Origin of the sequence: Bacillus sp. FSL R5-0447 (assembly GCF_038606125.1) — a bacterium.
Classification (GTDB): Bacteria; Bacillota; Bacilli; order Bacillales; family Bacillaceae; genus Bacillus; species Bacillus velezensis.
The window spans coordinates 2,879,998-3,110,683 of record NZ_CP152012.1; the positions used below are offsets into that span (position 1 = coordinate 2,879,998).

Below are 230,686 nucleotides of genomic sequence, written 5' to 3' on the forward strand. Positions count from 1 at the left end.
ATCACCAGACAGGATGATACTTTTATCAGCCTGCAGGCCAGGGTTTCAACCTCTCATTACCGGAATGCGGATGCCTTTATCAGCATTCACTATGACAGCTATGCCGATACGTCAACACGGGGAAGCACGGCTTATTATTACAGTCCGTCTAAGGATCGCCAGCTTGCCTCAGACGTCCATTCTGAAGTAGTGAAGCGTTCCCCTATCCCGGATCGCGGCGTTCTGTTTGGCGATTATTACGTCCTGAGGGAAAATAAACGGCCTGCCATGCTGTATGAGCTCGGCTATCTCAGTCAACCGCAAGAAGAAACAATCATACATAGCGGCTCTTATCAGGAAAAAGTGACAGACGGAATTGAAAGCGGATTGGAACATTATTTTCAATCATAAAAAAAAGCTGCCGAACGGCAGCTTTTTTATTGTTTAGAATCCATAATCAATGTAATCGGCCCGGAATTCGTCAGCTGAACATCCATCATGGCTCCGAATATTCCGGTTTCCACTTTGACTCCTTTTTCCCGAAGGAGTTCGTTCCACTTTTCATAAAGGAGCACAGCCTGATCCGGTTTAGCCGCATTCATAAAATTCGGGCGTCTCCCTTTCTTCGTTTCGCCGTAAAGCGTAAACTGTGAAACGGATAAAATCTCCCCGCCCGTATCCAAAAGCGATAAATTCATCTTGCCGCTTTCATCATCAAAAATCCGAAGATTCACGATTTTATCCGCCAAGTAAGCGGCATCTTCTTCTGTATCTTCATGAGTGATGCCGACAAGCGCCATAATACCGGGTCCGATCCGGCCGGCAACAGCGCCGTCAACCGTCACACTCGCTTCTGTTACACGCTGAACAACTAATTTCATAGCAAGCTCCTTTTAGTTCATTACCCGCCGGACTGAATAGATGTCTCTGATCTGCTTAATCCGCTCGACCACTTTATGCAGATGGTTGATGTTTTGAATAAAAATCGCCATATGAATCGTAGCGACTTTATTGCGGTCGGATTTGCCGGAGACAGAGGAGATGTTGGTTTTCGTTTCATTTACGGCTTGGAGCACCTCATTTAAAAGCCCGAGACGGTCATACCCCAAAATCTCAATCTCAACGTTATATTCTTTGCGTCTTTGAACCTGTGATTCATGCTCCCATTCAACGGGGATCAGACGTTCCTGCGCTTCATTCGTTTTGACGTTCGGACAGTCATCCCGGTGAACGGATACACCGCGCCCTTTTGTAATAAAACCGACAATATGGTCCCCAGGCACCGGGTTGCAGCATTTCGACAAGCGGACGAGAAGGTTGTCAATGCCTTTTACGCGCACACCCGCTTCCCGTTTTCTCCCTTGCGGATAATGTTTCGGCTCGGAAGTGACTTCCTGAACGATTTTTTCCTGCTCTTCCTGGTCACGGAGCTTCCGTTCTTTTTCGGTGAGCCTGTTGGCCACCTGAAGAGCGGTAATGCCGTTATACCCGACCGCCGCGTACATATCCTCTTCATTTGAGAAATTGAACTTGTCGGCAACTTTTTGAAGATTTTCGAGTGTTAAAACATCTTTCACTTCAAAATCAAGATTTTTAATTTCTTTTTCGACAAGCTCACGGCCTTTTTCGACGTTTTCTTCACGGCGCTGTTTCTTAAAGAATTGGCGGATTTTGTGTTTCGCCTGAGACGTCTGCGCCAGTTTAACCCAGTCTTGACTCGGGCCGTATGAATGCTTGGACGTCAGAATCTCGACGATGTCGCCCGTCCGGAGCTTATGGTCAAGCGTCACCATTTTTCCGTTCACTTTCGCCCCGATTGTTTTGTTGCCGATCTCCGAGTGGATCCTGTAGGAAAAATCAATCGGCACAGAGCCTGACGGCAGTTCAATGACATCGCCTTTTGGCGTAAATACGTATACCATGTCAGAAAACAGATCGATTTTCAGCGATTCCATAAATTCTTCCGCATCCGTAGACTCGTTTTGGAATTCCAGAATTTCACGGAACCAGGACAGTTTTTTCTCAAATGTCGCTTCTTCGTTTGCAGCCTTGCCTTCTTTATATGCCCAGTGTGCGGCCACCCCGTATTCAGCGATCTCATGCATCTCAAACGTTCTGATCTGCACTTCCAGCGGATCGCCTTTAGGCCCGATTACGGTCGTATGCAGCGACTGATACATATTCGGCTTAGGCATCGCAATATAATCTTTGAATCTGCCAGGCATCGGCTTCCAGCACGTGTGAATAATGCCGAGTACGGCGTAGCAGTCTTTAATGCTTCCGACAAGAATACGGACGGCGAGCAGATCATATATTTCATTGAACTGTTTATTTTGCAGCGCCATCTTGCGGTAAATGCTGTAGATGTGCTTCGGACGTCCTGAGAAGTCCGCTTTGATATTTACTTCTTCGACCCGTTTTTTCACTTCATTGACAACCTCTTCGACATAAAGTTCGCGTTCCGCGCGCTTTTTCTTCATGAGGTTGACGATTCTGTAATATTGCTGAGGATTCAAATAACGGAGAGCGGTGTCTTCCAGCTCCCATTTGATTTTAGAAATCCCGAGCCGATGGGCCAGCGGAGCGAAAATTTCCAGCGTCTCATTTGAAATTCTCCGCTGCTTTTCCTGCGGAAGATGCTTTAACGTCCGCATATTGTGAAGGCGATCCGCCAGCTTGATCAATATGACTCTGATATCCTGAGCCATAGCGACAAACATTTTTCGATGGTTTTCCGCCTGCTGCTCCTCTTGAGATTTATACTTAATTTTACCGAGCTTCGTCACACCGTCGACAAGCATCGCCACTTCTTCAGAAAATGCTTCCTTCAGGTCGTCGAGGGTGACATCCGTGTCCTCTACCACGTCATGCAGAAATCCGCCCGCAATTGTGGAAGGGTCCATTTCCAGATCGACGAGGATCCCCGCCACCTGAATCGGATGAATGATGTACGGCTCACCTGATTTGCGGTACTGTTCGCGATGCGCGTTTTGCGCATACAGGTAAGCTTTCTCAACAAACGCAATCTGCTCCTCCGGCAGATAAGTGCGCGCTTTATCTATTACTTGCTCGGCAGTCAATACTTGTTCGTTCGCCATGGAATCACCTTTTTTAAATGTAAACTGTATTAGTTTATTATCAAGAAAAAAACGAGAGATGTAAAGGGCAGAAGTTCAAAACACCTAAAGAATCTGTCAGGATGATGAAATAATAGGAAAAAAGCACCCTGACACGAGTGCTTTTTTCCATATGCGGTTAATATTTCATTAATGTTAAAATATCGTAATTGTCAAGCTTGTCTCTGCCGTCAAGGTAAGAAAGCTCGATTAAGAACGCAATACCGGCTACGACGCCGCCCAGTTCTTCGACCAGCTTAATTGTTGCTTCGATCGTGCCGCCTGTTGCAAGCAAGTCATCAGTAATCAGCACGCGCTGTCCCGGCAGAATTGCATCTTTATGAATCGTCAGTACGTCTTTTCCGTACTCCAAACCGTAATCGACTTTAATGACCTCACGCGGAAGTTTTCCTTCTTTCCGAACCGGCGCAAAGCCCACTCCGAGAGCGTATGCAACCGGACAGCCGATAATAAAGCCGCGCGCTTCAGGCCCGACAACTAAATCAATTTCTTTTTCTTTTGCATATTCAACAATTTGGTCAGTGGCGTAACGGTATACGTCGCCTTTGTCCATCAATGTCGTAATATCTTTAAATTGTACGCCTTCTTTCGGGTAATCGGGCACAATTGTTACGTATTTTTTAAGATCCATCTGTTCTATGTCCTCCTCGTACTTTCATAAGCTTCTGAACCTTGGTTCATCAGCTTATTCAGCCATTCCTTCAGCTCATGGGCTGCGGAATAATTGAGCTTCTGGTCTAATTCCATCAGCTGCTGTTTTACCTGATAGGTTTGCGAATCTGCCAGGTCGCGTTTTTTCGCGCCGCTCACGACAGACAGCACACCATCTTCTATTTTAACAAAACCGAGATCAAAAAACACCTTTGTCATGAAATTGATTGTGTCAATTGACCATCCTCTGTGTCTCGCAAGCTCTGAACCATGCTTGCCGAAGTCAAAAGCGCCCCTTTTCAAGAGAAATGCGTAAAACCACTTGAAATCATTCCGCGATGGAAATGAGGACAGGAAATGTTCTTCATGATTGATAAAAACAAAATAAATCCGTTCCGGCTTCTTTCCGTCAAGCAAATGCTGCAGGCGATCCGCTGACGGCGGCACATCCAGAAAAACGGCATATTTTCCGTCAAGCTGGAGAGCTTCCGCCTCGGATTCCGATGTGATCCCGGCCAGCTCGCCTGACAGCTCTTTTGCATGGAGCTTCTGAGCGGTTTTTTCGTTAAAGCTGATGAGCACCCGTTTTTCCTTCGGCAGCGCGGTGACCGTGTCTTCCCACATCCGCTTGCCCCTGATATCAAAAAGCTGCCATTCCGGCACCGCAGCGTCTTTAATCATCAGCTGGGGCTTCTTTCTGTTGTTCCATTCATTAATGGACATCTCGCCGACAATGGAAATCGTTGATCCGGGGACAACTCCGGCTTCAAGCTCTCCTTTGTTAAAGCCGACGCAGTCAAGGACGGCGGAATCACTTTTCACCGTCATTTTCACGTGATTTTTATTCGCTCCGATCAGGCGCACATCATCAAGCACGGCATTTTTCACCATCACATGAGGTTTAGGGTTAAGCATGCCGAACGGCGACAGCATATTTAATTCTGTAATGCTTTCAACGGTTATGTCTTCAACGCCGCAGACAAGATCAACCTCCTGAACGGGAATAAAATCCTCTTCCGTAAGGGTTTCTTCAGCCATTTGATTCAGCCTGTCCCTTAATTCCGCCACATCTTCAGCCTTCAACGTCATTCCTGCCGCCATCGGATGCCCGCCGAAATGAGGAAGAATGTCTCTGCACTGTGAAAGGCTCGTAAACAGGTTGAAGCCTCTGATGCTTCGCGCCGACCCTTTAGCGATTCCCTGCTCCTCATCTATCCCAAGCACAACAGCGGGACGGTAAAAACGTTCAGCCAGCTTCGATGCGACAATACCGACGACTCCCGGATTCCAGCCGGCTTTTGCCACTACAATGGCAGACGGGTTTCCGCCTTGCTGCTGAACCATTTCAACAGCCTCTTCGGTCATGGTTTTCACCATTTTCTGCCGCTCTTTATTCAGCCGGTCAATATCCGAAGCCAGTTCCTCCGCTTCAAACTGATCTTCGGTCATCAGCAGATGGACGGCGGGATCGGCCTGTTCTATTCTTCCGACGGCATTGAGCCTTGGCGCGACCTGAAATCCGATCGTTTCCTCATCAGCTTGTCCGATATCTCCGCCGGAAAGCTTAATCAGGGCTTTGAGGCCCGGCCGATTTGTCGTCCGTAGCCTTTCGATTCCGAGTGACGCAATTAATCTGTTTTCATCATGAAGAGGCACCAGATCTGCAACCGTACCGATTGCCGCCAAGTCCAGCATAGCTTCCGGCAAAGAACCCGTAAGCGCGTGGGCAAGCTTAAACGCCACACCGACGCCGGCCAATTCTTTAAACGGATAGCCGCAGCCCGGCTGCTTCGGGTGGATGATCGCAAATACGTCAGGAAGCTCGGGTCCCGGCTCATGGTGGTCGGTAATAATGACGTCTAAGCCCAGCTCTTTTGCGACTTCAGCTTCATGGACGGCGGCGATTCCCGTATCCACTGTAATGATCAGCGAAAATCCCCGCTCTTTTATGGAGCGGAAAGCTTGTTCATTCGGGCCGTAGCCTTCTGTGAAACGGTCGGGAATATAAAAATCAACGTCCGCCGACAGCTGTCTGAGTGCCGTCAGCATCACTGACGTGCTTGTAACGCCGTCTGCATCGTAATCTCCGTAAATCATAATCGGTTCCCCTTGAGAAACCGCCAGTTTTATCCGATCAACTGCTTCCCGCATTCCCTTTAATTCATACGGGTCATAAAAGTCTGCATCCTTTGTATGTAAAAACAGCCTTGCGCTTTCGGCAGTATCAAAACCTCTTTTTACAAGCAGTGATGCCACAAGAGGTGTTATGTCCAATTGTTCTGTGAGTGATTTGACTTTTTCCTGATCCGGCTGCTGGATTTCCCAGCGCATTTTTGACGCTAACATAAATTCACCCCTCAACCACCCTATTATACTAGAGCGGACTGAGGGGTTTCAAATGTTATTCTGATCCTTTTTTCTCTTCAAGCATTTCTTCCGGCGGCGCGGCTGTTTTTTGGCCGTCCGAATCAGCCGTCAATTCACCTGCGGATCTGTTTTCTTTCCGCAGCATTTTAATTTCGCGCTTCAGCTTCATCACTTGAAAGATACCGGCCGAAAACACGATCAGCGCTCCCATTAACACAGAGCCTAAAATGACTAAAATCAGCGGCCATTCAGCGGTTCCGAACAGATAATCAACCTCAACCGCCCGCACGTTAATGACAGCAAAGATGGCGACAATCAAAGTAAATAGTAAAGCGAATATAATAGTCCATTGTTTATTCATGCGTCTGCCCCCAATTGTTCATTCTTATCTTTTCCCCCATTTTCCCGGGAGTAAACCCCGGTCTCAGGAAATCCGGGCCGTTAACTGCTCGCGGACCAGCTTTTTCAGTCCGCTCCTTTCTCCCGATATGACGAGGGTGTCCCCTTCTTCAATTACGGTATCAATGCCGGGGCTCAGCTGTTTTTGCCGGTTTTTCTTTACGATCGCAATAATCTGGACGTTGTAATGTTTCTTGATCTCCAAATCTCCGATTGTACGGCTGACAGCCGGTGCATGAGATTCGGCTTTAAACCACTCAATGACGAGGTCATCAAGCGCAACTTCCACAGATTCCAGCGCTTTCGGCTTATACGTCATACCGCCTAAAATAGCGGAAATCTGCCTCGCCTCTTCGTCGTTAAATTCAACGGATGCCAAGCATTCGTCATGATCATTCTCATCGAAGTAATAGAGCTCTTTTCTGCCGTCATCATGAAGAATAATACTGATTTTATCGTGATTTTTCGTAATGACTTCTACTTTCTGGCCGATGCCCGGAAGCTCCGACTCACGAACGTTCATAAGAACCCTCCTACATGTTTTTACAATGATGATTGATTATGTAAGCGTATGTCATTATAGCAAATGCAGGTTTTAAGTTCAATGCGGCCTGAAAAAACAGGCTGCCTTCCGGAAGACAGCCTGTTCCCATTTTACTCTTCGATTGATTTTTTCCCTTTAAATTCTTTACCTTTCCATACAAGCCACAGCTGCGCGGCGATGTAAAGAGAGGAATAAACGCCCGTCAATAAACCGACCAATAAAGCGACGGAGAAGTTTGTAATTGACGATGAGCCCAAAATGAGCAGCACGACGACAACAATCACAACGGTCAAGACCGTATTGATCGAACGTGTAAAGGTTTGCTGCAAGCTCAGATTCACGATATGTTCCAGATCGGCAAATGACTTCGGCTTACGTTTTTTCATCTGCTCGCGTATCCGGTCAAATGTAACGATCGTATCATTTATCGAGTAACCAATTATGGTGAGAATAGCGGCGATAAAGGTTACGTCAACCTCCAGCCTTGTAATGCTGAAAAACGCGACGATAAAGAAAGCGTCATACAGCAGGGATACAATTGCGGCGACAGCCATTCTGTACTCGAAACGTATTGATACGTAAATAATGATGCCGATTGATGCAATGGCGACAGCATATAAAGCATTACGGGCCAGTTCTTTTCCGACTGTCGGCGATACCGTGCTGACGTTCGGTTCAGATCCGTATTTGTCCTTAAAGTACGTTTTGATTTCAGCGATTTTTTCTTTAGATGGCTCTCCGACAAACCGGGCCGCGGCAACATGGTTCTCTTTACCAGAAAGCACGATGTTTTCCGGCTCCATGCCGAGAGAATCAAAATCTTTTTCAACCTGATGCGCCGTCAAAGAATGATTGCTCTGCACGTCAATCCGCGCGCCGCTTGCAAAATCGATTCCCAGGTTGAGCTTAAAGACCAGTAAGATGATAATTCCCGCAATGGTTACAGCGCTTGAGAAAATAAAGAAATATTTTCGCTTGCTCGTGAAATCCCATTTTTGGAATGCCGTATGCGGTTCAGTATTTTCATCCGTTTTTTGAATGTCCATAATATGTTTTTTCTTGACGCCGAACCAGCTTTTTTTCCGGTCAAGCCATCTGCTTTCCACGAGAAGGGAGAGCAGGAATCTTGAAAGGAAGACAGCTGTAATAAAGCTTGTCAGAATTGACAAAATCAGCATCGTCGCAAACCCTTTTACAGAGCTTGTCCCGAAAATAAAGAGCACGACCGCTGCGATGATCGTTGTGATGTTCGCATCGAAAATCGTCGCGAATGACCGTCTGTTCCCTGAACGGAAAGCTGAGCGGACGGATTTGCCGAGTTTCAATTCTTCTTTTATCCGTTCATAGGTGATGATGTTGGCGTCAACCGCCATCCCGACACCCAAAATGAGCGCCGCAATACCCGGAAGCGTCAGCACCGCCTGCATCCAGTCAAACACTTGAAGCGTAATATATACGTATACAGAAAGCGTAATTACCGCTATGAGTCCAGGCAGTCTGTAATAAAGCAGCATAAATAAGAAAACAATTGCAATACCGATGATGCCGGCCTCTACCGTATCATGCAAAGCCTGCTGTCCGAATTGCGCCCCTACTGAAGTAGAGTATTTTTCGGTCAGTTTCACAGGCAGCGCGCCCGCGTTTAAAATATTGGCCAAGTCCTTCGCTTTTTGAACGGTGAACTGACCTTCAATCGTGACATCCTTCGTGTTTAATTCCTGGCTCACATTCGGAGCGGATACATATTTCGGATGTTTTTTGCCGACTTCTTTTTTAAATGAATCGCCTTTTTGGTAATCAAGCCAGATCACAAGCTGATTATTAGGCGCCATTTTCTTGACTTTTTTCGTCACTTCTCCGAACTTATCCGCATCCTTCAGCTTAACGCTGACAATCGGTTCGTTCGTCGTCGGATCAAAGGTTTGCTTCGCGCCGTTTTCCACGAGATCAGAGCCGTTTAACAACTCTTTATCATTCGTATCCCTGAACGAGAGCTGCGCTTCCGTTGACAGAATTTCGCGCGCCCTGTTCTGATTCGTGACGCCCGCCAGCTGTACGCGGATGCGGTTATTTCCTTCAATCTGAATGTTCGGCTCGCTTACGCCGAGAACGTTAGCCCGGCGGTTCAGCGCCTGCACCGTGCTGACGAGCACGTCTTTTGTGATTTTATCGCCTTTTTTGACGGGCTGCACATCGTACAGAACTTCAAACCCGCCGCGTAAATCCAATCCTAACGTAATATTATTGGCAGCCGGTTTTGTAAAATACCCCAGCCCTGTGCCGATCAATAATACGATCAGGAAAAACGCAATCAAGCGTCCTTTTTTCATTATGTATTTCCTCCTTAAACCTATGCCGTCAAATCATTATCTCAGCAGTTCATCTAAAGCTTCCTGACCCTCATCGCTTTCCAGCCAATTAGACGACTTAAAAGCTTCAACGGTTGCATAGTTCATAAAATCGCCAATTTTAACTGATAAAATATGACCGGCCAATTCATGCAGCGGCAGTTCCTTTTTCTGTTTCCACTTTTTATGTATTAAGTATGACCATAAACTCTCGTGCTCAACATCATCGTATCCGAGGATTTTGAACTCTTCAAGTTTACTGTACAAGAAAGGCCGCAAATGATCTTTGTACATTTCGGCGGGATGTTTCTCCACTGGGCGCTCGCTCCTTTTTCCATTTTTCTCGAAGACTTGTCATGCTCGGACGACATCGGCGCATATCTTTATTGTATATGATTCCAGGTAGTTTGAGAAGGCAGGGGTTTATAAAATGGCAAAACAGACTTTTTTAAGGGGCACTCTTATTCTCATCGCAGCCGGGATGATTACGAGAATGCTCGGCTTTGTCAACCGGGTGGTTATCGCCCGGTTTATCGGTGAAGAAGGGGTCGGTTTATACATGATGGCTGCCCCGACATTTTTCTTGGCCACCACTTTGACTCAATTCGGCCTCCCCGTTGCCATCAGCAAACTTGTCGCTGAAGCAAGCGCGCGGGGGGACAGGCAGAAAATGAAACACATTTTAGTGATGTCGCTTACCGTCACCGGGATATTAAGTCTCATCTTCACGCCGCTGTTTTTATGCTTTGCGCCGATTATGTCCGAAACGATGCTGACGGATCAGCGCACGGTTTACCCGCTTCTGGCGATTACGCCCGTCGTGCCGATTATCGCGATCTCCAGCGTGCTGCGCGGTTACTTTCAGGGCAGGCAGAATATGAACCCGCTGGCGTTTTCCCAAGTACTTGAGCAGATCGTGCGGATTTCACTTGTCGCAGTCTGCACGACGGTGTTTCTGCCGTACGGGATTGAATATGCCGCAGCCGGAGCCATGATTTCGTCTGTCATCGGGGAGCTTGCCTCTCTTATTTATTTATTCATTTGTTTTAAAGCAAATAAAACAATCAGAATCAGAAAACAATTTTTCAAGTCGATCGCAAATGGAAAAGAAACCTTCCGCCAGCTGATGAGCGTGTCGCTCCCGACAACCGGAAGCCGCTTCATCGGAAATTTATCTTGGTTTTTTGAACCTATTGTCGTCGCGCAAAGCCTTGCGATTGCAGGAGTGGCCACCGCTGCCGCCACCAGCCAGTACGGGGAGCTGACCGGATTTGCCATGACGGTTTTGACGCTGCCCAGCTTTATAACCTATTCTCTGTCAACGGCACTTGTTCCTGCGATCAGTGAAGGAATGGAGCAAAAAAAGCTGCAAGTTGTCGAATACCGTCTGGAACAGGCGATGCGGCTGTGTCTTTTAAGCGGAGGCATTTCGGTGGTTATTTTATTCTCTTTCGCTGATGAACTGATGTCCGTCATGTACGGATCAACTAATGCGGCGGTATTTGTTAAAGTGATGGCGCCGTTTTTTCTGCTTTACTATTTTCAGGGGCCCCTTCAGGCGGTGCTGCAGGCTCTCAATTTAGCCGGGGCCGCCATGATGAACAGTTTTATCGGCGCCGCTGTCAAAACTGGCCTAATTTTTGTTTTGGCGACCAGGCCTTCCTTGGGCATCATGGGCGCCGCACTTGCGATTGTAACGGGGATGGTTCTTGTCACCCTGCTGCATGCGGCCACCGTAAGCAAGGTGCTTCCGATCAGCATTAAAATAAAAGAATACGCGCTCTGTTTTGCCGTCATATTCATTTGCGGCTATGTCAGCCGCATCATCAAGCACGCCGTTCATTTTTCAGGATCAGAGGCTGTTAATCTCACAGGCTGGATTGCAATGACCGCGATTTTGTACATTGCGCTTCTTCTGTTATTCAAGCTGATTAAAAGGGAAGAGCTGATCCGGATTCCGGTCATCGGCAAGTTCGTCACGCGGTGAAACCGATTCATGGCTCCCCTTTTTCATCTTTAAGATCAATAAAAAAAGCGCCGTCCGTAAACGTGCAGAATGATATAACCGAAAGATCGCGATATCCTCTTTTTGCTAAATTTTTTTCAAGCCAGTGTTTATCTTTCCCGATTCTGTCCAGATGCTCGTTCTGAATGACCCCGTCAACGATAAGCGATGTTTCCATCTGCTTATCCTTATTGTTTTTCTTTTTGACGATTGACAGTTTGCCCGAAGACTCCAAAATGGCGTACGACACGTCAGAGATTCTATCGATGTTATTCTCTCTCAGCTGCATAAGAAGATCGTCAAAATTGTAGCGCTGCGATCTCATCGCCCGTTCATCAATTTTTCCCTGTTTTATAATAATGGTGGGTTTTCCGTCAAGCAGCTGCCGTATTTTTTGGCTTTTGAGCGAAATAAAAGCAAGGCTTACTTGAATAATCATTAAAACGACAATCGGCACTATTGTGTGCAAAAGCTTATCTTTTACATTTTCAATTGCCAATACGGCAATCTCGGCAATCATAATGGAGACGACAAGGTCTAAAATGCTCAGTTCTCCGATTTCCCGTTTTCCCATCAGTCTGAAAATCACAAGAATGATAAAATAAAGCACAATCGTACGAAACGTAATAATGAAAATATCTTCCATATCGCACCTCCAACGGTCATAGCATTTGCCATCGGCTCTGAATTATGTAATAAACGGGCTGAACATCATGCATTTACGTCTAATTCGAACATTCAGAGAATACATTTAGAAAAAGACGGGCTCCGGCTTGTCATATATCAGGCCGCAGAGCGGAGAGGAGATAAAAATGGAAGAAACGAAACAAGTGGGAAGAGGCGTTTTGTACGGCTTAGTGGCTATTTTTGCGGTGATGCTTCTTACGAGTTTGGCGATTTCGCTTTTACTGACGGTTACCTCAATGGAAGAATCATCTTTCAGCTGGCTGATCACCGCGCTTTCTTTTCTTTCTTTATTTGCGGGAGGTTTTATATCGGGCGGCAAAGCGAAGGAAAAAGGCTGGATGATCGGAGCGTTAACCGCCGTCTGTTTTTCATTAATCATCTTGCTGTTTCAATATTTAGGGTTCGGAAAAACGTTTACATCCGGTCAGCTTTTATTTCATCTCGGCTTTTTGGGAGTCAGTATGCTGGGCGGCATTTTCGGAGTGAATTTGAAAGGAAGCAGATCAGCGTAATAAAAAAAGAGCGGATTCTCCGCTCTTTTTTTTGTATGTATGAGCTTCGCTGTTATTCAGCGGAAGCTTCTCTGATTGCGCGGCGGTCAAATGTTAAACGGGTGTTATCACCTGTTTTAATGACGACCTTGCTTTCATCAATTGAATCAACAGTGCCGTGCAATCCTCCGATTGTCACCACTGAATCCCCTTTTTTCAGCTCTTCCTGCATCTGGCGTACGGCCTTCTGCTGCTTTTGCTGCGGACGGATGAGCAGGAAATAAAGCACTGCAAACATTAAAATAATAGGAACGATTGTGCCTAAAGTACCCATCTGTTTCCCTCCTTTCAAGAATGGTTTTATTTAGAAGCTTTTCGCATTTGGCTTATTATAGCCGTAACGCTCAAAGAACTCTTCTCGGAAATCACCAAGACGATCCTCCCGGATGGCTTGTCTGACCTGCTCCATTAAGTGTAACAGAAAATGAAGGTTATGGTAAGTTGTTAATCGAATTCCAAACGTTTCATTACAGCGGATCAAATGTCTGATGTAAGCGCGGGAGTAATTTTTGCATGTATGGCAGCTGCACTCTTCGTCAATCGGACGGAAATCACGCTCATATTTGGCGTTTTTCATATTCAGACGCCCTTCATTCGTAAACACCGTGCCGTTTCGGGCAATCCGGGTCGGCAGTACGCAGTCAAACATATCCACGCCGCGGATGGCGCCGTCAATTAAGGCATCCGGTGAACCCACACCCATTAAATATCTCGGCTTGTCCTTCGGTAAAAGCGGAGTTGTAAACTCAAGCACTCGGTTCATGACGTGCTTCGGCTCGCCGACAGATAATCCGCCTATGGCATAACCCGGAAAATCAAGCGAAACCAAGTCTTTTGCACTTTGTGTTCGCAGGTCTTCGTATTCTCCGCCCTGTACGATCCCGAACAGACCCTGCTCATCTGAGCGCCCGTGCGCCTCCAGGCAGCGTTCCGCCCAGCGGCTGGTCCGTTCCACAGAGCGTTTCATGTAATCATACTCTGCCGGATACGGCGGACACTCATCAAACGCCATCATGATATCAGAGCCGAGGGCGTTTTGAATTTCCATCGCTTTTTCCGGAGATAAAAACAGCTTGTCTCCGTTTAAGTGATTGCGGAAATGAACGCCTTCTTCTTCTATATTACGAAACTTGCTCAATGAAAAGACCTGAAAACCGCCGGAATCTGTTAAAATCGCGCGGTCCCAGTTCATAAACTTATGAAGCCCGCCCGCTTCTTTTACAATGTCGTGTCCCGGACGGAGCCATAAATGGTACGTATTGCTTAAAATAATGCCCGCATCCATAGATTTCAGCTCATCCGGAGACATCGTCTTTACCGTAGCAAGCGTGCCGACCGGCATAAATACAGGCGTCTCAAAGGAGCCGTGGGGCGTATGAACTCTGCCCAGCCGTGCTCCCGTTTGTTTGCATTCCTTTATAAATTCATAACGTATCGGTTGTTCAGCCACTTTGTATGAGGCCTCCTGTCATTCAAATTAGATAATCAGCATGGCGTCGCCAAAGCTGAAGAAACGGTATTCCTCTTCTACCGCATGACGGTAGGCGGAAAGAACATGCTCTCTGCCGGCAAGCGCAGAAACGAGCATGATAAGGGAAGATTTCGGCAGATGAAAATTGGTGATCATGCCGTCAATCGCTTTAAATTCATATCCCGGATAAATGAAGATGGACGTCCAGCCGCTTGAAGCGGTAAATACGCCGTCATGCTCGCCGGCAATGGTTTCCAGGGTGCGCGTTGATGTCGTCCCGACCGACACGATGCGCCCTCCCGCCTTTCTGACCTCGTTTAAAGAGGCGGCGGTTTCTTCCGTCATTTCATAAAATTCCGCGTGCATGTTATGCTCTTCCACATCATCCGCGCTGACCGGGCGGAATGTGCCGAGTCCCACATGAAGTGTGATAAATTCAATCCGCACACCCTTTTGCTTCAGCTCGTCCAGAATCTCTTCCGTAAAATGAAGTCCGGCCGTCGGAGCTGCGGCAGATCCGATTTCTTTTGAAAAGACGGTCTGATACCGTTCTTTATCATCAAGCTGCTCTTTAATATAAGGAGGCAGCGGCATTTCACCGAGTGATTCAAGCACTTCGTAAAAAATCCCGTCATACCGGAATTCAATTTTTCTGCCTCCGTGATCAAGCTCCTCCGTGCAGACCGCTGTCAGCCGGCCGTCGCCAAATGTCAGGACCGTTCCTTTTTTTACGCGTTTCGCCGGCTTTACGAGCGTTTCCCATGTATCATTTTCTTCCTGTTTTAATAACAGAAGCTCCACTTTCGCTCCCGTATCTTCTTTTGTGCCGAATAATCTTGCAGGCAGCACACGGGTATTGTTCAAGACGAGACAATCCCCTTCATTAAAAAAGCTTACAATCTCTTTAAATGAACTGTCCGTCAGCCCGCCCGTCTGTTTGTCGAGCACCATCAGCCGCGATGCGTCACGCTCTTTCAGCGGCACTTGGGCAATGAGGCGTTCAGGCAGTTCAAAATCAAATAAATCGACTTTCATCATTTCACCTTAATTCTGTCTATTGTTATTTCATTCTGCCGAAAAAATTAAGCAGAATGGATAGTATCACACTGATCACAATACAAGTGACAACGGGAAAGAAAAATGTAACATTTCCCTTCTTAACGAAAATATCTCCGGGCAGCCTTCCGACAAAGTGCCAGACTGCGCCGGCAATAAGCAAAACGGCACCGAGAACCATGAGAACCTTCGGAAAGTCAGTCACGGGCGGGCGCCTCCAATCGAAAATGTTCATACACAGCCGGAGTCACGACCCGTCCCCTCGGCGTCCTCTGAAGAAATCCGATCTGCAGCAGATACGGTTCGTACACATCCTCTATTGTATGCGGTTCTTCGCCGATTGTCGCGGAAATCGTATCAAGGCCGACGGGACCGCCGCTGAATTTTTCGATCATGCCCATCAGCAGCTTATGGTCGATATGGTCAAGGCCGAGCGCATCGACTTGAAGACGTTCGAGCGCGTCGTGAGCGATTTCTTCCGTGATGCGGCTGTCGCCGAGCACCTGGGCAAAATCTCTCACCCTTCTGAGAAGCCGGTTTGCAACCCGCGGCGTTCCCCTTGACCGTCTGGCGATTTCCAGAGCCGGTGCTTTTTCGATATCCACTTCAAAAACGTCAGCAGTTCTTGACACGATATCTGTCAGCTCTTCCTGCGTATAGTATTCAAGGCGCGACAGCACCCCGAACCGGTCTCTGAGCGGTGCGGTCAATAATCCGACCCTTGTCGTCGCTCCTACAAGCGTAAAAGGGGGAAGGTCGAGACGGACGGAGCGGGCGGACGGGCCTTTTCCAATGACAATATCAAGGCAGAAATCCTCCATCGCCGGGTACAGCACTTCCTCAATTGAGCGGTTCAGCCTGTGAATTTCGTCTATAAACAGCACATCCCCTGGTTCGAGCGCCGTCAAAATGGCTGCCAAATCCCCCGGTCTTTCGATGGCGGGACCTGACGTCGTCCGCATCTCCACACCCATCTCATTGGCCACGATAGACGCAAGCGTTGTTTTCCCGAGACCCGGAGGCCCGTATAAAAGAACGTGGTCCAGCGTTTCCTGCCTCATTTTCGCCGCATCGATAAACACGCGCAGATTTTCTTTCACCTTCTTTTGGCCGATATACTGGGCGAGATTCTGCGGCCTGAGGCTTTGCTCGATTATTGATTCATGGCTGTCTGCTTCACTTGAAACGAGCCGTTCATCCATGAACATCACCTTACTTTAATAATTTTTGCAATGCTTTTTTCACATATTGATCTGTTGAAAGCGCCGTTTCCTCTTTTAAGTGAGGAAGCACTTTTTTAATTTCTTTTTCGGCGTAGCCGAGAACCCGGAGCGCTTCAAGCGCCTCGTCAAGCGCCGTTTCAGCCTCTTGTTTTTCAATGCGCGCTTCATGATTGAACAGGTTGTCAATCATTTCAGGCACGACGTCGGCCAGTTTGCCTTTCAAATCAAGAATAATCTGCCGCGCCGTTTTTTTGCCCACACCCGGAAATTTCACCAAAAAGGCTTCATCTTCCTGTTCGATCGCTTCGATGACGGCTCCGGGATCACCGGAACCGAGGATGGCGAGCGCCCCTTTCGGCCCGATGCCGGTGACGTTCAGCAGCTTTGTAAAAAGCGCTTTTTCTTCCCGGGTTGAAAAACCGTACAAAGAAAAGGCATCTTCTTTTATATGATGATACGTAAAAATGGTCTCTTGATTGCTTACCTTATAAATAAACGGATTCGGAGTGAAGACCTGATAACCGATTCCGCCGTTTTCAATCACGATGTATTGGGGAGATACATAATCAATCGTCCCCTTCACGAATTCAATCACACCTATTCACCTCTTTGACTGCTTATCATTGTAACACAAAAACAGCCAAAGTCTTATAGAAAAGTTAACGTATGTTCGCTCTGACACCTTCCATTCAGAAAAAAAAGACATGTGTCACATGTCTTGCGTCAAAGTCAGCCGCTGTAAGTCTTAATATGATCGATCACGCTCTCAAACTCCGCTTTTGTCCTGTACGGTATGCCGTGTTCCAAGTGCTTTTGCAATCGGCTTTCCAGCCTTTCTATATCAATCTGGAAGAAAGACTGAATCGGCTCGGCCAGCGATCCGGGACGGCCGTGAAAAGTGGAGATGACGCCTCCGTCCGTGACGCCGATATAACCGTTAACCTTACTGAGCGGAGAAATGTCATCAACATGCTTACGGAAAAGGACGAAGCCTTTTTTCTGCTCAACGAGCGTCCAGCCGGCATATGAGGCCCAAAAATCCTCCATCGCCAAAACGGTTTCATCCGTATGTTCGATGCCGACATCACCGTCCAGATAGACCTTTTCCAGCTGGACGTGCACCCGAAGCGGCCCGTAATGCTCAACCTCCGCCCCGTATGCGCCTTTTCCTCCGCAAATCAGGACTGCAGCCGATAAGACAAGCATAAACAATAGACGAGCACCGCAAATTCGTTTCACCAATAACACCTCTTTATTCAATCAAACTCTTGATGCTAGTTTGACCAAAGATGCCGGTGCTTAATCGTTTTCTTTCATTTGTCTGTTTCAGCCGAAAAAAAGCAGCTCTCTAAATGAGGGCTGCTGCGATGATTATGCCCGGCCGGCTGAAATCAGTTTCATTTGTCCGGGCGTCAGTTTGAGCCGGTATCCCCTTACGGTCAGATACACAGTTTTTGCTCCGCGGCTTTTGTCATGCTCCGTTTTTTTCATCCCGGCCCCTCCGTTACGTTTTATTACTTTTATGTTAACACCGCAATATAAAGAGCGTTTTAAGAATATGTAAAGAAATGATGAAGCTTTATCCATAAAAATACTGCCGGATGAAATCATCCGGCAGTCCCGTTTAACGGCTGTTTCTGTTCATGTCTTGCAGCTTTGTAAAAGTAGCGTTGTCGGTAAACACTTGAATTGTACGGCCGTCCGCGAATTTTTTGGCCGCATGTTTGACATGTTTATCATCATTCTTCGTAAAAGGATGATTTGTTCTGACGGCAATGACGACTCTCGTGTCAGTCACGATGACCTGACTATCCTGTACGCCTTTTACTTTTTTCACGCGGTTTGCAACTTTTGCCGCCAACCTGATGTTTTCGGCGTTGTCATACCCATTATAAGACATTGCTGCCGGCGGCGTATTGACATTTCGGCCGTTATATGTGCCGTCCGTCGTTAACGGAACCCCGTCATTAGGCGCGTACTGATCGGACACGTTTGTCGTATTATGACGGCCGTTTCGGTTTTCCATCATTTCAGAGACGGGTCCTTGATGGTCCATTCCGTACTGGCCTCTGCCGTTACCATTATCATTCGAATAATATCCGACCGGACGTGTTGACTGGTTGTAGCGTCCGTCATTCATGGCATTATTTGCTCCGCATGCCGTTAAGCTTGCCGTCACGGCTAAAACGCCCGCGATCGTCATCAGTTTTTTACCCAATGGAAAAACCCCCCGTGGATTCATCGCTGTTTTGAGCGTTTTCCGCTCATGTTTAGGATGCGCGGCGGGCGGCGGGTTTAAGCTTGTCAGTTATGTCCATTCCTCAGTTGGACATAAAAAAAGGAACGACATACATCGTCCCGAAACATTAATCTTCTTCTTCCTCCGGCCGTCCGAATACTTGATTTGGACTCGGCTGATTCGGCGCGGCATTAGGATTTGCTCCGCCGTAAGGCATAAAATATCCGGCGTTTGCACCCATATTCGGATACGGCTGCACAGGCATATTTGCGTGATGGTGATGTGAACCGTGGTGATGGTGGTGATGATGTGAATCATGGCAGCCGCAATCATCATCCTTATATTTCCCATCATGATGAGGCGCGTTTGCGTAATGTGACGAATATCCGCCGTAATACGGCATTTGACCGTACGGAGCACCGCCGAAACCAGATGCAGAACCATCATAATGCTCTGCATTTTCATGGGCCTGGTTTTCATATTCACCGTAACCCGCATGCGGCCCAAATCCCGGATGATGGAATCCGTACGGTAACGGCATCGGCATGACCGGAAAGCCTCCAAAACCTCCTCCAAAACCGCCGAAACCTCCGCCTACCGGGAAGCACGGATGGCATAGTCCCGAACCCGGCAGCATCGGTGTCACCGGAACCGGACAAGGACAAGGCATGCACGGCATCGGATAATGCATAAAAGACGGTTCAACGGCCGGCATATTCGGAAACGGGACATTCGGAATGTTTGGCATGTTCGGCAGATGATAAGCGGCGTTTTCTTCTTCCATCTTTCCGGCTTCAGGCGCCTTTGGCATATTCGGGTAATTCGCGTTTTCCATGTTGATCATTTCCTCCTGTTGTGGAATGTTATTGTCATGCTCTTTTTCTTTCGGCTCGACAAAATATGTCACCGGTTCCTCCGGCTTAGGAGGCGACCACGGCTGAAACAGCTGATTGGACGGGTAATATTGGTTCATATCAGCTTCCGGCAGCACATTTTCATGCTTTTCAGGGATTGGCGGCACATACGGAATTGACGGCTTTGGTTCTTCCGGTATGGTGTCTTCAATGTCCACAACTGATTTCGGTTTTTCTTTGGCATATGGATGCTCATGCTTATGCGCAGACGTTCCGAAGCCGGCCTTAGGTTCTTTTCTGACCGGAACGGCTTCTGAAGGCACCTTTATCTTCATTCCAGGCATAATTAAGTCTGGATTGCTAAGCTGATGATTCAGTTTTTTTAACTCTTCAAGATCAACTCCGTATTTTTCAGCTATTTTCCAGAGCGAATCGCCTTTTTGAACGATATGAATTTTCAACGTTTTCCCCTCCTATGCACAAAACGTGAACGGTACATTTGTCATTACAATACGTTTCTTCACACTATATGCCGATGGACTGGGCATGATGATAAAAAATTTGGGAAGGAGGGGAAATTTTTATGATTACGTATGACTCAGCATTCTGTTCAAAGCACGAAGCGCTTCTGTCCGAACCGCTTCCGGAACTTTAATGACACCTTTCGGCTCGCCTTTTTCAAGCTGCTCAAGCGACCACAATAAATGCGGCAGGTCGATTCTGTTCATTGTCAGACACGGACACATATCGGGATTCAATGATTCAATCTGTTTATCCGGATGCGAGTGAATGAGGCGCTGAACAAGATTCATTTCCGTGCCGATCGCCCATTTGCTTCCCGGTTCAGCCTGTTCGATCGTATCAATAATGTATTTGGTAGACCCGCTGTCGTCACTGAGCGAGACCACTTCCCGCGAACATTCCGGATGAACGATAATGCGGATGCCGGAATCCCGCTGCCGCAGCTGAGAAATATTTTCCGCTGTAAACTTTTCGTGTACGGAGCAATGCCCTTTCCAAAGGATAACCTTAATGTTTTCCGGATGGTCAGTAAGCAATCGGTTCTGCACCGGGTCCCATACAGCCATTTCTGTCAGCGGAATGCCGAGGTCATAGGCCGTATTTTTGCCTAAATGCTGATCCGGCAAAAATAAAATTCTCTCTTTTTGTTTAAAAGCCCATTTCAGCACACTCCGGGCATTCGAAGAGGTGACGGTCGCTCCCCCGTGCCGTCCGACGAATGCTTTAATTTCCGCCGTCGAGTTAACATATGTTAACGGAATGATGGTGTTACCGTACAGTTCTTGAAGCTCTTGCCATGCTTTGTCCGTCTGCTGAATATCTGCCATATCAGCCATCGAGCATCCGGCGCGCATGTCGGGCAAAATGACGGTTTGGTTATCATCAGTCAGCATATCAGCGGTTTCCGCCATAAAATGCACGCCGCAAAACACAATATATTCCGCCTCTTTATTTTTTTCTGCCACTTGAGCAAGCTGCAGAGAGTCACCTGCCGTATCGGCGAATTGTATTACTTCGTCTTTTTGATAGTGATGCCCCGGAATGAACAGGCGCTTTCCGAAAGCCCGTTTAATGGCGGCGACCCGCTTTTCCATTTCTCCTGTGCTCATGTCTTTATAATGGCTCGGCATCATTTCGGCTGATGCAGTTAGCACGTCAAAAATAGACATCTTAAAAATCCCCCTGTTCCGCTGCCTCAACATCCATGCTGATGTCGGCGCTTTTTACTGAATGAGTCAGAAATCCGAGTGAAATATATTGGACCCCCGTTCCTTTATAAGCGGGCAATGTGTCGAGCGTTATGCCTCCGGATGCTTCCGTTTTGATATGGCCCGGTGTCATACCTGCAAAACGCCGGACGGACTCAGGCGGACAGTTGTCAAACATAATAACGTCTGCACCCGCTTCTATTGCCTCGAGCAGCTGCTGTTCGGATTCGATTTCGACTTCCACCGCAAGCATCTGCCCCGCCGTTTTTCTTGCCCGCTCCATGGCCGCCCTTATCGATCCGCAGGCGGCAATATGATTATCTTTTATCATGATGCCGTCATATAAGCCGAAACGATGATTAAAGCCGCCTCCGACCCGAACGGCGTATTTTTCCAGCATTCTGAGCCCGGGTGTCGTTTTTCTCGTATCACAAAGCTTGATAGTCGGATCATCAAGACGCCTTTTGGCCTCATCCGTCATTGTCGCAATGCCTGACATTCTTTGTATGAGATTCAGAATGACCCGCTCCCCCGTAAGAAGTGCCGCCGCCTGGCCTTCTATTTCAGCGAGCACGTCTCCTTTTTTCATCCGTTCTCCGTCTTTTTTCAGGGAGCGGATGCGGATATCATCGTGTAAAAGCTTCCATCCTTCACGGATAACGGCTTCTCCGGCAAACACGCCGTCTGTTTTTGCGATGATTCGCGCTTTACATTGCTGATCAGAAAAAATCGCTTGTGACGTCGCATCACCCGTTCCGATATCTTCCTGAAAAAAATGAGTCAGCATTTGTTTCAGCTGCAGAATGTCCATAGTTCCCCAATCCTTTCGTTTTTTCTGATAGCTGTTCCAGATGTTGAATGAATAATTTGTTTTCCGTGCCACTCTTTCTCCGTCCCGGGAAAATCAGCGCGAAAATGAGCCCCCCTGCTTTCTTCCCGAATAAGGGCTGAGGTCACAACAAGTTGCGCAGTCTTCCATAGGCAGGATAGCTCGGCTTGTTCTATTGTGATTTCCTTCACATTTATATGACGCACAGATACGTTGTTAAGCCAGGATGCCAGCGCCTGCAGGTTTTCTTTTTCCCTGACGATGCCCGCTCCGGTTGTCATTTTGGCTTGGAGCACATGAAGCGCTGTGTCCGGCACTTCTAAGATGACGTCAGATTTCTTCGGGGTTTTTTTATATCTTCCGTTTAACGGCGTTTGAATGATATGTTCAGCACATCGTTTCCCGCTTGCCAGCGCTTCCAGCAGTGAGTTGCTCGCAAGGCGGTTCGCCCCGTGCAATCCTGTGCAGGCGGTCTCGCCTATGGCGTACAAATCAGGCACGGACGTTTTCCCCCAGGTATCGGCTTTTACTCCGCCCATTAAAAAATGCATTCCGGGTGCTACGGGAATCCCGCTTTCAAGATCAACACCGGCTGTTTGACAAATTTCTGTTATGGTCGGAAAACGTTTCTTAAAATCGGCTATTCGGCTGCAATTTATAAAAACAGGATTTCCTTTCATCATTTCTTCATAAATCGCCCGTGAAACCACATCCCGGGGCGCCAAATCTTCAAGCGCGTGTCTGCCAGCCATGATCCTGCGCCCGAAGCGATCCGCTAAATATCCGCCTTCTCCTCTCACTGCTTCAGAAATCAGGCCGTACACAGTCCCGTTTTTCACAAGGAGGGTCGGGTGGAACTGGGTGAACTCCATATCCGTGATCTCAGCTCCCGCGCGGAAGGCAAGAGCTATGCCGTCTCCCGTTATGGCGGAATCATTTGTGTGATATTGGTACAGACTGCCGCAGCCGCCTGATGCAAGCACTACACAATCCGCTCTTCTGTAAGAAACGGCGCCTAAAGCATCCTTTACGGCAACACCTGCGCATCGTCCGTGTTCAATCAGCAGATCAACAACCGTCTCGTGTTCAATGATCCGTATGCCGTCCCTCACCTGCTGAACCAGAAACTCAACCAACATCCGTCCGGTCGCATCTCCCCCGGCGTGCAGAATTCTCCTTTTGGAATGAGCGCCTTCCCTGCCGAGACAAAACGTTCCGTCCGACTTCGTATCAAAAGGGAAATGGCCTTCTATCAGCCTGTTTATCATGCTCTGTCCGCTTTGCAGCAAATGCCGCACGGCTGTCACGTCATTGTGTCCGCATCCCGCATACAGTGTATCGTTCACATGGGATTCTATCGAGTCATCTTTTGCGTATGAAACAGCAATCCCGCCTTGAGCATAATGCGAATTGCTGTTCGTTACATTTCTTTTTGTGATGACGGTCACTTGGTATGACGGAGGAAATGAGGAAGCACAGGCAAGGGCCGCCGTCCCCGAACCAATGACGATAATTGTTTTTTCAGACATACATCAACCTCCTGTTACGTTTACACCTGTCTTGACACCTATATTTACACAACGATAAAATAAACTCAAGCTTTTTTTAACATAAACGGATAGGAGACGGGCTGTATGATTTATCTTGATTACGCGGCGGGAGCGCCTTTAAGCAAAGAAGCCGCGAAAGTCTTTCAGCATCTCAGCACAGAGGTATACGGCAATGCAAGCAGCCTTCATGACGCCGGAGGAAGAGCGGCGGACGTGCTGGAATATTGCAGACATTCTGCAGGAAAATTGATCGGCGGAGCGGCAGACGGCATTTACTTTACAAGCGGCGGAACGGAAGCGAACATCCTGGCCGTCCAATCATTGCTGCACGGCCTGCCCGATCACAAAAAACATTTTATTACGACCGCAATGGAACACCATTCGATCCAAAATGCCGCTGCGTTTTTAGCTGACCGTGGAATTGATGTCACCATCATATATCCCGACGAAAACGGCCTTATAACCGAGGACATACTGGCGGCTCATGTCCGTCCTGACACGGGGCTCGTTTCCATACAGCACGCCAATTCAGAAACCGGTCTCATCCAGCCTGTGAATCGTCTGGCCGCTTTTCTTCACCAGAGAAACATTTTGCTGCATTGCGATTGTGTTCAAAGTTTCGGCAAACTGCCGATTGATGCGGATCAGGAGGGAATCGACGCCCTTTCCATCTCCGGTCATAAAGTATACGGCCCGAAAGGCACCGGGGCTGTTTACATTCGGCCCGGTGTCAGCTGGAACCCGGTTTATCCGCATACCGTGCATGAAAACGGGTTCAGGCCCGGTACGGTGAATGTGCCGGCCATCGGCGCTTTTACCGCTGCTGCGGAGTATGCAGTGAAACATATGGAGGAACACCGTGAGCATGCTGACAGGCTGAGGAATTATTTGTATGACCAAATTCGGCGTCAAGGCCTCCCCATTTCATTTTCAGAGGAAGAAACCGGCGGTGAATGCCTGCCTCACATTGTCGGGTGTTTTTTTCACTCCTTTGAAGGACAATATATTATGTTAGAATGTAATCGTAACGATATTTGCATCTCAACCGGGAGCGCATGTTCCGCCGGCAGCCACGGCCCTTCTTCAGCTATGAAGGCGCTGGGAAAAACCGAACGGGAAGCGCGGCAGTTTTTCCGGATCTCATTCGGAAACGAAACAACATGTGAACAGCTCGATATGCTGATACATACATTTACGGCGCTATGGGAGCAAAAGAAAGGAGAATCAGCAATTTGACAGAAGGAACGAAGCTTACTGGGGAGAAAAGACGCGACATGCTGCTTCATTGGCTGAAAGAAGCCGGCTCGCCATTAACAGGAGGCGAATTGGCCAAAAAAGCAAATGTCTCAAGACAGGTGATCGTGCAGGACATATCGCTTTTGAAAGCAAAAAACGAGCCGATTATCGCGACGAGCCAAGGCTACTTATACATCAGCATGAATGCCGGCGGCGAAAAAAATGCCGAACGGATTGTCGCCTGTCTGCACGGCCCGGAGCGGACGGAAGAAGAGCTTGCACTCATTGTCGATGAAGGCGTCACAATAAAGGACGTCATAATTGAACACCCCGTATACGGCGATTTAACCGCCGCCATAAGAGTCAGTACACGGAAAGAAGTCAAACAATTCATGGATCACATTAACTCGACAAATGCCGCTTACCTTTCACAGCTGACCGGAGGCGTGCACCTCCATACGTTAAGCGCCCCGACAAAAGAGCGGATTGACCAAGCCTGCCAAGCGCTGGACGACGCGGGTATTTTAATAAAAGATTAAAAAAAAAAGCCCCCTGAAGGGCTTTTTTTATATCGAATAGGATTGATATGTTCCCAGAAGCTTGACCCGGCAGCCGAGGGCTTCCATCTCTTGAACGGCACCGGGAATGAGAACCTGATCCATCGCCTGTTCAATATCAATAATAAAGAAATAGTTGCCGAGACCCGTTTTTGTCGGGCGCGATTCGATCTTTGATAAATTCAGGTTTCTCCATGAAAAAGCGGACAGCACCCTGTGCAGCGCACCTGATTGGTCATCTTGGGGAAGCGTTACCATCATCGTCGTTTTCGGCCGTGAAGACAGTTTCGCATTCACTTCGAATGAGACGTCTTTTTCAGGCGAAAGAATGACAAATCTCGTGTGGTTGTTCTGATAATCCTGAATATCCCGCTTCACGATGCTCAATCCGTATGTAGCGGCGGCCATTTCATTTGCAATCACGCCGATCGGAAGGTCCGAATGCTCACTGACATACTTGGCAGCCGCACCTGTTGACTTCGCATACTCATAAGGAACGGACGAAAAATGCCGGTGAAGAAATTTGTGGCATTGCGCAATCGCATGGGAATGAGAATAAATTTTCTCAAGCTTTTTCCACTCATTTTCTCTCGAAGGGTGAACGAGCAGATGCTGGTGAATCGGCAGCGTCATTTCCCCCACGATCGCAAGAGGCTGCTCATGAATCAAATAGTCAATCGTTAAGTTAACCGAGCCTTCCAGCGCGTTTTCCAAAGGAACAAATGCAAGATCAACTTCTCCCGCAACCGCCGCATCCATGCATGCCGGTATTGTTTGATAAGGTGCTTGTGTCACGCTGTTTTGAAAGCAGGAACTGACTGCTAGATGTGTAAATGTGGCTTCTGGCCCTAAATAACCGACTTTCATGTCTCTTCTCTCCTTACGCGCCTGACCCTAAGATCTCAACTTTTTCTATAAAATCAAATTTTCTCAGTTTATTCATTAACGTATGAATATTTTCTTCCATTGCGGACGTACTGATTGAGAGCGTGACATTCGCTCTGCCCTGAAGCGGAATCGTCTGGTGAATGGAAAGCACATTGCTTCCTGAGTCAGCCACCGCCTGCAAAAGCTGGGATAACGCGCCTGACCGATCCTCCAAATGAAAGAAAAGTGTGATTATTTGTTCTTTAACCATCGTGTAAAAAGGGAAAACCGCATCTCGGTATTTGTAAAAAGCGCTTCTGCTTAAATCAACTTTCTGCACAGCATCTGCAACCGATTCAGCCTTTTTTCTGTCCAGCAGCTTTTTGACTTCAAGGGTTTTCCGCATCGCATCAGGCAGAACGTCTTCACGCACTAAATAAAATGTCTCTTCTTTCACCTGCACCCCTCCCTTTTACATCAGAGAGCCTGCAACGCAAGCTCTCCGTTTTTTTAATCAATAAATTCAAATTCAAATTCCAGAAGTCGGATGATATCGCCGTCTTTAGCACCGCGTTCTCTGAGCGCTTCATCAACGCCCATACCGCGCATCTGTCTTGCAAAACGCTTGACGGATTCGTCACGGGAGAAATCAGTCATTTTAAAGAGGCGTTCCAGGCTGTCACCTGAAAGCACAAACGCGCCGTCCGGATCACGCGTAATGTTAAATGGAATTTCTTCATCTTCCATCGTGTACATTACGCGGTTTTCCGCCAGTTCTTCTTCATCATACAGCGGGAATTCAGGCGTTGTTTCCAGCTGGTTGGCGACTTCAAACAGAAGATCGCGGAGCCCTTCTCTCGTCACAGCGCTGATCGGAAAGACAGGATGGTCATCCTGAAGCTTTTCTTTAAACGCTTTAAGATTTTCAGCCGCTTCGGGCATGTCCATTTTATTCGCAACGATAATTTGCGGACGCTCCGTCAGCCGCAGATTATATTCACTGAGCTCCTGATTAATGGTGACATAATCCTCATACGGATCACGGCCTTCCATCGCTGACATGTCAATGACGTGAACGATGACGCGCGTCCGTTCGATATGGCGGAGAAATTGGTGGCCTAAGCCGACTCCTTCATGCGCTCCTTCAATCAAACCGGGCAGATCCGCCATGACGAAGCTTCTTCCGTCATCCGTTTCCACCATGCCCAGATTCGGAACAAGCGTTGTAAAATGATAATCGGCGATTTTCGGCTTTGCCGATGAAACGACAGACAGAAGCGTAGATTTTCCGACGCTCGGGAAGCCGACGAGGCCTACGTCTGCAAGCACTTTCAGTTCAAGCACGATATAGCGCTCTTTTCCGGGCTCTCCGTGCTCTGACAGCTGCGGTGCCGGGTTGGCCGGTGTCGCAAAGCGGGTATTTCCCCGTCCGCCGCGTCCGCCTTTTGCGATGACGGCACGCTGCCCGTGCTCAGTCAGATCGGCAATGACCTGTTTTGTATCGTCATCCGTTACGACTGTGCCGGGCGGAACTTTAACAACCATATCGTCCGCATTTCTGCCGTGCTGGTTTTTAGACATGCCGTGCTCGCCGCGTATCGCTTTGAAATGCCGCTGGTACCGGAAGTCCATGAGCGTGCGCAGTCCTTCATCAACCTCAAAAACGACGTCGCCTCCATTACCTCCGTCACCGCCGGCAGGCCCGCCTTTCGGCACATATTTTTCACGGCGGAACGCAACCATTCCGTTACCGCCGTCGCCGCCTTTTACATATACTTTCACCTGATCTACAAACATAATATCCTCCGTTCTAAACCGTAAAAAACCGCTAGTTCATTCCAATTTCGGCCACACATTCATGGCCGGTCAGCTCAAATTGCATGACATCAAAGTCCTCATGCCGGGATTTGCGAAATTCATCAAACACATCTGCATTTGCAATCGTTCCATGAAAATCGAGATATACAATAAGCTGTCTGTCAGGGTGATCCGTCTGCAGCGATACGGTCAGATGATTTTCACTTTCATTGTTTACCGCCAGACCGAACAGATGAAACAGTTTTCTCATCAGGTTCGACAGCTTTTGATCATATGCCGATAAATCTTTAATTTCTCCGAGCACTTCGTATTCGAGCCTCATATAACGGGACTTCCAATTAAATGTAAGAAAGTCAAACGCCAAGTGCGGGGTTTTCAGGTTTGAGAGCTTTGATTCGTGCTTTGCATCTATGACCATTTCGTCAATAATTTCAACGACCCTGTCATACTTCTGCAAACTTAAGTTTCCTTTTATCAGCTGCAGCTTATTCATCCAATCATGACGGAAATGGCCCATTAATTGGATCAGCTCATTGATCAGAGCCGCATCGCTTACAGGTTCTTCTTGTTTCTTCGATACATCCTTCATTTTCGCACTCCCAATCGTTTAATTTCTTTTTAGGAGTCTTGATAAGTGTGTACTATGAATTATAACAGAGAAGGCTTTGTTAAAAAAACACTTGTTTTTCCTGGTTCATCATGTTCCTTTTTCGGATCGCATACAATGCGGATGCCAGGCAGAAACATTTTTGGTATCACTGCTTGGGGAACATATCCAGTGGGTATGGGAAGCTGATGTCCTCATTCAAGGCGGGGTTCACTCACGCATCCTCTGCTTTTCATTCTTGATGTTACTCCGCTTACTGCAAAAAAAACTCCAGTCAACGACCGGAGTTTTTTGTGTCATTATTGAGCTACAGGATATACGCTCACTTTTTTGCGGTCACGGCCGAAACGTTCGAATTTAACAGTTCCGTCGATTTTAGCAAAAAGAGTGTCATCTCCTCCGCGGCCCACGTTTTCACCTGGGTAGATTTTCGTTCCGCGTTGACGGTAAAGGATAGATCCGCCTGTTACGAATTGACCGTCTGCACGTTTAGCGCCTAAACGTTTAGATTCAGAGTCACGTCCGTTCTTTGTAGAACCTACACCTTTTTTAGAAGCGAAAAACTGAAGATCTAATCTAAGCATGTAACTCACCTCCTATATTTGGTTTGCAGTCAACCGTAAGTGTTCACTGTAATCCCGCTCGATCGTTTCAAGAGAAACAATCATGCCTTCAATCAGCAGCTGCGCTTTTTGCAAAGCTTCCTGATCAGCGGCTTCAGGGAATTCAAAGTAGAAATAACCCCCGTCCTCGCCTATATCAAGAATCGGTTCGAGAGGAGCCAGCGCGATAACCGCATTGACCGCTCCGAAAACGACAGCCGTGACCCCGGCGCATACGAGATCTCGTCCATGTTCAGCAAAATCGGCATGTCCCGTCATTTCAAAGGACAATATGCCCCCGTCATTCCGGGATCTTCGAATTGTTGCCTCAATCATGCTTACGCGTTGATTTTTTCGATTGTCAATTTAGTATAAGGCTGACGATGACCTTGTTTTTTATGAACATTTTTCTTTGGCTTGTAACGGAAAACAGTGATTTTTTTCGCACGGCCTTGTTTTTCAACTTTAGCTGTAACTGTCGCGCCTGCAACTGTTGGGTTGCCGACTTTCACGCTGTCTCCGCCAACAAACAATACGTCTTCAAACGTCACTGTTTCACCTGCTTCAGCAGCAAGTTTTTCGATGTAAACAGTTTGACCTTCTTCAACTTTGATTTGTTTTCCGCCTGTTTTAATGATTGCGTACATTCTCTGCACCTCCTATTAGACTAAGACTCGCCAGCAACAGGGGGCTTTAAAGCTCTTATCACCTGTCCCGAGCGGTTGTAGCATTGGTGCTACATCCATAACATTAAAAAATATATCAGAACCAAAAGGATATGTCAATCTATTTCTAGTAAGGCAGCAGCAGGTCTTCCATAGAGGAATCTGTCCGTTTATCGGCAAAATACGCATGAAGCACTTCATTTTCATCGAGCTGGCTGAGCTTTTCGCCGGCTTTTTCAACGATAATGGGGTGCTTGCATCCCCGTTTGAATTCGGCCATGACATGCTTTACTTTGGCATCGGCCGCGACCGTCAAAGGATGCAGCATGGCGACATCGCGGTTTTTGCCGTAGTATCTCTCCAAAAGAAACCTCAGCTGAATATAATGCCGCTTCCGGTATTCATCCCATAAAGAAGCGGCGAGAAAGACGAACAGCACCCATGCGCTGACCTGAAGGGGGACGGCCAGCACAATCCAGCAGCAGAGCAAAAGCGCGGAAACGGCTGATGTCTGCAGGCTGAGGAGATGCGCTTTTTGAAAAGCCATTTGTTTAGAGAAGTATAAAAACACGAACTTTCCGCCGTCAAGCGGCCAGATCGGCAAAAGATTGATGAAAAGAATGGAGAGATTATAAAAGGTAAACATCTCAAATGTCTGCTCACTTGCAAAGCCTGACATGAAAAAGAGCCAGGCTGCCGCCTGAAGCCACACATGCTGAAGCGGGCCCGCCAGAATGACCGCGAATTCCTCTTTAAGCGGCCGGTTTCCGTGCTCCTCCACCTCAACCGTCCCGCCGAAAGGGAGCAGAAAGATGCGTTTAATGCGCCACGAAAAAAACACAGCCAGAGCAGCATGCCCCAGCTCATGAACGGATACGACCAGCAAAAGACACAGCAGCGCTTTGATGTGCCCCGTCATAAGACCAAGCCCCATGATAATCCAAAGAAAAGGATGGACATGAATTTTAAAAAGGAGGATGAGCCATTTATTCATCAAATGTGATCACCTGGATCGGATCTATGAATTTATCGCCATCCTGGATCGCGAAATAGTACTGGCCTTTACTTTTATCGTTAAGCTTGATCGAACCGATCTTTTTCCCTTTATCGACAAAGTCGTACAATGAAACATTAACATCTTTTAGCCGGCCGTAAATGCTGCTGGTATTGTCGGCGTGCTGCACCTTCACCGTCAGTCCTGTTTTTTTATCTTTGCTCACTTCCATAATGTAGCCTTCTTTTACGCTGTCAATGGCTTCGCTGGCGGTTTCGACGACGACGCCTTCTCCGTTATTTTGAAAGTCCTGCTGGATTTTCCCCGCGGCAGGAACGGCCATATCCTGACTGACCGCCACCTGACCGTCCTTCTTTTTCGTTCCCGGCGTAAGAAAAGCGAGCGGGTTTCCGAAGGAAGATACGAACCAATTGCTTACGGCAGCAAACTGAAATTCTTTTTGAAAGGTTTGTGCGATCGCCGGTTTGATCTGACTCAGCGGCTGTTTGTCAGTTTTATAGGCAATAGCGGAGATCAGTACGAGACAGGCGGCCAGCAGGCATTTTAAAATAATAGAATGAGCGCTGATCAATGGATGCCGTCCGTTAAATTCGGGCGGGTGTTCCGTTTGATATTCGTAGTCCGGAAGAAGTTTGTGCTTTTCCTGCTCCTTGACCGTCTGCCACGCGGGAAAATTCTGCGTTTGGGCGTTTTGAACGAAAGTCCGTTTTGATTCAGGCCGCTGTTTTCTTCTTTTGGCCAGTCTTTTTCTAATTTCATCAGCTCTGTGACTCATCGCCATCATCCTTTGCAATCGTTGGGTTTGTACATCCTATGTCTTGTCCATTGCAAATATGCGCTCTTGAAAAACAAAAAAGACCTGATAAGCTGGGCTTCATCAGATCTTTGTATTCTGGTATATATTATGAACGCACGCCGAAAAATGACTTGATTTTCGCCATCATCCCTTTTTGCTGCTCTTCAAGCACCTGCAAAGGAACGGATTCTCCTAAAATGCGCCGGGCGATATTGCGGTACGCAATGCTGGCGCGGTTTTTGGAATTCATGGCAATCGGTTCGCCGATATTTGAAGCCCTGATCACTTCATCATCGTCAGCAACGATTCCGAGGAGATCAATAGACAGATGATGAACAACTTCATCCACATCCATCGTGTCACCGTTTTTCATCAGGTGATTTCTGATGCGGTTCACGATAAGGCGCGGCGGTTCGATATCTTCCTGCTCCAAAAGTCCGATAATGCGGTCAGCGTCCCGCACCGCTGATATTTCCGGCGTCGTCACAACAATCGCCTTATCAGCTCCGGAGACGGCATTTTTATAGCCTTGTTCAATTCCGGCCGGACAATCAATAATGACATAATCAAATTCCTGCTTAAGCTCCTGCACAAGCGATTTGATCTGCTCAGGGACAACAGCCGTCTTGTCGCTTGTCTGGGCAGCCGGCATTAAATGCAGCAGATCATCAAAACGTTTGTCTTTGACAAGCGCCTGATGCGTCTTGCATCTGCCTTCAATTACATCTACTAAGTCGTAAATAATTCTGTTTTCAAGACCCATTACGACATCAAGGTTGCGCAGTCCGATATCTGTGTCTACCAAACAGACGCGCTTCCCTAAAATGGCTAAGGCGGTACCGAGGTTTGCAGATGTTGTTGTTTTACCTACTCCGCCTTTTCCCGAAGTTATTACGATAGCCTCACCCAATTTCACATTCCTCCCTCAAGCCTTGTTAGATCAGGTCTTAAATGAGCCAATTGCTGAAGGCGTTCAATGACCATATTTCCGTCAGTATCTAAATAAGCACATTCCATGTCGTTCCCTTTTTGAATGTGGTCTGGGGAGCGATTTAACACGTGATTGATCCTCAATTGTGTCGGCATCATTTCTGATGCGGCGATCACAGCCCGGTTATTTCCGTTATAACCCGCGTGGGCAATCCCTTTTAATGAACCGAGAACAAATATATTTCCTCCGGCTCTGATCGTACCGCCGGGATTCACATCTCCGATTAAAAGCAAATCTCCCGTCACGTGAAGCACCTGGCCCGAACGGACGATTTTGGAAACAGAAACAATTTCCTGCTCCTCTTTCATCCGCTGCGCTTCTTCTTTGGCGATGACTTCACTGTCAATTGAATGCACGACTAAATCTTTCTTTGACGCGATCAGATCAGTCAGCTGCTCTGCCTGTTCCTGATACAGATACCGATGCCCGAGTTTAATATGAACACTGATTTTTTGGCCTTTGCCATCAGTATATTGTTCAATCGACAGCATGTTTTGAAGACCATCGAGAAGCTCATCAAAAGAACACGCATCATCCAGATGCAATGTTAAGCCGTTTTTTGTTCCTTTTATTGTTACATATTGCTGCTTTTTGGTCTTCATCAATGTTCACCTCAACAACATACTCTTTTCGTCAAAAAAAGATAAAATCCTTTTTACTCATCTCTTAATTCTTTCTTCAGACTTATATAAAACAGCCTGAAGGGCAGGACTAATATAACGGCTCCCGCAATATTCAGCAAAGCGGTCGGCAAGAACCGCTGAATGACAAAATCGTTAAATGTCATTGTGCCGCTGCGGATTAACGTCTGAATGCCGTAGACGTAAAATTCAAGCACACATACGCTCAGCACCGCAACCAGAATGACCATCAGGGCGTTTGTCTGCAGCACTTTGAACGCTTTGGCCGCCAGATAGCATAAACCGGCAAAACCAAACATATAAACGCCTAAAACACCCGTATAATTGATGTCATAAAGAAATCCGAAAATCAAACCGTAGATCACCGCATGCTTTTGGTTGATATAAGCGGACATAAAAATCAGCGCAAGCAAAAGAAAATGCGGAACGACCTGCTGCTCGACGGAAACGAAAGGAAAACGCACCAGATCGGTATAGATGCTTTCCGCACAAAAGACCAAAATCATAATCAAAGGGAGAAGGAAACGTTTCACGATCCTTCCTCCCCTGTTGCTACGCTTCGGTTCACGACGATGACATGGTCAAGATCGTACAGGTCGGCAGCCGGTTTCACGTAAGCGATTTTCGTCAGGCCGTAAGCATCTGATTCTACATCGGTCACTTCCCCGACCGTCAGCCCTTGAGGAAATACGCCGCCCGTTCCGGATGTCTCCACGAGGTCGCCTTTTTTCACTTCGCGTTTTTCATCCGGCTCAAGGATGGTCATTTTCAGAGTCTGTTTCTTTTTATCATACCCTTCAATTAAACCGTAGCCTTTGCTTCCCTTTTTGCCGGAGATTTTGGTGGCCACTCTGTTATTGCGGTCAACATCGCTCAGCAGCTGAACGGCGGATGTGAAACTGTTGAGTCCGCTGCTTTTGATCTTCCCGACCAGCGCACCCTTTTCGTTCGTGACAGCCATGTCTTTGGCCACTTTCTGCTTCGTTCCCTTATTGATCATGATCTGCTTGTACCATTGATCAGGGTTTCTGGCGATAACGGTCGCTAAAATCGGATCATAGTCGGAAATTGATTTGACATGTCCGAGTTCATCACGCAGCTTCTTGTTTTCATCTTTGAGTTCTTGGAGCTTCGCTTCATATTGTGTCTGTCCGTCCAGCTTTTGTCTTAAGCGTTCGTTTTCCTTGTACGTGTTTTTCAGGTCTTTTATGTCCCCGAAGAACCCTGCAAAATATTCGGCAGGCGTGTGAAAAATGTTTTGAAATACTCCCGTCGTATCACCGATCAGCTTTTCAGGCCAGGTGGTATTACGGCCGTTCTTCAGCGAGAATCCAATCATAGCCACCAATATGATAATACACAGAAGTAATAGCATTAACCGTTTGTTCGGCATCGTGATACACCTCTTCTATTTAACTCCTGATTATCTTGTTTTTCCTTTGAAAAGATGGATGTGTTCCAGTGCTTTTCCAGTGCCGATCGCAACACAATCCAGCGGATCTTCAGCGATAAGAACAGGCATTTTCGTTTCGTCGCTGATGACTTTGTCGAGATTGCGGAGCAGGGCGCCTCCCCCTGTTAATACAATACCTCTGTCCATAATATCAGCGGCCAGCTCAGGCGGTGTTTTTTCAAGCGTGCTCTTCACCGCGTCAACGATTGAGAGAACTGTATCACGCAGTGCATTTGCAATTTCCGTTCCCGTGATTTCGATCGTTTTCGGCAGACCTGTCAGAAGATCGCGGCCGCGGATTTCCATTGACGCATTTTCTTCACCGGTTTCTGCTGAACCGATTTCCATTTTAATAGCTTCCGCCGTACGGTCACCGATCATCAGATTATATGTTTTTCTGATATAGCTGATGATTGAGTCGTCCATTTCGTCACCGGCTACGCGGATTGACTGAGACGTGACAATGCCGCCTAAAGAAATGATCGCCACTTCAGTTGTTCCGCCGCCGATATCAACGACCATGCTGCCCGTCGGCTCCCATACCGGAAGATTCGCGCCGATTGCTGCCGCAAAAGGTTCTTCAATCGGATAAGCGTCACGTGCGCCCGCTTGTCTTGTCGCGTCGATGACCGCCCGTTCTTCAACGGCCGTAATACCTGACGGCACACACACCATAACGTAAGGCTTTCTCGCAAACAATCCTTTATTTTTCACAGCCTGATTAATGTAGTATTTCATCATTGTCGCAGTTGTTTCATAGTCGGCGATAACGCCGTCTTTCATCGGACGGAGCGCAACCACGTTGCCCGGAGTTCTTCCGATCATGTTTTTCGCATCGTTACCGACCGCAACGATGGACTTCGTATCCGTTTGCAGAGCAACGACAGACGGCTCTCTCACTACGATTCCTTTTCCTTTAACAAACACAAGCGTATTCGCGGTTCCCAAATCTATACCAAGGTCTCTTGTACCAATTCCGAACATATGTATGTATCTTCCTTTCTTAAAGCAAAAATACCCTAAAGGGAAAAACTCATAAAATCTATTATATCTTAAATCAACGAAAAAAAAAGTGTTACAAATATCCTTTTTCCTTTAAACTCACAAATTTTTTGTCACCAATGACCAAATGATCCAGCAGCTCGATGCCGATTAAATTTCCGCACTCAAAAAGCCGCCTGGTTACCTCTATATCTTCCCTGCTCGGTGTAGGATCTCCTGAAGGATGATTGTGAACGCAAATGAAGGACGCGGCGGATCGTTTGAAAGCTTCTTTAAACACCTCCCGCGGGTGGACAATAGATGAATTCAGACTTCCGATAAAAACGGTGCGTTTATGAATGACTTGATTTTTGGTATTTAAATATAAACAGACAAAATGCTCCTGGGATAAAAAGCGCATATCCTCCATCACATACTTCGCCCCGTCTTCCGGAGAGCGGATGACGCAATGCTCCCCGGCGGATGTCTTATGAATGCGGCTCCCCAGCTCAATTGCGGCAAGAATCTGAACGGCTTTCACCGTGCCGATTCCCGGAATGCTGGAAAGCTCCTGGGCAGAGGCGCCTTTTAACAGTCGCAGCCCGTCAAACGTCCGCAGCAGCCGGTGAGCGAGGTTCATGACGGACTCATGTTTCGTTCCCGTCCGCAGCAGGATGGCGAGCAATTCATTGTTAGAGAGATGTTCGGCTCCGAAGTGCAGAAGCCGCTCTCTCGGTTTTTCTTTTTCGGGGAAATCTCTTAATTTTAACGGCAGATCACGGATGATCAACCCCTCCTTGTTCCCCTTCCCGGTTTGAACATCAAGCTTTTATATTAAATTCTTTCAAGGCTCTCATTGTTTTAGCGACAGGAAGCCCGACGACAGAATAAAAATCACCGTCTATTTTTTTCACTAAAAGCGCGCCTTTTCCTTGGATGCCGTATGCACCTGCTTTATCCATCGGTTCTTTTGTTTCAATGTAGAGCTGTATGTCGTCTTCACTGAGCGGCCAAAACGTCACTTCCGTCGTGTCACAGAACGTTTCTTTCCGGTCATGCGTCTGAATGCTGACCGCCGTAATGACTTGATGGCTTCGGCCGGAAAGCCTCCGCAGCATGTGTGCCGCTTCTTCCCTGTCACGCGGTTTGCCGAGGCATTCGCCGTCTATGCACACCATCGTGTCAGCCCCGATAACGACTGCATCGGGATTTTCGGCCAATACAGCTCCGGCTTTTTGATCGGCCAAACATTGGACGTTTTCTTCCGGCGAAAGGTTTCGATTTAATTTTTCTTCTGTGCGGCTTGCAATAATGCTGTAAGGAATCTGAAGAAGATTAAGGAGTTCTTTTCTTCGCGGAGATTGTGATGCGAGTATTAAGCGTTTTGTCATGATTGTCATCCTTTCAGGGTTTGCTTAAGAAAAAAAGATACTTGTCTATCCTACCAAATCAAACGGGCAACCACAATTTCAGAAAAATAACTTTTTGATGACAAAATAAAAAATCCCGCCGGATGACGGGAAATGAGATACTATTTTACAACACTTAAAAGCTCTTTTTGGGCTTTCCAGCCGGATTCCGAACCCGACGTTTCCAGTTCTTTCAGCGCTTGAAGGACGGCCTCTTTCTGCTTTTTGTCAGCGGCGTCTGCACCGTCTGCCGCTTTTGCCGCTTCAGCCACTTCCGTTTTTGAAAGATCTTTGCCGGTAATCGCTTTGGCGGAGAGCTCAGATGCTTGTTTAAAAGAGTCTTCCAGTCCTGAATCGACCGCAAAGCTGAGCTCTTTTCCGCCCCAAGCCTCAAAATCATGGTCTATCAGTGTCTGACCCAATTGCTGTGATAGGCTTTTTTCCGCTGCAAGCCCGGCGATCACGTATGTGTATCCGTCTTCTTTAGCCAGAGAGACGGCCGAGTATCCTTTTTCAGTCAGCTGGTCAACAAGCGTTTGCGCTCCTTTTTCTGATGAAAATTTTCCGGCCTGCACCGCATATGTTTTATAGTTTCCCTCTGAAGATTCCGCATCTCCTGTGCCGGCTGTTTCAGATTTGTCTTTAGAAACATCTCCCGCTTTCGCCGTCTGCCCTTGTGAACCTTTGTCAGCTGATGCCGGAGCGGAGGCTTCTTTACTTCCCGACATATTTAAGGCGACAAGGCCGAGCCCGGTGCCTAAAACAGCCGCAACGGCAATTGTCGTGACCGCTTTTTTAACTGGAGAAGACGGCTGCTTTTTTTTCGGAAAATGAGGGCCGTTTTTTTTCTTCTGGTATGGCGGAACGACTTTCGGGTCATCTTCAAATACCTCAGAATTCTTCTCATGATCCCAATTGAAATCTTCTTCTTTCGGATCTTCATGGGATGCGGCGGTCTCCTGCTCCGCCTTTTTTGTTTCTTCCCAATTTGAAAATGTGACGGTTTTCTCCCCGCCTTCTTTCACATCTTCTTGTCCATACATCGTTTCTTCTTGTCCGTTAATGGTTACTTTAAGGGCATTGTTTTTTGCGTTGCTGTGCTTTTTGCTCTTCCTTTTTTTCAACGTCTCTTCCCCCTTGCATTCGTCTTGGCCGTACCTTGAACTGATCATGGTTCACACTTTAGCATAGGCGAAAAAAAAAAGAACAAGACTTTTGTCGTCTTGTCCAAAAAACGTTCGCCAAATTTTTCAAGCCCCGCCTGAAGCGAGCTTGATGTAAAACGAAAACAGCTCTTCACCGTATAAATAACTCAAAGCGCTCCCGGCTGAGATGGCCGGCGCAAACGGAAATGGCTGCTTTTTACCAAGCCTGCCCCGGGCTGCGGCGCACATACCGTATACGGCTCCGATCATAACGGAGAGAAAGAATGCAATGAGCACGAGCTTCACGCCGAGCGTCAGGCCGATCACCCCAAACAGTTTCACATCACCTGCGCCGATGCCTCCTTTACTGACAAACATGATAAAAACAAGCAGAAAAAATCCGCAAACGGCTCCGGCAAACCCTGCATACCATGAATCCAGCGGAGAAAACATACGGCCGGCGATGAAAAGCGGAAGAAAAAACAGCAGAACCTTGTCAGGAATCAGCATATATTGCAGATCCGTCATAGTAACAATCATGAGCAGAGACAGAAATAACAGCGCGACTAACAGTTCTTTTGAGAAACCGAAATGAATGCCTGCAGCCGTGAATAAACACGCCGTCCAGCATTCCGCCGCCGGATACATAACCGACAGCTTCGCACGGCAGTTTCTGCATCTGCCTCTTTGCAGAATATAGGAAACGACAGGCACAAGCTCCCCCCAGGAGAGCGGCAAGCGGCAAAACGAACAGGCTGAACGCGGCGAAATAACCGAGATTCGCAGCGGGATACGGCACGCTGCTGTATAAAAAAAAGAACCGAAAATCAAGCCGAGAAAAAACAGAATCAAAAGCACTCAGACCACACCTTTACTATCAATCTGGCTCAGATTATAGCAAAGAAAAACACCATGACTGAAATGGCTGAAAATATATTTTCAGCATAAAAACACCCGGCAAAACCGTAAAATGGTCTGCCGGGCATCCGAGGGGCTGTCAGATAAGCCGCTTTCTCATTTCTGAAATAAAATATAAGGAGCCGGTAATGATGATGACATCATCCGCCCCGTCTTTTTGTTCTATCCATTCTTTCACACTGTCCGGGTTCTCATCGAAGCTCTTATCCGCTAGACTGCTTGCGTTATAAAGGGCTTCGGCGCTTGAAGCACGCGGAAAGTCAAATGATACAAAGTGAATGGAATCCGCTTCGGTTTCAAGCTTTTTAATCATTTCCTGATACGGTTTGTCTTTTAATGCGCTGAATACGACATGGACGTTTTTACCGGCAAAGCGCTGCCGGATCGTTTCTATCAGCGTTTCAACGCCCTCTTCGTTATGGGCGCCGTCCGCAAACACTAAAGGGCGGCTTTGAAGACGTTCAAACCGGCCCGGCCACGATGCTTTTTTCAGGCCGTTTCGCATCGCTTCTTCAGAAATGGCTGCGGCTTCCAGGCGATTCAGCCATTCAGCGGCCAATATCGCCAATGCCGCATTCTGCCTTTGGTGAATGCCGATCAGCGACGTTTGAATGTTTTCATAGCATTTCGTTTCCGTTTCCAGCGAAAAGCTTTCACCGGACGGAAGCGCCGCTTCATTAAACAGTCTGCACGTTTTATATAGTGACTGATACGGAGCCTGCTTTTTTTCGGCTTCCGCTTCAATGACGCCGAGTGCTTCCGGCTGATTGACGCCCGTAATGACCGGAATGGAATTTTTAATGATACCGGCTTTCTGCCCGGCGATCTCCTCGATGGTATTGCCTAAAATCGCCATATGGTCATGTCCGATACTTGTAATGACCGACAGGAGCGGATTCACAATATTGGTTGAATCAAATGTGCCGCCGAGCCCCGCTTCAAAAATGACAAAATCGATATCAGCCCGCTCCGCAAAATATAAAAATGCACACGCTGTAATGATTTCAAATTCTGTCACCGTTCCGGCATCGGTCTTATCAAGCTCATCGACTATCGGTTTTATGTCATTAACGAGCGTTCTCCATTCCTCATCAGAAATCGGCGTGCCGTTGACGCTGATACGCTCATTAAACGTAATAATGTAAGGCGATGTGAACGTGCCGACCGTATAACCGGCTTCTTGAAGCACGGAACGGATAAAAGCGACGGTCGATCCTTTGCCGTTTGTGCCCGCCACATGAATGGCGCGAATGTTCTTTTCCGGGTGTTCCAGTTTTTCCATCAGCTTTTCCATACGGAGAAGGCCTGGCTTAACGCCGAACTTGAGTCTGCCGTGAATCCAGCTGATCGCTTCTTTGTACGTATTAAACAATGAAATCCCCTCTTTTATACAACAAGGCGGTTTCTTAGGAAACCGCCCCGCTGTTTTATCAGCCTTTCAGCTCTGCAATCCGCTGCCGGACAGCTTCGCGTTTTGCCGCGTAGTCTTTCTCTTTTCCGCGTTCTTCTTCAATGACATGCTCAGGAGCTTTTTTAATAAATCCTTCGTTGCCGAGTTTTTTCTGAACGCGTTCGACCTCTTTTGTCAGCTTGTCGAATTCTTTTTGCAGACGGGCGATCTCCTCATCAATGTTAATCAGCCCTTCAAGCGGCAGAATGACTTCCGCTCCGGTGACGACCGCTGTCATCGCTTTGTCTGCCGCAGTGATATCCGTCCCGATTTTCAGCGTGCTCGGATTCGTAAAGCGTTCAACGTAAGAACGGTTCTTCTCAAGGCGGCCGGCAATGTCTTCGGTAGCTGTTTTAATGTAAAGCTCAACCTGCTTGCTCATCGGCGTGTTGACTTCGCTCCGGATATTGCGGACAGAACGGATTAATTCAACGAGCAGTTTCATATCCGCCGCTGCCTCTTTATCCGTATGTTCCGGCACCGGAACCGGCCAAGAGCTGATCGTGATTGACTCGCCTTCATGAGGAAGGTGCTGCCAGATTTCTTCCGTTAAGAATGGCATAAACGGGTGAAGAAGACGCATCGTCTGGTCAAGCACATATGCCAGAACAGAACGGGTTGTTTTCTTCGCCGCTTCATCTTCCCCGTACAGCGGAAGCTTTGCCATTTCGATATACCAGTCGCACACATCGTCCCAGATAAAGTTGTACAGGTGGCGTCCGACTTCACCGAATTCATAACGATCCGCAAGCTGGGTTACGTCTTCTATCGTTTCATTCAGTCTTGTGAGGATCCACTTATCAGCAACTGATTTTTCACCGGACAGATCAAGCTCGTCATACGTCATGCCGTCCATGTTCATTAATGCAAAACGGGAGGCGTTCCAAATTTTATTTGCGAAATTCCATGTGGATTCCACTTTTTCATAGCTGAAACGGAGATCCTGTCCCGGTGAACTTCCGGTTGCCAGGAAATAGCGCAGGGAATCCGCTCCGTACTTGTCGATGACATCCATCGGGTCCACGCCGTTCCCAAGGGATTTACTCATTTTTCTGCCCTGCTCGTCACGGATTAAGCCGTGAATCAGCACGTCTTTGAACGGACGCTCGCCGGTAAACTCAAGACCTTGGAAAATCATCCGGGATACCCAGAAGAAAATGATGTCATATCCCGTTACAAGAACATCGGTTGAGTAATACCGCTTAAAGTCTTCAGCGTTTTCATCAGGCCAGCCCATTGTAGAAAACGGCCAAAGCGCGGAGCTGAACCATGTATCAAGCACGTCTGAATCCTGTTCCCAATTTTCACTGTCCTCAGGCGCCTCAAGGCCGACGTACACTTCTTTTGTTTCTTTATGATACCAAGCCGGGATGCGATGGCCCCACCACAACTGACGGGAAATACACCAATCACGGATATTTTCCATCCAGTGCAGGTACGTTTTCTCGAACCGGTCAGGAACGAAGTGAACTTTCTCTTCTTTTGACTGAAGGTCAACCGCAGCATCGGCCAGCGGCTGCATTTTGACAAACCATTGTGTGGACAGGTACGGCTCAACAACGGCGCCGCTTCTCTCACTATGTCCGACAGAATGCATATGGTCTTCGATTTTAAAGAGAACACCGGATTCCTGAAGATCTTTGACGAGTTTTTTGCGGCATTCAAACCGGTCCATGCCGTTATATTGCAGCGCTTTTTCATTCATTGTTCCGTCTTCATTCATGACGAGAATCCGCTCTAAATTGTGGCGGTTTCCGAGTTCAAAATCATTCGGGTCATGGGCAGGCGTGATTTTAACGGCGCCTGATCCGAATTCCATATCAACATAATCATCGCCGACGATCGGAATTTCGCGGTTTGTAATCGGCAGAATCACCGTTTTGCCGATTAAGTGCTTGTAGCGCTCATCTTCAGGATGAACCGCGACAGCCGTGTCGCCAAGCATCGTTTCCGGACGGGTGGTCGCGATTTCAATTGAGCCTGAACCGTCTGCTAACGGATAGCGCAAATGATAAAACGCGCCCTGTACGTCTTTGTAAATTACTTCAATATCGGATAAAGCCGTTTTTGTGGCAGGGTCCCAGTTGATGATATATTCGCCTCTGTAAATCAAGCCTTTTTTGTACAGCTTGACGAATACTTCCCGCACTGCTTTGTTCAGCCCTTCATCAAGAGTGAAACGTTCGCGCGAATAATCGAGTCCGAGCCCCATCTTGGCCCATTGGCTGCGGATGAAATCAGCATACTCTTCCTTCCACTTCCACGTTTCTTCTAAAAACTTTTCACGGCCGAGATCATAACGGCTTGTGCCCTGTTCGCGGAGTTTCGCTTCGACTTTTGCCTGAGTGGCGATGCCGGCGTGGTCCATGCCCGGAAGCCAGAGCACGTCATAGCCCTGCATGCGTTTCATACGCGTAACGATATCTTGCAGCGTCGTATCCCACGCATGTCCGAGGTGCAGCCTGCCCGTCACGTTCGGCGGCGGAATGACGACAGAATACGGCTGTTTCGTTTGATCGCCGCCCGCTTCAAAATATTTTCCTTTCAGCCAAAAATCATAGCGGCCTTTTTCAATCGCAGACGGATCATATTTTGTCGGCATTGTTTGTTCGTTTGTATCCATGATAACCCTCCAGCATGTTTAGAAATGGCTGAGCAACTAAAAAAGAGCCTTCATCCTGATAAAGGACGAAAAGCTCTTTCGCGGTACCACCTTTTTTCATGAACAGATTTGTTCATGCACTTAAACGGATAACGGGTGCGGCCCGAATTTCTCTACTGTATGTTCAAGAAATTATGCTCCCGGGCGACCTTCCAATGAGACAGCATAAGAAGCCTTTCAGCACAGTAGCTTCTCTCTCTTCATGCGTCTTTCTTGTACTCTTCCCGTTCAAAGCAGGTGTATTTATATCAGCTCATGATCTTATTTATTATGTTCTTTATTATAGTAAAAGTGTTTTTGATTCGTCAATCATCTTTTCCAAAAACCGCTGCCGTCATACATAAATGGGCATGCACCCCGCCCTTTCCCTTACATACGATACATAGAAAGGCGAATGTGAGGAGGAATTGCCCGTGAGAAAAAAATTCAATTCTTATTCGCTCCCCCAGTGGGCCAGACAGGTCCGCCTTGTATCCGTGCAAGTCATTATCCCAATTACGATCTTTCAGGGGATCAGGACGATTTTCTTTCCGACGACTTTTGATGTCCTGCTGCTTGCCATCCTGCTGTTTTTAGCGTGCGCCCTGCATTTGGAATGGATATAAAAAAACGAGTCCCGTTATGAAGAGGACTCGTTTTCCGCTTTTATTTTTTTCTCCCGCTCAATCTGATGAACCTTCATGAGAAAAGGCTCAACATTTTTCATCTGCCAAAACGCTCTTAATAATTGCGTGCACTCTTCTTTTTCAGAGCCCCTTTGGCCGGTCTGATACCGTTTCAGCACTTTGTACATGGCGGACGGATAAGCCATATAGCTGAGAAACAGGCTGATTTCCGCTTCACGGAGCGGGAATGATTTGTGATACGTATAAAACCAGTCCAGACATTCCGGGCATGCTTTCGGATAGCTTCTGAACATTCTGGAGTAAAAGCCGAGCAGGTCGTTTTGCGGAGGGCCCAGCGCAGCTTTCTCGAAATTCGTGAAAAAGCCCGATCCCGCATCATTATACAGAAAGTGGCGGCTCGATAAGCTGCCGTGGTTGATCACCGCTCTCGTCTTGTCATGATCCTTTGCCGCGTCAAACCATTCTTCCAGACGTTCGAGAGCAAAATTGACGGCGGAAACCGTTTCTGTAAGATACGTAACAGCTTGCAGTTCAAAAGGTGAAAGGTACCACTCTTTTTCCGCCCGGTCGGCGAATTGTTCATAGACAAGCTTATCATTTTCCCAATCTCTTTTCGTTGCTTCATAAAAGCCGCTGATATCTTCAGTCCGGATTTGGATGTCCCGCACAGTCGCGGAGTGGAGCTTCGCGACCTCTTTAAAAAGGTGAACATGTTTTTGGTCCCGTTCCTCTTCCTGATCGTACTGAAGCCAAGGCATTAAATAATAAGAATTCTCCGTCTGTGTTCCCGCAAAAAAATCGCCGGCATACGTGCGGCAGATCGGCACAAATGATCGGTAGCCTTTCTCCTCAATCTCAATCATAAGATCCGTAAATTCACTGCTGCGGGCCGGCTTGAGCTGTTTCAAAGCAAAAATGCCGTAGTTTGAGTAGACCTTCCAAACATGCGGGCTGACAGGCTCAATATACTCAGCCGCCAGCCCGTATTCCTGAAGCACTGATTGGACTGCTTCCATTCCATTCACCACATTTTTACGGCCTCTTTGTGCTTACGCATGGCTGTTATTATATTCAGGTATATACAGAAGCTGACCTTCTTCAAGCTCGTCATCAAACGATAAAGCATTTGTTCTGATGAGCTGCTGGGATGTTATGTCATATCGTTCACACACCCGGTCGATAGTATCTTGCTGCTGTACGATACAAATTTTCATTCTTGAAAACTTTTCTTCTTCCCTTGTAAATAATTTTGTCAAGTAATGTGAGTTGTCATTTTCCTTCTGCTCGGTTCCCGTTGCCGCTTCTTCATTCTTTCTTTCAGGTTTAAGCGGCTCAGGCGGTTCAGCTTGCGCCGGCTCCTCAGGCGGCAGTTTGGAAAACTGAAAAGACAAATCGAGAGGCTTCCCGGTTTCCTCCTCCGGCGGCGCCATCTTCCTTACCTCAATTTCGAACCCTACTTCATCCTGAGCCTCTTCTTCAAGCAGCTTAGGAGCGCTGTAAAATTCCTCTTCCTGCTGTTCCGGAACGAACTCGCGATAAACGGGCGCCTGCTCTTCTTGAAAAACCGCAGGCTCATCTTCATCTTCTGCCGTCTCATGATCACTCTGACGGAGAAGCGGCTCGGCCTCTGGCTGCTCTTCTTTTTGAAGGAAGGGCTGTTCCGCAATTTTTGGTTTTTCTGCATGCGGAGTCAGAGTGAACGCAGGGAAAACCTTTTCGATATCATCTTTTGGCTCTTCCTGGACTTCTGCTGAATCATCCTCAAATACAGGTTCATTCCTCACAGCCGACATGATTGCAGGCTCCTCAGCTTCTTCCGGCTCTTCTTCGTGTTGGAAAGAAACGGGAGGAGGAGGCTCAGTAAAGGAAACAGGTTTCGGCACCTCTTCCTGCTCCCTCAGAATTGGGGCAGTCTCCCGCTCTTCTTCTTCCCGCTCCCTCAAAATCGGGGCTGCTTCCTGCTCTTCTTCTTCCCGCTCCCTCAAAATCGGGGCTGCTTCCTGCTCTTCCTCTTCCCGCTCTCTCAGAATCGGGGCTGCTTCCTGCTCTTCTTCTTCCTGCTCTCTCAGAATCGGGGCTGCTTCCTGCTCTTCTTCTTCCTGCTCCCTCAGAATCGGGGCTCCTTCCTGCTCTTCTTCTTCCCGCTCCCTCAGAATCGGGGCTGCTTCCTGCTCTTCTTCTTTGTGCTCCCTCAGAATCGGGGCTGCTTCCTGCTCTTCTTCCTCCAGCCTGATTAAAGGCGGGGTTTCTTCCTCGTTCTTCTCGGTTTCTTGTGCTGCTTCTTTTGATACACTCAAAGGTATTTCAGGCTCATGGCGTATCATTAATTCTGGTTCGTTTTCGTCCTCCGAATGATGTCCGGCAAGATTGATCATTTCTTCTCTGGCAAATTCAGGTGCCACGTACAAAGGGATCTCCGGCTCTTTTGGCTCGGATTCCTCAAGCAGCCCTTCAATTGCCAAATCAGCCTGAATGGTTAAGATCCTTGAATCCGTCAGCTGATAATCAAAGGCATCGATAAATACGAAAACATCATTGAGGTGGCTCACTTTATTTTTCGGAATCGTAATGTCCACCGGGAAACAATGAATGAGCTCGGCCGTGCCATCCTCCCTCGCCCTCACTTCCTCTACATGCCTCAGCTCCCTATCAAGCTCTTCAAAATGACTGCTGTGATCTATGTTGTACTCGCCAGTAAGTTCTAATGATCCTTTAATTGAGACATAATCATTTACTTCCTGCACCCTGATGTCAGGGTCTAATGAAATCGAAAGTAATTCAGAAACTTCCTGTCCTTTTTGGAAACAGATTGATTCTTCAACAGAAAATTGCAATCGGTGATTATGCGGCAAGTTCATATCCTCCTTTCATCTAATCCATACAATTAGATGTCACTAAAGGTGTATGCCGCAATCCGGAAAAATATGATAATGGAGGCATTGAAAAAAGCCGATACAAGTCTTGCTTGCATCGGCTTTTCGGTATCAGCGGCTGATCGCCTGGAACACTTTCTCAGCGGCTTGAATGGTATTTTCAATATCCTCCATTGTATGCGCAGTGGAGAGAAACAATCCTTCAAATTGAGACGGCGGCAGAAATACGCCTGCGTCGGCCATCCCTTTATAATACTTGGCGAACAGCTTTAAATCAGAAGATTTGGCTGCTTCATAGTTAATGACAGGCTCATTGGTGAAAAAGAAGCCGATCATTGAACCCGCCCGGTTAAACGTGTGCGGAATGCCATGTGCTGCAGCTGCTTTTGAAATGCCTTCTTCAAGCATATCGCCTTTTTTCACAAATTCTTGGTAAGATTCAGGTGTGAGCTGCTGTAACGTCTCAAGTCCCGCTGTCATGGCAAGCGGATTTCCTGACAATGTTCCAGCCTGATAGATCGGACCGCTCGGCGCGATTCGTTCCATAATGTCAGCTTTTCCGCCATACGCACCGACAGGAAGACCGCCGCCTATGACTTTGCCGAGACACGTTAAGTCAGGCGTCACGCCGAAATACCCTTGCGCACAGTTATAATCCACGCGAAAACCGGTCATGACCTCATCAAAAATGAGCAGCGCGCCATACTGTTCCGTCATGTCGCGAAGTCCTTGTAAAAAGCCTTCCTGCGGCGGAACAACGCCCATATTGCCTGCTACCGGTTCAACAATGACCCCGGCAATATCTTCACCGTACTCCCGGAATGCGAGTGCAACGCTTTCCAAGTCGTTGTATGGAACGGTAATCGTATTCATTGCTATTCCTTCCGGCACGCCCGGGCTGTCCGGAAGGCCGAGTGTCGCCACTCCGGATCCCGCTTTGATCAGCAGTGAATCACCATGGCCGTGGTAACAGCCTTCGAATTTCAAAATTTTGTTTCGGCCGGTATATCCTCTTGCCAGACGCAGGGCGCTCATTGTCGCCTCTGTGCCGGAGCTGACCATCCGCACGATTTCAACAGACGGCACACGGTCAATGACCAATTTGGCCAGTTCGTTTTCCACCTCAGTAGATGCTCCGAAACTTGTCCCGTTCTCGGCTACTTTTTTCAGGCTTTCAACGACCCGGTCGTTCGTGTGGCCCAAAATGAGCGGCCCCCAGCTCAGGACGTAGTCGATATATTCATTGCCGTCAATATCAAAAATTTTCGATCCTTTTCCGCGCTGCATAAAGATCGGGTCCATATCGACTGATTTAAACGCGCGCACCGGGCTGTTCACTCCGCCCGGCATCAGTTTCTGCGCTTCTTTAAAAGCGGCTTTTGATTTTTCATAGCTTCTCATCTGCCTCAGCTCCCGTCAAATGAAATCGTTACTCAGCAAGCCATCTTGCTGCGTCTTTTGCATGATACGTCATAATCAGATCGGCTCCTGCACGTTTCATGCCCGTTAAAATTTCCAGCACCATTTCTTTTTCTTTAATCCAGCCGTTTTGGGCTGCCGCTTTCACCATGGAATACTCCCCGCTCACATTATATGCGACCAGCGGCAGGTGATGGCGGTTTTTCACATCACGCATAATATCTAAGTATGACATAGACGGTTTGACGATTAAAAAGTCAGCGCCTTCTGCCGCGTCTGATTCAGCCTCACGGAGCGCTTCCAAGCGGTTGGCCGGATCCATCTGATATGTTTTTCGGTCTCCGAACTGCGGCGTGCTGTCAGCCGCGTCGCGGAACGGACCGTAAAATTCACTTGAATATTTCACGGCATAAGACATGATCGGAATATTCGTGAATCCTTCTTTGTCGAGCGCTTCCCTGATCACTGTGACAAAACCGTCCATCATATTTGAAGGAGCGATGATATCAGCGCCGGCTTTGGCCTGACTGACGGCTGTCTGAGCCAGCAGCTCAAGCGACTCGTCATTGAGGATTTCTCCGTCTTTCACGACGCCGCAATGGCCGTGATCCGTGTATTCACAGAGACACGTATCAGCGATGACGATCATTTCAGGATAATGCTTTTTAATTTCAGCAATCCCTTTCTGCACAATGCCGTGATCGTGAAAAGCCTGGGTTCCGCAGGCGTCTTTTTCTTCCGGCACGCCGAAAACGATGACCGACTTAATGCCGAGCGATATCAGCTCAGCCATTTCATCCTTTAACAAATCGAGTGATACATGATAAACCCCCGGCATGGAAGGAACTTCTTTTTTTCCTTCGAGCCCTTCAACGACAAATAACGGGTAAATAAAATCTGAGGGGTGAAGACGTGTTTCTTTTACTAAATCTCTCATCGCAGCGTTCGCGCGCAAACGGCGATGTCTGTTAAATGTTTGATTCATCATTATCAATCCTTTCCCGACATACTGCACATGACGTCCAGCATGCCTTCAATCGTATAAGTGTCAGGCACATGGGATGAGATCCCGTATTCCAAGAGCGCTTTCTCTGTCAAAGGGCCGATGCTGATATAGCTCGCACCGCTGTTTTCCCACGCTTTTTCTCCGTCTCCGACCGCGTGCATAAACGTATGGACCGCCGATGAGCTGGTAAACGTAATAAAATCAAAATGAGAGCGGGATGCAGCCCGTCTCAGCTCGTCCATGCCTTTTTCATCCTGAATGGTATTGTATAACACCCATTCCCTTATTTGATAGCCAAGCGGCTCAAGCTCCGCTTTTATGACATCGCGTGATAAATTGCCCTTTATCACTGAAATGGGTTCGGCAGCTGATGCGTGCCGTTTTAAAGTATCAGCCAGACATTCCGCCACATACTCGTCAGGCATCGCATCCGTCCGGGCTCCCCGCTCTTTCAGGGCGCGCGCAGTCTTTTCACCGACGGCTGCGATTTTTTTCCGTCCCGAAAGCGCAAGACCGTGCCGATCAAGATAGGAAAAAAAGAACCGGACACCGTTTACGCTTGTAAACACAAGCCATCCCGGCTCAGAAAGGTCTTCCCGGAGACTGTCCGCACATTCATCCGGGAGCGCTTCCTGAAAAGCGATCAGAGAGGCGGAAACAGCCGTTCCGCCGAGCGCCTCCACTTTTTTTCGGAACGGTGCTGCCTGTCTTTTGTTCCGGGTGACGAGCACGGTCTTTCCTTGTAAAGGAAGGTCAATTGCCATCCTGATCGAGCTCCTGTTTCACGCTGTCGATTAGTGCTTTGGCTCCTTTTTCAGACATCATCGCCGCACAGCGTTTCCCGATTTCTTCCGGATCACGTCCCGCCGCTGTTTCTTTATAAATCGTCTTTCCGTCCGGAGACGCGACAAGACCGACCAATTCAACCTCATCACGGTCATTGACGGACGCATACCCGGCTATCGGCACTTGGCAGCCGCCTTCCATCGCGTGTAAGAAAGCCCGTTCGGCTGCCACCGTGCGCTGCGTATACTCATCGGTAAATTGCGCAAACAGCTTCAAAAGCTCCTCATCCGACTCTCTGCATTCAATGGCAAGAGCGCCTTGGCCGACCGCAGGCAGACAGCGGTCCGGTTCGAGAAATTCAGATACGACATCATCTTTCCAGCCCATTCTCGAAAGTCCCGCAGCCGCTAAAATAATAGCATCGTAATCTTCCGTTTCAAGCTTTTGAAGTCTCGTATCAATATTGCCTCTGATCCACTTAATTGTAAGATCTGGGCGTTCAGCAAGAATCTGGGCGCTTCTTCTTAAACTGCTGGTGCCGATGATGCCTCCTTCTTTTATGTCGTCCAGCTTTTGATGCCCCTTTGAAATCAGCGCATCACGCGGATCCTCACGTTTCGGTATGCAGCCTATGACAAGACCCTCGGGCAAAACGGCGGGCATGTCTTTCATGCTGTGAACCGCCATATCAATCTCCTGATGCAGCAGCGCCTGTTCAATCTCTTTGACAAACAAACCTTTGCCGCCCACTTTTGACAGTGTAACATCAAGGATGCGGTCGCCTTTTGTGACAATCTCCCGGATTTCAAAGTTATAGGAAGGGTTCAATTCCTTCAGTTTGTTAATCACCCATTTTGTCTGGGTCATAGCCAGTTTGCTCCGTCTGGAACCTACCTTAATCGTTCTCATTTTCTTTCCTCCCGAATCTGTTTGGGCGCGTGCGTTAACTGAACCAATGGAATTGCGACAGGCTTCCGAGCAGGAAGTAATTAATCATCAGCACGAGAAAACATGCTGAATTCCATAACGCCGCCACTTTTCCCTGCAGTTCCTTAATCAATCTGATATATAAATAGTAGCTGTATAAAAGCAGCACAATAAACGAGCCGAGCACTTTTGAATCAAACCAGTACAGCGTTTCCAGCGACACATACGCCCAGATCACGCCTAATATCAGGCTCAACAGCAGCATCGGAACCCCGATGACATTTAAAACGTAAGCCATATAATCAAGTTTTGACAAATCTTCAATTCTCAACAGCCATTTTCCCCATTTTTTCTTCTTTAATAAAGAATATTGAAACTGATAAAGAAGCGAAAAGACAAAAGAAAGGGAAAAAGCGCCGTAAGACAGAATCGCCATTGTAATATGAATGACCAAAAGCTCTGAGACCAGCTGGCCGGAAAAAGCGGCCGAATGCTGATCCGTCGGTGAAAACGTATGGATCGCAATCATCGAGAAACCGATGACATTCGTGAAAAACACGATAAAATCAACGCGCAGAATCTGCGTGACCACAAGTGAGAGCGTGACAAGCACCCACGCATAAAAGTAAAGGGCCTCCGTAATATTCAAGACCGGAAATCTGCCCGTCTGCCACATAAAATAAGAAAGATAGACGGTTTGCAGAGTCCAGACAATAGAAAGCAACCAGAAGGCCATTTTCCCAGCCTTCCGGTTGTGTTGAAGAAAATCTATAAAGTAAAAAAGGACGCTTACTGCATAAATAACAATTGTCGCTTCATTAAGTCTTGCCATTGCTGTATCAATCATACAGCCCTCACTCACTTACAAGCGGACGTAAGCCCGTTTTTGCTTCTGCCTTTTGAAACGAATGAACCGTCTGGCGGTTATCCAGGCTTTTGTCCAGCTGGCGGCCGGCCTCTTCCTCAATATCGAAAATCTGCATAAACAGCTTCAGCTTTTCATCTGAATCCGCTTCAGCCGCAAGCTCTTTCGCTTTCAGAATCGGGTCGCGCAGCATTTGGTTAATGATGCTTTTCGTATGTTTGCTGAGAAGTTTTTTCTCTCTTACCGTCAGATGAGGCAGCTTGCGCTCAATGCTCTGCATCGTATCGGACTGGATGGACAGCGCCTTTTCACGCAGCGCCGAAATGACCGGCACGACGCCGAGCGTATTAAGCCACTGCTTAAACTCAACAATTGCCGCTTCAATAAACAGCTCGACTTTTTCAGCGGTTTCACGGCGTTCTTGTAAGTTGGCTTCAACGATTCCTTCAAGGTCATCAATATCGTACAGAAAAACACCTTCAAGATCGTTCAGCGCCGGATCGAGATCTCTCGGCACAGCGATATCCACCATAAATAACGGACGGCCTTTCCGCTGTCTGCCCGCTCTCTCCATCATTTCTTTAGACACGACGAAATCACTTGCGCCTGTCGAACTGATTAAAATATCAGCTTCAGCAAGTGCATGTTCAAGCTGGTTTAAGCTGCGCGCTTCTCCTGAGAAACGGTCAGCAAGCGCTTTTGCCTTCAAAAACGTTCTGTTGATGACCGTTACTTTGCCGATGCCCTGACCGTGCAGGTTTTCTGCGGCGAGCTCGCCCATTTTTCCCGCACCGAGAATCAAAATGTGCTTATTTGACAATGAGCCGAAGATTTTTTTCGCGAGTTCAACGGCGGCGTAACTGACGGAAACGGCATTGGCGCCGATATCGGTTTCGGCATGCGTGCGTTTGCCGACGGTCACCGCCTGTTTAAACAGCTCATTGAAAATGGTGCCGATCGTCTTTTCTGCTTGCGCCGTTTTAAAGCTTGAGCGGACCTGGCCGAGTATTTGCGTTTCTCCGATGACCATGGAATCCAAGCCGCACGCCACACGGAATAAATGCTCGATCGCCGCGTCACTCTCATAAAATTTCAGAAACGGAGACAGCTCTTCTTTCGGCAGCGAGAACCATTCGGATAAAAATGTCTTTATATAATAACGGCCGGTATGAAGCTGGTCGACCACCGCATATATTTCGGTGCGGTTGCAGGTTGACACGATAATGTTTTCAAGAACGCTTTTTTCTTCTTTTAAACGAAGCATCGCTTCTGCAAGCTCATCCGGCTGAAAACTTATTTTTTCGCGTATTTCAATAGGGGCGGATTTATAATCTACTCCCACAACAAGAATATGCATCGCTTTCATGCACCCCCGTACATCGCAATTTATTTATAATCATTCTAACATAGAATTTATTATTTATAATAATTATAACATAGTTTCTTCGGGAAAATGTGAACAGATTTCAAAAATGTTATGCTATAGTATAAAAAGCTCGTTTCCACTGTAATCATCATACTAAAAATCCTTTACTGCGGGTAGGTGACAGGATGAAAAAAACATCAATTTTATTACCGGGACTTCTGCTTGCCGCTTCATTATTCGCATGGCTTCAGAGCGGACAGGTTCACCTGTTTGCGAATCAGGGGGAATGGCCGGTGCTCCTTATGCTTTTGGGTGCCGTGCTCTTGTATCAGGGCAAAAAGGAAGCGGCCGGGCCTCACGTCCTGATCGGCATGCTTCTTTTCGGCATAGGTTTACACTTTTTCGCCAAACCTGAGCTCTCATGGTGGCCGGGAGATTTTGAAATGATTCTCTTCGTCTTCGGATTCTCCTTATTTGCGGCAGCCAGAAAAGAATATGTATACGAAGCGGCTGCCATGATTGGTTTTTCCCTCTTTTTATACTTCTTTAAACAAATTACGGCGTGGCTGGAGTCCGTCCATATTCCGACGGAACACTTCAAAACATACTGGCCGTATGTTTTCATCGGAATCAGCCTTTTATTATTGTTTATCAAGCGGAACAAAACTATACGATAAAACCCAAAACGCACTGCGTTTTGGGTTTTTCATTACCGGCTGATCATTTTTTTAATGGCTCCCCATGCTTCATCTTTGCCTTTTTTCGTTTCAGAGGAAAATAAAATCAGCTCGTCTTCAGGATCCATATCAAGCGTCTGTTTGACAACCTTTAAGTGCTTGTCCCATTTTCCTTTTGGAATCTTATCCGCTTTTGTCGCGATAACGATGACGGGAATGCCGTAATACTTCAGGAATTCATACATGTTCACGTCTTCAGCAGACGGCGCGTGCCTGAGGTCGACAATCTGCACGCAGGCTTTCAGCTCTTCGCGGGTCGTCATATAGGTTTCAATCATTCTCCCCCATGCTTCCCGCTCGCTTTTGGAAACTTTCGCAAATCCGTACCCGGGAACGTCGACAAAATGCAATTCATCATTGATGATGTAAAAGTTTAGGGTCTGTGTTTTCCCCGGTTTTGATGACGTTCTGGCCAAGTTTTTCCGATTGATTAATGAATTGATAAAAGATGACTTTCCTACATTTGATCTTCCCGCCAGCGCGATTTCCGGAAGCCCCCCATTAGGGTACTGTTCGGGTTTGACCGCGCTGATCACGATTTCTGACTTTGTGACTTTCATTTCTTCTCTCCTACTAAGGCATGTTCCAAAACGTCATCCAGGTGAGAAACGAATATAAACTTCAGTCCTTCTCTGACGCTTTCTGGAATATCCTCTATATCTTTTTCGTTATCTTTAGGCGCAATAATAGTGGTCAGGCCCGCTCTGTGCGCGCCGAGCGCCTTTTCTTTCAGTCCGCCGATCGGAAGCACGCGGCCCCGCAGCGTGATTTCTCCCGTCATACCGACTTCGCGTTTTACCGCACGATCCGTTAATGCTGAAACGAGCGCCGTGGCCATCGTAATTCCGGCAGAAGGGCCGTCTTTCGGCACCGCTCCTTCAGGGACATGGATATGAATGTCATACTTCTCATGGAATTTCGGATCGATTCCGAACTGTTCCGCTTTCGAGCGGACATAACTGAAAGCGGCCTGCGCTGATTCCCGCATGACATCTCCAAGCTTCCCGGTCAGAATCAGCTTTCCTTTTCCCGGTGACAATGACACTTCGATTGACAGCGTATCTCCGCCGACCGTCGTATACGCAAGCCCCGTGACAACCCCGATTTGATCTTCGGTTTCCGCCTGTCCGTATCTGAATATCCGTTTTCCGAGATAGTCGGCCAGATTTTTCTCTGTAACGGTAATGCGTTTTCTCTCCTCAGACACAATGGCTTTTGCAGCCTTTCGGCAAATGGCGGCAATCTGGCGTTCAAGCGTTCTCACGCCGGCTTCCCTCGTGTAGTAGCGGATGATGTCTGTAATCGCCTGGTCCCGAATCTGCAGGTTGCTCTTTGTGAGCCCGTGCTCTTTGATTTGTTTCGGAAGCAGGTGGTCCTTCACGATCTCCAGCTTTTCGTTTTCAGTGTAGCCTGACAGGCTGATAATCTCCATTCTGTCTCTGAGAGGGCCCGGGATGGAAGCAAGGTTATTCGCAGTCGCGATAAACAGCACTTTCGATAAATCGAACGTCTCTTCAATATAGTGGTCGCTGAATGTGCTGTTTTGTTCCGGATCCAGCACCTCAAGCATCGCCGAAGACGGATCGCCTCTGAAATCAGACGACATTTTGTCGATCTCATCCAGGAGAAAAACCGGATTTTGTTTGCCGGCTTTTTTCATCCCCTGTATAATACGGCCCGGCATCGCTCCGACGTATGTACGCCGGTGCCCGCGGATTTCAGACTCATCGCGCACTCCGCCCAGTGAAATTCTCACAAAACGGCGCCCCATGCTCGTACTGATTGATTTTGCAAGAGATGTTTTGCCGACTCCCGGAGGTCCGGCCAGACAAAGAATCGGCCCTTTCAGCGTTTTCGTCAGCTGTTTCACGGCCAAATACTCCAAAATCCGCTCTTTCACTTTCTCTAAGCCGTGGTGCTCTTTATCTAAGATTTCCCCGGCTTTTTTAATATCAAGTTTATCTTCTGTTTCATCTGACCACGGAAGGGCGATGAGCCAGTCGATATAGTTGCGGATAACAGAGCTTTCCGCTGAGCTTGACGGCACTTTTTCGTAACGGCTTAATTCCTTAAGCGCCGTTTCTTTGACACGCTCAGGCATGCCTGCTTCTTCTATCTTTTCCGTGAGCGACTGAACTTCGCCGGTTTTTCCTTCTTTGTCGCCAAGCTCCTTCTGAATGGCTTTCATCTGTTCACGCAAGTAGTATTCCTTTTGAGTGCGTTCCATCGAACGTTTGACGCGCTGACCGATTTTTTTCTCAATCTCCAGCACTTCTTTTTCATTATGAATGGAACGGATGACCTTATTCAGACGTTCTTTAATATCCGCCGTTTCTAAAATGTCCTGCTTGTCCTTTAATTTCAGCGGGAGATGAGAAGCGACGATATCCGCCATTCTGCCGGGCTCTTCAATATCAGTCACAGCCGCATACGTTTCTGCGGAGATTTTTTTAGAAATTTTTATGTACTGGTCAAAATGGTCCAGCAGCGTCCGCATAAGCGCTTCGTCTTCCACGTCTTTTGAATCATCCTCACGCATCAGCTGTATATCGACCGAAGTATAATCTTCGAGCTCGGTGTATTCAAGGATCTGCGCCCGCTGAATTCCTTCTACAAGCACTCTGATCGTACCGTTGGGCAGCTTCAGCATCTGTTTAATTTTTGTATAAGTGCCGACGGCGAAAATATCCTCTTCACCCGGTTCGTCTATCGAAATATCCTGCTGAGTGGCTAAAAAAATCATATGATCATGCATCATTGCCTGTTCAAGAGCCTGAACCGACTTGTCACGGCCTACATCTAAATGTAAAACCATTGTCGGGTATACCAATAAGCCTCTTAAAGGGAGGAGCGGGATGCTGCGTTTTGTATCTTCTGCCATGTGACTGACACCTCCGTGACTTTAGTATGAACCATTATAATACAACTTTTTCATCGTTGTACAATTCCGGGATCGGGCTTTAATCGGCTTATCCGCCTGCCCTGTATATAAAACAGTCTCTTCGTAGTATACCCTTTCTTTCTGTTCTGAAAAAGGAAAAGATGTCCTCCATAAAAAAACCCCATTATAAAAATGGGGTTTATACGGATTCTTTATTCATTTGGATATCAAACGGTTTTTGTTCTGAAGGAGGGTCAACCAATATGACGTCCAGCACTTCCTGGAACGTTTTTACCGCTTTAATGGTGATTCCGTCTATTCGTTTCAGAATGGACTGCTGATTTTCATATGGGATAATGACCGTTTTTGCTCCGGCCTGTTTTGCGGCTTTAATTTTCGGAATGACGCCGCCGATCGGTTTGACAAGCCCCGTCAGGCTGATTTCTCCCGTCATCGCCACCGTATGGTCGATCGGGATGCGGTGAATCGCGGAAAAAATCCCCGCGGCCATCGCGATACCTGCTGAAGGTCCGTCAATCGGGCCTCCGCCCGGAAAATTGACGTGAATGTCATAGTCTGAAGATTTGATGCCCATTGTGCGCAGAACCGTCAGAACATTTTCCACAGATCCCTTCGCCATGCTTTTGCGGCGGATCGACTTCGATTGGCTGCCGATGCTTTCTTCCTCTGCAATTCCCGTGATATTCAGGCTTCCTTTGCCTTTGTCCTGCGCAGGCGTGACATTCACTTCGATTTCCAGCAATGCGCCGCTGTTCGGCCCGTAGACGGCAAGTCCGTTCACGATGCCGACTTGCGGTTCATCGGCGATTTTCTGCTCATTTTTAGGTGTAAGCTGACTGGAATGAACAACCCATTCTATATCTTCTGTCGTAATTTCTTTTCTGTCCTCAGTCACCGCCATGCCGGCGGCGATCTGGATCATATTGACGGCTTCACGTCCGTTTCTCGTATATGTGGTCAGCACACTGAGAGCTTCGTCAGAAATCTCTTTCTGAATTTTGTCGGCTGCTTTTTTCGCAACGATTTTAAGTTCATCCTTTTCCAGCTCGCGGAAAAATACTTCAAGACAGCGCGAACGGATGGCCGGCGGAATTTCATTCGGCATTCTCGTTGTCGCTCCGATCAAACGGAAATCTGCCGGAAGCCCATTTTGAAAAATATCATGAATGTGATTCGGTATTTGCGTATTTTCTTCACTGTAATACGCACTGTCTAAAAATACTTTTCGATCTTCAAGCACCTTCAGCATTTTATTCATCTGAATCGGGTGAAGCTCGCCGATTTCATCAATAAATAGTACGCCGCCGTGCGCATGAGTCACAGCCCCCTGTTTCGGCTGCGGAATGCCTGCTTGGCCCATCGCACCCGCTCCCTGATAAATCGGATCATGCACTGAACCGATAAGCGGATCGGCAATGCCCCGTTCATCAAATCGCGCGGTCGTGGCATCAAGTTCAACAAATACAGCCTGCTTTTGAAACGGTGACTGTTTATGTTTTTTCGCTTCTTCCAATACCAGCCGCGCCGCAGCCGTTTTTCCGACTCCCGGAGGACCGTAAATAATGACGTGCTGCGGGTTCGGTCCGCAAAGCGCTGCTTTTAACGCTTTAATTCCGTCTCCCTGGCCGACAATGTCCTGAAAGCTTTTCGGCCGCACCTTTTCTGATAAAGGTTCTGATAAACTGATGGCGCGCATTTTGCGCAGCTGTTCCATTTCTTTTTTTGATTCTTTATCTATCGTCACTTTTTGTGTACGCTGGTTTTTGAGCAGATTCCAAAAATATAATCCGATGACTATCCCGAAAAACAGCTGTACAAATAATGCGATCCCTGTCCAACTCATGCTGGTCCCTCCTGAAAAAACGATTTATGTATCCAATTCATTCCTCTGTCCGCTAGTATCTCCCAGCAAAGCCCGGAATAAACATTTTCAGAAGGGTCAGGACAAGAAAAAAAACCTCCTGATCAATTCGAGTCAGGAGGTTTTGTCATGTTATGCTGATGTTTTATCTTGGCCGACAACTGTGCCGTCTTTTAATACAAGACGCGGTGCTTCACCGTCTGCGACTGTCGCTCCGGTAATGACACATTTTTCGATATCATCGCGGGACGGCAGATCAAACATGACGTCAAGCATGATGCCTTCAATGATAGAACGCAGGCCGCGTGCGCCTGTTTTACGCTCGATCGCTTTTTTCGCAATTTCAGATAATGCCTCGTCTTCAAATTCAAGCTCGACATCATCAAGTTCTAACATTTTCTTGTATTGTTTGACGAGTGCGTTTTTCGGTTTAGTCAGAATTTCAACCAGTGCCGTTTCGTCAAGCTGCTCAAGGCTTGCAATGACAGGAAGACGGCCGATGAATTCAGGAATCAGACCGAAACGGAGCAAGTCTTCAGGAAGAACTTTAGAAAGCAGTTCTTCTTTTTCCAGGTCTGCCGCTTTATTATCAGAGCCGAAGCCGATGACTTTTTGTCCGAGACGGCGTTTGATGATTTGTTCGATGCCGTCAAATGCACCGCCGCAAATGAACAGGATGTTCGTCGTATCGATCTGGATGAATTCCTGATGAGGATGTTTGCGTCCTCCTTGAGGCGGCACGCTTGCAACCGTTCCTTCAAGAATTTTCAGCAGCGCCTGCTGAACGCCTTCGCCTGATACGTCACGTGTAATGGACGGGTTTTCAGATTTTCGCGCTACTTTATCGATTTCATCGATATAAATAATACCTTTTTCTGCTTTTTCCACATCATAGTCTGCTGCCTGAATCAGCTTGAGGAGGATGTTTTCTACGTCCTCACCGACATATCCGGCTTCAGTCAGAGATGTAGCGTCCGCGATCGCAAACGGCACGTTCAGAATACGCGCAAGCGTCTGGGCAAGAAGTGTTTTCCCGCTTCCAGTCGGTCCGATTAAAGAAATATTACTTTTAGAAAGCTCGACATCATCCACTTTACTGTTGGAGTTGATGCGTTTGTAATGGTTGTATACCGCAACCGCAAGTGATTTCTTCGCCTGATCCTGTCCGATGACATATTCATTCAGAATCTCACGGATTTCCTGCGGCTTCGGAACGTCTTTAAATTCGACTTCTTCTTCTGTACCAAGCTCTTCCTCTACGATTTCTGTACAGAGCTCAATACATTCGTCGCATATATATACACCCGGTCCTGCAACCAGCTTACGAACCTGATCTTGCGTTTTTCCGCAGAACGAGCATTTCAATTGTCCTTTTTCCTCGTTGAATTTAAACATTCTTTCACCCCTTAATCTTGTCTCACTTTTTCTTTTACCTGAAGGGCAAAAGAAAACGGTTCTTGCTACGATCGAGTATGTATTGCATTTTACCATACTTTCCAGTAAGACGGTAACAATGTGTTTCGCACTTGCACATTCTATATGTATGACGAAAAACAGCCCGGCAATGACTATCTTGCCCCAAGAAAAAGAGTTATATCATAATTGTACAAAACAAGGCACGAATTAATCGCGCCCTGTTTTATTATGTCTATTATTATGAACCATATTAACGGTTTTCTACAAGAAAATCAATTGCTTTTCGAACTTTTAAATCTTCTTTCATCGCGTCAGTTGAACCGATTGCCTGCTTAATGTTTTCAACCGGCATGTTGTAAGCTTCAGCCATTTTAGTCAGCTCAGCTTCAACTTCTTCGTCCGTTACTTCAAGGTTTTCTGCTTGAGCGATCGCTTCAAGAGTCAGGTTTGATTTTACGCGTTTTGCGGCATCTTCTTTCATTTGCTCTTTTAACGCGTTTTCGTCTTGGCCTGAGAATTGAGTGTAAAGCTCAAGGTTCATGCCTTGCATTTGCAGACGCTGTTCGAATTCTTTCAGCATGCGGTCAAGCTCAGTGTCGATCATCGCTTGAGGAACATCAGCTTCAGCGTTTTCAGATGCTTTCAGAACAAGCTCTTCACGCAATTTAGCGTCAGCTTCGTTTTCTTTTGCTTCTTCAAGGCGTTTTTTTGTTTTCTCAGTTAATTCAGCAAGCGTTTCAACTTCTTCGTCAATGTCTTTTGCGAATTCGTCGTTAAGCTCAGGAAGCTCTTTCGCTTTGATTTCATGAATTTTCACTTTGAAAACAGCTGGTTTTCCGGCAAGCTCTTCAGCGTGGTACTCTTCAGGGAATGTTACTTCAACATCCTTTTCAGCGCCTGCTTCAAGGCCTGTTAACTGCTCTTCGAAGCCCGGGATGAATGAACCTGATCCTACTTCAAGTGAGTAGTTCTCAGCTTTTCCGCCTTCAAACGCTTCGCCGTCAACGAAACCTTCGAAGTCAAGAACGACTGTATCGCCGTTTTCAACAGCGCCTTCTTCTTTCACGACAAGCTCAGCCTGACGCTCTTGAAGAGCTTTAAGTTCGTTTTGTACATCTTCGTCAGTAACGGCAGTGTCATCTTTTTCGATTCCTAAGCCTTTGTAATCGCCAAGTTTCACTTCCGGTTTTACAGTCACTTTTGCAGTGAAAATCAAGCTTTCGCCTTTTTCGATTTTTTCAACATCGATTTCAGGGCGGTCTACAGGCTCAATGCCGGCTTCTTCAACCGCTTTAGGGTATTCTACAGGAAGTAAAATATCTAAAGCATCCTGGTAAAGAGCTTCAACGCCGAAACGCTGTTCGAATAAACCGCGGGGAACTTTCCCTTTGCGGAATCCAGGAATAGAAACCTGTTTTACTACTTTTTTAAATGCATCATCAAGAGCTGTTTTGAACGTATCCGCATCAACTTCAACCGTTAATACGCCTTCGTTGCCTTCTTGTTTTTCCCATTTTACAGACATGTGTTTCCCTCCAAAAATCTATTCAGGTTGTGTCGGTCTTCCATTCTAAAGCAATCCGCGGCTTTGTCAAAGAAAAAACCGCTTTGAATCAGAATCATTATGTAATGAACTGGCAGCCTGTCCAACCGTAATTCTCATTTCAGTTAAACCGCTATACATAAATACAACCACTATATTATAACATAACGCCTACCGCTTTCAACTATATGGTGTGATTTACAAATAAGAAATTTCTTCAATATCCTTAATCATCGAGCAGGCTTCTTCGAGTTCGCGGCTGTCAAACTCGTACATCATATGAAGTTCCTCCTGCTCAATGTCAATGCCGTGCATCTCGTAACCGACCTTATGAAGCGCCGCCGCCCATAAATCTGCGTTCAAAAACTTCGGCATAAAAGGGTGCAGAACGTACAGATGCCTTCTCCACAGCTCCTCGACGGCAGCGTATAATGTAGGGTTTTCATTGCCGAGCGTTTCATCAAGCACCCGGAGAACGCGATGCAAAATCGGAGCCGCATCAGGCTGAACCGTTTCACTCGGAACCGCGGTCATTGAATCGCCGAATTTTGTAATATGGACCGGCTTGCTGTAGTCATGGTCCGCCATCAGCGTCAAAATCATCGTCTTGATAAGAGGATGAGCGCCCGGATCTTGAAGAATCGTTTTTAAGAGACCCGTGTATTTTGCAATATTGCGGTCTTTGAGAGAATGAATCAGATTCATTTGTTCAGCGGGGCTGTTCAGCACTTTTTCCGCATCAAGAATGTCCTCGTATTCCTCCTCCCACGCTTCATCCTGCTGGTCGGGATCGGTCATTTTGCGGCTGAATTCGAGCAGCCGGTAGAATTGCTCCGCACTTTCTGCGGGCAGCTGGTTTTCTTCCAGCACAGCTTCAATTGTGCTTTTGACTTCTTCATATTGTTTCAGCTGAATTAAAATGGTCATGTACACTTGCAGTACGGTGAAATAATGGCCGTACCCTTCATTCAGCATTTTCTCGCAAACTTGTTTTGCTTCTTCCAATTCCCCGAGTTCCAGAAAACAAATCGCCATGCCTAAATGTACGTCGGACTCGGTATCGCCGTGGCTTACCGCCTCTGAGAACAGTTCGAGGGCCTCCTGATACTGTTTATCCTTCATGGCGGCCATCCCTTTATCAACCAAGCGTTCTTTCAGACGGGGGAAAGGAATGATATCAGCTTTTTTCTTGTCATGCGTCATACTTTATTTCCTTTCAGGCGCTATTTTTTTCAAGTGTATCAACACGCGTCAGGAAACACAAGAAAGGATGGTGCGCACGGTAAAAAAAGCCGCCGGACAGATCCGGTCGGCTTTTTTCAGGCTTGAAGCCAAGAACTTCTTTTCGATTCAAACTGCTGAATGTCGTCCTCCAGCAGAAGCGTTAATGAAATTTCATCATAACCGTTAATCAGCATTTCCTTCCAGTGCGGATCGACTTCAAATGAAATCTCTTTGCCTTCACTGTCGTGAATGAGCTGGTTTTCCAAATCAACCGTCATGTTAAGGGACTGATTTTCATATTGACCGGCGAGTTTTTTCCACTGATCATACGGCATACGGATGGGAAGCATACCGTTTTTAAAACAGTTTTGATGAAAAATATCGGCAAATGACGGAGCAATGATGATTTTGAAGCCGTAATCATCCAGCGCCCAAGGAGCGTGCTCACGGGATGATCCGCAGCCGAAATTCTCTCCGGCAATTAATATGGACGCGCCTTCATAGACTTTGCGGTTTAATTCAAATTCAGGATCAGGCTCACCGTTCTCAAGGTATCTCCAATCAAAAAACGCGAATCTGCCGTATCCTGTTCTTTCAATTCTTTTCAAAAACTGTTTCGGAATAATCTGGTCCGTATCGACGTTGATCCGATTTAAGACGGCCGCTTTTCCCGTATGCGTTTTTAAAGGTTCCATCTTTTCGCGCACTCCTTACACAACTGTTTTTTCTTGATAAAACTTTCTTACATCGACGAAATGCCCGTGAATGGCTGCCATTGCCGCCATCGCCGGACTGACAAGGTGTGTTCTCGCGCCTTTTCCCTGTCTGCCTTCGAAGTTGCGGTTGGAAGTGGAAGCGCATCGTTCCCCTTCAGGCACGACATCATTGTTCATACTGAGGCACATGCTGCAGCCTGATTCTCTCCATTCAAATCCGGCCTCGAGAAACACGCGGTGCAGCCCTTCTTCTTCGGCCTGCTGTTTCACGCTTTGAGAACCCGGGACCACAATGGCTCTGACGCTGTCAGCGACTTTTCGGCCTTTGATCATATCCGCAGCCTGGCGAAGATCGGTCATCCGCGAATTTGTACAGGAGCCAATAAACACATGCTCGACTTTAATATCTTCAATTTTTTGATTCGGTGAGATTCCCATGTATTCGTACGCGCGGATGGCTTCTTTTTTACCGTCTTCAGAATCAATCGTTTCCGGCGCCGGTATTTGGGCATCGACCGGAAGAACCATACCGGGATTGACGCCCCATGTTACCATTGGAGAAATCTCGCTGCCGTCTAGCACGATGGAATGATCGTATACGGCGCCCGGATCGGTTTTTAATGCTTTCCATTCTGCGGCGGCTTTTTCAAATTCCTCGCCTTTTGGCGCGTATTTACGGTTTTTACAATATTCAATCGTCGTGTCATCCGGAGCGATCAGTCCCGCCCGTGCTCCCGCTTCTATTGACATATTGCAGACCGTCATGCGTTCGTCCATAGACATGTTTCTGAATACTTCCCCGGTGTATTCAATGACATATCCGGTACCGAATTTCACCCCGTATTTTCCGATGACCGACAAGATGACATCCTTCGCGGTCACTCCTTTTTGGAGCGTTCCGTCAACGCGGATTTCAAGCGTTTTCGGCCGCTGCTGCCATAGTGTCTGTGTGGAAAGAACATGCTCCACCTCACTTGTGCCGATACCGAAGGCAAGCGCCCCGAATGCACCGTGAGTCGATGTATGGCTGTCTCCGCAAACGATCGTTTTCCCCGGAAGTGTCAGACCAAGCTCAGGCCCGACTACGTGAACGATTCCCTGGTCTGCGCTGTGAAGATCCGCAAGACGGACGCCAAACTCCTCACAATTCCGTTCAAGCGCAGTTACTTGGCGCTTTGCGACTTCATCTTTAATGTCAAAACGGTTGACGGTCGGAATATTGTGGTCCATCGTTGCGAATGTATTCTGCGGCCGTCTGACCTTTCTCCCCTTCTGTCTTAACCCTTCAAACGCCTGAGGAGACGTCACCTCATGAATGAGGTGCAGATCAATATAGAGAAGGTCGGGTTTTCCTTCACCGCTTTTTACAACATGCCGATCCCAAATCTTTTCGATGATTGTTCGAGGCATCATCTTTGTTTCCTCCCTCTACCTATGAACTAAGACCGCTTTCTTTAAAGCGTCACACTATAGATTTTGTATTCGAGCCGGCTAATGCGGCTTTTACTTTTTCAGTAATGTCATGCGTTCCGGCATATTGGCCGTCCCGGGCGATATCACGTGTACGGCTGCCATCTGCAAGCACCTTTGCGACCGCTTTTTCCACCGCCTGCGCTTCGTTTTCAAGCCCGAAAGATGTTCTCAAAAGCATCGCCGCTGATAAAATCGCCGCAAACGGATTTGCCATCCCTTTACCGGCGATGTCAGGCGCAGATCCATGCACGGGTTCAAACAAGTGAAGACCTGAACTTGATAAACTAGCTGACGGCAGCATGCCGAGCGAGCCTGTCAGCATGGAGGCTTCATCGCTTAAAATATCGCCGAACATATTCTCAGTTACGATGACGTCAAACTGGCTCGGAGCGTAGATGAGCTGCATCGCGGCATTATCGACAAGCATATGTTCAAGCGTCACATCAGGAAATTCTTTTGCGATTTCATTTGCGGTTTCCCGCCACAGCCTGCTTGAAGAAAGCACATTCGCCTTATCAACGGACGTCACTTTTCCTTTTCTGCCGGCAGCCATCTTAAAGGCTTCTCTGACAACGCGTGCGATTTCTTCTTTCTTATAAAAAAGGGTATCGACCGCTTCCTTTTCTCCCGCTTCATTGACATACTGTCTGCTCGGTTCTCCAAAGTAGAGGCCGCCCGTCAGTTCCCTGACGATTACAAAGTCGACGCCGCTGATATATTCTTTTTTCAGCGGAGACGCCTCAGACAAGCTTTCAAATACGGTCACGGGACGCAGATTGGCAAACAGGCCGAGTTTTTTTCTAATGCCGAGCAGGCCTTTTTCCGGTCTGAGCTCCGGAGGATTTTGGTCCCATTTCGGCCCGCCGACTGCCCCGAGCAGGATGGCGTCGGATCTTTCACAAAGAGCCACCGTCTCCTCAGGAAGGGGGTTTTGGTGGGCGTCAATAGCCGCTCCCCCGATCAGCCCGTTTTCAAATTCAAATTCATGTCCGAATTGTTCGGCGACGCTTTTCAATACATCTGCCGCTGATTCCGCCACTTCCGGTCCGATTCCGTCACCGGGCAGCAAAGCAATACGTTTTTTCAAATCAAACGTTCTCCTTTCTATTACGAGCCGACCGCAGTCTGTCTCTTTAATCCGTCTATATTGCAATCCAGCACCAATTGCCGGTTCACGGCGTTCAAATATGCTTTTGCAGAAGCTTCCAGAACATCCTGCGCGATTCCCCGCCCTGATGTTTCTTTTCCGTTCACGGTCACTCTGACAAAAACTTGAGCCAGCGCGTCTTCGCCTTTCCGGTTGGATTGGATGCGGTAGTCTGTCAGTTCAATATTTTTATCGATGCAGCGCCCGAGCGTATTATAAACGGCTTCTACGCTGCCCGCCCCCGTTGCCGCCTCTTGAATCAGCTGTTCGTTTTCCTGATTTTTTAAAGAGACTGTTGCAGTCGGCACCTGAGACGTCCCGTAATGCACTTGCAGAGACAAAAATTCATAGCCGATTTTTTTGTCTGTCACTTTTTCTTCTAAAATAAGAGAAATCAAGTCATCATCGGTGATTTCTTTTTTCTTTTCGGTCAGTTCTTTAAACATCGTAAAAAATTTATTGATTTCCTCACTATCAAACTGGAATCCAAGCGCATTCAGGCGGTCTTTGAACGCATGGCGTCCGGAATGCTTTCCGAGTACGAGCGCATCAGCAGTCACGCCGACAAGTTCCGGTGAAATGATTTCATATGTTGATTTTTCTTTCAGGAAACCGTCTTGGTGAATGCCGGACTCATGTGCGAAAGCGTTATCTCCGACGATTGCTTTATTGCGGGGAACGGCCATGCCCGTCAGTTTGCTGACAAGATCACTCGTCCGCTTCAATTCATGAAGATTGAGGGATGTATCGGCTTGATGCGCGTCATTTCTGACATGAAGCGCAACAGCGATTTCCTCTAGCGCGGCGTTCCCGGCTCTTTCTCCTATGCCGTTAATGGCGCATTCAATTTGATCAGCGCCGTTCTCAATTGCCGAAAGCGAGTTGGCAACCGCCATTCCGAGATCATCGTGGCAATGGGCTGAAAGCTTTACCCGGTTGATATTCGGAACGTGTTCCTTCATATATTTAAAGATGTTTCCGTATTCAGCCGGCGTCAGGTAACCTACAGTGTCCGGCAGGTTGATGACGCTCGCGCCGGCATCAATCACTTCTTCAACGATTTCAGCCAGAAACGGAAGTTCGGTGCGGCATGCGTCTTCTGCTGACCATTGAACGATCGGAAAGCGTTCTTTTGCATACTTCACCATTTCAACCGCTTTTTCCTTAACCTCTTCCCGCGTCATTTTCAGCTTATGCTTCAGATGAATGTCAGAGGTGGCGATAAAGATGTGAATCCGCGGGCTGGCCCCGTCTTTCAGCGCTTCCCAGGCTGCGTCGATGTCACCTTTGACAGATCGGGCAAGCCCTGTTACCGAACAATTTTTAATCGTTCTTGCGATTTCCTGCACGGCTAAAAAATCACCTCGGGATGAAGCGGGAAATCCCGCTTCAATAATATCCACCCCGAGTCTTTCAAGCTGCTTGGCTATCGCCAGTTTCTCCCGGGAATTGAGGTTGACCCCGGGGGATTGTTCACCGTCACGAAGGGTCGTGTCGAAAACATTAATTTTGCGCAACGGAGACCACCGCTTCCTTCTTTTTGCCTTGTTTGACAAACGGCATCATTTCACGAAGCTGTCTGCCGACCTTTTCAATCTGATGCTCGTTTTCACTTGCATTGATCGCATTGAAGCGAGGACGGTTCACTTGGTTTTCCACGATCCATTCTTTCGCGAATGTACCGTTTTGAATATCTGTTAATACTTGTTTCATCGATTCTTTTACCTTCGCATCGACTACGCGCGGCCCTGAGACAAAATCTCCCCATTGAGCCGTATCGGAGATAGAGTATCTCATGCCCGCCAATCCTTCTTCATACATCAAGTCTACGATCAGCTTCAGTTCGTGCAGACACTCGAAGTATGCGAGTTCAGGCTGGTAGCCGGCTTCTGTCAGCGTTTCAAAACCCGCTTTGACAAGCGCCGTTAAACCTCCGCATAGAACAGCCTGCTCACCGAACAAATCCGTTTCCGTTTCTTCCTTAAATGTTGTTTCAAGAACGCCCGCACGCGCTCCGCCGATTCCTTTTGCATAAGCAAGAGCCGTATCTTTCGCTTCGCCTGATACATCCTGGTAGATGGCAAACAATGCCGGTACGCCCGCGCCTTGTTCATATGTTCTTCTGACAAGGTGTCCCGGCCCTTTAGGGGCGACAAGGAATACATCCACATCAGCAGGAGGCACGATCTGATGGAAATGGACGTTAAATCCGTGTGCGAATACTAATGACTTGCCCGCCGTCAATTCATCTTTGATTTCAGCTTCATATACTTTTTGCTGCTGTTCATCCGGAAGAAGAACCATAATGATATCTGCCTGGGCAGCCGCTTCTCTTACCGAAAAGACTTTATGACCGTCTTCTTGGGCCTGTGTAAATGATTTTCCTTGTCTGACGCCGACAATGACATCAATTCCGCTTTCTTTTAAGTTCAGCGCATGTGCGTGACCTTGTGAACCGTAACCGATAATCGCTACTTTTTTACCTGCCAATACGTTCTCTTTGATATCACCGTTATAATATACTTTTACCATTTTAATCTCTCCCTTTTTTGTGTTATACAATTGAAATTGTTTTATTGGATGACGCCTTCTGCTGGGTTCCCCTCGCAAAAGCCGTTGTGCCTGTTCTCGCGATTTCTTTAATGCCGTAAGGTTTGAGCAGCTCTATGAGCGCTTCGATTTTATTAGATTCGCCGGTAACCTGAACGACGATGCTGTCTCTTGAGACATCAACGACGGAAGCTCTGAACGGCTCAATGATTCCATTGATTTCCGTTCTGACCGACGGTGCGGAAACAACTTTGATTAATGCCAGCTCACGCTGTACAATCGATTGGTTTGTAATATCCGTCACTTTCAGGACGTCAATTTGTTTGTTAAGCTGCTTTGTCAGCTGCTCTACGTCATTTTCGCCTTCCACATGGACGACAAATGTAATCCTTGAAACACCGCTTGTTTCCGTGTGGCCTACAGTGATGCTTTCGATATTATAGTGTCTTTTTGTAAACAGGCCGGTGATCCGGTTTAATACTCCCGAGCGGTTGACCACCGTTAATGTGATTATGCGTTTCAAGGTTTCACCCCCACCATTTCATGAAGTCCTTTACCCGGCGCAATCATCGGGAATACTTTCTCGCTTTTGGCGACCCGGACGTCAATAACGGCCGGTTCTTTTGATGAAAGCGCCTTTTTAAGCTCTTCTTCCGCCTCTTCCTCCGATGAAATCCGGACGCCTTTAATGCCGTAGGCTTCTGACAATTTGACAAAGTCAGGCTGCGCCGAGAATTTGGATTCAGAATAGCGCTCTTCATAGAAGATTTCCTGCCACTGTCTGACCATGCCCAGACATTCGTTGTTCAAGATAACCACTTTGACAGGAAGATTCAGCTGCCGGATGACATCTAATTCCTGAAGGGTCATCTGAAAACCGCCGTCTCCGAGGATGGCAACGACCGTGGCGTTACGATCGGCCAGCTGCGCTCCGATAGCCGCCGGAAGGCCGAAGCCCATTGTGCCGAGTCCCCCCGAGGTCACCCACTTATCAGCCTTTCGGAAAGGATAAAACTGAGCCGCCCACATCTGGTGCTGGCCGACATCCGTCGCCACAATCGCCTCACCGTTTGTGAATTGGTGAATATACTCAATCAGCTTTTGGGGTTTCAAGCCCTCTTCTCTGTTGTCTGTATACCAAAGCGGATATTCTTCTTTCCATTCTGAAAGCTGCTGTTTCCATTCCTCTGTCTGTCCCTGTTTTCCGTTTTGCTTCAATAATTCCTGAAGGACGATTTTACTGTCGCCGACCACCGGAATCTGCGTTTCGATAATTTTTCCGATTTCAGCAGGATCAATATCGATATGCGCCACTTTGGCCGATTTTGCAAAATGCTTCAGATTTCCGGTCACGCGATCATCGAACCGCGCTCCGATGCTGATCAACAAGTCACAGTGGTAAAGCGCCATATTCGCTGTGTATGTGCCGTGCATCCCCGCCATTCCCAGAAAAAGAGGATGGTCTGCCGGGAAACCGCCCAGACCGAGGAGCGTGTGCGCTACCGGAATTTGCTGCTGTTCGGCATAATTTTTTAAATCTTCTGAAGCTTTACCGTGCAAAACACCCGCTCCGGCTAAAATAACCGGCTTTTTCGCACTGCTGACAGCTTCCACGAGCTTTCGGATCTGCAGATAGTTAGGCTCTTTTACAGGCTGATAACCCGGAAGGCTGATCTCGTGATCATATCTGAACTCTCCTTCAAATGCTGCGACATCCTTCGGTATATCAATTAATACCGGGCCCGGTCTTCCCGTCGTGGCGATATGGAACGCCTCTTTAATCACACGGGGGAGATCTTCCGGACGGCGGACTTGGTAGCTGTGTTTCGTAATCGGCATCGTAATTCCTAAAATGTCGGCTTCCTGAAAAGCGTCGCTGCCGATGACCGAAGTGGCCACCTGACCGGTAAACACTACGAGCGGCAATGAATCAATCATCGCATCCGCAAGACCGGTAACTAAATTTGTCGCTCCGGGTCCGGATGTAGCAATCACAACCCCCGGCTTTCCGGAGACTCTCGCATACCCTTCAGCCGCATGAATCGCGCCTTGCTCATGGCGGGGCAGGATGTGAACCAATCCCGACTGATACAGCTTATCGTAAATCGGAAGGACAGCTCCCCCCGGATAGCCGAAGATCATCTCGACATTTTCTTTCTTTAATGATTCAATCAGCATCAGAGCCCCGTTCATTGTTTTTGTACATTCGGCAGACAAAGAATCCGCCTGTACATTTGTGCCCATTTTCAGTTCCTCCTTTTCAATGTTCCCTTCTAAAATCCAATTCATAAAACGCAGCGCCGGCTGACGCAAATAAAAAAGCCTTCCCACCCACATTCAGCCAAGCATTTCATGCGATAGCCAAAAGGGGCGAAAAGGCTTTGCTTTCCGCGGTACCACCCTTGTTTACGGTCATATGCAGACCGTCTCATGGATAATGATTATCCGTTTTGATAACGAGTAAACATTGTGTTCACTCGGCCGAGTCCTACTCTTTACATTTCAGACCGGCACTCTGAGGGGAGTTCACTTTGATTTGTTTTACCGGCTCTCAGCGTTACCGGCTCTCTGTGAAAAACTTCAGCAAAGCTACTTATCCTCTTCTGCGCTTTTTATTATGGCAGCTCTTTTATTGAAAAAGAACCTTCATTTGTTTGTTTTTTCAGTGTTTTATGATTTTTCTTTTTAGCGTGAATCATTTATTTATTTTTGTTTGAACTCATATTACGCCCGTTTGCAGGCAGTGTCAACAGCATTTTTATAATTATTAGACAATTTAGATTAATCAATCTATTTTGTATACGCTTTCATTACTGGTACAAAGGGATCTGTAAATATTAAAAGTTTTTATCATTTTTTTATTAATCTCTCAAGATTACATGAAATTTTTCCGTTCATATACGAATATGTCACATTTTATTACACGATTTTTCTCTGTCCTTCCGGCATGCTTGTCAGATATTCCGTTCGATTGAACAGGCTCTTTATACAGACATACGCATACACTGTTCTTATCTCGTAAGAAATGAGTGATGTCATGAATAAGATGTTATCAGGCATGCAGGGCCTGCCTCCTGGATTTCCGCCTTTACCGGTCTTACCGCCGCAGTCTTATTATCCTCCGGCCCCGATGCATACAGCACCATATCAAGGCGGCCCTTCTTTTCAGCAGGGATTCCCGTCATCCGGATACGGACAGCAGACCCCGCAAAGCACGCTGTCATTCGCCGGGCAGCAATTCGTTCCGTACCCTTATACAACCGGGTACTACGGCCAATCCTTCAGTGACGTCGGCGGAAGCCTCGGCGCCGGGGCGCATCCCGGCGCGCTCGGGGGCGGTTTCAGCGGCCATGCCGGGGGCTTCAGCGCTCCGAGCGGATTCAGATGATACAAAAACCGGTCTCACACGGCCGGTTTCTTTTCATATTCACAAAGTATAACGGTCATTCCACTGATTCATTTCCTGCTCCGTATAGTAATCAGCCCTTGAAACCTCAACAATGATTAAACCGCATTGAGTGATTAAAAATTGCTTCAGTTCCTCAAACAGCTCGTCTTTTCCGCAAAAGATCGTTTCTATATTGTGATTTTTATATGCAAATGCGTACTTCAAAAGCTAATTCCTCCTGCTGTCTTTCTATCATTCATTGACAAAATGTATGATAGAAATTAGATAATTTATCACTCAAGGGCGCCTTAAGTATCTTTATACATATATTTATTACGGTAAATATTACATTAAGTTTCATTTATATTAAAATTACTTTACAATTTTCATCAAATACGGAACTTTTGTTTCGTAAAATAAAATACAAAAAAACCTCAAACCCATTGTCAGGGCTTGAGGTTTTTTATACGTCCCAGGAAAGATTCGAACTCCCGACCGACGGCTTAGAAGGCCGTTGCTCTATCCGGCCTTCATCCTTTATATATCGCTATTCGTTCACGTTCATGTATAACGGTCACTTTCCGAACTTTGACCGATTGACTTAATTTCTATTATATTTGCTTACGCTTTATAATTCAAGCATTCATATAGTAAAAAACAACCCTATTGAAAAGGTAATACAGTTTTACTTAAATCTGCTATATTAAAAGGTAAAGGTATTTATTTAAAAGAGTGGTTTCATGAGAGATAACAAAAAATGCTGTCCATATTGCAATGCTGATTTGCAAGGAGAACCTATTCCGAAAGAATCGCAGAAAGTATATGGTTCTGCCCATTTTACACGAAAAATTGGTATAAGCAGTATAGAAGCTGATAGGATTATTAAATGGAAATGTCCAGACTGCAACAAAGAATGGGATAGGGATTGATCATTTAAAATAATGTAATTTGAGATGGACTAGAATTAGATTCGTTTCGACAAGTTATTTTTTTCATGGTGTGTGGATGAGCCGACTATAGGTTTATCCCTTTCATGCCCCCAGTGAAAATGTGGAAACATCCCCACATATTCTTTATATTAAAGAAAGAGAGAAGTTATAGGAATCCTTTAGCTTGTTTCATATTCTTTAACCCTGCGATAGAATGTAGCCTTTGTCATACTTGATCTCTTCATTGCTTCAACCGCTGTAATTTCTCCTGCTTTCCATTGTTTATAAGCCTGCTCAAACTCAGTTGTAATAGTTGTTTTAGGTCTTCCAAGGTGTTTGCCCTGTGCCTTAGCTGGAGCTATCCCTTCAGCTTGACGAGTCTTAATCTTCGTTCTCTCTTCTTCAGCAACCCATGATAATACCTGTAACACCAAGTCAGCCACGAAAGAACCGATGGATTCATTGTATTTCCGTGTATCCAACAATGGCTTATCAATTACAACAATATGTGCTTCGATGTTCTGTGTGATATCTTTCCACTCGTTTAAAATCATCTCTTTGTTACGACCTAGCCTATCTAATGTATGTATAACGTATCTCCTTTTCGCATTGAAGTCTTACACGCTTTGCTTATCGATATGAATATCACGCTCATCAATTCCAGGAGCATACACACTATTCAGTTGTCGTGCTTCATTTTGGTCTTTGCTGCTTACTCTAACGTATCCAAATTCTTTGTTGTCCATAATTGATTCCACCTTGAGGCAGCGGTATCTTTTCTTTGATATCACTTATAAGTCTCCACCTCTGCTATCGATACCATTATCGAACTTGAATAGGGTTTCACTGCAATTCTTATTACTTTATCATGCTAAATCATATTGATAATGTGGGTCGTGTCGGAAATTTACCGATTGTCAGTTTGTGAATGAGAGTGGTTCTGTATCAAACCAATACCACAACTTGGCATGTATACAACCATAAAAGACACCCAATTAATTTGGATGCCTTCTTTTGTAACTATTTTACTTGTTCTCGTAGCACTTCTTTTAACAATTCAATCGCATTTTCTTCACTTGGGTCATTTGTTCCAAGTTCACCTCGGAAGGCTTTTGAGAGGATGGATTGTTTTAAGAGTTCTATACTGTTTTCAAGGAATAGATATTGACTTGCTTCATATTCTTTATCTAGTAAATTCTTTATTTTATCCATTATAACTTCATGTTCTCTTAGCGATGGAACTGGAACTAAAACTTCATTTAGAATTTTTAAATTTATGTTTTTTTGTGCGGTTGCAGGAGCGTAATGTTCTAAATCATTTTTAATCGTGCTTATATAGTAATGGACAAATTCTGAAGACACAATCTCTTCAAACGGAACAAAACCGACAACACTATCTGGAAAGCAACAAGGGAAGTTCAAAATAGCTGTATCTGCGATATTAGCTGCAATTGTAATACATACAGTACCTATAGGAAATAATTTACTCTGGTTATAACCAAACTCACTTAATGTTTGAGAGAAATCCTCTACATAGTCACTCGATCTAGCTACATCACCAGTTTGAATAAACGGATATTCCCCTCCAAATAACTTAGGGTCATTTCTAGGTCTATGTTTAGATTTTCCTCTTTGTAATTCTCCTATTTCACCAAGTTTCTTCCATTCCCAACCATGAGGTAGTTTAAAAGGACCTAAATTACCAGATTGTTCTATAGGCTCTAACTTATCACACTGATTTTCTTCTCTCCACTTCCTCGTCAACTCTCCCCTAAACGCCTTATCCAAAATAGCCGCTCGACGAAGTTCAAACGTTTCCTTCGCTTCTTCAATCAACTGCTTTGCTTCTTCAATTTTACTTAAAAGCCGCTCCACTTTCTCAGCAATCCGTTTTTGTTCAGATAGAGGAGGTAAAGGGAAATGCATGTTATCCATAGCCTTTGGAGAAACCCTTGGCAGATTTATACCATTACTGTTTTCATTAGCATACTGTAATACTTGAGGTAATCCTAAGTACATGTTTAATAATTTATTAGTACTTATATTTTTATTACGATACACAAGTATGTCGGTTGATGCTACCCCGTCAAATTCTACATGAGCATGCTTATTAAGATATGGTCGTAACTTTCCATATAATACATCATTCTTTTTGAAAACTACTTTTTTACTTTTTACGCCTTCCGTATTACCAACTTCTAATATACCTCCCCCTTTATTCATGTGTTCTAAACCAATATACTTTTCGTTCCCTGTGGGTTGAATTTGTTCTTTCACTTGTTCAAATACGCATTCAAGTTTAGTCCACACCCAATTTTCTGGCACTTCATACGGTTGTTCTTCATCTGGTACTACTGCTTCTTCTAACAATTCCTCGATGTTCTTCTTTTTCTTACTCACTGTTTGACCCCCCCATCTTCTTCAACAGCACGCAATTCTTCAACTACTTCATTTAATAAATCCATTGCTTGTTGAAGCTTAGCAATTGCTTCTTCTGCTGATTCAATCGGGCCTGGTAGGTTTACATAAGATGATAAAGACTCGTCAGCAATTAATCCAATATCTAAACTATCATCTTTTTTTGCGATATCTTCTCGTGTAAACACATTCCAACGCTCATCTTCTATCTTAGAACGGTCTTCAGCTACATATGCCTTCATGAAGTTTTCAAAATGAGCCATTGTTAGCTGATTACGTTTGCCAAATGAAGTCATATTTGTCCGAAGATCATATACCCATACATCCTTCGTATTATCTTGGTCTGTTGTGCCTCTTGTAAAGAACAATACATTTGTTTTTACACCTTGAGCATAGAATATCCCTGTTGGTAAGCGTAAAATCGTGTGTAAGTTACATTTGTTCATTAAATCACGACGAATTTGCGAACCAATACCGCTTTCGAACAAGACATTATCAGGTAAGACAACCGCTGCTCTTGCATTTCCATTATCTTTTAAAGCGTTATAAATCAACTGCAAGAAATTCAACTGTTTATTCGATGTTTCAAACGTTAAATCGTCACGGGATACCCGTTCCCCGCCTTTTTTTGTACCGAACGGCGGATTTGTTAAAATAACATCAAAGTTCTTCATCCATTTCCCGTTGCCCGATAACGTGTCTCCTTGTTCCAAACGACCTTCGATATTATGAAGCAATGCATTCATGAGTGCCAGACGATGGGTATCTTTAACAAGTTCCATACCTACAAAGGCTTCTTTCTTTTGGAACTCAGCTTCTTGTGGTTCTAAATCAAAGTAATCATCTGTTTGATTCTTTAAATATTGGTCTGCAGCAATCATGAAACCGAATGTTCCAGCTGCAGGGTCAGCACACCGCTCACCAATTTTCGGGTCAATTAATTGAACCATGACATCAATTAATACACGAGGTGTGAAGTATTGCCCCGCTCCTGATTTCTTTTCACTGGCATTCTTCTCTAACAATCCCTCATAAAGATTGCCCAGTCCTTCTTCTTTCGCATTGTACCAATCAAGAGCATCAATTGATTTGATAATCTTCTCTAAGTTTTTCGGCTCAGCAATACTTGTAGAAGCATCACTGTATATTAGACGCAGCCGCTCATTTTCACTGCTTCCTAATTCAAGTAGCAATCGCTGATAAAATGTCTTTAATTCCAAACCTTCCTTATCTAACAAATCATTCCAACGATAGCCTTCTGGAATCACACCTTCTGTTTCCTGCTCTTTCATCATTTTGAGGAATAATAAGTAGGTCAACTCTGTTACATATTGCTGATAGGTAATCCCATCATCACGTAACACATTACATAAATTCCATAGTTTTTGAACGATTTCTTGGTTGTTCATTTTTCAGCCTCCTGCTAACTCCGAGTATATTTTAATGTTGGATTCTCATTCAAACCTCATTAAAGTGAAAATAAAAGATAAAGTAACTTATCTATTATAACTGAAAAAGTGCCCCTATGAAGAGGCACATTGTTAACTAATATAAAGGTTCTCATTTATAGTGGTAACAACCGTATCAATATAGTCACCGAACTCCCGCTTCAGCAATTTATAGCCGCCCGGAGTTTTAAATGGTTCTTCCGAGAATGCCTCTTCTGCAGTCGGTGCTAATACAGGCACTTTAAGTAATTGCTTTTCTATTCTCTCTAACCATTTCTTCTGTCTTGGAGTCCAATCATGCAGTGAATACACTTTTTGCATCGCCTGTTTAATACGTGCTTCATGGGCAACTAGCGCTTCACCTAATGCAGCTTGGCGAATAAAGCTAATAATGTCTGCTGCAATGTCTTCATTTTTTGTCTGCTTCCAAGCTGTCTGCAAATGCGATTGCTTAAAGCCTTTCGTTTCTAGAATGGTAATAAGTTCTCGTAAATCCTGCCTTGTTAAATCTTTCGGTCGTGTGCAAATAAGATGAAGAGCGGGAATTTCATTAATATTTTCTTGGATAAAACGAACGAAACCTTCTAAATAATCTTCTGGTCTCTTGTTTCCTTCACCATATCCCCGAACCACATCTGTTACTTCATCCTCTTTGTTGGAGATATATCGTTTCTCGCCTTTTACCCGATAGGCTTCCATATATTCAAATAACATGTTGTGCTGTTTTGCTTCTTGTGGCGTATACGTTTGAATTTCTTTCGCCCACTCATCCACATTTATTCCATTCGACAATTCTTCAAACTTTTGTTTTCCTTCTTCATTCAGCCTTTGCTTGCGACGCTGAATTTTCACTGCCAATTGGTCACGATAAAACGAAGCTTCATCTTCTGCAGTAGCATTGGCAAGTGATTCATATAGTTCACCGATACTGTAATTTTGTTTCTTTACAACAGGTTTCATCTCCGTATAGTTTTGCAATTTATCGTAGATGCCCACTGCATCGTAAATGTTAAAGTGTGTTTTTCCAATGTCGGGACAAAGACGGGTTGCACGTCCAAGCATTTGGTCATAAAGAATACGAGACTGTATACGCCGTAAGAATACTAGATTTGTTATTGGAGGAACGTCAATGCCTGTGGTGAGTAAATCAACCGTTACAACGACATTTGGCAGCCGCTCGTTCTTAAACCTTTTAATGGCATCTAATGGCTTATAGATATAGCCAGTAATTTTCATAATAGCATCATCTTCAATTTCATCGCCACGTTCTTTAAAGGCTTCCTTTAATAATCGAACAACCAAATCTGCGTGTTGGTCAGTGGCTGCAAAGATAAGAGTTTTCTCTTTTCCTGTCGGATCAATGTATTCAACCAGTTTGTTTAGAACCGCCCGATTAAAAGGTTCAGTAATTACCCGTTTATTAAACTGCTCAACCTCAAAATGAATGGTATCTTCCATTTTTTCTAGTTGAATCTCGCCTTTATCAACATCATACACTTCAACTTCTTCGTCTTTTTCAAGAGTAATGCCGACTTGTGAAAGTTCTGTCTTAAACAGATATGGTGGTTCATGGTCAACTAAGTAGCCATCCAGAACCGCTTCACTATAAGAATACTTAAAAATAGGCATACCAAAAATCTCTGTTGTATGAAGAGCTGGTGTTGCAGTAAGTCCTAAACATGCCGCATCAAAATAATCAATTACACGTCGATATTGGCTAATATAATCATTTTGGTCACGGAATTTCAATTCTTCCTCTGACATTTCTTTGTCACTTGTATAGCCACGATGTGCTTCATCTACAATGATGAAATCATACTGCCCGACACTTGGAAGCTTTTCGTTATCGCTATAGAAAAGTCTTCTAACCATTCCCTGCACCGTCGCAATTTGCACCTTCGTTTCAACTTCTGGAGACATGTCTTCTAAAGACTTCACATCGTATATATCAGCAAATGAGTAGCCTTCAATTTTTGTATCCTTAAGTGCATCCTCTGTCTGTTTTCCTAACGAATTACGGTCTACAAGGAAAAGAATACGACGACATTTTTTGGACTTAATTAAGCGATACATGAGGGCGATAGCTGTACGAGTTTTCCCAGTTCCAGTTGCCATTGCAATAAGCATTCTTCGTTGCCCTTCTTTTAATCCCTCTTCAGCGGAAAGTACCGCTCTTTGCTGATAATGACGCAAACCAAACTTCGTAATATCCTCTTCTTCTAAGCGTTTATTTGCATCCTTATCATCTTGACTAAGAAGAAGCTGCAAGTCATCAGGTGAATGCCAGCCTTCTAATGGGCGAGCATGTTCTAACGGTTTACGTGAATCCCAAAACCAGATGCCCGACTCTTCTTGAAGTTGTTTCAAGTATGGTCGGCCGTTCGTTGCGTATAAGAACGGCACCTTATATTCACCTGTTGTAGGTGTGATGACTTCATCTTCGACTTGTGCCGCATTTTTTGCATACACTTTTGTTTGACTTTCTAATGCGCCAGGAATCGTTTTCTTTTTTGCCTTAGCTTCAATAAAGCCAACAAGCTTTAAGCCAATAAACAACGCATAGTCAATCCTGCCGCCATTGACCTTCCATTCAGCAATTGCCATGTTTCGATTTTTCTCTGGCAGCGTTCCGTTCTTTTGATGATTTAGTACAGTTGTGTCTACTTCCCATCCAACAGCACGTAGTTTTCCATCAATAATCGTACGCGTTTCGGCTTCAGTTAATTGTTGACGACGCATAAAGTTTTTGGATATTTTTTTACGCTCGATTTTTACCTCTTCTTGTTCCACTTCCGCCTGTCGACGAATTGCCTCTAATTCTTCTTCAAGCTTTTTGACTTTCTCCTCATATTCTCGCTGAAGTGTTTCTGTACTCTGTTCTGTTTGTTCTTGAAGTTCTGTATACTCTGGTGCTTGAAAATCCCAATCACCATATACCTCCATGAACCAAATGGACAAGCGGAACGTTAATTGCAACAAAGCCTTTGCTTCTTCTACTTTTCCATAATCCGCTTCATGCATCGCTACATTCCCTTTGCGACGAAGAGCCTCTAATATATCAATTAATTCAGGCTCAAGTAACCTTTCCCGACGCAAAGTGTTAATGCGATCCACTTGCGTTGTACCATATGCCTCTTTAATATTTTCAGCGGCAAGAATAAATTTAGTTAGTGTTTCAGCGAACAATCGCAGTTTCATTACTGTTGTATGGGGGTCATGATATACATTTCTCTCAGCTGTCTCTCCCAAGTTAGCAAGTACATCCCATTTCCCTTGAAAAAATGAAAAGTTGCCACTCATTGTTATCACCGTTTTCCTAAAAGGTTGTTTGTGTCTATTATACTATAATCATGCAAAAATTAGGAATAATATGTATCGCTCTTTTTTCTACTCTGCTCCTTAGTTTAGGTTCATTCTTTAACCAAGTGAATAAAAGACGGGTTTTATTAGTTATTGTTTAAATATCGGAGCTGCGACATCAGATTTGATCGATAAAAAGAAGAGCCTCAATTAAGAGACTCTTACAAAGTTTGTGCCTTTTAGGTTATATAAATCGAATAATTGCCGCATCCGCTCCATATATAGATTCTGCAAGTGTAACCTCTTAACTCCCAAGTCATAGCCAGCAAAGATATCTTCAAGTTCTTGCTGCGTGTAGAAAAGTCTAATAAATATTTCCTCTTCCTCAGTGGCAAATCCAATATTCTGTTCCTTGTATTCCTGAAGCCTTTGCTTGTGACGTTTCTCAGCCTTTTTCATGATATTTACCTTGCGTTTTAGCACATAGTCAGCTTCATTTTCATTTTCTTTTGGTCACAACAAAAAGCCTCCTATACCGAAAGTGATATAAGCCAATAACAGGTGTAATTTCTTACGTGACCGTTATACGACCGTTTCACTAAACGATATAAGAGGTTGATTTGACGGGCTTTACACCCGATTTCTTAGCGTCCCAGGAGAGATTCGAACTCCCGACCGACGGCTTAGAAGGCCGTTGCTCTATCCGGCTGAGCTACTGGGACATGAAAAACAAATTGTTCTGCTGATCATTTTACCATGATATCAGCGAATTGACAATATAGTCATCCGATAAAAAAGGCCAGCGGCATCAGTTTTCACTCTGATGTCACCAGCTCTTTTTTTGTACGTCCCAGGAGAGATTCGAACTCCCGACCGACGGCTTAGAAGGCCGTTGCTCTATCCAGCTGAGCTACTGGGACAGCTTTTGCTTTATGTATCAGCGACAAGATTTATTATATACAGGTTCAAATCATAAGTCAATATTTTTTTAAAAACTTTTGATGGGGAAGAACGAAATCTCCCCCATCACTTGTTAAAAACTGATTGTATTCCCAAAGTCCTTCAATTCCCGACCCGTTTCGTCGTAAAATGTCACGGCGCCTTCTCTTTCTGTAAGAGTAAGAATGGCATAGCTTTTCACATTGCGGACTCTCGGAAGGCGGATGCTGCCCGGGTTAATCAAAAGCTTGCCCCGAAGCACTTCACTCCCGGCAATATGTGAATGGCCGAAGCAGACGACATCCGCCCCAAGCTCTTCCGCCCGGTAAAAAACAGTTAAAAGTGACTGTTTAATGCCGTGAAGATGCCCGTGAACGGCCAGAATTTTCTTTGAACCTGCGTCCAGAAGGAGTTCATCCTGAAACCCGCCGCCAAAGTCGCAATTGCCTTTCACCGTGTGATACGGCGTGAGCGCCGGATGTGCGGCGTCAAGCTCTGAATCACCGCAATGAATCATCAGATCCGCTTCGTCTTCGTGCCGCTTTGCAATCGTCTCCAGCTCGTCTTCAAGGCCGTGACTGTCACTTATTATCAGCACTTTCATTGCATACGCTCCCCCTTATGAATCAAGCAGCTTTGACAGTTTCTTGAGCGCCTCAGCCCTGTGGCTGATTTTGTTTTTCTGAGCGCTTGTCAGCTGGGCCATGGTTTTATCTTTATCTTTTACAATAAAAATGGGATCATAGCCGAACCCGTTATCCCCCTCGGGTCCTTCCGCAATATACCCTTCAACATGACCTTCGACCGTTTTTGTTTCCTGCCCCGGCATGCTGACGGCAAGGGCGCAGCGGAAACGGGCCGTACGCTGCTCTTTTTCGATGCCTTTTAATTCTGACAGCACCTTGTCCATATTCGCCTTATCATCTTTTGCTTCTCCGGCATAACGGGCTGAATAAACGCCCGGTCTGCCTCCAAGGTTGTCCACCGATAAACCGGAGTCGTCTGCAATGACCATTTTGTTTACGACTTTTGCCACGGCTTCCGCTTTTAAGATGGCGTTTTCTTCAAAGGTATGTCCGGTTTCCTCAATTTCTTCCGTAAATCCGATTTCCGCCAAAGAAGAGACGCTGTAGCCTTTCGGTTCGAGTATTTCCTTGAATTCTTTCACTTTTCCCTGATTGTGTGTCGCAATAATGGCTTCTTTCACGGTGATCAGGCCTCTCTTTCTTATTTCAGTTCAGGCAATGTTTCTCCCAGCACTTCTTTTTGCTTTTGAATAAGCGTCTGGATTCCTTTTTCGGCAAGGCTTAACAGTCCGTTTAAATCTTCACGGGAGAATGTGGCTTCTTCGCCCGTCCCTTGAAGCTCTACAAAACGTCCGCTTCCCGTCATGATGATATTCATGTCGACTTCAGCCGCCGAATCCTCTTCATAATTCAGATCCAAAAGAAGGCCTTCTTCTTTATCCATCCCGACAGAAATGGCCGCGAGATAATCTGTCACAGGAGAGGTTTTGATAACGCCGCTTTTTACGAGTTTGCCGATCGCAATGGCCATTGCCAAGAAGGCGCCGGTAATGGAAGCCGTTCTTGTTCCGCCGTCAGCTTGAATGACGTCACAGTCGATCCAGATCGTCCGTTCGCCGAGCTTCTCCAAATCAACGACGGCCCGGAGCGCGCGCCCGATCAGCCGCTGAATTTCCATCGTTCTGCCGGAGACCTTTCCTTTTGAAGATTCTCTTATCGTTCTTTGATTCGTCGCGCGGGGAAGCATGCTGTATTCCGCTGTGATCCAGCCTTTTCCTCCGCCGCGTAAAAATGGCGGCACCCGGTCTTCCACAGATGCATTACAGATGACCTTCGTATTTCCCGCTGTAATTAAAACAGAGCCTTCCGGGTGAGTGATAAAATCCAAATCAAATGTGATAGGGCGCAGCTCATCGTGCTGTCTTCCGTCGTGTCTCATATTTTACCTCCGATTATATGTACATAAACCTTTTGTTCCGGATTGTGAATAAAGAAAGAGGCAGCCGGAACGCTAACCTCTTTTTTACTAGTATATCAAAAATCGCAAATTAAAAACTACCCGTATTCACTTGTGACGGCCTCGAAACAGGTTTTGAAAGGGATTCTCCTTTCTCATTCACCAGTTCTGATTTTCCGTTTACTTTTATAGAAACACTTTTGATTGACGGCTGTTCGGTTAATGTGAGAACGATGCTGTCCAGTACGCCCGATGATACCATTTTTGTTTTTTCGTCGGCGCTTCCGTAAATGGAGCTGTTAAAGTCCAGTGTAACCTGGCCGTCTTTCACTTTCGGCTTGCCGAGAAGCTTAACATCGTTATTAAAGTCCGTCAAAAGCCCGCTTGCTTTGCCCGGTCCGTCGGCGAGCTGTTCAACGGCGGCGGTGATGTCATTTGTTTCCGAATTGTCAATCCGCTTTGTGACAGGCACGTAGTATTCGCTTGTCTCTGTTTCCGCCAGATAATAGACAGTCAGCGGATGGGTGTCTGTCAGATCATTCACTCCGGCCGTTTCAATATTAATCCCGTCTTTTCTGCTTAAATCGCCCGTAATCGGCGTACCGCCCACAGGCATTTCTTTCAGCTCGTGCCCGTTGATTCTGATTTTGACTTTATCTATTGAGCTGAATTGGGTAAGCGTCCATGTAATCGATTGCAGGATTTTTTGTTCGTCTTCTTTTTTATAGTTTTTAAATTCCTTCGAAAAATCAGCGACGGCAGTGCCGTCTTTTTTAATATCGACATTTACCGTCGTATCCGCAGGGAGCACCGCTCTGAAGCCGTTCGGCAGAATTTCTGACACAGGCCCTCCCTGAACCAAGTACTCAAGGGCCTGCTTTGCGGTTCCCTCACTGTTCGGAAGAGGCAGTGTCTGTGCTGCGACATAGCCGTTTTTATCAATCAGATACAGCTCTCTCATGACTGTATTGGCCGGCTGGTCGGCTTTAGAAGTGCCGTTTTTCTCTGACTGCTTTGGTTTTGCCTGAATTCCCGCTTCATCCTTTACATATGAAATGTCTTGAGGCGGGTCAATTTCCCCGGCTGTTTTATCGGATTGAAACAAACCGCATCCAGATAACACAAAAGCCGAAGTAAGACATGTTGCAGCAATGACTGCAGGTCCTTTTTTCAGCATACTTTTCCCTCCTAAGGCTGTTTGTACTATGATGTATACGAGCCCTGTCCGGGAAATAGACCGGGAAGCGCAAAAAAACCCGCCGTAAACAGCGGGTTTTTTGATTTATTTTCTGACCGGCTCTTGAAGGGAGATGCACTCGACATGGCCGATTTCGTGGCCGAACCAGTCTTCGGCAATTTTTGCGAAGCCGTTCCGCTCTCCCGTTGTAAGAAATTGATGCTCCGGTGCATGTTTCGATTGGTTTAACAAACCTTTATAAGACAAGATGGTGCTCACTTCTCTCGCCGTCTCGTCTCCGGAGGAAATGATTTTCACATGCTCTCCCATATAGTTCTGAATCGGATCCTTTAAAATCGGATAATGCGTACATCCTAAAATCAAGGTGTCAATTGATGTACCTTTTAAAGGCTCAAGCGATGCTTCAACCGCTTCCTCCGCTGATTCCTGAAGAAACCGTCCGCTTTCCACAAACGGCACGAGCAGCGGACAAGCCGTGTTCTCAACTTGAAGTTCTGCGTTTAACCCGAGCAGCGCCTGCTCATATGCTCTGCTTTTAATGGTATTGACCGTACCGATGACGCCGATATGCTGGTTTTTCGTGACCTTTATCGCCGTTCTCGCACCCGGCTGAATGACGCCGACAACCGGAATATCCGTTTTGCGCTGAATATCCTCCAAGGCAATGGCTGTGGCCGTATTGCAGGCGATCACGAGCATTTTGATATGGTGGTTTTCCAGCAGGTAATCGGTCATTTCCCACGTGTATTGAAGAACTTCTTCTTCAGGACGCGGGCCGTACGGGCAGCGTTTTGTATCTCCCACATAGATGATATTTTCCTTCGGTAGCTGTCTCATGATTTCCTTAGCAACGGTTAACCCGCCAACCCCGGAATCAATGACTCCTATCGGCTGTTCCAACAAAATCGCCTCATTTTCTTTTCATTTCATGCTGCAGTTTCAATAATGATTTTTCGAAAGCGGCTGTTTCTTCTTCGGAAAATGTCGCAAACATATCCCGCAAATAAGCCTGTCTTTTCAAAATCACTTCTTGAATAATGCGCTCTCCTTCAGCGAGAAGATGAATTCTGACGACCCGTCTGTCAGCCGGGTCTTTGACCCGCTCGACAAGCTTATTTTTTTCCATGCGGTCTATCAGATCCGTCGTCGTGCTGCAAGCCAAATACATTTTGCCTGATAATTCGCCTATTGTCATATCCCCCAATTCATAAAGCCATTGAAGCCCCACGAATTGCGGCGGTGTAATTGCATATTGGTTAAGGATTTCTCTTCCTTTTTGTTTAATGATCGCAGCGATATGGCGGAGTGATTTTTCGATATCCGCAACATGCTCTACAGATTTTGATGTCATTTGTCCATCCCTCACTCAAGGATCTTTCTGGGCTATGCGCTCCGTGTCTATTTTCCTTCTTTTTTTAAGAAAATGCAAGACTGACAGAGAAAAAGGAAAAACCGGGATTTTCACCGCATGCCCATCAGCCCGGGCGCCAACGCAAATAACCGGCTCCTTCTCGAAAAGAAGGAAAACCGGCAAGAATCAGAGCTCTAGCTCACCCATTCTAAGAAGCTCGACAACAGCTTGCGAACGCCCTTTCACACCTAACTTCTGCATGGCATTTGAAATGTGATTCCGTACAGTTTTTTCACTGATAAATAGCTCGCTTGCAATTTCCTTTGTTGTCTTGTCTTGAACGAGCAATTCGAATACTTCTCTTTCTCTTTTGGTCAGCAGCGGCTTTGATTGAAAATCTTTCTCCTTCAAGTATTGTAACCCTCCTTGCTAAGGTGAGAGCGAATCTGAAACGAATGGGTTTATATAGTCAAGATATCATATGTAAAGGGCGCTTCGGAGGTGACGTCTCTTAGAGAAATAGTTATCCGTTCAGGCGAGCAGAATGCCTTTCTCCCGCTCCGTCCAGCTGACCGCTTTGCCGCTTTTCTTCGACACTTGAACCATAACGACGGAACCTGTAAAGCACGGCAGGCCCGACTCATTTTCTCCAAGGTAATGAAGGGTGACGGACGCATTTCCGGCAGCGCTCGCTTTCACATAAATCCGCAGATTTTCATACGGCATCACCTGACGCATATAGTCGCACTGCTGGCTTGCGACGACCGTCATCGTTTCAGAGTTTTGCGCCGTTATGCCTCGCTGTTTAAAATAAGCGATCCGCGCTTCTTCAAAATAGATGAAAGGGGTTACATTATTCATATGGCCGAACATATCCGTTTCAGAAAAACGAACCGATACTTCAGTAAAGAAAGAAAACGACTGTCTCCATTCTTCAAACGGGATATCAATATATTGCGGTTGTTTCATCACCTTCAGCTCCTTATAAAAAAACCTCTCCCGTGCGCGGAAGAGGCTCTTTTTCTCTTTCTTATACTCTGTCGCTTCCGAAGAAATTACGGAATGCTTGTAAATTGGTATCTCTGTTCAAAGCAGCGATTGAAGTCGTAAGCGGAATGCCTTTCGGGCAGGATTGAACACAGTTTTGTGAATTCCCGCAATCTCCGAGGCCGCCGTCTGTCATTAACGCTTCTAAACGTTCTGCTTTGTTCATCGCGCCCGTCGGATGGGCGTTAAACAGACGCACTTGCGACATCGGGGCAGGCCCCATGAATTTCGACTTGCTGTTGACGTTCGGGCAGGCTTCGAGGCAGACGCCGCATGTCATGCATTTAGACAATTCATATGCCCACTGGCGGCGTTTTTCCGGCATTCTCGGCCCCGGCCCCAAATCGTAAGTTCCGTCAATCGGCACCCATGCTTTCACTTTTTTCAGTGAATCAAACATTCTGCTGCGGTCAACCTGAAGGTCACGGACAACCGGGAATGTTTTCATCGGCTTCAGACGGATCGGCTGTTCCAGCTTATCAATCAGCGCCGTGCATGACTGGCGCGGTCTCCCGTTGATGACCATGGAGCAGGCGCCGCATACTTCTTCAAGACAGTTCATGTCCCATGCGACCGGAGTGGTTTTCTCTCCTTTTGCATTCACGGGATTTCTGCGGATTTCCATCAGGGCGGAAATCACGTTCAGGTTCGGGCGGTAATTGATTTCGAATTCTTCATCGTATGGCGCGCTTTCGGGCGTATCCTGACGTGTAATGATAAACCGTATCTTTTTCTCACTCATGATTATTTCGCCACCTTCTTCTTCGAGTAGTCGCGTTTACGGGGCGCAATCAGTGATACATCGACATCCTGATATTCAAATTCCGGAGCTTCAAACGGACCGGCATGTTTCGCCATCGTCGTTTTGAGCCACTCATCGTCATTTCTTTCAGGGAAATCCGGTTTATAGTGCGCTCCCCGGCTTTCATTTCGGTTATATGCGCCGAGCGTGATGACTCTGGCAAGCTGAAGCATATTGGAGAACTGGCGGGTGAACATCGCCCCTTGGTTGCTCCATTTTGTCGTATCGTTGATATTGATTTTCTTAAAGCGTTCCATCAGCTCTTGGATTTTGTCATCCGTTTTCAAAAGCTTGTCGTTGTGGCGGACCACCGTGACGTTGGCCGTCATCCATTCTCCGAGCTCACGGTGAAGCACGTAAGCATTTTCGTCGCCGTCCATCTTCATAATATCGGCCCATTTTTCTTCTTCTTTTTTCACATAGGAATCAAATAATGAAGAAGACAGGTCTTCCGCTGAAGTTTCAAGTCCGGAAACATATTTCACCGCATTCGGTCCGGCCACCATTCCTCCGTAGATGGCGGAAAGCAGAGAGTTCGCCCCTAAACGGTTTCCTCCGTGCATTGAATAATCACATTCACCCGCTGCGAACAGTCCGCGGATGCTTGTCATCTGATCATAATCAACCCATAGTCCGCCCATTGAATAGTGAACAGCAGGGAAAATTTTCATCGGAAGCTTGCGCGGGTCATCGCCCATGAATTTTTCATAGATTTCGATAATGCCGCCAAGCTTAACGTCAAGCTCTTTCGGATCTTTGTGCGACAGATCGAGATACACCATGTTTTCACCGTTGATGCCGAGTTTTTGATTCACGCACACGTCAAAGATTTCACGTGTCGCAATATCCCGCGGCACGAGGTTTCCGTAAGCCGGATATTTTTCCTCAAGGAAGTACCAAGGTTTTCCGTCTTTATACGTCCAGACTCTTCCGCCCTCGCCGCGCGCCGATTCACTCATCAGACGCAGTTTATCGTCCCCCGGGATTGCTGTCGGGTGAATTTGGATAAATTCGCCGTTTGCATAATAAGCGCCCTGCTGATAAACGATTGATGCGGCAGACCCCGTGTTGATCATGCTGTTTGTTGATTTGCCGAATACGATTCCGGGACCTCCCGTCGCCATAATAACGGCGTCAGAACGGAATGACTCGATTTGCATATTGGTCAGATTTTGGGCTACGATACCGCGGCACGTGCGCTCATCGTCAAGAACGGCGCCGAGGAATTCCCAGCCTTCATATTTTGTGACGAGACCCGCCACTTCATATCTGCGCACCTGCTCGTCCAGTGCGTAAAGAAGCTGCTGACCCGTCGTCGCTCCCGCGTATGCGGTTCTGTGATGCTGTGTACCCCCGAAACGGCGGAAGTCCAAGAGCCCTTCCGGCGTTCTGTTAAACATAACCCCCATGCGGTCCAATAAGTGGATAATGGACGGCGCCGCTTCACACATCGCTTTTACAGGAGGCTGGTTTGCCAAAAAGTCGCCTCCGTATACCGTGTCATCAAAATGCTCAAACGGAGAGTCTCCTTCCCCTTTTGTGTTGACAGCTCCGTTTATCCCGCCCTGCGCGCAGACCGAGTGAGAGCGTTTGACCGGAACGATGGAAAACAATTTAACGGCCGTGCCTGATTCCGCTGCTTTAATTGTCGCCATGAGGCCGGCAAGACCCCCGCCGACTACGATAATGCTTGATTGACTCATGATAGCCCCTCTCCCTCTAGTAATCTAGTTCTCTTACACAAACGCAAAAATCGCTTTTAAACCTACGTATGAAAGCGCTAAAAATATAATCAGCGTCACGTAAGTCGAAATTCTTTGAGAACGCGGCGTGACCGTGATCCCCCATGTGACCGCAAAAGACCATAAGCCGTTTGAAAAGTGAAAAATGACCGATAAAACGCCTACAATGTAAAAACCGAGCATAAACGGCGAGCTCAGAATATTCGCCATCATATCGAAGTTGACTTCAGCGCCCATCTGCGCGGCAATCCGCGTCTGCCATACATGCCAGCTGACGAAAATAAGGGTGAGAATACCAGTGACACGCTGAAGCACAAACATCCAGTTTCTGAAATAACTGTAGTGGCCAGCGTTGTTTTTCGCAGTAAATGCTATGTACACACCGTAAACCGCATGATAAATTAAAGGTAAGAAAATAATAAAAATTTCTAACGCATACCTGAACGGCAGACTGTCCATAAAGCCGGCCGCCTTGTTAAACGCATCCGCTCCCCTTGCGGCAAATTGGTTGACGACTAAATGCTGGATCAAAAAGATGCCGACCGGAATAACACCGAGCAAGGAATGCAATCTTCGAAAATAAAACTCTCTGTTCCCAGACATTACTTTACCCCCTGTTTGATTTAAGTGCGAAATGTACTAAAATCTCTGCCCCCACTTCGTTTCAATTGTAAGCACTTTATTAAAATTTATTGACAATTTCATTTTACTCCTCCCTCAAAAGGGCGTCAAGAAAACGTGTACATAAATTATAATTTTCGGAATTGATTATCTGGAGGGAAAATTTTATTTTCCTGCGATATCTTTCTCACATTTTTTCGCGTGTTTTATAGGATCATCCTGTAATCCTCCCCCCTGTTTAAGCTATAATAAACGAAGGAGAGAGGGGAATACATAATATGAAGAATAATTATGAAGCAGCTTTAGAACCTTTAACTGAACTCGACGTCAGCGCATACGGCTACGAATTAATCCGGGAAATCGTGCTTCCGGATATCCTCGGCCCGGAGCATTCATCGATGATGTATTGGGCGGGAAAACGCCTCGCCCGCAAATTTCCTCTTCAATCGTGGGAAGAAATCCCCGCCTTTTTTGAAAAAGCCGGCTGGGGAACTTTAACAAACGCAGGATCGAAAAAACAAGAACTGGAATTTGAACTGGAAGGACCGCTCGTATCCAGCAGACTCAAACATCAGAAAGAGCCTTGTTTTCAGCTTGAAGCCGGCTTTATAGCCGAACAGATTCAATTGATGAACGATCAGATTGCAGAATCTTATGAACAGGTAAAAAAGAGAGCGGATAAAGTCGTCCTGACCGTAAAATGGGATATGAAGGACCCTGTATAATTGAAAAAAGGCGGTGACTCCAAGTCCCGCCTTTTTGCCTGCCCGTTTATACGGCAGACGGCTGTTTAGAAAGCTCAAACGCATCATGAAGCGCTTCGACCGCTTTCACCATATCATTTTCGCTGACAACCGCTGATACTTTTATTTCAGATGTGCTTACCATTTTGACTTGTACATTTTTTTCCGCCAGTACGGCAAACATGTCCGCGGCGACGCCGGGATTCGAAACCATGCCCGACCCGACAATGGAGACTTTTGCCAGTTTTCTTTCGGTTTCAATTTTTTCATAGTCAAGCGCGTTTTTATATTCTTCAAGCACGGCGACCGTTTGCGCGGCATCTTCCGTTTTCACTGAGAAAGAAATATCCGCTTCCCCATCGTCCGACTGTGTCTGAATAATAATGTCAACGTTGATGTTTCGTTTTGCCAGCGCGGTGAAGATTGTTGAAAGTGTTGTCAATCCGCTTGCAAGGCCCGTAACGGACACCCTCGTGATCTGGTCTTCAAATGCAATTCCTCTGACGATTAAATTCTGCTCCATTGATGATTCCTCCTCAATTAATGTTCCCGCTTCATGTTCCGTACTTGACCGCACTTCTAAAGGCACTTGGTAGTTTTTCGCGAACTCAACCGCCCGCGGGTGAAGAACACCCGCTCCTAGATTTGCAAGCTCCAGCATTTCATCATAAGAAATTCCCGCCAGTTTTCTCGCTGACCGGACATACCGCGGATCTGTCGTAAATACGCCCGGAACATCTGTATAAATGTCGCATTTATCCGCTTCCAGCGCTGCGGCAAGAGCGACCGCCGTCGTATCGGAACCGCCCCGTCCGAGCGTCGTGATGCCGCCGTCTTCCGTTACGCCCTGAAAACCGGCAACGACTGTAATCCTGCCTTCTGCAAGCTGCGAACGAATCGCCGTGATATCAATATCCGTAATTCTCGCATTGCCGTGAACGGCTTCCGTGCGGACACCCGCCTGCCAGCCCGTATAAGAGACGGCGTCATATCCTTTTTCCTGAAGCGCCATGGCCAAAAGCGAAATCGTGACCTGCTCTCCCGTAGACAAAAGCATATCCATCTCGCGTCTGCTTGGTTCAGATGTGATTTCAGCCGCGAGGTTAACGAGCGCGTCGGTTGATTTTCCCATTGCCGAAACGACGACTACGACGTCATGGCCTTTTTGCTTTTCAGCAATGGTGCGATTTGCGGCATTTTGAATTTTTTCGGCAGAGCCGACGGAAGTGCCTCCGAATTTTTGTACGATAAGACCCATACTAGACCACCCTTTACATTTTGGTTCGTGCGGGTGAGGAGAAAAGAGCGTTTTGTCCACAATAAAAAAAGCAATGAGAGGAATAGCTCTCATTGCTTTTTCATATCATTACGATTGATTATGAACAACGAGATAGCCCTCCAAGAAAATGAATTCTTGACAGCCTTACATTTATTTAATGCAAGGCCAGCGAATCACACCGATGGGATGTGATACACTTCGGCGACGCTCCCCTTTCAGCCTTTTTCGCAGAATCCATCATTCTCCAAAGGCTTACTATTGAAGTTCGCACCTCTATCTTCACCATATAACACGATCTTATGAAATTAGTTCACATTCTAGCAGATTTTTCAGAAAAGCACAATACTATTTTTTTAATTTTTCAAACAGCAGCTGGGCCGCCGCGGCCGGCACACCCGCTTTTTTGATATCGTCAAGGCTTGCTTCCTTCATCTTTTTGACAGATCCGAAATGTTTTAAGAGCATTTTTTTGCGTTTTTCGCCGATTCCGGGGATATCATCCAGAACGGATTGAAAGACGCTTTTTCCCCGGATCTGTCTGTGAAAGCTGATCGCAAAACGGTGAACTTCGTCCTGAATGCGCTGAAGCAGGTAAAACTCTTGGCTGTTCCGCTCCAGAAACACCGGTTCAAGCGGGTCGCCGATCAAAAGGTTGGATGTCCGGTGTTTATCATCTTTCGCCAATCCCGCTACCGGGACATCAAGGCCGAGCTCATTCTCGAGCACGTCGCGCGCCGCGTTAATCTGCCCTTTTCCGCCGTCAATGATGATTAAATCCGGCAGCGGAAGATTTTCGCGGAGCACCCTCGTGTACCTTCTTCTGACGACTTCCCTCATTGAGCCGTAATCATCCGGCCCTGTTACGGTTTTAATTTTATATTTGCGGTATTCCTTTTTATTCGGTTTTCCGTCAATAAAGACAATCATGGCCGATACGGGGTTTGTGCCTTGAATATTGGAGTTGTCAAACGCTTCAATCCGATGCGGCGTATAAATATTCAGCGCTTCGCCGAGCCGTTCGGCTGCACCGATTGACCGTTCCTCATCCCGCTCGATTAACGAAAATTTTTCCCGCAGGGCGATTTTCGCATTTTTGTGCGCAAGCAAAAGCAGCTCTTTTTTCGGGCCTTTTTTCGGCTGATGCACGGCGGTTTCCAACAGCTCGGTGATCATGTCCCTGTCAACGCTGTCAGGCACCAGAATTTCCTTAGGCAGAAAGTGATTGTTTTTAGAGTAGAACTGGCCGATGAAGGTCAGAAATTCTTCATCCGCTTCCTGATACATCGGAAACATGCTGACGTCACGTTCGATCAGTTTTCCTTGGCGTATGAAAAAGACTTGGACGCACATCCAGCCTTTATCGTAGGCATATGCAAACACATCGCGGTCCAGAAGGTCATTCATGGTCATTTTTTGCTTCTCCATCGTCGATTCGATGTGAGCAAGCTGGTCGCGGAATTCTTTAGCCCGTTCAAATTCAAGCTTTTCCGCCGCTTCTGCCATTTTCGCTTCGAGCTCTTTTTTGATTTCGTTATGCCCTCCCTTTAAAAAACGGGTAATGTCTTCAACAATCTCGCGGTTTGTCTCCTCGGATATATCCTTTACACATGGGGCAAGGCATTGTCCGAGATGATAATAGAGACAGACGCGGTCCGGAAGCTTTGAGCATTTCCTGAGCGGGTAAAGGCGGTCCAGCAGTTTTTTCGTTTCCCGCGCCGCCTGCACATTCGGATACGGGCCGAAATAGCGTCCTTTGTCTTTTTTGACATTCCGGGTGACAATCAGCCGCGGATGGCGTTCATGGGTGATTTTAATAAAGGGATAGGTTTTATCATCTTTCAGCATGACATTGTATTTCGGATCGTATTTTTTAATCAGATTCATTTCCAAAATAAGCGCTTCAAGATTGGAGGAAGTCACGATATATTCAAAGTCCTCAATCTCCGTCACAAGCCGTTGGGTTTTTGCGTCGTGAGAACCGGTGAAATAAGATCGCACCCTGTTTTTCAAGACTTTCGCTTTCCCCACGTAGATGACTGTTTTTTGACGGTCTTTCATTAAATAACAGCCCGGCTGATCGGGAAGGAGGGCCAGTTTTTCTTTCAGTTGTTTATTCATACGTTACCCTTCCTTACATTCATTTCTCGTGTCCATTCAGTGTATCACGAACATTTGTTTTTCTCCATTCTCAGCTTTTGGAAGATCAAAAAAGGCGATTCCCTTTCAAAGGAATCGCCCTGCCGTAACGGAAGCTTTCGGCTTACAGATGTTTGTTTACAAGCTCTTCAAGAGCTTCTTTCGGTTTGAAACCGACAGATGTTTCAACGACTTCTCCGTCTTTCAATACGAGAAGTGTCGGGATGCTCATGACGCCGTATTTACCGGCAGTTTCTTGGTTTTCATCCACGTCGATTTTGACGATTTTCAGTTTGTCTCCCATTTCTTGATCAAGCTCTTCAAGAACGGGCGCGATCATTTTACAAGGTCCGCACCAAGGAGCCCAGAAATCAGCCAATACGACACCTTCACTTGTTTCAGCTGAGAACGATTGATCAGTTGCTTTTACGATAGCCATTTGTTATTCCTCCAATTGTCAAATGATGATTTTTAGTATAGCATCTCCCATTCGTTCATGCTAATTTAATGCTTATATTATTTTCTCCCGATCCCGCCGGAAATAATCTTATTTATACAGTGTATTATAACCGGGCGGCGGGCGTTCAAAACTTAAGATGGACCCGCAGGCAGCGTGATTAATACAATCGCCATCGGAGGAAGCTCCGCCTCAAGTTTTCCGCTCTTTTGAGTAAACCCGGAAAACGGCTTCGGTTTGACGTTTTCCGGACTGCTGAATGTATTATGGGCATTCATTTTTTCCGCGTGCAGAATCGTTCCCGAAGGCTTCCCTGTCTTTTTCATGCCCCGCAGTTCAATCTTCACATCAGCTTTTTGCAGATGATCGATATTACAAATGCTGATATGTATGTCTCCGTTTTGCTGTTTGGACGCTGAAATGCTGACTTGCGGGAGCCGGCCGTCATTCCATTCGTACCCGGCTGCTTTTGTTTCTGTCGCCAAAAGAGAAGCGTCCTGATGCACCTTAAACATATCAAACACATGATACGTCGGCGTCAACAGCATGTCTTTCCCTTCTGTCAGGATCATTGCCTGAAGCACGTTGACGGTTTGCGCGATATTGGCCATCTGTACGCGATCTGCGTGCTGATGAAAAATGTGAAAATGCGTGGCTGCGACAAGGGCGTCGCGGATCGTATTCTGCTGATACAGAAAGCCCGGATTCGTGCCCGGCTCAGGATCAAGCCACGTGCCCCATTCATCAATGATCAGCCCGACTCTTTTTTCGGGATCGTACTGATCCATGATGGCGCTGTGCCTTGTGATCAATTCATCCATATGCGCCGCTTTTTTCATCGTGATGAACCATTCATCTTCCGTAAACTCCGTCGCTGATCCTTTCCCCTTCCAGAAATCGCCCGGTATTGTGTAATAATGAAGGCTCAGCCCGTCCATGAGATCAGCGGCTTTTTTCATTAAAGTTTCAGTCCAGCGGTAATCATCGACATTCGCGCCGCCGGCAATTTTATAGATTTCATTACCGCTGTAATCGCGGACATAGGTTTGAAAGTTTCTGTAAAGGTCGGCATAATACTCAGGATGCATGTTTCCGCCGCAGCCCCAGTTCTCATTTCCTATTCCGAAATATGTCAGCTTCCACGGTTTTTCCCGCCCGTTTTCTTTTCTCCAGTCGGACATCGGCGTGCCCGCTTCAAACGTCATGTATTCAATCCAATCAGCCATTTCTTTAACCGTTCCGCTGCCGACGTTTCCGGCGATGTACGGTTCGCAGCCGAGCAGTTCACAAAGCATCATAAACTCGTGCGTGCCGAATTCATTGGAATCAATCGTCCCGCCCCAATGGGTATTCAGCATGGTTTTGCGTTTCCCTACGCCGTTTGCCCAATGGTATTCATCTGCAAAGCAGCCGCCCGGCCATCTGAGGACGGGAATCTGAAGCTGTTTGAGGGCGGCGGCGACATCCGTCCTGACCCCGCCGGTATTCGGAATATCGGAATCTTTTCCGACCCAGATGCCCTCATATATGCCTCTTCCCAGGTGTTCCGCGAAATGTCCGTATATGTTTTTATTAATGGTTCCCCGTGTGATATCAGTTTGAATGACTGCCGTATTGTGAGACAAACTTGATCATTCCTTTCCTTTAATAAGAATGAAAGCACTACAGCCGATCTATGTATCTGGGATGTATGCTGAATGGATAAGTTTGTAAGCGCTTTACAAAAGCTTATTATATTGGTTCGTACATGTCAATCTCTTATTTTATCAACCTTTAATTTGTACGAACCAATCAACACAAATTAAAACCCTCTGACAAATAAGCCAGAGGGTTTATGATTATGAATGAATATTGGCATTTTTAAATTCTTGGGTCAGAAGCGGAACCACTTCGAACAAATCGCCGACAATTCCGTAGTCCGCTATTTTAAATATTTCCGCTTCCGGGTCTTTGTTAATGGCAACAATGACCTTACTATTTGACATGCCCGCCAAGTGCTGAATCGCTCCGGAAATGCCGCAGGCGATATACAAATCCGGCGTGACGACTTTTCCCGTCTGGCCGATTTGAAGGGAATAATCGCAATAGTCCGCGTCACACGCGCCGCGTGAAGCGCCCACCGCTGCTCCGAGCACCTCGGCAAGTTCTTTTAACGGTTCAAATCCATCTTTGCTTTTTACACCGCGGCCGCCTGCTACGATAATTTTCGCTTCTGATAAATCCACGCCGTCCGCCGTTTTTTTGACTACTTCTTCAATGACCGTCCGCAAATCTGCCGGAGGCGCCGCAAGCTCTTCGATATCACCCGTCCGGCTCGCGTCTTTTTCTAATGCCTGAATATTATTCGGACGAATCGTCGCCAAAATGAACGGATCGGTTGAAATTACCTGTTCAAAGGCTTTGCCGGAATAGATCGGTCTTGTAAAAACGATGTTGTCTCCGGTAACGCTTACATCCGTGCTGTCTGAAATCAGCCCCGTTTCAAACCGGGCCGCAAGCTTAGGTGACAAATCTTTTCCCATAGAAGTGTGGCCGAAAATAACCGCATCAGGCTTTTCATTTTCGATCAGATCCCCGAGAACCGCGGCATATCCGTCCGCCGTATACTGAGAAAGCCCCGGCGAATCGGCCGTAAATACTTTGTCGGCGCCGTACTGAATGAGTTCTGGTGCTGCATCAGATGCGCCTTTTCCCATCAGCACGCCGATGACATTTCCTCCGCCGGAAATGGTTTTGCCTGCGGCTATGGCTTCAAAGGTGACGTTCCGTAAGGCGCCGTCACGAATTTCTCCGAGTACGATCACTTTTTTTCCCATTCTGACATCCCCCAGTTTCTTTAATATCGGTTTATACGACTTTGGCTTCTTTTCTCAGCAGTGACACAAGCTCTTTCGCCTGCTCAGCGGCTTCTCCTTCGATCAGTCTGCCCGCTTCTTTTTGCGGCGGCAGAAAACGTTCGATCGTTTTGAGCTTCGGTGCGGCATCTTCTTCATCAATGTCGAGGTCATCGAGCTCAAGTTCTTCCAGCGGTTTTTTCTTCGCCTTCATAATGCCCGGAAGCGACGGATAGCGCGGCTCGTTTAAGCCTTGCTGTGCCGTGATGACTAAAGGAAGTGAGGTTTTAATGATTTCGGTATCCCCTTCATTGTCTTTCTCTGCCACAGCTTCATCGCCGCTGATTGTCAGTTTTGTGATCGTTGTGACGCAAGGAATGTTCAGCAGTTCGGCAAGCCTTGGAGCCACTTGGCCTGAACCGCCGTCAATCGCGACATTTCCGCCGAGAATCAGATCATATTCCCGGTCCTTGAAATAATGATATAAGATAGTTGAAATGGAGTATTGGTCAGGATCGCTCAGATCATCTTCAATATTGATTAACACCGCCTGGTCACAGCCCATCGCAAGGGCGGTTCTCAGTTCTTTCTCCGCATCTTCTCCGCCGACGGTTACGGCGGTAACGGTTCCGCCGTGCTCTTCCTTCAGCTGAATGGCTTCTTCAATGGCGTATTCATCATATGGATTAATGATAAATTCGGCCCCGTCCTCCTGAATCTTTCCTGCTTCAATGACGATTTTCTCTTCTGTGTCAAACGTCCGTTTCATCAGTACAAATAGATTCATAATCTTATCCCCTTTATCTTCGCCCACCGAATTGAGGCTTTCTTTTTTCGAGAAATGCCTGAATGCCTTCTTTTGCGTCATCTGATGCAAATGCTTCCCCAAAACGCTTTGCTTCAAGCTTTAAGCCGCCGTCATAAGAATAGATCTTGTTTGAATAAAGGAGCTCAAGCAGAGAAGCCATCGACTGCGGGCTTTTTTCCGCAAACTTGCCCGCGAGCGTTTTCGCCTTTTTCAGCAGCTCTTCCTCATGTTCGGCACCTATCGTGACAAGCCCGAGGCTGAACGCTTCTTCTCCGGTCACAGGTTCTGAAGTGCCGATCATTTCAAGCGCTTTCGCCGTACCGACGTACCGGGGAAGCCGCTGCGTCCCGGCAAAGCCCGGAATAATGCCGAGATTCAGCTCGGGCAGGCCGAGCTTTGCATCTAATGTAGCGATTCTGATATGGCAGGCCATGGCTAGCTCAAGACCGCCTCCGAGCGCAGCACCGTGAATCGCTGCGATCACGGGCTTCGGAAACCCTTCAATTCTTTCCATCAGCTGCTGGCCTTTATCCGCCATGGCAGAAGATTGCTCAAGATTTTCAAGCGACGTAAATTCCTTTATATCGGCGCCCGCCGAGAAAAATTTCCCCTCACCGCGAATGATGATGCTTCTGACGCTGTCATCTGTTTCACACCGGTCGAACAGACCGGATAACTCATCTAAAACCGCACCGGACAGCGCGTTGGCCGGCTGATGATTAATGGTGATCACCGCAACAGATTGTTCTACCGCCATCGAAAGGCTGTTCATCCGTCAACCCCCTTTAGTTTTGATGAATCCCTGACACCAACAGCTCCAATACCTTGTCTGACAAATCCGGAAGATCATATTTCTGATCGTTCATCACCCATGTTGTCACTGTTTCATCTATCGTCCCGAATATCATCTGCCGGGCGAGGCGGACGTCGAGATTGTCTTTCCATTCCCCCGACTTGATTCCTTCGGTCAAAATGGTGTCCAGCATGTTTAAATAACCTTTTAAAATATCATTGATTTTCAGGCGCAGCTTGATATTTGACTGTCTGAGCTCAAGCTGGGTCACAATCGCGAGGTGGCGGTCGTTGCCGAGCAGTGTGAAATGCTGCTTAATAACGAGAGCGAGTTTTTCTTTTGCCGTCGTTTTTTCTTTCACTTCTTCTTCCATGCGTTCAATGAACTGGCCCATCTTTTCTTTAAAAAGAGAAATGAGTATATCCTCTTTGTTTTTGAAATATAAATAGATGGTCCCGTCCGCAACGCCGGCCTGCTTGGCGATTTTGGACACCTGTGATTGGTGATAGCCGTTTTCCGCTATGACTTCTACTGCTGCATCAATAATCTGCATATACTTTGGCCGTTTTTGGTTCAATGTCATCGTTCCTTCCTTCGATAAATGAATGACTATTCATTCATAACTTCATGATAAAAAGGAATCCGGATTTTGTCAAGTTTTTCTTTTAAGGCACCTTGTTTTCACGGGAAGCATCTTCCTCTTCGACTAAACGCCTTCTTAATATTTTTCCGACGGCCGTTTTCGGAAGCTCTTTTCTGAATTCGTAAAGCTTCGGGACTTTGTACGGCGCAAGCCGCTCTCTTGCAAACGCATCAAGCTCATCGGCATCGGCCTCGGCGCCTTTTTTCAAAACGATAAATGCTTTCACCGTTTCCCCTCTGTAGGAGTCAGGGACGCCCGCTACGACAATTTCCTGAACGGCTTCATGCTCATAAAGCGCCTCCTCCACCTCCCGGGGGTAAATGTTGTATCCGCCGGCAATGATGATGTCTTTTTTCCTGTCGGCGATGTAGAAAAATCCTTCCTCATCCATATATCCCATATCTCCGGTAAACAGCCAGCCGTCTCTGATGACACGCGCCGTCTCCTCCTGCTTATTCCAGTATCCTTTCATGACCTGAGGGCCTTTTACGATCAGCTCGCCGTGTTCATACGGCCCCGCAAGCCCGCCTTTTTCTTCTGAATAGATTCCGGCGTCGGTATTGGGCCAGGGACAGCCGATGCTGCCTGGTTTATTTTTTCCCCAAATGAAGTTTGAATGGGTAACCGGTGATGCTTCGGATAATCCGTAGCCTTCCACAAGCTTTCCTCCGGTCACTTTTTCAAATTTCTGTTTGACCTCAACCGGCAGCGCCGCTGAACCGCTCGGACAGCTTTCAATGGAGGACAAATCATACTTATTCAGCTCCGGGTGATGCAACAGCCCGATGTAAATCGTCGGCGCCCCGGGAAAAACCGTCGGCTTCAGCCTGTCGATTGTTTTCAGGGTATCCAAAGGATTAAATTTAGGAAGAAGGATCATTTCACATCCCTGCATAATGGAAAAATTGAGCACGGCGGTCAATCCGTACACATGAAAAAAAGGCACGATGCCGAGCACCTTTTCGGCTCCCTTTTTCATTTTGTACATCCAGGCGGCGCACATTTCTGTATTGGCCTGAATGTTCCGGTGTGTGAGCATGACGCCTTTCGGATAGCCGGTTGTTCCGCCCGTGTATTGAAGCACGGCGATGTCATGCGCAGGGTCAATATCAAATGGCTCCGCTTCCTCCGCTTTTTCGTTTTTTAAAATATCCGCTAATTTGTGAATTTGTTCGCATCCGTCATAATCAATATGAACCTGTTGTTTTTGCGTGAGTGTATACAGCATATTTTTCGGAAACGGCAAAAAATCTTTTATACTCGTTGTAATAATGCGTTCGACGATTGATAACGTTTTCATTTTTATCACCTTCGGGAACAGCATATCAAGGGTGATGATCACGCGCGGCGCACTGTCTTTCAGCTGATACTCAAGCTCGTGTTCCGTGTAGAGAGGATTGGTCTGAACGACAATGCCGCCGGCAAACAATACACCGTAAAAAGCGATGACCGACTGCGGACAATTGGGCAGCATAATGGCGGCTCTGTCACCTTTTTTCAGGCCTGTTTTGCGTAAAAAAGCGGCTAGCTTTAACGAATCTGTGAGAACGTCTTGGAATGTGAGTTTTTTTCCGAGAAAATAAATGGCGGTATGGTTCGGGAATTGAGCTGCGGAGTTTGTCAGATTGGATGGCAGGGTTTGATCGGTAAATTCAAGCTCATGCGGAATCTCTTCGGGATATTGAGAAAGCCATGGCTTTTCAGACTGCATAATACCTCTCCCTTCTGTTTTCCTATACGCTATTATTATAGCAGAAGGGTGATTGGAATTGGAAAGCGTTTCATGTAAAATTTCGAGTTTCAGGAGGTGTTGAGCTTGCTGGAAACGCTGCATTTTGAAGAGGGAGTTCCTATCCTGCGCCAGCTGCCGAAGCCGTTTACGTCGGCCGCCTTTTTGCTCCATCCCTTTGTCCGGATGCCGGATGGGTGGGAAGAGCAAAAGCGCAAACGGCCTTATGAACATATGTATCCGAGTGATGAGGAGATCATCGCGATGGGCAGACCCGTTTCCTGGCAAACCGTCATGACCGTTTGCGGATTGCGCTCTGAAAAAGAGACGGCGCTTGCGCTTATGACTGCTGTCACGGCACTGCGGGAGGAATATGCACATCCTGAATCCGCCAGGCTGTTTAATCGGCTTCATCCCGATCTGTACTTGCCGAGCGACGATGTCACTTCACCATTTTTAATTCCGGGACTTTTGGATGTGTTCCGTTCAAAAGGCATAAAGCGCTGCACTTATTATGAGCCGGTCGAAGAGAAAGGCATATTTTCACTCAATCAAACGGCGGCTTCGGATGTATGCGGACTGCTGCGGGCTGACATGATCATTGCCGACGAAAAACGGCGCGCCGCTTTTATGAGCATATATGATTCTTTTACGACACTCTTTCTCATGGAAGATCAAGACATGCCGTCTGTCATCCGCGCCATGAGTTGGGAAGCCGTCATTTGCTCTGATACGGCCTGCATAAACTGGTATTCTCAATAAAAAAGGCCGCCGATTTTAGTTCGGCAGCCTTTTTTCAGTATTAAGATGTCATGACCAGATAAATAAGTCCGATGAACAGAAAAATTCCCGCTGCCGACAGCAGCACTTTCGCAAGCTTCTCCATTTTTCCCCGTCCCTTTAAATCCCGGCGGCCACCACAAATGACAGGCCGACTGAGATGACAAATGAAATAAAGCCGACAGCTCTGTTATCTTTTTCAATTTCTTTATCAATTTTAAACCGGGGCGTCAGAAATTCAAAGATAAAATAGCTGATTAAAAGCATAATAAATCCGTATACGCCCCAGCCGATCATTTGCAAAAGCGAATTATGCTGGGCGATGCTGTGCTGAAAGACATTTGCGATACCGAGAATTTTCCCTCCGGTCGCCATTGCCACCGCAAGATTGCCTTTTTGGATTTCCACCCAGTTTTTATAGGATGTCACCAATTCAAACACGGTCAGAAAAATGACGAGACACAAGACGGCTACACTGTAATAAGCCGCGATTTCAACAAGCTCATTTTCCCAAAAAGCATTCATGACGTTTACTCCCTTTTTATTTTAGTTCGACAATCGTTACGCCTGATCCTCCTTCTCCCGCTTCCCCGAACCGCGAGCTTTTCACGCTGCGGTGGTTTTTCAGAAGATCCTGCACCCCTTTTCGGAGGGCGCCCGTGCCTTTTCCGTGAATGATGGACACTCTCGGATAGCCGGCAAGCACCGCGTCATCTAAATATTTTTCGACGCGGCTGAGGGCGTTTTCGTAACGCTCTCCCCTGAGGTCAAGTTCAAGGGATACGTGATAATCCTTCCCTTTTACGGCGGTGATTGCTTTTTCTTTTTTCGGTTCAGGAGCTGATTTGAGAAACTCAAGATCTTTTTCCTTCACCTTCATTTTAAGGATGCCGATTTGGACGTTCCATTCTTTCTCGCCGGTTTTCTCAAGCAGCGCCCCTTTTTGTCCGAACGTGAGCACCTTTACTTCGTCGCCTGGCTTGAGCTCGCGTTTTTTCTCTGTTTTTCTTTCCGGCTGCTTTGATTTTTCAAAAGCCGGCATCGCGTCTCCGAGACGTTTTTTGGCATCAATCAGCTCGTGTTCCTTAAAGGATCTGTGTTCTTGCTTGATGGACCTGAGTTCGCGGATGATCTGTTCGGCTTCTTTTGCGGCGGCTTCCAGTTTTTCCGCAGCTTTCTGCTCGGCTTCTTCCATCATTTTATCTTTTTGGGCGTTCAGCTCAATGATTTGCTGCTGAAGCTCTTTATGCAGTTTTTCTGCTTCTTTTCTGATTGATTCGGTTTCAGAAAGCTCTTCATCCGCTCTTTTTTTGCTTTTTTCAAGGGATGCGATCATCAGATCGACTTCGTTATGTTCGGCGGTCATTTCTGACTTCGCCTGGCCGATGATATGCTCCGGAAGCCCAAGGCGTCTTGAGATTTCAAATGCGTTGCTTCGGCCCGGCACTCCGATCAGAAGCTTATAGGTAGGCGAAAGCGTTTCAATGTCAAATTCAACGCTGGCATTCATGACGCCTTGTCTGTTATATCCGTATGCTTTCAGTTCCGGATAATGGGTTGTCGCAAGCACTCTGGCGTTTGTCCGGTGAACTTCGTCAAGGATGCTCATGGCAAGCGCCGCTCCTTCCTGCGGATCTGTTCCGGCACCGAGTTCATCAAACAGCACAAGACTGTTTTCAGACACGTCTTTTAAAATATTGACGATATTGACCATGTGGGATGAGAACGTACTCAGACTTTGTTCGATCGACTGTTCATCGCCGATATCGGCAAACACATTGTCAAATACTGCTGCTTCCGATCCCTCATCAGCCGGTATGTGCAATCCTGCCTGCGCCATTATCGTCAGCAGCCCGAGTGTTTTTAACGTAACGGTTTTACCGCCCGTATTCGGTCCCGTGATGACAATCGTTGAATAATCTCCGCCCAGTTCAATATCGTTGGCCACGACTTGATCTTGGGGCAGCAGCGGATGGCGCGCTTTTTTCAGCCGGATAAAACCGTCTCCGTTCATGAGTGGTTTTGTCGCCTTCATCGCTTTTGCGTATCTCGCTTTGGCGAAAATGAAATCCAGTGTCTGCATCACTTCCACATTTTGAGCGATTTCTTGTGTGTGTTCAGCCGTATGCTCCGTCAGCATCCGGAGAATCCGTTCGATTTCCTGTTTTTCTTTTACTTTCGCCTGCTGAAGCGAGTTGTTCATATCTACGATCGCCTGCGGTTCAATAAACAGTGTCGCACCGGATGAAGATGTATCGTGGACAATTCCGCCGTAGCTTGATCTGTATTCCTGTTTGACCGGGATGACAAAGCGGTCATTCCGAATCGTAACGATGGTGTCAGACAGCATTTTAGAAGCGGAAGATGAACGCAGCATCGATTCAAGCCGGTCTCTGACTCTTGATTCAAGTGTCCTGAGCTGCGTGCGGATTCCCCTTAAAGCGGGAGACGCATGATCAAGCACTTCACCATGGTCATCAATGCAGGAGTTAATCTCCCTTTCCAAATCGCCCAATGTAATCAGTTCTTCTGCATGGGCCTGTATCAGCGGAATGCCGACGCCGTCTTCTGTCATTTGGCTGATAAAATGCTTCATTTGTTTAACGGCATACAGCAGCCCGGACAATTCGGTAAATTCCGCCGGCGTCAGCACACTGCCGATTTCCGCCCGCCGTAAAGCGGATCTTATGTCGGTCAGGCCGCCGAACGGAGCATGGCCTCTCAAGCGCATGACCGCGGATGCTTCTTCGACTTCATCCAGCTGTTTTTGGATGTCTGAGAGATCCGTCAAAGGTTTCAGCTGCAGAAGCTTCTCCCGGCCGAGCGATGAGGCGGCATGTGCGGTAATCTGTTCTTTTACTTTATGAAATTCAAGTGATGATAACACTTTTTGCTGCACGGTTTTGTGATCCTCCTTACTTAATCATTGCGCGTCAGAAATGCTTTGACCTCGTGTAGCGGCCGGGCGTTTAACACATGTTTTGTCTCCGTCCACCCTTTGCGCGCAGCGGTCACGCCCGTTTTCATATCATCGAGCATCTCGATATTATGGGCATCGGTATTAATGACCAAAGTCACGCCTTTTTCATTTGCTTTGATCAGATGCTCAGTCCGTAAATCGAGGCGCGCGGGGTTTGCATTCAGTTCAAGCGCCGTATTTGTTTTGGCGGCGAGTTCAATCAGCATGTCGATGTCGACTTCATAGCCGGCCCGTCTGCCGATCAGGCGTCCCGTCGGGTGGGCGATAATGTCCACGTGCTTATTCGTCAGCGCCTGTTCAAGCCGTTTCATAATGACATGCTCCGGCTGGCTGAAGCTTGAATGAATAGATGCGATGACAAGATCCATTTCAGACAGAACACTGTCATCATAATCAAGCGAACCGTCGGGGAGAATGTCCATTTCTACGCCTTTAAAAATATGAAAATTTTCAAATTCAGCATTTAACGCGTCAATTTCTTCCGCCTGTTTTTTGAGCCGTTCGGCCGTTAACCCGTTGGCTACCTTTAAATACTGGGAATGGTCGGTGATCGCCATGTACTGATAGCCTTTTGCCATACACGCTTCTGCCATTTCTCTGATGGAAAAAGCGCCGTCACTCCAGGCTGAGTGCATGTGGAGATCGCCTTTTATCGCTTTATGCTCCACAAGATCCGTTTCTTCCCGGTACGTGTCAACCTCCTGACCGCTTTCTCTGAGCTCAGGAGGAATAAACGGCAGACCGAAGTGGGCGTAAAACGCTTCTTCGCTCGGGAATGTTTTGACGTCTCCCGTTTCTATGGTTTCTACTCCGTATTCACTGATCCGTTCACCGCGCTCTTTCGCAAGCTGGCGCATTTTAATGTTGTGATCTTTAGAACCGGTAAAATGATGGAGTGTGGTGGCAAACTGTTCCTCTGTCACAAGCCGGAAATCCACACTCGTCTCATATTCAAAGGTCAGGATGACTGATACTTTTGTATCCCCGCTCGCTATCACGTCTTTTACGTTCGGGAGAGAAAGAAGCTGTTCTCTGACAGCCTCCGGATGATCTGTAGCGATAATGTAATCCAGATCTTTTACAGTCTCCCGCGCTCTTCTGAGACTGCCGGCCCGGGAATATTTCTGAATATCCGTCAGCCGGGCCAAATGTTCTTCAATTACTGAAGCAATGCTGAGCGCATAGCCGATCGGAAACCGTTCCGGCTGTTTTCCGGCTTCTCCGAGGGCCTGGAGGATTTTCTCCTCCGTTTTTTTGCCGAAACCGGCGAGCCCCTGTACTTTTTGCTGCTCGCATGCTTCTTTCAGCGATTCCGCGTCATGAACGCCCAGTTCCTGATACAGCTTGGCGATTTTTTTGCCGCCGAGGCCCGGAAGCTTCAAAAGAGGAACCAAGCCTTCCGGAACTTCTTTCTGCAATTGGAGAAGCGTGCCGGACACACCTTCCTGCATATATTCACGAATGACGCCGTAGGTGCCTTTTCCGATTCCGGATAAAGACATCATGTCGTCGATTTCCGACAGGCTGCGGTCATCCTGCTCAAGCGCCGTTGCCGCTTTTCGGAAGGCTGATATTTTAAACGGGTTGTCCCCTTTCAGTTCCATATAGACCGCAATCGTTTCAAGCAGCCTGATGATATCTTTTTTATGCATACTGTTAACCCCCAGTCGTTTCCTGCTTCTCATCATACAAATTTTTCTCCTCCGGCACAACTGACGCAGAGCTTGAAAAAAACTTCTCCGGTCAAGAGAAGTTTTTTATGCCCCGTACTGGGCCCACAGTTCTTGCAGGAGCCCTGACAGATACGGCGTATGATGTGTGATGATATTTGCAAGCGTCGATTGTGCGAGCATATCCTGAAGCGCGCTTACCGGCAGTACGGATGCGACGTATAACAGGATAAACGCAAATAAATAGACTTCCAGAAACCCAAGCACCCCGCCCAGCAGTTTGTTGATCTGTTTAATGACCGGAATGCCGGCGATGATATTAAGCGCCGCTCCGATAATCCGGAGCAGAATCTTTGCGATGATAAACAAAATGACAAACGCGATCGCGTTGTAATAAGCCGTCTCTACGTTTCCTTTAATAAAAGACAGAGCCGCCTGCCCGCCGGAAAAATCAGGCGCGGGTATAAAGCTCAGATGCGGGGCCAGATTTTTGTAAAAAAGCGCCGCAAACGCAATCGAGAGGATGAAACTCGTTAAATATATAAATTGGAGGATAAATCCTCTTTTTAATCCAAGCAATGTGCCCATTAAGAGCAAAACTAAGATGATGATATCTATCATATGGTGTTCATTCCTTTTCTTTAAGCTGCCGCTCCAGTATTTCATATTTTTCTTGCAGTTTCATATAATCATGCACGACATTGACCGCAGTCAATACAGCGAGCTTATTTATATCAAGATATGGATTTTTCTCGTTGATTTCTCTCATTTTATCATCAACCACTCCGGCCACTTGGCGCATGTGCGCTTTGCTTTCTTCCCCGATAATGGTGAAGTGCTGGCCGTAAATGTTTACTGTCGTTTTGGTTTTTTTGCCGTCAGACAACGTTTCTCCTCCATTCCGCGAGAATCCTAGTTCCTATCATACCACGATTATCGTTTGAATGGAAAGACGAGCCTCGGGCTGTTATGATACACTGGTATATACAGTGAAAAGTGCCAAAAAAGGAGATTATATCGTGTCCCATTCTGTTATAAAAGTGTCCGCTTCCGCTATGGAACAAATGAAACAATCCTATGCCGGCTCCCTTACTCCCTCCGTTCCGCAGGGCGCCGTCTTCCAGGCCAAGCCTCCGGGCTGTACCATTACAGCCTACCGCTCGGGCAAGGTTCTCTTTCAAGGAAAAAACGCCGGCACAGAAGCGGCCCGCTGGGGAACTGCTGAGGCGCCGAAAGCAAAGAAAACCGTCAAAAAAGCGGCCGATCCGCTCTACGCTCCCCCGGCGGGCATTGCCTCCATGTCAGTGATCGGCTCTGATGAAGTCGGAACAGGCGATTACTTCGGGCCGATAACGGTTGCCTGCGCCTACGCAGACAAATCAAAGCACTCTTTAATGAAAGAACTCGGTGTGAAGGATTCGAAGGATTTAAAAGATCCGCAGATTATTGAAATCGCCAAACTGTTAATTAAAACCATCCCTTACAGCCTGCTTGTGTTAAAAAACGAAAAATACAATCAGATGCAGGAAAAAGGCATGAGCCAAGGAAAAATGAAGGCGCTCCTTCATAATCAGGCGATTTCCAATCTGCTGAAAAAAATGAACGGCGTTAAACCGGAAGCGATTCTGATTGACCAATTCGCAGAGCCCGGCATTTATTTTAAGCATCTTTCCGGACGGGATATCGTAAAAGAAAAAACGTTTTTCAGCACGAAAGCGGAAAGCATACATCTTTCCGTCGCCGCAGCCTCTATCATTGCGCGATATTCTTTCTTAATTGAAATGGATAAGCTTTCCCGAGAGGCTGGGATGACGATTCCGAAAGGCGCGGGGCCCCACGTCGATGAAGCTGCCGCCAAGCTGATCATCAATAAGGGAGAAGGTGCGCTCAGAACGTTCACCAAACTTCATTTTGCCAATACGCAAAAAGCGAAACGCCTTGTTGAACGGAAGCGGTCATAATAAAAAAGCTTGCAGAGTGAGGAACTGACCCCATAAGATGAGACAAACAAAAAACACCTTCAAGTTTGAAAACGGATCGTTGTTATCCGAAATTAGACTTGGAGGTGTTTTTCTATGAGGGCAAGAGTGAGTTATCCGGTTGAAGTCAAACAGAAGGCTGTAGAAATGAGATTGGCGGGCGTGCCTGTGAAGGAGATCATGCAGGAATTGAATATAAAGAATAAGACGCAGGTGCAGACATGGGTCAGGTGGTATAAAGCTGGGGACACACATCGATTCGAACAACCTGTCGGAAAGCAATATACTTATGGAAAGGGTCCGGAGTATTCTTCTGAATTAGAGAAACTCCAGGCAGAGAATCGTTATCTGAGACAACAGAATGAAGTGTTAAAAAAGTACAACGAATTGGAAAGGAAGCTGATAGGGAAACGACAATCAAACTGGTAGAAGAATTGCGCAAGACGATGACGGTACAGGACATCTGTGTCCATTTAGATATTTCACGCACTTCATATTATAGATGGAGAAAGAATCTGACTAAGAGTAATCCTAAGATACGACTGGAGAAACAAATCGGCACGTTGTGCCGAGAACACAAGTATCGATATGGATATCGAAAAATCACAGCCATACTAAAAAAGAGAATAAGTATTAATCATAAATCTGTTCAACGTATTATGCAGAAAAATCAATGGCAGTGTCGGGTTAAGATGAAAAAGCGTAAAAAAAGTGGGCAGCCATATTCTGTGGTCGATAATATATTGGATCGGAACTTTCAGTCTGATCGCCCTCTTGAAAAACTGGTAACGGACATCACATATTTGCCTTATGGACAGAAACAATTGTACCTTTCCAGTATATTGGATTTATACAATGGAGAAGTGATTGCTTTTACGATTGGAGATAAGCAGGACACAGACTTTGTCTTAGACACACTTGATCAGCTGCCAACACTTCCTGAAAACTGCGTGTTACATAGTGACCAAGGTTCTGTTTATACATCTTATGAGTATCAGAAAGCTGTTAAAACAAAAGGCATTACCATGAGCATGTCCCGCAAAGGGACGCCCGCTGATAATGCCTCCATCGAATCGTTTCATTCCTCACTAAAGTCTGAAACGTTCTATCTTAACAGCATTGATCGAACTACGACCGCCATCGTAGAACGCACTGCCATAGAATACATTCATTATTATAACAATATTCGTATTCAAACGAAACTAAACAGCCAATCGCCGATACAATATCGGCAATTGGCTGTATGAAGGTGTTTTGATCCCTGTCTCAAAAACGGGGGTCAGTCCCTGATCTGCAAGCTTTTTCTTTATCCTCTTAATACGGCCTGATACGTTTCTTCCAGCGCTTTCAGCACGTTTTCATGTACTTTTGTCACTTCTTCTTCTGTCAATGTTTGTTCAGGGTTAACATATTGGAGCGAGAAGGCGACGGATTTTTTGCCCTCTTCCATATGCTCACCTTCGTACACATCAAATACGGTGACTTCTTTAAGCAGCGCGCCGCCGGCTTCTTTGATCACGGCTTCGAGCTGTCCGCTTGTAACGGTTTTATCTGCCACAAGCGCAATATCGCGCGTGACGGACGGGTACTTCGGAATCGGCGTATACACGACAGGTTCTGTTTCCTCGGTCAGAAGCGCGTGCAAATCAAGCTCGAACACATACGTTTCTTTGATATCCAGCTCTTTTTCCATTGCCGGATGCACCTGGCCGATAAATCCGGCAAGCGAACCGTTCAACAGAATGTTTGCCGTCCGGCCGGGATGCATGTTTTTGCGTTCTGACTGGACAAATTCAACCCGGTCTGACACATTCAATTGATGCAGCAGGCCTTCAACGATTCCTTTGGCGACGAAGAAATCAACCGGCTTTTTCTCACCCTGCCATAAATTTTTGCGCCACAATCCGGTTACAGCTCCGGCAACCCGTTCTTTTTCAACCGGTTTTGTGTTTTCTTCTTTCGTCAGAAATACAGAACCCGTTTCATATAAAGCAACGGAATCAGTCTGTCTGGCCAGATTGTATGAAACGGCTTCAAGAAGATTCGGCACGAGGCTGTGTCTGAGAATGCTTCTTTCTTCGCTCATCGGCAGAGCAAGCATCGTGTTGAATGATTTTTCGATCGCAAAAGCGGCCGCTTTTTTATCATTCGTTAATGAATAAGTGGTCGCTTGTGAAAGACCCGCTCCTTCAAGGAAACGTCTCACTTTCCGGCGTTTTGCCTGATACGGTGTCAAGCCGCCTGTCGTGCCGGCCGTTTCCGGAAGCGTGGACGGAATATTGTCATACCCGTACAATCTCGCCGCTTCTTCAATCAGGTCTTCTTCTATTCTAATATCTCCGCGGCGCGACGGCACCGTTACGACGAGAACGTCTTCAGCTTCACCGACCGCAAACCCGAGGCGCTTGTAAATGCTGATGATTTCTTCTTTAGCGATTGTCATGCCGAGCACGGCGTTCACTTTTTCAACAGACACGTGAATGTTGTTTGCTTCGATTTTCAGATGGTTTTCTTCAACCGTGCCTGAGAGCACTTCTCCGCCGGCATATGCCTGAATGAGACTGCAGGCCCGCTCAGCCGCCAGCAAAACGCGGGCCGGATCAATGCCTTTTTCATATCTGGCGCTCGCTTCGCTTCTCAATCCGAGGTCTCTCGACGCTTTGCGGACGGTCTGTCCGTCGAAATAAGCGGCCTCCAGTAAAATCGCAGTGGTGTCTTCACGGACTTCAGACTCAGCTCCGCCCATGACTCCCGCAACGGCTTGCGCTTTTTTTCCGTTTGTGATGACCAAATGGCTGCTTGACAGCTTACGCTCTTGTTCATCCAGCGTTACGATGGTTTCGTTTTCCGCCGCTTTTCTGACGACGACCTCTTTTGAACCGAACCGGTCGTAATCGAAAGCGTGAAGCGGCTGTCCGTACTCAAGGAGGACGAAGTTTGTAATGTCCACGACGTTATTATGCGGGCGGATGCCTGCATTCATCAGCTTCGTCTGCATCCATAGCGGTGACGGGCCGATTTTGACGTTTTTAATGATTTTTGCGGCATAATGCGGATTGGCCTGCGTATCTTCAACCTTAACGGAAACAGCATCCGCCGCTTTTTCTGCCGCTTTTTCATATGAAGCCTCCGGAAGCTTTACCTCTGCGCCGAGGATAGCCGCAACTTCATAAGCCACGCCAAGCATGTTCATCGCGTCGGCGCGGTTCGGCGTTAAGCCCAATTCTAAAATCGCATCATCAAGCTGAAGGGCCGCCATTGCGTCAGCTCCCGTTTCGGCATCATTCGGAAAAACGAAAATGCCTTCCGCATATTCTTTCGCCACGAGCTTGCTTTCAATGCCGAGCTCCTGAAGGGAACAGATCATGCCGTGAGACGCTTCGCCGCGCAGCTTGGCTTTTTTAATTTTGAAATTGCCGGGAAGCACGGCTCCGACCGTTGCAACGGCAACCTTCTGTCCTTTATCAACATTCGGGGCGCCGCAGATAATCTGCACGGGTTCCTCCGCACCGATATCAACAAGGCATTTGTTGAGTTTGTCGGCATTCGGGTGCTGTTCGCGCTCAAGCACGTGTCCGATGACAACGCCTTTTACGCCCTCCCCTTTATACTCGATACCCTCAATTTCAATACCGGCTCTCGTAATTTTTTCTGCAAGCACGGCCGGGTCGATTCCCTGCAAGTCAACGTAATCTTCTAACCATTTATAAGAAACAAACATGTGTATCCTCCTCTTACGCCTGTTTAAACTGCGAAATGAATCTGACATCATTGGTATAGAAATGGCGGATATCTTCAATGCCGTATTTCAGCATCGCGATACGTTCCACACCCATTCCGAAAGCAAAACCCTGGTATTCCTCAGGATTGAATCCAGCCATCTTCAGCACGTTCGGGTGAACCATGCCGGCGCCGAGAATTTCGATCCAGCCTGTTTTTTTGCAGACGGAGCAGCCTTGTCCGCCGCACTTAAAGCAGGTCACATCCACCTCGACAGAAGGCTCTGTGAATGGGAAAAAGCTCGGACGGAGCCTGATTTCACGATCTTGGCCGAACATTTTTTTGGCGACCAATTCAAGCGTGCCTTTCAGGTCGCTCATGCTGATTTTGCGGTCGACGACGAGACCCTCGATCTGCATGAACTGATGGGAATGTGTCGCGTCATCGTTGTCGCGGCGATACACTTTACCGGGACAAATGATTTTGACGGGGCCTTTTCCTTTATGCTTTTCCATCGTGCGCGTCTGCACCGGTGACGTCTGCGTTCTCATCAGCATTTCTTCTGTAATGTAAAAGCTGTCCTGCATGTCGCGGGCCGGATGTTCCTTCGGCAGGTTCAGCGCCTCAAAGTTGTAATAATCCGTTTCCACTTCAGGGCCTTCTTCGACGGTATATCCCATGCCGATAAATAAATCTTCAATTTCTTCAATAACGACCGTCAGCGGATGGCGCCCGCCGATGTTTACCTGACTGCCCGGCAACGTGACGTCAATCGTCTGGCTGCTGAGTTTTTTATTCATTTCTTCTTGTTCAAGCTGTTCATTTTTCGCCGTAATGGCTGCTGCAATGCGCTCTCTCACTTCATTGGCGAGCGCTCCCATTTTCGGGCGCTCTTCGGCGGACAGTTTGCCCATGCCGCGGAGAACTTCTGTAATCGGCCCTTTTTTTCCGAGATATTGCACCCGAATGTCGTTAACTTCTTTTAATGAACCCGCCGCTTCTACTTTTTCTGCAGCTTCCAGTTCGAGCTGTTTAAGCTTCTCTTCCATCATGCATCCTCCTTTTATGTAAACCAAACCGTTCTATGCCTTTTTCAGAAAACAAAAAAACCCGCCCCTTGAGAGAAGGGACGAGTTGTGGCCGCGGTACCACCCTTTTTAAGGCAGACTTCATCTGCCGACAGCTTCATTGACATAACGGAAACGATCGTTCCGGTTCACCTTTACGCGCGTTTGGCGCGGTCCCGGTGACAACTCGAGAGGTGAAAATCAATTTTTGTGCTGCGATAAAAATGCTCTCAGTCAGCGGCATTTTCTCCCTGGAAGGCAGTGTGTGCAAAAATTGACGTCCTCTGTCACGGTTTTTACATTATTGCTATCTATTATAGTGAAATCCAAGGCTTTTCGCAACCTATCCTCTGAGATGATAAACGAGGATGGCGGCCGCTACCGCCACATTCAGCGATTCCGCCTGCCCGTACAGCGGAACGTACAGGTTGAGATCCGTTTTTTGCAGAAGGCCGGCGTCCACTCCCGCCCCCTCGTTCCCGACGATCAACGCGAACGATTCTTCAGGCTTCACGCTTTGATAAGCCGCACCGTTTTCAAGCGCCGTGCCGTAGATCGCGACGCCTTGTGATTTCAGCTCAGCGGTGAACTCATCAAGCGGACGTTTCAAAATGGGAATATGAAAATGAGATCCTTGTGCTGAACGCAGCGTTTTTCCATTGTACGGGTCTGCTGTTCCCTCACCAAGGACAACGGCGTCGATTCCCGCCGCATCTGCCGTTCTGATCATTGTTCCTAAATTCCCCGGATCCTGCACGGCATCAATCAGAAGCAGCCGCTTCAGCTGATCAGGCTGCCTATCCGGCATATGGCAGACCGCGGCGATCCGCTGCGGCGTTTCTGTTTCCGTCACGGCTGAAAACGCGTCTTCGCTCAGCACGTAGCACGGAATGCTCATGTCCAGATCGGCCGGGATGGCGCTCTCATCGTTTACGAGAATTTCTTTTACGGTTCCCTTTGATTTGAGCGCTTCTTCTGCCAGATGCTCTCCTTCTATCAGAAATGTATTCGTTTTAAGTCTCTCTTTTTTTGTGTGAAGTTTTTTCCAGTCCTTCACTTTTTGGTTTTTTGCAGAGTCGATTCGTTTCACTTTATGTCTGTGCTCTCCTTTTTTCATGCATGTTGTTATTATATCTTAAGAACAGCACATAATAAACCGCGTGCGCGGTAAGAATATGCGTATCACATTCAGAAAAAGGAGCGGTTGTAATGGATCTTAATTTACGCAATGCCGTTATTGCCAATGTAACCGGCAATAACCAGGATCAGCTGGAGCATACTATCGTTGACGCCATCCAAAGCGGTGAAGAAAAAATGCTTCCGGGCCTAGGCGTCTTATTCGAAGTTCTTTGGCAGCATGCGTCGGACTCAGAAAAAAATGAAATGCTCAAAACACTTGAAGGCGGATTAAAACCTGCGCAATAAGCATGAACCGGGTGATGGGACACCCGGTTTTTTTTGTATAATAATGGCGAGGGGGATCGCCATGCAGTTACAGCCGGAACTGGCAAAGAAATTGATTGCCGAAGTCAAACATATGTACAGCCGCGAAGTGATTATTGCCGATACAAAAGGCATGATCATCGCGGGCACCAACGAGGCGCGCGCCGGATGGTTTCATGAAGGCGCACTGATCTGCGCGCGCGAAAAACGGAATGTCATCATTACGAAAGAAGATGAAAAACGGCTCGAGGGCGTAAAAGCAGGACTGAACCTCCCCGTTTTTTCAGGCCATGAAGTGATCGGAGTATTCGGCCTGACAGGAGACCCTGACGATATCCTGCCTTTCGGAGAATTGCTCAGAAAAATGACGGAGCTGTTTATTAAAGAAACGCGCCATATGGAAGAAGCGCAGTGGCGTGCGAGAATGCTTGAATCCTTTATGGTTGATTGGCTGCAGCTGAAAGAATGGTCTCCGGGCTTTTTAGAAAAAGCAAAGCTCATCGGCGCAGACCTTCATGCATACCGCCGGATCATACTCATTCAAGGCCGTTATGAGCAATATAAAGCGGAGGAGCTCGGGCGGCTCTGGCAGTACGAATGCCCTGAAGACCTGTTTGTCCGCTGGGGAAATGAACGCATTCTCATTAATCATGAAGCAAATTCGGCTTCCAAAACACAGCTCATTAAAAAGATCGGCGCCGTTTTTGGGCAGCCTGTCACCGCCGGCATCGGAAGGATCGTTCCGGGAGAGCGCCTCACGGAATCATACGAACAGGCAGATAAAGCACTTTCAGCCGGCATCGGTGACAAGCAGGCCGTCTTTGAAGAAGATTTAAAACTGGATATGTGTCTTGCCGATATCACACCCCGCACGAGGTCGGAATTTTCACGGCGGGTTCTCGAGCATGTACTCGGCCGGGAAGAACTTCTGGATACGCTGCGCGCCTTTTTCGACCGGCAATTATCGTTAAAGCGCACCGCCGACGACATGCATATTCATATCAACACATTGCGCTACCGTCTTTCCAAACTGGAATCACTGACAAATATGAAGCTGGACCGCCCTGAAGACATAACGGCTTTTTATTTGGCGCTGCGCTTTTTAGATCAACATACAAAAAGCACGTAATCATATCATCATTTTTCATATGTTTCTCCATAGTGTGCGGAATCGTTTTTCTTTACAATTAAATGAAAACGCTTTTCTTATCAGGGAGGTTGGGAGAACATGATTTCACGAGAGGCAAAAGAAGCGTTCATCCGGACGGTCGGGAAGGAGAATTATGATGATTCGGCGGCGGGCCGTCTGGTGTATTCTTATGATGCGGCTCCTCAGCTGCAAGCCATGCCGGATGCGGTAATCGCCCCCCGCAGCGCGGATGACGTGTCCCGTATATTAACGATTTGCAGCAGGCATGACATTCCGATCGTGCCGAGGGGTTCAGGCACAAACCTATGCGGCGGCACATGTCCGTCTGAAGGCGGGCTTGTGCTTTTATTCAAACATATGAACCGCATTTTAGAAATCGATGAAGAAAATTTGACGGCAACCGTCCAGCCGGGCGTGATTACGCAAGATATGATCCGTGCGGTTGAACAAAAAGGTTTATTTTATCCGCCTGATCCGAGCAGCATGAAAATATCGACAATCGGCGGGAATATTAATGAAAATTCCGGCGGGCTGCGCGGTTTGAAGTACGGCGTCACCCGGGATTATGTCCTCGGCCTTGAAGCCGTCTTGGCTTCAGGCGATATCATCCGCACAGGAGGAAAGCTGACAAAGGATGTCGCCGGTTATGATCTGACCCGGCTTTTCGTCGGATCAGAAGGGACGCTCGGCGTTGTGACGGAAGCGACTTTAAAGCTGGTTCCGAAGCCGGAAACGAAAAAAACGCTGCTTGCACTCTATGAACATATTGAAGCGGCTGCGGAATCGGTTTCTGCCATCATCGCTGAAAAAATCATTCCGGCGACACTCGAATTTCTGGATCAGCCGACACTGCAGGTCATTGAAGATTACGCCAAGATCGGGCTTCCGACCGACGCAAAAGCGGTGCTGCTGATCGAACAGGACGGTGACATCGACACGGTCAGACGAGATATGGAAAAAATCGAAGCGATTTGTAAAAACGGAGCCGCCGTATCCGTCCAAACGGCTGAAACCGAGGAAGAGGCATTCGCGCTTACAGAGGCCAGACGGTCCGCATTATCAGCCCTTGCCCGGCTGAAACCGACAACGATTCTGGAAGATGCGACCGTGCCGAGATCACAAATTGCCAGCATGGTCAAAGCCATTAACGAGATTGCAGAAACATACGGCCTGTCCATCTGCACATTCGGCCATGCCGGAGACGGCAACCTCCATCCGACGTGCACCACCGATATCCGAAATACAGAGGAGATGGAACGTGTCGAAAAAGCTTTTGCCGCCATTTTTGAAAAAGCGATTGAGCTGGGCGGGACGATAACGGGTGAACACGGGGTCGGCATCGTAAAAGCGCCGTATTTAGAAATGAAACTGAAAACAGAAGGCATCACCGCCATGAAAGCGATCAAACAAGCGCTTGATCCCCAAAATCTGCTGAATCCGGGAAAAATATTCGCCAATTCATCAAGGAAACGCGTGGTGGTGATGAAATGACAACGGCTAAAGAGCAGCAACAAATTCAAACAGAATTCAAAACCCGCATGGATGAAGGTGAATTGCTGAACTGTATGCGCTGCGGCTTCTGCCTTCCTTCCTGTCCGACCTATATTGAATCGGGATTTCAAGAATCCCATTCGCCGCGCGGCCGGATCGCCCTGATGAAAGCCGTCACTGACGGACTGATCGAGCCGGATGAAGATGTCGAGCGCTCACTTTCGCTGTGTCTCGGATGCCGGGCATGCGAGCCCGTTTGTCCGGCAGGGGTCAATTACGGACAGCTGCTTGAAGAAGCGAGGGATATCATTCATCAAAATAAAAAACATAAGCCGGGCGTGCGTCTCTTGCGGAAAGCCGCCTTCACCGGGCTTTTCCCTCACCAAAACCGCATGCAGACAGCCGTGAATCTTCTCGGAATATACCAAAGATCGGGACTGCAGACCGCCGTCAGAAAAACCGGTATGCTGAGCGTTTTGCCTGAACATCTGCGCACAATGGAACAAGTGCTCCCGCCCGCCCCGAAACGGAAAGACATGAAGGAAAGGCCCCGTTTTCTTCATGCCGCGGGTCCCGTCCAAAAACGGGCCGCTTTTTTCTCGGGCTGCTTAATGGATACGATGTTTTTAGCGACAAATCATGCGACAACGGCGCTTTTACAGGCGGCCGGGTGTGAAATCGCGGTTCCGGACGGCCAGGCGTGCTGCGGCGCGCTTCACGGGCACAGCGGAGAAAAAGAGATGGGAAAAGAACTGGCCAAGCGGAATATCGCGGCTTTTGAAGCGCTTGACGCTGATTATATCATTACAAACGCCGGCGGATGCGGCGCCTTTCTTCAGGAATATCCGCATTTACTGAAAGATGAACCTGGATGGGCGGAACGTGCCGAACAATTCGTCCGGAAGCTCAAAGACTTTTCATCCGTACTGGTTGATCTGAAGTTCCATCAAAAAAACCTGCGGGCGCAGTCTCCTCATATCGTCACATATCAGGACTCCTGCCATCTCCGCAATGTGATGCATACGTCAGAGGAACCGCGCACGCTTTTGAAAAGCATTAAAGGGGCTGAGTACAGAGAAATGGAAAAGGCCGACAGCTGCTGCGGGTCGGCGGGAATTTATAATATAACAGAGTCAGAGATGTCTATGAAAATATTAGACAGTAAGATGAAAGCCGCCGGAAAAACGGAGGCGGCCGTCATCGTGACAGCCAATCCCGGATGCCTTCTGCAAATGCAGCTCGGCATTTTACGCGAAGGATTAACAGGCCGTGTCCGGGCGGTTCATTTGGCGGATTACCTTTTGGAAGCGGCGGATTTGTCATAAGATGAAAGCAGAGAGACCGATCGGCTCTCTGCTTTTTTTATGATGCTGCATGTTCGGACGGCCGCGGATTTATCCGGGTATTGAAGCTTCCAGTCTGGCACTCGGATCACGCCATACATTCGCCCATTTTTTCACAGCCGCAATGATAATCACAAGCCCGAGAATGAGCATGATAATGGATAAAACGCCATTCAGCACGTTGTATCCCGCCGCTTCGGGGTTCAAATACACATACCGCACCATCCAATAACCCGCATAGTTGACGGTCACGTACAAATAAGCGAGAGGAATCAGGCATGTCAGCATATAGCGCCGCTTATCCGCTATTTTTAATACGACGGTCGCACCGATAATTAAGCCGACAGACGCCATAAGCTGATTGGATACGCCGAACAGCGCCCAAATGGAGCTGATGTCGCCCGAATACAGAAGATAGCCCCACAGCAGGCAGGCGAGCGCGCTTGAGAAAATCGAGCCCGGCAGCCAGTCTGTTTTTTTCAGCGGCTTATAGACCTCTCCGAAAAACTCTTGAATCAAATACCGGGCGACACGGGTTCCCGCATCAATCGCCGTTAAAATAAACACCGCTTCAAACATAATGACGAATTGAAAAAAGTATGAAGCCAAATGACTGAAAAACGGAATCTCCGTAAAGATATACGTCATTCCGACGGCAAGCGTAACAGCGCCGCCTGTTCTTCCTTCCAGACTGAGCCCGATTTCTTTACTCAATTCAGGCAGATGGACGACATTCATTCCGAGGGTGCGGAATATTTCAGGCGTGCTGTTAATAGCAAAATAGTCGGCGGGCTCAAGAGCGGCAGCTGCAATGAGCGCCATAATTCCGACGAGACATTCCACAAGCATCGCTCCGAAAGCAACCGGCTTTATATCACTCCATTTATCCAGCATTTTCGGCGTTGTGCCGGAACCGACAAATGCATGAAAGCCCGAAATGGCACCGCAGGCAATCGTTATTGAAATAAACGGCCAGACAGGACCCGCGATCACCGGCCCTCCGCCGTGAATAAACTCCGTTACGGCCGGAAATTTAATGGCGGGATTGACGAAAAAGACGCCTGCGATCAAAGCGGCAAAAACCCCGATTTTCATAAAACTGCTTAAATAGTCACGCGGAGCCAGCAAAAGCCAAACCGGAAGCGCCGCGGCGAAAAACGCATAGACAGGAAGCGCCACTGCAAGCGTTTTCGCATCCAGTGTCAGCATGTCCCCGAGAGCCGTTGTCTGCAGCCGCGGCCCGATTACAACACCGGCCATTAACAAAAGAAACCCGACAGTTGATGCGAGTTTGAGATTGCCCGTTTTTTTATAGTAGAGGCCGACCCCCATCGCGATCGGAATCGTAATCCCCACCGCAAACGTTCCCCACGGGTTTTTCTCAAGCGCGTGCAGCACAACCATGGACAGCCCCGCCATCGTGATCGTAATGATAAACAGCATCGAAAGACCCGTGCAAAAACCCGCCACCGGGCCGAGCTCTTCTTTGGCGACTTCAGAAAGCGTTTTCCCTTTTTTCCGCATTGATGCAAACAATACGACAATATCGTGCACGGCTCCTCCGATCACCGCCCCGATTAACAGCCATAAAAGCCCGGGCAGATAGCCGAACTGAGCTGCCAGAATCGGTCCGACAAGCGGGCCGGCAGCGGCGATTGCCGCGAAGTGGTGGCCGAATGACACCCACTTATCCGTCGGCACATAATCTTTCCCATCCTCAAGCACATGGGCCGGAGTCGGTGTCTGATCATTGATTTTTAATACTTTGACCATCATAAAGGTACCGTAAAGCCGATAGGCGATCGCCAGAATACATATAGACGCTATGACGATTGTAATCGCATTCATTTAATCCCAGCCCCTTTTCTCTTTTTCTAAATATTATCACAATTATCAGATAACAGGAGATGATTTTTGCGCAAAAAAAAGCCGGCGGCGCAGCCCGGCTTTTCGGAACATTATTTGCCTGATAAACGGATGACATTCCAGGACAGCGGAGTAAAATGAGCCGTTATCCCTTCAGCATTTGCCGAAGACGTTCCGTTTGAGTGAGGCGTGACTTCTTTTCTGTTTTTTTGATTGGTCGCTTTCATATCCTGATGCTCCAGTACAATATGCTCAATGATGCGGTAATCTTCAAACCCCCTCAGTTTGATCTCCGTTTCCATCAGTTCCTTGCTTTTGTTGACGGCAAAAATGGTCAGTGCTTCATCCTCTTCATGGTAAACGGCCGCGGCATCAACATACGGCACATCCGTAAAATCCGCCGAGTCGTATTTCGGGGAGGTAATCAGCAGCTTCATCGAAGTCCCTCTCCCGTAGACAGAGGCGTGCATGTAAGGGTAAAAGATCGGCTGCCTCCATGCTTCTCCGCCCTTTTCGGTCATGATAGGCGCAATTACGTTGACAAGCTGGGCGAGACAGGCGATCTTTAGTCTGTCCGCATGCTGCAGCATGGTAATCAGCAGTGAACCGATCAACAGCGCATCTTCAAAATTGTAGATGTCTTCAAGAATCGGCCGGGCCGTAATCCACGGCTCCACTTTTTTATCCGCTTCATTTGAGTGATACCACACATTCCATTCATCTAAAGAAAGGTGAATCGTTTTTTTGCTGCGTTTTTTCGCTTTCATATAATCACATACGGCTGTGACGGATTTAATAAAATGGTCTAAATCCATCGACTTCGCCAAATAGTTCTCAAGATCATTTTCATGGTTGCCGTAATAGGTATGCAGTGAGATGTAATCCACATGCTCGTACGTATGCTCAAGCACCTCGGCCTCCCACTCAATGAAGGACGGCATGCCGCTGTTTGAGCTTCCGCAAGCCACCAATTCGATCGTCGGGTCCGTCCATTTCATCACCTTTGCCGTTTCAGCGGCGAGCCGTCCGTATTCATGCGCCGTTTTATGACCGATCTGCCAAGGGCCGTCCATCTCATTTCCTAAGCACCATGTTTTGATGCCGTAAGGTTTTTCATATCCGTGCGATTTTCGTAAGTCGCTCCAGTATGACCCTTCAGGATGGTTGCAGTATTCGACGAGGTTCCGGGCGGCATCGATCCCTCTCGTCCCGAGATTGACCGCCATATTCACTTCGGCGTTCACTTTTTTCGCCCACGTTAAAAATTCATTCGTCCCCACTTCGTTCGTTTCTGTCGTCTGCCATGCCAAATCTAGCCTCCGCGGGCGGTCCTTCACCGGCCCGACGCCGTCTTCCCAATTGTAGCCCGAGAGAAAATTCCCTCCCGGATAGCGGATGAACGGCACTTGCAATTCCTTGATTAACTCCTGCACGTCTGTTCTGAAGCCGTCCTTGTCGGCTTTCGGGTGTCCTGGCTCATAAATGCCTTCATACACCGCCCGGCCCATATGTTCTATAAATGATCCGTACATCCGTTTGTCCACTTCACCGATGATATATTCTTTATCTGCTGTAATCCCCGCTTTTTTCATTATATTTCCTCCCTCTCTCTATCCCTTCACTCCGCCTACTGTGAGTCCGGAAATGAAGTATTTTTGGAAAAACAAGAATATGATGATCACCGGCAGTATCGCAAAAACGGACCCGGAAATCAGCATGTCATAGTTGTTGCCGTACGGACTCAGCAGCCCTGAAAGTCCGATTGGAAGCGTAAACATTTCTTTCGACCGAAGCACGATCAGCGGCCATAAAAAGTTATTCCAGCTGTTTAAAGATTGAAGAATGATCATTGCCCCGAATGCCGGTTTCATGAGCGGCGCCATAATTCTGAAAAAAATGCCGAATTCGGTGCAGCCGTCCATTCTCGCTGAATCAAGCAGATCCTTCGGAAGTCCGAGCGCATATTGCCGGAAAAAGAACACGGCGACAGGCGACACAATAAACGGCAGAATCACTCCAGTATAAGAATCGATCAAATGAAGACCCACCGTCAATTTGAACAACGGAAGCATCATCACTTCAAGAGGCACCATCATAATGATCAGCACAAGAACGAAAATAATATTTCTGCCTTTAAATTCGTAGACACCGAGTCCGTAGCCGATCAAAGAGGAAAAAAACAGCGTGAGAACCGTGGTGAGAGCGCCGAGCAGCAGGCTGTTAAAAAACCATTTGAAATAAATGCTCCCCCCGTTGAACAAATAGGTGTAGTTATCAAGGCTCATCACATCCGGATCAAGACGCAGATTCAGCCCGATACGCATCAGCTCAGATGACGGCTTTAAAGAACCGAGCAATAGGCAGATCATCGGAAAGATATACAACAGGCTCAGCATGATAAAAAACAAGGTAAACGCGACTCTGTACACGGAAAACATGTGATTGTTACGCAACGCTTATCCCTCCCCTTTAAACGAACCGGACAGTTTCAGTGAAACAAGACTGACTAGTAAGATGACAAGCAAAAGGACAATTCCGATTGCGGCCCCGTAGCCCATTTCGTTGTATGCAAGCCCCTGCTGATATAAATAACCGACAAGCGTGAGGCCGATATTGCCCGGGGAATTATTCTGCCAAAGCACATAGCTTTCCTCAAACATTCTGAAACCGCCGATAATACTGATCGTTAACACATAAACGGACACCGGCTTTAAAAATGGAAGGGTAATATGCCGGAACTTTTTCCACGTACTCGCCCCGTCAATTTCAGCCGCTTCATACAATTCTTTCGGAACGTTTTGCAATCCCGCCAGAAAGTAAAGAATGTTAATCCCCATCCACCTCCATGACGCAAGCAGCACCATTAAAAACATGCCGGTGCCTTTGTTGTTGAGCCAGTTTTGGGGTGATGCGCCAAGCTTCATCATCAGCTCGTTTGCAAGCGACGTATTCATTTCTCCGAACATCAGACGGAAAATAATCCCCGCTACGATCGTCGATGTTAAAGCCGGTACAAACAGAGCCGATTTAAACACATTTCTGAACCTGACGAGCTTCGAATTCAGAATCACCGCCAAAAGAAGCGGCACCGGAATCAGCACGATCAGCGTCCAGAAGGTATATTCCAATGTGTTAAATAATGCCGTATAAAAGGTTGGATTAAGAAGAGCGGTATAATTGGAAAACCCGACAAATGTAACTTCTCCCGGCAGTATCCGCTGAAAGCTCATGATAAACACGCTGATAATCGGATACAAAAAGAAAACGAGAAACGAAATGATAAATGGCGCCGTAAACAGATAAGGCGCCGCTTTTTTTGAATACAGCACATTGCGCCGGCGCGGCTTCTTCCGGACTGCAGAAACGGTTTGCGCTGTCTCTGTCTTTACAGGTCTCATAAAAGCTCCCCCGCTTTCACTGTTAAATAGGGCGGCTTCTCCTATTTCTCTAATTGCTCTGCCGCCTCGTCCAAGGCTTCCTTAGGTGTTTTTTCCTGCGTCTTCAGCGCATCGAACAGCACTTGTCTGACAACGAGATCAGCCGCTTTAGAGAAGTCTTCATGCAGATAAATCGGATTGATCTCATCTTTTATTTCAAGGAGCGAGGAAAAAATTGACGTACCGTTCCGGAAGAAATCCGTGTACTTGTTTTTCTCCTTCAATTCTTTTGAATCCCACACGTCCCAGCGGAGCGGGTCAAAGCCGAGCACCGTCCAAAGCTTTATATTCCCTTCCTTCGAACCTTTCGCAAAACCGAGAAATTCTTTCGCGAGCTTCAGATGTTCAGCCTGCTTCGGCACGACGGTGGCTGTTCCGCCTAAACCCGCTGATCTGTCACCGCCTTCTTTCCAGGCCGGCATAGGGTAAATCGCCATTTTGCCTTTTAAATCAGGCATATAATCGATAAACCGTCCCATGTACCAAATGGGCATCAGCACTGAGGCTGCCCCGCCCTGATTCATAAAACCGTAGTATTCTTCGCTGTGATGGCCGCCGCCGGGAGCCGGCAGAAGGGTTTTATCATTTACCATGTCCTTTACATAATTCAGTGTGTCTGTATTCGTCTTGCTGTTCAGAATCAATTTTCCATTTTTGCTGTAGTAGCCTGACCCTTGCTGCGAAATCATGGATAGGAATGTGGCGGAGTCGTTTGTTTCAACCGTTCCCATCGGTTTCCCAGCGGCCTCACGCACTTTTTTCCCTGCCCGCCGGTAATCTTCCCATGTCTTAATGGAGGCGGGATCAACGCCCGCTTTTTTCATGATATCCATGTTGTAAAACATGACGGTCGTCCCCACATGTGTATCAAGGCCGTACAATTTTCCGTTTTTGCTGTATAAGGCCAGACGCGCTTCCACAAACTTATCGCGGTCTTTTTCAATCAGCGGCGTCAGATCGGCAAGCGGGATATCCTTCCCCTTCAGAAAGTTCGAGAACCGGCTTAATTCCACGTCGGCTATATCGGGAAGCCCCTCACCCGCGATCAGCGAAACCGATAAATTATCATGCATTTGTCCATAAGGATAAACAACGGTATTCAGCTTGATTTTGCGATCCGGATATTTCTGATTCCATTCTTTGACCATTTCCTGATAAAACTGTTCGTGCAGACCGTTAAATGTCCAAAACGTCAGCTCTGTTTCTCCCGGCCGGCCGGCAGTCCGTTCTTGTGAACAGCCGGCGGTAAACAAGAAGAGCATCATCAGCACCAAACATACAGCGGTCGTTTTTTTCATGTCATTACCCCTTCCACTTTAGGCCGTGCGGCTATTGATGCAAATGATGTGCAAAGAGCGCTGCATTTTCATTTATGATGGTTAAACCGGTATAACGGTCTCGCAGTGTGTGCGCATGCTTAAGCGCATCGCTGACAAGGTCCTGTTTTACACCGATCTCATCGAAACAGGCGGGACCTCCCGCAGATGCGAGCCACCCGGCAATTGTCTTGCCGTCGGGAAGCCCTTCATATGCAGATTGAATCGCCTCGCGAAAGTGCGGCGGCAGTTCAGCAAGCTTTTCGTGACAAGCCAGTTCTTTGTAAATATCACTCAGCACCGCGCACGCACAGCCGACCTTCGCACCGTGGAGAATCGGAGGCTGTTTTGCCTTCAGCATTTCCATCTCAATCCAATGCGAGATGTGATGTTCTCCTCCTGAGGCGGGGCGGGAGTGGTCAAGCGCAAGCATGACAAGACCCGAAACGATCAGCGCTTCCATCAGTATCTGAATGCCGGCCTCCGTTCCCATGGCAATGTCAGCGCGGTGATCAATGCACTGCCAAAGCGCGTCTTTCACAAGCTTCGCCCCGGCTTCTGAGTACGGCTCACCCGCAAGCCTGCGGGAAATCTCCCAATCTGCCAGCGATGTTATTTTTCCGAGCATGTCTCCGAAGCCCGCGGCTGTCATTGAACGGGGCGCTTCTTTTAATACATTCGTATCCGCAAATAAGGCGATCGGCGCTTTCGTTTGAATCGTCGTTTTGATTCCGTTTAATATGAGCGGCGCTCCCGCCGACGTAAAACCGTCGACTGACGGAGCGGTGGGGAATGAGATAAACGGCAATCCGCGCTGGCAGGCGGCAAACCGCGTAATGTCGTGAATCGTTCCTGTACCGGCCGCAATGATGACATCCGTCTCTTCCGCGAGATTGATCAGCGTATAGACCAATGTCCTCTCATCAGCCGCGGCGGCCCCGGCTTCATGCTCCGGAATAATGACTTTTGACGCTTTGATCCCGCCTGCCCTCAATTCGTCCGCAAGCAGACGCCCCGCCGCCTCGTACGTGTTCCGGTCACAGACGATGACCGGATGATTCCAGCATTTTTTTTGCAGAAATCTGAGAAGCTCTTCTTTTGCATTCGCCCCGATCACGATATCTTCTATTTGAATCGGTGAGCGGCTGGCCCCTTCCTTGTCAAACTCGGATTGAATGTCCTCAGGAGAACGTTTCATAAAAGGATTCCCTCCTTCGCTAATTCTGTCAGGTCTTTAATAGAATCAAGGACGATGTCAGGTTCATATAGACGGGGCTCCCCAAGTTTGGCCGACCCCGTCAGAACCAATACGCTTTTCATCCCGTACAGGCTGCCCATTGCGATATCTGATTCGAGGCTGTCTCCGATAATGGCGCATTCCTCAGGGGGAAGTCCGAGCGCTTCACATGCCGCCTCAGCCATCAGCCAAGACGGTTTGCCGATGACAAGCTCCGTTTTTGCTCCGGCGGATGCTTCAATGGCCCCGATCATTCCCGCGACGTCCATGGCATGGCCGTCTTCATTCGGAAAGGAGCGGTCCCGGTTCGTGGCGATGATGCGCGCGCCGGAGGAAGCCGCCTTAAAAGCGAGATTCAGATCCTCATAGGTGACGGTTTCATGCAGGGAGATGACAAGCCAGTCTGCCGCCTGCGGGTTTTGCGCCAGGGCGACACCCGCTAAAGCGAGTTCATCAGTCAGCCCTTTTTCCCCTAACACCCACGCCTTTGACAAAGGATAATGCTTCTTTAAAAATGATGCCGTCACACTGGAGGACAGCACGATGCTCCGTTCATCCGTGCGGATACCGGCACCCAGCAGTTTCTTTCGGCACATTGCTCTTGATAGATTGCCGCGGTTGCTTAAAAAGACAACGGCTTTGCCCAGTGACTGAAGGATATGAACGGCTTCTTTCGCGCCGTCAATCAGCTCCCGCCCCCTGAATACGGTTCCGTCTAAATCAATCAGAAACCCGGCTGCGTCAAGTTTGGCCATAATAAGCATTCGCCCCGTGTTTTCTGTAAAAATGCTTATCATGCAGCACTCTGTCGATCGGACTGAGCTGTTTGTTCAGCATAAGCGAATGGTAGGCCATTTCCGCTACCGTTTCGAGCACAACGGCGTTATGCAGGGCATTCAGCGCGTCCGTTCCCCAGCAGAACGGGCCGTGGCTGTGGACGAGGACACCCGGATTTTGTTCATACGGTTCGTTTTGAAAAGTTTCGGCTATGACTTTGCCTGTATGATATTCGTAATCTTTCACAATTTCTTCTTCATACATTTCCCTCGTGCAGGGTATAGCGCTTTCAAAGTAATCCGCGTGAGTCGTTCCGAGAGCGGGTATGTCTCTTCCGGACTGAGCCCAGCTCGTCGCCCAGCGGGAGTGCGTATGAACGATTCCGCCGATAGCCGGAAACGCTTTATACAGATAAAGATGGGTCGGCGTGTCAGAAGACGGTTTCAGCGAGCCTTCGAGAATGTCTCCGTCCTCATTCAGGACGACCAGTTTGTCAGCGGTCAGCTCACTGTAATCGACACCGCTCGGTTTAATGACGATTCTCCCGCTCTCTCTGTCAATGCCGCTGACATTCCCCCATGTAAACGTGACAAGGTTATGTTCCTCAAGCTTCAGATTGGCGGCGAGGACTTCTTCTTTTAACGCTTCAAGCATGGCGGCTCCCCCCTTTCGCAAAATCACGGTTTTTAATGGCTTTCAGGCGTTTCATGACATTGTTTTCTTTGCCGAAGTAGTGTACGAGCTCTTTATATTCAGCATATAAGCTGTCATAAATCTCAACTCTTTCCCGGTTCGGGGCATAAAAGCCGTCTTTTAATTTCCCCATATGCGCACATGCTTCAGCAATATTGGAGAAACCCCCGTTTTCCCGTCCCGCGGCGAGCGCTCCGAAAATCGCGGAGCCGAGTGCAGGCGCCTGCGGAGACCCGGATAATTGAATGTCCATATTTGTGACGTCTGCATAAATCTGCATGACAAACGGATTTTTTTCGGCGATTCCTCCGGCTGCGTAAAGCTCCTCGACCGGAACGCCGTTTTCCCGAAACGTTTCGATAATCATCCTCGTTCCGAACGCCGTCGCTTCAACCAATGCCCTGTAGATTTCTTCCGGCTTCGTGTGCAGCGTCATGCCGAGCATCATGCCCGTCAAATCGGCGTCCACCAAGGTTGACCGGTTTCCGTTCCACCAGTCAAGCGCGAGAAGGCCGCTTTCCCCCGGAACAAGTTCAGCTGCTTTTTTGCTGAGCAGCTCGTGAATGTCTATGTGTTTATCCTCAGCTTCCTTCTCATAGTCTCTCGGAACGCACGTTTTGACGAACCATTCAAAGTGGTCGCCGACACAGGACTGCCCCGCTTCATATCCCGCATATCCGGGCAAGATGCCGTTATTGACGACCCCGCACATACCGGGGACGATATGTTCTTCCTCGCCGAGCAGCACATGGCAGGTAGAGGTTCCCATAATCATCAGCATTTTCCCCGGCTCTGTAATACCGACCGCGGGCACTGACACGTGGGCGTCGACATTGGCGACGGCAACGGCCGTCCCCGGCAGAAGCCCGGTCAGCTCCGCCATTTTTTCGGTCAAACCTCCTGCCTTTTCCCCAACTGAATAAATGGTGCCGCTTAATTTATCCTTTGTAATCGTTTTCATTAACGGGTTGAGCCTTTCGAAAAAATGATCCGGCGGATACCCCGTCTCCTCATTCCAGATTGCTTTGTAGCCGGCCGTGCAGTTGCTTCGCTTCAATGAACCGCACAATTGATAGACGATCCAGTCTGCCGCTTCCACAATCCGATCTGCCGCCTTGTATATATGCGGCGCTTCTTCCGCGATTTGCATGATTTTCGGGATCATCCATTCAGAAGAAATTTTACCGCCGTATCTTTTAAGGAATGTTTCTTTTGTGTCTTCGGCAATCGTGTTCAAACGGTCTGCATGTTTTTGAGCCGCATGATGCTTCCACAGCTTCACATAACTGTGGGGCTCCCGTTCAAATTCCGGCAGCATACAAAGCGGCTGCCCCGCGACGTCTATCGGCAAAATCGTGCAGGCGGTAAAATCAATTCCTATGCCGATCACGTCTTTTGGATCAGTGCCCGCCTCTTGAAGCAGGTTCGGAATCGCTGTTTCCAGAACTTCGATATAATCGGCAGGATGCTGAAGCGCCCAGTCCCGAGGGAGTTTTTCACCCGTCTTCGGCAGCGTGCGGTCGATGACGGCATGAGTGTATTCTTTTACCGCAGACGCGATTTCTTCGCCCGTGCGGACATTGACAAGCACCGCCCGGCCGGACAATGTGCCGAAATCAACACCAATCGTATACGCCATATCAATTCCCTCCCAGCCGGTATAATACGTCATTCCATTTCAACTCTTTTTTCAGCTCATGTATTTCGGTATTGCGGGAAATAAAGATGCTTTCAATGCCTGCCATCTCAGCCCAGTCAAGCATCTGTTCAGCCGTAAGCCGGAAGGACATACAAGTATGATGGGCGCCTCCCGCCAAAATCCATGCTTCCGCAGCTGTTTTCAGCGATGGCTCCGGCTTCCATAGCACCCGCGCCACAGGGAGATTCGGCATATCATGATCAATTTCCCTGCCTTCCGCTTCATTCAGAATGAGACGGAATCGCCCGCCGATATCAATGATGCTGGCGATGATGGCTGAACCGCCGATTCCGTTAAAGACCAACCGGGCCGGATCTTCCTTCCCTCCGATTGAGAGAGGATGGACTTCGATTTTCGGCTGATCAAGGGCGATCGTCGGACATACTTCAAGCATATGTGATCCGAGAATCATCGCACGCCCCGGTTCAAAATGGTACGTATAATCTTCCATGAAGGAGGTTTGTTCTCCGTCCGCCATTATTTTCATCATTCGCACAAGGGCAGCCGTTTTCCAATCGCCTTCGCCGGCAAATCCGTACCCTTTTTCCATGAGACGCTGAACGGCAAGTCCCGGAAGCTGCTTCATTCCGTGCAAAACTTCAAAGGAGGTCGAAAACGCTGTATATCCGCCCCGTTCGAGAAAGGCCGTTAATCCGAGTTCAATTTTCGCCTGTTCTTTAATGGAAGCAACTTTTGCTTCATCCCGTTTTGTTTCGCCACTGATGACATACAATTTGTCGTATTCCTCATAAAGCGCCTCAATTTCTGCGTCGGTGACGTTGTTCATCACCTCGGTAAGATCGCCGATTCCGTACCCGTCAACTTGCCAGCCGAATTGGATGTGGGCGCCGACTTTGTCTCCGTCAGTAACCGCTACATTCCGCATATTGTCGCCGAACCGGGCTACTTTAATATTCCTGCTTTCATTCCAGGCGGCAGCAGTGTTCATCCATTGCGAAATGTCATGTTTGACTTCCTCATCATCCCAATAGCCTGCGATGACTTTTCTCGTCTGCCCCATTCTTGACTGGATATATCCGTATTCCCGGTCTCCGTGAGCGGATTGGTTGCTGTTCATAAAGTCCATATCAATCGTTTCCCACGGGATGTCGCGATGATACTGGGTATGAAGATGAAGCATCGGCTTTTGAAAAGCGGAAAGACCTTCAATCCACATTTTCGCAGGGGAAAATGTATGCATCCATGTCACGACCCCGGCACAGTTTTCTTGATACTGCGCTTCCCGCAAAACCTCTCTGATCGTTTCAGATGACGTGACAACCGGTTTATGCCTGATCTTGTATCTTGATGACACCCCGCTGAGGCCGTCACATATTCCCTTTGCGTGTTTATCGACAAGCTGCAGCGTTTCCTCTCCGTATAAGTGCTGGCTTCCCGTTACAAACCAAAATTCATATTCTTTGTTCTGAAGCACATTCATTTCCCCTTCCTATCAAAATAAAGCGCTTGCATTTTTAAAAATATACGTACGAATATAAACTATAAAACTTTAATCCTTTTATTTGTACGAACAATTTTATTATAGTTAAGGAGGAATCAAACTGTCAATCTTTTATTGCAAGTAAAAAAGCCGGACACACATGCCCGGCTGATCAATTAATAGGAAGGCCAGCCTGAACTCCAATCGATATCATTGATGAGCATCTTCGGAATTCCGCTGTTTTCGGCATCATACGCATGACGCACTAAAATATTCCCGTTCACAATGTCTTGACCGCCCGGGCCTTTCCAGCGGTCATTGCCGGAGTCAAGAATCGTCCCTCCGCCTTCTGACATGCTTTTCCCGCTTTTATCGAGATATGGGCCGGTGATGCTTTTGGATCTTCCATAAGCGATTTTGTACGTACTATTCACGCCTGAACAGCATTTATCAAACGACACCATTAAGTAATAGTAGCCGTTCTGGTAGGTGATGGCCGGCGCTTCCAAAGCTCCGCCGTTATTCGGTCTGGCAGCGATAGAATAAAGTGATCCCGTCGGTTTCATTGTATTTTTATCAAGCTTTGTCAGCTTAATGCCGCTCCAAAAAGAACCGAAGGCAAGCCAAGGGTTTCCATCTTTATCAATTGTCAGCTCCGGATCAATTGCATTGTAGTTATCGGCGCTTGTTGAACGGATGACGAGCCCTTCGTCCTTCCAGTTTCCCGAACTGAGGCTTGTAGATGATGCAAGACCGATCGCGGAGGTATTTTTGCCGAATGAAGAAACGGCATAATACAGCCAATACTTTCCGTTAAAATATTGAACATCGGGGGCCCATTGATTCAGCCCGTAATTCGGCACATAATTGCCCCACCATGACAGCGGGGAAGTAAAGATTGATTTCTGAACGGTCCATATGCCGCCGCTGCCCGCCTTTAAGACGCGAAGCCCCCTCTCCCCTTCCAAACCGGTTCCGAAAGCGTACCACGTGTTTCCTTCCTTCGCCATTGTCGGATCGTGAAGCAATTCATTTGATGCCCCCCAAAACGCGGCAGATGCCGGAGATGAAGACATCAGCAGCAGACCGGCTGTAACGGCTGCGCATGAAAAGCGGATCATGCGTCTGAATCTGTTTTTCATTTGTAAACCCTCCCTTTTTTAAAGCGCTTTCAAAAACATGTTGTCAGATTTTTCTATGTCTTCTCTTATTGTAGACGCAGGGCTCATATTTGTACAGACAAAAAAAGAATCTGCCTAAAAAAAGCAGATTCTTCCGTATCTTTATTGATAAGTAATACGGTCAACCGTTTCCCGGTCTAATTTTTTAATCACTTCTGTGATCAATTTTACCGTATTCTCATAATCATCCCGATGCAAAATAGCGGCATGAGTGTGAATGTAGCGCGTCGCAATCGTAATGGACAGCGCCGGCACTCCGTTTGCGGTTAAATGAATGGAACCTGAATCCGTGCCCCCTCCGGCAATGGAATCGAATTGATACGGAATTCCCGCTTCTTCCGCCGTGTTCACGACAAGGTCGCGCAGCCCTTTGTGAGATACCATTGACGCGTCATACAGAATAATTTGCGGCCCTTCGCCGATTTTGCTTTGCGCCTCTTTTTCAGAAATTCCCGGTGTATCTCCGGCAATTCCGACATCCACACCGAACGCGATATCAGGCTGAATCGTATGTGCCGCTGTTTTCGCCCCGCGAAGCCCGACTTCTTCCTGAACCGTTCCGACCCCATATACTTCATTCGGATGATCGCTGTTTTTCAGATTTTTTAATACATCGATGGCAATCGCGCAGCCGATACGGTTGTCCCATGCCTTCGCCAATAAATGTTTTTCATTGTTCATCACTGTAAATTCAAAATACGGCACAATCTGGTCACCCGGAAGAACGCCCCATTCCATTGCTTCTTCACGGCTGGACGCCCCGATATCGATGAACATCTCTTTAATATCGGCGGCTTTTTTTCTGGCGTCAGGAGGCAGAATGTGAGGCGGTTTCGAACCGATGATCCCCGTGATGTCCCCTTTTTTTGTCACGACGGTGACGCGCTGGGCCAGCATGACCTGAGACCACCAGCCGCCGACGGTTTGAAAGCGGAGAAAGCCTTTATCAGTGATTTGTGTCACCATAAAACCGACTTCGTCTAAATGCCCTGAGATCATGATTTTCGGACCGTTTTCTTTGCCGGTTTTTTTGGCGATTAAGCTTCCCAGCCGGTCTGTTGTGACATCATCGGCAAATGGTTCTATGTATGATTTCATCACTTGTCTTACTTCTCTCTCATTTCCCGGTATCCCTTTTGCATCCGTTAACGCTTTCAGCATGGTGAGCGTTTCATCTAATTTTGTCATCAATAGACCTCCTTTTTTTCACTACCCTTCTTATTATACAAAACCAATGCTGAAGCATACGATTAATTCGCCTGAAAAACGGGTAAATGTTTTTATCTATTTCTTTTAAAAAAATGAAACCTTTTGTTTTGTTTTTCGTATTACATCAGATCATGACAAAGGTGAGGAGGTGCCTTCACACATATGGCCATTACAGTATTGAGGATTGTCTTGCTTGCACTTCTTATTTATTTTATTTACATGGGCGTCAAATTTTACGCAAACCCGAAAAGAAGGCTCAGACTGGCGCAATCAAAAGAGAATTTTTATTTTATTGACGAACAGAAAAACACGCGAAAAAATCTCCAGCTTACTTATAAAGGAGTGCTCTTTGAAGGAGAAAAGCATATCCCTTCCAAAGATCATCCGCTGTTTATTCATACGATTTTTGTATGGACCGAAAATCCGGAAAAGCTGAACCGCTTTTCTGCAGGTGATTTTGAAGAAGTCGAAAAAAAGGTATTGGAGCGGTACCCGAATTGCAAGATTGATTGGGACCAGCCCATCAAAAAAGCGAAAAAAGCAGGCGAGCGATAAGCTCTCCTGCTTTTTTTATGTTTTATACATCAAATACATCAGCACAAGGACGGCTTCAGTGAGAAAAAGCAGCGGCACCCCGTATAAAAAGGATTTGTGTTTCGTCTTATGCCTGAAGGTGCGCATGCCGATCCATACGCCGAGTGAGCCGAACATGGCGGCTGTGAGCCATATTCGTTTCTCTGATATTCTCCACCTGTGCGCCTTTGCTCTTCTTTTATCAGCGCCCATGATCCAAAAGCCGTATCCGTTTATCAATACGGCGTAAATGAAGAGAGCCATTGATTGTCACCCTTTACGTAAAAAAACCGCTCCCGGAAAGAGAGCGGCTTTTTCAACTTACTTGTCTAACTGAGCTTTAGCAGCATCAGCAAGCTGATTGAAAGCAGTAAGATCGTTTACAGCAAGATCAGCAAGCATTTTGCGGTTTACTTCGATGCCTGAAAGCTTAAGACCGTGCATTAAACGGCTGTAAGAAAGACCGTTCATACGTGCAGCAGCGTTGATACGAGTGATCCAAAGCTTACGGAAATCACGTTTTTTCTGACGGCGGTCACGGAATGCATAGTTTCCTGATTTCATGACCTGCTGGTTTGCTACTTTGTATAATGTATGTTTTGAACCGAAATAACCTTTTGCTAATTTAAGAACCTTTTTACGACGCTTACGTGTAACAGTTCCGCCTTTTACTCTTGGCATTAGATTTCCCTCCTAATTGTTCCTTGTCCGATTACTTGATGTTGGCAAGCTGTTGTTTAATGCGTTTGAAGTCTCCTGCGCTCACAATAGCACCCTTGCGAAGCTTACGCTTTTGCTTTTGGGATTTGTTGGCGAATAAGTGACTTGTGTATGCATGAGAACGTTTTAACTTCCCAGAACCTGTCTTTTTAAAACGTTTAGCAGATCCGCGGTGAGTTTTCATTTTTGGCATGGGATTTCCTCCTTATTGCTTTTCGTTTTTCGGCGCGAGCATTAAGAACATGCTGCGGCCGTCCATTTTTGGTTTTGTTTCGACTGTCGCAACTTCCGCACATGCTTCAGAGAAACGGTCCAATACGCGCTGGCCGATTTCTTTATGAGTGATTGCGCGCCCTTTAAAGCGGATAGAAGCTTTCACTTTATCGCCTTTTTCAAGGAATTTAATCGCATTGCGCAATTTCGTGTTAAAGTCATGCTCATCGATCGTCGGACTTAATCTAACTTCTTTTAAGTTAATGATTTTTTGATTTTTGCGTGCTTCTTTGTCCTTTTTCTGCTGCTCGAATCTGAACTTACCGTAGTCCATGATGCGGCAGACAGGCGGTTTTGCATTTGCTGCAACTAACACAAGGTCAAGATTTGCGCGGCCGGCGATTTCAAGTGCTTCCTGACGGGACTTGATGCCGAGCTGATCGCCATTTTGTCCGATCAGACGAACTTCACGTGCACGGATACCCTCATTAACCAATTGATCTTTGCTAATAATGAGCCACCTCCATAGTTTCTTCGAATTGATTCACAACGCTTGTTGACTGCATTCTGCAGGCAAACAAAAAGTGCGGGCATGACAACACACCCACACTACGAACATCTGCATAAATAAAAATGTACGGTCAACCTGCCAACTACATGAATGTGTCAATCAGGTGAGAAGCGGGTGCCTCTGCTTGTGATTTATATTCAATTCAATAACTATTCTACACAATACCGGATCATTAGTCAAGAATGACTTCTCCGGATCAACTTTTTCATTTTAACACGATGCCGGGGCGAGCGCAAGGAAAAATGTGAAATTTCGTTCTTTGCCGCACGCGGACGTGCCAACACAATAAAAAAACCCGGGTCTATGACCCGGGTTTATCCTCCGATGAGCTGAACGAATACCGGAATGACCAGCACTGTCACCACTCCCACGACGACAACCGCGATACTTGCCATTGCCGCTTCTACTTCCCCCATCTCAATACCGACCGCAACACCGAGTGCGTGTCCGGATGTGCCGAGAGCCAGTCCTTTAGAGATCGGGTGCTTTACTTTAAACAGTTTTAAGAATAGAGCGCCCAGAGCATAGACGATAACGGCGTTAAAAATAACGGCGAAAGCGGTGATGTCGGTGATGCCGCCGATTCCTTTTGACAGCGGAAGGGCAATTGCCGTTGTCGCCGCCTGCGGAAGCATGCTTTTCATAACGGCCGCGTCAAGATGAATGCCTTTTGCGATCAAATAGACAATCGTAACTGAGCAGATAGAGCCGACAATGATAGAAGACATGATCTGCCACCAGTATTTTTTCAGTTTGTCACGCTGTTTGTATAAAGGGATGGCAAAAGCGATCGTCGCGGGCTCCAGGAAGAATCTAATAATGTCTCCCCCGCTTTTATAATCTTCATATGAAAAACCGCCGAGCTTCAGAAAAAGGATTCCAAGCACCATCGCGACAAACAGCGGGGTGAAGAGGAAAAAGCCTCTCGTTTTTTTAAATAAATACGTGCCGATGCCAAAGGCCGCAAGTGAAACGACAATACCGAAATATGGACTCATCCGATTTCCCTCCTAATGCTGCACAAGTTCTTTTTCCTGATTGGAACGGCGCACCGTTTGTTTTTCAGGGGCTGCCTTCTGACGTTTTTGGCTGACAGACAAGATCAGCTGAGAAAAAAGGCCCGTCGCCCCTAACAGAATGATGGTAGCGAGTAAGATGACGAGTGCGATCTGCACGCCGTACTGCTGCATGACGCCAAGTGAATTCATCACGGAGATGCCGGACGGGACAAATAAAAATCCGATCAGTGACGTTAATGATGTTCCCAGCGTTTCTACTTGTTCAAGCTTAATCACTTTCAGGCATAAGAGGACAAATAATAACACCAAACCTACTACGGAAGCGGGTATAGGAATGGGGACAATCGCTGCAATCCCATTAGATATGAGCATAATTACGGCAAAAATAAATGCTTGTGTCAGAAATCCGTACACTTTTTTCGCACTCATTTTCTTCACCTCTTTCTCTTTGTTAGGTCCATTATAAAAGAGAAATCGCCTTTTGAAGCGCTTTCATAACAAACGGCTGAATATTCATTCTGAAATGCAAAAAACGGCTGCTGAAATGCAAAAGCCGCCTCATATAATATGAAGCAGCTTTTTTAAGTCCTTGGCGTATGTACGGCTGACGGGAATTTTAGAGCCGTCTTTTAAGATAAGATTGTACGTCGAATTAAACCACGGATGAATTTCCGTAATATGCTCCGTATTCACGATGAACGCGCGGTGCACTCTCAAGAAACCCGTATCAGGCAGTTTTTTCTCAATGACCGCCAAAGTTTCATGAACGGAATAAGACGCGGCAAACGTTTTGACGGAAACGTGTCCGTCCTCCATGCCGGCGTAAATAATGTCCTTCGTATCTAAAATGACAATAGATTCACCGGCTGATACAGCCAGTTTATGCGCTCCGGCTGCGGACGGCTGCTCTGAGACGGCTCCTGCCCTGTCCCGCTTCACTCTTTTAAACTTTCTGATCGTCTGGCGCACTCTTTCTTCATCAAAAGGCTTCGTTAAATAATCGAGCGCGTCGACTTCAAAGGCTTTTAAAGCAAATTGGTCATACGCCGTCGCAAAAACGACGGCCGGCGGATTTTTCATGTTTTTCAGCCGTTTGGCAATGTCAAATCCGTTTTCTCCTGACAAATCAACGTCCAAAAACAGCAGATCCGGTTTTTGATCCATCATACTGTCAAAAGCGGATTCAATATTTTCAGCTTCGTTTATGTCACTTACTTCATTCGTCCGTTTCAGCAAATAAGCTAATTCATCTCTTGCCAGCATTTCATCATCAACGATTAACACCTTCAGCATGTTCTTCTCCTTTAGTCATCAGTTTCAAAGGCAGCTCAAATGATACGTCCGTACCTTTGCCGGCCTCACTTTCCAATCGCAGAGCTGCTTTGGGGCCGAACAGCCCGATCAGCCGCTGATTTAAATTGTAAAGCGCGGTTCCCGTCCCTTCTTTAGACGGCAGCGGACGGTTTCCGAGCACGGACAGCAATTCCGGATCAATTCCCCGCCCGTTATCTCCAACCCGCATTAAAACCGATTGACCGGCGGATACCACGCTGACATTGACGGCACAGCTGTCCTGCTTTCTTGAAAATGCATGGCGGAGCGCATTTTCGACGAGAATCTGCAGCACAAAAGGAGGAATTTCGATGTCCTCCAAACCGCGTTCGATTTCAAGACTGATTTTATATTTCCCGGGAAAACGGGCCTGCTCCAATGATAAATACGCCTGCAGATGGTTCAGTTCTTTAGAAAGCGGGATGAGCAGCTGCCTTGCCCCCTGCAGATTGGAACGGAAATAGACGCTGAGCTGCAGCAGAAGCTTTCGGGTTTTTTCCACATCCGTACGGCAAAGAGCAGAAATCGTATTGATCGCATTAAACAGAAAATGCGGATTGACCTGTGCCTGAAGCGCCTTTATTTCTGCGTCTTTCAGCAATTTGCTCTGCAGTTCCGCCTCGCCGAGTTCAAGCTGAGTGGAAAACAGCATGGCGAGTCCTTCTGCAAGCTCTTCTTCAACCCGGCTTAAACCTGACGGGCTTTTAAAGTACATCTTCAACGTCCCGATCGTTTTGCCGTTTGACGTCAGCGGCAATACGATCGCCGCATGCAGCGGACAGGGATCGTGCGTGCATTCAATTTCTTCCTTTGATGTCGCTTTCATAATATGACCCGTTTTAATGACGCGTTTTGACAATCCGGTGATCAGGCTTTCAGACGGAATATGATGGTCGGCACCCGCGCCGACGTGCGCCAAAATCTTTTCGTTATCCGTAAGCGATACCGCGTCCGTTCCTGTTTGACTGTGAATGATGGCGGCGACGCTTTTGCATGAGCTTTCATTCAGCCCCTGGCGGAAAAACGGAAGCGTCTGGTCGGCAATCATCAGCACCCTGTGGGTTTCAAGGGCTCTCGCCCGTTCTTCCTTCCGGATAATCGACTGAATGATCGAAAGAAAAATAAAAGTCCCTGACCCGTTTACCAATATCATCGGGATGCCGATGATGCTCACAAGCGTCCAAGCATCAGAAAACGGCTTGGCCATCAAGAGGATGAGCAGCATTTGCAGCGATTCCATTCCGAGTCCGACAAGCGCGGCCACCCGCGGTGTCGGCATCGCATAGCGTTTTCTGAAATACCGTCCGATCCAGCCGGACAAAATGCCCGCTAAAACGGATGAGACGGCACAGCTGACTGCGGTCGCGCCGCCGAGTGATAAACGATGCAGGCCGGCCAGTATGCCGACGCCGATCCCCACATACGGGCCGCCTAAGAGTCCGCCGATTTCAACGCCCATAATTCTTGTATTGGCAATTGAACCGGACGGATTAATTTGAAACACCCAGTCATTATTCATGATTGTATTCCGCTGAATTTCTATTCCCGTATAGTTGCTGATGATACTGAACAGCGAGAAAATTGAAATCAGCACCGCTTTGCCTTTATAGCTCTCAGGCTGCTGGAGCGCCTGTCTGAACAATCTGGTATGAGCCAGAACAAATCCCAATATGACGATAATTCCGACTCTTTCCAGCATCATGATGATCAAATGCAGCATACTTTTCACCTGTTCTTTCAAATTTTATTTTATCACGTTTTAGAGCCTGAGACAGAATCTGACACAAACCTGCCTGTTTTTTTCAAATCATCTGAAAACAAATCTTTCACAGTCTATATATCTATTGTAGAATAAACGGGAGCCTTGCGGCAGAGAGTTTCAGAATATAACAAAGAGGAGAAGATCATGAAAGCCGTATTTTTTGATTTGGACGATACACTGTTATGGGATGAAAAAAGCGTCAGAACAACATTCAGGGAAACATGTTTACAAGCGGAAAAAAAATATGGCCTTGACCCGCATACATTTGAAGATGCGGTTCGGAAAGCGGCACGGGAATTGTATATGTCATACGAAACCTATCCTTATACGGTCATGATCGGCATTAATCCATTTGAAGGATTATGGGCGAATTTTTCCGAGCCGGTCAGCGAAGGATTTAAACAGCTGAATCGGATTGCCCCGGAATACAGACGAAACGCCTGGACGAACGGCTTAAAAAGCGTCGGTATAGACGATGCGGCTTACGGCGAATATTTAGCGGAATTTTTCGCGGCGGAACGCAGACAGCGTCCGTACGTGTATGATGAAACGTTTGCGGTGCTTGATAAGCTGAAAGGTGTTTATGAATTGCTTCTGCTGACAAACGGCGATCCCAGCCTGCAGAAAGAAAAACTCGCCGGCGTTCCTGAGCTTGCGCCTTATTTTAATGAAATCGTCATCTCAGGCGCTTTCGGAAAAGGGAAACCCGACGCCTCCATATTCGAACATTGCCTCGGCCTCCTGAACCTGAAAAAAGAAGACGCCATTATGGTCGGAGATAACCTCAATACTGATATATTGGGAGCGAAACGGGCAGGCATTACGACAGTCTGGGTAAACCGGACGCAAAAGAAAAATGATACGGACATTGCGCCTGATTACGTGATCAGCGATCTTCACGAGCTGTTTGCGATTATAGAGAAACAAAAAGAAAGATAATGTTATACGCAAAAAAACCCCATTCTGAATGAACGGGGTTTTTGTATTTCCGGTTATTTTTTCGCTTCGGCTACAGCCTTTTTCACAAAATCGTCCAATGAGACGGTTTCTGATTTCTGCTCGCCGTATTTCCGGACGTTTACCGCGCCGTTTTCCGCTTCTTGGTCACCGACCACAAGCATGTACGGGATTTTTTGCATTTGCGCTTCACGGATTTTATAGCCGATTTTTTCGTCCCGGCTGTCAAGCTCGACACGCAGGCCTTCGCGCTGCAAGCGCTCCTGCACTTTTTTCGCATAGTCAAGATGCACGGACGGTGATACAGGAATGACTTGGAATTGCACCGGCGCAAGCCATGTCGGAAGGGCGCCTTTGTGCTCTTCGATTAAGAAAGCAACGAAACGCTCCATCGTTGACACGACGCCGCGGTGAATAACGACAGGACGGTGCTGTTTGCCGTCTTCTCCGACGTAAGTGAGATCAAAGCGTTCCGGAAGAAGGAAGTCAAGCTGTACAGTTGACAATGTCTCTTCTTTGCCGATCGCCGTTTTCACTTGCACGTCAAGTTTAGGGCCGTAAAACGCCGCTTCGCCTTCCGCTTCATAATAGTCGTGCCCCATCTCATCCATTGCCGCCTTCAGCATGGATTGCGCTTTGTTCCACATCTCATCATCATCAAAATATTTTTCCGTGTCTTCAGGATCGCGGTAAGACAGGCGGAATGTGTAATCATTCAGGCCGAAGTCTTCGTATACGTCTTGAATCAAACGGACCGTGCGGATGAATTCTTCTTTAATCTGATCAGGGCGGACGAAAATGTGCGCGTCATTTAACGTCATGCCGCGTACGCGCTGAAGACCTGAAAGCGCCCCGGACATTTCGTATCGGTGCATCGTTCCCAGCTCTGCAATCCGGATCGGAAGCTCGCGGTAGCTGTGAATGTCCTGCTTGTAAATCATCATATGGTGAGGACAGTTCATCGGACGGAGCACGAGTGTTTCATTGTCCATTTCCATCGGCGGGAACATCGTATCCTGATAATGATCCCAATGGCCCGATGTTTCGTACAGGTCTTTGCTTCCGAGAACAGGCGTATAGACGTGCTCATAACCGAGGCTCAGCTCTTTATCCACAATGTAGCGCTCGATCACGCGGCGGATGGTCGCGCCTTTCGGCAGCCAGAGCGGCAGACCTTGTCCGACTTTTTGAGAGTTGGCAAACAATTTTAATTCTTTGCCCAGTTTTCGGTGGTCGCGCTCTTTCGCTTCTTCAAGCATGCGCAAATGCTCTTTCAAGTCATCCTTTTTAAAGAAGGCCGTGCCGTAAATGCGCTGAAGCATTTGGTTTTTGCTGTCGCCGCGCCAGTATGCGCCCGCAAGGCTCAGCAGCTTAAATTCTTTAATTTTGCCTGTAGACGGCACGTGCACGCCGCGGCACAGGTCAAAAAATTCGCCCTGCTCATAAATGGAGACCGTTTCGTCTTCTGGAATCGCATCCAGCAGTTCAAGCTTCAGATTATCGCCGATTTCCGCAAACATGGCTTTTGCTTCATCACGGCTCACTTCTTTTCGGATGATCGGCAGATTTTCACCGATGATCCGTTTCATTTCTTTTTCAATCTTCGGAAGGTCATCCGGCGTCAGCGCCTGTTCCATTTCAACGTCATAATAGAACCCGTTTTCAATGACGGGGCCGACTCCGAATTTCACATCTTTATAAATGCGTTTAATCGCCTGGGCCAATAAATGCGCCGTGCTGTGCCGCATGATGTTCAAACCTTCTTCTGTGCCTTCTGTAATGATTTCTACCGCACCGTCCTCTTGAATCGGCGTTCTTAAATCAATTTCCTGTCCGTTCAGTTTTCCGGCTAAAGACTTTTTCTTTAATCCCGGACTGATGGATGCCGCGATATCTTCTGTTGTTGTTCCTTTCGGAAATTCCTTTACCGCTCCGTCCGGAAATGTGATGTTGATCATATCTGACATCTTCGTCACTCCTTTTTTTATGCAAATCAAAAACCCCGCCCCCTATGAAAGGGACGAGGTTAAATAAACGGAATCGTGGTTCCACCCTTTTTTCCGCGCGGCCGATTGCTTCGGCACCTGCGGCTCTAAGCTCTGTAACGGGAGTTCCCGTCAGCTATTACTGGCGCTTCTTCCGGCGTTCACAGCTGAAGTTCAAAGGCGGTAAAGACAATGATCCATAGCTGGAAAGCTTTCAGCCTGGGCTCTCCTCTCTTATAAAGCCGGTATCAATGCTTCATGTCCTTATCAATACGTGTAGCAATCATTAATCTTTTATGTATTATAAAATGTCTGCGAGAAAAATGCAACTCGGTTTTCCGTCTGATTTCGCAAAGACAGCCCTGCCGCTTACACAAGGCCGTCCGTGCGGCTATCCTTCCGTCTTCTCGGCTGCAAACGCGCCCAGCGGAAAAAGGCGCACCCTCTCCTGAAACACGTTTTGAATCGTTCTGGACATCATATGCTCCGGTTTGTCCGTATACAGTTCTACCGTCTCAGGCGCAATGGAGATCAGCGGCGCAAGGAGATGGGAATCTATATACATCGGGTGCTCCCGCACAAACCGTCTGTCTATGTATTTTTTCTGTTCCCGTTCTGACAAATAGCGCAGCTCCCACAGCGTAAAAGCCCGGTCATGTACGATGCGGACTTTCTTCATCCGCGGCGGATTGGATGTCACATAATCTCTCAGAGACTGGATAAAGTTTTGATATTCCTGTTCCATCCGATATTCATCTATCGCAGCCTCCGCGTATTCTCTGAGCCGCTCATAATACCTGCCGAGCCGGAACGTCTGAAACGAACGCACGGAAAAAACACCCGCATCAAGTGAAATCGTCCGGAGCGCATCTGAAATAAACTGTGTGCGCGGCTCTTTCTTCGGCTCGAACGGATGATCATCAAGCTCTCCTTCCATAATGCTGTGTGCAAGCTGAAGGATTTGCTGCTGTTCATCCTGATCGGTGAAGCAGTATGCGTCCTCAATAAGCGAAAGCATATGCTCGTCTTCTTTGCATTCCAAAAAAAACCTGACAAGTATCGGCTCAATAAAGCGCTGAACGCAAAAAGCCGTTTCAGACCTTGCGATTCCGACTTTTTTTATGCCTTCACGGACAATAAAATGTCTCCGGTCGTCCGATTGCTGAATGAGATGTAAAAAAGCGGCGGTATCGTGGTCATCTTCAAAGATCACTTCAAGCATATTTGTCCCCCCTTACGGCATCTGTTACAAGTATATGGGGGATGTTTTTAAAATAGACGTAAAGGTTAGCTTTCACCGCCGAACAAATGGCGCACCTTCTTTTTAAATATAACGGGAAGCGATAAAAATACGATGTAAAGACAGATCACGCCGAGTACGGTCAGCACATTGCCGGACATAAAGCTCGCGCCGAGCACATTCAGGACGATCGTCCCCGGAATGATACCCGCTGCGGTCGCCAAAAAATACGTCATCGGCCTGACTTTCGATAGGCCCGCGGCATAGCTGATCACATCAAAGTTAACAGGCAGAATACGCAGGATAAAAATATAAAAGAAGCCATTGGTTTTCATCTGCTTTTGAATGACTTCCATTTTTCCATGGCGGCTTTTCTCATTAAAGGCAAACAGCCCCGCCGCAAAAAAAGACGCGGCGGCAGCGCCCATTGAGCCCGCCAGCGTATACACGGTGCCGAAAAACGGGCCGAACGCCAATCCTCCGGCGACGGAAACGATTGATACGGGAAACAGCACAAAAGGCCTGACGATGGAAATTCCGATAAACACAAGCGGCGCAAAAACACCGAACGATAATACCCACAGCCGGATCTCCTTAGGCGACAGATTCAGATATTTGCGGTTTGCCCACAGCAAAAGGCCCGCTCCCGCCGCAGCCGCAGCCCAAGTGACAGCCTTCTTATTCCTCATTCCCTCAAATCCTTCCCATTGGACGCCGGCATCATGAACGGCGGCGGTTTTCCCCGTCAAGACGGACGGGCGAAGCCAAATATAAAATCCGCTCCATCAGTCTTGCCGCTTTTACTTCTTCCTTTTCTCCCCGCTGTGAATACGTAAAATGATGCTTCAGCTCGTCAGGTGAGAAATTAGACGAGAAGAAAGTGGGAAGCTGCTGGCTCATTCTGTGCTGAAGCACGGTGCCGATGACCTCATCTCTGACCCAGCTTGTCATTGACTCCGCTCCGATGTCATCAAGCATCAATACGGGCGTCGTTTTCACCATATTCAGTTTCGCCTCCAACGACTGATCCTGGAGCGAGTTTTTCAGCTCTCTGACAAATTCGGGAACATATACGATCATTGATGAATACTCTTTTTCCGCCAGTTCGTTAGCAATGGCGGCTAAAATAAATGTCTTTCCGATTCCGAATTTTCCGTACAGATACAGCCCTTTGCCTTTTCCTGTTTCATTATAACTCTTCAGAAAATCCGTCACATGCTGGAAAATGCCGACTCTGCTCGGATCGGTAATGTCGATCTGCTGAAACGTCGCGCCGAGAAGATCCTGCTGGATATACATGCTCTTCATCAGGGACTTTTGCCTTTTCTGGCGGTCGAGCTTTCTCTTTTCCGGACATTCGTAATATTCAATATCGATGGAACGCCCGTTGATCACAAGCTTCGGATGATAGCCTTCAAGCAGGCTGTTCGTCCGGCTGTCTTTCGAACAGAAGGCGCACTGTTTGCTTTGCTGAACGAATTCGTACAGTTTATTTAACCCTCTGTCAATCATGCTTTGATTGATTACATCTTTCTGTTCCTTCAAAAAAGCCTGGACGTCTTCGTCGGCCATGACTTGCTGCTGCATTCGTTCCAGGCGTTTTTGAAAGTCAGGTCTTTTCGTCACGCCTTCTAAGGATCGGCTGATCGGTTCCATTCAATATCACCCCGCTTCTCTGTCTCAATAGGCAGAGTATTTTTTCAGTTTTTTCATTTCTTCCATCATTTTTTTCTTCTGTTCTTCAAGATCCTGCGCGGAAAGAGCCGGCTGTTCTTGTTTCTTCCCGGTTTCTTCTTCTTTCATCCAATCAGGGCGCTTTTCTTCCCGGACGGTTTTTTTGCCGCGCGCCGCGCCGTTTGTTTTGCCGTCCGCCCAATCAAGATATTGCCTGTGCTCTTCTATTGCGAGCTTCATTGCTTCCCGTACCGTTTTGACTTTTTTTCTGGCCCAGTGGGCGGCGATTTTTTGGATATAGTTTTTGGACAGCTTCATATCCGTTTTCAGCATGACATAATAAATCAGCACATTGGTGACGCCGGGCTCAAGCTTTTGTTCGAACATAATATCGGCGATAATCTGCAAGTCGGCTTTTGACGGCTCGGTCCCGTCCGCAATGTCCTGAAGAAGCTTTCTCGGTGATATGGTCTCAAGCTGGGCGATGAGTTCGCCGTTCAATGAATCGTCCTTTTCCGTCCGGTTTTCTCTCAAGGTGACAGGCTGTGTTTTATCAATCAGTTCCGGAAGCTTACCGCTTCTTTCAATTTGGTACCAGTCGCTGGCCGCTTTCCTCAGCGCTTCGGCCGTTATCGTATCCTGTTCATTAATTGCGGTCATGACGACGTGCTGCATGGAGATAGGATCTATTCCGTATAAATATGAAAGCTTTTTAATGCTCTCCCGCACGTCCTGCGTGATTGATTTACGCGGTATCATCGTTTCTGACAGTCCCGCCATGAAAAGCTCAAAATCAAATACTTCCTCCGTCACCGTATAGGAAGGCGCTTGTCCGACAGACGCCGTCTCATAGTCCTCGGGGAGCTTCATCGCCTCTTCCATATCAGGCGTCATTTTCCATTCACTCGGCTGAAAAGAGGCAAAAGCGTGATTAAACGGACGGGTAATTTCCCTTGCGTCCGCGCCGACGGAAGGGTGCGTGTAAAATTGTCTCAGCTGCTGGTATTTCGTTTTACCGACTCTGTTATAAAGAAAGACATTCAGCATGCCGTCTTCAAAAAAATCATTCGGTCTGAGCGGGGGCAGCAGCTCATAAATAAACATCCGCTCTTTTTGCTCGGACTCCCGGATATACACTTTCAGCAGTCCGATTCCTTCAAGCTTCCCCTGTTCATGATGAATCTTTTTTAAATTTGACTGCATCATGCCCATCAGCTGCCTGTGCGTGGATTCCGCTCCCCACAAGCGGTTTTGCTCAAGCTCCCCCCATAAGGTCATATAAAGGGAGAATGCAAAAGAACCGATCAGCGGCTGGTACAGATGTGTCAAAACCTGTCTGTCGACATCCTGAAGAAGCGAACGGCTTTTGACCGTATAAGGATCTACAGGCAATACGTCATTCCAATAGTCAGCCATGATTCTCAAACCTTCCGATATGTTTCTACTCTCATTTTACACCGTTTCTGCGATCTATCAAATGCCAATTTTGCTCATGAGAAAAGAGCCAGACACAATCTCTTAGCTCTCTCAGCGTTCTTTCTTTATTAAATCTTTCAATTCATCGATAAACACGTTTATATCCTTAAACTGCCGGTAGACGGAGGCAAAGCGGACATAAGACACCTCATCGATTTTCGCCAGACGGTCCATTACCATTTCTCCGACAAGTTCGCTTTTGACTTCAGATACACCTTGGTTTCTCAGCTCTTTTTCAATGTCAAAGCACATGTCTTCCAATGTTTTTAAAGGAACGGGCCTTTTTTCACAAGCTTTAATTAACCCGCGCAGCATTTTTTCACGGCTGAATTCTTCCCGGACGCCTTCTTTTTTCACGACGATCAGAGGCATCTCTTCAAACTTCTCAAATGTAGTGAAGCGGTAATGGCAGGCTTCGCATTCCCGCCTTCTGCGGATTGATTTCCCTTCGTCCGCAGGCCGTGAATCAAGTACGCGGGAACCGTTGTGCTGGCATGAAGGACATTTCAAATTGGATCAGCTCCCATCTGTTTCGTTGCTGTAATGCGGTTCGCAAGCTTCCGGTAAATGCCCGCCAACGTTTCTAGGATGAGCCTATTTGTTGGGAGAGCCGATAGACCGGCCTTATCTTTTCTATTTTACAAAAAAAATGCTTAAAGAAAAAGCAATGCTGTTTTTTTACATTAGAAAAGGAGCATCAGCTTCAAAGCGCGTAATGGCTTTTTCAGCTTAGCTCCCTTGTGTTTGCGTTTTGAAAATTACAGTACTTTCGCTTGTGCCTGTTTAATCTGTACAGGCCCCATTCCTCTCGGTATTTCAATGTTTTCTCTTGTATCTGCATGTAATGCGTCCGCAATGTAATCCGCAGCCACATTAGGATCCAGGTCTCCACAAGTATAAACATCAATGCTTGCATATCCGTGTTCAGGAAAACTGTGAATCGTTAAATGTGACTCAGAGATAATAACGACTCCGCTTACGCCTTGCGGTGCAAATTTGTGAAATGCGACCTCGCGCACTTCAGCTCCTGATTTCAAAGCAGCATTTACAAACGTTTTTTCAATAAAATCCATGTCATTGAGCTTATCAAAATCGCATCCCCACAGCTCGGAGATGACGTGACGCCCCATTGTTTCCATAATCATGGACCCCCCTTAACAAGAATTAAAAAAGTGAATTTCCGAGAACTGACCCGGCCATTTACCACGGGGGAAAGTTAGTCCGGAGAGGTCCTAACCCTTTAAGTAATTCCGAAGCAGTCACGAGCAAGAAGTTCACGAAAGATAGTATACTGTGTTTAAGTTTATTTTGCAAGGTGTGTTTTTTGCGAATATGCCGTTAAGGGTTTTTTTCTAACAAATGTCCATGATCTTTAGTCTACACAGCTGACGGGTGTTTCATTCGCGCGGCGACATGACGGATAAGATCAACGACCCGGCAGGAATATCCCCATTCATTGTCATACCAGGCGAGTACCTTTACTTTTCGGTCTTCCATCACCATCGTTGTCAGTCCGTCGATGATCGCAGAGTGTGAATTCGTATTATAATCCGAAGAAACGAGCGGCTCATCCGAATAATCAAGAATTCCGTACATCGACGTTTTTGCGGCTCTTTGGAAAGCGGCATTCACTTGCTCGGCCGACACATCTGTTTTCAGATCGCAGACAAGGTCCACTAATGACACATTCGGAACGGGAACACGCAAAGCGAGACCGTGAAGTTTTCCTTTCAAATGAGGCAGCACGAGCGACAGCGCTTTGGCGGCGCCTGTAGAAGTCGGAATGATGGATTCTCCGCACGCTCTCGCCCTCCGCAGATCTTTATGCGGATTGTCGATATTTTTTTGATCATTCGTGTAAGCGTGAACAGTCGTCATCAGGCCGCTTTCAATCCCGAATTCCTGATCAAGCACTTTGACGACCGGCGCAAGACAGTTTGTCGTGCAGGATGCATTTGAAATAATGACATGTTCATCGGGATTGAACTGCTCTTCATTTACTCCCATGACAATGGTAACGTCTTCATTTTTGCCCGGAGCCGTTAAAATAACTTTTGTCGCCCCTGCTTCAATATGGCTCATTGCTTTTTCTTTTGAATTAAATTTCCCCGTTGCCTCTACGACGATGTCTATTCCGCATTCTTTCCACGGAAGCTCTCTCGGGTCCCGGCGATTGAACAGCATAATATGTTTTCCGTTGACGATCAGGCTGTCGTCGGAGGTCTCAACTTCTTGATCGTATTTGCCGTGAATTGTGTCATACTTTATCAAATGAGCAAGCGTTTCCGGGGGATAGCTTGCATTAATGGCTGTTATTTGAATTTGATCATCTTCCATTGCTTTTCTGAACACCATTCTTCCGATTCTTCCAAACCCGTTGATTGCTACTTTTACCTTCATGCTCAGGTCACCCCTTTTTAATATGCCACTCTAATTTACCTTTATTTATATATAGTATAACACATTAAAAGAAATCCGCCAGTACAACTTGATAAAAATCCACCCTTATACCGATCAATATGTTGTTCAATCGGTTTTTTTGCATATAAAATGATCTTTCTTCCATAAAAAAAGCAGGATCAGCGTCTCAGGCTGCCTGCTTTTTTCTTATATTTGTCCCGGTTCTTTAAATTTGTCATTTAAAATGCTGTCCTCTAAAACGGAAGACACCTCGCCGTACCGTTTAGCAATATGCATCGCGCCCCAGTCGCACAGCGCGTTTAAAATTCTTTCCAGACTGTGCCCGTATTCACTCAGCTCGTATTCCACTTTCGGCGGCACCTGATTGTATACGATCCGGTTGATGACGCCGTCAGCTTCCAGCTCTCGCAATTGCTGTGTCAGCATCTTCTGGGTGATGTCCGGCATAAGCCGCTTCAATTCGCTTGTCCGTTTTTTCCCGCGCATGAGGTGGCAGAGGATCACACACTTCCATTTTCCGCCGATCACTTCAAGCGCCGCCTCTACGGATATATTGTATTTTTTCTTCAGCAACGGTAATTCCTCCTCATCTATAGGAACTAAAAAGTGCCTATGGCACTTAAAAGTACGTTCTTTTCAATGACACTTCTATCGATCATAATGACATTTGCCGGCTGAAAAGGAATGTACTCTTATACTTATATCGTTTACCCGGCATCATTTCAACCATACATTATCGTTCAAGGAGGAAAACAGATGTCTTCACATCGCCAAAGCTATTTACCAGCGCTGCTGGCATTAGCCGTCAGCGCTTTTGCGATCGGCACAACCGAATTTATCAGCGTCGGGCTGCTGCCGCTTATATCTCAAGATCTGCATATACCTGTGACAACGGCGGGACTTACCGTTTCCATGTATGCTCTGGGCGTGACATTCGGCGCGCCGGTTTTAACGTCTCTCACATCCGGCATGTCGCGGAAAACGCTGCTGCTCTGGGTGATGTTAATTTTTATTGCCGGAAATACACTCGCAGCGAGCGCTTCCTCAATCGGCGTCTTACTGGCGGCACGGGTTATTTCGGCTTTTTCCCACGGCATTTTCATGTCAATCGGGGCAACAATCGCCGCCAATATCGTGCCGGAGCATAAAAGAGCAAGCGCGATTTCCATTATGTTTACGGGGCTGACGGTGGCTACGGTGACCGGTGTTCCGTTCGGCACCTATCTCGGCCAGCAATTCGGATGGAGGATTGCATTTGCCGTCATTGTGGCGGTAGGAATCATCGCATTCCTCACAAACGCGCTTCTCGTTCCGTCACATTTGCGCAAAGGGACGAAAACCGCATTTGCCGAGCAGGTCAAACTCGTCACAAACGGCCGGTTATTGCTTTTATTTATCATTACCGCGTTAGGCTACGGCGGAACGTTTGTCGTGTTTACGTATTTATCTCCGCTTCTTCAGGAGGTAACCGGTTTTCAGAAAGAAACCGTCGCGGCCATCCTGCTCATTTACGGAATTGCGATTGCCATCGGAAACATGATTGGCGGCCGTTTATCAAACCGAAATCCGCTGAAAGCCTTGTTTTATATGTTCATTGTCCAGGCTGCTGTGCTGTTTGTTCTGACTTTTACCGCGCCGTTTAAAACAGCCGGGCTGATCACCATTATTTTCATGGGGCTGTTGGCGTTTATGAATGTGCCGGGGCTTCAGGTATATGTTGTGATGCTGAGTGAACGTTTTGCGCCAAACGCCGTTGATACAGCATCAGCCTTAAATATCGCGGCATTTAATGCCGGAATCGCGATCGGCTCGTTTGCCGGCGGAATCATTACAGACTCAATCGGAGTCATTCATACCGCTTGGATCGGGGCGCTGATGGTGCTCAGCGCGGTCGTATTAACCGGATGGAGCAGGAAGCTTGAAAAGCGGGATCGCACTGCCCTTGAAAGGAGGTGAGTTTTTCTTCAGCGCATTTTGATTGTTTCAACAGACAACTAATAGGAGGAATATATACATGACAACACATTTACAAGCAAAAGCAACATTGCATAACGGAGTAGAGATGCCTTGGTTCGGCATTGGAGTTTTCAAAGTAGAGGAAGGCGCGGAACTCGTCAACGCGGTGAAAACGGCATTGGTGCACGGCTATCGCAGCGTTGATACCGCCTCGATTTACGGAAATGAAGAAGGTGTCGGCGAAGGCATCCGCCAAGGGCTGCAAGAAGCGGGATTAAAACGTGAAGACATTTTTGTCACGTCAAAAGTATGGAATGCCGATTTAGGATATGAAGAAACGTTAAAAGCGTTTGACACAAGCTTAGAAAAACTCGGTTTAGATTATTTGGATTTATATTTGATCCATTGGCCTGTCGAAGGAAAGTACATCGATGCGTGGCGGGCGCTCGAAACCCTCTACCGGGATGGACGCATTAAGGCGATCGGGGTCAGCAATTTCCAAATTCACCATCTGAAACATCTCATGAAAGAGACCGAAATCAAGCCGATGATCAACCAGGTGGAGTACCATCCTCGTCTGACACAGAAAGAACTGCTTGCTTTCTGCACTGAACAAGGCATTCAGCTTGAAGCGTGGTCGCCATTGATGCAAGGTCAGCTGCTTGATCACACCGTCTTACAGGAAATCGCTGAGAAGTACGGCAAATCAGCCGCTCAAGTGATTTTGCGCTGGGATTTGCAGAACGGTGTCATCACCATTCCGAAATCAACGAAAAAACACCGTATTGAAGAAAATGCAAATGTCTTTGATTTCGAACTGTCAGCTGACGATATGAAGCGGATTGATGATCTGAACGAAAATCTCCGTGTCGGTCCTGATCCTGACAATTTTGATTTTTAACCAGAAAAACACCGTTCGGCTTTCCGAACGGTGTTTGTTTATGCCCAGCCGCTCAATACTTCCTCAAGCTGGTGCTTTGTATATTCAAGACTGCCGCTGTTATCAATGACGGCGTCAGCTTTTTTTGTTTTATCCGCTAAAGGCATTTGCGACGTTATCCGGCTCATCGCTTCTTCTTCTGTAAGGGAATTCCGCTCTATCAGCCGTTTAAGCTGAATGTCTGCCGGTACGGTGACGACGAGCACCTTGCCGACAAGATAATCAAGCCCGCTTTCATACAAAAGCGGTATATCCAAAACGACGAACTGCTCTTTTCGCGCAACGGCTTCATCCCGCTGTTTCAGCATTTCCGCACGTACTGCCGGATGAACGATCTGATTCAGCTTCAGACGCTTCTGTTCGTCAGTGAAAACGATAGAACCGAGTTTTTTTCTGTCAATACCGCCATTTTCCAGCAGGATGTCTTTTCCGAATGCCTCCACAATTTGTCCGTAAGCCGGCATTCCTTTTTCTACCGCCTGTTTTGCGATGACATCCGCATCAATGACTGTTATTTTTTTGTCGATCAGCATACGCGCTACCGTGCTTTTGCCGCTTGCGATGCCTCCCGTTAAACCGATGACCAAGCTCAAAAAGCCCACTCCTTCTTACATTTTCCAAATCCCGATGATAATCAGCAGGACTCCCGGCAAAAATGTCATTTTATCTATCCAATTCCATCTTGAAAGCAAATGCCCCGCGTTTATGCCGAGTGAAACAAACAGCGAGCTCATCAGCCCGACAGTCACGCTCATCATAACCGGAGAAAAGCCGAGAATGGCCGCTCCCAGCCCGGCGCCAAACGCGTCAATGGATAAGGCGATACCGAGCAGAAGCGCCTCGACTCCGTTAATGGTTCCGGATTGATCAATATCGGCGCTGGTCGGTTTTTTCAAAATATGAATGACGATGCCGAGCGATTTCACTTCAAGATTAAGTAACGTTTTTTCATGCAATAAGTAATCCGGCTCTTTATCCGGTTTGAAAAATTGCCAGATGACCCATGCCCCGATTCCGATTAAGATCAGCCCGCCCAGTTTTTCCGTGACGGATACGGGAAAAATCTTTGTCAGAAAATGGCCGATCAGCATGGATATAAACATCACAGAGGCTGAACAGCAAGCGATCACGGCAATCGCTTTGAACGGGATTTTCATTTTTCTCAAACCATACGTAAACCCGACTGAAAAACTGTCCAAGCTGACAGCAAAAGCCAAAAGCAGCAAAGAAACAATCTCCATATCCGTTTCTCCCTTTCTCTTGATCGGCAATTGTGACATATGCCTATTGGGTGAATCACAATATATATATGGAGAAAGGTCATCAACTGTGTTAGAAAAAAGTCATTCTGCTGCCGCCTGCTTGAACCGCTTCAGTTTATGATTTTTTTTGGCAGCGGGCGCAAAAATGCGTCCCCCTTCCGCCGACCACGATTTTAGAAATCATCGTGCCGCACGTTTTGCACGGTTCATCCTTTTTGCCGTATACGTAATGTTTGAGCTGAAACATTCCGATTTCCCCTTGAGAATTGATATAAGACCGGACGGTGCTCCCGCCCGCGTCAATCGCTTCCTGAAGGGTGTCTTTAATTTCTGTATGAAGCGTTTTTATCTGCCCGTCTGACAGACTGTTCGCTTTTGTCTCAGGATGAATACGCGCCCGGAATAAAGCTTCATCGACATAAATATTGCCGAGGCCGACGACCGCTTTTTGGTCGAGCAGGGCGGTTTTCACCGCGCGGTTCGTTTTTGCAAGCCGCTCTTTTAAATAAGCAGCGGTAAATGCTTCATCATCGGGTTCGGGCCCGAGCTGTGAAAGCGGTAATGCATTCAATTCCTCTCCCGGCGCAAACAAATGCATCGTGCCGAATTTCCGGACATCCCGGTAGCGGAGCTGTGTTCCGTCCGTCATGTGAAACACGACGTGCACATGTTTATCGTCAGGCTCATCGGCCTGATGAAGACCGTATTTGCCCTCCATCCGCAGGTGGGACACCATGACATAATGATCCAGATGGAAAAGCAAAAACTTTCCCCTTCTTCCGATGGATCGGATTGTTTCTCCTGCAATCTGCCGCGCGAATTCCTCCGGCTCGGCGGGTTTTTTGATGATATTCGGCCATCTGATATCCGCCGATTCAATCGTTTTCCCCTTCACAAGACCGGTCAGAGTGCGCCGGACCGTTTCAACTTCTGGTAATTCCGGCACAATCATCACTTCCTTTTTCTCTGTTTATTTTGCATCGTACCAAGACGGCCCTGAAGCATAATCCGCCTTCAGCGGCACGTCTAATGCCAAAGCATGCTCCATCACTTCAGGAACCAGCTTCTCTAATATTTCAATTTCTTCCTTAGGCGCTTCAAAAATCAATTCATCGTGCACCTGAAGCAGCAGTCGCGCCTTCAGGTTTTTTTCTTTCAGCTCAGCTGCCATGTCAATCATGGCTTTTTTAATAATATCGGCGGCGCTTCCCTGAATCGGCGTATTCATGGCCGTCCGTTCCGCAAAGCTCCGCAGGTTGAAGTTGCGGCTTGTCAGCTCAGGAATGTAGCGGCGGCGCTGCATAAGTGTCGTGACATATCCTTTTTGCTTCGCTTCCTGCACCGATTCTTCCATATACGCCTTAACGCCCGGGAAGCTCTCCAAATAGCGGTCTATAAAAGCGCCCGCTTCTTTCCGGGTGATGCCGAGGTTTTGTGACAGCCCGTAATCACTGATGCCGTAAACAATGCCGAAATTGACGGCCTTTGCCTGGCGGCGCATCGCTTGTGTCACTTCATCTTCACTGACATGAAACACGTCCATGGCGGTTTTTGTGTGAATGTCCATGTCATTCGTAAACGCTTCGATCAGATTTTCATCTTTTGAAATATGCGCAAGCACCCTTAATTCAATTTGTGAATAATCGGCGGCGAAAATAAGCCAGTCCGGTTCGGACGGTACGAAAGCCTGACGGATTTTCCGCCCTTCCTCCAGCCGGATCGGAATATTTTGCAGGTTCGGATCCGTTGAGCTGAGGCGTCCGGTTTGAGTCAATGCCTGATTGAATCGTGTATGCACTTTATGAGAATCCTTGCGCGTGACTTTCAGCAGCCCTTCAATATAAGTCGATTGGAGTTTGCCGATTTGTCTGTATTGCAGAATGTGCGCAACGATATCATGTTTGTCTGCGAGCTTCTCAAGCACATCAGCTGAAGTGGAATAGCCTGTTTTTGTTTTCTTTACTGGCGGCAGGCCGAGCTTTTCAAACAGAATGACGCCGAGCTGTTTTGGTGAATTGATGTTAAACGGCTCACCGGCGATGTCATGGATTTTTTCTTCATATTCTTTCAGCTTCGCCTTAAGCTCTTCGCCCATTCGCTTCAGTCTTTCAACATCCACTTTGACGCCCATTGATTCCATTTCTCCGAGAATTAGCGCAAGCGGGAGTTCGAGATCTTCATATAATTCAAGCTGATTATTTTCTTCCAAAGCGTCAAGCAGTTTGTCACGGAGGCTGTTAACGGCAGACGCTTTCCGCGCGAGATGATCGGCAAGCTCTTTTTCAGCCGGAACGGCGCGCTTTGCGCCTTTTCCGTATACCGCTTCATCTTTTGAAACGATATTCAGCCCGTATTCTTTCGCTACGCTCGCGACATCGTCGTACGAATTGCCCGGGTTTATAATGTAGGCAGCAAGAAGCGCGTCAAATTCCGTTCCCTTCAGCTCAATTCCCTGCCAGCGCAAAGCGACGACGGAACGTTTGCTGTCGAACACCCACTTTTTCATCGATTCATCTTCAGCCCAAGATTTAAAAGCTTCAGACTGAATGGCGATTTCTTTCGGAATATAATAAAGACCTGTTTCATTCACGATGGAAAAGCCGAGGATCGGTTCTTCGTGATAGTTATCACCGATTTGTTCGACGACCAAAGCGGACGGCGAAACGAGCATATCTTCGGTGATTTCTTCTGCCGTTTCAACATTGATGTCTTCAAAATTTTCTTCCGCCGTTTCGCCGCTTTCTTCACCGAGCCGCTCAAGAAGCGTATTAAAACCGAGGTCTTTAAAAATGGCAACAACTTGTTCACGGTCAAACCCTTGGTAATCTAAATCTTCGGGCTTGACTTCAATCGGCGCATTTGTCATAATCGTCGCCAGCTCTTTGCTCATCAGGGCTTGTTCCTTATATTCTTCAAGCTTTTCTTTTAATTTTTTTCCGCTGACTTCATCAATGGAATCAAGCAGTTTCTCAACCGAATGGAACTGCTTTAAAAGCTTAATCGCGGTTTTTTCTCCGACGCCGGGGACGCCCGGTATGTTATCGGATGAATCCCCCATTAATCCCTTCATATCAATGATTTGCAAAGGGGTCAGACCGTACTTTTCTTGCACGTGCTCCGGCGTGTAATCTTCCACGTCGGTAATGCCTTTTCTCGTAATGGCAACGGTCGTTTTCCCGGTTGCAAGCTGGGTTAAGTCCTTGTCCCCCGAAACTACCTTTACTTCGAAGCCTTCTTTTTCAGCAGAAACGGCAAGGGTGCCGATAATATCGTCCGCTTCATATTCAGGAAGCTCGTAGCGGCTGATTTTGTAGGCATCAAGGAGCTCGCGGATGAACGGCATCTGTTCTGAAAGCTCCGGCGGCGTTTTTTGTCTTCCGCCTTTATATTCTTTAAACGTGCTGTGGCGGAAAGTGGTTTTTCCCGCATCAAAAGCCACCAGCATGTGGGTCGGCTTTTCATCTTCCAGCATTTTCATCAAAATCATCGCAAACCCGTATACGGCATTTGTATGGATGCCTTTTTCATTGCTTAAAAGCGGCAATGCAAAAAACGCCCGGTACGCCAGACTGTTTCCGTCGACAAGCACTAATTTTTTTCGTTCCGTCATTCAATATCCTCCTAAGAGCAAAAGCTCGTCATTCCTCTATTTTTTAATCTCACAGCTTCTCTTATTTTAACAAAGTTCAATTTGAAAGGAAAATGAGCGAACCCCGTGAAAACGCAAAAAAGGACGGGAACAAGAAAATACGTTCCCGCCGTCAAAATTGGCTCCTTGGATGAAGGGGTTCTGTTACATCCTAACAAGATAGGTTTAACAGGTCATGAAGAAATTGTTAATCCTTTGTAAAGCTGATCACGCTTCCGGCTGCCGCTTCAGCGTCACGGTAAATACAGTCCCCTGTCCCGGCTCGCTTGTGACCTCGATTTTACCTTCATGGGCTTCTATTAAGTGCTTCACGATGGCGAGGCCGAGCCCGGTTCCTCCCGAGTTGCGGCTTCTGTCTTTATCCACGCGGTAGAATCTCTCAAATATCCGCGGGATCTCTTCCTTCTGAATGCCGATTCCCGTATCGGACACTTTGATATCGACAACGGTTTCTTTCACATGTACCGAAATCCCCACCGTCCCTTTTTCAGGCGTGTAGGTCAGGGCATTGTTCGCCAGATTCAAAAATACCTGCTTCAGCCTGTGCGCATCACCCGTCACAAAAATCGGCTCTTCCGGGAGATCGAGCTGAAAGCTGATGCCTTTTTCCGCAGCCTTATGCCGCAAAAGCGCCTCAATTTCATGCAGAATTTTTGCGGCGTCAAAGGACTCTACGCGCATCGTAAAGTTTTGCTGCTCCATCTTGGATAAATCCAGTAAATCCTGCACGAGAGATTGGAGCCGCTCACTTTCTTTCAGAATGATAGACAGAAAGTCTGAAAGCGCCTTTTCATCTTTCATCGCTCCGTCTAACAGTGTTTCCGTAAATCCTTTAATCGAGGTGATCGGTGTTTTCAGTTCATGGGAGACATTGGCGACGAAGTCCTTTCTCATCTGCTCCAATTTTTTAATTTCCGTCATATCGTGAAAGACGAGGACGATGCCCTTCCATTCATCGTCAGGGCCCATGATCGGAACGCCGTCAACTTCAAAGTAGCGCCGCTCAATATTGATGGGAAGTCTGAGCAGCTGGCATTTTTTCGTCTCCGTCATAAAAATGTCTTCGACAAGCCGAATGATCTCCTCATGTTCAAACGCATCATGGTAAAGGCGCCGAAGCAGACGTTCAGGCTTTGTATGAAACTGCTTCGTGTATGACCGGTTCACGAGATTGATAAAACCTCGCCCGTCTATTAAAATCAAACCGGATCCGATATTTTCAATGACGGTTAACAGACGATCGCGCTGCATATCCTGCGTTCTCGTCATTTCCATTAAATCGACCGCCAGGCTGTTCATCGCACGCCCGAGACGGTCCGACCGCCTTGCGTAACCGCTGTAGGAGCGGGCGTCATAATTCCCTTTGGACAGCTCCGTCGCCACCTTTGTCGCGGCGTCGATTGATTTTTTGTAACGTGACGTCATGTTTGTATAAAAGAAAACGATAATGATAAAAGCGGTACAAAGACTTGCTGCCAGCATGCCCCACATTTCTCCGGTAACGCTTGAACCGTCGTTGATCTCAGAGGAAACGAGTACATACCCCGCAATTTTCCCGGCGTCATTTTTTACGGCAGTGCCGCGGATGACTTTGCTTTTCGACTGTACGGCTTCCTCGCTTTTATTGTGAGAAATGAACTCCTTTACGGCTGAATCATCAGCACGACTGCCGGAATGAAATACGGCGTCACCCTTCTCGTTGAGCACAGAGACGTTTATACCGAGGGTGCGGCCGGCGTCACGGATTACCGTTTCATTGCTTTTATTGCCGATTCGGCCGGTGTCAAGAAGGCCCGCTATGTATACCGATTCCTTTTTCAGCTGATCCGCCGTTCTTTCTTCAGCGGATGAAGAAATAAGCTGCTGTAAAAAAAGGCCGAGAACACTGAAAACCAATATGATACATACAACGAGTAAAGCGAACAGACGCACACGGACTTTATTCATTCATTTTTGGCTCCTCCAGTTTATACCCCAAACCTCTGATTGTTTTAATATAGATGGGTTTTTTGGTATTTGATTCGATTTTGTCGCGCAGATGGCTGATATGAACGTCAACAATCCGGGTATCCCCGGCAAAATCATAGTTCCAGACCGCGCTCAGCAGAAGATCTCTCGTCAGCACTCTTCCCTTATGTTTTCCCAAATACAGAAGCAGTTCAAATTCTTTAGGCGTCAATTCCAGCTGTTCTGACTTAAAGTAAGCTTCGTAATGCTCCGGAAGAATTTTCAGCTCGCCGATGAGGATCTGCCCGTCCTTTTCCTCTTCTCTGCCTTGTGCCAGCGAAGAAATGTCGGCTCTTCTTAAAATGGCTTTCACCCGCGCAGTGACTTCCCGCGGACTGAACGGCTTTGTCATGTAATCATCCGCTCCGAGCTCCAGTCCCAGCACTTTATCAAACTCCTCATCTTTTGCTGTCAGCATCAAGATCGGAACCATCATTTTCTGCTGTCTGAGCTGTTTACAGACGTCGATTCCGTCCACTTTCGGCAGCATGACATCCAGTACGATTAAATCCGGATTTTCGTTCTCTGCCTGCTCCAAAGCCTCTTCGCCGTCTGATGCGGTAATGACATCATAGCCGGACCGTTCCAGATTATACTGTAAAAGAGTAACGATAGATTGTTCATCATCTACAACTAAAATTTTTTTGTTCATGCTGCGCCCTCCGCTGTCTATTTTCCCCGACATCCAATTTTCTCTATTTTATGTGCTGCATATCACTTTATGATTTCATTTTATCCAATACTGCCCGTTCAGACAATTCGCCTTTTTGATCATTTTCAGAGAAAGGATCGCTCAGGGAAAAAGAAAACGCTTTCATTAATTGTAAAAAGAGGAAGGCTTCTGATTCGGAAGCCTTCCCTTTTTTCTTATGACAATACTTTCATCACGTTTTTGACAGATTCAACTGATTTACTCAGCTGCGCTTTTTCATAGTCTGTCAGTTCAAGCTCGATGATTTGCTCTAGGCCGTTTCCTCCGATAATTGTCGGTACGCCTAAGTAAATGCCTTCATGACCGTATTCGCCTTCTAAGTAAGCGATGGTCGGAAGCACGCGGCGCTGATCTTTCAAAATGGCTTCTACCATTTCAGTCAGTGATGCAGCAGGCGCGTAGTAGGCGCTTCCGTTGCCGAGAAGGTTGACGATTTCCCCGCCGCCTTTTCTTGTGCGTTCTACAATCGCATCAAGACGGTCTTTCGGGATAAGCGTTTCAAGCGGAATGCCGCCCGCATAGGAATAACGGACGAGAGGAACCATGTCGTCACCATGTCCGCCAAGAACAAAACCGGTCACATCTTTTACAGACAGGTTTAATTCTTCAGCGACGAATGTTCTGAATCGCGCAGTGTCAAGCACTCCGGATTGTCCGATGACGCGTTCTTTCGGGAAGCCTGATTCTTTGTACACCGCATATGTCATCGCATCAACAGGGTTTGTCAATACAACGATAATGCAGTCAGGAGAATATTTCACGATCTCACGTGTGACGCTTCTCATGATTTTTTCGTTTGTAGATACGAGATCGTCACGGCTCATGCCCGGTTTTCTCGCAATTCCGGCTGTGATGACGACGATATCAGAACCGGCTGTGTCCTCGTAGTTGGACGTGCCTGTGATTTTCGCGTCAAATCCTTGAACCGGACTTGCTTCGAGCATGTCTAGCGCTTTTCCTTTTGTCGGGTTTTCTAATTGCGGAATATCAACGAGCACAACGTCCGCAAGCTCTTTTTGAGCTGTCAGAAAGGCTGTTGTCGCTCCCGTAAATCCTGCTCCGATAACAGAAACTTTACTGCGTGTTTTTCCCATGATTCTCTTCTCCTTTTTTGGCTTCATTAGAAGTCTGCTTTAGGTTCAGTCCATGTTTTTAATTAGCTCTTCACCAAACTCTGAACATTTCACTTCAGTTGCACCGTCCATTAATCTAGCAAAATCGTACGTTACTACTTTTGAAGCAATCGTTTTTTCCATAGATTTAATGATCAAGTCAGCAGCCTCATTCCAGTTCAGGTGTTCAAGAAGAAGCACTCCTGAAAGGATGACGGATGACGGGTTGACTTTGTCAAGGCCGGCATATTTAGGAGCCGTTCCGTGAGTCGCTTCGAAAATCGCATGCCCTGTTTCATAGTTGATGTTCGCTCCCGGCGCGATTCCGATTCCGCCTACCTGAGCGGCAAGCGCATCAGAGATATAGTCTCCGTTTAAGTTCATTGTCGCCACGACGTCGAATTCGCTCGGACGGGTCAAGATCTGCTGAAGGAAAATATCAGCGATGCTGTCTTTGACGATGATTTTTCCTGCCGCTTCCGCGTCGCTCTGCGCTTTATCAGCCGCTTCTTTTCCGTCTTTTTCGACAATGCGGTCATATTCAGCCCAAGTGAATACTTTATCTCCGTATTCTCTTTCGGCAAGCTCGTAGCCCCAGTTTTTAAATGCCCCTTCAGTGAACTTCATGATGTTTCCTTTGTGGACAAGCGTGACAGACTTACGGCCGTTTTCGATCGCATACTCAATGGCAGCTCTGACTAAGCGGCTTGTGCCTTCTTCAGAAACAGGTTTGATGCCGATTCCTGACGTTTCAGGGAAACGGATTTTGTTAACACCCATTTCATTTTGCAGGAAGCTGATCAGCTTTTCAACCTCTTCAGAACCTTTCGCATACTCAATTCCGGCATAAATATCTTCCGTATTCTCGCGGAAAATGACCATATCCGTATCTTCAGGTCGTTTAACCGGAGAAGGCACTCCCGTGAAATATCTGACAGGGCGCAGGCACGTAAACAAATCAAGCTCCTGTCTCAGCGCCACGTTCAGAGAACGGATACCGCCGCCGACCGGTGTCGTCAGAGGACCTTTGATGGCGATGAAGTACTCTCTGATGTCTTCCAGCGTTTCGGCAGGAAGCCACTCACCTGTTTTATTATAAGCCTTTTCACCGGCATAAACTTCTTTCCACGTGATTTTTTTCTCGCCTTTATATGCTTTTTCAACAGCGGCTTCCAGTACTTTAGAAGCGGCGTTCCAAATATCAGGGCCTGTGCCGTCGCCTTCAATAAACGGGATAATCGGATTATTTGGTACGTTTAATACTCCATTAGAGACTGTAATTTTTTCACCTTGTGACACAATATTACCTCCCAGTATGTAATTCATATTTAGAAAACATTTTATTTTTCTTGTATAGAAAATAAAATGACTTTTCTCAAGATTCTATCAAAATTGTAAACCAATCCGGGCTTGATTAACAAGAGGCTAACGACATGAAAATCACCAGCCTCCCGTTTGATCAGGCTCTTTCATCAATCGGAACAAAAGTCTGCTTATCCGGACCCGTGTAATCAGCGCGCGGGCGGATGAGGCGGTTGTTATCGTACTGTTCAAGAATATGGGCGATCCATCCTGACATTCTGCTGACCGCAAAGATCGGCGTGAACAGATCGTGATCAATGCCGAGACTGTGGTATACAGATGCGGAATAGAAATCAACGTTAGGCGGGAGTTTTTTCTCCGACGTTACGATTTCTTCGACACGGATTGACATGTCGTACCATTTGCTTTCACCCGTCAGATTCGTCAGGCGTTTGCTCATTTCTTTTAAGTGTTTGGCGCGCGGGTCTCCATGCTTATACACACGGTGTCCGAAGCCCATTACTTTTTCCTTTTTCTCCATTTTGCTGCGGATATAAGGCTCGGCGTTTTCCACTTCGCCGATTTCTGTCAGCATTTTCATGACGGCTTCATTAGCTCCGCCGTGAAGCGGCCCTTTTAAAGCGCCGATGGCAGCAGTGATGCCTGAGTAAATATCAGATAAGGTGGCGACACATACTCTCGCCGTAAATGTTGATGCGTTCAGCTCATGATCCGCATGAAGAATGAGCGCTTTGTTAAACGCTTCCACTTCGATCGGAGAAGGCTCTTCACCGTTTAAAGTGTAAAGGAAGTTCTCCGCGATTCCGTACTCTTCCTTCGGTTCAACAGGATCAAGTCCTTTGCGGATTCTTGAGAAAGCGGCGACAATGCCCGGCACTTTCGCCTGCAGACGGATGGCTTTTCTGTAGTTCGCTTCCGGATTCATAACATCGGCTTCACTGTCAGTCAGACCGAGTAATGAAATCGCCGTCCGGAGCGCAGCCATTGGATGTACGTTATTGAGGGGATAGGATTTGAAGTGCTCAATGATTTCTTGTGGAACGGCAGCTTCTTTCGCAAGCTGTTTTTTCAGTTCAGCAAGTTCCGTTTTATTCGGCAGGCGCAGATGCCACAGCAAATAAATAATTTCTTCAAAACTTGCATTCTCTGTCAAGTCGTCAATATCGTACCCTACATATGTAAGGGTATCGTCGATAATAGAGCTTACAGATGATGTTGTTGCTACAACCCCTTCAAGACCGCGTGTTGCTGTCATATTCAACCTCTCCTTTTCAATCAAAATTCCCCTTTAAAGAGTATATAAAACATACGGCTTACTTAAAATGAGTCATGCAAACACTCCCTTTCCCCTTCAAGAAAATGCTTACATTTCACTGGTTGCGGTTACATAACCGATATGCTTATAGAGGAACATAACAAATTCTTATAAGCTTATTTAAGTTTAAGCCTATTCTTATTATAAACAATAATCTGATTAATTTGTAGACTTTTAACTAAAAATGTTTTAAAAGCCCTATATATCAAGGCTTGGCGTTGATAAATTTAATCGTTTGCTTTCAGGCGCTTTGTAAAACCATGTATTCTCATGTTTTCATTTGGGGGAGTTTCGGAGGAGACTTTAAAAGGACAGGCGCGACAACTTCACCGCAAATTTAACCCCCTTCTTTACCGGAGAAGGGGGTTATTTTGTTTACTCGACTGAATCAATGTTCGGATCAGCTTCAGAAATCCAGGTCTTGGTTTTAGTTGGCTCCCCGCACATGGACTGGAATCGTTTGACTGCATTTGCGCTGTTTTCGGGCTGTAAATATCCTCATCAAACCGTTCATCAATTGAAACTGACTCATTTACTGATGTAAGTGATTTTAAATAAATGGCAGAAAAACCCTCCTCATTTCGAGAAGGGCTCTGACTTATACTTCTTTTTCTCTAAATCAGTCCGAAGAAACTAACTGATGCCGCTCAACTTTTCAATCGAAGGGCTTCATCGGGCTCTCCAACTATTTTCCCCTATGCTTTTCTTTTGCTTTTTGTTTTCTGATTAAATATTTTTGTTCCTTTATTTTTTCTCTTTGTTTTCTATTCAGTTGTTTTTTCTTTTCTTTTCTTGCTTCAAGCTCCTGTTTTATCGCTTTTTGTGCCTTAGTTGATATCCCGATATTTTTCATCTCTTTAGAAGCTTGTCGCTGCAATCTTTTTGGGTTTAATTTCTTAGATTTTGCTTTAACACAAACCCCTTCTTGTTCAGTGTGGGAGAGAGTCTGTAAAAGTTGATTATTAACAAAATGCATTATTTCTGAATCCTTTGGCTCTTGTCCAAACAAATGACGAATTGCTCTTAATTTCCCGTCATTCACAACTTCAATGACTCCTACCCAAAACTGACCATCGTAGTAAACCGTTAATTTCATAACGATTCCCTCCTCCTAAATTTACTGAAGAATGATGGACATCCCGAGGAGGGGAAGGTTACTGACATTTTAAATCATGCATCCGGACTACCAACCGAATTGTGTTTTTTCATTCTCATTATAAATCTAACAAACTTTCAAATTGAAGGAAAGAGGGTCTCCGCTTATTTTAACAACACTTCAAGTTTTGCTTTGGTATCAGGCCCATAAATCCCATCAGCTTTTCATCCATTCATCATTGGAATTACTGCCATCGCTGTTTTCGCTCCATGTGCGCCGTCAATCCCGAAGTTCTTTGTTACATGGTAAGCCGCTTCATTCATCGGAATAATGCAAATGGCATTTGTCTGAACTATAAAATGCGAAGGTGCAAACTCTAATTTTCTCCACAAAAAAAAGCAGCTTTACGCCGCTTTTTTACTTTACGAAGTGAACATTTTAACGATTTGCATGGCCAAGTAGGCGATTCCGGCGCCGATTAACGGGCCGACGGCGACGCCTCCGAAAAGCGCGACGGCAAGTATCGTGCCGATGACCAGCGCCGTTGTAATATGAGGGTCGTTTTCCAATAAGGTGAGACCGTTTTTGGCGATTAAGGCAACCGCGATCCCGGCACCGAGAGCGATCCACGCATAATATGATTTCATCGCTTCTCCGAGCTGTTTAAAACCGATATCGCCTGTGGCAATCGGCACTAAAACGGCGATTGTAATGACGGTGACTCCCCAGTTGATGCCTTTTGACTGAATAACCGGAAATAGTTTCTGATCAAGACCGACAGCTTTTATCACAATGAGAAAGCCGACGGCAAAAAGCAATGACTGATTTTTGGCTACCAATGCGATGGCCAGCAATAATAGTAAAAATAAATTCGCCTGTGTAAACATCCTGAAAGCACCTTCTTTCATCATATCTGTATTCATATCCTTTTTTTTGACGAATAAACTAATGTAATAGGACGTGCCGACCGAGAGGAGGATCGATGTGAATCCGCACTATGCAACTGTTTTTTTCCGCGCGCTGTTTGTACTCGCTGCGGCCGGCGGCGCTTTAGCGGCCGGTTACGCCTCATTTCCGTTAACTTATCCGTTTCTGATCGCCCTTATTCTGTCATCAGCGATCATTCCCGTTGTTGACTGGCTGGACAAACTGACGGGGCTGCCCCGGTCAGTCAATACTGTCATTGTCCTGGTCTTCTTTTTGCTTATTCTTCTTGGGGCGGCGACATTTCTCGTTGCGGAAATCATTTCGGGAACCGCCTATCTGGCCAAAACGCTCCCTCCTCATATCAGCGCCTTTATGACGTATTGCGAAGAGCTGTTCACTTCCCGCATTCAGCCATTGTACCACGAGCTGACCGTCCTATTTAACGGACTGGAAACCAATCAGCAGGCATCCATCGTGACGCATATTCAGACCCTCGGTGATACAGCAGCTAAAAATGCGGGGCTGATGCTTTCACATCTTTTGGAGCTGGTGCCGAAATGGATTGCCTTCCTTCCCAATACAGCTGCCGTCTTCATTTTCGCAATGCTGGCGACTTTTTTTATGACAAAGGACTGGCATAAGCTGAAGGCGCTGCTTTATTCCATTTTTCCGGAACGGGTTTCGGCAAACGCCAAGGCCGTATCGGGAGAGCTGAAAAAAGCGATGGCAGGTTTCATTAAGGCGCAGGCCGTGCTCATACTTTTCACGATGATCATTGTCTTTATCGGACTTTTTCTATTAGGGATTGAGCATGCGGCAACCATCGCCTTTTTTATCGGCCTGGTGGACCTTCTCCCGTATCTCGGCGCCGGGTCGGTCTTTGTTCCCTGGATTATGTATTTGGCCATTGCCGGTCAGCTTCCTCAAGCGATCGGTCTCGGTGTTTTATATATTGTGGTTCTCATTCAGCGCCAGCTGACGGAGCCGAAAATTTTAAGCAAGTCAATCGGACTTGATCCGCTTGCGACCTTAATCGCCCTGTTTGCCGGCTTTAAATTGTTCGGAATTTTAGGACTGGCTGCGGGGCCCGCGCTGCTCGTTTTCATTCAGGCCTTTATCACAACGGGCGCTTTAAAAGAAATATGGGCCTATATTACTGTTCAGTCCAAATAAAAACAGCAGCCCTGTAAGAAGGCTGCCGTTTTTATTTGATAATGATCCGCTTGTTTTTTGACATTCCTCTCAGCCATTTGAACAAAAGCGGCTTCATGCGGTTCCGAGTGAACGGAATCAGAAGACAGGCCCCTGCAATATCGGACAGAAAACCCGGAAGCATCAAAAGCAGGCCTCCGAAAAAGACGCATATTCCGTCAAGAAGCGCTTCCCCCGGCATTTTGCCGTGCTGCAGATCGCGCATCACCCGATGATACACATCGGTTCCCTGTCTTTTTGCCACCAAGGCGCCTAACACGCCTGTCAAAATGATGAGAAGGAAGGTCGGAAAAATACCGAGCCATTTTCCCGCCAGCAGAAACAAACCGATTTCAATTGCCGGACATACGATAAACAGTAAGAATAATACTCTCATTTTTCTGCCCTCCTGCCCTTCTAAAAGCGCGTCACCGCCCGCATGGGAATAGGAAAATCAGCCTAAAGACAAAAGAGAAGGGAGAACCCCCCTCTCTTTTTTAAAGCTGTTTAAAGAACGCTTGCGCGGCCTTCATACACAGCGCCGCGGGCAGCGTCAACTGTGATAACCTGTCCTTCTGTTAAAACTGAAGTTGCGTTCTCCAGACCGACGATAACCGGAATGCCCAAGCTTAAACCGACAACGGCTGCATGGCTTGTCAGACCGCCTTCTTCAGTGATGAGCGCTGATGCTTTTTCAAGTGAAGCGATCATGTCGCGGTCAGTGCTTGAAGCAACCAATACTGCGCCGTCTGTCATTTTTTGTTCAGCTTCTTTCGCATTTTTTGCAACAACGACCGGACCGAATGCAGATTTGCGTCCGATGCCTTGCCCTTTCGCGATAATGCTGCCGACAGTGTGGACTTTCATCAGATTCGTCGTGCCTGATTCACCGACAGAACCTGCTGTAATGACAATCAGATCACCGCGTTTCACGATGCCGCTGTCAAGTGATTTTTGAACCGCGTCTTCAAGCATTTCATCGGTTGAATTCGCGTTTTGGCCGCTTGCCGGGAATACACCGAATACAAGGCCGAGTTTGCGTGATACAGACTCATTAACCGTAACGGCTACAATTGGAGCCTGCGGACGGTATTTCGCGATCATACGCGCCGTATGGCCGCTTTCTGTAGGGGTAACGATAGCTGCCGCACTCAGATTGATCGCCGTGTGCGCAACTGATTGGCCGATCGCATCGGTAATTGTCATGCCGACCTGATCTCTGCGTTTAGACAGAATTTCTTTGTAGTTCAGAGATTCTTCCGTGCGTGTGGCGATGTTAAACATTGTTTGAACCGCCTCGACAGGATATTGTCCCGCAGCCGTCTCACCGGAAAGCATGATAGCGTCTGTGCCGTCGAAAATGGCGTTGGCAACGTCACTTGCTTCAGCGCGTGTCGGGCGAGGGTTGCGCTGCATGCTGTCAAGCATTTGTGTCGCAGTAATAACCGGTTTGCCTAGCGCGTTGCATTTTTTGATCATTTCTTTTTGCACGAGCGGCACTTCTTCGGCCGGAATCTCTACGCCGAGGTCTCCGCGCGCTACCATTAAGCCGTCAGATACTTCCAGGATCGCGTCCAGGTTGTCCACGCCTTCCTGGTTCTCGATCTTAGGAATGATTTGAATGTCAGACGCGTTATGCTCTTCAAGCAGTTCGCGGATTTCAAGGACATCCGTAGAACGGCGTACAAATGACGCAGCGATGAAATCAACGCCTTGCTCGATACCGAATACGATGTCTTTGGCGTCTTTTTCAGTAATTCCGGGAAGGTTGACGCTGACGCCGGGAACATTTACGCCTTTTTTATTTTTCAGCGTGCCGCTGTTTAAGATTTTTGTTTTGATTTCGTGTTTTTCCGGATTTGATTCTAGCACTTCCAATCCGATTAAACCGTCATCCAACAGGATGATAGACCCTGCTGACACGTCGTCTGCCAGGCCTTCATAAGAAACTGAGAATTTTTCAAGCGTTCCCAGCACCTGTTTCGTAGAAACGATAATTTCATTTCCCGCCTGAAGCTCAAGCGCGCCGTTTTCCATATCGTGCGTGCGGATTTCCGGACCTTTTGTATCGAGGAGAATCCCCACGTTTTTGCCGAGCTTTTTGCTTGCTTCTCTGATGTTTTTGATTCTTGCGCCGTGCTCTTCGAAATCACCGTGTGAAAAATTCAGACGAGCAACGTTCATACCCGCTTCCATCAATTTTGTCAGCATTTCTACACTTTCACTGGCCGGACCGATTGTACAAACGATTTTTGTTTTTTTCAACTCGTTCACTTCCTTCTGAAATCTTCAGCTTCTTCCGCCTTAAATAGACAGTTCTTTTGAAAGCTGATACATGTTTGGTTCAACAGTATGTTTTGATTCTAAAATTTCTATAATATCATGGTCTACAAGCTTGTTGTTTTGTATACCTACGCAGCGTCCGCCTTTTCCTTTAAGCAGAAGCTCAACCGCGTAAGCGCCGAGGCGGCTTGCAAGAACCCGGTCAGAAGCGCTTGGAGATCCGCCGCGCTGGATGTGCCCTAAAACGGATACCCGTGTTTCAAGGTTCGTTTCTTCTTCGATGCGTTTTCCGAATTCAACCCCGCTGCCTACCCCTTCTGCAACGATGATGATACTGTGTTTTTTGCCGCGGTCGTGCCCTCTCTTCAAACGGCCGATAATTTCCTGCATATCGTAGTCCGCTTCAGGAATTAAAATTGATTCCGCTCCGCCTGCAAGACCTGCCCATAAAGCAATGTCGCCCGCATGGCGCCCCATCACTTCAATAACGTATGTACGCTCATGAGACGTAGCGGTGTCACGGATTTTATCAATCGCATCAATTACGGTGTTTAACGCCGTATCAAATCCGATCGTAAAATCAGTTCCCGGGATGTCATTATCTATCGTACCCGGTACACCCACACACGGAAACCCGTGTTCCGTTAATTTTTTCGCACCCATGTATGAACCGTCTCCGCCGATGACGACAAGACCTTCAATGCCGAGTTTCTTTAAATTTTCGATTCCTTTTTCACGGCCTTCAACTGTTTTGAATTCAGGACATCTGGCCGTGTAAAGCTTTGTTCCGCCGCGGTGGATGATGTCACCGACCGAACCAAGCTCCAGTTTCTCTATTTTACCGCTGATTAATCCTGAATAACCGTTATAAATTCCGTACACTTCGACGTCGTGGTAGATAGCTTTCCGCACAACCGCGCGCACCGCAGCGTTCATACCCGGGGAATCCCCGCCGCTCGTTAAAACTCCTATACGCTTCATTTCCTATTCACCTCAGCAACATATATATGTTAAACATATCATGATCATTGCCCTAAAACAATGAAAAGGGACGCCTGAGCTCCCATGAAACCTTACCTATTATACAATTAAATAAATTGTTTTTAAATAAAATTTAAGGAATATCACAAAAATCACAAAAAATAAACGTGAGCCATAGGCTTCACGTCTATTCAGTTTACCCCGATATATTGATCCTCAACCGAAACTTTCCCGATTGCTTTATATTTTTCATAGCGCTGTGAGATCAATTCTTCGGCGTTCAATTGAAGAAGAGATTTTAACGTTTCTTTAAGAATACCGTCAATGTAGCCCGCCTGCTGCTTAATATCATGGTGAGCTCCGCCCTTCACTTCTTTAATCATATCATCAATAATTCCTAATTCTAATAAATCGGGCGCAGTAATCTTCATGGTTTCGGCCGCTTTTTTCGCAAGGCTGGAGTCCTTCCACAAAATGGATGCGGCTCCTTCAGGAGAAATAACGGAATACGTCGAGTTCTCAAGCATCAGCATGCGGTTGCCCACACCTAACGCAAGCGCGCCTCCGCTGCCGCCTTCCCCGATGACGATACAAACGACAGGCACTGTCAGGCCGGCCATCTCGAACAGGTTCTTGGCGATGGCTTCACTTTGTCCCCGCTCCTCCGCCGCTTTACCCGGGTACGCTCCCTTCGTGTCGATGAAGCAGATAATCGGGCGGTTGAACTTATCCGCCTGCTTCATGAGACGAAGCGCTTTGCGGTAGCCCTCAGGGTGAGGCATCCCGAAATTGCGGACAAGGTTTTCTTTCGTGTCTTTTCCGCGCTGATGTCCGATGACGGTGACCGGCATGCCGTGATATTTGGCGACTCCGCCGACAATCGCCGCATCATCTCCGTATGTTCTGTCTCCGTGGCACTCAAAAAAGTCGGTAAACAGGTATTGAATGTAATCTAGCGTCGTCGGCCGGTCGGGAAGGCGTGCGATCTGCACTCTGTCCCACGGCTTCAGGTTTTTATAAATCTCATCCTGGAGCTTGCTGAGCCGGTCTTCAAGTCTTGCGATTTCAGCGCTTAAATCCATCTCCGAATCTTGGGTGAATTTTTTCAGTTCGGCGATTTTCGTCTGCAGTTCAATCACCGGTTTTTCAAATTCTAATCTTGCAGCCACTCATGCTCACCTCCTGTTTGGTGCATGTCCAGCAGAAATGCGAGTTTATCTTTCATGTCGTTTCGGTGAATCACCGCATCAAGCTGGCCGTGCTTTAATAAAAATTCCGCCGTCTGGAAATCTTCCGGCAGTTTTTCCCCGATCGTCTGTTCAATAATACGTCTTCCGGCAAATCCGATCAAGGCGCCCGGTTCAGCGAAATTATAATCACCGAGAGACGCGAAACTGGCCGATACGCCGCCTGTCGTCGGGTGGGTCATGACAGAAATAATCAGTCCCTGCTCCTCACTGAACAGTTTTAATGCAGAGCTTGTCTTTGCCATTTGCATAAGACTTAAGACCCCCTCCTGCATACGTGCGCCGCCGGAAGCGGTAAAGATGATAAACGGGACTTTTTCCTCTTTTGCTTTTTCAATTGCAAGCGTGATTTTTTCGCCGACAACCGAACCCATGCTTCCCATTCGGAATGTTGAATCCATGATCGCGATCACGGCCGGGAATCCGCTGATGGTTCCTTTTCCGGTAACCACCGCTTCATTCAGCGATGTTTTCTCACGGTCTTTTTCGATTTTTTCTAAGTATTCCGGGAAACCGAGCGGGTTTTCAGATATCATTCCCTGGTTGAATTCTTCGAATGAATCTTCATCCAGGAGGCTTTCAATGCGCTGCTTTGCATTCATCGGGAAATGGTGCCCGCAGTTCATGCAGACGCGCAGGTTTTTATCTAACTCTTTTGTGAGCATGATTTTTTTACATTTGGGGCACTTTGTCATAATGCCTTCCGGAACATCATGTTTTGCCTGCTCAGACGGCACGGAAGCATATTTTTTCTTTTTTGTGAATATATCCTTTAACAAATGATTACCTCCCTTTTGTGAAGGGTTCTCTTCACTGCATGTCTTCCGATTAGATAGACTTAATAATAACTTTACCGAAACTATTGTACTTTTTTTGTCAAACGGTGTCATCCTCCATTCGACATTTTTTGCTTCAAAACAGACGGAAACGGACGGATTTCATACCGTAAAAAGCGTTGTTCAGCCTTATCTGTCAGCGTTTTCAAAAGAAATAAGGATTCTGCTGAAATTTTTTTAAGACCTGCCCTTAAAAAAATTTCAGCAGTCCGTATATTGAACAGCAGCGCGTTGTTTTTTTCCAACGCGCTGCCATTTCATTTTTGTGTTATTATTCGCCGATGACCGTAAGCTGTCTTGTTTTTTCAGCCACTTCCTCAGGATCGACCGTAATTCTGGCGACGCCCGTTTCCATCGCTGCTTTCGCAACAGCTTTCGCAACGGCAGGAGCCACACGTTTGTCAAATGGAGCCGGGATGACATAATCAGCGCTTAATTCTTCCTCTGTAACAAGGGAAGCAATCGCTTCAACCGCAGCAATTTTCATTTCTTCGTTGATGTGAGTCGCGCGAACGTCAAGCGCCCCGCGGAAAATTCCAGGGAATGCCAGGACGTTGTTGACCTGGTTCGGGAAATCAGAACGGCCTGTTCCGATTACGCTTGCGCCGGCTGCGCGCGCGTCTTCAGGCATGATTTCCGGATTCGGGTTGGCCATTGCGAAGATAATCGGATCTTTCGCCATGCTCTCCACCATTTCTTTCGTCAGCGCACCTTCGACTGATACGCCGATAAAGACGTCTGCATCTTTAATGACATCCTGCAGCGAACCGTCGTTGCGGTCTTGGTTTGTAAACTTCGCCACTTCGTTTTTCACTGCGTTCATGCCGGCCGGACGCCCTTCGTAAATCGCCCCTTTAGAGTCGCACATTACGATGTTGCGTACGCCGAAATGGTAAAGAAGCTTGATGATCGCGATGCCTGCCGCTCCCGCTCCGTTTGCCACAACTTTAATGGATGACATGGATTTACCTGATAATTTCAGCGCGTTTACAAGTCCGGCAACGGTTACAATGGCAGTGCCGTGCTGATCATCGTGGAAAACCGGAATGTTTGTTTCTTTTTTCAGGCGCTCTTCGATAATGAAGCAGTTCGGCGCCGCAATATCTTCAAGGTTGACACCGCCGAATGTCGGTGCAAGCAGCTTTACAGTGTCAATGATTTTGTCCACATCGTTTGTGTCAAGCGCGATCGGGAATGCATCCACGCCCGCGAAACTTTTGAACAGCACCGCTTTCCCTTCCATGACCGGAAGTGAAGCTTCAGGCCCGATATTACCGAGTCCGAGAACGGCTGATCCGTCTGTTACGACTGCTACCATGTTCCCCTTCATTGTATAATCATATACTTTGTTTTTATCGTCATAAATCTCTTTACAAGGCTCAGCTACTCCGGGAGAGTAGGCAAGGCTTAAGTCATCTGCATTTCTGACTTCTACCTTTGCTTTTGATTCCAGCTTTCCTTGATTTACTTTGTGTAAATGTAACGCTTCTTCTCTTAATGACATTCTAAACACTCCTTTTAAGTACTTTGTTACATATTCTGCCGCATAGACTGGTACAATCGCTGGAGGTGAAAAATTTCAGAATCTTTAAATAAGATAGCACAATTGTTTCAATTGTATAACAAAACGATTATTGTTACCACTATTTTAACACGACGTTTTCGCGGCCCAGCAGCTCTTTTAAACGGTATAACGCCTGATGGTCCGCCTGAATATGAAAAGTATCCGGCAGCCTGATCGTCTGCTTGTCTTTTTCATAATAAAGATAAACGCCGGTTTCCCCTTTATGCTCCAGTAAAATACGCTTCATCTTTTCCAAAAACTCCTGATTGTGCCGGCTGCCTTCGATTTTGATGTAAACAGACGGCGCTCTGTCTGCCTCCGTCTGCTCAAGAAGAGAGGCGGATGACATGATGAATTGTGTCTTCTCCTGACGCTCTTCCATTTTTCCGGCGGCGAATAAAAGCGCGCCTTCTTCTAACAGCGGAGACAGCCTTCTATATTGGTCAGGAAACACGACGGCTTCCATTTCTCCCGTTTCATCGCTTAATGTGAGAAACGCCATATGCTGACCTGTCTTTGTCCGAATCGTTTTAATGCCCGCGAGCAAAGCACCGATTGACAGCTGTCCCTTCGGCATCTGCCGCGCTGCTGTGATCGCTTGCGCCCCCCGTTTTTTCAGGAGATCCCTGAAAGCGGATAAAGGATGGCTTGAGAAATAAACACCGAGAGCTTCTTTTTCGAACCGAAGCTTGTCCACGAGCGGAAATTCCTCAGCCTCTACATATTTTGGCTTAATGGAGAACGATTCTTCCAAAAACAATCCCATTTGGTCATCGTCTGCACGAAAAAGTTCAGCGTGCTCTAAAGCCACATCAACGGAGGCCAGCAAGGCGGCGCGATTTTGATTGAATTCGTCCATGGCGCCAGAAAATATAAGGGCTTCGATGGTTTTCCGATTCACGCTTTTTGCAGGTACGCGAAAGCAGAAATCGAAAAGATCCTCGAACGGTTTATGTGTTCTTGCTTTATAAATATCTTTCACTGCCGAGACGCCTACGTTTTTAACGGCCCGCAAACTGTATCTGACGGCTCCGTTTTCCGGCGCAAACGGAAAACCGCTTTTGTTTATTGACGGCGGAAGGACTTGAATCCCGCTCCCCTTCGCTTCATGCAGATATTGCGATATTTTGTCCTCATTGCCGATGACGCTCGTCAACAGCCCGCACATAAAATATAACGGATAATGCGCTTTTAAATAGGCGAGCTGATAGCCGATCATGCTGTATGCGACAGCATGGCTTCTGTTGAATCCGTAGTTAGCGAATTTTACAATCAGATCGTAGACCTCGTTTGCAGTGACTACAGAATACTCCTTTTTTAAGCACCCTTCAACAAAATGGCTTCGCTCTCTGTCCAGAATGTCCTTTTGCTTTTTGCTGACAGCCCGTCTGAGCAGATCCGCTTCACCTAATGAAAACCCTGCCATGCGCGAGGCGATCATCATTATCTGTTCTTGATAGACGATGACGCCGTAAGTGTCACTGAGAATATTTCGTACGTCCTCGTGCGGCACTTCCACACGCGCCCGCCCGTGCTTCCGGTCGATAAATAAAGGAATATTTTCCATCGGTCCCGGCCTGTAAAGCGCGTTAACCGCGACAATGTCTTCCAGTCTTGACGGCTTCAGGCGTTTCAGCACGTTTCTCATTCCTGATGATTCCAGCTGGAAAATACCCGTCGTATCACCGTTTGACAATAGCGAGAACGTTTTTTCATCCTGATAAGAAATCTCGGAAAAATCAATTTTCGTATTCGTCTCTTTTTCAATCATCGTTTTAATGGATTCAATAAGCGTAAGGTTGCGCAAACCTAAAAAGTCCATTTTTAAAAGACCGAGATCTTCCAAGTGATCCATCGCATACTGCGTTAAATACACGCCGTCATGCCCTTCTTGAAGAGGGACAACTTCAGAAAGCGGCTCTTTACTGAGAACGACCCCGGCCGCGTGTGTTGACGTGTGCCGCGGAAGACCTTCAATTTTCCTTGCGATCTGAAACACTTTATGAAGAACGGCGGATTCGGACAGCCTCCTGTTCAGCTGAGCGGACTGCCGCCTCGCTTCCTCAAGCGTTATTCCCGGTTTTGACGGAATCAGGCGGGCAAGCTGGTCGGCTTCTTTCGGGCTGATTCCGAACACTCTCCCGGTATCCCTTAACGCCGCCTTTGCGGCCAATGTCCCGAAGGTGATAATCTGGGCGACGTGCATGGCCCCGTACTTATTTTGTACATACTGAATGACCTCATCCCTTCTCGTGTCAGGGAAATCGATATCAATATCCGGCATGCTGATCCGCTCGGGATTAAGAAATCTCTCAAACAGCAGAGAATGTTTAAGCGGATCCACGTCGGTAATGAAAAGGGAGTAAGCGACAAGCGAGCCTGCCGCGGACCCCCTTCCCGGGCCTGTCACAATGCCCTTTTCATGCGCGTACTTCATAAAGTCCCATACGATGAGAAAATAATCACTGAATTTCATACGCCTGATGACGTCCAGCTCATATTCAAGCCGGCGGACAGCGCGCTCATCAGGAGTGCCGAAACGGAGGCGCAGCCCCTCATGACAGATCTCCGCCAAATAGTCATCGGCTGATTTGCCGTCCGGCGCCGGAAAAGACGGAAGCTGTGTCTGTCCGAGGCTGACATCGACCCGGCATTGCCGGGCGATACGCGCGGCTGCTTCAATCGCTTCCGGATGCCGCGTGTAAAGCTCTGCCATTTCTTCAGGCGCCCTCAAGTATAAGTCCGGCAGATTTCCGCTCTGATCCTCCCACTTCTCTCCGGCTTTAATAGCGCACAGACAGCGGTACGCATCTTGATCTTCTTTCTTGATATAACGGACATCTCCCGCAGCGCAGACAGCGATTTCCGTTTCGGCTGACAGGCGGAGGATCTCTTCGGATAACGTCTCATGTCCTTTAAACGGCTGGTACCCTAAATAAAAACGGCCGTCTCCGAACAGCTCCCGGAATCCTTCGGCAGCCCGGACCGCTTCTTCAAACTTCCCGGCTTGAAGCAGGCTTTCAATGTACCCGTTTTCACCGGGCGTAATGGCGATCAGCCCCTCATGATAGCTCTTCATCCATTTTCGCTTCATGCCGCCCTTTGCCATGGATTGCAGCGCACTTGAGATTTTCACCAGGTTCTGATATCCGGTGTTTGTCTCTGCTAAAAGAATGAGCGGGTGTGCTTCAAGCTCCGTATCGTCCGTGTATATAGAAGCCGTCAGACCGATAATCGGCTTCATTCCGTTTGATTTGCATGCTTTATAAAACTCAATGGCGCCGTACATCACATTTTCGTCCGTCAGCGCCAATGATGAATATCCGAGTTCCTTCGCTTGTGTAACAAGCTCTTTTACAGAAGCGGCGCTGTTTAACAGACTGTAGCCGCTATGTACTTGCAGGTGAACAAAAGACAATGCCGCCACTCCTTTCCCATACGTTCATTTTGCCTTTCTACATTATAAGACGGGTTTTCTTAAGAAACAAATGTTCTTTTTTGACTCATCATCATACTTGTCCGTTTCGCTCAATATGATAGAAAAGTGAGGTGGTGTATATATGGATCAGGAAGCCGGATTTATGGCGAATTTCATCAGCAGTTATTTTATCGCCCTCGGTGTGTTGCTCGGCGGCGCGCTGATCGGCGGCCTCGGAGCTTATTTATCAGGCGAGCCTCCGCTGACGGCGATCACAAAATTGGCGAACAGGCTGAAGATCTGGGCGCTTGTCGCGGCCATCGGGGGAACATTTGACGCGGTATACAGTTTCGAGCGGGGACTGTTTGAAGGCAACACGCGCGACATCTTCAAACAGCTTCTTTTAATTATTTCAGCAATGGGCGGCGCGCAGACCGGCTGGCTGATTATTTCATGGCTGACCCAGGAGAATATGTCATCATGAGAATTCCCGAGTATTATAAAAAACCGGGATGGCAGCGTTTTTTTGCGGGAATGATGTGCGGAGCCATCGTCAGCTGGCTGTTCTTTCTGTTTACATACGGAACGTTTCAGGAAGAACAGGTGACGTTAATTGAAAAGCAGCGTGAGCACGCGAGGGATTTAAAAAACCAAATCTCCATCTATCAGAAGGATCTTCATAAATTAAATGAGGATAATAAGCAAAGACTTCTCATCCAAAGTGTTGATGTGAAGCTGATCAATGGGGAAAAATACAGAATCGCCCAGCCTGACAAGATGAAATTTGAGGAACAAGTGAAAGATAATATTTCTGAAGTCATCACAAAAGATATTGAAAGCGTGTATAAAACAAAGGAACTTTTAAAACGGACGATCGAAAACAAAATATACACCATAAATGAGAAGGAATTTAAAGCTGAAGTAAAGGAACTGACGATTTATACGAGATTGTCTGTCGAAATTCATATTTCTTTTGCGACGTAATTATGTCATTTTTAAAAATTTTCCATAGATCTGTCGCTTTTTTCTCCGCTTTTTTATAAACTGTAGATGAGACATTTTCAATGATTCTGAAGGGAGGAAGGGAAAATGGAGGTTTTTAGTGAACGACGCTTGGCAAAAGATCATGCAGCCCGAATCAGACAAGGCTATTCCGCATATGCAGAAACAGACACACTCGCTTCCCTCATAAAAAAAGAACTCCAAATCTGTAATCTCCGCGTCTACGAAGACCTGACTGAATTCGGCTGCTGGTTCATCCCCGTGACAGATGAACACTAAGAAAGAGGGTCTCCCCTCTACTTGTGTTCGTTACATACCTCTTCCAGATCAGCAAGAATCTGATCGGTTTCATCCCAGCTGAAGATGGATGCGCCGGCCGCAAGCGGATGTCCGCCGCCATTGTATTTCCGGGCAATTCCGTTGATGACCGGACCTTTTGAACGGAACCGGACTCTGATTTGATCGTCTTCTTCTACGAAAAACACCCAAGCGCGGATACCCGAAATATTTCCGAGTGTTCCGACAAGCTGCGACGCTTCAGAAGCGGTGGTTCCATATGTCTCCAAAATGTCTTTTTTAATGAAAACGGAAGCGACGCCGTTTTCAGACAGTGACACATTTTGATAAATAAAGCCGTTAAGCTTCACCACATTTAATTTTGTTTCATACAATTGATTGAACAGTTCTGACGATGAAAATGGGAACTCAATGAGCTCTCCCGCGTATTTTAATGTCTTTTTTGTGGTGTTCGGGAATAAGAAACGCCCCGTATCACCGACGATACCCGCGTAGATCAGCTCAGCTGCTTTCGTATTCAGTTTCCAGCCGTGCTGTTTTCCTTCCAGGTACAGCTCATAGATCATTTCGCTTACGGAGCTTGCATTCGTATCGACCCATAACAGATCGCCATACGGATCTTCATTTGGATGGTGGTCTATTTTCATGAGCTTTGCGCCGGAATGGTAGCGCTGATCGTCGATCCTGCCCTGGTTTGCGGTGTCGCACACGATGACAAGAGCATCTTTATAGGTTTCGTCATCCACCTCATCGAGGGAATATAAAAAAGACAAGGACGGCTCAGGCTGTCCGACGGCAAAAATATTTTTTTCGGGATACGTTTCCCGCAGGATTTCCGTAAGGCCGCACTGTGAACCGTAGGCGTCCGGGTCAGGCCTCACATGTCTATGTAAGATAATGGTGTCATATAATGATATGGTTCTGATCAGTTCGGATTTCATCGCTTTCTCCTTTTCGTTTTTATTCATTTAATCATACTCTTTATCCATGGAAAAGGAAAATCTTTCAGCAACGGTATAAACGGTTTTGCAAACTCATATAATGGAGGATTTCATTTATGCTGGTTTTTGTTTTTCTCATCGGGCTTTCTGCCTGCTTTTACGTGTATTACAAAGTAAAAGGAATCCAGACGAAACGGGCGCTGGAAAAAGAATGTTTTTCGGCTAAATCAAGTATGGCATTAGGCGCGCTGGTGTTTTTGTACGGAGTAAACCAAATGATTCTGTTTCACTCCGTCCTGACCCTGGTCATCGGCGGCGTCTTCATTTTAATCGGAGCAGGCAGCGCATGGGCCGGGTATAAAGCCTATAAGCATTATGAGCCCATCCACGCAAAGGAAGCGGAGAGGGACCACGCATAATGAATGCCAAGGGACCCGGGTGCGTCCCTTAACTTCTCTCCATCAGCTGCACCATGAGCATCGCTTTTGAAACGATGCCGCTTTGGCTTGACACTTCCACTTCCATTTTCCCGAATTTCCGGCCCGCCTCTAAAATGCGCGGTTTCACTTCAATGACCGACTCCATCTGTACGGGCTTCAGGAAGAAAATCGTAATGCTTTCAATGACCAGCTCGCCGCGTTTGCGGGAGCGTAAAAATCGGCTGGCGGCCTGGGTTAAAATCGTCGTAAACACCCCGTAAGAAATCGTGCCGAGCTGATTGGTCATTTGCGGCGTGACTTCATATTGATAAACGGCCGGCGTTTTGTCATCTTCGTCTTCTTTAAATCCCCTTGAAACAATATCATCCAGCTTTTCCCCGACCTGAGGCTGCTTTTGAACCATTTGAAGCGCTTTTAAGACATCCTGGCGGCTGATCATTCCGATCAGTTTGTGATGCCCGTCTGTCACCGGAAGCACTTCAATTCCTTCCCAAACCATCATTTGAGCCGCTGAGGCGACAGATGTTTTCCCGATCACCGTGACAGGGTTTTTGGTCATTACTTTTTCAATCGGAACTGACCGGTCATGCCCCGCGATATCTTTCGATGTGAGGATTCCGTGGATTTTCATCTGCTGATCGATCACCGGGAAGCGGCCGTGTCCGGTTTCATAGTTCTTTTCGTACCATTTCTCCAGCTTATCCTTAGGGGACAGCGTCACTGTCCGATCTGCGGGCGTCAAAATGTCTTCCACGAGCACAATCTCTTTTTTTATGAGCTGATCATAGATCGCCCGGTTGATCATCGCGGCTACCGTAAAGGTATCGTAACTCGTGGAGAGAATCGGAAGCTCAAGCATATCAGCCAGCTCGATAATGCTGTCGTCGGTATTAAACCCTCCCGTTACCAAAACAGCCGCGCCCGCTTCAAGCGCCTGGCGGTGGGCGTTGATTCGGTTCCCGACGATTAACAGGTTCCCCGCCGCTGTATAACGCATCATCGCGTCAAGCTCCATCGCGCCGATCACAAACTTGTTCAACGTTTTATGCAGACCGGCTTTTCCGCCGAGCACCTGGCCGTCTATCACATTGACGACCTCGGCGTATGTCAGCTTTTCAATATTTTCTTTTTTCTTCTGTTCAATCCGGATGGTCCCCACACGTTCAATAGTGGAAACGAATCCTTTGTTTTCGGCTTCCTTAATGGCTCTGTAAGCCGTTCCTTCACTGACTTTCATTTCTTTCGCAATTCTTCTGACCGAAATTTTTTCACCGACAGGAAGCGAATCTATGTATGATAGGATTTGTTCATGCTTTGTTGCCAAGCGTTTCACCTCTAAGGACAGTCTTCTGCTTTTATTATAAGGGTACGGGGGATTCATTCGCAATGAGACGCCCGAAAAAAGGCGGCATCACAAAAAGACCTTCTGAATGCTTGATTCAGAAGGTCTTTGACACATATGTCAGGCAAGCTCAATGGTCTCGCCGACCGCCATGACTTTGCCGACGCCTCCGGGCAGACTTTCGGCGAAAGCGTCAGGGTCCTGTTCAATGACAGGAAATGTATTGTAATGAACGGGAACGACCTGTTTCGCTCTCAGCCATTCAGCCGCGAGTTTCGCATCTTCAGGGCCCATGGTGAAGTTATCACCGATCGGCAGAAACGCCAAGTCAATGTGATTCAGTTCCCCGATCAGTTTCATATCAGAGAACAGCGCCGTGTCCCCGGCGTGGAAAATCGTTTTGCCGTCAATCGTCAATAAAATCCCGGCCGGCATCCCCGTGTACGTAATGGTTTTGTTTTCTTCATCAGTGACCGCCGATCCGTGGAATGCCTGTGTCAGTTTCACTTTACCGAAATCAAATTGGCGCGCTCCGCCGATATGCATCGGGTGGACGTTTAAACCTTTAAAGCCGAGATAAACGGCCAGCTCGTTCGGCGCAATGACGAGCGCATCGTTTTGTTTGGCGATCTGCTCTGTATCTCCGACATGGTCATTGTGTCCGTGAGTAAGCAGGATGACATCCGCTTTCACTTCTTCCGGTTTCAAATTTGTCAGACTGTTTCCGGTCAGAAACGGATCAAAAATAATGTTATGGGTTTTCGTTTCCACTTGAATGACAGAATGTCCGTGATAAGTCACTTTCATCGTTTTCACCTCATAAAAAATTAATATTTATCAAATTCCCTTTTTGACAAACGAAAAAACTTACAGGGATTGATGCCTGTTAATCACATTCAGCCCGCCTGTTGCTTCAATGACCGTTCCGGTTACAAGATCGGAATCATCTTCACATAAAAAGGCGATGATTCTCGCAATGTCCTCTCCGGTTCCGGACCTGCCGATCGGCGTCTTTTCTTTGCCGATTTCCCGTCTTGCTTCCTCTATAGACGCTTCTTTCATATCTCCTACAATATCACCCGGGCAGACCATATTGGCGGTAATGCCTGATTCAGCTTCTTCAATCGCAATGGTTTTCGTTAACGAAGCCAATCCGACTTTAGCCGCTCCGAAAGCGGAACGGTGAAGCCAGCCGGGGGCATGATCCGCTCCTTGAAAACCGTATGTAATAATCCGGCCGAACCGCTGCTGTCTCATGACCGGGATAACCGCTTTAAACAGATGGAAAACGGCGCTTAAATTCCCTTCAAGCATGTCATACCATTCGTCATCGGAATAATCGGCAAGCTTTTTGCGCTCAAATATGTACGGTCCGGCATTGTTAATCAGTATGTCAATCCTTCCAAACCGCTGAAGGGCTGCATCGGCGATCCGCATGAGATCTTCTTTCCGGGTTACATCGCCCTTAACGAATTGCAATCTGTCATGGCACCCGGGATAATCCGCCTTCAGACAGGCGACCGCTTCTTCGTCTTGTCTGTAATTCACTGTGACAGAAAAGCCTTTTTCCAGAAGCATTTCAGTCACTTTTCGGCCCAATCCCTTTGTACCGGCAGTGATTAGAGCATGTCGCACATTGAATACCCTCCCCAGGCAACGTTGCCGCTTCAATAAAATCAAGACGTTTCTCCCTCTACTTTACTATAAACAAACGGCAATATCACTTTTTTGCACTTCGTCCGCACGAAAAAAAAGCCGTCTTTATAGACAGCTTAATTTTCTGAAGGAGCAGAGGCTTCCTCCATGCCGACATAACCGCTTTCGTATGCCTCTGAGATGAGCCTGGCCGTTTCTTCACTTTCTTTTTCATCATAGATGTAACGGTCTTGTTCTTTGCGCATTCCTTCTACCTCCCATCTTTATAGATGTAGGGTGTCTGATATGACGGGAAAATATGAAGGAAATTTCAGCAAATTAAATGCCGGCGCAGGCTTTTGCTTTTACGAGCGCCTGTTCTACCTGCTGAAAACCCGTTCCGCCGGCGCTCATTCTTTTTTCAACCGCATGATGCGGATCGAGCACGGTATAGATGTCTTCTTCAAAGAGACTGCTGGCTTGAAGGAATTCTTCAAATGCCATATCACTTAAATAGATTCCTTTTTCAATGCAGCTGTACACAAGCTTGCCGACCACTTCATGCGCTTCTCTGAACGGCATGCCTTTTTTAGCTAAATAATCGGCAAGTTCCGTCGCGTTTGAAAAATCTTGTTTTGTCGCTTGTTTCATGATGTCTTTGTTTACTTTCATCGTTTCAATCATGCCCGTGAAAATCTGAAGGCTTCCTTCAACGGTTTTCACCGTGTCAAACATGCCTTCTTTATCTTCCTGCAGGTCTTTGTTGTAAGCGAGCGGGAGCCCTTTCATAATCGTGAAAAGCCCCATCATATCACCGTATACGCGTCCGGTTTTACCGCGGATCAGCTCCGCCATGTCGGGGTTTTTCTTCTGCGGCATCATGCTGCTTCCCGTCGCATACGTATCATCCAGTTCAATGAATCTGAATTCCTGCGAGCACCATAGAATGATTTCTTCTGATAAACGCGAAAGGTGCATCATCAGCATGCTGCTGCCGCTTAAAAACTCGAGAATAAAATCTCTGTCACTGACTCCGTCAAGACTGTTCTCATAAATGGAGTCAAAACCGAGCAGCTCCGCCGAATAGTTACGGTCTATCGGAAACGTGGTTCCGGCAAGCGCCCCGCATCCGAGCGGCGATATGTTAATCCGCTTCATAGCATCGCGAAAACGCTCTTTATCCCGTTCAAGCATCCAAAAATAAGCAAGCAGATGGTGGGCGAAAGAAATCGGCTGAGCCCGCTGTAAATGGGTGTACCCCGGCAGAATGGTCTCGACATTGGCCTCCGCTTTTTCGATCAGCGCTTTTTGGAACTGTTCAATCAGCACGATGATATGTGAGACATGATCTTTCAAATACAAATGCATGTCGGTCGCCACCTGGTCATTCCGGCTTCTGCCGGTATGGAGCTTGCCGCCTAGCGGTCCGATTTCTTCGATCAGCATTTTTTCAATATTCAAATGGATATCTTCATAATCAACAGAGAATTCAAGCGTTCCTTCATCTGCTTTTTGCAGGAGGGTCTGCAGCCCCTGTCGGATGGCGCCTTCTTCTTCTTCCGTCAGAATGCCGCATTTTTTCAGCATTGCCGCATGAGCGAGAGACCCTGTAATATCCTCTTTGACTAAGTTTTGGTCGAATGTGATGGATGCGCCGAACTCATCGACCCACTTTTCCGGTGTTTTTTGAAAACGGCCTCCCCAAAGCTTCTTCATGCTTCAATCTGCTCCTTCTTTTTCACAATGCTGTTTACTTTTGTCGGCAGCCCCCAAAGCTCAATGAAACCGATTGCCGCGTGATGGTCAAAAGCATCGTCTTTTGTATATGTCGCAAGTTTTTCGTCGTAGAGTGAATATTCCGACTTACGTCCTTCTACAATGGCATGGCCTTTAAACAGCTTGACGCGCACGACGCCGGTGACGTGTTTTTGGGTTTCTTTCAAGAATGCAAGCAGCGCGTCTTTTAACGGCGAGAACCATAAACCGTTATAGATGATTTCAGACAGTTTTTGTTCAATTGCCGGTTTGAAATGGGCCACTTCTTTCACTAAAGTCAGATCCTCAAGTTCTTTGTGAGCCGTAATCAAAGTCATGGCGCCCGGGCACTCATAAACTTCACGGGACTTAATGCCGACCAGGCGGTTTTCCACATGGTCAATCCGGCCGATGCCGTGTTTTCCGGCAGTCTCGTTCAGCTTGAGAATTAAATCAGCGAGCGGGTAGGTTACGCCGTCGATTGAAACCGGAACACCGGCTTCAAATGCGATTTCGATGATTTCCGGAACGTCCGGCGTGTTTTCAAGAGATGCTGTCAGGTCATATGCCCCTTCAGGCGGCGCCGCCCACGGGTCTTCTAATATACCGCATTCATTGGCGCGTCCCCATAGGTTCTGGTCGATGGAATACGGGCTGTCAAGATTGATCGGAATCGGTATGCCGCGGCTTGCGGCATATTCAATTTCTTCTTCACGCGACCATTGCCACTCACGAACCGGAGCAATGACCTCCAGATCAGGATTTAATGATTTAATGGATACTTCGAAACGCACCTGATCGTTGCCTTTTCCCGTGCAGCCGTGCGCTACGGCCACCGCGTTTTCCTTTTCCGCGACTTCAACGAGTTTTTTCGCGATCAACGGACGGGATAGTGCAGATACGAGCGGATACTTGCCTTCATACATTGTATGGGCCTGCATAGAAATGAGCGCGTACTCCCGGGCGAATTCTTCTTTCGCATCAATCACATAGGAATTTACGGCGCCTACTTCCAGCGCTTTTTGCTGAACGAATGCCAAATCCTTTCCTTCCCCTACGTCTAAGCAACAGGCAACAACATCGTATCCCTGTTCTTGCAGCCATTTTATCGCTACAGAAGTATCAAGACCTCCTGAGTATGCCAATACAACCTTTTTTTGTTCTGCCATGTTAAAAGCTCCCTTTTGTATAAAAATTAGTTTTAATTAATAAAAATGCATTTTGTATGTATACACTGTAACAAGTAAATTCTGTTTTTTCAAGCCTTTTATAAAAAAACCCCACCCAATTTTTTGAGCGGAGCAGAGTCTTTTTATACATTTATAAATCTTTTCGGATTTCCCGGAGCACATGGGGCAGTTCAGGAATAATCAGTTTACTCATTGCAAGCTTTACGGCGCCTGAAGAGCCGGGCGTGCAGAAGACTGCGGTATTTTGGATCACACCCGCTGCCGCTCTGGACAAAATGGCGGCGGAACCGATGTCCTCCGTATAGCTCAGCATGCGGAACAGCTCGCCGAATCCCGGGAGCTCTTTTGAAAACAGCGGCGTGACCGCTTCAATTGTGACATCCCTTTCGGCAATGCCCGTCCCTCCGTTTAACAGCACCGCATCTGTATATTCATCCATACAGCCGGATAAAACGGCTTTCTGCAATTCATCTTTTTCATCTTTAACAATGTCATAAGCGACCGTTTCAAATCCCGCTTCCCTGAGGAAGTCCATCATGACGCGCCCGCTTTTGTCGGTTTCTTTCGTTCTCGTGTCGCTGACTGTGATCACCTTGCAGCGCACGGCTGACGGGGCTTCTTGTTTATGTTCATGCACACTCATTGCTTCACCTCATCGTTTATGTATTAAACATATCGTAACGTTTGATTCTGGGGCATTCAATAAAAAAGCACACCCTAAAAGGATGTGCTTTTTTCGATCATTACTGTGCAAGGCGGACAACGTCGCGTGCGATCATGACCTCTTCGTCAGTCGGAATGATCATGACTTTGACAGGAGAGTGAGGGTAGCTGATAAACGCTTCCTCGCCGCGCACGTTGTTCAGCGCAGGATCCCAATATACACCCATGAATTCTAAGCCGCGAAGCACGCGTTCTCTGACTTCAACGCTGTTTTCACCGATACCCGCAGTGAAAATAATCGCGTCAACGCCGCTCATTCTCGCAGCGTAAGAACCGATGTATTTATGGATTCTGCTTGCGAACACTTCAAGAGCCGTTTCCGCTCTTTCGTTTCCTTCTTTTGAAGCTTCCACGATATCGCGTAGGTCGCTGGAGAAACCGGATACGCCAAGCAGTCCGCTCTTTTTATTTAACGTATTTAATACTTCATCTGCCGTCTGATCCGTTTTTTCCATAATGTACGGAATCAATGCAGGGTCGATGTTTCCTGAACGTGTTCCCATCGCAACACCCGCAAGCGGTGTGAAGCCCATTGACGTATCAATGGATTTTCCGCCTTCTACGGCCGCGATACTTGCGCCGTTACCGAGGTGGCAGGAAATCAGACGCAAATCTTCAAGCGGGCGGCCGAGAAGCTCAGCTGCGCGCTGTGTCACGTATTTATGAGATGTGCCGTGGAAACCGTATTTGCGAATGCCGTATTTCTCGTAGTATTCGTACGGTAGGCTGTACAGGTAAGATTGTTCAGGCATCGTTTGGTGGAACGCCGTATCAAACACTGCAACCGCAGGCACATTCGGAAGCACTTCTTTAAAGGCTTTAATGCCGACGATGTTAGCCGGGTTGTGAAGCGGCGCTAGTTCTGAAATCTCTTCAATCTCACGGATTGTTTCATCCGTAAGCAAAACAGAATCGCTGAATTTTTCTCCGCCGTGAACCACACGGTGGCCGATTCCGTCAATTTCATTTAAATCCTTTATAATACCGAATTCAGTCAGCTTGTGAAGCAGCATCTTCACCGCAACCGCATGATCCGGAATATCTGTCACTTCTGTATTTTTTTCGCCGTTAACAGAGATTGTGAAAACGCTGTCGGCGATACCGATCCGTTCTACTAAACCTTTTGTTAGCACCTTTTCTGAAGGCATTTCGAATAACTGAAATTTTAAAGATGAGCTTCCTGCGTTAATTGCAATAATTTTAGACATAAATGACGCTCCTATCAAAATTCTTCTTCGTTTGTTCGTTCTTTTTTCCCAGACCATAATTGCAGTCCAAAAAATATCTGACTTTTCCATTTAAACATTGTCAACTCAGCATTTCAAGTCAACATCCACATTGGTACCGCATACAATATGAAGTCGATATTTTCTGATAAATTTCATTTGTGCCAAATGGACGGCACGGTCTTACGAAATGTTATTTTCTTTCCTTAATTTGTGTTATCGTCCTGATTTCCATTCATTTTAAAAAGCAAAAGCAGTGCGGGATTTTGCATCTCACACTGCTTCTTCGCCATTATTTTTCTTTTTGAATCCATTGATCCAATTTTGCCGTCATTTCCCGCATCGCCTGCTGGTTCGCAAAGGAAGGAAGATTCGCCAAAAGCGCTTGTTTCGGCGGCTTTGCGTCTTCGCCTTTTTTCTGCAAGATTAAAATGCTCTTTGCCTGCGCTTCGTCTTTAAACATAGTAGCCGGCAGCTGAAGAAGGGCGTTGATATACACTTTTTCCGCAAAAAACCGCTTCAGTTTATCGCTTTGCGCGCTGTCAAACAGATGGTTCGGAATCATAAAAAATAAGTATCCGCCCGGTTTTGTATGTTTGACGCTCTGCTCAATAAATAAGTGGTGAGCAAAAGAGTGGCCTTCATCCGCTTTCAGCTCAAACGCTTCAGCGCCTTCGTCATTCGGATAGTAGCCGACCGGCAAATCGCAGATGACCGCATCGGCCGGTTCGATAAATAACGGCTGAAGACTGTCCTGGCAGAACAGCTCCATTTCTTTTTCCTGCAGATTCGCCTGAGCATAAGCGATCTTCAGAAGGACATCGTCGATTTCAATGCCGAAGCATTTTGCCGCTTTGTCAGAAAGCTGGTTTGCCGCGGTCAGCAGAAGATTTCCGGTGCCGCAGGCGGGGTCCAGCAATGTCAGGCCTTTTCGGCCGCTCGTAAATTTATTCACGAGGTAACTGATGAAAATGCCGATCGTATCAGGCGTCATCTGTCTGTTCGGATGGGACTTATCTTTCAGCCCTTTTAAAATGGCGAGCTGGAACGCCTTGCGGATCCATTCATGCTCCCATTTTCTGAAGTCTGCTTTCGCAAGCAGGCTGTTAAGCTCGCCGGTTTGCTTTTCCTGAAGCGGAAGCTGGTCGGCCTTTTCAAGAAAATACATTTCTCCCGCTTCCGCAAGCCCCTCAATATAAGAAATTTGAAGGCCTTCTGCTATCACTTGGGCGGCTTCATCTAAAAGTTCATAAATCTGACCGACATGGTCGTGTTGCATGCTGTTTCCTCCTTGCCATGAAAAGAGCTCCGCGGCAGCACCCGGAGCTCTTTTTCTCTCTTTACTTGATTAACGCTTTTGCAGCTTCGATAGGCTTTTCATAATTCGGGTGGTTTGTCGCTTCGCTTACGTATTCCGCGTAAACGACTTTTCCGTCCTGATCAAGGACAAATACGGAACGTGCCAAAAGACGAAGTTCTTTGATGTGAACACCGAATGCTTCACCAAATGACATCTCTTTATGATCCGATAATGTTTCCACTTTATCAATTCCGTTCGCTCCGCACCAGCGCGCTTGTGCAAACGGAAGGTCGGCGCTGATTGTATAAACGTTCACATCACCGAGTTTTGCGGCTTCTTCGTTGAAGCGGCGTGTCTGCGCGTCACATACGCCTGTGTCAATGGAAGGAATAACGGATATGATCGTTACTTTCCCTTTCATATCTGCTAATGTCTTCTCTTCTAATCCGTTTGTCAGAACCGTGAAGTCAGGAGCTTGGTCACCCGGTTTCACTTCTTGTCCGATCAGCGTCACGGCTCCGCCTTTAAATGTAATTTCAGCCATTCTGATTCCTCCCTTTATCTATGTATAGCTCTATCATAGTCGAGTTTTATGCAAACTGCAAAGGTTATGCCGCATCGTAAAAAAAGCTAACTGCGGGCGGCAGTTAACTTTTCTGTTATAAATCGATATCCGTTCTTTTTTGGTTCCGGCCTTTTTCATTCTTTTTAAACATATGCTGGATGCGTTCAATCGTTTGAGGCGCGGAGTCTAACAGTTTATCAATCAGGTGGGTGTTTTCGTCTAAATGAAGCATGCGCACGCCGTTTGTTCCGACAATCAGAAACGCAATCGGCGTAATGGATACTCCGCCGCCGCTTCCGCCGCCGAACGGGAGCTTCTGCTCTTTTCTTTCATCGTCATCGGTTCTTTTTTCAGCCGGCTTTCCTCCAAACTCGCTTCCGCCCGCCGCAAATCCGAAGCCGACCTTTGAAACCGTTAAGATTACGCTGCCGTCAGGCGTTTCAACAGGATCGCCGATGATTGTATTCACGTCAATCATTTCTTTTAAATTTTCCATAGCGGTTTTCATTAAACCTTGAATGGGATGGTCTGCCATATGCGCTCCTCCTTAAACTGATGAATCATTCTTTGAAGCAACCGGAACCGGCTGTTTCTTTCGTATGATAGAAAGTCCGTTCCGCCCGTATTTGAGCAATTTGAAAGCTGCACCTATAAGATGTCCAAAACGAAAAAAGAATATACACTGCAAATGCGTCTTGGATGCAGGCACTTGAAAAGACGGAATGACTTCGCACACCGGTTTATGTATGAAACGCAGATGATCATACAGCATCGCCGTCAGGCCTCCCTTTACGGCCCACAATCCGCCGGCGGCGATTCCCGTAACGGCGGCGTCCTTTATTCCGATAACCGTCACCCATTCGAACTTCGTAACACGGACTCCCGCAAGAAATGAAGCGGCGATTTGGCGCATCTGAAAGACTTGGTGCAGAATCATTTCTATTCTGTGAATGCTCTGTTTGACATCTTCATATGTGATTTTTTTCTTCTCTTTTTTCTGACCTTTCATTTCTGATTTTGTGTCCTGTTTGACATCAATTGACGCGTCTTCGCTGTTTACTTTAATGACGGGCAGCGTTTTTTTTATACGGATCAGCCCGTATAAAGCCGAGATTTTAAACGTCAGTTTGTCGTTATCTTTATCGTGAAGATATTCGAAAGTCAGATGGATTTTCATCCTCATGAGCAGCCAGGCCAAAATGAGAATGAGAATAACAGCTGCTGCGGCATATCCCATAAGCTTCACTTCCTTAGCAGCATTATCGCCAAAACCAAAAAAAATAAACCCGGACGTTTATTCCGGGTTTACTGCTTTTATTTGCGGTACAGCGCTTCGTGAATTACCGTTGTGTCGGCGATCAGATCATGAATGCCCTGCTTTTTGGGCGTAAACGCAATGACGATATAGAGAATCCAGATTTTATCGATATAACGCCCCACCGCTTCTCTGAAAATGACGGTGCTCCAAGTCAGCGGCTTTCCGGGCGTCAAAGAAGTGACCTTTAACCCGAAGACCATCTTGCCGAGTGTCTGATGAAACCATTTCGTCATGAACACAAAATAGGCGAGGTAGACGATCAGGGTTGTGACGGAATAAGCTGAGATTGTAAACATTCCGCTTGTTGCCGGGAGCTTCATCAGCGTGAAAATCGGTGAAACGATGAGATGGTTAAGTCCCCAGACCACCAGCCAATCAAGAAGAAACGCCCAAAACCTGATCCAAAAGCCCGCATATGCCTGCTCGGGCGCCCTCTGTTGTTCGGCTTCCTCTTCTTTGCCGTGAAAGCCTTCGTAAGTCGCGTCCATTCTTTCTTCCCCCCTACTTTGCATAGAGATACATCATCCGCGGCGAACCGGATTGCGAAATGAGTTCTTTCATATTCAGAAAATCAATTTCGCTTTTAAACATTTTCGCTGCGCTCATGGAAAAGAGCGAGCCTAATCCGAATCCTTCCTCGTATGTGATGACTGAAGCGTTTTTCATATTTTTATGGTCCTTTTTCATCGCGCTGATCGTATCATCGTAAAAACCGAGCTCATCAACGAGGCCGATTTTTTTCGCTTGTCTGCCGTCGTAAACACGGCCGTCGGCAATTTTTTTCACATCCGCTTTTGACATGTGCCGGCCTTTTGAAATGACATTGACAAATCCTTCATAAGAATCGTTGACCATTGTCTGCATGATCTTTCTTTCTTCCTTCGTCATGTCGCGGGTCGGGGACATGATGTCTTTATGCGCGCCGCTTTTAATGGTTTCAAACTTGATGCCGAGTTCATCGGCGAGCTTGGAATAATTGACGCTTTCCATGATGACGCCCAGTGAACCCGTGAGCGTTTCCGGTGAAGCATAGATTTTATCGGCGGCCGTTGAAATATAATAGCCTCCCGATGCCGCCATGGAGCCCATGGATACATAAATCGGTTTCTTCGTTTCTTTCTTTAGTTCTTCCAGTTTTTTATGTATTTCCGCGCTTTCGTACACGCCTCCGCCAGGGGAATTGATTTTCAGCACAATTCCTTTGACACTTTTGTCTTCTTTCGCACGCTCAACCTGTTTTAAAAATGATCTGTGATCATACCCGCCTGAGCTGAGCAGGCCAGCGGACCCGCCGTTATCCTCAATCGTGCCGTCCACTTCAAGCACGGCGATTTTACTGCCGGGGCTGCCCTTATCCAGCGTCACTTCCTCTGTGTCATCTGTCAGTGATGCAAAGTCAGACCCTGTATCTCCGATATTCTTCAGCACCCCGACGGTCACACTTGCAATGACTGATACGCCGAAAATGCCGAGCGCGATGACGAGCGCAATCCATCTTTTTGCATTCATTTGTTCTCCTCCTTTTCTGTCAATATTCGTACGTTCCCCCGTAAAAAAAGATTCATTTTTTTCATGAAGCGCTTTCCCTTAACGGATAAACAGGAAACATGTTACACTATTGCCACAGGTATTTTAACACAATACCTGCTGGGAGAAAAACGTAAATATGACAGCAAAGGGGAATGGGGATATGACCGATCTTCGCCGCAATGTTTATTTTTTTCACAAACAAAACAACGAAACAAAAGAACAAGTCAGCTCTTTGAAGCAGCTTGCTGAATCGCACGGTTTTACAGTTGCGGCTCAACCGGAGGATGCCGGAATTATCGCCAGCATCGGCAGCGACGGCTCATTTCTGCAAGCCGTCAGAAAAACCGGATTCCGTGATGACTGCCTGTATGTCGGCATCGCTAAAAAAGGGAAAGCCCATTTGTACTGTGATTTTCACAGCGATGAGCCTGAAAAAATGGCGGCCAGCATGACCGCGGAACAGCTTGAGGTCAGAAAATACCCGCTCATTCACGTAACGGTGGACGGCAGCAATCATTTTCACTGTTTAAACGAGGTTTCCATCCGTTCAAGCATTATTAAAACGTTTGTGATGGATGTGTTAATTGATGATCTTCATTTTGAGACGTTCAGAGGAGACGGGATGATCATTTCCACCCCGACGGGCAGCACCGCCTACAATAAATCTGTTTCAGGCGCCGTTGTTGATCCTTTGATTTCCTGCATGCAGGTATCCGAACTGGCATCGTTGAACAACAACACATACCGTACACTCGGATCTCCGTTTATTTTAAGCTCAGACCGGAAGCTGACACTGCAGGTGGTGCAAGACGGCAATGAGCATCCGATTATCGGGCTTGATAATGAAGCGCTCAGCACGCGGAATGTCAAAAAGGTTGAGATTACACTATCCGATAAAAAAATCAAAACGGTGAAACTGAAAGACAATTCTTTCTGGGAAAAAGTAAAGCGATCATTTTTATCATAAAAAAAGAGGACGGGCATCACTGCCTGTCCTCTTTTTCATATACGATACGGCCGCCGACGACGGTTTTGACAGCTTCCAATTCATGAAGCTTTTTCGGGTCCGTCCTGAACGGATCACCGCTGAGTACGGTAAAGTCGGCATCATAGCCGGGGGCGATACGGCCGCGGCTATGTTCTTTATGGATGATGGCCGCGCTTCCCTCCGTGTAAAGCTGAATGGCTTCGTACACGGTCAGGCACTCTTTTTCATAATAGGCCGGACCTTCCGGGCGCTGCTTGCTCGTACGGAGCACAGCCGATTGAATGCCCAGAAGCGGATCGGCCGGTTCAATCGGGGCATCTGAACCTCCGGCGCACAGCAGCCCTTTTGACAGCAGTGTTTTCCAGGCGAAAGCCGTTTTCATCCGCTCTTCTCCGAGCCGGTCAATCACCCACGGAAAATCACTGGCCACAAAATGCGGCTGAAGATCAAGTCCGATCGGCAGCCGGGCGGCTCTTTCAATCAATCCGTCATCTAATACTTGCGCATGAATGAGCCTGTCTAGCTGTCCGGGCTTTGCCGGGTATCTTTCGATAACATCCAGCACCTTTTCAAATGCAAGGTCGCCAATCGCGTGCACGGCGAGCTCCATCCCTTTCTCTCTCGCTTTATAAACAAGAGCGGCAAGGGTTTCGTCATCATGCACCTGAACGCCGGAAACAGACGGATCATCATGGTAAGGCTTTTTCAATAGAGCGGTTCTGCCTCCGAGCGCACCGTCAGCAAAAATTTTCATCGCTCCGTATTCCAGATAAGGTCCGGTCGATTTATCCAGAGCGCTCCAGCTGTCGACGGCTTCGTGATGAACGAGCAGATGGGCGCGAAAAGGATAAAGGCCGCTGCCGGTTAATGACTCGTACGCGGCAACGGGAACGGACGCGTCTCCGTAGTATGCCAGATCTTCTGAATGCCCGCCGGTCAGGCCTTTTGACCAGCAGTCCGTAATCGCCGTTTGAAGCGCGCGTTGGACATAGTAAGGTGAGACGGGCGGCAGGGCCTGTGTCACAAGCTCTTGGGCTTTATCCAGCAGGAGGCCTGTCGTACCGGTGCCGTCCCGGACGATAATCCCGCCGTTTGGTTCAGGTGTTTCGTTTGTAATTCCCGCCGCGCGCAATGCGGCCGAATTAACCGCCGCGGCGTGCCGGCATACCCGCTTCAGCAGGACGGGGCGGTCGGGAAAGAGCGGGTCAAGGTCATGCTTGGTGACGTAATCCGGCTGTTCAAACAGATTTTCATCCCAGCCTTCGCCGATCAGCCATTCGCCATCTTCCAATTCACGCTCTGCTTCTTTTGCGGCCCGCAGTATCGCTTCTTTTGACGTCAGCTGCGACAAATCGAGGCGAAGCTGTTTTTCCCCGTGTCCGATTAAATGCATATGACTGTCCGTAAACCCCGGGAACATGACAGCCCCATGTAAATCGATTTCCTCCGTATCAGGCGAACCGTATGTTCCTTGGAGCTCCCGGAAGCTGCCCGTCTGCCTGATGACGCCTTCTTCGGTATAAATGGCTTCAGTGACATGATTCTTGTCCAGCATTGTATAGATGGTGCCGCCGTGCCAAATCGCTTTCATCCCCGCTCACCCTTTATCCTGTATTATGCTTTTTTATCAGCCTTCAGCCGTTCTTCACGCTGTCTCAGCTCCACACGTCTGATTTTTGCGGACGCCGTTTTCGGCAGGCTTTCGACAAACTCAATTTCTCTCGGATATTTGTAAGGCGCCGTAATCGTTTTTACGTGGTTTTGCAGTTCTTTGACAAGTTCGTCACTGCGCTTTTCATCGTCTTGTAAAACGACATAGGCTTTTACGATTGAACCTCTGATTTCATCCGGGCTCGCCACGACGGCACATTCTTTCACTTCCGGATGCTTCACAAGCGCGTCCTCTACTTCAAAAGGCCCGATTGTATATCCGGAGCTGACGATGATGTCATCATTGCGGCTCTCAAACCAAAAGTAGCCGTCCTCGTCTTTTTTCGCGCGGTCTCCTGTAAGAAAGTAATCTCCGCGAATCTGCTTTTTCGTTCTTTCAGGATCTTTATAATATTCTTTGAATAAAGCCGGTGTGCTCAAATGCACGGCGATATCGCCCGTTTCGCCAATTTCGCATATTTCGCCTTTATCGTTTATAATCTCCACTTGATTTCCAGGGGTCGGTTTGCCCATGCTTCCCGGCTTAATATCCATGTCCTTCAGGACGCCGACTAACAGGGTGCTCTCCGTTTGGCCGTATCCGTCCCTCACTTTAATGCCGAAATGCTTCCGGAATACGTCAATGACTTCCCGGTTTAATGGCTCACCCGCAGAAACTGCGCTGTGAAGGGCAGAAAGATCATATTTGTCCAACTCCTCCACTTTTGCCATCAGGCGGTATTCCGTCGGGGTACAGCAGAAGACATTTACTTGATGGCGCTCCAGCAGCTCTAAATACGTCTTGGCGCTGAATCTGCCGTGATAAATGAATCCTGTCGCGCCGCTTCCCAGAACGGCGAGCAGCGGGCTCCACACCCATTTCTGCCAGCCGGGCGCCGCGGTGGCCCACACTGTATCGTCTTCAGAAATATCCAGCCATGCACCGGCTGATGTTTTTAAATGGGCAAAGGCCCAGCCATGTGTATGTACAACGCCTTTAGGCTGGCCGGTCGTGCCTGAAGTATAGGACAAAAACGCCATGTCTTCTCTTGTTGTATCAGCTGTTTGAAAACTGTCTCCGTCCGCTTCAATCGTTAGGAGGTTTTTCCAGCCGGCATCATTTTCACCGATTGACAATGTCACCAGCTGATCAGTATTTACCTCGTCAAACGCGTTTATAAATGAAGGATAAACGATAGCGCCTTTCACTTCGGCGTGTTTGATCCGGTATTCAAGGTCTTTGGCGCGCAGCATTTCCGAGCAAGGAATGACGACCATCCCCGCTTTTAAGATCGCTAAATAAACGGCATACGCTTCAAGCACTCTCGGAACCATGACAATCAGCTTATCGCCTTTTTCAAATCCGAGACCTTTCAGACGGGCTCCGATTTTATTCGTTTCTTCCATCAATTTTTCATACGTCCAGACTTTCTTGCCGCCTGTTTGATCTTCCCAAATAAGCGCGTTCTTCTCTTTGGAACGGCTGAACTTTTCGATTTCATTTACAAGGTTATAGTTCTTTGGGGCGATTAAATCTTCTCGTTTTAACACGAACAACTCCTCACTTTCTTTCCCCATTATACATAAACATAGGCCATTACAATAAAAATATGCATAAATTGCTTCCCGCCTTCTATCTATTCCCATGAAAAAAGAGCGGGGAATTCCCCGCTCTCTTAGCCATTATGTGAAGTTGTGATTAAAACTGCTGCTGGCTGCTTCCGCCCATGCTTTGCTGAGCAAAAGAGACAAGACGTTTTGTGATTTCTCCACCGACAGAACCGTTGGCGCGAGAAGTTGTTTCCGGTCCAAGGTTTACACCGAATTCAGAAGCGATTTCATACTTCATTTGGTCGATAGCTTGAGCAGCGCCTGGCACTAAAAGCTGGTTGCTGTTTCCGCTGTTTGATTGTTGTGACATGTGTATCACCTCCTTGTGAGTATAGAATGTGATAAAACACATGTCTTCATTCAAAAAAACTTTGGTAATTGTATACAGTTTTAAAACAGGCCGGCAAACTTATCGTGAGCTTCCTGCTCCGAGTAAACAGTGATGGTTTCGATGCCGGCAGCGGCCTCTGCAATCAGCGGTTCAAAATCAACGAAGCTTTCGAAGTGCTCGATTTTTTCTTTTTTCGGACGTGTCTTCGGACTTGGCGGCGTAAAGATGGTGCAGCAGTCCTCAAACGGCTGAATGCTTGTTTCATAAGTGCCGATTTCTTTTGATTTCTCAATGATTTCTGTTTTGTCCATTCCGATTAAAGGGCGCAAAACCGGTGTTGCCGTCACCGCATTGATCGCATACATGCTTTCAAGCGTCTGGCTCGCTACCTGCCCGAGGCTTTCTCCCGTAATGATCGCGAGCGCTTTCCGTTCTTCTCTGATTCTGTCCGCGATTTGCAGCATAAGACGCCGCGTCGCCGTCATCGTATAGTTCTCCGGGATTTGTTTTTGGATGAGTTCCTGCGTCTTTGTAAACGGCACGATATGAAGTGTCATACTGCCGCCGAACTTCGCAAGGCATCCCGCGAGATCCATGACTTTCTGCTTTGCCCGTTCACTCGTATACGGCGGACTGAAGAAATGTACCGCTTCAACTGATAATCCCCGTTTCATCGCGTAAAAACCGGCGACCGGACTGTCAAAACCGCCGGAAAGCATCAGCATCGCTTTACCCGCGGAACCGACAGGAAGGCCTCCGGCGCCTTTTTCGTTACGAATGGTCAGGAATGTCGCTTCCTCCCTGATTTCAATCCGAAGCGGAATATCGGGATGTTTCACATCGACGGTTAATCCATCCGTGTTTTTCAAAATATGGCCGCCGATTTCAGCGTTCATCGCATTCGTATCTAATTCAAACTGTTTGTAAGCCCGTTTGGTTTCGACCTTAAACGTATTCCCCGGTTTATATTCGCCTTCTATCGCGGCTAAAGCCGTTTTTTTAATGTCTTCCAGCTTGCTTTCGCATTTAATTGCGAGACTAAAGCTTTGAATGCCGAATATATTCTTTAATAAGGAACAAATTTCCTCCGGGTTTTCTCCATTAAGTGTAATTGACATCCGGTCCCGGTTTGAAAAGTATTTTACTTTTTTATAATCCTTTAATACCAGGCGGATATTCTGTTTTAATCTTTCAATAAAACTGCGTCTGTTTTTTCCTTTTGTGGATATTTCACCAAAACGGATTAAAATATGATCGTAATTCATATGCTACCTCATCATTTTTTTTAGTTTTTGAACAGCCGGCACCAACGCGGCCATAAACGGCTCCGTGATGTCAGCCGTATGGCTGAAGTTCAGGCTGACTCTTATGCTGCTTGATGCAATCTGTTCGCCTTTATTCATTTGCAGAAGAACACGGCTCGGTTTGTGCTCTCTTGCCGAACATGCCGCGGTTGTGGAGACATATATTCCTTTTTCCTCAAGCATGTGCAGCAGCACTTCCGCCTTCACGCCCGGAACGGAAAAATTAATGATATGCGGCGCGCTGTTTTCGGCGGGGGTGTTGATGACGACCCCGTCCGTCCCGCTCAGCCTTTCCATGAGCGCATTCTTGGCAGCCTCCACGGAAGAAAGCCGCTCGTTCATGTCACGCGCAGAAAGATTGATCGCTTTCGCAAGGGAAACGGCGCCTGCCGTGTGTTCCGTTCCGGCGCGGACGCCTTTTTGCTGCGAGCCGCCCGTTATAAGCGGAATGAGCCGCGTTCCTTTTTTGACGATAAGCGCTCCGGTCCCTTTTAAGCCGTGAAACTTATGCCCTGAAACGGTGCAAAGGTCAATGCCCGCTTCTTCTATAGACAGAGGAACTTTATGAATGCCCTGCACATGATCAACATGAAACAGAATATTCCGGTGCTGCTTCAAAAACCCGCCGATTTCCTTTACAGGCTGAATGGAGCCGACTTCGTTATTGACATGCATGACGCTGACGATTATCGTATCCGGCCTGATAGCCGATTTGACGTCTTTCAAAGAAACGAAGCCGTTTTGATCGGCCGGAAGATATGTGACTTCAAAGCCGAACAGCTCCGTCAGCTGATCAAGCGTCTCCGTCACAGAAGGATGCTCAATCGCCGAAGCAATGATATGTCTTCCTTTACTCATGTTTGCCCAGGCCGCTCCCTTTAACGCCGCGTTATTCGCTTCAGTCGCGCCTGATGTAAATACAATATCATAATTTTTTAAACGTAAGGTTTTTTTTATTTGCTGAGCGGCCGCTTCAAGGAGCTGTTCCGTCTCAGTTCCTAACTGGTGCAGAGACGAAGGGTTGCCGAAATAACGGCTGCTCGTCTGTTTATACACTTCCAAAACCTCTTCATACGGCTCGGTCGTTGAACTGTTGTCTAAATATATCATTTTTTTTACTCCTTTAATGAAAACGGTACATCGTATGATATTTATGCTACCATAACAAAAGTAAATATAAATTCGCAATAAATCGAGTATTGACTTATCTGTACATTGCCATATAATAAGTAATGTTCGTTTTGTTATATTATCTGACAATTAATTGACAGAATATTTCAACATAGTATTTAGGAGGATTTTTATGAAACACTCACTACCTGTCAAAGATACCGTTATTATCGGTTTCATGCTTTTCGCACTTTTTTTCGGGGCAGGAAATATGATATATCCGCCGGAGCTCGGGCAAGCGGCGGGGCATAATGTCTGGAAAGCGATGGGCGGTTTCTTACTGACCGGCGTAGGTCTGCCGCTTTTGGGTATTATCGCCATCGCATTAACGGGCAAAGACGCGAAAGGGCTTGCCGATAAAGCTCATCCGGTATTCGGGACTATTTTCACCGTTGTGCTTTATTTATCAATCGGGCCGCTTTTCGCGATTCCGAGAACCGGAACCGTTTCATATGAAATCGGTGCAGTTCCGTTTTTAAGCGGCATTCCGGAAAGATTATCTTTATTTGTTTTCACGTTGATCTTTTTTTCTATTACGTATTATTTAGCTCTTAACCCGTCCAAAATCGTGGACAGAGTCGGAAAGATTTTGACTCCTATTAAATTCGGTATTATTTTAATCATCGTCGTAAAAGCCATTGTCACTCCGATGGGCGGGCTGGGCGCCGTACATCAGGCATATTCCGGAACGCCGGTGTTCAAAGGATTTTTGGAAGGCTATAAAACAATGGATGCGCTCGCCTCAATCGTTTTCGGCGTCGTTGTCGTCAACGCTGTTAAAAGCAGGGGCGTCACCCAGCGTAAAGCGCTCGCCGCCGCTTGTATTAAAGCGGGTCTGATTGCAGCGGCAGGTTTGACATTCATTTATTTATCTTTGGCCTATTTGGGAGCGACAAGCACGGACGCTGTGGGGCCGCTCGGCGAAGGCGCAAAGATTTTATCAGCTTCATCTGATTACCTGTTCGGTTCACTGGGAAACATCGTTCTCGGCGCCGCCATCACCGTTGCGTGTTTAACGACAAGCATCGGACTTGTCACATCTTGCGGCGAATATTTTTCAAAATTGATTCCCGCTTTATCATACAAAATGGTGGTTACGATTGTCACGCTGTTCAGTCTGGCGATTTCAAATTTCGGACTTGCTGAGATTATTGCATTTTCAGTTCCTATTTTATCAGCGATTTACCCGCTGGCGATTGTCATTATCGTCCTTTCCTTTATTGATAAAATCTTTAAGGAAAGACGCGAAGTCTATATCGCCTGCCTGATCGGAACGGGGCTGTTCAGTATCCTGGACGGTTTGAAGGCAGCCGGCATTCCGCTCGGATCATTAGATTCATTCTTAAACGCAAATCTTCCGCTTTACAGCATGGGAATCGGCTGGGTGCTTCCGGGCATTGCCGGAGCGATCATCGGCTGCATTATCACGTTTTTTACCAGCCCGCCCATCGAATTAAATAAAGCAAAATCGTAACATTCAGCGCCTGCGGTTTGATGTATATCAGCCGCAGGCGCTTTTTATATTCCGTGAGAAACTAAAAAACTGCACCTCTGATTTCCATCAGGGTGCAGTTTTTGCTTATGCGTCTATGAAGCAGATTGATCAGCTTTAATTTTTTTCACGGCGCCGGGAGCTGCTTTTTCAACAGCATCTGCCGCCATCTCATAAGCTTCATTATAGCTGTAAGCGTAAAACAGCCGTTCCGCTTCTTTCAGCTGTTCGGATAAAATATGATTCTGGCTTCGGAAGCGGTTGCCGTACTGGATGATCCGCTCAATGAGCTTCACCTGAATCACAAGATCTTCCGCCTCTTCGCTGACTTCCTCAACCACCTTTTCGGCTTCGGCCAGATGTTTGGCGGCTTCCTCCATGTTCAGCGGCAGCTCTTCCAATTGGCTGACGGTTTCTTCTATATGATGATTTGCCGTCTCGAGCTTGTCCTTGACTTGTTCTGGAATTCCCGGCACGTTGCTTTTTTGCAGCATTCGGGCCGTGTCAGAAATGGTTTTCCGAAGATGCATCAGCGTTTCCCGCGCCTGCAGTTCTTCTTTTCTGAGCGCCTGCAGATTTTCACGGTATTCGGCATGTTCTTTCTGAGCCTCTTCCATCTGCTTTTCGATGGCCTCGACTTCTTCAATCAGCAGCGAGTAAGCGACATGCTCGCCGTCAAGCTTTTCTCTCGCCTGCTCAAGGAGTCGGCCGATCGTTTCCAGCTGTTTTTCGAAGGCATGCTGTCTGCCGATTTCTCCCGCCGTCAGCTGATAGCTTTCCTTGACGAGCTCCGTTTCGGTTTTTGTGCGGTCTTTTTCTTCCTCAAGCTTCTCATACGCGATGATCAGCTCAGGCATTTTGCTTAATACGGACTGTCCGGCTTCCACTTCGCCTTCCAGCTGTTCATACATCGATTGAATGGTTTCATCAATCAGCTGAAGGATGGCGGACGCTTCGTCGACATCCAAATCTTCTAAAAGCGCGTTTTCGGCCCGTTTCAATTGATTGGTGAGTGTCTCCAGCTCTTTTTCGATTTGAATATGCTCCAATTTGTAGCCTTTTTCCGTCATTTCCCGGTAGCCGTCTTTCAGCTTGGCAATTTGGTTCGGCACGGTCTGTTTACAGTCCGCAAGCAGTTTCGGAACGTCATCTATGTATGTCTGAAGCTGATCCAGTCTGCGGTCCTGTTCAAGCAGCACTTTTCTCGCTTTGATGTAATTGCCGCTTTCCGTCTCTTCTTCGAACTCTTTTATGCCGCTCCAGATTTCGTCGAGATCCGTCTCCAGGCTGTTATAAAGCTCTCCGTAGAGATGGCTGTACGCCAGAAGGTTTTTCCGCGCTTTTGAATACCGCTCACGCACCTGTTCAATCTCTCCGCGGCTTTTTTCCTCGCTCGTCACAAGGTCGCTGATCTCACGCAGTATGCCTTCTATATTTGATTCGGCTGCAGTGAGGAGGTCGTCGATGTGGACAAGCACCTGATTCGCTTTTTTAAACCGGTATTTGTCGGCGTTCTCTTCGGCATCATAAAGGAGCTCTTCTACTTTCGGCAGATGGGCTGTGACAATTTCATCCCACTCTTCGCGCCATCTTTCAAAGAACTCTTCCGTCTCTCCGGTCATTTTCAGATGTTTGATCTTGGACATTTCTTCCACTATCGAACGATTTAAAATTTCAATCTTCCATGACTCCAGCCGGTCAATTTCCGTATAAATTTTTTTCCTGAAAAAGTAGCCCGCCGCAAAGAGCGCGAGCAGTATAACCAATAATCCGATGACTAACTCCATAATGAGCCCCCTTGTTGTTCTCTTAATCTGTCAGGGTGTTTTATGTATTCAGAAAGATTTCAATATATGTATTGAGAAAATCTGTCGTTTTCATTGTTATTATGATACCATGTAACCAACATTTTTTGACCAGAAATCAAAAACTTTTTGCATAATTTCGGCAGGATTCTGCAATTTTTTAATGGAGTGACACAAATGGAAAAACGAGACGCTCATATCCACACGCCTTTTTGCCCTCACGGCTCGAAGGATGCGCTGAAACAATATGTCGAAAAGGCCCTGGAAAGAGGCTTTGACTCGATCACATTTACAGAGCACGCCCCCCTTCCTCCGTCATTTCAAGATCCCGTACCGCTTCAGGACAGCGCGATGGATCTCAGACAGATGGAGGTTTATTTGGAGCGGCTGTCACAGCTGAAAAAGGAATACGATGGACAAATCAGCATTCTGACTGGGCTAGAAACCGATTTTATCTCAGGGTATGAAGAGGAAACCGCGGCGTTTCTGAACACGTACGGCCCCTCACTGGATGACGGCATTTTATCCGTTCATTTTTTGAAGACCGGCCCGTCTTATATATGCCTCGATTTTGACGAGCACGCGTTTCAGCAGCTTGCCGACCGCTTCGGAAGCGTTGAAGCCGTATATGAACAATACTATGAAACCGTGTATTCTTCCATTGTAACACCGCTCGGCCCCTTTAAGCCAAAACGGGTCGGCCATATCACGCTCGTCAAAAAATTCGCGCGCCTTTTCCCTTACAGCATGTCACCTCAAATAAGAGAGCTTGCGGCCCGCTGTCTTGACGCCGTGAAAGAACACGGAATGGAGCTGGATGTGAATACATCCGGGCTCAGAAAGAAGTTTGCCGGGGAAGTATACATGGAGGATTGGATGGCTGAGACGGCGAAGCAAAAAAAAATCCCACTCATATTCGGGTCGGACGCCCATCAAGCGGAAGATGTCGGCAGTTCCTACGAAACGTACAAAAGCATCATTACTTCATAAGCGCCGCATCAGGCCGTCGGAACACGCTTTCGATCCAGATCTTCACCTCTTCAAAATACCTTTTATAAAAGTACGGTTCATGAGGCTGCATATAGAGCACCTCCGTAATATATTGAGGCTGAAGATACGGCATCATCAAGAGGGATTTCAATTGCAGAATAAAATGCGGCACGGGCAGCGTCAGCCGCCTGTGGCGTGACTGCCCTTCTTCAATCACCAGCTGGAAAATATATTTTTCTTTCATTAAGTAAGTAGACATAATTTCCCTGATAAGCACGGAATCAATCGTCACTTCCCGGTACACAAACCGCGTTAATTGACGGTTATCGTGCTGATAGGATAAAATATCGAAAATCACCCGCAGGATGCGTTCCTGCGCGTCTTCACCGTTCATACTGACGGCGGCTTTTTCCAGCGCTTCAGTATAGCCTTCGTAAAACTCGGAAACTAAATGTTCCATTAATCCGCCTTTCCCTTTAAAATAGTAGGAGATGTGCGCAACATTTACATCAGCTGACTTTGCGATTTCACGGACGGACGTGCCGGAATAACCTTTTTGGTTAAACAGCTGGACAGCGGCGTTAATAATTTTGTCTTTGGTGGTTACTTTCATACGGCTCACCCCTTTATGTGTAACAATTCAAGCAGAAAGGCGCCGTTCCTGTAAGAACTTCTCGACAAATGCCGGCAGAACGGCCGGAACTTTGTTTGATATTATAGAAAAAGTGAGGGTTTTCCATGTTTCATGTCGAAAAACAATCCGGAGATAAAGAAAAAAGTTATCAGCTTCTGCTTAAACAGCTCGAAGCCATGACAGAAGATGAAACGGATGCGATCGCAAATTACGCGAATGCGTCAGCGCTTTTATACCATTCATTACATGAAGTCAACTGGGCGGGGTTTTACTTCGCTAAAGAGGGCGAGCTCGTGCTCGGACCGTTTCAAGGACTTCCTGCCTGTGTGCGCATTCCGTTCGGCAGAGGCGTATGCGGCACTGCCTACTCTAATGGCGACGTGCAGCGGATTGCCGATGTGAATGCGTTCCCGGGACATATCGCCTGTGACGCGGCTTCCCAGTCAGAAATCGTCCTCCCGATCCGCGTAAACGGTGAAGTGATCGGTGTGCTGGACATTGACAGCCCCGTGAAAAACCGTTTTGATGAAACGGACGAAACCTATTTAGCAAAGTTTGTTGAAACGCTTGAAAAACGATTAGGATAAAAAAAGGAGCCCGGCCGGCAGGCCGGCTCCTTTTTTATGTCGTCGTGCTGTTTTGATGGATGATCAGCCGGTTTTTGCCGTTCCGTTTGGCGATATAAAGCGCCTCATCCGCTTGCTGAACGAGCAATTTCAACGGCATCGGGCCGGTCTTTGACCAGCAGGAAACGCCGCAGGAAATCGTCACGCGCGGCTCGGTATTTTCCCGGATGGCGCGAACCAGCCTTTTAGCGATGCGTTCTCCGGATGACACGTTGATATTCGGCAGATAGACAGCCAGCTCCTCGCCCCCCCACCTCGCAGCGACATCATGCTCACGAATATGGTTCTTCATAACGGAGGCCACCTGAATCAGGATCGAATCTCCCGTTTGATGACCGTATGTATCATTAATATTTTTAAAATTATCGATATCAACGAGGATGAAAACACCCCGTTTATGAATTTTCATGCTGTATTGAATTTTCTCATCCAGATAGGTTCTTGAATACAGCTCCGTCAGCTGGTCTGTCTGAACAAGATGCTCAAGCCTGTCGCGCAGCATGGAGTTCGTGACCGCCAATGTCGCATGGTGAATGAGCGCTTGAAAAAGCTTATACATTTCAAACGTAAAAGCATATAAATCCTTTTTCAATAAAATCGCAAACCCGAAGACGGTGTCATTTTCGATCATCGGCACCGCCATCAGCGAGCCGAAACCGTTTTCGCCGAATACAGTCTTTCCGCTGCCGATAAACACGCCCTTTTCTCCCTCGAACAGCTTTTCCTTCACAATGCTGATATAGGGGTTCGCACGTTCTGTCTTAAAAAAAGCGGTATGTCCCGGAAGCAGATTTTGCGTCTCAAAATGATCAATATGAAAAAAAGCCACTTCTTCCGCATGAAACGATTGGGTCATAATGGCGGCGAGCTCCCGCATCGTATCAGTGAGTCTGAGGCGCTGATTCAGCTGGCGCGATGTTTCATTAATGAGCTCCAGATTCGCAATGCTTTTTTTCGATTGCTCATAGAGCTGCGCATTTTCAAATGCTTTTCCCGCTGCGCCCGCAAGCAGCAGCATTTCACTGAGAGTACTGCACGAAAGAACGGCATCCTGCAGCCCCTCCGTCTTCAGAACCCCGTAAGTCCCCTGCTGGCCTTTGATCGGCAGATAAGCAGATGACCTGCCTTTTCTGAGCAGTCTCCCCGATAAATAAACCTTCAGGGCAGACGGATCGGCATCTTTTCCGTCCATATGTAATTCTTTTGCGGGAAGCTGTCTGTCCGTATCCTGATCCTGCGTGATAAACAGTGAAAAACGGAAAGACCGGAAAGCCGTACTCAAACTTGCCTGCAGTTTTTCCAAAACCTCATTTTGGTCCAAAAGCGAATGGAACATTTCTGTCATTCTGTGAATTTTCCGCTGATGCTTCGTTTTGTCAAACAGCCCGCTTTGTCTCACAGATTGATTAATAAACTGAGTAACGATCTCAGGCAATGATTCCGGGATCGGCAGCCCGCCTTCCGAGCGCAGATAAAAGGATCTGCCGGACGTCTGATTCCTGATCATAAAACGGCCGTCACTCTCTTTCAGCGGAGCATAATGCGGTTCATCTTCTGTTTTTATGGTGAAACGTGTTGATTCTGCCGGTGAAAGGGTCAATGAAAGAGATGTAAAGCAGGATTCTAGAGCTGAGGCCAGCCATAACAGCGAGTCGGATAATGAGACGGATTCAGATTTCGTTAAGAAAAAAGAAAGCATTTTCTGATGAAAGGCCGTCACTTCATCAATTGTTTGTTTTTTCATTTTTATCACCTAAACATGTACTACTCATTTTTGTACATTATATCATAAACCGGCACTCTTCATGGAGAAATGGTTGACGGCGGCGGAGAAAAATCATATAATGTTCTTTGTGTGAAATATTGCAGCCTTTTTGTTCAGCTTCTGTGTTTGCATTTTGTTCCTTAGCTGTAAGGTGTATCGTGTAACTCTCTGCTGCTGGAGCGAGGATACATGAAAACAAAATGTGCACGGTCGGATCGAACAGACGGTTTTTATTTTCCACAAAATAAAACCAAAGGAGGAGTCACATTATGGCTCGCTATACAGGTCCATCTTGGAAACTGTCTCGCCGTTTAGGAATCTCTCTTAGCGGTACAGGTAAAGAATTAGAAAAACGCCCTTACGCACCAGGCCCCCACGGTCCGGGACAGCGTAAAAAACTATCAGAATACGGTTTGCAATTGCAAGAAAAGCAAAAACTTCGTCACATGTACGGTGTAAACGAACGTCAATTCCGCACATTGTTTGACAAAGCTGCAAAAATGACTGGTAAACACGGCGAAAACTTCATGATTCTTTTAGATGCACGTCTTGATAACGTTGTGTACAAGCTCGGTCTTGCGCGCACTCGCCGTCAAGCACGCCAATTAGTTAACCACGGTCACATCCTTGTTGACGGAAGCCGCGTTGACATTCCGTCTTACCAAGTAAAACCTGGTCAAACAATCGGTGTTCGCGAAAAATCAAGAAACCTTTCTATCATCAAAGAATCTGTAGAAGTAAACAACTTCGTTCCTGAGTACCTTACTTTCGACGCTGAAAAGCTTGAAGGTACATTCACTCGTCTTCCAGAGCGCTCTGAGCTTGCTCCGGAAATTAACGAAGCGCTTATCGTTGAGTTCTACTCCCGTTAAGTAAAACGCTCTTTAAAGAGCATTGGATTAAACCCCGGACATGTTGTGATGACAATGTTTCCGGGGTTTTTCTTTTGGGCTGTCAGAATAATGGACAGATGCTCCCTCTCTTTATTAAAAAAAGCCCCTGTCCGGGGCTTTTTTTATGTACCAACTGGCTTTTCAGCTACATGTACATTAGAAAAACCCATTTGACAAGCAGAAGCGATTTTTTACATAATGAATCATCATACCTTACAAAAAAGGAGCGACTGAATGAACAGCATCCCCTCTATCGTCAGCAAGCACAAAGCCTATTTTGCGGCGGGGCATACGAGACAGCTAGAATCGAGACTGAACATTTTGCAGAAGCTGAAACAAGCCGTCAAAACTCATGAAGCCGATCTCATAGCCGCTCTCTATCAGGATCTCCACAAATCCGAACAGGAGTCGTACACGACAGAAATCGGAATTGTACTGGAGGAAATCAGTTTTGTGATGAAGCGGCTGGGAAAATGGATCAAACCGAAACGAGTCAAAACGCCTCTGACTCACCTAGGCTCGAAAAGCATCATTATCCCTGAGCCATATGGAACCGTTTTGGTGATTGCGCCTTGGAATTATCCCTTGCAGCTGGCGCTTTCACCCTTGATTGGAGCCATTGCGGCCGGAAACACAGTCGTTCTTAAACCGTCAGAATATACCCCGGCGGTTTCCGCTGTTCTTTCCAAACTCATCAGCAGCGTTTTTCCGAGTGACTATGTCGCTATGGCGGAGGGCGGGCCCGACGTCAGCACTGTGTTATTACAGCAGCCCTTTGACTATATTTTCTTCACTGGAAGCGTTGCCGTGGGAAAAATCGTCATGGAGGCCGCCGCCAAACAATTAATTCCCGTTACCTTGGAGCTCGGCGGCAAAAGTCCCTGCATTGTCCATAAGGATGCTGATATACAGCTTGCCGCCAAACGCATCGTCTTCGGGAAATTTACAAATGCAGGGCAAACCTGCATCGCACCGGATTATTTATTTGTCCACCAAGATATCAAAACGAAGCTCACAGAAGAAATGAAGCGTGCGATCAGTGAATTTTACGGCCCTCAGCCTGAACAAAATCCGCAGTACGGCAAAATCGTCAGTGAACGCCACTATCAGCGGCTGCTCAGCTTTCTGAATGATGGCGTCCCGCTCACAGGCGGACAATCTGATCCCGCTCATCATAAAATTGCGCCGACCATTCTCGAACAAGTGAGGGATGACTCTCCAGTGATGCAGGAGGAGATTTTCGGGCCGATTCTTCCGCTCTTTACATACGGCGATATCAATGAAGTCATCGAGAAAGTCCAATCGCGCCCAAAGCCGCTCGCTCTGTATGTCTTCACAACAAACAAAGAAACTGAGCGCACTGTTTTAGAGAATCTGTCGTTTGGCGGCGGCTGTGTCAATGATACGTTAATGCACGTCGCAACACCGTATTTGCCATTCGGCGGCGTCGGGGAAAGCGGCATCGGGAGCTATCACGGATTTGACAGCTTTAACACGTTTACGCACAAAAAAAGCGTCGTCAAACAAACGAATCGCTTCGACTTCGCTTTCCGTTATCCTTCTTCCAAAAACGGGCTGCGAATGATTCGGAAAATACTTAAATAAAAAAGCGCAGAGTATCTGCGCTTTTTATAAATCCTCTATACACCAATTAATCGGTTCGTCTCCCATTTCATCTTAAAACTACATGGGGAAATACAATTATAAATACAATTTGAAAGGCGTTTCTGTCGGTGTGGCAGCCACAGCTATTTCAACAATAACAAAAACACCTTACAACGTAGTATTCGCTATTGTAGGGTTTTTAGCAGGTACCCAAACAACTGCATACTATACAGTATTCCAATATCGTTATGCCTTTAAATGCAGCGCATACCCTTAAGCTAATAGAACAAAATTCTACGAAGACTCTAAAAGAAAGAAAGTCCTTAAAACGGCAGACAGTCCCAAATTCTTTGGAAGCAGGCCAATCCCATCAACTTGCCGACCATAAAAACGAGGTGAAAAAATATGCAACAAGAAAAAACAACGTCTAATGTTAACAGAATATTAAAAAGATATATCCTATTGTTCCTTGTTTTATGTGCATGTTATTTTGTTTACATGGGCGTTTTGGGTAATAAATTCACTCCAGTCCCATTGATTATTTTCATCGCTGGATCAATTATTGGGGAGTTAATCAGAATAGGAAGAATGAGAAGATAGGGGGTTACATCCTCCTTATCTTTTTTAAAACACACAAGCTTCACAAATTTGTTTTTACCCATTTTTCTTTTATGCTCGGTATATAACAGTGAAGACAATAACATCGAAACAGATGAAGTTAAGTGTACGCAAAAGAATTTAATTTTTAGTCTTAGGGAATTTGTACATTCTTTCATTTGATGTTCTGTTCCCAAATCCTCCATCCTCCGTCGCTATCTACCGGCCATGACACGAGGCGCATAAAGGCCCATTTACTTGAGGTTCATGCCGCCTTTATGCGGAACGATATGATCAACAACTGTCGCCGGGGTTTTTCTGCCTTGCATCAAGCAGGCAGCACATAACGGATGCTTGGACAGATAGCCAGCACGTGCCTGCCTCCACTTGCTGTTATACCCCCGTTTGACAGCGGATTCCCGGTATTGATCATAGGCCGGTTTGGTTCGTTTGTGCTGTTCACAGTAACCCTCCCTTGTTAGGTTAGGACAGCCGGGTTCATTGCAGTGCTTTAATGGTTTTTGCATAATATACCTCCATATAAAAAAGCGCCCTTAAAGGTGCGCTTTTTAAAATTTAATACCCGATTGATACGTTAGCCCTGATTTATCTATAAAAGAAAAAGTATCCTCATGTCTAGTGTCAAACATTATTCTGTCGATTATCACTCCTACTATCAAATCATCATCTTCAATATGTGTAACTGCTAATCCTCGAGGACTCGGTATATAGGCTCGAGCACCATCAACCATATATAGGCATACATTCTTTACAGTAGAACCATTATAATTAAGCGAGTAATAGTGATAACTAGCCTTTGAATTTATAAATTTATCAGTAAACTCATTTGAAATATCATTATCTTCTCTATCAGGCTTTTCTTTAATTGTTACAGAAATGTCTTCTCTAAGTGTAAAGGTGTATCTGTGATCCCGATCAATACTTTTAACCCAATCTTCACAATGTGCGTTCTTAAGTAACAAAGACATTAATTCTTGATATTTCACTTCAGCATCACCTCTATCAATTTTATCTATAATTCAGACAGAATACTAAATTCTTTCGATTACAAAAATTTTAGACTTAATCGTAGGAACAATATGATTCTTATTAATTTCATTGGTTTTGTGAACATACTTAATACTCTTGCTTAAGATTTTAAAATTCATATCTGAATCGTAATCAAATGTTTGTGTATCACTAAGAAATATTGAATTTTTATTATTTGCCATAAAAATTCTAATCTGTTCTGCTGTATAGATTTCATTAATCTCTAAATCAATATTCTCATATGCCATTCCCTCACCTCCTCTTCCTTATAATCGGCGAAAAAAGTATTTAAACGAACTGTTCGCGGAATTTGTCGAATTATTTATGTACAAGCATTCATTTTGTCTCACTAATATAAATCGTTCCCTTTGCTGCTTCAAACATACAAGAGGAGCTTTTCTATAAATTGCAGTTTAGCCTTTATCACAGCACTAACCTAACAGCCAAAAACTTTGTACATAGTCTTTCCATAACCTTAAATATAAAGAGTGCCCTCCCGATTGGAAAGCGCTTGGTATATTCTTTCTAAACTGCCCCCGTACTCAGCCGTTAACCGCCGATTGTCCATCCTGAGATTTACCGCACACAGTTTACAGAGAATATAAAAACACCCAAAAAAGGGTGTTTAGCTTTTAATTTTAATCTCTTTTTTAATCTGTTTATTTAAACTTTCTAGAGTAATATCAATTTCTTCTTTAAGTGAAGTAGTTTTATCTGGATTCTCTTTTGGATCTGGTATTTCATAAGTAACCAGTAAATTTAGCATTTTCTTTTTAGCTTTATTTGCAATCACATTAATTTCATCAGATGAGAATATTGCAATTTCATTGACCCAATTATTTAGTTCTCTCCATTTAATTCTTGCCTCATTTAAATTATTACGCTCAATGAATTTATACACTAACTTGGACGCTTCTTCGCTTGATCTTTTAAATGCATCTAATACATCTGACTCTTCTTTCTTTGTCAATTTTAGAATTTCACTTGTATAATTACGAACATCCTCCTCATTAGAACGTTCAAAAGACAGGCCACTACTAACATTATCGCGACAGGAAAGTAGAGCACCATGTGCTTGTAAAGATTTTTTATATAATTCTGGGTACATTTCATATTTCTTATTCATAGAGAAAGTATGAAAGCCCATTTTCTTTTCAAGCCAATGTTTAAGTAGTTGTAATGCTGAATTAAATACCAAAATAGTTATTGTACTTAAGATTACATTGCCGAAAAATTCCACATTGAAAATTTCATCCATTAATATCCCTCCCACCTTATTATCGCTAAAAGAAAGGAACAATGGAATCATTTACTAAATTTGTCGAACGTTTTACCGGAAGCAGTTTACAGAGAACATAAAAAAGCTCCCCCGCTCATCAGCAGTGCCGCTCCCTTGATTTATTAGCTATTACCATAATACCTTATCTAAAACAAAATGGTGTGCCATCTTTCTGCCGTTATTCTGCCATTTGTCTGCCATCTTAAACTTCACTTAACCTCTTTATAAATTTGTATAATGTAAAACCGGCAGAAGAAATTACATAAAATTCGTCAAGTTCTGTTTCTACATCAACAGATTCAAAGTCTATATCTATTGAAGAATCTGTCCGTGTTTCATATTCCCTGTTAACAATTTGAAATGAAACACATTTGTCCAATGTAAGATACATACTCTCCGCTTGTATTTTTTGCTTGTTGCACTGTCCCCATACATCACTGTGGTAAATTACTTTAGGATCCTTTTTGATAATATTTCTACCCATTTTTTCCGACTTAAGATTAACATAGTCTAAAATTTTTCTATAGTTCTGAATGTCATGATTAAAAAAAGAGGCTAAAGCGTTAATTACAACTAACTTTTCATGTTCTATATCCTTATTTTCAATTACAACTGAATTTAAAATTGTTCCTATAATTAAACATGCTTCACTAGAGTTTGCAGCTAAAATTTTATTAATTGTATTAGCAATAAATTCTGCTCTTGTTGGATTATCTATATATTTTCTGAGCTTTTGAATCTGCTGATCTAAAGGCATATCTTCCTCGTTAAAACCTTTCAAAAACATATTGAACTTTATTTCTTGGGCAAAGTCGAATATGTTTTTCGCAAACTTCAACATTGGAGAGATTTCACTAAACATTTCAACATAATCATTTTCTACAATTTTCTTTTTCAAGTCCTTATAACCGTTGAATTCATCTCTTAACCCCCGATCCAAGTCCTGTAATCTCTGAACTAATACCTTTACTTCGTCACTCAATAAAAGCTCCCCTTTTTTTCATCAGTATAACATATCCACATTATCCACGAATTACCTATATGTTATACTGTGCAACTGCCTGAAGCGCCGTTAGCCCTTTCCCCTACTGTTTTCAACCCGTATGCCAATATTTTTCTCAACGTGTGTATGTGGCTATATCATCCAAACCGACATACTCAGCGGCAGCCCTCAGAATATCTTATAAGCTATCGACTTGGAAATGGGCTTGTTGATCCCTGCGCGGCCGCGGCCAACCGCTCTAATTCCCTGTTCGTTCTCTATCCCTATTTCCCCTACTTCTGGTAAAAATCCTGTTATCTAGAATAAAAAAAGCACCCAATCCGGGTGCTTCATACATTAAAATCATCGTCCTTCCTTGTTCAATCACACCATACTCAGCTGCGGTTCAAATAATTCATAGTGAATGGATTCCGGCGGTGTATTGAATTCAGAAATCAGCTTTTTCATTTCTTTAATGAACGACGGTGATCCGCACAGGTAAAAATCAGCATCTTTATCTGTCATCACTTCTTCTAACAGCTGTTTGTCAATCCGGCCTTCCCGAAAACGAATGTTTTCTGAACGGTCTTGTTCGGACGGCTCGCTGTAAATAAAGAGGGTGTCAACGGATGAGTGTTCCGCGGCTTCTTCAGCTTCATGCCGCAACGCATGATACTCTCCGCTCCTTGCCGCATGGATAAAGAGAACGTTTCGCTGCGGCTGGGTTTTGGCAACCGTCTTTAACATACTGATCATCGGGGTAATTCCGACACCGGCGCTGATGAGAACCAGATTCTTTTTGGAATCAGGGTCTAATACGAAATCCCCGGCCGGAGCGCTGATCTCAATTGAATCCTTTTCGTGTAATTGGTCATGCAGATATGAAGAAACAATTCCGTCTTTTTTCACGGAAATCCGGTAATAATCCTTACCGGATACGTCGGATAAGCTGTACTGGCGGATATGCGTATAGCCCGTGTCCGGAATGTATACTTTTACACTGATATACTGCCCCGCTTTGAATTCGGGGAGAACTTGTCCGTCTTCCGGTTTTAAATAAAACGACGTTATCTCCTTGCTTTCTTTTACCTTTTTATCAATTTTAAACGCCATATAGTCTTTCCAGCCGCCTTTTTGCGTTTCCGCTTGTTCATACATGTGCTTCTCAATTCCGATAAAAGCGTCTGCAATGACGCCGTATGCTTTTTCCCATGCCTGAATGACCTCAGGAGCAGCCCCGTCTTTTAGCACATCCTTTATCGCGATTAACAAGTACTTTCCAACGATTGGGTAATGCTCGGGTTTAACACCGATACTCCGGTGTTTATGGCTGATTTGTTTGACGACGGGAACGATGTTTTCCAGCCGGTCAATATTGGCTGCGGCTGCAATCACAGCATTCGACAAGGCCGTACGCTGTGTTTTTTTCTTTTGATTCGTCTGATTAAAGATATTCAGCAGCTCAGGGTGATGCTGAAACAGCAGGTCATAAAATCGGCCTGTGATTTCTTCACCATGCTCTTCTAAGACCGGCACTGTGCTTTTAACGATTTCAATCGTTTTTTCATCGAGCATTCTAAAAATCCCCCTAAAGATGTATGCCTCTCGATTGACCTGAGAAAATAATCGTTTTTGAATTCTTTTTTATAGATTTCCCCGCTCAAAAAGGGTTAGCCGTTCCAATTTGAGGCGGATTAAGGAAAAATCAGAAAAACGAAATTGCAGCTGAAAAATTGTGGACTTGCCATGGTGTACTTGTCCGATGCAAAATCCTCCTTGTCAGCATTTAATAAAGTACGGGAGGTGAGATGAATGGGTAAAAAATCGAAAGTGTATTACTGTGACCCTAAGTATATTGTGACTGACAAGTATACTGACAAAGAAGTGGTTTACGTCCATCCCATCAAACACATTAACAGAGAGCATATCCGTTATGTTCCCCGCCACGTTTATAAGGAAGAAACAATTCACGAAGTCATTGATCCGGGCGATCCGGGGAAATGCGGGTGTAAAAAGCAGAAAAAAAGACGCAAAAAGTAATTGGTTCGATTTCTTGCCTTATCTCAGGTTAAACACGTAAGTTTCAGCAGACCTCCGTACCTTTTGGCTCCTCTTTTTCAGAGGGGCCTTTTTTCATAAGCAAATACGTTGTGAGGCGGGAATCTGCCTGATATTCTTGTCATATACAAATTCACAGGAGGCATGATGTATGAGCAAAAAAATCGCAGTTCTGATGACAGATCAATTTGAGGATATTGAATATACAAGCCCGGCGGAAGCATTTAAAGAAGCGGGCCACAGTGTGGTGACAATAGATTTGGAAGCAGGGAAAGAAGTGACGGGCAAGCACGGTGAGAAAGTAAAGATCGATCAAGCGATCTCAGACGCAGACGCCAAGGAATTCGATGCGTTATTGATTCCCGGAGGCTTTTCACCGGATCTTCTGCGCGGAGATGACCGCCCGGGTGAATTCACTAAAGCATTCGTGGAAAATCAGAAACCCGTTTTCGCGATCTGCCACGGCCCGCAGCTGCTGATTGATACCGACCTTCTTAAAGGAAAAGATATCACGGGATTCCGCAGCATCCGCAAAGACTTAATCAATGCCGGCGCACATTATAAAGATGAAGAAGTCGTCGTCAGCCATAACATCGTAACGAGCAGAACACCTGACGATTTGGAAGCCTTTAATCGTGAATCATTGAACCTGCTGAAATAAGCGAATAAAAATGCACAGACCCGTTCAGTCTGTGCATTTTTTTATGGATTTATAAAGAAACACCAATAGTTAGACCTATTCTTTCCCCCATCCATAATAAGTAAAATAAAGAGTGGGTTTTTTAACACTCGACGGGAGGTTCGCTATGTGGATGATCATTTTGCTGCTTATCATTTTAATCGGTTTTACCGGTAATATCGTCTCGCTTTTGAGAGCGCAAAAACACGCATCTCAAAGAATAATTGAGCTATTAGAAAAGCAAAGCCGAAAATAATCTGTTAGCGCTGTGTTACCCATAATAGTAATAATAATTCCGGCAGATTTCCTGAAATATGATTTGATGCCCTTTCTCGTTCGGATGAAGACCTTCTGACATGCACATGCTGCGGAAAGCGGGATTATACGGGTCGATGAGATCAGTATCAAACAGATCGGCATATGGTACAGAGAGGAGTGTGCAGGCTTCTTTTTGAGCTTTCACATAGTCAGCCAGCTTCAGGCCCAGTTTATTTTTATCAGTATCACGGCGGACGATTTTTCCTTTTGACATTTTGGCTTGTCTCGTTGGGGTCACCACAATGATGCTCGCGCCTTTATTTCCGCTCCGCAGCTGCTGGATCACTTGACAGAAGCCTCCGTAAAATGTGGTGATATCCTTTTCATCTGTGCCGATGGGAATGTGGTTGCACCAATCATCATCTGTTCCCTGGACAATGATGACATCATGTCCCTTTGTTTTAAGCGCCTGCTGATAAATGTTATCGCTTCCGTTGTTGCTCATATTAACGCCGCTGACAGACAGATTGGTTATTTCAGCGTTTGTCCGGTCTTTCAGAATGTCACCAAAGCCGTATTCCGCACGCAGCCCCCGGGCGACGCTGTCACCTAAGATCGCGATTTTCGAAGCCTTCCGCAGCCTGCTTATGCTGATAAAGTCAACGCTGATATGCCCGCTGTCCGTGATATGCAAAAGCTTGCTGCTTATGTTTGGCAAAGAGACTGTCTTTCCTTCAGAGTTATAAAAATCCTCATTCAGCTTCATTCGGCGTCATCCCTTCCTTTTTATCCTCCGGCATCTTTTTTGACATAAAAAACGGACACGAACAAACAGCGCCATGTTGTCAGTTCAGTGTCCGCAGATGATGATACTGGATCTTTTATGCAGTTCTCTTGCCATTATAGCAGATCTCCGTTACTTGTAATAGAGTCTGCAGTCAGCATTTAAAACAGCGTTTGCGGCTACGTTTTTGATGAGACCGTCTGCTGCGGGAACGGTGTGTCCGGCGATGCGTCCGTCTTCTGCTGCGGGAACGGTGTGTCCGGTGATGCGTCCGTCTTCTGCTGCGGGAACGGTGTGTCCGGTGATGCGTCCGTCTTCTGCTGCGAGAACGGTGTGTCCGTTTTCTGCTGCGGGAACGGCGCGAACATTTTTTAGAAACCGGTTCTTGGTATAAATACTCCCCTAAACCTTCTCTTTCCGCAACGGCAACTCCATGTTCAATTTCTTTAACAGAAATAGCGTTCAATTCTGTTCACCTCCCTTTTTCTTTACAACATAACGTATGAAATGAACCCCTCACGTGTATAAGCTTCTCTCTCATATGAGCGAGAAATGGTCATTTATACAACAAAAAGACCCGTGGGAACGGGCCTTTTGCAGGCATTTTGCCGGGAACAAACGCAAACTTAAGATCGATTTATTTCTTCCTCTCGCTCTCCGGCTCGGGGTGAATCATTACCTGTGCTTGTTTGAATTCATTCGTAATATCTCTTTCAATGCGGTCACACAGGTCATGCACGTCTTTAATCGTCACGTGAGAGGCTACGACCAGGTGAAAATCAATATACTCCTGCGGGCCGGAGCGTCTTGTACGAAAATCGTGAATTTCAATAAATTCCTGTTGAAATGTTTCAATAATCTTTAAAATTGTTTTTTCTTCCTCTTCCGACAAACGGGTATCAATCAGCGGCGGGAATGCTTCTTTCATTAACTTAAACGCTTCATATATGATATACACCGCCAGCACCATACCTATAATGGGATCAAGTATGTACCACTCCGTTACGGTAACGACCAAAAGGCTTGCCGCTACGCCTAATGATGTGTACACGTCAGTCAGTAAATGCAGGGCATTTGATTTCATTGCCACGGAATTAACCTTTTCGGCTTCTCTTTTTACGAACTTCGAAACGATCAAATTAATGAGAGCCCCCGCAAGCATCACAACAATTCCCAATACAGGCAGATGAACCGGCGCCGGGTTGACCAGTTTTTGAACGCATTCATATATCATCCAAATCCCTGCCGCAAAAATCAGAATCGTCTCGATAGTCCCCGACAGATTCTCGACTTTTCCATGACCGTACGGATGCCCTGTATCAGCCGGCTTTTTTGAAATCCTGACGGAGATAAAGGCGATGAAGGCGGCGATCAAATCTAAAAAAGAATGAATGGCTTCAGAAAGTATCGCGACAGATCCGGTTATGATCCCCACCACTATTTTGAGCATGACGACCAGGGAATTGCTTATAACCGATAAAAAAGCGATTTTAGAGGTGTTTTCCACCGTGATCCTCCTCTTTTTAACTTCTTGAATTTATCGTATCAAACGGCATTCGTGTGGGTCTACGGCAACGTTTTTCACAAAAGCCATACATGTAACTCACCATAAACTAAGTTGGAAAGCGACAAAAACAGGCGCACCTTTCTTTCAGCACTCAAGTCCCATTGACAAGATATAACCGCTTACATTATAGTAGTTTCATGAATAACCACTACGGAGGATGTTTATGGAGGATGTTCTGAAAGAATTACAGAAATTTGGATTTTCTCAATATGAATGTAAAGCATATATCGGCTTGTTGAAACACTCGCCTGTTACCGGATATGAAATCAGCAAAAGGTCAGGCGTCCCCCGCTCAATGATCTATGAGGTATTGGGGAAATTAGTTGATAAAGGCGCTGTCCATATTGTGCCGTCTGATCCGGTTACATATGCTCCGCTTGCCGGAAAGGAATTAATCGACCGGCTCCGGCACGATTTCGAGAGCTCATTCGGCTACCTTGAGGAAAAGTTATTGGCGCTGGAAAGCGAGCAGGAGATGAATGTCATCCGCCGCATCAGCACGAATGATCATGTCATCAATGAGATGAAGGATATGATTGAAAAAGCCGAGGAAGAGTTGTGGCTGTCTGTCTGGGAACAGCAGATTCCCTTTATTCAAGAAGCCGCTAACAAACGCGCCGCCGAACAATTGCCCGTCTTTTCGATTGTGTTCGGCCCTCCGGAAGTGAAGCTCGGAAATACGACAAATCATAATATGTCTCCTGAAGTGGCGGAGAAACGGATGGGCGGAAGATTAACGATAGCTGCCCGCGATAATAAAGAAGTCTTAATCGCCAATTTTTCTCCGCAGACGAATGCCTGGGCCATTAAATCAGAAGATCCCGCTCTCGTTCTCGTGGCCATGGAATATATGAGGCACGATCTGATGTTCGCGGAGCTTGTGAAAGAAGTCGGGGCTGAGAAAGTTGAAGGCCTGCTGAAACAAAACCATTCGTTATTTCATGTCGTCACCGGAAATCGGTTCATATAAATGTGAACCGTATTTTCTTTGATTTTTTCATTAGTCGTTATCATTATAATCTCTATGAAAGGAGTATGAAAAATGATTAACACAGAAGTGCAAAAAACCGCCGTTTCCCGGGAAATGAACGATACGTTTTTACAGGGGGTGCGGGATTGTGTGCCTACGCTGCTGGGCTATATGAGCATCGGTTTTGCTTTCGGCATCGTTGGCGTTGCCTCTCATCTAAGCATTCTTGAAATTTGTTTGTTATCTTTGTGTGTCTATGCCGGCGCCGCCCAATTTATTATTTGCTCGCTCCTTGTTTCCGGGAGTCCGATTTCCGCCATTATTTTAACGACGTTTATCGTCAATCTGCGGCACCTTCTGCTGAGCCTGACCATCGCGCCGTATTTCACGAAATACTCTTTGCTGAAAAATATCGGCTTCGGGGCTTTGCTTACTGATGAATCTTTCGGGGTAGCGGTGAACAAAGCGGCTCAGAACGGCAGGTTATACGATAAATGGATGAACGGCCTCAATATAACCGCTTACATGTGCTGGGTTATTTCCTGTGTAATGGGCGGGCTTCTCGGACAATGGATATCTGATCCTTACGCGCTCGGCCTGGACTTTGCTTTGCCCGCTATGTTTGCGGCGCTGCTTGTGCTGCAATTGCAATCGTCCGCTTCGGAAAAGCTGAAGCACAGCCTCTCCTTAATTCTCTATATGATCATTTTTATGGTCTTGTTATCGTATTTCGTCCCGTCACACATCGCGGTCATCGTCTCAACCGTGATTGTGGCAACGATCGGGGTGGTGACGGACAAATGAGCATCAGCACACAAATGATCTGGATTATACTCGGCTGCATGATTGTTACACTTGTGCCGCGCATTGTTCCGTTTATATTTGTCCGGAACATTCAGATGCCTGAGTTGGCTTTAAAATGGCTCTCCTTTATTCCGCTTTGCATTTTGACGGCTCTGGTAACGGAAAGCATGATTGTGAAAACAAACAGTGCTTTGACCTTTGATTGGAAAGCAATGATCGTTCTCATCCCGACATTGCTTTGCGCGATGCTGACAAAAAGCTTATCCATCACGGTCATCACGGGAGTCGTGCTGATGGCCGCCGCCAGGCTGATATGGTGACAATCAAAAGCCTCCATTCCGCAGAATGGAGGCTTTACCTTTATGATGTCGGATTTTCTTCTTCCGTCTCTGATTCCTCGGCTTTGGCTTCGGCGTTTATGCTTTGCTGCTGTTCCCAATGATCCCGCTGCAATCTTTCTTTTGCGATGGTAAACATGAAATTCACGGCGCAGCACCCCTTCCCTGTTTTGCTTATACTATGTACTGTACTCATTTCCCCGTGCAGTATTCACAAAACATAAAAAAGCAGCCTGCCGCATTGAGCGGCCGGACTGCTTTTTATTTTCAGTACGTGATCAGGAAGTATTTTTTCTTTCCGCGGCGCAGTACGGTAAATTGATCTTCAATGCGGTCTTCCGCAGTCAGAAGATGCCCGATGTCCGTCTGGCGCTCGCCGTTAATGTAAACAGCTCCGTTTTGAATGTCTTCGCGGGCCTGCCGTTTTGAAGGCGACAATTTAGATTCCACAAGCACGTCTACTAAAGACAGTTCTTCAGAGCGGTCTTTTTCAAACGAAGGTACATCTTTAAATCCTACCTTGACGTCTTGAGCGGAAAGCTCTTTAATATTGCCGCTGAACAGCGCCTGGGAGATATGAACGGCCTGCTCAAGCGCTTCGCGGCCGTGTACAAGAACAGTCACCTCTTCAGCGAGACGTTTCTGCGCTTCTCTTTTCTCAGGAGCCGTCTCCGTTTTTTCAGCATAAGCTTCAATTTCCTCTTTTGATAAGAAAGTAAAGTATTTTAAGTATTTGACGACGTCGCGGTCATCTGTATTGATCCAGAACTGGTAGAATTCGTACGGCGATGTTTTTTCTTTATCAAGCCAAATGGCGCCGCCTTCCGTTTTGCCGAATTTCGTGCCGTCAGCTTTTGTGACGAGCGGAATGGTAAGACCGAAAGCTTTCGCTCCTTCTTCTTCTGATTTTCTGATCAGTTCAAGACCGGCCGTGATGTTGCCCCACTGGTCACTGCCTCCGATTTGGAGTTTGCAGTTCTTTTCTCTGTACAGATTCAGAAAATCGTAGGATTGCAGGATCATGTAGCTGAATTCCGTGTAAGAAATTCCGGTTTCAATTCTTGAGCTTACAGTATCTTTCGCAAGCATGTAGTTAATTCCGAAGTTCTTTCCGACGTCACGGAGAAATTCAATAATGCTCAGCTTTCCGATCCAGTCAAAGTTGTTCGCTATGACAGCGGGGTTTTCTCCGGCCTCGAAATCTAAAAATCGGGAAAGCTGATTTTTAATTTTTTGCGACCATTCGACAACGATATCCTGAGTATTTAACGTACGTTCCGCTTTTTTGCCGCTCGGATCGCCGATCAGTCCCGTCGCACCGCCTACAAGCGCAATCGGATGGTGGCCTGCAAGCTGGAACCGGCGCAGTGTCAATATCGGCAGAAGGTGTCCGATGTGCAGGCTGTCAGCCGTCGGGTCAAACCCTGAGTATAAACGGATTTTTTCCTCGTTCAGCTGTTTATTCAGTCCTTCTTCATCCGTCATTTGCTGGATTAAGCCGCGGAATGATAAATCCTCTAATAAGTTAGTCATTTTGTCTGCTCCTTTGTTTATGAAAATAAAAAACGCCCCTTCGTTTAAAACGAAGGGACGATATAATCGCGGTACCACCCTACTAATAAAAGCATAAAAAAGCTTTTATCACTCTTTTTGATAACGGACCGTGTCCGTTCTTTCACTACTGAAAGCCTTGGAATGGCTTTGTTCGCAAAAACGGTTCATGAGTGTATTCGGCATATCTTATGTGCTGATTTTCACCGGCCATCAGCTCTCTTGAACAATCAGATACCCTACTTGTCTCAATCAAAACCTTTTCGTATGAAGCTTACTCATTTTTAACATAAATAAGATACGATGTCAACGCCGTCTTTAATCTTCCATTGTGGACAGGTCGCCTGCCGGCAGGTTCAGCTCCCACGCCTTCAGCACACGTCTCATGATTTTTCCGCTCCGTGTTTTCGGAAGTTTATCTTTGAATTCAATTTCCCGCGGTGCGGCATGCGCGGCAAGCCCCTGTTTTACAAAGAGGCGAATGTCCTCCTTCAGCTGATCGGATGGCTCATGCCCTTCTCTGAGCGCGATAAACGCTTTAATAATTTCTCCCCGGACAGGGTCCGGCTTTCCGATGACGCCTGCTTCGGCAATCGCCGGATGTTCAACAAGTTTGCTTTCGACTTCAAACGGGCCGACGCGCTCGCCGGATGTCATGATGACATCATCGACTCTGCCTTGGAACCAGAAATAACCGTCTTCATCCATATAAGCAGAATCTCCGGAAACATACCAGCCGCCCGGCATGAAATAAGAATCATATTTCTCTTTGTTGTTCCAAATGGAATCCATCATCGACGGCCAGCCCTTTTTAATGGCGAGATTCCCCATTCGGTACGGCGGAAGCTCATTTCCCTGATTGTCAACGATCGCCGCTTCCACTCCCGGAATCGGTTTCCCCATTGAACCCGGCTTGATCTCCATGCAAGGATAATTGCAAATGAGCTGTCCGCCCGTTTCTGTCATCCACCACGTGTCGTGGATGCGCTTGCCGAATACTTTATGTCCCCACTTGATGACCTCGGGGTTCAAAGGTTCTCCGACACTCAGGACGTGACGAAGTGAAGTAAGGTCAAATTTGGATGCCATTTCATCTCCGGCGCCCATAAGCATTCTGAAAGCCGTCGGAGCGCTGTACCAGACGCTGACACCGAGCTTCTCGATCGTGCCGTACCAGTTTTCCGGACTGAATCTGCCGCCGACGATCACATTCGCCGCTCCGTTCAGCCACGGCGCAAATATCCCGTACACCGTCCCGGTCACCCAGCCCGGGTCCGCAGTGCACCAGTAAATATCGTCTTCTTTAAGATCAAGCACCCACTTGCCGGTCTGGTATTGCTGAATCATGGCTTCATGAACGTGGAGCACACCTTTGGGCGTTCCGGTAGATCCTGATGTGTAGTGAAGCAGGTAGCCGTCTCTTCTGTCCATCCATTCGATATCAAGTCTCGTGCTTTCTCCCTCAGCCGCTTTATCATAATGAATGATTTTATCTCCCGCTTCTTTGCTGCCGCCGACAATGAAAATATGCTCGAGGTCGGGCAGGCTGTCCGCCGGAATCCGTTCGGCCAGTTCAGGTGTCGTCACGACAACCTTTGCCTGGCTGTTCAACAGGCGGTCTTTGACGGCGCCTTCCATAAACGCTTCAAATAAAGGACCGGCGATCGCACCGATTTTAATTGCGCCGAGCATGATAAAGTAAAGCTCCGGCGAACGCGGCATGAAAATAAAAACGCGGTCCCCTTTTTCCACGTTTCCATACCGTCTCAGTACATTTCCCGCCCGGTTCGATTCCTCCATCATTTCTTTAAATGTGTATTTTTCATCCCGGTTTGCGTCCTTGTAATACAGCGCTACTTTGTTTTTTCGAAATGATTCGGCATGACGGTCAATCGCTTCGTACGCCGCATTCAGCTTCCCCGTCTGATGCCAGGAAAATGCCGCTTCGACCTCTTTCCAATCGAAGCTGCGGTACGTTTCCTCATAATTTCGCAGATGATAATTCCCCTTTTCCGCCGGCAGCGCTTTCAAATTCATGCAACATCCCCCTTTGCTTATCTATAGACTAATTATAGTAGATGTTCACAGTTTTCTCAATTTTTAAAATATAAATTACAACACTATTGAAAACGCTTTATATTTTGTTATGCTTAAAAGAGATGTGTTTTTATTAAGAACCGACAGGCGGTGAATCAGTGAAACATCATAAAACGTACCATTCTTCATCAATTCAGACAGCAGCCGGCCCTCTTTTAGTAGAAGGGCCCGTTCCTCCAGAGGACCTAGCACAGTATGAGTTTCATGAAGGCCTGACAGCCTTTCGCCTTCCTCATGAACAGCACAAAGCGTTAATCGAGATCGCCGGGCTTCCTGAAGGGCGGATCATTATTGCCAGGGACGGACAGACGATTATCGGCTATGTGACGTATTTATATCCTGATCCGCTTGAACGGTGGTCTGACGGAAATATGGAAGACCTCCTTGAACTCGGGGCGATCGAGGTCGCTCCCGGCTACAGGGGCTGTTCTGTCGGAAAAACTTTGCTGACAGTCAGCATGATGGATGAACAGATGGAACGGTACATCATCATGACGACGGAATATTACTGGCATTGGGATTTAAAAGGAATGAAAAAAGATGTGTGGGAATACAGAAAGATCATGGAAAAGATGATGAATGCCGGGGGTCTTGTCTGGTTCGCAACGGATGAACCGGAAATCAGTTCTCATCCGGCCAATTGTCTGATGGCCCGCATCGGCAGGCACGTCAGTCAGGAGTCAATTGAACAGTTCGACAGGCTTCGTTTTTATCAGCGATTTATGTATTGACTGACATACAAAGGGGATAAAAAGATGATTGCAGAACAAATCATGAAACGGGACGTCATCACCGTCTCAAAACACGACTCCATTGAAACAGCCGTCCGTAAAATGAAGACATATCATATCCGCCATCTCCCTGTCATCGACGACGAGCTGCACGTCATCGGTATTGTCACAGACAGAGACATTAAACAGGCCGGCCCCGGCAGCTTTGAACAAAAGGAACGCGGCGCATTTCTGACAAACAAAGTGGAGACCATTATGAAGCGGAATGTCATCTGCGCCCATCCGCTTGACTTTGTGGAAGAAATATCCGCTTCCTTTTATGAGCACGGCATCGGCTGTCTGCCGATTACGGTAAACCATAAGCTGACGGGCATTTTAACGAAAACCGACGTGCTCCGGACTTTCGTCAGCCTGACAGGCGCGGCCCAGCCGGGATCACAGGTGGAAATCCTGGTGACGGATATGACAAAAAGCCTTGCTGATCTCAGCTGCATGTGCCGCGATCTTCAGCTGCAAATCCTGAGTGTGCTCGTCTATCCCCATGATTCCGCCGGGTCGAACATTCTCGTCTTCCGGGTGAAGACGATGAATCCGCTCCCTTTTATCCGTGCCGTTCAAGAAGCCGGATACAATGTCTTATGGCCGAAACATTTGAGGGATCAGCCATGAGAGACAGCGTTTTTGTTTACTCGCCTTCTTATCAGACGTATCAATTTCATCAGGAACATCCGTTCAATCAGCGTCGTGTGCTTTTAACATACGATCTGCTTCAGGCGGCGGATGCGTTTGACGAAGGAGATATCGTCACACCGCGCACGGCCGCTAAAGAAGAGCTGGCTCTCGTTCATACGGAGGATTATATACAGGCGGTGGAACTAGCGGGTGCGGGCCGGCTCCCTGCCGCAGAAGGAGAAAGCTACGGTCTCGGAACGGAAGACACCCCCGTTTTTGCCGGCATGCATGAAGCCGCGTCACTTCTGGTGGGCGGCACCTTAACGGCGGCTGATTATGTCATGACGGGACAAGCCAGGCACGCCTGCAATTTAGGAGGCGGCCTTCACCACGGCTTCCGCGGCAGGGCCTCAGGCTTTTGTATCTATAATGACAGCGCCGTGGCCATCCAATACATCCAGAAGAACTACGGGGCAAAAGTGTTATACATTGATACAGACGCCCATCACGGCGACGGCGTTCAATTTACGTTTTACGACAGGTCTGATGTCTGCACTGTTTCTTTTCACGAGACCGGGCGTTATTTATTTCCCGGGACGGGACAGGTACTGGAAAAAGGAAGCGGGCAAGGCTACGGCTATTCTTTTAACATTCCGCTGGACGCTTTCACAGAGGATGATTCCTTTCTTCACGCTTACAATACGGCCGCCTCAGAAATCGCGGCTTTTTTCAAGCCGGATGTGATTCTTACCCAAAATGGTGCGGACGCCCATTATTACGACCCATTGACACACCTGTCCAATACAATCTCCATTTATCAGGAGATCCCGCGGCTTGCTCATTCATTAGCCCATCAATATTGCAGCGGCAGATGGATCGCGGTCGGCGGCGGCGGATACGATATTTGGAGAGTCGTCCCGAGAGCATGGAGCCGCATTTGGCTTGAGATGAAAGGGATTGATCCCGGGGAACGCATACCGCAGAAATGGATTGATAAATGGCAGAAGCACTCCCCCTGCACGTTGCCCGCTTTTTGGAGTGATCCTGAACAATTATATCCTCCGATTCCCCGCAAAGATGAAATTTCAGAAAAAAATGCCCAAACCGTGGAAAAAGCACTTTTTGCCATCCGGTCTGAGCAGCGGTATAAAACAAAATAAAAAACGACCTTATGAGGAGGTCGTTTTTTTGATCACAATTTCTACACGGCGGTTTTCTTTCATATGTCCGGGACTTTTGTTGTCCTTCACAGGTTTCGTATCCGCATACCCGGCAGAGATAAACCGTTTGGCGGAAAAGTCTTCATTCGCGGTAAAATACCGGATCACACTCGCCGCTCTTGCAGACGACAGCTCCCAATTTGACGGAAATTGATAGGTGGAAATCCGGCGGCTGTCCGTATGGCCTTCTACCTGTATGTCATTCGGAATTGTTTTTAAAAGCACCGCGATCTGATGCAGAACCGGCTCGGCGTTTTTCAGCACATCCGCTTTTCCTGTCTGAAACAGAACGGCCTCCTGCAGCACCAGAACCACTCCGCGCTCATCGCGCTTCGCTGTCAATTTCGAACTCAAATGATGCGCTTTTATGTATGTCTTCACGTTTTGCAGGAGCAAATCCTGTTCTTTATGTTCATTTGCTTTGTCTGATGACGCCGGTTCACCCCCGCTGCCGTTTGTATGAATCGATGAAACGGCAGATTGAAATTTTTCCGCGTCTATTTGCGACATCGAAAAAAGCAATATAAAGAACACGAGAATGAGCGTGATCAAGTCAGCGAACGTCACCATCCATCTCGGTGAACCGCCGGAATGTTCCGGTTTGTTTCTTCTTTCAAAACGCTCTTTTCTAAGCTTCATGGACAGCGCCCTTTTTCTTGTTCGCAGGCTGTCCTTTACGCCAGTCTTCTCTTGAGCTGAAGACGACGAGCTGACTTTCGAGGTTGCGGGGATTTTTGCCCGATTGGATGCCGACAACCCCTTCGATCATGACCTGTTTGATGAAAATTTCACTTTCCGTTTTTTCTTCAAGCTTTGCCGCGATTGGGATAAATACCAAGTTGGCAAGCAGCGCTCCGTACAGCGTCGTCAATAGCGCAACGGCCATGTTCGGTCCGAGGGTATGCGGGTCATTTAAGTTTTTGAGCATGAGAACGAGTCCGACGAGCGTCCCGATCATTCCCCAGGCGGGTGCGAAATCACCGGCTTTTTCAAAAACGCGTCTTCCTTTTCTGTGTCTTTCTTCCATTGCGGCGATCTCAGAATCCATTACCAGCCGGATCGTTTCCTCGTCCCAGCCGTCAATCGCAAGCAAAAGCCCTTTTTTTAAAAACGGATCCTTGATCTCACGCGCCTGGTCATCCAGAGACAGAAGCCCCTGCCTGCGCGCCTGCTCCGAAAGGCTGACAAATACTCTGACAAGCTCTTTCACATTGTCATCCTGACGGGAGAATACCTGTTTCAGAACAGAAGGGGTTTTCTTTAAATCCCTCGGCGGAAAGCTGATAAAGATCGCCGCAGCAAGGCCGCCTGTGACGATTAAAAAAGAAGTCAGATCTAAAAATGAACTGATTCCCGCCAGTCCCGTCCCTGACAGAATACCGATTGCGACAATAATACAGCCTAACATAAAGCCAACGGGCGTCAGATAATCAAAACGTTTCATATCTTCTCCTTACTCAAGTAAAAAAGCAAGATTCCACCCCTCAGAGTGAAGCTTGCTTTTCCGTTTTTTTATGACTTGGTTGATTGTCTTAATTCGATGCGGTGAGGCAATTCGACGATCTGCTCTTCAACCGGCTCTTTGTTCATCAGTTTTGTCAAAAGTCTCATCGCCACGGCGCCGATATCGTACGTAGGCTGCACGACTGTTGAAAGCTGAGGGCGGACCATCAGGCTCAATCTCGTATTGTCAAAACCGATAATATCAAGATCATCAGGTATTGAAAGACCTTGATCTTGGGCCGCATGGATAATGCCGAGGGCCATTTCATCCGTCGCAGAAAGAATCGCCGTCGGTTTCCGGTCAAGGCCCATCAAGCTTTGAAGCGCCTCCATACCGGAATCATAGGTGTAATCGCCTTCCGCTACGAATTGCTCGTTAAACGGAATCGCCGCTTCTTCAAGCGCCCGTTTGTACCCTTGCAGTTTTTTCGAACGGTTGATCGGCTCTTGCATCGGTCCGGAGACGAATGCAATATCGCGATGCCCTTTATCAATGAAAAGCTTAACGGCATCATAAATCGCCTGTTCGTAATCAATGGCGACAGAAGGCGTCTCGCCCTGTTCTTCCACTGATGCCGCCAAGACGATCGGCACAGGAGAGCGCTTAAATTCTTCGACATGCTCGTCCGTAATGTTGCCGCCCATAAATACGATACCGTCCACTTGTTTGCCAAGCATCGTATTTAACAGATGCAGTTCTTTCTCAAGATTTTGGTCCGAGTTGCTTAAAATAATATTATATTTGTACATCGTCGCGATATCTTCAATTCCACGCGCAAGTTCAGAGTAGAAAATGCTTGAGATATCAGGGATGATGACGCCGACCGTAGTCGTTTTTTTGCTTGCAAGCCCTCTTGCCACCGCATTCGGGCGATAGCCGAGCCGGTCAATGGCTTCCAATACTTTTTTTCTGGTCGTCGGTTTTACATTCGGGTTGCCGTTCACGACGCGGGAAACAGTCGCCATACTGACATTTGCTTCTCTGGCCACATCGTATATCGTAATGTTGCTCACTGAAACCACTCCTTTTACTGGATACACTTATCCTTATCTATAGCATAAACACTTTATGTAAAGAAATGTCGTACGATTTCGCATTCTGTCGTTTATGATTGTAAGCGTAAGTCAGTAGTGTACATTATTTTTCATTATTCATCAAATTTAAATATCTCTCATGAAATTATACACGTTTTTCCCAGTGATGAAAACGTTCACTTTCATTTTATAATTAAATAAAATGAAGATACGAAAAAAAAGCCGCGCGAGGCGGCCTTTAAAGAGCGGAACGTTGTATTATGCTTTTACTTTCAGCATTGGCTTTAATTCGTTCAGCCATTTCTCGAATTCAGGTATATCCATCTGCTGCGCAGAGTCTGAAAGGGCAACGGAAGGATCAGGGTGAACTTCGGCCATCACGCCGTCAGCGCCGATCGCAAGCGCCGCTTTTGCTGTCGGAAGCAGGAGATCGCGGCGGCCTGTTGAGTGTGTGACGTCAACAAACACCGGCAAGTGAGTTTCCTGTTTCAAAATCGGCACGGCAGAAATGTCGAGTGTGTTTCTCGTTGCCGTTTCGTACGTTCTGATACCGCGCTCACAAAGAATGATTTGGTCGTTTCCTTGTGACATGATGTATTCAGCTGCATTGATGAACTCTGAAATTGTTGCGGCAAGACCGCGTTTTAACAATACCGGCTTTTTAACGGAACCGGCGGCTTTCAG

The 230,686-nt window shown here is 46.8% G+C and carries 221 protein-coding genes, 2 tRNA genes, 2 pseudogenes, 1 riboswitch and 5 other annotated features (2 of these 231 running past the window's edge); of the genes and pseudogenes, 40 read left to right on the plus strand and 185 right to left on the minus strand.

Annotated elements, in window-relative coordinates:
• Positions 1–390, plus strand: the final stretch of a protein-coding gene (locus NYE68_RS14395; protein ID WP_015240291.1) for an SH3 domain-containing protein. Its footprint begins 1,173 nt before the window's first position; the window shows 390 of its 1,563 coding nt (coding positions 1,174–1,563); its start codon lies beyond the left edge, outside the window; the stop codon is at positions 388–390.
• A 26-nt stretch (positions 391–416) separates the two neighbouring features.
• Here NYE68_RS14395 and dtd read toward each other — a convergent pair whose 3' ends face one another.
• The 8 genes from dtd to NYE68_RS14435 all read right to left on the minus strand — a co-directional run bounded on the left by dtd (position 417) and on the right by NYE68_RS14435 (position 9,740).
• Positions 417–860, minus strand: a complete 444-nt coding sequence (dtd, locus tag NYE68_RS14400; protein WP_007408194.1) for a D-aminoacyl-tRNA deacylase — start codon at positions 858–860, stop codon at positions 417–419.
• A gap of 12 nt (positions 861–872) precedes the next feature.
• The gene (relA, locus tag NYE68_RS14405) at positions 873–3,077 is read right to left on the minus strand and encodes a GTP diphosphokinase (RefSeq protein WP_003152716.1); all 2,205 of its coding nucleotides are present in this window, start codon (positions 3,075–3,077) and stop codon (positions 873–875) included.
• Positions 3,078–3,234: 157 nt separating this feature from the next.
• Positions 3,235–3,747 (minus strand): adenine phosphoribosyltransferase, encoded by a 513-nt coding sequence (locus tag NYE68_RS14410; protein WP_059368048.1) that lies wholly within the window; start codon positions 3,745–3,747, stop codon positions 3,235–3,237.
• A 5-nt stretch (positions 3,748–3,752) separates the two neighbouring features.
• The gene (gene recJ, locus NYE68_RS14415; protein ID WP_324636578.1) at positions 3,753–6,113 is read right to left on the minus strand and encodes a single-stranded-DNA-specific exonuclease RecJ; all 2,361 of its coding nucleotides are present in this window, start codon (positions 6,111–6,113) and stop codon (positions 3,753–3,755) included.
• 55 nt (positions 6,114–6,168) lie between these two features.
• A complete protein-coding gene (locus tag NYE68_RS14420; protein ID WP_014418528.1) occupies positions 6,169–6,495 on the minus strand; it encodes a lipopolysaccharide assembly LapA domain-containing protein in 327 nt (108 codons plus the stop codon).
• A gap of 63 nt (positions 6,496–6,558) precedes the next feature.
• On the minus strand, positions 6,559–7,056 hold the full coding sequence (locus NYE68_RS14425; protein ID WP_012118088.1) for a cation:proton antiporter regulatory subunit: 498 nt from the start codon (positions 7,054–7,056) through the stop codon (positions 6,559–6,561).
• Positions 7,057–7,187: 131 nt separating this feature from the next.
• On the minus strand, positions 7,188–9,407 hold the full coding sequence (secDF, locus tag NYE68_RS14430) for a protein translocase subunit SecDF (protein WP_324636574.1): 2,220 nt from the start codon (positions 9,405–9,407) through the stop codon (positions 7,188–7,190).
• A gap of 36 nt (positions 9,408–9,443) precedes the next feature.
• On the minus strand, positions 9,444–9,740 hold the full coding sequence (locus NYE68_RS14435; protein ID WP_007408189.1) for a post-transcriptional regulator: 297 nt from the start codon (positions 9,738–9,740) through the stop codon (positions 9,444–9,446).
• A 115-nt stretch (positions 9,741–9,855) separates the two neighbouring features.
• On the opposite strand from NYE68_RS14435, the gene spoVB reads away from it, so the two are divergent.
• Positions 9,856–11,412, plus strand: a complete 1,557-nt coding sequence (spoVB, locus tag NYE68_RS14440) for a stage V sporulation protein B (RefSeq protein ID WP_015417915.1) — start codon at positions 9,856–9,858, stop codon at positions 11,410–11,412.
• Positions 11,413–11,419: 7 nt separating this feature from the next.
• On the opposite strand, the gene NYE68_RS14445 is transcribed toward spoVB, so the two are convergent.
• Complete coding sequence (locus tag NYE68_RS14445; protein ID WP_003152699.1) at positions 11,420–12,076, minus strand: DUF421 domain-containing protein; 657 nt, start codon at positions 12,074–12,076, stop codon at positions 11,420–11,422.
• A gap of 166 nt (positions 12,077–12,242) precedes the next feature.
• Between NYE68_RS14445 and NYE68_RS14450 the strand changes: the two genes are divergently transcribed.
• A complete protein-coding gene (locus tag NYE68_RS14450; RefSeq protein WP_003152697.1) occupies positions 12,243–12,629 on the plus strand; it encodes a TIGR04086 family membrane protein in 387 nt (128 codons plus the stop codon).
• A gap of 52 nt (positions 12,630–12,681) precedes the next feature.
• Here NYE68_RS14450 and yajC read toward each other — a convergent pair whose 3' ends face one another.
• From yajC to nadB, 12 genes are all read right to left on the minus strand, one after another.
• Positions 12,682–12,942: a preprotein translocase subunit YajC gene (gene yajC, locus NYE68_RS14455; RefSeq protein WP_003152695.1), complete on the minus strand. Its 261-nt coding sequence runs from the start codon at positions 12,940–12,942 to the stop codon at positions 12,682–12,684.
• Between the two features lie 30 nt (positions 12,943–12,972).
• Positions 12,973–14,118 carry a tRNA guanosine(34) transglycosylase Tgt gene (tgt, locus tag NYE68_RS14460; RefSeq protein WP_007408186.1) on the minus strand — a complete coding sequence of 382 codons (1,146 nt, stop codon included), beginning with the start codon at positions 14,116–14,118 and terminating at the stop codon, positions 12,973–12,975.
• A 27-nt stretch (positions 14,119–14,145) separates the two neighbouring features.
• Entirely contained in the window at positions 14,146–15,174 is a 1,029-nt protein-coding gene (gene queA, locus NYE68_RS14465; protein ID WP_003152692.1) for a tRNA preQ1(34) S-adenosylmethionine ribosyltransferase-isomerase QueA, read from the minus strand.
• A gap of 25 nt (positions 15,175–15,199) precedes the next feature.
• Positions 15,200–15,400, minus strand: a complete 201-nt coding sequence (locus NYE68_RS14470; RefSeq protein WP_003152687.1) for a DUF2905 domain-containing protein — start codon at positions 15,398–15,400, stop codon at positions 15,200–15,202.
• Positions 15,393–16,397 (minus strand): Holliday junction branch migration DNA helicase RuvB, encoded by a 1,005-nt coding sequence (ruvB, locus tag NYE68_RS14475; RefSeq protein ID WP_007408185.1) that lies wholly within the window; start codon positions 16,395–16,397, stop codon positions 15,393–15,395. Before ruvB ends, NYE68_RS14470 begins: the two co-directional genes overlap by 8 nt.
• A 10-nt stretch (positions 16,398–16,407) precedes the next feature.
• A complete protein-coding gene (gene ruvA, locus NYE68_RS14480) occupies positions 16,408–17,013 on the minus strand; it encodes a Holliday junction branch migration protein RuvA (protein ID WP_003152683.1) in 606 nt (201 codons plus the stop codon).
• Positions 17,014–17,147: 134 nt separating this feature from the next.
• Positions 17,148–17,657 carry an intercompartmental signaling factor BofC gene (locus tag NYE68_RS14485; RefSeq protein ID WP_015417917.1) on the minus strand — a complete coding sequence of 170 codons (510 nt, stop codon included), beginning with the start codon at positions 17,655–17,657 and terminating at the stop codon, positions 17,148–17,150.
• 385 nt (positions 17,658–18,042) lie between these two features.
• A complete protein-coding gene (locus NYE68_RS14490; RefSeq protein ID WP_014721606.1) occupies positions 18,043–18,636 on the minus strand; it encodes a YhcN/YlaJ family sporulation lipoprotein in 594 nt (197 codons plus the stop codon).
• Positions 18,637–18,784: 148 nt separating this feature from the next.
• Positions 18,785–19,972, minus strand: a complete 1,188-nt coding sequence (safA, locus tag NYE68_RS14495; RefSeq protein WP_324636565.1) for a spore coat assembly protein SafA — start codon at positions 19,970–19,972, stop codon at positions 18,785–18,787.
• Between the two features lie 126 nt (positions 19,973–20,098).
• Positions 20,099–21,202, minus strand: a complete 1,104-nt coding sequence (gene nadA / locus NYE68_RS14500; RefSeq protein WP_324636563.1) for a quinolinate synthase NadA — start codon at positions 21,200–21,202, stop codon at positions 20,099–20,101.
• A 1-nt stretch (position 21,203) separates the two neighbouring features.
• A complete protein-coding gene (gene nadC / locus NYE68_RS14505; RefSeq protein WP_076425042.1) occupies positions 21,204–22,052 on the minus strand; it encodes a carboxylating nicotinate-nucleotide diphosphorylase in 849 nt (282 codons plus the stop codon).
• Positions 22,034–23,599, minus strand: coding sequence for an L-aspartate oxidase (nadB, locus tag NYE68_RS14510; protein WP_342493921.1), 1,566 nt, complete (start codon positions 23,597–23,599; stop codon positions 22,034–22,036). The genes nadC and nadB overlap by 19 nt, the downstream gene beginning before the upstream one ends.
• A 105-nt stretch (positions 23,600–23,704) precedes the next feature.
• Here nadB and NYE68_RS14515 point away from each other — a divergent pair, with 105 nt between their 5' ends.
• Together NYE68_RS14515 and NYE68_RS14520 are read left to right on the plus strand one after the other, a co-directional pair.
• Entirely contained in the window at positions 23,705–24,856 is a 1,152-nt protein-coding gene (locus NYE68_RS14515) for an IscS subfamily cysteine desulfurase (protein WP_265451138.1), read from the plus strand.
• Complete coding sequence (locus tag NYE68_RS14520; RefSeq protein WP_012118101.1) at positions 24,853–25,395, plus strand: transcription repressor NadR; 543 nt, start codon at positions 24,853–24,855, stop codon at positions 25,393–25,395. The genes NYE68_RS14515 and NYE68_RS14520 overlap by 4 nt, the downstream gene beginning before the upstream one ends.
• Positions 25,396–25,422: 27 nt before the next feature.
• Here NYE68_RS14520 and pheA read toward each other — a convergent pair whose 3' ends face one another.
• The 20 genes from pheA to NYE68_RS14620 form a co-directional block, all read right to left on the minus strand.
• The gene (pheA, locus tag NYE68_RS14525) at positions 25,423–26,280 is read right to left on the minus strand and encodes a prephenate dehydratase (RefSeq protein WP_324636555.1); all 858 of its coding nucleotides are present in this window, start codon (positions 26,278–26,280) and stop codon (positions 25,423–25,425) included.
• 13 nt (positions 26,281–26,293) lie between these two features.
• A complete protein-coding gene (gene thrR / locus NYE68_RS14530) occupies positions 26,294–26,737 on the minus strand; it encodes a transcriptional regulator ThrR (RefSeq protein ID WP_007408173.1) in 444 nt (147 codons plus the stop codon).
• Between the two features lie 53 nt (positions 26,738–26,790).
• Positions 26,791–28,077 carry a GTPase ObgE gene (gene obgE / locus NYE68_RS14535; protein WP_007408172.1) on the minus strand — a complete coding sequence of 429 codons (1,287 nt, stop codon included), beginning with the start codon at positions 28,075–28,077 and terminating at the stop codon, positions 26,791–26,793.
• A gap of 31 nt (positions 28,078–28,108) precedes the next feature.
• A complete protein-coding gene (locus NYE68_RS14540) occupies positions 28,109–28,687 on the minus strand; it encodes a sporulation initiation phosphotransferase B (RefSeq protein WP_007408171.1) in 579 nt (192 codons plus the stop codon).
• 317 nt (positions 28,688–29,004) lie between these two features.
• Positions 29,005–29,289: a 50S ribosomal protein L27 gene (gene rpmA, locus NYE68_RS14545; RefSeq protein WP_003152662.1), complete on the minus strand. Its 285-nt coding sequence runs from the start codon at positions 29,287–29,289 to the stop codon at positions 29,005–29,007.
• 12 nt (positions 29,290–29,301) lie between these two features.
• The gene (locus NYE68_RS14550; RefSeq protein ID WP_012118103.1) at positions 29,302–29,643 is read right to left on the minus strand and encodes a ribosomal-processing cysteine protease Prp; all 342 of its coding nucleotides are present in this window, start codon (positions 29,641–29,643) and stop codon (positions 29,302–29,304) included.
• Between the two features lie 2 nt (positions 29,644–29,645).
• Entirely contained in the window at positions 29,646–29,954 is a 309-nt protein-coding gene (gene rplU / locus NYE68_RS14555; RefSeq protein ID WP_003152660.1) for a 50S ribosomal protein L21, read from the minus strand.
• Positions 29,955–29,967: 13 nt separating this feature from the next.
• Positions 29,968–30,041: a sequence feature (ribosomal protein L21 leader region), on the minus strand.
• 58 nt (positions 30,042–30,099) lie between these two features.
• On the minus strand, positions 30,100–30,966 hold the full coding sequence (locus NYE68_RS14560) for a M50 family metallopeptidase (RefSeq protein ID WP_007408169.1): 867 nt from the start codon (positions 30,964–30,966) through the stop codon (positions 30,100–30,102).
• Positions 30,959–31,762: a M23 family metallopeptidase gene (locus tag NYE68_RS14565; protein ID WP_007408168.1), complete on the minus strand. Its 804-nt coding sequence runs from the start codon at positions 31,760–31,762 to the stop codon at positions 30,959–30,961. Before NYE68_RS14565 ends, NYE68_RS14560 begins: the two co-directional genes overlap by 8 nt.
• Before the next feature lie 127 nt (positions 31,763–31,889).
• Complete coding sequence (gene minD / locus NYE68_RS14570; protein WP_016938784.1) at positions 31,890–32,693, minus strand: septum site-determining protein MinD; 804 nt, start codon at positions 32,691–32,693, stop codon at positions 31,890–31,892.
• A gap of 2 nt (positions 32,694–32,695) precedes the next feature.
• Positions 32,696–33,376: a septum site-determining protein MinC gene (minC, locus tag NYE68_RS14575; protein WP_003152653.1), complete on the minus strand. Its 681-nt coding sequence runs from the start codon at positions 33,374–33,376 to the stop codon at positions 32,696–32,698.
• A gap of 53 nt (positions 33,377–33,429) precedes the next feature.
• Positions 33,430–33,948 (minus strand): rod shape-determining protein MreD, encoded by a 519-nt coding sequence (gene mreD, locus NYE68_RS14580; protein ID WP_007408167.1) that lies wholly within the window; start codon positions 33,946–33,948, stop codon positions 33,430–33,432.
• The gene (mreC, locus tag NYE68_RS14585) at positions 33,945–34,808 is read right to left on the minus strand and encodes a rod shape-determining protein MreC (protein WP_007408166.1); all 864 of its coding nucleotides are present in this window, start codon (positions 34,806–34,808) and stop codon (positions 33,945–33,947) included. Before mreC ends, mreD begins: the two co-directional genes overlap by 4 nt.
• Before the next feature lie 30 nt (positions 34,809–34,838).
• Positions 34,839–35,852, minus strand: coding sequence for a cell shape-determining protein MreB (gene mreB, locus NYE68_RS14590; protein ID WP_003152647.1), 1,014 nt, complete (start codon positions 35,850–35,852; stop codon positions 34,839–34,841).
• 91 nt (positions 35,853–35,943) lie between these two features.
• On the minus strand, positions 35,944–36,639 hold the full coding sequence (gene radC, locus NYE68_RS14595; protein WP_007408165.1) for a DNA repair protein RadC: 696 nt from the start codon (positions 36,637–36,639) through the stop codon (positions 35,944–35,946).
• A gap of 31 nt (positions 36,640–36,670) precedes the next feature.
• Complete coding sequence (locus tag NYE68_RS14600) at positions 36,671–37,240, minus strand: Maf family protein (RefSeq protein ID WP_324636543.1); 570 nt, start codon at positions 37,238–37,240, stop codon at positions 36,671–36,673.
• Between the two features lie 140 nt (positions 37,241–37,380).
• A complete protein-coding gene (locus NYE68_RS14605) occupies positions 37,381–38,382 on the minus strand; it encodes an SPOR domain-containing protein (protein WP_032866593.1) in 1,002 nt (333 codons plus the stop codon).
• A gap of 126 nt (positions 38,383–38,508) precedes the next feature.
• The gene (locus NYE68_RS14610) at positions 38,509–39,261 is read right to left on the minus strand and encodes an A24 family peptidase (RefSeq protein WP_012118107.1); all 753 of its coding nucleotides are present in this window, start codon (positions 39,259–39,261) and stop codon (positions 38,509–38,511) included.
• Positions 39,262–39,400: 139 nt separating this feature from the next.
• Positions 39,401–40,693, minus strand: coding sequence for a folylpolyglutamate synthase/dihydrofolate synthase family protein (locus NYE68_RS14615; protein WP_061860764.1), 1,293 nt, complete (start codon positions 40,691–40,693; stop codon positions 39,401–39,403).
• 58 nt (positions 40,694–40,751) lie between these two features.
• Complete coding sequence (locus tag NYE68_RS14620) at positions 40,752–43,394, minus strand: valine--tRNA ligase (protein WP_015417930.1); 2,643 nt, start codon at positions 43,392–43,394, stop codon at positions 40,752–40,754.
• A gap of 58 nt (positions 43,395–43,452) precedes the next feature.
• Positions 43,453–43,674: a binding site (T-box leader), on the minus strand.
• A gap of 172 nt (positions 43,675–43,846) precedes the next feature.
• On the opposite strand from NYE68_RS14620, the gene NYE68_RS14625 reads away from it, so the two are divergent.
• Positions 43,847–44,038: a hypothetical protein gene (locus NYE68_RS14625; RefSeq protein ID WP_003152639.1), complete on the plus strand. Its 192-nt coding sequence runs from the start codon at positions 43,847–43,849 to the stop codon at positions 44,036–44,038.
• A 14-nt stretch (positions 44,039–44,052) separates the two neighbouring features.
• Here the strand turns inward: NYE68_RS14625 and ysxE are convergent, their stop codons facing one another.
• The 8 genes from ysxE to hemA form a co-directional block, all read right to left on the minus strand.
• Entirely contained in the window at positions 44,053–45,075 is a 1,023-nt protein-coding gene (gene ysxE / locus NYE68_RS14630; RefSeq protein WP_040238959.1) for a spore coat protein YsxE, read from the minus strand.
• Positions 45,076–45,108: 33 nt separating this feature from the next.
• Positions 45,109–46,911 (minus strand): LysM peptidoglycan-binding domain-containing protein, encoded by a 1,803-nt coding sequence (locus NYE68_RS14635; RefSeq protein ID WP_342493922.1) that lies wholly within the window; start codon positions 46,909–46,911, stop codon positions 45,109–45,111.
• 132 nt (positions 46,912–47,043) lie between these two features.
• The gene (gene hemL / locus NYE68_RS14640; RefSeq protein WP_012118112.1) at positions 47,044–48,333 is read right to left on the minus strand and encodes a glutamate-1-semialdehyde 2,1-aminomutase; all 1,290 of its coding nucleotides are present in this window, start codon (positions 48,331–48,333) and stop codon (positions 47,044–47,046) included.
• A 28-nt stretch (positions 48,334–48,361) separates the two neighbouring features.
• Positions 48,362–49,336, minus strand: coding sequence for a porphobilinogen synthase (gene hemB, locus NYE68_RS14645; protein ID WP_099686900.1), 975 nt, complete (start codon positions 49,334–49,336; stop codon positions 48,362–48,364).
• Positions 49,337–49,341: 5 nt separating this feature from the next.
• A complete protein-coding gene (locus NYE68_RS14650) occupies positions 49,342–50,121 on the minus strand; it encodes a uroporphyrinogen-III synthase (RefSeq protein WP_324636533.1) in 780 nt (259 codons plus the stop codon).
• Complete coding sequence (gene hemC / locus NYE68_RS14655) at positions 50,111–51,052, minus strand: hydroxymethylbilane synthase (protein WP_324636532.1); 942 nt, start codon at positions 51,050–51,052, stop codon at positions 50,111–50,113. The genes NYE68_RS14650 and hemC overlap by 11 nt, the downstream gene beginning before the upstream one ends.
• 34 nt (positions 51,053–51,086) lie before the next feature.
• Complete coding sequence (locus NYE68_RS14660; RefSeq protein ID WP_015417935.1) at positions 51,087–51,917, minus strand: cytochrome c biogenesis protein; 831 nt, start codon at positions 51,915–51,917, stop codon at positions 51,087–51,089.
• 7 nt (positions 51,918–51,924) lie between these two features.
• Positions 51,925–53,292: a glutamyl-tRNA reductase gene (gene hemA / locus NYE68_RS14665; protein WP_003152628.1), complete on the minus strand. Its 1,368-nt coding sequence runs from the start codon at positions 53,290–53,292 to the stop codon at positions 51,925–51,927.
• Between the two features lie 194 nt (positions 53,293–53,486).
• Here hemA and NYE68_RS14670 point away from each other — a divergent pair, with 194 nt between their 5' ends.
• Positions 53,487–53,978 carry a hypothetical protein gene (locus NYE68_RS14670; protein ID WP_014305520.1) on the plus strand — a complete coding sequence of 164 codons (492 nt, stop codon included), beginning with the start codon at positions 53,487–53,489 and terminating at the stop codon, positions 53,976–53,978.
• 32 nt (positions 53,979–54,010) lie between these two features.
• On the opposite strand, the gene yihA is transcribed toward NYE68_RS14670, so the two are convergent.
• The 13 genes from yihA to ilvB all read right to left on the minus strand — a co-directional run bounded on the left by yihA (position 54,011) and on the right by ilvB (position 71,114).
• Complete coding sequence (gene yihA / locus NYE68_RS14675; protein WP_007612895.1) at positions 54,011–54,598, minus strand: ribosome biogenesis GTP-binding protein YihA/YsxC; 588 nt, start codon at positions 54,596–54,598, stop codon at positions 54,011–54,013.
• On the minus strand, positions 54,595–56,919 hold the full coding sequence (gene lon / locus NYE68_RS14680; protein WP_324636531.1) for an endopeptidase La: 2,325 nt from the start codon (positions 56,917–56,919) through the stop codon (positions 54,595–54,597). Before lon ends, yihA begins: the two co-directional genes overlap by 4 nt.
• 199 nt (positions 56,920–57,118) lie before the next feature.
• A complete protein-coding gene (lonB, locus tag NYE68_RS14685) occupies positions 57,119–58,783 on the minus strand; it encodes an ATP-dependent protease LonB (protein WP_324636530.1) in 1,665 nt (554 codons plus the stop codon).
• Positions 58,784–58,933: 150 nt separating this feature from the next.
• Positions 58,934–60,196: an ATP-dependent protease ATP-binding subunit ClpX gene (gene clpX, locus NYE68_RS14690; RefSeq protein ID WP_007408149.1), complete on the minus strand. Its 1,263-nt coding sequence runs from the start codon at positions 60,194–60,196 to the stop codon at positions 58,934–58,936.
• Positions 60,197–60,467: 271 nt separating this feature from the next.
• The gene (gene tig, locus NYE68_RS14695; RefSeq protein ID WP_003152618.1) at positions 60,468–61,742 is read right to left on the minus strand and encodes a trigger factor; all 1,275 of its coding nucleotides are present in this window, start codon (positions 61,740–61,742) and stop codon (positions 60,468–60,470) included.
• Positions 61,743–61,958: 216 nt separating this feature from the next.
• Positions 61,959–62,963: a DNA damage checkpoint antagonist DdcA gene (ddcA, locus tag NYE68_RS14700; RefSeq protein ID WP_015417936.1), complete on the minus strand. Its 1,005-nt coding sequence runs from the start codon at positions 62,961–62,963 to the stop codon at positions 61,959–61,961.
• 116 nt (positions 62,964–63,079) lie between these two features.
• The gene (gene leuD, locus NYE68_RS14705) at positions 63,080–63,679 is read right to left on the minus strand and encodes a 3-isopropylmalate dehydratase small subunit (protein ID WP_007408146.1); all 600 of its coding nucleotides are present in this window, start codon (positions 63,677–63,679) and stop codon (positions 63,080–63,082) included.
• A 15-nt stretch (positions 63,680–63,694) separates the two neighbouring features.
• A complete protein-coding gene (leuC, locus tag NYE68_RS14710) occupies positions 63,695–65,113 on the minus strand; it encodes a 3-isopropylmalate dehydratase large subunit (RefSeq protein WP_007408145.1) in 1,419 nt (472 codons plus the stop codon).
• A gap of 49 nt (positions 65,114–65,162) precedes the next feature.
• Positions 65,163–66,260 carry a 3-isopropylmalate dehydrogenase gene (gene leuB, locus NYE68_RS14715; protein ID WP_229041231.1) on the minus strand — a complete coding sequence of 366 codons (1,098 nt, stop codon included), beginning with the start codon at positions 66,258–66,260 and terminating at the stop codon, positions 65,163–65,165.
• 20 nt (positions 66,261–66,280) lie between these two features.
• A complete protein-coding gene (locus NYE68_RS14720) occupies positions 66,281–67,837 on the minus strand; it encodes a 2-isopropylmalate synthase (RefSeq protein WP_324636529.1) in 1,557 nt (518 codons plus the stop codon).
• Positions 67,824–68,852 carry a ketol-acid reductoisomerase gene (gene ilvC, locus NYE68_RS14725; protein WP_003152600.1) on the minus strand — a complete coding sequence of 343 codons (1,029 nt, stop codon included), beginning with the start codon at positions 68,850–68,852 and terminating at the stop codon, positions 67,824–67,826. Before ilvC ends, NYE68_RS14720 begins: the two co-directional genes overlap by 14 nt.
• 22 nt (positions 68,853–68,874) lie before the next feature.
• Positions 68,875–69,393, minus strand: coding sequence for an acetolactate synthase small subunit (gene ilvN, locus NYE68_RS14730; RefSeq protein WP_039254335.1), 519 nt, complete (start codon positions 69,391–69,393; stop codon positions 68,875–68,877).
• Positions 69,390–71,114, minus strand: coding sequence for an acetolactate synthase large subunit (gene ilvB / locus NYE68_RS14735; protein WP_032866714.1), 1,725 nt, complete (start codon positions 71,112–71,114; stop codon positions 69,390–69,392). Before ilvB ends, ilvN begins: the two co-directional genes overlap by 4 nt.
• 119 nt (positions 71,115–71,233) lie before the next feature.
• Positions 71,234–71,485: a binding site (T-box leader), on the minus strand.
• Positions 71,486–71,907: 422 nt separating this feature from the next.
• Here ilvB and NYE68_RS14740 point away from each other — a divergent pair.
• Positions 71,908–72,258 (plus strand): hypothetical protein, encoded by a 351-nt coding sequence (locus NYE68_RS14740; RefSeq protein WP_015417942.1) that lies wholly within the window; start codon positions 71,908–71,910, stop codon positions 72,256–72,258.
• Between the two features lie 39 nt (positions 72,259–72,297).
• Here NYE68_RS14740 and NYE68_RS14745 read toward each other — a convergent pair whose 3' ends face one another.
• From NYE68_RS14745 to sdhC, 19 genes and pseudogenes are all read right to left on the minus strand, one after another.
• A complete protein-coding gene (locus NYE68_RS14745; RefSeq protein WP_007408136.1) occupies positions 72,298–72,483 on the minus strand; it encodes a hypothetical protein in 186 nt (61 codons plus the stop codon).
• A gap of 883 nt (positions 72,484–73,366) precedes the next feature.
• Positions 73,367–73,933 (minus strand): annotated as a pseudogene (locus tag NYE68_RS14750) (recombinase family protein).
• A 274-nt stretch (positions 73,934–74,207) separates the two neighbouring features.
• A complete protein-coding gene (locus NYE68_RS14755; RefSeq protein WP_324636528.1) occupies positions 74,208–75,587 on the minus strand; it encodes a restriction endonuclease subunit S in 1,380 nt (459 codons plus the stop codon).
• Positions 75,584–77,014, minus strand: coding sequence for an N-6 DNA methylase (locus NYE68_RS14760; RefSeq protein ID WP_324636527.1), 1,431 nt, complete (start codon positions 77,012–77,014; stop codon positions 75,584–75,586). The genes NYE68_RS14755 and NYE68_RS14760 overlap by 4 nt, the downstream gene beginning before the upstream one ends.
• Before the next feature lie 132 nt (positions 77,015–77,146).
• Entirely contained in the window at positions 77,147–80,353 is a 3,207-nt protein-coding gene (hsdR, locus tag NYE68_RS14765; protein ID WP_324636526.1) for a type I restriction-modification system endonuclease, read from the minus strand.
• Between the two features lie 210 nt (positions 80,354–80,563).
• Positions 80,564–80,812, minus strand: coding sequence for a hypothetical protein (locus tag NYE68_RS14770; protein WP_181826280.1), 249 nt, complete (start codon positions 80,810–80,812; stop codon positions 80,564–80,566).
• Between the two features lie 189 nt (positions 80,813–81,001).
• Positions 81,002–81,075: transfer RNA gene (locus NYE68_RS14775), tRNA-Arg, on the minus strand.
• A gap of 124 nt (positions 81,076–81,199) precedes the next feature.
• Positions 81,200–81,273: transfer RNA gene (locus NYE68_RS14780), tRNA-Arg, on the minus strand.
• Between the two features lie 113 nt (positions 81,274–81,386).
• Positions 81,387–81,896, minus strand: coding sequence for a metallophosphoesterase (locus NYE68_RS14785; RefSeq protein WP_060562696.1), 510 nt, complete (start codon positions 81,894–81,896; stop codon positions 81,387–81,389).
• A gap of 15 nt (positions 81,897–81,911) precedes the next feature.
• On the minus strand, positions 81,912–82,508 hold the full coding sequence (locus tag NYE68_RS14790) for an XTP/dITP diphosphatase (RefSeq protein ID WP_324636955.1): 597 nt from the start codon (positions 82,506–82,508) through the stop codon (positions 81,912–81,914).
• Positions 82,509–82,519: 11 nt separating this feature from the next.
• Complete coding sequence (gene rph, locus NYE68_RS14795) at positions 82,520–83,257, minus strand: ribonuclease PH (protein ID WP_007612934.1); 738 nt, start codon at positions 83,255–83,257, stop codon at positions 82,520–82,522.
• A 109-nt stretch (positions 83,258–83,366) separates the two neighbouring features.
• Positions 83,367–84,452: a GerMN domain-containing protein gene (locus NYE68_RS14800; protein WP_007408133.1), complete on the minus strand. Its 1,086-nt coding sequence runs from the start codon at positions 84,450–84,452 to the stop codon at positions 83,367–83,369.
• Between the two features lie 105 nt (positions 84,453–84,557).
• Positions 84,558–85,376, minus strand: coding sequence for a glutamate racemase (gene racE, locus NYE68_RS14805; RefSeq protein ID WP_012118125.1), 819 nt, complete (start codon positions 85,374–85,376; stop codon positions 84,558–84,560).
• Between the two features lie 7 nt (positions 85,377–85,383).
• On the minus strand, positions 85,384–85,824 hold the full coding sequence (locus NYE68_RS14810) for a MarR family transcriptional regulator (RefSeq protein ID WP_003152580.1): 441 nt from the start codon (positions 85,822–85,824) through the stop codon (positions 85,384–85,386).
• Between the two features lie 186 nt (positions 85,825–86,010).
• Positions 86,011–86,235: a spore germination transcription factor GerE gene (gene gerE / locus NYE68_RS14815; protein WP_003152579.1), complete on the minus strand. Its 225-nt coding sequence runs from the start codon at positions 86,233–86,235 to the stop codon at positions 86,011–86,013.
• 120 nt (positions 86,236–86,355) lie between these two features.
• Complete coding sequence (locus NYE68_RS14820; protein ID WP_012118126.1) at positions 86,356–86,793, minus strand: thioesterase family protein; 438 nt, start codon at positions 86,791–86,793, stop codon at positions 86,356–86,358.
• 61 nt (positions 86,794–86,854) lie between these two features.
• Positions 86,855–87,613 (minus strand): succinate dehydrogenase iron-sulfur subunit, encoded by a 759-nt coding sequence (gene sdhB, locus NYE68_RS14825; RefSeq protein ID WP_003152575.1) that lies wholly within the window; start codon positions 87,611–87,613, stop codon positions 86,855–86,857.
• Between the two features lie 2 nt (positions 87,614–87,615).
• Positions 87,616–89,376, minus strand: a complete 1,761-nt coding sequence (gene sdhA, locus NYE68_RS14830; RefSeq protein WP_003152573.1) for a succinate dehydrogenase flavoprotein subunit — start codon at positions 89,374–89,376, stop codon at positions 87,616–87,618.
• 33 nt (positions 89,377–89,409) lie between these two features.
• Entirely contained in the window at positions 89,410–90,018 is a 609-nt protein-coding gene (gene sdhC, locus NYE68_RS14835) for a succinate dehydrogenase cytochrome B558 (protein ID WP_003152571.1), read from the minus strand.
• Positions 90,019–90,314: 296 nt separating this feature from the next.
• Between sdhC and NYE68_RS14840 the strand changes: the two genes are divergently transcribed.
• On the plus strand, positions 90,315–90,761 hold the full coding sequence (locus NYE68_RS14840; protein WP_007612940.1) for a YslB family protein: 447 nt from the start codon (positions 90,315–90,317) through the stop codon (positions 90,759–90,761).
• Positions 90,762–90,807: 46 nt separating this feature from the next.
• Here the strand turns inward: NYE68_RS14840 and NYE68_RS14845 are convergent, their stop codons facing one another.
• The 9 genes from NYE68_RS14845 to NYE68_RS14885 form a co-directional block, all read right to left on the minus strand.
• Entirely contained in the window at positions 90,808–92,037 is a 1,230-nt protein-coding gene (locus tag NYE68_RS14845) for an aspartate kinase (RefSeq protein ID WP_064107200.1), read from the minus strand.
• 125 nt (positions 92,038–92,162) lie between these two features.
• Positions 92,163–92,342: riboswitch (Lysine riboswitch) on the minus strand.
• Positions 92,343–92,403: 61 nt separating this feature from the next.
• Positions 92,404–94,176: an excinuclease ABC subunit UvrC gene (gene uvrC / locus NYE68_RS14850; RefSeq protein ID WP_025285072.1), complete on the minus strand. Its 1,773-nt coding sequence runs from the start codon at positions 94,174–94,176 to the stop codon at positions 92,404–92,406.
• Between the two features lie 142 nt (positions 94,177–94,318).
• Positions 94,319–94,633, minus strand: coding sequence for a thioredoxin (gene trxA, locus NYE68_RS14855; protein ID WP_003152560.1), 315 nt, complete (start codon positions 94,631–94,633; stop codon positions 94,319–94,321).
• 152 nt (positions 94,634–94,785) lie between these two features.
• Positions 94,786–96,276 carry an alpha-N-arabinofuranosidase gene (locus NYE68_RS14860; RefSeq protein ID WP_324636524.1) on the minus strand — a complete coding sequence of 497 codons (1,491 nt, stop codon included), beginning with the start codon at positions 96,274–96,276 and terminating at the stop codon, positions 94,786–94,788.
• Between the two features lie 213 nt (positions 96,277–96,489).
• Positions 96,490–97,467 carry an electron transfer flavoprotein subunit alpha/FixB family protein gene (locus tag NYE68_RS14865; RefSeq protein ID WP_324636523.1) on the minus strand — a complete coding sequence of 326 codons (978 nt, stop codon included), beginning with the start codon at positions 97,465–97,467 and terminating at the stop codon, positions 96,490–96,492.
• Between the two features lie 31 nt (positions 97,468–97,498).
• The gene (locus NYE68_RS14870) at positions 97,499–98,272 is read right to left on the minus strand and encodes an electron transfer flavoprotein subunit beta/FixA family protein (RefSeq protein WP_033574190.1); all 774 of its coding nucleotides are present in this window, start codon (positions 98,270–98,272) and stop codon (positions 97,499–97,501) included.
• Positions 98,273–98,285: 13 nt separating this feature from the next.
• Complete coding sequence (locus tag NYE68_RS14875) at positions 98,286–99,065, minus strand: enoyl-CoA hydratase (RefSeq protein WP_324636522.1); 780 nt, start codon at positions 99,063–99,065, stop codon at positions 98,286–98,288.
• Positions 99,066–99,078: 13 nt separating this feature from the next.
• Positions 99,079–99,663, minus strand: a complete 585-nt coding sequence (locus NYE68_RS14880; RefSeq protein ID WP_007408119.1) for a TetR/AcrR family transcriptional regulator — start codon at positions 99,661–99,663, stop codon at positions 99,079–99,081.
• 88 nt (positions 99,664–99,751) lie between these two features.
• Complete coding sequence (locus tag NYE68_RS14885; protein ID WP_064107201.1) at positions 99,752–101,440, minus strand: AMP-binding protein; 1,689 nt, start codon at positions 101,438–101,440, stop codon at positions 99,752–99,754.
• Positions 101,441–101,545: 105 nt separating this feature from the next.
• On the opposite strand from NYE68_RS14885, the gene NYE68_RS14890 reads away from it, so the two are divergent.
• On the plus strand, positions 101,546–102,220 hold the full coding sequence (locus tag NYE68_RS14890; protein ID WP_020956169.1) for a DUF2711 family protein: 675 nt from the start codon (positions 101,546–101,548) through the stop codon (positions 102,218–102,220).
• A 138-nt stretch (positions 102,221–102,358) separates the two neighbouring features.
• On the opposite strand, the gene NYE68_RS14895 is transcribed toward NYE68_RS14890, so the two are convergent.
• The 5 genes from NYE68_RS14895 to zapA all read right to left on the minus strand — a co-directional run bounded on the left by NYE68_RS14895 (position 102,359) and on the right by zapA (position 107,774).
• Positions 102,359–102,763 carry a DUF350 domain-containing protein gene (locus NYE68_RS14895; RefSeq protein WP_003152541.1) on the minus strand — a complete coding sequence of 135 codons (405 nt, stop codon included), beginning with the start codon at positions 102,761–102,763 and terminating at the stop codon, positions 102,359–102,361.
• A gap of 16 nt (positions 102,764–102,779) precedes the next feature.
• Positions 102,780–105,137 (minus strand): endonuclease MutS2, encoded by a 2,358-nt coding sequence (locus NYE68_RS14900; RefSeq protein WP_324636521.1) that lies wholly within the window; start codon positions 105,135–105,137, stop codon positions 102,780–102,782.
• Between the two features lie 20 nt (positions 105,138–105,157).
• Complete coding sequence (gene polX, locus NYE68_RS14905; protein ID WP_064107202.1) at positions 105,158–106,870, minus strand: DNA polymerase/3'-5' exonuclease PolX; 1,713 nt, start codon at positions 106,868–106,870, stop codon at positions 105,158–105,160.
• Between the two features lie 105 nt (positions 106,871–106,975).
• Complete coding sequence (locus NYE68_RS14910) at positions 106,976–107,509, minus strand: CvpA family protein (protein ID WP_003152534.1); 534 nt, start codon at positions 107,507–107,509, stop codon at positions 106,976–106,978.
• Between the two features lie 7 nt (positions 107,510–107,516).
• Positions 107,517–107,774: a cell division protein ZapA gene (zapA, locus tag NYE68_RS14915; protein ID WP_039063375.1), complete on the minus strand. Its 258-nt coding sequence runs from the start codon at positions 107,772–107,774 to the stop codon at positions 107,517–107,519.
• A 133-nt stretch (positions 107,775–107,907) separates the two neighbouring features.
• Between zapA and rnhC the strand changes: the two genes are divergently transcribed.
• Both rnhC and NYE68_RS14925 read left to right on the plus strand, forming a co-directional pair.
• Positions 107,908–108,849, plus strand: coding sequence for a ribonuclease HIII (gene rnhC, locus NYE68_RS14920; RefSeq protein WP_324636520.1), 942 nt, complete (start codon positions 107,908–107,910; stop codon positions 108,847–108,849).
• 114 nt (positions 108,850–108,963) lie between these two features.
• A protein-coding gene (locus NYE68_RS14925; RefSeq protein ID WP_254003395.1) for an IS3 family transposase occupies positions 108,964–110,114 on the plus strand; the annotation gives its coding sequence in 2 pieces (ribosomal slippage) (positions 108,964–109,237 and positions 109,237–110,114; 1,152 coding nt in all).
• A gap of 59 nt (positions 110,115–110,173) precedes the next feature.
• On the opposite strand, the gene pheT is transcribed toward NYE68_RS14925, so the two are convergent.
• From pheT to NYE68_RS14940, 3 genes are all read right to left on the minus strand, one after another.
• The gene (gene pheT, locus NYE68_RS14930) at positions 110,174–112,588 is read right to left on the minus strand and encodes a phenylalanine--tRNA ligase subunit beta (RefSeq protein ID WP_064107204.1); all 2,415 of its coding nucleotides are present in this window, start codon (positions 112,586–112,588) and stop codon (positions 110,174–110,176) included.
• Positions 112,589–112,601: 13 nt separating this feature from the next.
• Positions 112,602–113,636, minus strand: a complete 1,035-nt coding sequence (gene pheS / locus NYE68_RS14935) for a phenylalanine--tRNA ligase subunit alpha (protein WP_003152530.1) — start codon at positions 113,634–113,636, stop codon at positions 112,602–112,604.
• Positions 113,637–113,997: 361 nt separating this feature from the next.
• Complete coding sequence (locus tag NYE68_RS14940) at positions 113,998–114,744, minus strand: RNA methyltransferase (RefSeq protein WP_059367992.1); 747 nt, start codon at positions 114,742–114,744, stop codon at positions 113,998–114,000.
• 119 nt (positions 114,745–114,863) lie between these two features.
• Here NYE68_RS14940 and sspI point away from each other — a divergent pair, with 119 nt between their 5' ends.
• The 4 genes from sspI to NYE68_RS14960 all read left to right on the plus strand — a co-directional run bounded on the left by sspI (position 114,864) and on the right by NYE68_RS14960 (position 119,063).
• Positions 114,864–115,079, plus strand: coding sequence for a small acid-soluble spore protein SspI (sspI, locus tag NYE68_RS14945; RefSeq protein WP_003152527.1), 216 nt, complete (start codon positions 114,864–114,866; stop codon positions 115,077–115,079).
• A gap of 61 nt (positions 115,080–115,140) precedes the next feature.
• Positions 115,141–116,226: a sugar diacid recognition domain-containing protein gene (locus NYE68_RS14950; RefSeq protein WP_136396526.1), complete on the plus strand. Its 1,086-nt coding sequence runs from the start codon at positions 115,141–115,143 to the stop codon at positions 116,224–116,226.
• A gap of 99 nt (positions 116,227–116,325) precedes the next feature.
• Positions 116,326–117,738, plus strand: a complete 1,413-nt coding sequence (gene glcD, locus NYE68_RS14955) for a glycolate oxidase subunit GlcD (protein ID WP_015417962.1) — start codon at positions 116,326–116,328, stop codon at positions 117,736–117,738.
• On the plus strand, positions 117,735–119,063 hold the full coding sequence (locus NYE68_RS14960; RefSeq protein ID WP_324636519.1) for a (Fe-S)-binding protein: 1,329 nt from the start codon (positions 117,735–117,737) through the stop codon (positions 119,061–119,063). Before glcD ends, NYE68_RS14960 begins: the two co-directional genes overlap by 4 nt.
• Positions 119,064–119,132: 69 nt before the next feature.
• Here NYE68_RS14960 and cstA read toward each other — a convergent pair whose 3' ends face one another.
• The 12 genes from cstA to NYE68_RS15020 all read right to left on the minus strand — a co-directional run bounded on the left by cstA (position 119,133) and on the right by NYE68_RS15020 (position 133,916).
• Entirely contained in the window at positions 119,133–120,929 is a 1,797-nt protein-coding gene (gene cstA, locus NYE68_RS14965) for a carbon starvation protein CstA (RefSeq protein WP_061890763.1), read from the minus strand.
• Positions 120,930–121,039: 110 nt separating this feature from the next.
• Positions 121,040–122,539, minus strand: a complete 1,500-nt coding sequence (locus NYE68_RS14970; protein ID WP_032871721.1) for an alpha-N-arabinofuranosidase — start codon at positions 122,537–122,539, stop codon at positions 121,040–121,042.
• Between the two features lie 18 nt (positions 122,540–122,557).
• On the minus strand, positions 122,558–123,385 hold the full coding sequence (locus tag NYE68_RS14975) for a carbohydrate ABC transporter permease (protein ID WP_033574252.1): 828 nt from the start codon (positions 123,383–123,385) through the stop codon (positions 122,558–122,560).
• Between the two features lie 18 nt (positions 123,386–123,403).
• Positions 123,404–124,345 (minus strand): sugar ABC transporter permease, encoded by a 942-nt coding sequence (locus tag NYE68_RS14980; protein WP_039254282.1) that lies wholly within the window; start codon positions 124,343–124,345, stop codon positions 123,404–123,406.
• Positions 124,346–124,386: 41 nt separating this feature from the next.
• Positions 124,387–125,682 (minus strand): ABC transporter substrate-binding protein, encoded by a 1,296-nt coding sequence (locus NYE68_RS14985; protein ID WP_012118143.1) that lies wholly within the window; start codon positions 125,680–125,682, stop codon positions 124,387–124,389.
• A 31-nt stretch (positions 125,683–125,713) separates the two neighbouring features.
• Positions 125,714–126,898: a sn-glycerol-1-phosphate dehydrogenase gene (locus NYE68_RS14990; protein WP_015417967.1), complete on the minus strand. Its 1,185-nt coding sequence runs from the start codon at positions 126,896–126,898 to the stop codon at positions 125,714–125,716.
• A complete protein-coding gene (locus tag NYE68_RS14995) occupies positions 126,895–127,692 on the minus strand; it encodes an HAD-IIA family hydrolase (RefSeq protein WP_324636518.1) in 798 nt (265 codons plus the stop codon). The genes NYE68_RS14990 and NYE68_RS14995 overlap by 4 nt, the downstream gene beginning before the upstream one ends.
• Positions 127,679–128,368 carry an L-ribulose-5-phosphate 4-epimerase gene (gene araD, locus NYE68_RS15000; RefSeq protein WP_003152509.1) on the minus strand — a complete coding sequence of 230 codons (690 nt, stop codon included), beginning with the start codon at positions 128,366–128,368 and terminating at the stop codon, positions 127,679–127,681. The genes NYE68_RS14995 and araD overlap by 14 nt, the downstream gene beginning before the upstream one ends.
• Positions 128,361–130,046 (minus strand): ribulokinase, encoded by a 1,686-nt coding sequence (araB, locus tag NYE68_RS15005; RefSeq protein ID WP_053573132.1) that lies wholly within the window; start codon positions 130,044–130,046, stop codon positions 128,361–128,363. The genes araD and araB overlap by 8 nt, the downstream gene beginning before the upstream one ends.
• Before the next feature lies 1 nt (position 130,047).
• Positions 130,048–131,541: an L-arabinose isomerase gene (gene araA, locus NYE68_RS15010; protein ID WP_015240350.1), complete on the minus strand. Its 1,494-nt coding sequence runs from the start codon at positions 131,539–131,541 to the stop codon at positions 130,048–130,050.
• Between the two features lie 182 nt (positions 131,542–131,723).
• Positions 131,724–132,689: a glycoside hydrolase family 43 protein gene (locus NYE68_RS15015; RefSeq protein WP_064115668.1), complete on the minus strand. Its 966-nt coding sequence runs from the start codon at positions 132,687–132,689 to the stop codon at positions 131,724–131,726.
• 141 nt (positions 132,690–132,830) lie between these two features.
• The gene (locus NYE68_RS15020) at positions 132,831–133,916 is read right to left on the minus strand and encodes a M42 family metallopeptidase (RefSeq protein ID WP_007408096.1); all 1,086 of its coding nucleotides are present in this window, start codon (positions 133,914–133,916) and stop codon (positions 132,831–132,833) included.
• Between the two features lie 183 nt (positions 133,917–134,099).
• Between NYE68_RS15020 and NYE68_RS15025 the strand changes: the two genes are divergently transcribed.
• Positions 134,100–134,492 (plus strand): hypothetical protein, encoded by a 393-nt coding sequence (locus NYE68_RS15025; RefSeq protein WP_007408095.1) that lies wholly within the window; start codon positions 134,100–134,102, stop codon positions 134,490–134,492.
• 15 nt (positions 134,493–134,507) lie between these two features.
• Here NYE68_RS15025 and NYE68_RS15030 read toward each other — a convergent pair whose 3' ends face one another.
• From NYE68_RS15030 to NYE68_RS15065, 8 genes are all read right to left on the minus strand, one after another.
• Positions 134,508–134,774 (minus strand): DUF1294 domain-containing protein, encoded by a 267-nt coding sequence (locus NYE68_RS15030; protein WP_039254261.1) that lies wholly within the window; start codon positions 134,772–134,774, stop codon positions 134,508–134,510.
• Positions 134,775–134,831: 57 nt separating this feature from the next.
• Entirely contained in the window at positions 134,832–135,191 is a 360-nt protein-coding gene (gene rplT, locus NYE68_RS15035; RefSeq protein WP_003152495.1) for a 50S ribosomal protein L20, read from the minus strand.
• A 31-nt stretch (positions 135,192–135,222) separates the two neighbouring features.
• Positions 135,223–135,423, minus strand: a complete 201-nt coding sequence (rpmI, locus tag NYE68_RS15040) for a 50S ribosomal protein L35 (RefSeq protein ID WP_003152493.1) — start codon at positions 135,421–135,423, stop codon at positions 135,223–135,225.
• 12 nt (positions 135,424–135,435) lie between these two features.
• Positions 135,436–135,957 (minus strand): translation initiation factor IF-3, encoded by a 522-nt coding sequence (gene infC / locus NYE68_RS15045; RefSeq protein WP_071543361.1) that lies wholly within the window; start codon positions 135,955–135,957, stop codon positions 135,436–135,438.
• Positions 135,958–136,015: 58 nt separating this feature from the next.
• Positions 136,016–136,146: a sequence feature (ribosomal protein L20 leader region), on the minus strand.
• A 182-nt stretch (positions 136,147–136,328) separates the two neighbouring features.
• Positions 136,329–137,012, minus strand: coding sequence for an antiholin-like protein LrgB (gene lrgB, locus NYE68_RS15050; RefSeq protein ID WP_053573131.1), 684 nt, complete (start codon positions 137,010–137,012; stop codon positions 136,329–136,331).
• Between the two features lie 12 nt (positions 137,013–137,024).
• Positions 137,025–137,462 (minus strand): antiholin-like murein hydrolase modulator LrgA, encoded by a 438-nt coding sequence (lrgA, locus tag NYE68_RS15055; RefSeq protein WP_007408092.1) that lies wholly within the window; start codon positions 137,460–137,462, stop codon positions 137,025–137,027.
• Positions 137,463–137,591: 129 nt separating this feature from the next.
• Complete coding sequence (locus NYE68_RS15060) at positions 137,592–138,326, minus strand: LytTR family DNA-binding domain-containing protein (RefSeq protein WP_015417976.1); 735 nt, start codon at positions 138,324–138,326, stop codon at positions 137,592–137,594.
• Positions 138,304–140,085: a sensor histidine kinase gene (locus tag NYE68_RS15065; protein ID WP_015417977.1), complete on the minus strand. Its 1,782-nt coding sequence runs from the start codon at positions 140,083–140,085 to the stop codon at positions 138,304–138,306. Before NYE68_RS15065 ends, NYE68_RS15060 begins: the two co-directional genes overlap by 23 nt.
• Before the next feature lie 186 nt (positions 140,086–140,271).
• On the opposite strand from NYE68_RS15065, the gene NYE68_RS15070 reads away from it, so the two are divergent.
• On the plus strand, positions 140,272–141,066 hold the full coding sequence (locus NYE68_RS15070; protein ID WP_015240354.1) for an HAD family hydrolase: 795 nt from the start codon (positions 140,272–140,274) through the stop codon (positions 141,064–141,066).
• 53 nt (positions 141,067–141,119) lie between these two features.
• Here NYE68_RS15070 and thrS read toward each other — a convergent pair whose 3' ends face one another.
• The 9 genes from thrS to NYE68_RS15115 all read right to left on the minus strand — a co-directional run bounded on the left by thrS (position 141,120) and on the right by NYE68_RS15115 (position 150,453).
• The gene (thrS, locus tag NYE68_RS15075) at positions 141,120–143,051 is read right to left on the minus strand and encodes a threonine--tRNA ligase (protein ID WP_015417978.1); all 1,932 of its coding nucleotides are present in this window, start codon (positions 143,049–143,051) and stop codon (positions 141,120–141,122) included.
• Between the two features lie 409 nt (positions 143,052–143,460).
• Positions 143,461–144,291 carry a putative sporulation protein YtxC gene (gene ytxC / locus NYE68_RS15080; RefSeq protein ID WP_015240356.1) on the minus strand — a complete coding sequence of 277 codons (831 nt, stop codon included), beginning with the start codon at positions 144,289–144,291 and terminating at the stop codon, positions 143,461–143,463.
• 65 nt (positions 144,292–144,356) lie between these two features.
• Positions 144,357–144,998, minus strand: a complete 642-nt coding sequence (locus tag NYE68_RS15085) for a TVP38/TMEM64 family protein (RefSeq protein ID WP_053573225.1) — start codon at positions 144,996–144,998, stop codon at positions 144,357–144,359.
• A gap of 31 nt (positions 144,999–145,029) precedes the next feature.
• Entirely contained in the window at positions 145,030–145,965 is a 936-nt protein-coding gene (gene dnaI / locus NYE68_RS15090; RefSeq protein WP_012118157.1) for a primosomal protein DnaI, read from the minus strand.
• A gap of 24 nt (positions 145,966–145,989) precedes the next feature.
• The gene (locus NYE68_RS15095) at positions 145,990–147,399 is read right to left on the minus strand and encodes a replication initiation and membrane attachment family protein (RefSeq protein WP_014418608.1); all 1,410 of its coding nucleotides are present in this window, start codon (positions 147,397–147,399) and stop codon (positions 145,990–145,992) included.
• Between the two features lie 111 nt (positions 147,400–147,510).
• A complete protein-coding gene (gene nrdR / locus NYE68_RS15100; RefSeq protein WP_003152473.1) occupies positions 147,511–147,969 on the minus strand; it encodes a transcriptional regulator NrdR in 459 nt (152 codons plus the stop codon).
• A gap of 248 nt (positions 147,970–148,217) precedes the next feature.
• Positions 148,218–148,598 (minus strand): adenosylmethionine decarboxylase, encoded by a 381-nt coding sequence (gene speD / locus NYE68_RS15105; protein WP_003152471.1) that lies wholly within the window; start codon positions 148,596–148,598, stop codon positions 148,218–148,220.
• 238 nt (positions 148,599–148,836) lie between these two features.
• Positions 148,837–149,859 carry a glyceraldehyde-3-phosphate dehydrogenase gene (locus NYE68_RS15110; RefSeq protein WP_015417982.1) on the minus strand — a complete coding sequence of 341 codons (1,023 nt, stop codon included), beginning with the start codon at positions 149,857–149,859 and terminating at the stop codon, positions 148,837–148,839.
• Between the two features lie 207 nt (positions 149,860–150,066).
• On the minus strand, positions 150,067–150,453 hold the full coding sequence (locus tag NYE68_RS15115) for a winged helix-turn-helix transcriptional regulator (RefSeq protein ID WP_003152469.1): 387 nt from the start codon (positions 150,451–150,453) through the stop codon (positions 150,067–150,069).
• Between the two features lie 183 nt (positions 150,454–150,636).
• Here NYE68_RS15115 and NYE68_RS15120 point away from each other — a divergent pair, with 183 nt between their 5' ends.
• Entirely contained in the window at positions 150,637–151,836 is a 1,200-nt protein-coding gene (locus NYE68_RS15120) for an MFS transporter (RefSeq protein WP_053573130.1), read from the plus strand.
• A gap of 58 nt (positions 151,837–151,894) precedes the next feature.
• Positions 151,895–152,737: an aldo/keto reductase gene (locus tag NYE68_RS15125; protein ID WP_053573129.1), complete on the plus strand. Its 843-nt coding sequence runs from the start codon at positions 151,895–151,897 to the stop codon at positions 152,735–152,737.
• A 38-nt stretch (positions 152,738–152,775) separates the two neighbouring features.
• On the opposite strand, the gene coaE is transcribed toward NYE68_RS15125, so the two are convergent.
• The 11 genes from coaE to NYE68_RS15180 all read right to left on the minus strand — a co-directional run bounded on the left by coaE (position 152,776) and on the right by NYE68_RS15180 (position 166,139).
• Positions 152,776–153,369: a dephospho-CoA kinase gene (gene coaE / locus NYE68_RS15130; protein ID WP_038464128.1), complete on the minus strand. Its 594-nt coding sequence runs from the start codon at positions 153,367–153,369 to the stop codon at positions 152,776–152,778.
• A gap of 15 nt (positions 153,370–153,384) precedes the next feature.
• Complete coding sequence (ytaF, locus tag NYE68_RS15135) at positions 153,385–154,017, minus strand: sporulation membrane protein YtaF (RefSeq protein ID WP_053573128.1); 633 nt, start codon at positions 154,015–154,017, stop codon at positions 153,385–153,387.
• A 136-nt stretch (positions 154,018–154,153) separates the two neighbouring features.
• The gene (gene mutM, locus NYE68_RS15140; protein ID WP_015417984.1) at positions 154,154–154,984 is read right to left on the minus strand and encodes a DNA-formamidopyrimidine glycosylase; all 831 of its coding nucleotides are present in this window, start codon (positions 154,982–154,984) and stop codon (positions 154,154–154,156) included.
• 24 nt (positions 154,985–155,008) lie between these two features.
• Positions 155,009–157,648: a DNA polymerase I gene (gene polA, locus NYE68_RS15145; RefSeq protein WP_015417985.1), complete on the minus strand. Its 2,640-nt coding sequence runs from the start codon at positions 157,646–157,648 to the stop codon at positions 155,009–155,011.
• A 246-nt stretch (positions 157,649–157,894) separates the two neighbouring features.
• On the minus strand, positions 157,895–159,634 hold the full coding sequence (locus tag NYE68_RS15150; RefSeq protein ID WP_324636516.1) for an ATP-binding protein: 1,740 nt from the start codon (positions 159,632–159,634) through the stop codon (positions 157,895–157,897).
• Positions 159,627–160,346, minus strand: coding sequence for a response regulator transcription factor (locus NYE68_RS15155; RefSeq protein ID WP_031379143.1), 720 nt, complete (start codon positions 160,344–160,346; stop codon positions 159,627–159,629). The genes NYE68_RS15150 and NYE68_RS15155 overlap by 8 nt, the downstream gene beginning before the upstream one ends.
• A 215-nt stretch (positions 160,347–160,561) precedes the next feature.
• Positions 160,562–161,500, minus strand: coding sequence for a malate dehydrogenase (mdh, locus tag NYE68_RS15160; RefSeq protein ID WP_003152455.1), 939 nt, complete (start codon positions 161,498–161,500; stop codon positions 160,562–160,564).
• A gap of 45 nt (positions 161,501–161,545) precedes the next feature.
• The gene (icd, locus tag NYE68_RS15165; RefSeq protein WP_007408075.1) at positions 161,546–162,817 is read right to left on the minus strand and encodes an NADP-dependent isocitrate dehydrogenase; all 1,272 of its coding nucleotides are present in this window, start codon (positions 162,815–162,817) and stop codon (positions 161,546–161,548) included.
• 160 nt (positions 162,818–162,977) lie between these two features.
• Positions 162,978–164,096: a citrate synthase gene (citZ, locus tag NYE68_RS15170; RefSeq protein ID WP_007613059.1), complete on the minus strand. Its 1,119-nt coding sequence runs from the start codon at positions 164,094–164,096 to the stop codon at positions 162,978–162,980.
• A gap of 745 nt (positions 164,097–164,841) precedes the next feature.
• Positions 164,842–165,252, minus strand: a complete 411-nt coding sequence (locus NYE68_RS15175) for a YjdF family protein (RefSeq protein WP_015240369.1) — start codon at positions 165,250–165,252, stop codon at positions 164,842–164,844.
• A 422-nt stretch (positions 165,253–165,674) separates the two neighbouring features.
• Positions 165,675–166,139 carry a DUF441 domain-containing protein gene (locus tag NYE68_RS15180; RefSeq protein ID WP_015417989.1) on the minus strand — a complete coding sequence of 155 codons (465 nt, stop codon included), beginning with the start codon at positions 166,137–166,139 and terminating at the stop codon, positions 165,675–165,677.
• A gap of 97 nt (positions 166,140–166,236) precedes the next feature.
• Here NYE68_RS15180 and ytvI point away from each other — a divergent pair, with 97 nt between their 5' ends.
• Positions 166,237–167,352 carry a sporulation integral membrane protein YtvI gene (gene ytvI, locus NYE68_RS15185; protein WP_003152446.1) on the plus strand — a complete coding sequence of 372 codons (1,116 nt, stop codon included), beginning with the start codon at positions 166,237–166,239 and terminating at the stop codon, positions 167,350–167,352.
• Between the two features lie 31 nt (positions 167,353–167,383).
• Here ytvI and NYE68_RS15190 read toward each other — a convergent pair whose 3' ends face one another.
• The 7 genes from NYE68_RS15190 to dnaE all read right to left on the minus strand — a co-directional run bounded on the left by NYE68_RS15190 (position 167,384) and on the right by dnaE (position 177,699).
• A complete protein-coding gene (locus NYE68_RS15190) occupies positions 167,384–167,767 on the minus strand; it encodes an FxsA family protein (RefSeq protein WP_012118168.1) in 384 nt (127 codons plus the stop codon).
• A gap of 110 nt (positions 167,768–167,877) precedes the next feature.
• On the minus strand, positions 167,878–169,635 hold the full coding sequence (gene pyk, locus NYE68_RS15195) for a pyruvate kinase (RefSeq protein WP_031379141.1): 1,758 nt from the start codon (positions 169,633–169,635) through the stop codon (positions 167,878–167,880).
• 39 nt (positions 169,636–169,674) lie between these two features.
• Positions 169,675–170,634, minus strand: coding sequence for a 6-phosphofructokinase (gene pfkA, locus NYE68_RS15200; protein WP_007408068.1), 960 nt, complete (start codon positions 170,632–170,634; stop codon positions 169,675–169,677).
• Between the two features lie 191 nt (positions 170,635–170,825).
• Positions 170,826–171,803, minus strand: a complete 978-nt coding sequence (gene accA / locus NYE68_RS15205) for an acetyl-CoA carboxylase carboxyl transferase subunit alpha (protein WP_007408067.1) — start codon at positions 171,801–171,803, stop codon at positions 170,826–170,828.
• Positions 171,788–172,660: an acetyl-CoA carboxylase, carboxyltransferase subunit beta gene (accD, locus tag NYE68_RS15210; RefSeq protein ID WP_003152441.1), complete on the minus strand. Its 873-nt coding sequence runs from the start codon at positions 172,658–172,660 to the stop codon at positions 171,788–171,790. The genes accA and accD overlap by 16 nt, the downstream gene beginning before the upstream one ends.
• Before the next feature lie 328 nt (positions 172,661–172,988).
• Positions 172,989–174,221: a malic enzyme-like NAD(P)-binding protein gene (locus NYE68_RS15215; RefSeq protein WP_015240371.1), complete on the minus strand. Its 1,233-nt coding sequence runs from the start codon at positions 174,219–174,221 to the stop codon at positions 172,989–172,991.
• Positions 174,222–174,360: 139 nt separating this feature from the next.
• Positions 174,361–177,699: a DNA polymerase III subunit alpha gene (dnaE, locus tag NYE68_RS15220; protein WP_229041220.1), complete on the minus strand. Its 3,339-nt coding sequence runs from the start codon at positions 177,697–177,699 to the stop codon at positions 174,361–174,363.
• A gap of 142 nt (positions 177,700–177,841) precedes the next feature.
• Between dnaE and NYE68_RS15225 the strand changes: the two genes are divergently transcribed.
• From NYE68_RS15225 to NYE68_RS15235, 3 genes are all read left to right on the plus strand, one after another.
• Positions 177,842–178,183 (plus strand): YtrH family sporulation protein, encoded by a 342-nt coding sequence (locus NYE68_RS15225; protein WP_003152438.1) that lies wholly within the window; start codon positions 177,842–177,844, stop codon positions 178,181–178,183.
• Positions 178,180–178,683 carry a sporulation membrane protein YtrI gene (ytrI, locus tag NYE68_RS15230; protein ID WP_007408062.1) on the plus strand — a complete coding sequence of 168 codons (504 nt, stop codon included), beginning with the start codon at positions 178,180–178,182 and terminating at the stop codon, positions 178,681–178,683. Before NYE68_RS15225 ends, ytrI begins: the two co-directional genes overlap by 4 nt.
• Positions 178,684–178,788: 105 nt before the next feature.
• On the plus strand, positions 178,789–178,980 hold the full coding sequence (locus NYE68_RS15235; RefSeq protein WP_003152436.1) for a hypothetical protein: 192 nt from the start codon (positions 178,789–178,791) through the stop codon (positions 178,978–178,980).
• A 17-nt stretch (positions 178,981–178,997) separates the two neighbouring features.
• Here NYE68_RS15235 and NYE68_RS15240 read toward each other — a convergent pair whose 3' ends face one another.
• Positions 178,998–179,939 (minus strand): bifunctional oligoribonuclease/PAP phosphatase NrnA, encoded by a 942-nt coding sequence (locus NYE68_RS15240; RefSeq protein WP_031379139.1) that lies wholly within the window; start codon positions 179,937–179,939, stop codon positions 178,998–179,000.
• Between the two features lie 116 nt (positions 179,940–180,055).
• On the opposite strand from NYE68_RS15240, the gene NYE68_RS15245 reads away from it, so the two are divergent.
• Positions 180,056–180,358 carry a YtpI family protein gene (locus tag NYE68_RS15245; RefSeq protein ID WP_007408059.1) on the plus strand — a complete coding sequence of 101 codons (303 nt, stop codon included), beginning with the start codon at positions 180,056–180,058 and terminating at the stop codon, positions 180,356–180,358.
• A 28-nt stretch (positions 180,359–180,386) separates the two neighbouring features.
• Here NYE68_RS15245 and NYE68_RS15250 read toward each other — a convergent pair whose 3' ends face one another.
• The 14 genes from NYE68_RS15250 to sppA all read right to left on the minus strand — a co-directional run bounded on the left by NYE68_RS15250 (position 180,387) and on the right by sppA (position 192,942).
• On the minus strand, positions 180,387–181,703 hold the full coding sequence (locus tag NYE68_RS15250; protein ID WP_012118175.1) for a CBS domain-containing protein: 1,317 nt from the start codon (positions 181,701–181,703) through the stop codon (positions 180,387–180,389).
• 138 nt (positions 181,704–181,841) lie between these two features.
• Complete coding sequence (locus tag NYE68_RS15255; RefSeq protein ID WP_016938592.1) at positions 181,842–182,528, minus strand: metal-dependent hydrolase; 687 nt, start codon at positions 182,526–182,528, stop codon at positions 181,842–181,844.
• A 60-nt stretch (positions 182,529–182,588) separates the two neighbouring features.
• Positions 182,589–183,356 carry an SDR family oxidoreductase gene (locus tag NYE68_RS15260; protein ID WP_039254223.1) on the minus strand — a complete coding sequence of 256 codons (768 nt, stop codon included), beginning with the start codon at positions 183,354–183,356 and terminating at the stop codon, positions 182,589–182,591.
• 137 nt (positions 183,357–183,493) lie between these two features.
• On the minus strand, positions 183,494–183,622 hold the full coding sequence (locus NYE68_RS15265; RefSeq protein WP_007408056.1) for a hypothetical protein: 129 nt from the start codon (positions 183,620–183,622) through the stop codon (positions 183,494–183,496).
• Positions 183,623–183,695: 73 nt separating this feature from the next.
• Positions 183,696–185,072 carry an argininosuccinate lyase gene (argH, locus tag NYE68_RS15270; RefSeq protein WP_039254221.1) on the minus strand — a complete coding sequence of 459 codons (1,377 nt, stop codon included), beginning with the start codon at positions 185,070–185,072 and terminating at the stop codon, positions 183,696–183,698.
• Positions 185,069–186,280: an argininosuccinate synthase gene (locus NYE68_RS15275; protein ID WP_003152428.1), complete on the minus strand. Its 1,212-nt coding sequence runs from the start codon at positions 186,278–186,280 to the stop codon at positions 185,069–185,071. The genes argH and NYE68_RS15275 overlap by 4 nt, the downstream gene beginning before the upstream one ends.
• Positions 186,281–186,431: 151 nt before the next feature.
• Entirely contained in the window at positions 186,432–186,944 is a 513-nt protein-coding gene (locus tag NYE68_RS15280; RefSeq protein ID WP_007408054.1) for a molybdenum cofactor biosynthesis protein B, read from the minus strand.
• Between the two features lie 100 nt (positions 186,945–187,044).
• Positions 187,045–188,232 (minus strand): acetate kinase, encoded by a 1,188-nt coding sequence (locus tag NYE68_RS15285; protein ID WP_007408053.1) that lies wholly within the window; start codon positions 188,230–188,232, stop codon positions 187,045–187,047.
• Positions 188,233–188,542: 310 nt separating this feature from the next.
• Positions 188,543–189,529, minus strand: coding sequence for a class I SAM-dependent methyltransferase (locus NYE68_RS15290; RefSeq protein WP_033574203.1), 987 nt, complete (start codon positions 189,527–189,529; stop codon positions 188,543–188,545).
• Positions 189,530–189,590: 61 nt separating this feature from the next.
• Positions 189,591–190,094 (minus strand): thiol peroxidase, encoded by a 504-nt coding sequence (tpx, locus tag NYE68_RS15295; protein ID WP_007613091.1) that lies wholly within the window; start codon positions 190,092–190,094, stop codon positions 189,591–189,593.
• A gap of 115 nt (positions 190,095–190,209) precedes the next feature.
• On the minus strand, positions 190,210–190,650 hold the full coding sequence (gene ytfJ / locus NYE68_RS15300) for a GerW family sporulation protein (protein WP_003152423.1): 441 nt from the start codon (positions 190,648–190,650) through the stop codon (positions 190,210–190,212).
• Between the two features lie 12 nt (positions 190,651–190,662).
• A complete protein-coding gene (locus NYE68_RS15305; RefSeq protein WP_007408049.1) occupies positions 190,663–191,352 on the minus strand; it encodes a DUF2953 domain-containing protein in 690 nt (229 codons plus the stop codon).
• Between the two features lie 77 nt (positions 191,353–191,429).
• Positions 191,430–191,921, minus strand: a complete 492-nt coding sequence (locus tag NYE68_RS15310; protein ID WP_007408048.1) for an RDD family protein — start codon at positions 191,919–191,921, stop codon at positions 191,430–191,432.
• A 13-nt stretch (positions 191,922–191,934) separates the two neighbouring features.
• Complete coding sequence (gene sppA, locus NYE68_RS15315; RefSeq protein WP_003152419.1) at positions 191,935–192,942, minus strand: signal peptide peptidase SppA; 1,008 nt, start codon at positions 192,940–192,942, stop codon at positions 191,935–191,937.
• A 181-nt stretch (positions 192,943–193,123) separates the two neighbouring features.
• Between sppA and NYE68_RS15320 the strand changes: the two genes are divergently transcribed.
• The gene (locus NYE68_RS15320; protein ID WP_176283467.1) at positions 193,124–193,930 is read left to right on the plus strand and encodes an NAD kinase; all 807 of its coding nucleotides are present in this window, start codon (positions 193,124–193,126) and stop codon (positions 193,928–193,930) included.
• Positions 193,931–193,946: 16 nt separating this feature from the next.
• Here NYE68_RS15320 and NYE68_RS15325 read toward each other — a convergent pair whose 3' ends face one another.
• The 5 genes from NYE68_RS15325 to NYE68_RS15345 all read right to left on the minus strand — a co-directional run bounded on the left by NYE68_RS15325 (position 193,947) and on the right by NYE68_RS15345 (position 199,957).
• Positions 193,947–195,542, minus strand: coding sequence for an amidohydrolase (locus tag NYE68_RS15325; protein WP_324636515.1), 1,596 nt, complete (start codon positions 195,540–195,542; stop codon positions 193,947–193,949).
• Positions 195,543–195,565: 23 nt separating this feature from the next.
• Positions 195,566–197,152, minus strand: coding sequence for an acyl--CoA ligase (locus NYE68_RS15330; protein ID WP_225045874.1), 1,587 nt, complete (start codon positions 197,150–197,152; stop codon positions 195,566–195,568).
• Between the two features lie 148 nt (positions 197,153–197,300).
• Positions 197,301–197,522 carry an alpha/beta-type small acid-soluble spore protein gene (locus tag NYE68_RS15335; RefSeq protein WP_007408043.1) on the minus strand — a complete coding sequence of 74 codons (222 nt, stop codon included), beginning with the start codon at positions 197,520–197,522 and terminating at the stop codon, positions 197,301–197,303.
• A gap of 80 nt (positions 197,523–197,602) precedes the next feature.
• Positions 197,603–198,808, minus strand: coding sequence for a tRNA uracil 4-sulfurtransferase ThiI (thiI, locus tag NYE68_RS15340; protein WP_015418002.1), 1,206 nt, complete (start codon positions 198,806–198,808; stop codon positions 197,603–197,605).
• 3 nt (positions 198,809–198,811) lie between these two features.
• On the minus strand, positions 198,812–199,957 hold the full coding sequence (locus NYE68_RS15345) for a cysteine desulfurase family protein (RefSeq protein WP_015418003.1): 1,146 nt from the start codon (positions 199,955–199,957) through the stop codon (positions 198,812–198,814).
• 193 nt (positions 199,958–200,150) lie between these two features.
• On the opposite strand from NYE68_RS15345, the gene brnQ reads away from it, so the two are divergent.
• Entirely contained in the window at positions 200,151–201,491 is a 1,341-nt protein-coding gene (gene brnQ, locus NYE68_RS15350) for a branched-chain amino acid transport system II carrier protein (RefSeq protein ID WP_015240382.1), read from the plus strand.
• Between the two features lie 113 nt (positions 201,492–201,604).
• Here the strand turns inward: brnQ and ezrA are convergent, their stop codons facing one another.
• On the minus strand, positions 201,605–203,296 hold the full coding sequence (gene ezrA, locus NYE68_RS15355) for a septation ring formation regulator EzrA (protein ID WP_324636513.1): 1,692 nt from the start codon (positions 203,294–203,296) through the stop codon (positions 201,605–201,607).
• 195 nt (positions 203,297–203,491) lie between these two features.
• Between ezrA and hisJ the strand changes: the two genes are divergently transcribed.
• The gene (hisJ, locus tag NYE68_RS15360) at positions 203,492–204,304 is read left to right on the plus strand and encodes a histidinol-phosphatase HisJ (RefSeq protein ID WP_033574207.1); all 813 of its coding nucleotides are present in this window, start codon (positions 203,492–203,494) and stop codon (positions 204,302–204,304) included.
• Here the strand turns inward: hisJ and refZ are convergent.
• Positions 204,294–204,917 carry a forespore capture DNA-binding protein RefZ gene (gene refZ, locus NYE68_RS15365; RefSeq protein WP_033574208.1) on the minus strand — a complete coding sequence of 208 codons (624 nt, stop codon included), beginning with the start codon at positions 204,915–204,917 and terminating at the stop codon, positions 204,294–204,296. The genes hisJ and refZ overlap by 11 nt on opposite strands.
• Before the next feature lie 125 nt (positions 204,918–205,042).
• Between refZ and NYE68_RS15370 the strand changes: the two genes are divergently transcribed.
• Complete coding sequence (locus tag NYE68_RS15370; RefSeq protein WP_007408037.1) at positions 205,043–205,525, plus strand: GAF domain-containing protein; 483 nt, start codon at positions 205,043–205,045, stop codon at positions 205,523–205,525.
• Positions 205,526–205,559: 34 nt separating this feature from the next.
• Here the strand turns inward: NYE68_RS15370 and NYE68_RS15375 are convergent, their stop codons facing one another.
• Positions 205,560–207,308: a sensor domain-containing diguanylate cyclase gene (locus NYE68_RS15375; protein WP_031379135.1), complete on the minus strand. Its 1,749-nt coding sequence runs from the start codon at positions 207,306–207,308 to the stop codon at positions 205,560–205,562.
• Between the two features lie 290 nt (positions 207,309–207,598).
• Between NYE68_RS15375 and rpsD the strand changes: the two genes are divergently transcribed.
• Both rpsD and NYE68_RS15385 read left to right on the plus strand, forming a co-directional pair.
• Entirely contained in the window at positions 207,599–208,201 is a 603-nt protein-coding gene (gene rpsD / locus NYE68_RS15380) for a 30S ribosomal protein S4 (protein WP_003152406.1), read from the plus strand.
• A gap of 255 nt (positions 208,202–208,456) precedes the next feature.
• A complete protein-coding gene (locus NYE68_RS15385; protein WP_324636512.1) occupies positions 208,457–209,827 on the plus strand; it encodes an aldehyde dehydrogenase in 1,371 nt (456 codons plus the stop codon).
• A gap of 494 nt (positions 209,828–210,321) precedes the next feature.
• Here NYE68_RS15385 and NYE68_RS15390 read toward each other — a convergent pair whose 3' ends face one another.
• The 7 genes and pseudogenes from NYE68_RS15390 to hmpA form a co-directional block, all read right to left on the minus strand.
• The gene (locus NYE68_RS15390) at positions 210,322–210,621 is read right to left on the minus strand and encodes a hypothetical protein (RefSeq protein ID WP_064115655.1); all 300 of its coding nucleotides are present in this window, start codon (positions 210,619–210,621) and stop codon (positions 210,322–210,324) included.
• Positions 210,622–210,643: 22 nt separating this feature from the next.
• Positions 210,644–210,951: pseudogene (locus tag NYE68_RS15395) on the minus strand (HNH endonuclease signature motif containing protein).
• Between the two features lie 42 nt (positions 210,952–210,993).
• Complete coding sequence (locus tag NYE68_RS15400) at positions 210,994–211,431, minus strand: hypothetical protein (protein ID WP_064115654.1); 438 nt, start codon at positions 211,429–211,431, stop codon at positions 210,994–210,996.
• A gap of 45 nt (positions 211,432–211,476) precedes the next feature.
• On the minus strand, positions 211,477–211,722 hold the full coding sequence (locus NYE68_RS15405; protein ID WP_064115653.1) for a hypothetical protein: 246 nt from the start codon (positions 211,720–211,722) through the stop codon (positions 211,477–211,479).
• Positions 211,723–212,099: 377 nt separating this feature from the next.
• The gene (locus tag NYE68_RS15410) at positions 212,100–212,732 is read right to left on the minus strand and encodes a hypothetical protein (RefSeq protein ID WP_064115652.1); all 633 of its coding nucleotides are present in this window, start codon (positions 212,730–212,732) and stop codon (positions 212,100–212,102) included.
• Positions 212,733–212,955: 223 nt separating this feature from the next.
• Positions 212,956–213,735 (minus strand): hypothetical protein, encoded by a 780-nt coding sequence (locus tag NYE68_RS15415; protein WP_064115651.1) that lies wholly within the window; start codon positions 213,733–213,735, stop codon positions 212,956–212,958.
• A gap of 384 nt (positions 213,736–214,119) precedes the next feature.
• Entirely contained in the window at positions 214,120–215,310 is a 1,191-nt protein-coding gene (hmpA, locus tag NYE68_RS15420; protein ID WP_064115650.1) for an NO-inducible flavohemoprotein, read from the minus strand.
• A gap of 237 nt (positions 215,311–215,547) precedes the next feature.
• Here hmpA and NYE68_RS15425 point away from each other — a divergent pair, with 237 nt between their 5' ends.
• The 3 genes from NYE68_RS15425 to NYE68_RS15435 all read left to right on the plus strand — a co-directional run bounded on the left by NYE68_RS15425 (position 215,548) and on the right by NYE68_RS15435 (position 216,728).
• Positions 215,548–215,775, plus strand: a complete 228-nt coding sequence (locus NYE68_RS15425) for a hypothetical protein (RefSeq protein ID WP_007408759.1) — start codon at positions 215,548–215,550, stop codon at positions 215,773–215,775.
• 169 nt (positions 215,776–215,944) lie between these two features.
• The gene (locus NYE68_RS15430) at positions 215,945–216,454 is read left to right on the plus strand and encodes a type 1 glutamine amidotransferase domain-containing protein (protein WP_007408760.1); all 510 of its coding nucleotides are present in this window, start codon (positions 215,945–215,947) and stop codon (positions 216,452–216,454) included.
• A 145-nt stretch (positions 216,455–216,599) separates the two neighbouring features.
• A complete protein-coding gene (locus tag NYE68_RS15435) occupies positions 216,600–216,728 on the plus strand; it encodes a hypothetical protein (RefSeq protein ID WP_007408761.1) in 129 nt (42 codons plus the stop codon).
• Between the two features lie 15 nt (positions 216,729–216,743).
• Here NYE68_RS15435 and NYE68_RS15440 read toward each other — a convergent pair whose 3' ends face one another.
• The 3 genes from NYE68_RS15440 to NYE68_RS15450 all read right to left on the minus strand — a co-directional run bounded on the left by NYE68_RS15440 (position 216,744) and on the right by NYE68_RS15450 (position 219,021).
• Positions 216,744–217,496: an SGNH/GDSL hydrolase family protein gene (locus NYE68_RS15440; protein ID WP_007408762.1), complete on the minus strand. Its 753-nt coding sequence runs from the start codon at positions 217,494–217,496 to the stop codon at positions 216,744–216,746.
• A 197-nt stretch (positions 217,497–217,693) separates the two neighbouring features.
• Positions 217,694–217,882: a hypothetical protein gene (locus NYE68_RS15445; protein ID WP_015240394.1), complete on the minus strand. Its 189-nt coding sequence runs from the start codon at positions 217,880–217,882 to the stop codon at positions 217,694–217,696.
• A 269-nt stretch (positions 217,883–218,151) separates the two neighbouring features.
• Entirely contained in the window at positions 218,152–219,021 is an 870-nt protein-coding gene (locus NYE68_RS15450) for a cation diffusion facilitator family transporter (RefSeq protein ID WP_014418648.1), read from the minus strand.
• 223 nt (positions 219,022–219,244) lie between these two features.
• Between NYE68_RS15450 and NYE68_RS15455 the strand changes: the two genes are divergently transcribed.
• From NYE68_RS15455 to NYE68_RS15465, 3 genes are all read left to right on the plus strand, one after another.
• Positions 219,245–220,051, plus strand: a complete 807-nt coding sequence (locus NYE68_RS15455; protein WP_039254196.1) for a helix-turn-helix domain-containing protein — start codon at positions 219,245–219,247, stop codon at positions 220,049–220,051.
• Between the two features lie 72 nt (positions 220,052–220,123).
• A complete protein-coding gene (locus NYE68_RS15460; protein WP_015418011.1) occupies positions 220,124–220,855 on the plus strand; it encodes an AzlC family ABC transporter permease in 732 nt (243 codons plus the stop codon).
• Complete coding sequence (locus NYE68_RS15465; protein ID WP_039254194.1) at positions 220,852–221,175, plus strand: AzlD domain-containing protein; 324 nt, start codon at positions 220,852–220,854, stop codon at positions 221,173–221,175. Before NYE68_RS15460 ends, NYE68_RS15465 begins: the two co-directional genes overlap by 4 nt.
• Before the next feature lie 40 nt (positions 221,176–221,215).
• Here NYE68_RS15465 and NYE68_RS15470 read toward each other — a convergent pair whose 3' ends face one another.
• The 3 genes from NYE68_RS15470 to acsA form a co-directional block, all read right to left on the minus strand.
• Positions 221,216–221,341: a hypothetical protein gene (locus NYE68_RS15470; protein ID WP_007408768.1), complete on the minus strand. Its 126-nt coding sequence runs from the start codon at positions 221,339–221,341 to the stop codon at positions 221,216–221,218.
• A gap of 119 nt (positions 221,342–221,460) precedes the next feature.
• Complete coding sequence (gene tyrS / locus NYE68_RS15475) at positions 221,461–222,726, minus strand: tyrosine--tRNA ligase (protein WP_007613147.1); 1,266 nt, start codon at positions 222,724–222,726, stop codon at positions 221,461–221,463.
• 50 nt (positions 222,727–222,776) lie between these two features.
• Positions 222,777–223,009, minus strand: a binding site (T-box leader).
• Between the two features lie 53 nt (positions 223,010–223,062).
• Positions 223,063–224,781 carry an acetate--CoA ligase gene (gene acsA, locus NYE68_RS15480; protein ID WP_007408770.1) on the minus strand — a complete coding sequence of 573 codons (1,719 nt, stop codon included), beginning with the start codon at positions 224,779–224,781 and terminating at the stop codon, positions 223,063–223,065.
• Positions 224,782–224,939: 158 nt separating this feature from the next.
• Between acsA and NYE68_RS15485 the strand changes: the two genes are divergently transcribed.
• From NYE68_RS15485 to NYE68_RS15495, 3 genes are read left to right on the plus strand one after another with little or no spacing between them, the layout of a single operon-like run.
• Positions 224,940–225,572, plus strand: coding sequence for a GNAT family N-acetyltransferase (locus NYE68_RS15485; protein WP_015240397.1), 633 nt, complete (start codon positions 224,940–224,942; stop codon positions 225,570–225,572).
• Positions 225,573–225,596: 24 nt separating this feature from the next.
• The gene (locus NYE68_RS15490; RefSeq protein ID WP_033574215.1) at positions 225,597–226,241 is read left to right on the plus strand and encodes an acetoin utilization AcuB family protein; all 645 of its coding nucleotides are present in this window, start codon (positions 225,597–225,599) and stop codon (positions 226,239–226,241) included.
• A complete protein-coding gene (locus NYE68_RS15495) occupies positions 226,238–227,404 on the plus strand; it encodes an acetoin utilization protein AcuC (RefSeq protein WP_039254188.1) in 1,167 nt (388 codons plus the stop codon). The genes NYE68_RS15490 and NYE68_RS15495 overlap by 4 nt, the downstream gene beginning before the upstream one ends.
• 9 nt (positions 227,405–227,413) lie before the next feature.
• Here NYE68_RS15495 and motS read toward each other — a convergent pair whose 3' ends face one another.
• From motS to NYE68_RS15515, 4 genes are all read right to left on the minus strand, one after another.
• Positions 227,414–228,103, minus strand: a complete 690-nt coding sequence (gene motS, locus NYE68_RS15500; protein ID WP_039254186.1) for a flagellar motor protein MotS — start codon at positions 228,101–228,103, stop codon at positions 227,414–227,416.
• The gene (gene motP, locus NYE68_RS15505; protein WP_007408775.1) at positions 228,093–228,908 is read right to left on the minus strand and encodes a flagellar motor protein MotP; all 816 of its coding nucleotides are present in this window, start codon (positions 228,906–228,908) and stop codon (positions 228,093–228,095) included. Before motP ends, motS begins: the two co-directional genes overlap by 11 nt.
• 68 nt (positions 228,909–228,976) lie before the next feature.
• Positions 228,977–229,981, minus strand: coding sequence for a catabolite control protein A (gene ccpA, locus NYE68_RS15510; protein ID WP_012118209.1), 1,005 nt, complete (start codon positions 229,979–229,981; stop codon positions 228,977–228,979).
• A 279-nt stretch (positions 229,982–230,260) separates the two neighbouring features.
• On the minus strand, positions 230,261–230,686 hold the final stretch of the coding sequence (locus tag NYE68_RS15515; protein WP_003152383.1) for a bifunctional 3-deoxy-7-phosphoheptulonate synthase/chorismate mutase. It continues 651 nt past the right edge of the window; the window shows 426 of its 1,077 coding nt (coding positions 652–1,077); its start codon lies beyond the right edge, outside the window — the gene reads right to left on this strand; its stop codon occupies positions 230,261–230,263.

What these genes read in the sequence shown, in the direction of transcription:
- acsA (WP_007408770.1), bottom strand. Translation starts at nt 224,781, where the DNA reads ATGAATTTGAAAGCGCTGCCGGCGGAAAAGGGGAATTATCATCTGCGA.
- NYE68_RS14785 (WP_060562696.1), bottom strand. Translation starts at nt 81,896, where the DNA reads ATGAAAGTGCTGATAATAAGTGACAGTCACGGCCTTGAAGACGAGCTG.
- sppA (WP_003152419.1), bottom strand. Translation starts at nt 192,942, where the DNA reads ATGAATGCAAAAAGATGGATTGCGCTCGTCATCGCGCTCGGCATTTTC.
- NYE68_RS15440 (WP_007408762.1), bottom strand. Translation starts at nt 217,496, where the DNA reads ATGAAGCTGAATGAGGATTTTTATAACTCTGAAGGAAAGACAGTCTCT.
- hemA (WP_003152628.1), bottom strand. Translation starts at nt 53,292, where the DNA reads ATGCATATTCTTGTTGTGGGAGTAGATTATAAATCCGCCCCTATTGAA.
- NYE68_RS14740 (WP_015417942.1), top strand. Translation starts at nt 71,908, where the DNA reads ATGAATAAGATGTTATCAGGCATGCAGGGCCTGCCTCCTGGATTTCCG.
- yajC (WP_003152695.1), bottom strand. Translation starts at nt 12,942, where the DNA reads ATGGGTACTTTAGGCACAATCGTTCCTATTATTTTAATGTTTGCAGTG.
- sdhC (WP_003152571.1), bottom strand. Translation starts at nt 90,018, where the DNA reads ATGTCTGGGAACAGAGAGTTTTATTTTCGAAGATTGCATTCCTTGCTC.
- recJ (WP_324636578.1), bottom strand. Translation starts at nt 6,113, where the DNA reads ATGTTAGCGTCAAAAATGCGCTGGGAAATCCAGCAGCCGGATCAGGAA.
- NYE68_RS15085 (WP_053573225.1), bottom strand. Translation starts at nt 144,998, where the DNA reads ATGAGGAATAAGAAGGCTGTCACTTGGGCTGCGGCTGCGGCGGGAGCG.
- NYE68_RS15025 (WP_007408095.1), top strand. Translation starts at nt 134,100, where the DNA reads ATGGCCATTACAGTATTGAGGATTGTCTTGCTTGCACTTCTTATTTAT.
- tig (WP_003152618.1), bottom strand. Translation starts at nt 61,742, where the DNA reads ATGTCTGTAAAATGGGAAAAACAAGAAGGCAACGAAGGCGTATTAACG.
- NYE68_RS15430 (WP_007408760.1), top strand. Translation starts at nt 215,945, where the DNA reads ATGAGCAAAAAAATCGCAGTTCTGATGACAGATCAATTTGAGGATATT.
- NYE68_RS14810 (WP_003152580.1), bottom strand. Translation starts at nt 85,824, where the DNA reads ATGACATCAAAATCTGTAGAGCATGTTGCGGATATCGAAAAATCACTC.
- polA (WP_015417985.1), bottom strand. Translation starts at nt 157,648, where the DNA reads ATGACGGAACGAAAAAAATTAGTGCTTGTCGACGGAAACAGTCTGGCG.
- NYE68_RS15320 (WP_176283467.1), top strand. Translation starts at nt 193,124, where the DNA reads ATGACCGATCTTCGCCGCAATGTTTATTTTTTTCACAAACAAAACAAC.
- rph (WP_007612934.1), bottom strand. Translation starts at nt 83,257, where the DNA reads ATGAGACACGACGGAAGACAGCACGATGAGCTGCGCCCTATCACATTT.
- NYE68_RS14950 (WP_136396526.1), top strand. Translation starts at nt 115,141, where the DNA reads ATGCAGTTACAGCCGGAACTGGCAAAGAAATTGATTGCCGAAGTCAAA.
- NYE68_RS14840 (WP_007612940.1), top strand. Translation starts at nt 90,315, where the DNA reads ATGAAGAATAATTATGAAGCAGCTTTAGAACCTTTAACTGAACTCGAC.
- leuD (WP_007408146.1), bottom strand. Translation starts at nt 63,679, where the DNA reads ATGGAACCTTTAAAAACGCATACGGGAAAAGCGGCCGTCTTAAATCGG.
- NYE68_RS14985 (WP_012118143.1), bottom strand. Translation starts at nt 125,682, where the DNA reads ATGAAAAAAACGACCGCTGTATGTTTGGTGCTGATGATGCTCTTCTTG.
- NYE68_RS15435 (WP_007408761.1), top strand. Translation starts at nt 216,600, where the DNA reads ATGTGGATGATCATTTTGCTGCTTATCATTTTAATCGGTTTTACCGGT.
- NYE68_RS15375 (WP_031379135.1), bottom strand. Translation starts at nt 207,308, where the DNA reads ATGAAAAAACAAACAATTGATGAAGTGACGGCCTTTCATCAGAAAATG.
- relA (WP_003152716.1), bottom strand. Translation starts at nt 3,077, where the DNA reads ATGGCGAACGAACAAGTATTGACTGCCGAGCAAGTAATAGATAAAGCG.
- cstA (WP_061890763.1), bottom strand. Translation starts at nt 120,929, where the DNA reads ATGAATGCGATTACAATCGTCATAGCGTCTATATGTATTCTGGCGATC.
- NYE68_RS15120 (WP_053573130.1), top strand. Translation starts at nt 150,637, where the DNA reads ATGTCTTCACATCGCCAAAGCTATTTACCAGCGCTGCTGGCATTAGCC.
- NYE68_RS15410 (WP_064115652.1), bottom strand. Translation starts at nt 212,732, where the DNA reads ATGGATGAAATTTTCAATGTGGAATTTTTCGGCAATGTAATCTTAAGT.
- NYE68_RS15155 (WP_031379143.1), bottom strand. Translation starts at nt 160,346, where the DNA reads ATGAACAAAAAAATTTTAGTTGTAGATGATGAACAATCTATCGTTACT.
- NYE68_RS15385 (WP_324636512.1), top strand. Translation starts at nt 208,457, where the DNA reads ATGAACAGCATCCCCTCTATCGTCAGCAAGCACAAAGCCTATTTTGCG.
- trxA (WP_003152560.1), bottom strand. Translation starts at nt 94,633, where the DNA reads ATGGCTATCGTAAAAGCAACTGATCAATCGTTCTCAGCTGAAACAAGT.
- brnQ (WP_015240382.1), top strand. Translation starts at nt 200,151, where the DNA reads ATGAAACACTCACTACCTGTCAAAGATACCGTTATTATCGGTTTCATG.
- NYE68_RS15285 (WP_007408053.1), bottom strand. Translation starts at nt 188,232, where the DNA reads ATGTCTAAAATTATTGCAATTAACGCAGGAAGCTCATCTTTAAAATTT.
- NYE68_RS15275 (WP_003152428.1), bottom strand. Translation starts at nt 186,280, where the DNA reads ATGGCAGAACAAAAAAAGGTTGTATTGGCATACTCAGGAGGTCTTGAT.
- NYE68_RS14760 (WP_324636527.1), bottom strand. Translation starts at nt 77,014, where the DNA reads ATGAACAACCAAGAAATCGTTCAAAAACTATGGAATTTATGTAATGTG.
- NYE68_RS15290 (WP_033574203.1), bottom strand. Translation starts at nt 189,529, where the DNA reads ATGCAACACGACCATGTCGGTCAGATTTATGAACTTTTAGATGAAGCC.
- NYE68_RS14980 (WP_039254282.1), bottom strand. Translation starts at nt 124,345, where the DNA reads ATGAGACCTGTAAAGACAGAGACAGCGCAAACCGTTTCTGCAGTCCGG.
- NYE68_RS14600 (WP_324636543.1), bottom strand. Translation starts at nt 37,240, where the DNA reads ATGACAAAACGCTTAATACTCGCATCACAATCTCCGCGAAGAAAAGAA.
- NYE68_RS14770 (WP_181826280.1), bottom strand. Translation starts at nt 80,812, where the DNA reads ATGAAAAAGGCTGAGAAACGTCACAAGCAAAGGCTTCAGGAATACAAG.
- NYE68_RS14410 (WP_059368048.1), bottom strand. Translation starts at nt 3,747, where the DNA reads ATGGATCTTAAAAAATACGTAACAATTGTGCCCGATTACCCGAAAGAA.
- NYE68_RS14975 (WP_033574252.1), bottom strand. Translation starts at nt 123,385, where the DNA reads ATGTTTTCCGTGTACAGAGTCGCGTTTACCTTGTTTTTTATCATGCTG.
- NYE68_RS14660 (WP_015417935.1), bottom strand. Translation starts at nt 51,917, where the DNA reads ATGATTGATACAGCAATGGCAAGACTTAATGAAGCGACAATTGTTATT.
- NYE68_RS14425 (WP_012118088.1), bottom strand. Translation starts at nt 7,056, where the DNA reads ATGAACGTTCGTGAGTCGGAGCTTCCGGGCATCGGCCAGAAAGTAGAA.
- NYE68_RS15060 (WP_015417976.1), bottom strand. Translation starts at nt 138,326, where the DNA reads ATGCTGAAGGTGTTAATCGTTGATGATGAAATGCTGGCAAGAGATGAA.
- ddcA (WP_015417936.1), bottom strand. Translation starts at nt 62,963, where the DNA reads ATGACGCATGACAAGAAAAAAGCTGATATCATTCCTTTCCCCCGTCTG.
- uvrC (WP_025285072.1), bottom strand. Translation starts at nt 94,176, where the DNA reads ATGAATAAACAACTGAAAGAAAAACTGGCCCTCCTTCCCGATCAGCCG.
- argH (WP_039254221.1), bottom strand. Translation starts at nt 185,072, where the DNA reads ATGAAGAAGCTTTGGGGAGGCCGTTTTCAAAAAACACCGGAAAAGTGG.
- NYE68_RS15310 (WP_007408048.1), bottom strand. Translation starts at nt 191,921, where the DNA reads ATGGACGCGACTTACGAAGGCTTTCACGGCAAAGAAGAGGAAGCCGAA.
- NYE68_RS14670 (WP_014305520.1), top strand. Translation starts at nt 53,487, where the DNA reads ATGAAAAAAACATCAATTTTATTACCGGGACTTCTGCTTGCCGCTTCA.
- NYE68_RS14875 (WP_324636522.1), bottom strand. Translation starts at nt 99,065, where the DNA reads ATGAACAGCCTTTCGATGGCGGTAGAACAATCTGTTGCGGTGATCACC.
- tyrS (WP_007613147.1), bottom strand. Translation starts at nt 222,726, where the DNA reads ATGACTAACTTATTAGAGGATTTATCATTCCGCGGCTTAATCCAGCAA.
- pheA (WP_324636555.1), bottom strand. Translation starts at nt 26,280, where the DNA reads ATGAAAGTCGGTTATTTAGGGCCAGAAGCCACATTTACACATCTAGCA.
- dtd (WP_007408194.1), bottom strand. Translation starts at nt 860, where the DNA reads ATGAAATTAGTTGTTCAGCGTGTAACAGAAGCGAGTGTGACGGTTGAC.
- rpmA (WP_003152662.1), bottom strand. Translation starts at nt 29,289, where the DNA reads ATGCTTAGATTAGATCTTCAGTTTTTCGCTTCTAAAAAAGGTGTAGGT.
- ilvC (WP_003152600.1), bottom strand. Translation starts at nt 68,852, where the DNA reads ATGGTAAAAGTATATTATAACGGTGATATCAAAGAGAACGTATTGGCA.
- NYE68_RS14895 (WP_003152541.1), bottom strand. Translation starts at nt 102,763, where the DNA reads ATGAATGCTTTTTGGGAAAATGAGCTTGTTGAAATCGCGGCTTATTAC.
- NYE68_RS14845 (WP_064107200.1), bottom strand. Translation starts at nt 92,037, where the DNA reads ATGGGTCTTATCGTACAAAAATTCGGAGGCACTTCCGTCGGCTCTGCC.
- NYE68_RS15095 (WP_014418608.1), bottom strand. Translation starts at nt 147,399, where the DNA reads ATGGCTGACTATTGGAATGACGTATTGCCTGTAGATCCTTATACGGTC.
- NYE68_RS15490 (WP_033574215.1), top strand. Translation starts at nt 225,597, where the DNA reads ATGATTGCAGAACAAATCATGAAACGGGACGTCATCACCGTCTCAAAA.
- NYE68_RS15240 (WP_031379139.1), bottom strand. Translation starts at nt 179,939, where the DNA reads ATGAAATCCGAACTGATCAGAACCATATCATTATATGACACCATTATC.
- ruvB (WP_007408185.1), bottom strand. Translation starts at nt 16,397, where the DNA reads ATGGATGAACGGCTCGTTTCAAGTGAAGCAGACAGCCATGAATCAATA.
- NYE68_RS15030 (WP_039254261.1), bottom strand. Translation starts at nt 134,774, where the DNA reads ATGGCTCTCTTCATTTACGCCGTATTGATAAACGGATACGGCTTTTGG.
- araD (WP_003152509.1), bottom strand. Translation starts at nt 128,368, where the DNA reads ATGCTTGAAGCGTTAAAAGAAGAAGTCCTCGCCGCCAATCTGAAGCTT.
- lon (WP_324636531.1), bottom strand. Translation starts at nt 56,919, where the DNA reads ATGGCAGAAGATACAAAACGCAGCATCCCGCTCCTCCCTTTAAGAGGC.
- NYE68_RS15445 (WP_015240394.1), bottom strand. Translation starts at nt 217,882, where the DNA reads ATGTTCGCGCCGTTCCCGCAGCAGAAAACGGACACACCGTTCTCGCAG.
- rplU (WP_003152660.1), bottom strand. Translation starts at nt 29,954, where the DNA reads ATGTACGCAATCATTAAAACAGGCGGAAAACAAATCAAAGTTGAAGAA.
- NYE68_RS15465 (WP_039254194.1), top strand. Translation starts at nt 220,852, where the DNA reads ATGAGCATCAGCACACAAATGATCTGGATTATACTCGGCTGCATGATT.
- NYE68_RS14990 (WP_015417967.1), bottom strand. Translation starts at nt 126,898, where the DNA reads ATGAAACGTTCTCCTGAGGACATTCAATCCGAGTTTGACAAGGAAGGG.
- NYE68_RS15190 (WP_012118168.1), bottom strand. Translation starts at nt 167,767, where the DNA reads ATGAGAGTATTATTCTTACTGTTTATCGTATGTCCGGCAATTGAAATC.
- NYE68_RS15425 (WP_007408759.1), top strand. Translation starts at nt 215,548, where the DNA reads ATGGGTAAAAAATCGAAAGTGTATTACTGTGACCCTAAGTATATTGTG.
- NYE68_RS15015 (WP_064115668.1), bottom strand. Translation starts at nt 132,689, where the DNA reads ATGAAAAACAGATTCAGACGCATGATCCGCTTTTCATGCGCAGCCGTT.
- NYE68_RS14515 (WP_265451138.1), top strand. Translation starts at nt 23,705, where the DNA reads ATGATTTATCTTGATTACGCGGCGGGAGCGCCTTTAAGCAAAGAAGCC.
- nadB (WP_342493921.1), bottom strand. Translation starts at nt 23,599, where the DNA reads ATGTCTGAAAAAACAATTATCGTCATTGGTTCGGGGACGGCGGCCCTT.
- pfkA (WP_007408068.1), bottom strand. Translation starts at nt 170,634, where the DNA reads ATGAAGCGTATAGGAGTTTTAACGAGCGGCGGGGATTCCCCGGGTATG.
- spoVB (WP_015417915.1), top strand. Translation starts at nt 9,856, where the DNA reads ATGGCAAAACAGACTTTTTTAAGGGGCACTCTTATTCTCATCGCAGCC.
- citZ (WP_007613059.1), bottom strand. Translation starts at nt 164,096, where the DNA reads ATGACAGCAACACGCGGTCTTGAAGGGGTTGTAGCAACAACATCATCT.
- NYE68_RS14450 (WP_003152697.1), top strand. Translation starts at nt 12,243, where the DNA reads ATGGAAGAAACGAAACAAGTGGGAAGAGGCGTTTTGTACGGCTTAGTG.
- rpmI (WP_003152493.1), bottom strand. Translation starts at nt 135,423, where the DNA reads ATGCCAAAAATGAAAACTCACCGCGGATCTGCTAAACGTTTTAAAAAG.
- sdhB (WP_003152575.1), bottom strand. Translation starts at nt 87,613, where the DNA reads ATGAGTGAGAAAAAGATACGGTTTATCATTACACGTCAGGATACGCCC.
- NYE68_RS14820 (WP_012118126.1), bottom strand. Translation starts at nt 86,793, where the DNA reads ATGAAACAACCGCAATATATTGATATCCCGTTTGAAGAATGGAGACAG.
- NYE68_RS15345 (WP_015418003.1), bottom strand. Translation starts at nt 199,957, where the DNA reads ATGATATATTTAGACAACAGTTCAACGACCGAGCCGTATGAAGAGGTT.
- lrgA (WP_007408092.1), bottom strand. Translation starts at nt 137,462, where the DNA reads ATGAGTGCGAAAAAAGTGTACGGATTTCTGACACAAGCATTTATTTTT.
- NYE68_RS15125 (WP_053573129.1), top strand. Translation starts at nt 151,895, where the DNA reads ATGACAACACATTTACAAGCAAAAGCAACATTGCATAACGGAGTAGAG.
- NYE68_RS15110 (WP_015417982.1), bottom strand. Translation starts at nt 149,859, where the DNA reads ATGAAGGTAAAAGTAGCAATCAACGGGTTTGGAAGAATCGGAAGAATG.
- NYE68_RS15070 (WP_015240354.1), top strand. Translation starts at nt 140,272, where the DNA reads ATGAAAGCCGTATTTTTTGATTTGGACGATACACTGTTATGGGATGAA.
- ytxC (WP_015240356.1), bottom strand. Translation starts at nt 144,291, where the DNA reads ATGCTTGAAGTGATCTTTGAAGATGACCACGATACCGCCGCTTTTTTA.
- rplT (WP_003152495.1), bottom strand. Translation starts at nt 135,191, where the DNA reads ATGCCAAGAGTAAAAGGCGGAACTGTTACACGTAAGCGTCGTAAAAAG.
- NYE68_RS15180 (WP_015417989.1), bottom strand. Translation starts at nt 166,139, where the DNA reads ATGTTTACACAGGCGAATTTATTTTTACTATTATTGCTGGCCATCGCA.
- thiI (WP_015418002.1), bottom strand. Translation starts at nt 198,808, where the DNA reads ATGAATTACGATCATATTTTAATCCGTTTTGGTGAAATATCCACAAAA.
- NYE68_RS15235 (WP_003152436.1), top strand. Translation starts at nt 178,789, where the DNA reads ATGGAGGTTTTTAGTGAACGACGCTTGGCAAAAGATCATGCAGCCCGA.
- ilvB (WP_032866714.1), bottom strand. Translation starts at nt 71,114, where the DNA reads ATGGGCACAAATGTACAGGCGGATTCTTTGTCTGCCGAATGTACAAAA.
- hmpA (WP_064115650.1), bottom strand. Translation starts at nt 215,310, where the DNA reads ATGCTCGATGAAAAAACGATTGAAATCGTTAAAAGCACAGTGCCGGTC.
- ytfJ (WP_003152423.1), bottom strand. Translation starts at nt 190,650, where the DNA reads ATGGCAGACCATCCCATTCAAGGTTTAATGAAAACCGCTATGGAAAAT.
- hemC (WP_324636532.1), bottom strand. Translation starts at nt 51,052, where the DNA reads ATGAGAACGATTAAGGTAGGTTCCAGACGGAGCAAACTGGCTATGACC.
- NYE68_RS15325 (WP_324636515.1), bottom strand. Translation starts at nt 195,542, where the DNA reads ATGAAAGCGATTTGGCACGGCGGCACCATCTATACAATGCTGGACAAG.
- ysxE (WP_040238959.1), bottom strand. Translation starts at nt 45,075, where the DNA reads ATGGAAGCAGTCCAATCAGTGCTTCAGGAATACGGGCTGGCGGCTGAG.
- NYE68_RS14910 (WP_003152534.1), bottom strand. Translation starts at nt 107,509, where the DNA reads ATGATAGATATCATCATCTTAGTTTTGCTCTTAATGGGCACATTGCTT.
- yihA (WP_007612895.1), bottom strand. Translation starts at nt 54,598, where the DNA reads ATGAAAGTCACAAAGTCAGAAATCGTGATCAGCGCGGTCAAACCCGAA.
- nadC (WP_076425042.1), bottom strand. Translation starts at nt 22,052, where the DNA reads ATGGACATTCTGCAGCTGAAACAAATGCTGACTCATTTTTTTCAGGAA.
- ytaF (WP_053573128.1), bottom strand. Translation starts at nt 154,017, where the DNA reads ATGGAGATTGTTTCTTTGCTGCTTTTGGCTTTTGCTGTCAGCTTGGAC.
- NYE68_RS14995 (WP_324636518.1), bottom strand. Translation starts at nt 127,692, where the DNA reads ATGGCCAAACTTGACGCAGCCGGGTTTCTGATTGATTTAGACGGAACC.
- NYE68_RS15215 (WP_015240371.1), bottom strand. Translation starts at nt 174,221, where the DNA reads ATGTCATTAAGAGAAGAAGCGTTACATTTACACAAAGTAAATCAAGGA.
- lrgB (WP_053573131.1), bottom strand. Translation starts at nt 137,012, where the DNA reads ATGAGTCCATATTTCGGTATTGTCGTTTCACTTGCGGCCTTTGGCATC.
- NYE68_RS15305 (WP_007408049.1), bottom strand. Translation starts at nt 191,352, where the DNA reads ATGGGATATGCCGCAGCAGCTGTTATTCTCATTCTCATTTTGGCCTGG.
- NYE68_RS15020 (WP_007408096.1), bottom strand. Translation starts at nt 133,916, where the DNA reads ATGACAAAATTAGATGAAACGCTCACCATGCTGAAAGCGTTAACGGAT.
- NYE68_RS14885 (WP_064107201.1), bottom strand. Translation starts at nt 101,440, where the DNA reads ATGCAGTCTGAAAAGCCATGGCTTTCTCAATATCCCGAAGAGATTCCG.
- mreC (WP_007408166.1), bottom strand. Translation starts at nt 34,808, where the DNA reads ATGCCGAACAAACGGTTAATGCTATTACTTCTGTGTATTATCATATTG.
- NYE68_RS14560 (WP_007408169.1), bottom strand. Translation starts at nt 30,966, where the DNA reads ATGAATAAATGGCTCATCCTCCTTTTTAAAATTCATGTCCATCCTTTT.
- NYE68_RS14800 (WP_007408133.1), bottom strand. Translation starts at nt 84,452, where the DNA reads ATGCTGAAAAAAGGACCTGCAGTCATTGCTGCAACATGTCTTACTTCG.
- NYE68_RS14445 (WP_003152699.1), bottom strand. Translation starts at nt 12,076, where the DNA reads ATGGAAGATATTTTCATTATTACGTTTCGTACGATTGTGCTTTATTTT.
- speD (WP_003152471.1), bottom strand. Translation starts at nt 148,598, where the DNA reads ATGGAAACAATGGGGCGTCACGTCATCTCCGAGCTGTGGGGATGCGAT.
- glcD (WP_015417962.1), top strand. Translation starts at nt 116,326, where the DNA reads ATGATTTCACGAGAGGCAAAAGAAGCGTTCATCCGGACGGTCGGGAAG.
- NYE68_RS15065 (WP_015417977.1), bottom strand. Translation starts at nt 140,085, where the DNA reads ATGCTGCATTTGATCATCATGATGCTGGAAAGAGTCGGAATTATCGTC.
- NYE68_RS14540 (WP_007408171.1), bottom strand. Translation starts at nt 28,687, where the DNA reads ATGAAGGATGTATCGAAGAAACAAGAAGAACCTGTAAGCGATGCGGCT.
- NYE68_RS14650 (WP_324636533.1), bottom strand. Translation starts at nt 50,121, where the DNA reads ATGGCAATTGACCTTCCTTTACAAGGAAAGACCGTGCTCGTCACCCGG.
- NYE68_RS15335 (WP_007408043.1), bottom strand. Translation starts at nt 197,522, where the DNA reads ATGTCACAACAATCAAACAGCGGAAACAGCAACCAGCTTTTAGTGCCA.
- refZ (WP_033574208.1), bottom strand. Translation starts at nt 204,917, where the DNA reads ATGAAAGTAACCACCAAAGACAAAATTATTAACGCCGCTGTCCAGCTG.
- NYE68_RS14420 (WP_014418528.1), bottom strand. Translation starts at nt 6,495, where the DNA reads ATGAATAAACAATGGACTATTATATTCGCTTTACTATTTACTTTGATT.
- NYE68_RS15150 (WP_324636516.1), bottom strand. Translation starts at nt 159,634, where the DNA reads ATGAATAAAGTCCGTGTGCGTCTGTTCGCTTTACTCGTTGTATGTATC.
- thrS (WP_015417978.1), bottom strand. Translation starts at nt 143,051, where the DNA reads ATGTCAGATATGATCAACATCACATTTCCGGACGGAGCGGTAAAGGAA.
- NYE68_RS14865 (WP_324636523.1), bottom strand. Translation starts at nt 97,467, where the DNA reads ATGGGAAAAAAAGTGATCGTACTCGGAGAAATTCGTGACGGCGCCTTA.
- dnaI (WP_012118157.1), bottom strand. Translation starts at nt 145,965, where the DNA reads ATGGAACCGATCAGCCGATCCTTAGAAGGCGTGACGAAAAGACCTGAC.
- hemB (WP_099686900.1), bottom strand. Translation starts at nt 49,336, where the DNA reads ATGAATCAAACATTTAACAGACATCGCCGTTTGCGCGCGAACGCTGCG.
- mreB (WP_003152647.1), bottom strand. Translation starts at nt 35,852, where the DNA reads ATGTTCGGAATTGGTACAAGAGACCTTGGTATAGATTTGGGAACCGCG.
- NYE68_RS15175 (WP_015240369.1), bottom strand. Translation starts at nt 165,252, where the DNA reads ATGAAATTAACGGTTTACTACGATGGTCAGTTTTGGGTAGGAGTCATT.
- nadA (WP_324636563.1), bottom strand. Translation starts at nt 21,202, where the DNA reads ATGTCTATTTTTGACGTGCTAACTGCATCAGCCGAAATGATGCCGAGC.
- pheS (WP_003152530.1), bottom strand. Translation starts at nt 113,636, where the DNA reads ATGGAAGAGAAGCTTAAACAGCTCGAACTGGAAGCTGCAGAAAAAGTA.
- NYE68_RS14870 (WP_033574190.1), bottom strand. Translation starts at nt 98,272, where the DNA reads ATGAATCTATTTGTACTGATGAAACGGACGTTTGACACAGAAGAGAAA.
- sspI (WP_003152527.1), top strand. Translation starts at nt 114,864, where the DNA reads ATGGATCTTAATTTACGCAATGCCGTTATTGCCAATGTAACCGGCAAT.
- NYE68_RS15455 (WP_039254196.1), top strand. Translation starts at nt 219,245, where the DNA reads ATGGAGGATGTTCTGAAAGAATTACAGAAATTTGGATTTTCTCAATAT.
- ytrI (WP_007408062.1), top strand. Translation starts at nt 178,180, where the DNA reads ATGAGAATTCCCGAGTATTATAAAAAACCGGGATGGCAGCGTTTTTTT.
- minC (WP_003152653.1), bottom strand. Translation starts at nt 33,376, where the DNA reads ATGAAGACCAAAAAGCAGCAATATGTAACAATAAAAGGAACAAAAAAC.
- polX (WP_064107202.1), bottom strand. Translation starts at nt 106,870, where the DNA reads ATGCATAAAAAAGATATCATCAGGCTGCTTGAAACGATTGCGGTCTAT.
- NYE68_RS15460 (WP_015418011.1), top strand. Translation starts at nt 220,124, where the DNA reads ATGATTAACACAGAAGTGCAAAAAACCGCCGTTTCCCGGGAAATGAAC.
- NYE68_RS15245 (WP_007408059.1), top strand. Translation starts at nt 180,056, where the DNA reads ATGCTGGTTTTTGTTTTTCTCATCGGGCTTTCTGCCTGCTTTTACGTG.
- NYE68_RS14620 (WP_015417930.1), bottom strand. Translation starts at nt 43,394, where the DNA reads ATGGATACAAACGAACAAACAATGCCGACAAAATATGATCCGTCTGCG.
- rpsD (WP_003152406.1), top strand. Translation starts at nt 207,599, where the DNA reads ATGGCTCGCTATACAGGTCCATCTTGGAAACTGTCTCGCCGTTTAGGA.
- leuC (WP_007408145.1), bottom strand. Translation starts at nt 65,113, where the DNA reads ATGATGCCTCGAACAATCATCGAAAAGATTTGGGATCGGCATGTTGTA.
- NYE68_RS14960 (WP_324636519.1), top strand. Translation starts at nt 117,735, where the DNA reads ATGACAACGGCTAAAGAGCAGCAACAAATTCAAACAGAATTCAAAACC.
- pheT (WP_064107204.1), bottom strand. Translation starts at nt 112,588, where the DNA reads ATGTTTGTTTCTTATAAATGGTTAGAAGATTACGTTGACTTGCAGGGA.
- NYE68_RS15255 (WP_016938592.1), bottom strand. Translation starts at nt 182,528, where the DNA reads ATGAAAGTGACTTATCACGGACATTCTGTCATTCAAGTGGAAACGAAA.
- clpX (WP_007408149.1), bottom strand. Translation starts at nt 60,196, where the DNA reads ATGTTTAAATTCAACGAGGAAAAAGGACAATTGAAATGCTCGTTCTGC.
- NYE68_RS14970 (WP_032871721.1), bottom strand. Translation starts at nt 122,539, where the DNA reads ATGAAAAAAGCGGGGATTACAGCAGATAAAGAATATATCATCGGTGAA.
- sdhA (WP_003152573.1), bottom strand. Translation starts at nt 89,376, where the DNA reads ATGAGTCAATCAAGCATTATCGTAGTCGGCGGGGGTCTTGCCGGCCTC.
- motP (WP_007408775.1), bottom strand. Translation starts at nt 228,908, where the DNA reads ATGAAACGTTTTGATTATCTGACGCCCGTTGGCTTTATGTTAGGCTGT.
- NYE68_RS14565 (WP_007408168.1), bottom strand. Translation starts at nt 31,762, where the DNA reads ATGAGTCACAGAGCTGATGAAATTAGAAAAAGACTGGCCAAAAGAAGA.
- tpx (WP_007613091.1), bottom strand. Translation starts at nt 190,094, where the DNA reads ATGGCTGAAATTACATTTAAAGGCGGAGCCGTGACGCTGATCGGACAA.
- NYE68_RS15265 (WP_007408056.1), bottom strand. Translation starts at nt 183,622, where the DNA reads ATGCGCAAAGAACAAGACCGTTACATCTATGATGAAAAAGAAAGTGAA.
- araB (WP_053573132.1), bottom strand. Translation starts at nt 130,046, where the DNA reads ATGGCGTATACGATTGGTGTTGATTTCGGCACATTGTCCGGCCGGGCG.
- NYE68_RS15370 (WP_007408037.1), top strand. Translation starts at nt 205,043, where the DNA reads ATGTTTCATGTCGAAAAACAATCCGGAGATAAAGAAAAAAGTTATCAG.
- NYE68_RS15225 (WP_003152438.1), top strand. Translation starts at nt 177,842, where the DNA reads ATGGATCAGGAAGCCGGATTTATGGCGAATTTCATCAGCAGTTATTTT.
- secDF (WP_324636574.1), bottom strand. Translation starts at nt 9,407, where the DNA reads ATGAAAAAAGGACGCTTGATTGCGTTTTTCCTGATCGTATTATTGATC.
- hsdR (WP_324636526.1), bottom strand. Translation starts at nt 80,353, where the DNA reads ATGAGTGGCAACTTTTCATTTTTTCAAGGGAAATGGGATGTACTTGCT.
- hisJ (WP_033574207.1), top strand. Translation starts at nt 203,492, where the DNA reads ATGGAAAAACGAGACGCTCATATCCACACGCCTTTTTGCCCTCACGGC.
- obgE (WP_007408172.1), bottom strand. Translation starts at nt 28,077, where the DNA reads ATGTTTGTAGATCAGGTGAAAGTATATGTAAAAGGCGGCGACGGCGGT.
- ezrA (WP_324636513.1), bottom strand. Translation starts at nt 203,296, where the DNA reads ATGGAGTTAGTCATCGGATTATTGGTTATACTGCTCGCGCTCTTTGCG.
- hemL (WP_012118112.1), bottom strand. Translation starts at nt 48,333, where the DNA reads ATGAGAAGCTATGAAAAATCAAAAGCCGCTTTTAAAGAAGCGCAGAAA.
- mdh (WP_003152455.1), bottom strand. Translation starts at nt 161,500, where the DNA reads ATGGGAAAAACACGCAGTAAAGTTTCTGTTATCGGAGCAGGATTTACG.
- NYE68_RS15280 (WP_007408054.1), bottom strand. Translation starts at nt 186,944, where the DNA reads ATGAGTGTGCATGAACATAAACAAGAAGCCCCGTCAGCCGTGCGCTGC.
- motS (WP_039254186.1), bottom strand. Translation starts at nt 228,103, where the DNA reads ATGAAGCTTAGAAAAGAGCGTTTTGAAAGAAGAAACAAACCGGAACAT.
- queA (WP_003152692.1), bottom strand. Translation starts at nt 15,174, where the DNA reads ATGAAAGTCGATTTATTTGATTTTGAACTGCCTGAACGCCTCATTGCC.
- NYE68_RS15495 (WP_039254188.1), top strand. Translation starts at nt 226,238, where the DNA reads ATGAGAGACAGCGTTTTTGTTTACTCGCCTTCTTATCAGACGTATCAA.
- lonB (WP_324636530.1), bottom strand. Translation starts at nt 58,783, where the DNA reads ATGAGTTGGACAGGGATCGCATTATTTGTACAGCTGTTTTTCGGGATA.
- NYE68_RS14550 (WP_012118103.1), bottom strand. Translation starts at nt 29,643, where the DNA reads ATGATTGAGGCAACAATTCGAAGATCCCGGAATGACGGGGGCATATTG.
- NYE68_RS15405 (WP_064115653.1), bottom strand. Translation starts at nt 211,722, where the DNA reads ATGGCATATGAGAATATTGATTTAGAGATTAATGAAATCTATACAGCA.